At 46.0% G+C, this 230686-nt stretch carries 200 protein-coding genes, 2 tRNA genes, 2 pseudogenes and 3 riboswitches (1 of these 207 cut by a window edge); of the genes and pseudogenes, 136 read left to right on the top strand and 68 right to left on the bottom strand.

Features of this window, described 5'->3' with window-relative positions; genetic code table 11:
* The 10 genes from BUA14_RS01000 to BUA14_RS27720 form a co-directional block, all read left to right on the top strand.
* Positions 1 to 1427, top strand: the 3' portion of a protein-coding gene (locus BUA14_RS01000; RefSeq protein ID WP_072770866.1) for a DEAD/DEAH box helicase. 730 nt of this gene lie to the left of the window's left edge; the window shows 1427 of its 2157 coding nt (coding positions 731-2157); its start codon lies off the left edge, out of view; its stop codon occupies positions 1425 to 1427.
* 89 nt (positions 1428 to 1516) lie between these two features.
* A complete protein-coding gene (locus BUA14_RS00995) occupies positions 1517 to 4276 on the top strand; it encodes an AAA domain-containing protein (RefSeq protein ID WP_072770865.1) in 2760 nt (919 codons plus the stop codon).
* 310 nt (positions 4277 to 4586) lie between these two features.
* The gene (locus BUA14_RS00990) at positions 4587 to 9389 is read left to right on the top strand and encodes a RecQ family ATP-dependent DNA helicase (protein ID WP_072770864.1); all 4803 of its coding nucleotides are present in this window, start codon (positions 4587 to 4589) and stop codon (positions 9387 to 9389) included.
* 46 nt (positions 9390 to 9435) lie between these two features.
* Positions 9436 to 11172, top strand: coding sequence for a hypothetical protein (locus tag BUA14_RS00985; protein ID WP_072770863.1), 1737 nt, complete (start codon positions 9436 to 9438; stop codon positions 11170 to 11172).
* Entirely contained in the window at positions 11169 to 12851 is a 1683-nt protein-coding gene (locus BUA14_RS00980) for a hypothetical protein (protein ID WP_072770862.1), read from the top strand. The genes BUA14_RS00985 and BUA14_RS00980 overlap by 4 nt, the downstream gene beginning before the upstream one ends.
* Positions 12852 to 13013: 162 nt before the next feature.
* A complete protein-coding gene (locus BUA14_RS00975) occupies positions 13014 to 15680 on the top strand; it encodes an MrcB family domain-containing protein (RefSeq protein ID WP_072770861.1) in 2667 nt (888 codons plus the stop codon).
* The gene (locus BUA14_RS00970) at positions 15655 to 18126 is read left to right on the top strand and encodes a restriction endonuclease-like protein (RefSeq protein WP_072770860.1); all 2472 of its coding nucleotides are present in this window, start codon (positions 15655 to 15657) and stop codon (positions 18124 to 18126) included. The genes BUA14_RS00975 and BUA14_RS00970 overlap by 26 nt, the downstream gene beginning before the upstream one ends.
* A gap of 236 nt (positions 18127 to 18362) precedes the next feature.
* Complete coding sequence (locus BUA14_RS00965; protein WP_178371583.1) at positions 18363 to 19283, top strand: DUF488 domain-containing protein; 921 nt, start codon at positions 18363 to 18365, stop codon at positions 19281 to 19283.
* Positions 19280 to 20134: a hypothetical protein gene (locus BUA14_RS00960; RefSeq protein ID WP_207649518.1), complete on the top strand. Its 855-nt coding sequence runs from the start codon at positions 19280 to 19282 to the stop codon at positions 20132 to 20134. The genes BUA14_RS00965 and BUA14_RS00960 overlap by 4 nt, the downstream gene beginning before the upstream one ends.
* A 569-nt stretch (positions 20135 to 20703) precedes the next feature.
* On the top strand, positions 20704 to 20871 hold the full coding sequence (locus BUA14_RS27720; protein WP_015942922.1) for a hypothetical protein: 168 nt from the start codon (positions 20704 to 20706) through the stop codon (positions 20869 to 20871).
* A gap of 342 nt (positions 20872 to 21213) precedes the next feature.
* Here the strand turns inward: BUA14_RS27720 and BUA14_RS00950 are convergent, their stop codons facing one another.
* The gene (locus BUA14_RS00950) at positions 21214 to 21426 is read right to left on the bottom strand and encodes a helix-turn-helix domain-containing protein (protein ID WP_026184197.1); all 213 of its coding nucleotides are present in this window, start codon (positions 21424 to 21426) and stop codon (positions 21214 to 21216) included.
* Positions 21427 to 21531: 105 nt separating this feature from the next.
* On the opposite strand from BUA14_RS00950, the gene BUA14_RS00945 reads away from it, so the two are divergent.
* Complete coding sequence (locus tag BUA14_RS00945) at positions 21532 to 21738, top strand: hypothetical protein (protein WP_072770858.1); 207 nt, start codon at positions 21532 to 21534, stop codon at positions 21736 to 21738.
* A 413-nt stretch (positions 21739 to 22151) separates the two neighbouring features.
* Entirely contained in the window at positions 22152 to 22751 is a 600-nt protein-coding gene (locus tag BUA14_RS00940; RefSeq protein ID WP_072770857.1) for a hypothetical protein, read from the top strand.
* A 202-nt stretch (positions 22752 to 22953) separates the two neighbouring features.
* Here the strand turns inward: BUA14_RS00940 and BUA14_RS00935 are convergent, their stop codons facing one another.
* From BUA14_RS00935 to BUA14_RS00910, 6 genes are all read right to left on the bottom strand, one after another.
* Positions 22954 to 23193: a DUF2922 domain-containing protein gene (locus tag BUA14_RS00935; RefSeq protein ID WP_005814795.1), complete on the bottom strand. Its 240-nt coding sequence runs from the start codon at positions 23191 to 23193 to the stop codon at positions 22954 to 22956.
* A gap of 36 nt (positions 23194 to 23229) precedes the next feature.
* A complete protein-coding gene (locus tag BUA14_RS00930; RefSeq protein ID WP_015942926.1) occupies positions 23230 to 23454 on the bottom strand; it encodes a DUF1659 domain-containing protein in 225 nt (74 codons plus the stop codon).
* A gap of 238 nt (positions 23455 to 23692) precedes the next feature.
* Entirely contained in the window at positions 23693 to 24811 is a 1119-nt protein-coding gene (locus BUA14_RS00925) for an NAD(P)/FAD-dependent oxidoreductase (protein ID WP_072770856.1), read from the bottom strand.
* Between the two features lie 2 nt (positions 24812 to 24813).
* Positions 24814 to 26271 (bottom strand): spore germination protein, encoded by a 1458-nt coding sequence (locus BUA14_RS00920; protein ID WP_072770855.1) that lies wholly within the window; start codon positions 26269 to 26271, stop codon positions 24814 to 24816.
* A 3-nt stretch (positions 26272 to 26274) separates the two neighbouring features.
* The gene (locus tag BUA14_RS00915) at positions 26275 to 27375 is read right to left on the bottom strand and encodes a Ger(x)C family spore germination protein (RefSeq protein ID WP_072770854.1); all 1101 of its coding nucleotides are present in this window, start codon (positions 27373 to 27375) and stop codon (positions 26275 to 26277) included.
* Positions 27376 to 27405: 30 nt separating this feature from the next.
* Positions 27406 to 28497 carry a GerAB/ArcD/ProY family transporter gene (locus BUA14_RS00910; RefSeq protein WP_242954509.1) on the bottom strand — a complete coding sequence of 364 codons (1092 nt, stop codon included), beginning with the start codon at positions 28495 to 28497 and terminating at the stop codon, positions 27406 to 27408.
* 359 nt (positions 28498 to 28856) lie between these two features.
* Here BUA14_RS00910 and BUA14_RS00900 point away from each other — a divergent pair, with 359 nt between their 5' ends.
* Positions 28857 to 29765: a DUF3102 domain-containing protein gene (locus BUA14_RS00900; protein WP_072770852.1), complete on the top strand. Its 909-nt coding sequence runs from the start codon at positions 28857 to 28859 to the stop codon at positions 29763 to 29765.
* Positions 29766 to 30091: 326 nt separating this feature from the next.
* Positions 30092 to 31096, top strand: a complete 1005-nt coding sequence (locus tag BUA14_RS00895) for a virulence RhuM family protein (RefSeq protein ID WP_035214382.1) — start codon at positions 30092 to 30094, stop codon at positions 31094 to 31096.
* Between the two features lie 107 nt (positions 31097 to 31203).
* Here the strand turns inward: BUA14_RS00895 and BUA14_RS28355 are convergent, their stop codons facing one another.
* The 3 genes from BUA14_RS28355 to BUA14_RS27715 form a co-directional block, all read right to left on the bottom strand.
* Positions 31204 to 31986 carry a YecA family protein gene (locus tag BUA14_RS28355; RefSeq protein ID WP_242954508.1) on the bottom strand — a complete coding sequence of 261 codons (783 nt, stop codon included), beginning with the start codon at positions 31984 to 31986 and terminating at the stop codon, positions 31204 to 31206.
* Between the two features lie 8 nt (positions 31987 to 31994).
* On the bottom strand, positions 31995 to 32516 hold the full coding sequence (locus BUA14_RS28350) for a hypothetical protein (RefSeq protein WP_242954507.1): 522 nt from the start codon (positions 32514 to 32516) through the stop codon (positions 31995 to 31997).
* Between the two features lie 92 nt (positions 32517 to 32608).
* Complete coding sequence (locus BUA14_RS27715; protein WP_178371582.1) at positions 32609 to 32782, bottom strand: hypothetical protein; 174 nt, start codon at positions 32780 to 32782, stop codon at positions 32609 to 32611.
* Between the two features lie 238 nt (positions 32783 to 33020).
* On the opposite strand from BUA14_RS27715, the gene BUA14_RS27710 reads away from it, so the two are divergent.
* The 14 genes and pseudogenes from BUA14_RS27710 to BUA14_RS00835 all read left to right on the top strand — a co-directional run.
* A complete protein-coding gene (locus BUA14_RS27710) occupies positions 33021 to 33194 on the top strand; it encodes a hypothetical protein (RefSeq protein WP_157135368.1) in 174 nt (57 codons plus the stop codon).
* A 6-nt stretch (positions 33195 to 33200) separates the two neighbouring features.
* On the top strand, positions 33201 to 33341 hold the full coding sequence (locus BUA14_RS28270) for a hypothetical protein (protein ID WP_005814774.1): 141 nt from the start codon (positions 33201 to 33203) through the stop codon (positions 33339 to 33341).
* Positions 33342 to 33491: 150 nt separating this feature from the next.
* The gene (locus tag BUA14_RS00885) at positions 33492 to 33803 is read left to right on the top strand and encodes a hypothetical protein (RefSeq protein ID WP_072770851.1); all 312 of its coding nucleotides are present in this window, start codon (positions 33492 to 33494) and stop codon (positions 33801 to 33803) included.
* A gap of 128 nt (positions 33804 to 33931) precedes the next feature.
* Complete coding sequence (locus tag BUA14_RS00880; protein WP_143153405.1) at positions 33932 to 34312, top strand: hypothetical protein; 381 nt, start codon at positions 33932 to 33934, stop codon at positions 34310 to 34312.
* A 50-nt stretch (positions 34313 to 34362) separates the two neighbouring features.
* Positions 34363 to 36762: an AAA family ATPase gene (locus BUA14_RS28345; protein WP_242954506.1), complete on the top strand. Its 2400-nt coding sequence runs from the start codon at positions 34363 to 34365 to the stop codon at positions 36760 to 36762.
* 16 nt (positions 36763 to 36778) lie between these two features.
* Positions 36779 to 38047, top strand: coding sequence for an McrC family protein (locus BUA14_RS00870; RefSeq protein WP_072770849.1), 1269 nt, complete (start codon positions 36779 to 36781; stop codon positions 38045 to 38047).
* Between the two features lie 20 nt (positions 38048 to 38067).
* A pseudogene (locus BUA14_RS29035) lies at positions 38068 to 38207 on the top strand (BRO-N domain-containing protein); the annotation flags it as partial.
* A gap of 159 nt (positions 38208 to 38366) precedes the next feature.
* Positions 38367 to 39365 carry a Fic family protein gene (locus BUA14_RS00865; RefSeq protein WP_242954505.1) on the top strand — a complete coding sequence of 333 codons (999 nt, stop codon included), beginning with the start codon at positions 38367 to 38369 and terminating at the stop codon, positions 39363 to 39365.
* Between the two features lie 38 nt (positions 39366 to 39403).
* On the top strand, positions 39404 to 41113 hold the full coding sequence (locus BUA14_RS00860) for an SWIM zinc finger family protein (RefSeq protein ID WP_072770848.1): 1710 nt from the start codon (positions 39404 to 39406) through the stop codon (positions 41111 to 41113).
* Positions 41114 to 41437: 324 nt separating this feature from the next.
* Positions 41438 to 42844 carry a Wadjet anti-phage system protein JetA family protein gene (locus BUA14_RS00855; RefSeq protein ID WP_072770847.1) on the top strand — a complete coding sequence of 469 codons (1407 nt, stop codon included), beginning with the start codon at positions 41438 to 41440 and terminating at the stop codon, positions 42842 to 42844.
* The gene (locus tag BUA14_RS00850) at positions 42834 to 43481 is read left to right on the top strand and encodes a DUF4194 domain-containing protein (protein WP_005814758.1); all 648 of its coding nucleotides are present in this window, start codon (positions 42834 to 42836) and stop codon (positions 43479 to 43481) included. The genes BUA14_RS00855 and BUA14_RS00850 overlap by 11 nt, the downstream gene beginning before the upstream one ends.
* The gene (locus BUA14_RS00845; RefSeq protein WP_072770846.1) at positions 43478 to 46876 is read left to right on the top strand and encodes an ATP-binding protein; all 3399 of its coding nucleotides are present in this window, start codon (positions 43478 to 43480) and stop codon (positions 46874 to 46876) included. Before BUA14_RS00850 ends, BUA14_RS00845 begins: the two co-directional genes overlap by 4 nt.
* The gene (locus tag BUA14_RS00840) at positions 46869 to 48122 is read left to right on the top strand and encodes a Wadjet anti-phage system protein JetD domain-containing protein (RefSeq protein ID WP_072770845.1); all 1254 of its coding nucleotides are present in this window, start codon (positions 46869 to 46871) and stop codon (positions 48120 to 48122) included. Before BUA14_RS00845 ends, BUA14_RS00840 begins: the two co-directional genes overlap by 8 nt.
* 4 nt (positions 48123 to 48126) lie before the next feature.
* A pseudogene (locus BUA14_RS00835) lies at positions 48127 to 48647 on the top strand (DUF3102 domain-containing protein); the annotation flags it as partial.
* 161 nt (positions 48648 to 48808) lie between these two features.
* Here BUA14_RS00835 and BUA14_RS00830 read toward each other — a convergent pair.
* Both BUA14_RS00830 and BUA14_RS00825 read right to left on the bottom strand, forming a co-directional pair.
* Positions 48809 to 50752: a M56 family metallopeptidase gene (locus BUA14_RS00830; RefSeq protein ID WP_072770844.1), complete on the bottom strand. Its 1944-nt coding sequence runs from the start codon at positions 50750 to 50752 to the stop codon at positions 48809 to 48811.
* Positions 50749 to 51147, bottom strand: a complete 399-nt coding sequence (locus BUA14_RS00825; protein WP_005814741.1) for a BlaI/MecI/CopY family transcriptional regulator — start codon at positions 51145 to 51147, stop codon at positions 50749 to 50751. Before BUA14_RS00825 ends, BUA14_RS00830 begins: the two co-directional genes overlap by 4 nt.
* A 202-nt stretch (positions 51148 to 51349) precedes the next feature.
* On the opposite strand from BUA14_RS00825, the gene BUA14_RS00820 reads away from it, so the two are divergent.
* Complete coding sequence (locus BUA14_RS00820; RefSeq protein ID WP_005814739.1) at positions 51350 to 52372, top strand: phosphodiester glycosidase family protein; 1023 nt, start codon at positions 51350 to 51352, stop codon at positions 52370 to 52372.
* A gap of 64 nt (positions 52373 to 52436) precedes the next feature.
* Here BUA14_RS00820 and BUA14_RS28935 read toward each other — a convergent pair whose 3' ends face one another.
* Both BUA14_RS28935 and BUA14_RS00810 read right to left on the bottom strand, forming a co-directional pair.
* Positions 52437 to 52619: an SH3 domain-containing protein gene (locus tag BUA14_RS28935; RefSeq protein ID WP_072770843.1), complete on the bottom strand. Its 183-nt coding sequence runs from the start codon at positions 52617 to 52619 to the stop codon at positions 52437 to 52439.
* 499 nt (positions 52620 to 53118) lie between these two features.
* Complete coding sequence (locus BUA14_RS00810; protein ID WP_072770842.1) at positions 53119 to 53850, bottom strand: ATP-binding protein; 732 nt, start codon at positions 53848 to 53850, stop codon at positions 53119 to 53121.
* Positions 53851 to 54079: 229 nt separating this feature from the next.
* Here BUA14_RS00810 and BUA14_RS00805 point away from each other — a divergent pair, with 229 nt between their 5' ends.
* The 8 genes from BUA14_RS00805 to BUA14_RS00775 all read left to right on the top strand — a co-directional run bounded on the left by BUA14_RS00805 (position 54080) and on the right by BUA14_RS00775 (position 63998).
* Positions 54080 to 54697 (top strand): DUF3137 domain-containing protein, encoded by a 618-nt coding sequence (locus BUA14_RS00805; RefSeq protein ID WP_072770841.1) that lies wholly within the window; start codon positions 54080 to 54082, stop codon positions 54695 to 54697.
* Positions 54698 to 54908: 211 nt separating this feature from the next.
* Positions 54909 to 55490 (top strand): DUF3841 domain-containing protein, encoded by a 582-nt coding sequence (locus BUA14_RS00800; RefSeq protein WP_072770840.1) that lies wholly within the window; start codon positions 54909 to 54911, stop codon positions 55488 to 55490.
* A gap of 205 nt (positions 55491 to 55695) precedes the next feature.
* Positions 55696 to 58083, top strand: coding sequence for a RecQ family ATP-dependent DNA helicase (locus BUA14_RS28340; RefSeq protein WP_242954504.1), 2388 nt, complete (start codon positions 55696 to 55698; stop codon positions 58081 to 58083).
* A gap of 2 nt (positions 58084 to 58085) precedes the next feature.
* The gene (locus BUA14_RS28335; RefSeq protein WP_242954503.1) at positions 58086 to 60500 is read left to right on the top strand and encodes a UvrD-helicase domain-containing protein; all 2415 of its coding nucleotides are present in this window, start codon (positions 58086 to 58088) and stop codon (positions 60498 to 60500) included.
* Between the two features lie 102 nt (positions 60501 to 60602).
* Positions 60603 to 61457 carry a sce7726 family protein gene (locus BUA14_RS00790; protein WP_011459264.1) on the top strand — a complete coding sequence of 285 codons (855 nt, stop codon included), beginning with the start codon at positions 60603 to 60605 and terminating at the stop codon, positions 61455 to 61457.
* A gap of 4 nt (positions 61458 to 61461) precedes the next feature.
* Positions 61462 to 62415, top strand: a complete 954-nt coding sequence (locus BUA14_RS00785; RefSeq protein ID WP_072770839.1) for a sce7725 family protein — start codon at positions 61462 to 61464, stop codon at positions 62413 to 62415.
* A gap of 1 nt (position 62416) precedes the next feature.
* On the top strand, positions 62417 to 63502 hold the full coding sequence (locus BUA14_RS00780) for an RES family NAD+ phosphorylase (RefSeq protein ID WP_072770838.1): 1086 nt from the start codon (positions 62417 to 62419) through the stop codon (positions 63500 to 63502).
* A gap of 214 nt (positions 63503 to 63716) precedes the next feature.
* Positions 63717 to 63998 carry an FmdB family zinc ribbon protein gene (locus BUA14_RS00775; RefSeq protein WP_072770837.1) on the top strand — a complete coding sequence of 94 codons (282 nt, stop codon included), beginning with the start codon at positions 63717 to 63719 and terminating at the stop codon, positions 63996 to 63998.
* Positions 63999 to 64132: 134 nt separating this feature from the next.
* Here the strand turns inward: BUA14_RS00775 and BUA14_RS00770 are convergent, their stop codons facing one another.
* Complete coding sequence (locus BUA14_RS00770; protein ID WP_072770836.1) at positions 64133 to 65008, bottom strand: LysR family transcriptional regulator; 876 nt, start codon at positions 65006 to 65008, stop codon at positions 64133 to 64135.
* A gap of 126 nt (positions 65009 to 65134) precedes the next feature.
* On the opposite strand from BUA14_RS00770, the gene BUA14_RS00765 reads away from it, so the two are divergent.
* The 3 genes from BUA14_RS00765 to BUA14_RS00755 all read left to right on the top strand — a co-directional run bounded on the left by BUA14_RS00765 (position 65135) and on the right by BUA14_RS00755 (position 69190).
* Positions 65135 to 67057 (top strand): FAD-binding protein, encoded by a 1923-nt coding sequence (locus tag BUA14_RS00765; protein ID WP_072770835.1) that lies wholly within the window; start codon positions 65135 to 65137, stop codon positions 67055 to 67057.
* A 158-nt stretch (positions 67058 to 67215) separates the two neighbouring features.
* Entirely contained in the window at positions 67216 to 68127 is a 912-nt protein-coding gene (locus BUA14_RS00760; RefSeq protein ID WP_178371580.1) for a hypothetical protein, read from the top strand.
* A 31-nt stretch (positions 68128 to 68158) separates the two neighbouring features.
* Positions 68159 to 69190 (top strand): peptidase U32 family protein, encoded by a 1032-nt coding sequence (locus BUA14_RS00755; RefSeq protein WP_072770834.1) that lies wholly within the window; start codon positions 68159 to 68161, stop codon positions 69188 to 69190.
* A 76-nt stretch (positions 69191 to 69266) separates the two neighbouring features.
* Here BUA14_RS00755 and BUA14_RS00750 read toward each other — a convergent pair whose 3' ends face one another.
* Positions 69267 to 70580 carry an Ig-like domain-containing protein gene (locus BUA14_RS00750; protein ID WP_072770833.1) on the bottom strand — a complete coding sequence of 438 codons (1314 nt, stop codon included), beginning with the start codon at positions 70578 to 70580 and terminating at the stop codon, positions 69267 to 69269.
* A gap of 310 nt (positions 70581 to 70890) precedes the next feature.
* Between BUA14_RS00750 and BUA14_RS00745 the strand changes: the two genes are divergently transcribed.
* The 10 genes from BUA14_RS00745 to BUA14_RS00700 all read left to right on the top strand — a co-directional run bounded on the left by BUA14_RS00745 (position 70891) and on the right by BUA14_RS00700 (position 81405).
* On the top strand, positions 70891 to 71613 hold the full coding sequence (locus tag BUA14_RS00745) for a Crp/Fnr family transcriptional regulator (RefSeq protein WP_072770832.1): 723 nt from the start codon (positions 70891 to 70893) through the stop codon (positions 71611 to 71613).
* A gap of 158 nt (positions 71614 to 71771) precedes the next feature.
* Complete coding sequence (locus BUA14_RS00740; protein WP_072770831.1) at positions 71772 to 72080, top strand: dehalogenase; 309 nt, start codon at positions 71772 to 71774, stop codon at positions 72078 to 72080.
* A 14-nt stretch (positions 72081 to 72094) separates the two neighbouring features.
* Positions 72095 to 73447: a reductive dehalogenase gene (locus tag BUA14_RS00735; RefSeq protein ID WP_242954502.1), complete on the top strand. Its 1353-nt coding sequence runs from the start codon at positions 72095 to 72097 to the stop codon at positions 73445 to 73447.
* Between the two features lie 226 nt (positions 73448 to 73673).
* Complete coding sequence (locus tag BUA14_RS00730) at positions 73674 to 73979, top strand: dehalogenase (RefSeq protein ID WP_072770829.1); 306 nt, start codon at positions 73674 to 73676, stop codon at positions 73977 to 73979.
* Positions 73980 to 73992: 13 nt separating this feature from the next.
* Entirely contained in the window at positions 73993 to 75363 is a 1371-nt protein-coding gene (locus tag BUA14_RS00725) for a reductive dehalogenase (protein ID WP_072770828.1), read from the top strand.
* 256 nt (positions 75364 to 75619) lie between these two features.
* Complete coding sequence (locus BUA14_RS00720; RefSeq protein ID WP_072770827.1) at positions 75620 to 76318, top strand: Crp/Fnr family transcriptional regulator; 699 nt, start codon at positions 75620 to 75622, stop codon at positions 76316 to 76318.
* 107 nt (positions 76319 to 76425) lie between these two features.
* On the top strand, positions 76426 to 76836 hold the full coding sequence (locus tag BUA14_RS00715; RefSeq protein WP_072770826.1) for a YlqD family protein: 411 nt from the start codon (positions 76426 to 76428) through the stop codon (positions 76834 to 76836).
* On the top strand, positions 76836 to 78458 hold the full coding sequence (locus BUA14_RS00710; RefSeq protein ID WP_072770825.1) for an Hsp60 family chaperonin: 1623 nt from the start codon (positions 76836 to 76838) through the stop codon (positions 78456 to 78458). The genes BUA14_RS00715 and BUA14_RS00710 overlap by 1 nt, the downstream gene beginning before the upstream one ends.
* A gap of 53 nt (positions 78459 to 78511) precedes the next feature.
* Complete coding sequence (locus BUA14_RS00705) at positions 78512 to 79693, top strand: FMN-binding protein (RefSeq protein WP_072770824.1); 1182 nt, start codon at positions 78512 to 78514, stop codon at positions 79691 to 79693.
* Positions 79694 to 79803: 110 nt separating this feature from the next.
* Complete coding sequence (locus tag BUA14_RS00700) at positions 79804 to 81405, top strand: Hsp60 family chaperonin (protein ID WP_072770823.1); 1602 nt, start codon at positions 79804 to 79806, stop codon at positions 81403 to 81405.
* Positions 81406 to 81553: 148 nt separating this feature from the next.
* Here the strand turns inward: BUA14_RS00700 and BUA14_RS00695 are convergent, their stop codons facing one another.
* Entirely contained in the window at positions 81554 to 82513 is a 960-nt protein-coding gene (locus tag BUA14_RS00695) for a trigger factor (RefSeq protein ID WP_072770822.1), read from the bottom strand.
* A gap of 263 nt (positions 82514 to 82776) precedes the next feature.
* On the opposite strand from BUA14_RS00695, the gene BUA14_RS00690 reads away from it, so the two are divergent.
* The 5 genes from BUA14_RS00690 (at position 82777) to BUA14_RS00675 (ending at position 85375) form a co-directional block, all read left to right on the top strand.
* Entirely contained in the window at positions 82777 to 83094 is a 318-nt protein-coding gene (locus BUA14_RS00690) for a nucleotidyltransferase domain-containing protein (protein ID WP_072770821.1), read from the top strand.
* Between the two features lie 310 nt (positions 83095 to 83404).
* The gene (locus BUA14_RS27705) at positions 83405 to 83575 is read left to right on the top strand and encodes a hypothetical protein (RefSeq protein ID WP_005814704.1); all 171 of its coding nucleotides are present in this window, start codon (positions 83405 to 83407) and stop codon (positions 83573 to 83575) included.
* 189 nt (positions 83576 to 83764) lie between these two features.
* Positions 83765 to 84196, top strand: coding sequence for a 50S ribosomal protein L13 (gene rplM, locus BUA14_RS00685; protein WP_015942984.1), 432 nt, complete (start codon positions 83765 to 83767; stop codon positions 84194 to 84196).
* Positions 84197 to 84217: 21 nt separating this feature from the next.
* Entirely contained in the window at positions 84218 to 84613 is a 396-nt protein-coding gene (rpsI, locus tag BUA14_RS00680; protein ID WP_005814701.1) for a 30S ribosomal protein S9, read from the top strand.
* A gap of 144 nt (positions 84614 to 84757) precedes the next feature.
* Positions 84758 to 85375 carry a hypothetical protein gene (locus tag BUA14_RS00675; protein ID WP_072771190.1) on the top strand — a complete coding sequence of 206 codons (618 nt, stop codon included), beginning with the start codon at positions 84758 to 84760 and terminating at the stop codon, positions 85373 to 85375.
* Between the two features lie 58 nt (positions 85376 to 85433).
* Here the strand turns inward: BUA14_RS00675 and BUA14_RS00670 are convergent, their stop codons facing one another.
* Positions 85434 to 86324, bottom strand: coding sequence for a DMT family transporter (locus BUA14_RS00670; protein WP_072770820.1), 891 nt, complete (start codon positions 86322 to 86324; stop codon positions 85434 to 85436).
* A 228-nt stretch (positions 86325 to 86552) separates the two neighbouring features.
* Positions 86553 to 86738: riboswitch (cobalamin riboswitch) on the top strand.
* A 60-nt stretch (positions 86739 to 86798) separates the two neighbouring features.
* Between BUA14_RS00670 and BUA14_RS27700 the strand changes: the two genes are divergently transcribed.
* The 17 genes from BUA14_RS27700 (at position 86799) to ehuA (ending at position 103067) form a co-directional block, all read left to right on the top strand.
* On the top strand, positions 86799 to 86954 hold the full coding sequence (locus tag BUA14_RS27700; protein WP_178371579.1) for a hypothetical protein: 156 nt from the start codon (positions 86799 to 86801) through the stop codon (positions 86952 to 86954).
* Positions 86951 to 88075: an ABC transporter substrate-binding protein gene (locus BUA14_RS00665; protein ID WP_072770819.1), complete on the top strand. Its 1125-nt coding sequence runs from the start codon at positions 86951 to 86953 to the stop codon at positions 88073 to 88075. Before BUA14_RS27700 ends, BUA14_RS00665 begins: the two co-directional genes overlap by 4 nt.
* A 42-nt stretch (positions 88076 to 88117) precedes the next feature.
* Positions 88118 to 89128 carry a FecCD family ABC transporter permease gene (locus BUA14_RS00660; protein ID WP_072770818.1) on the top strand — a complete coding sequence of 337 codons (1011 nt, stop codon included), beginning with the start codon at positions 88118 to 88120 and terminating at the stop codon, positions 89126 to 89128.
* A gap of 1 nt (position 89129) precedes the next feature.
* The gene (locus tag BUA14_RS00655; RefSeq protein WP_072770817.1) at positions 89130 to 89900 is read left to right on the top strand and encodes an ABC transporter ATP-binding protein; all 771 of its coding nucleotides are present in this window, start codon (positions 89130 to 89132) and stop codon (positions 89898 to 89900) included.
* A gap of 33 nt (positions 89901 to 89933) precedes the next feature.
* Entirely contained in the window at positions 89934 to 90383 is a 450-nt protein-coding gene (locus BUA14_RS00650; RefSeq protein ID WP_072770816.1) for a MarR family winged helix-turn-helix transcriptional regulator, read from the top strand.
* 325 nt (positions 90384 to 90708) lie between these two features.
* Complete coding sequence (locus BUA14_RS00645; protein WP_178371578.1) at positions 90709 to 91728, top strand: class I SAM-dependent methyltransferase; 1020 nt, start codon at positions 90709 to 90711, stop codon at positions 91726 to 91728.
* A gap of 216 nt (positions 91729 to 91944) precedes the next feature.
* Positions 91945 to 92307: a BlaI/MecI/CopY family transcriptional regulator gene (locus BUA14_RS00640; protein WP_072770814.1), complete on the top strand. Its 363-nt coding sequence runs from the start codon at positions 91945 to 91947 to the stop codon at positions 92305 to 92307.
* A 1-nt stretch (position 92308) separates the two neighbouring features.
* Positions 92309 to 94489, top strand: a complete 2181-nt coding sequence (locus tag BUA14_RS00635) for a M56 family metallopeptidase (protein ID WP_072770813.1) — start codon at positions 92309 to 92311, stop codon at positions 94487 to 94489.
* A 338-nt stretch (positions 94490 to 94827) separates the two neighbouring features.
* Positions 94828 to 95259, top strand: coding sequence for a flavodoxin (locus tag BUA14_RS00630; RefSeq protein ID WP_072770812.1), 432 nt, complete (start codon positions 94828 to 94830; stop codon positions 95257 to 95259).
* 145 nt (positions 95260 to 95404) lie between these two features.
* Positions 95405 to 95962 carry a hypothetical protein gene (locus tag BUA14_RS00625; protein WP_072770811.1) on the top strand — a complete coding sequence of 186 codons (558 nt, stop codon included), beginning with the start codon at positions 95405 to 95407 and terminating at the stop codon, positions 95960 to 95962.
* A gap of 492 nt (positions 95963 to 96454) precedes the next feature.
* The gene (locus tag BUA14_RS00620) at positions 96455 to 97078 is read left to right on the top strand and encodes a succinate dehydrogenase cytochrome b558 subunit (protein WP_072770810.1); all 624 of its coding nucleotides are present in this window, start codon (positions 96455 to 96457) and stop codon (positions 97076 to 97078) included.
* Between the two features lie 56 nt (positions 97079 to 97134).
* Positions 97135 to 98871, top strand: a complete 1737-nt coding sequence (gene sdhA, locus BUA14_RS00615; RefSeq protein ID WP_072770809.1) for a succinate dehydrogenase flavoprotein subunit — start codon at positions 97135 to 97137, stop codon at positions 98869 to 98871.
* A gap of 11 nt (positions 98872 to 98882) precedes the next feature.
* Positions 98883 to 99635 (top strand): succinate dehydrogenase iron-sulfur subunit, encoded by a 753-nt coding sequence (gene sdhB, locus BUA14_RS00610; protein WP_072770808.1) that lies wholly within the window; start codon positions 98883 to 98885, stop codon positions 99633 to 99635.
* Positions 99636 to 99742: 107 nt separating this feature from the next.
* Positions 99743 to 99890, top strand: a riboswitch (cyclic di-AMP (ydaO/yuaA leader).
* Positions 99891 to 100006: 116 nt separating this feature from the next.
* The gene (gene ehuB / locus BUA14_RS00605) at positions 100007 to 100891 is read left to right on the top strand and encodes an ectoine/hydroxyectoine ABC transporter substrate-binding protein EhuB (protein ID WP_072770807.1); all 885 of its coding nucleotides are present in this window, start codon (positions 100007 to 100009) and stop codon (positions 100889 to 100891) included.
* Between the two features lie 13 nt (positions 100892 to 100904).
* Complete coding sequence (gene ehuC, locus BUA14_RS00600) at positions 100905 to 101549, top strand: ectoine/hydroxyectoine ABC transporter permease subunit EhuC (protein WP_072770806.1); 645 nt, start codon at positions 100905 to 100907, stop codon at positions 101547 to 101549.
* A 1-nt stretch (position 101550) separates the two neighbouring features.
* Positions 101551 to 102207, top strand: coding sequence for an ectoine/hydroxyectoine ABC transporter permease subunit EhuD (gene ehuD, locus BUA14_RS00595; RefSeq protein ID WP_072770805.1), 657 nt, complete (start codon positions 101551 to 101553; stop codon positions 102205 to 102207).
* 11 nt (positions 102208 to 102218) lie between these two features.
* Positions 102219 to 103067, top strand: coding sequence for an ectoine/hydroxyectoine ABC transporter ATP-binding protein EhuA (gene ehuA, locus BUA14_RS00590; RefSeq protein WP_072770804.1), 849 nt, complete (start codon positions 102219 to 102221; stop codon positions 103065 to 103067).
* 176 nt (positions 103068 to 103243) lie between these two features.
* On the opposite strand, the gene BUA14_RS00585 is transcribed toward ehuA, so the two are convergent.
* The gene (locus BUA14_RS00585) at positions 103244 to 103783 is read right to left on the bottom strand and encodes a 50S ribosomal protein L25 (protein WP_072770803.1); all 540 of its coding nucleotides are present in this window, start codon (positions 103781 to 103783) and stop codon (positions 103244 to 103246) included.
* A 460-nt stretch (positions 103784 to 104243) separates the two neighbouring features.
* On the opposite strand from BUA14_RS00585, the gene BUA14_RS00580 reads away from it, so the two are divergent.
* Positions 104244 to 105005, top strand: coding sequence for an N-acetylmuramoyl-L-alanine amidase (locus tag BUA14_RS00580; protein WP_072770802.1), 762 nt, complete (start codon positions 104244 to 104246; stop codon positions 105003 to 105005).
* Positions 105006 to 105117: 112 nt separating this feature from the next.
* Here the strand turns inward: BUA14_RS00580 and BUA14_RS00575 are convergent, their stop codons facing one another.
* Positions 105118 to 106923, bottom strand: coding sequence for a hypothetical protein (locus tag BUA14_RS00575; RefSeq protein WP_072770801.1), 1806 nt, complete (start codon positions 106921 to 106923; stop codon positions 105118 to 105120).
* A gap of 205 nt (positions 106924 to 107128) precedes the next feature.
* Here BUA14_RS00575 and BUA14_RS00570 point away from each other — a divergent pair, with 205 nt between their 5' ends.
* The 8 genes from BUA14_RS00570 to BUA14_RS00535 all read left to right on the top strand — a co-directional run bounded on the left by BUA14_RS00570 (position 107129) and on the right by BUA14_RS00535 (position 116737).
* Positions 107129 to 107749 (top strand): RNA polymerase sigma factor, encoded by a 621-nt coding sequence (locus tag BUA14_RS00570; protein WP_072770800.1) that lies wholly within the window; start codon positions 107129 to 107131, stop codon positions 107747 to 107749.
* The gene (locus tag BUA14_RS00565; protein WP_072770799.1) at positions 107746 to 108270 is read left to right on the top strand and encodes an endolytic transglycosylase MltG; all 525 of its coding nucleotides are present in this window, start codon (positions 107746 to 107748) and stop codon (positions 108268 to 108270) included. Before BUA14_RS00570 ends, BUA14_RS00565 begins: the two co-directional genes overlap by 4 nt.
* Before the next feature lie 141 nt (positions 108271 to 108411).
* The gene (gene rocF, locus BUA14_RS00560) at positions 108412 to 109317 is read left to right on the top strand and encodes an arginase (RefSeq protein WP_072770798.1); all 906 of its coding nucleotides are present in this window, start codon (positions 108412 to 108414) and stop codon (positions 109315 to 109317) included.
* Positions 109318 to 109570: 253 nt separating this feature from the next.
* Complete coding sequence (locus tag BUA14_RS00555; protein ID WP_072770797.1) at positions 109571 to 110119, top strand: RNA polymerase sigma factor; 549 nt, start codon at positions 109571 to 109573, stop codon at positions 110117 to 110119.
* Entirely contained in the window at positions 110103 to 110576 is a 474-nt protein-coding gene (locus BUA14_RS00550) for a hypothetical protein (RefSeq protein ID WP_072770796.1), read from the top strand. The genes BUA14_RS00555 and BUA14_RS00550 overlap by 17 nt, the downstream gene beginning before the upstream one ends.
* 18 nt (positions 110577 to 110594) lie before the next feature.
* Positions 110595 to 111770: an amidohydrolase gene (locus tag BUA14_RS00545; RefSeq protein WP_072770795.1), complete on the top strand. Its 1176-nt coding sequence runs from the start codon at positions 110595 to 110597 to the stop codon at positions 111768 to 111770.
* A gap of 253 nt (positions 111771 to 112023) precedes the next feature.
* Positions 112024 to 113253, top strand: a complete 1230-nt coding sequence (locus BUA14_RS00540; protein ID WP_072770794.1) for an exonuclease SbcCD subunit D — start codon at positions 112024 to 112026, stop codon at positions 113251 to 113253.
* Entirely contained in the window at positions 113240 to 116737 is a 3498-nt protein-coding gene (locus tag BUA14_RS00535) for an SbcC/MukB-like Walker B domain-containing protein (protein WP_072770793.1), read from the top strand. Before BUA14_RS00540 ends, BUA14_RS00535 begins: the two co-directional genes overlap by 14 nt.
* Here BUA14_RS00535 and BUA14_RS00530 read toward each other — a convergent pair.
* The 5 genes from BUA14_RS00530 to BUA14_RS00510 all read right to left on the bottom strand — a co-directional run bounded on the left by BUA14_RS00530 (position 116734) and on the right by BUA14_RS00510 (position 121662).
* The gene (locus tag BUA14_RS00530) at positions 116734 to 118104 is read right to left on the bottom strand and encodes an alanine/glycine:cation symporter family protein (protein WP_072770792.1); all 1371 of its coding nucleotides are present in this window, start codon (positions 118102 to 118104) and stop codon (positions 116734 to 116736) included. The genes BUA14_RS00535 and BUA14_RS00530 overlap by 4 nt on opposite strands.
* A gap of 106 nt (positions 118105 to 118210) precedes the next feature.
* Positions 118211 to 118305: riboswitch (glycine riboswitch) on the bottom strand.
* A gap of 319 nt (positions 118306 to 118624) precedes the next feature.
* Positions 118625 to 119470, bottom strand: a complete 846-nt coding sequence (locus tag BUA14_RS00525; protein ID WP_072770791.1) for a DNA-formamidopyrimidine glycosylase family protein — start codon at positions 119468 to 119470, stop codon at positions 118625 to 118627.
* A gap of 4 nt (positions 119471 to 119474) precedes the next feature.
* Positions 119475 to 120197 (bottom strand): DUF5131 family protein, encoded by a 723-nt coding sequence (locus BUA14_RS00520; protein WP_072770790.1) that lies wholly within the window; start codon positions 120195 to 120197, stop codon positions 119475 to 119477.
* Between the two features lie 52 nt (positions 120198 to 120249).
* A complete protein-coding gene (locus BUA14_RS00515) occupies positions 120250 to 120690 on the bottom strand; it encodes a GyrI-like domain-containing protein (protein ID WP_072770789.1) in 441 nt (146 codons plus the stop codon).
* Between the two features lie 75 nt (positions 120691 to 120765).
* Entirely contained in the window at positions 120766 to 121662 is an 897-nt protein-coding gene (locus tag BUA14_RS00510) for a helix-turn-helix transcriptional regulator (RefSeq protein WP_072770788.1), read from the bottom strand.
* Positions 121663 to 121999: 337 nt separating this feature from the next.
* On the opposite strand from BUA14_RS00510, the gene erm reads away from it, so the two are divergent.
* Positions 122000 to 122794: a 23S ribosomal RNA methyltransferase Erm gene (gene erm, locus BUA14_RS00505; RefSeq protein WP_072770787.1), complete on the top strand. Its 795-nt coding sequence runs from the start codon at positions 122000 to 122002 to the stop codon at positions 122792 to 122794.
* 20 nt (positions 122795 to 122814) lie between these two features.
* On the opposite strand, the gene BUA14_RS00500 is transcribed toward erm, so the two are convergent.
* The 5 genes from BUA14_RS00500 to BUA14_RS00480 all read right to left on the bottom strand — a co-directional run bounded on the left by BUA14_RS00500 (position 122815) and on the right by BUA14_RS00480 (position 128627).
* Positions 122815 to 124464 carry an FAD-dependent oxidoreductase gene (locus tag BUA14_RS00500; RefSeq protein WP_072770786.1) on the bottom strand — a complete coding sequence of 550 codons (1650 nt, stop codon included), beginning with the start codon at positions 124462 to 124464 and terminating at the stop codon, positions 122815 to 122817.
* Between the two features lie 279 nt (positions 124465 to 124743).
* Positions 124744 to 125436 carry a response regulator transcription factor gene (locus tag BUA14_RS00495; RefSeq protein WP_143153403.1) on the bottom strand — a complete coding sequence of 231 codons (693 nt, stop codon included), beginning with the start codon at positions 125434 to 125436 and terminating at the stop codon, positions 124744 to 124746.
* Entirely contained in the window at positions 125426 to 127261 is a 1836-nt protein-coding gene (locus tag BUA14_RS00490) for a sensor histidine kinase (RefSeq protein ID WP_072770784.1), read from the bottom strand. Before BUA14_RS00490 ends, BUA14_RS00495 begins: the two co-directional genes overlap by 11 nt.
* 132 nt (positions 127262 to 127393) lie before the next feature.
* Positions 127394 to 127852, bottom strand: coding sequence for a threonine/serine exporter family protein (locus BUA14_RS00485; RefSeq protein WP_072770783.1), 459 nt, complete (start codon positions 127850 to 127852; stop codon positions 127394 to 127396).
* Between the two features lie 13 nt (positions 127853 to 127865).
* Positions 127866 to 128627 (bottom strand): threonine/serine exporter family protein, encoded by a 762-nt coding sequence (locus tag BUA14_RS00480; protein WP_072770782.1) that lies wholly within the window; start codon positions 128625 to 128627, stop codon positions 127866 to 127868.
* Positions 128628 to 128909: 282 nt separating this feature from the next.
* Here BUA14_RS00480 and argC point away from each other — a divergent pair, with 282 nt between their 5' ends.
* From argC to BUA14_RS00460, 4 genes are all read left to right on the top strand, one after another.
* A complete protein-coding gene (gene argC / locus BUA14_RS00475; RefSeq protein WP_072770781.1) occupies positions 128910 to 129965 on the top strand; it encodes an N-acetyl-gamma-glutamyl-phosphate reductase in 1056 nt (351 codons plus the stop codon).
* Positions 129966 to 130036: 71 nt separating this feature from the next.
* Positions 130037 to 131305 carry a bifunctional glutamate N-acetyltransferase/amino-acid acetyltransferase ArgJ gene (argJ, locus tag BUA14_RS00470; protein WP_072771189.1) on the top strand — a complete coding sequence of 423 codons (1269 nt, stop codon included), beginning with the start codon at positions 130037 to 130039 and terminating at the stop codon, positions 131303 to 131305.
* Between the two features lie 102 nt (positions 131306 to 131407).
* On the top strand, positions 131408 to 132304 hold the full coding sequence (argB, locus tag BUA14_RS00465) for an acetylglutamate kinase (protein ID WP_072770780.1): 897 nt from the start codon (positions 131408 to 131410) through the stop codon (positions 132302 to 132304).
* Between the two features lie 34 nt (positions 132305 to 132338).
* The gene (locus tag BUA14_RS00460) at positions 132339 to 133538 is read left to right on the top strand and encodes an aspartate aminotransferase family protein (protein WP_072770779.1); all 1200 of its coding nucleotides are present in this window, start codon (positions 132339 to 132341) and stop codon (positions 133536 to 133538) included.
* A 117-nt stretch (positions 133539 to 133655) separates the two neighbouring features.
* On the opposite strand, the gene BUA14_RS00455 is transcribed toward BUA14_RS00460, so the two are convergent.
* Positions 133656 to 135278 carry an FAD-dependent oxidoreductase gene (locus tag BUA14_RS00455; RefSeq protein WP_072770778.1) on the bottom strand — a complete coding sequence of 541 codons (1623 nt, stop codon included), beginning with the start codon at positions 135276 to 135278 and terminating at the stop codon, positions 133656 to 133658.
* Between the two features lie 255 nt (positions 135279 to 135533).
* Here BUA14_RS00455 and BUA14_RS00450 point away from each other — a divergent pair, with 255 nt between their 5' ends.
* The 4 genes from BUA14_RS00450 to BUA14_RS00435 all read left to right on the top strand — a co-directional run bounded on the left by BUA14_RS00450 (position 135534) and on the right by BUA14_RS00435 (position 140318).
* Positions 135534 to 136049, top strand: a complete 516-nt coding sequence (locus tag BUA14_RS00450) for a TetR/AcrR family transcriptional regulator (RefSeq protein ID WP_072770777.1) — start codon at positions 135534 to 135536, stop codon at positions 136047 to 136049.
* 48 nt (positions 136050 to 136097) lie between these two features.
* Positions 136098 to 137957: a helix-turn-helix transcriptional regulator gene (locus BUA14_RS00445; protein ID WP_072770776.1), complete on the top strand. Its 1860-nt coding sequence runs from the start codon at positions 136098 to 136100 to the stop codon at positions 137955 to 137957.
* 250 nt (positions 137958 to 138207) lie between these two features.
* The gene (locus BUA14_RS00440; RefSeq protein ID WP_072770775.1) at positions 138208 to 138588 is read left to right on the top strand and encodes a hypothetical protein; all 381 of its coding nucleotides are present in this window, start codon (positions 138208 to 138210) and stop codon (positions 138586 to 138588) included.
* A gap of 29 nt (positions 138589 to 138617) precedes the next feature.
* Entirely contained in the window at positions 138618 to 140318 is a 1701-nt protein-coding gene (locus tag BUA14_RS00435) for an FAD-dependent oxidoreductase (RefSeq protein ID WP_072770774.1), read from the top strand.
* 76 nt (positions 140319 to 140394) lie between these two features.
* On the opposite strand, the gene BUA14_RS00430 is transcribed toward BUA14_RS00435, so the two are convergent.
* Complete coding sequence (locus BUA14_RS00430) at positions 140395 to 140514, bottom strand: DUF4023 family protein (protein WP_005808661.1); 120 nt, start codon at positions 140512 to 140514, stop codon at positions 140395 to 140397.
* Positions 140515 to 140648: 134 nt separating this feature from the next.
* On the opposite strand from BUA14_RS00430, the gene BUA14_RS00425 reads away from it, so the two are divergent.
* Positions 140649 to 141593, top strand: coding sequence for an MBL fold metallo-hydrolase (locus BUA14_RS00425; protein WP_072770773.1), 945 nt, complete (start codon positions 140649 to 140651; stop codon positions 141591 to 141593).
* A 154-nt stretch (positions 141594 to 141747) separates the two neighbouring features.
* Here BUA14_RS00425 and BUA14_RS00420 read toward each other — a convergent pair whose 3' ends face one another.
* The 3 genes from BUA14_RS00420 to BUA14_RS00410 are packed head-to-tail and all read right to left on the bottom strand — an operon-like array spanning position 141748 to position 143441.
* Positions 141748 to 142383: a GOLPH3/VPS74 family protein gene (locus tag BUA14_RS00420; protein WP_072770772.1), complete on the bottom strand. Its 636-nt coding sequence runs from the start codon at positions 142381 to 142383 to the stop codon at positions 141748 to 141750.
* Complete coding sequence (locus BUA14_RS00415; RefSeq protein WP_015943033.1) at positions 142340 to 142573, bottom strand: type II toxin-antitoxin system antitoxin; 234 nt, start codon at positions 142571 to 142573, stop codon at positions 142340 to 142342. Before BUA14_RS00415 ends, BUA14_RS00420 begins: the two co-directional genes overlap by 44 nt.
* A 25-nt stretch (positions 142574 to 142598) precedes the next feature.
* Entirely contained in the window at positions 142599 to 143441 is an 843-nt protein-coding gene (locus BUA14_RS00410) for an SPFH domain-containing protein (protein WP_072770771.1), read from the bottom strand.
* Between the two features lie 176 nt (positions 143442 to 143617).
* Between BUA14_RS00410 and BUA14_RS00405 the strand changes: the two genes are divergently transcribed.
* Complete coding sequence (locus tag BUA14_RS00405) at positions 143618 to 145615, top strand: cell wall-binding repeat-containing protein (RefSeq protein WP_084078288.1); 1998 nt, start codon at positions 143618 to 143620, stop codon at positions 145613 to 145615.
* A gap of 105 nt (positions 145616 to 145720) precedes the next feature.
* Here the strand turns inward: BUA14_RS00405 and BUA14_RS00400 are convergent, their stop codons facing one another.
* Together BUA14_RS00400 and BUA14_RS00395 are read right to left on the bottom strand one after the other, a co-directional pair.
* Positions 145721 to 146065, bottom strand: coding sequence for a cupin domain-containing protein (locus tag BUA14_RS00400; RefSeq protein ID WP_035213443.1), 345 nt, complete (start codon positions 146063 to 146065; stop codon positions 145721 to 145723).
* Between the two features lie 153 nt (positions 146066 to 146218).
* The gene (locus BUA14_RS00395) at positions 146219 to 147490 is read right to left on the bottom strand and encodes a PucR family transcriptional regulator (RefSeq protein ID WP_005808645.1); all 1272 of its coding nucleotides are present in this window, start codon (positions 147488 to 147490) and stop codon (positions 146219 to 146221) included.
* A 283-nt stretch (positions 147491 to 147773) separates the two neighbouring features.
* Here BUA14_RS00395 and BUA14_RS00390 point away from each other — a divergent pair, with 283 nt between their 5' ends.
* The 7 genes from BUA14_RS00390 (at position 147774) to BUA14_RS00355 (ending at position 158422) form a co-directional block, all read left to right on the top strand.
* A complete protein-coding gene (locus tag BUA14_RS00390) occupies positions 147774 to 148940 on the top strand; it encodes an MFS transporter (RefSeq protein WP_072770769.1) in 1167 nt (388 codons plus the stop codon).
* 175 nt (positions 148941 to 149115) lie between these two features.
* Positions 149116 to 149400 (top strand): hypothetical protein, encoded by a 285-nt coding sequence (locus BUA14_RS00385; protein WP_242954501.1) that lies wholly within the window; start codon positions 149116 to 149118, stop codon positions 149398 to 149400.
* 461 nt (positions 149401 to 149861) lie between these two features.
* The gene (locus BUA14_RS00375) at positions 149862 to 152441 is read left to right on the top strand and encodes a molybdopterin-dependent oxidoreductase (RefSeq protein WP_072770768.1); all 2580 of its coding nucleotides are present in this window, start codon (positions 149862 to 149864) and stop codon (positions 152439 to 152441) included.
* A gap of 12 nt (positions 152442 to 152453) precedes the next feature.
* A complete protein-coding gene (locus tag BUA14_RS00370; protein ID WP_072770767.1) occupies positions 152454 to 153254 on the top strand; it encodes a 4Fe-4S dicluster domain-containing protein in 801 nt (266 codons plus the stop codon).
* A gap of 221 nt (positions 153255 to 153475) precedes the next feature.
* Positions 153476 to 154732, top strand: coding sequence for an MFS transporter (locus BUA14_RS00365; protein ID WP_072770766.1), 1257 nt, complete (start codon positions 153476 to 153478; stop codon positions 154730 to 154732).
* A 132-nt stretch (positions 154733 to 154864) separates the two neighbouring features.
* Positions 154865 to 156106 carry an MFS transporter gene (locus tag BUA14_RS00360; RefSeq protein WP_072770765.1) on the top strand — a complete coding sequence of 414 codons (1242 nt, stop codon included), beginning with the start codon at positions 154865 to 154867 and terminating at the stop codon, positions 156104 to 156106.
* Positions 156107 to 156373: 267 nt separating this feature from the next.
* On the top strand, positions 156374 to 158422 hold the full coding sequence (locus tag BUA14_RS00355) for a sigma 54-interacting transcriptional regulator (protein WP_072770764.1): 2049 nt from the start codon (positions 156374 to 156376) through the stop codon (positions 158420 to 158422).
* On the opposite strand, the gene BUA14_RS00350 is transcribed toward BUA14_RS00355, so the two are convergent.
* Together BUA14_RS00350 and BUA14_RS00345 are read right to left on the bottom strand one after the other, a co-directional pair.
* Positions 158419 to 159309, bottom strand: coding sequence for a DMT family transporter (locus BUA14_RS00350; RefSeq protein WP_072770763.1), 891 nt, complete (start codon positions 159307 to 159309; stop codon positions 158419 to 158421). The genes BUA14_RS00355 and BUA14_RS00350 overlap by 4 nt on opposite strands.
* A 218-nt stretch (positions 159310 to 159527) precedes the next feature.
* Entirely contained in the window at positions 159528 to 160742 is a 1215-nt protein-coding gene (locus BUA14_RS00345; RefSeq protein WP_084078286.1) for a zinc-ribbon domain-containing protein, read from the bottom strand.
* 233 nt (positions 160743 to 160975) lie between these two features.
* Between BUA14_RS00345 and argF the strand changes: the two genes are divergently transcribed.
* The 7 genes from argF (at position 160976) to BUA14_RS00310 (ending at position 168702) form a co-directional block, all read left to right on the top strand.
* Positions 160976 to 161923 carry an ornithine carbamoyltransferase gene (gene argF, locus BUA14_RS00340; protein ID WP_143153401.1) on the top strand — a complete coding sequence of 316 codons (948 nt, stop codon included), beginning with the start codon at positions 160976 to 160978 and terminating at the stop codon, positions 161921 to 161923.
* A 113-nt stretch (positions 161924 to 162036) separates the two neighbouring features.
* A complete protein-coding gene (locus BUA14_RS00335; RefSeq protein ID WP_178371576.1) occupies positions 162037 to 163266 on the top strand; it encodes an argininosuccinate synthase in 1230 nt (409 codons plus the stop codon).
* A gap of 91 nt (positions 163267 to 163357) precedes the next feature.
* Positions 163358 to 164743, top strand: a complete 1386-nt coding sequence (gene argH / locus BUA14_RS00330) for an argininosuccinate lyase (RefSeq protein ID WP_072770759.1) — start codon at positions 163358 to 163360, stop codon at positions 164741 to 164743.
* A gap of 273 nt (positions 164744 to 165016) precedes the next feature.
* The gene (locus BUA14_RS00325; protein WP_072770758.1) at positions 165017 to 166474 is read left to right on the top strand and encodes a nicotinate phosphoribosyltransferase; all 1458 of its coding nucleotides are present in this window, start codon (positions 165017 to 165019) and stop codon (positions 166472 to 166474) included.
* A gap of 60 nt (positions 166475 to 166534) precedes the next feature.
* The gene (nadE, locus tag BUA14_RS00320; RefSeq protein ID WP_072770757.1) at positions 166535 to 167302 is read left to right on the top strand and encodes an NAD(+) synthase; all 768 of its coding nucleotides are present in this window, start codon (positions 166535 to 166537) and stop codon (positions 167300 to 167302) included.
* A gap of 118 nt (positions 167303 to 167420) precedes the next feature.
* Positions 167421 to 168101 carry a phosphoribosylaminoimidazolesuccinocarboxamide synthase gene (locus tag BUA14_RS00315; RefSeq protein ID WP_072770756.1) on the top strand — a complete coding sequence of 227 codons (681 nt, stop codon included), beginning with the start codon at positions 167421 to 167423 and terminating at the stop codon, positions 168099 to 168101.
* Between the two features lie 25 nt (positions 168102 to 168126).
* Entirely contained in the window at positions 168127 to 168702 is a 576-nt protein-coding gene (locus BUA14_RS00310) for a 5' nucleotidase, NT5C type (RefSeq protein WP_072770755.1), read from the top strand.
* A gap of 46 nt (positions 168703 to 168748) precedes the next feature.
* Here the strand turns inward: BUA14_RS00310 and BUA14_RS00305 are convergent, their stop codons facing one another.
* Both BUA14_RS00305 and murC read right to left on the bottom strand, forming a co-directional pair.
* Positions 168749 to 169090 (bottom strand): nitrous oxide-stimulated promoter family protein, encoded by a 342-nt coding sequence (locus BUA14_RS00305; protein WP_072770754.1) that lies wholly within the window; start codon positions 169088 to 169090, stop codon positions 168749 to 168751.
* Between the two features lie 214 nt (positions 169091 to 169304).
* Positions 169305 to 170654 carry a UDP-N-acetylmuramate--L-alanine ligase gene (gene murC / locus BUA14_RS00300; RefSeq protein ID WP_072770753.1) on the bottom strand — a complete coding sequence of 450 codons (1350 nt, stop codon included), beginning with the start codon at positions 170652 to 170654 and terminating at the stop codon, positions 169305 to 169307.
* A 292-nt stretch (positions 170655 to 170946) separates the two neighbouring features.
* Between murC and BUA14_RS00295 the strand changes: the two genes are divergently transcribed.
* On the top strand, positions 170947 to 171324 hold the full coding sequence (locus tag BUA14_RS00295) for an AMP-binding enzyme (protein ID WP_072770752.1): 378 nt from the start codon (positions 170947 to 170949) through the stop codon (positions 171322 to 171324).
* An 89-nt stretch (positions 171325 to 171413) separates the two neighbouring features.
* Here the strand turns inward: BUA14_RS00295 and BUA14_RS00290 are convergent, their stop codons facing one another.
* The 8 genes from BUA14_RS00290 to BUA14_RS00255 all read right to left on the bottom strand — a co-directional run bounded on the left by BUA14_RS00290 (position 171414) and on the right by BUA14_RS00255 (position 180715).
* Positions 171414 to 172130, bottom strand: coding sequence for a cytochrome b/b6 domain-containing protein (locus tag BUA14_RS00290; protein ID WP_143153400.1), 717 nt, complete (start codon positions 172128 to 172130; stop codon positions 171414 to 171416).
* A gap of 88 nt (positions 172131 to 172218) precedes the next feature.
* Positions 172219 to 173622, bottom strand: coding sequence for a nickel-dependent hydrogenase large subunit (locus BUA14_RS00285; RefSeq protein ID WP_178371575.1), 1404 nt, complete (start codon positions 173620 to 173622; stop codon positions 172219 to 172221).
* On the bottom strand, positions 173619 to 174743 hold the full coding sequence (locus BUA14_RS00280; protein ID WP_072770749.1) for a hydrogenase small subunit: 1125 nt from the start codon (positions 174741 to 174743) through the stop codon (positions 173619 to 173621). Before BUA14_RS00280 ends, BUA14_RS00285 begins: the two co-directional genes overlap by 4 nt.
* 217 nt (positions 174744 to 174960) lie before the next feature.
* Complete coding sequence (locus BUA14_RS00275) at positions 174961 to 176382, bottom strand: aryl-sulfate sulfotransferase (protein WP_072770748.1); 1422 nt, start codon at positions 176380 to 176382, stop codon at positions 174961 to 174963.
* 118 nt (positions 176383 to 176500) lie between these two features.
* Complete coding sequence (locus BUA14_RS00270; protein ID WP_072770747.1) at positions 176501 to 177985, bottom strand: SLC13 family permease; 1485 nt, start codon at positions 177983 to 177985, stop codon at positions 176501 to 176503.
* A gap of 177 nt (positions 177986 to 178162) precedes the next feature.
* A complete protein-coding gene (locus BUA14_RS00265; protein ID WP_072770746.1) occupies positions 178163 to 179128 on the bottom strand; it encodes a LysR family transcriptional regulator in 966 nt (321 codons plus the stop codon).
* Positions 179129 to 179145: 17 nt separating this feature from the next.
* Positions 179146 to 180075, bottom strand: coding sequence for a LysR family transcriptional regulator (locus BUA14_RS00260; protein ID WP_072771188.1), 930 nt, complete (start codon positions 180073 to 180075; stop codon positions 179146 to 179148).
* Positions 180076 to 180439: 364 nt separating this feature from the next.
* The gene (locus BUA14_RS00255) at positions 180440 to 180715 is read right to left on the bottom strand and encodes a hypothetical protein (protein WP_072770745.1); all 276 of its coding nucleotides are present in this window, start codon (positions 180713 to 180715) and stop codon (positions 180440 to 180442) included.
* 149 nt (positions 180716 to 180864) lie between these two features.
* Here BUA14_RS00255 and BUA14_RS00250 point away from each other — a divergent pair, with 149 nt between their 5' ends.
* Together BUA14_RS00250 and BUA14_RS00245 are read left to right on the top strand one after the other, a co-directional pair.
* Positions 180865 to 182223: an aminotransferase class V-fold PLP-dependent enzyme gene (locus tag BUA14_RS00250; RefSeq protein WP_072770744.1), complete on the top strand. Its 1359-nt coding sequence runs from the start codon at positions 180865 to 180867 to the stop codon at positions 182221 to 182223.
* Between the two features lie 565 nt (positions 182224 to 182788).
* Positions 182789 to 182863 (top strand) — tRNA-Thr (locus BUA14_RS00245).
* Between the two features lie 198 nt (positions 182864 to 183061).
* Here BUA14_RS00245 and BUA14_RS00240 read toward each other — a convergent pair.
* Together BUA14_RS00240 and BUA14_RS00235 are read right to left on the bottom strand one after the other, a co-directional pair.
* Positions 183062 to 183526 carry a DsrE/DsrF/DrsH-like family protein gene (locus BUA14_RS00240; RefSeq protein ID WP_072771187.1) on the bottom strand — a complete coding sequence of 155 codons (465 nt, stop codon included), beginning with the start codon at positions 183524 to 183526 and terminating at the stop codon, positions 183062 to 183064.
* 169 nt (positions 183527 to 183695) lie between these two features.
* The gene (locus BUA14_RS00235) at positions 183696 to 184970 is read right to left on the bottom strand and encodes a [Fe-Fe] hydrogenase large subunit C-terminal domain-containing protein (protein ID WP_084078282.1); all 1275 of its coding nucleotides are present in this window, start codon (positions 184968 to 184970) and stop codon (positions 183696 to 183698) included.
* A 231-nt stretch (positions 184971 to 185201) separates the two neighbouring features.
* On the opposite strand from BUA14_RS00235, the gene BUA14_RS00230 reads away from it, so the two are divergent.
* From BUA14_RS00230 to BUA14_RS00220, 3 genes are all read left to right on the top strand, one after another.
* Positions 185202 to 185277: transfer RNA gene (locus tag BUA14_RS00230), tRNA-Thr, on the top strand.
* 233 nt (positions 185278 to 185510) lie between these two features.
* Positions 185511 to 186347 (top strand): prohibitin family protein, encoded by an 837-nt coding sequence (locus tag BUA14_RS00225; RefSeq protein ID WP_072770742.1) that lies wholly within the window; start codon positions 185511 to 185513, stop codon positions 186345 to 186347.
* Positions 186348 to 186529: 182 nt separating this feature from the next.
* The gene (locus tag BUA14_RS00220) at positions 186530 to 187198 is read left to right on the top strand and encodes a hypothetical protein (protein WP_072770741.1); all 669 of its coding nucleotides are present in this window, start codon (positions 186530 to 186532) and stop codon (positions 187196 to 187198) included.
* Positions 187199 to 187207: 9 nt separating this feature from the next.
* On the opposite strand, the gene BUA14_RS00215 is transcribed toward BUA14_RS00220, so the two are convergent.
* Positions 187208 to 188413, bottom strand: a complete 1206-nt coding sequence (locus BUA14_RS00215) for an MFS transporter (RefSeq protein ID WP_072770740.1) — start codon at positions 188411 to 188413, stop codon at positions 187208 to 187210.
* A gap of 26 nt (positions 188414 to 188439) precedes the next feature.
* The gene (locus BUA14_RS00210; RefSeq protein ID WP_072770739.1) at positions 188440 to 188820 is read right to left on the bottom strand and encodes an RrF2 family transcriptional regulator; all 381 of its coding nucleotides are present in this window, start codon (positions 188818 to 188820) and stop codon (positions 188440 to 188442) included.
* A gap of 225 nt (positions 188821 to 189045) precedes the next feature.
* Here BUA14_RS00210 and BUA14_RS00205 point away from each other — a divergent pair, with 225 nt between their 5' ends.
* The 4 genes from BUA14_RS00205 (at position 189046) to BUA14_RS00190 (ending at position 193051) form a co-directional block, all read left to right on the top strand.
* Positions 189046 to 190371: a hemolysin family protein gene (locus tag BUA14_RS00205; protein ID WP_242954500.1), complete on the top strand. Its 1326-nt coding sequence runs from the start codon at positions 189046 to 189048 to the stop codon at positions 190369 to 190371.
* Positions 190372 to 190512: 141 nt separating this feature from the next.
* A complete protein-coding gene (locus BUA14_RS00200; protein WP_072770738.1) occupies positions 190513 to 191781 on the top strand; it encodes a CapA family protein in 1269 nt (422 codons plus the stop codon).
* Between the two features lie 127 nt (positions 191782 to 191908).
* Positions 191909 to 192220, top strand: a complete 312-nt coding sequence (locus BUA14_RS00195; RefSeq protein WP_072770737.1) for a hypothetical protein — start codon at positions 191909 to 191911, stop codon at positions 192218 to 192220.
* A 69-nt stretch (positions 192221 to 192289) separates the two neighbouring features.
* Positions 192290 to 193051 (top strand): peptidoglycan recognition protein family protein, encoded by a 762-nt coding sequence (locus BUA14_RS00190; RefSeq protein WP_072770736.1) that lies wholly within the window; start codon positions 192290 to 192292, stop codon positions 193049 to 193051.
* A gap of 111 nt (positions 193052 to 193162) precedes the next feature.
* On the opposite strand, the gene BUA14_RS00185 is transcribed toward BUA14_RS00190, so the two are convergent.
* From BUA14_RS00185 to BUA14_RS00160, 6 genes are all read right to left on the bottom strand, one after another.
* Complete coding sequence (locus BUA14_RS00185) at positions 193163 to 194173, bottom strand: glycosyltransferase family 4 protein (RefSeq protein WP_072770735.1); 1011 nt, start codon at positions 194171 to 194173, stop codon at positions 193163 to 193165.
* A gap of 1 nt (position 194174) precedes the next feature.
* Positions 194175 to 194375, bottom strand: a complete 201-nt coding sequence (locus BUA14_RS00180) for a DUF1858 domain-containing protein (protein ID WP_072770734.1) — start codon at positions 194373 to 194375, stop codon at positions 194175 to 194177.
* A complete protein-coding gene (locus BUA14_RS00175; RefSeq protein ID WP_242954499.1) occupies positions 194363 to 195907 on the bottom strand; it encodes a hypothetical protein in 1545 nt (514 codons plus the stop codon). Before BUA14_RS00175 ends, BUA14_RS00180 begins: the two co-directional genes overlap by 13 nt.
* Positions 195908 to 195988: 81 nt before the next feature.
* The gene (locus tag BUA14_RS00170; protein ID WP_072770732.1) at positions 195989 to 196642 is read right to left on the bottom strand and encodes a hypothetical protein; all 654 of its coding nucleotides are present in this window, start codon (positions 196640 to 196642) and stop codon (positions 195989 to 195991) included.
* Positions 196643 to 196711: 69 nt separating this feature from the next.
* Entirely contained in the window at positions 196712 to 197764 is a 1053-nt protein-coding gene (locus BUA14_RS00165) for a glycosyltransferase family protein (protein WP_072770731.1), read from the bottom strand.
* A 155-nt stretch (positions 197765 to 197919) separates the two neighbouring features.
* Positions 197920 to 198765 carry a CAP domain-containing protein gene (locus tag BUA14_RS00160; protein ID WP_072770730.1) on the bottom strand — a complete coding sequence of 282 codons (846 nt, stop codon included), beginning with the start codon at positions 198763 to 198765 and terminating at the stop codon, positions 197920 to 197922.
* Positions 198766 to 199084: 319 nt separating this feature from the next.
* Here BUA14_RS00160 and BUA14_RS00155 point away from each other — a divergent pair, with 319 nt between their 5' ends.
* Positions 199085 to 200233 carry a DUF362 domain-containing protein gene (locus BUA14_RS00155; protein WP_072770729.1) on the top strand — a complete coding sequence of 383 codons (1149 nt, stop codon included), beginning with the start codon at positions 199085 to 199087 and terminating at the stop codon, positions 200231 to 200233.
* Positions 200234 to 200280: 47 nt separating this feature from the next.
* On the opposite strand, the gene BUA14_RS00150 is transcribed toward BUA14_RS00155, so the two are convergent.
* A complete protein-coding gene (locus BUA14_RS00150; protein ID WP_072770728.1) occupies positions 200281 to 200604 on the bottom strand; it encodes a nucleotide pyrophosphohydrolase in 324 nt (107 codons plus the stop codon).
* A gap of 202 nt (positions 200605 to 200806) precedes the next feature.
* Between BUA14_RS00150 and cdaA the strand changes: the two genes are divergently transcribed.
* From cdaA to BUA14_RS00120, 6 genes are all read left to right on the top strand, one after another.
* Positions 200807 to 201622, top strand: coding sequence for a diadenylate cyclase CdaA (gene cdaA / locus BUA14_RS00145; RefSeq protein ID WP_072770727.1), 816 nt, complete (start codon positions 200807 to 200809; stop codon positions 201620 to 201622).
* A 2-nt stretch (positions 201623 to 201624) separates the two neighbouring features.
* Entirely contained in the window at positions 201625 to 202929 is a 1305-nt protein-coding gene (locus BUA14_RS00140; RefSeq protein ID WP_072770726.1) for a CdaR family protein, read from the top strand.
* A 57-nt stretch (positions 202930 to 202986) separates the two neighbouring features.
* Positions 202987 to 204591, top strand: a complete 1605-nt coding sequence (locus BUA14_RS00135; RefSeq protein ID WP_072770725.1) for an NAD(P)/FAD-dependent oxidoreductase — start codon at positions 202987 to 202989, stop codon at positions 204589 to 204591.
* A gap of 153 nt (positions 204592 to 204744) precedes the next feature.
* Positions 204745 to 206082, top strand: a complete 1338-nt coding sequence (gene glmM, locus BUA14_RS00130) for a phosphoglucosamine mutase (protein WP_178371574.1) — start codon at positions 204745 to 204747, stop codon at positions 206080 to 206082.
* A gap of 550 nt (positions 206083 to 206632) precedes the next feature.
* Positions 206633 to 208456: a glutamine--fructose-6-phosphate transaminase (isomerizing) gene (glmS, locus tag BUA14_RS00125; RefSeq protein WP_072770723.1), complete on the top strand. Its 1824-nt coding sequence runs from the start codon at positions 206633 to 206635 to the stop codon at positions 208454 to 208456.
* Between the two features lie 281 nt (positions 208457 to 208737).
* Positions 208738 to 209442: a hypothetical protein gene (locus BUA14_RS00120; RefSeq protein ID WP_072770722.1), complete on the top strand. Its 705-nt coding sequence runs from the start codon at positions 208738 to 208740 to the stop codon at positions 209440 to 209442.
* Positions 209443 to 209557: 115 nt separating this feature from the next.
* Here BUA14_RS00120 and BUA14_RS00115 read toward each other — a convergent pair whose 3' ends face one another.
* A complete protein-coding gene (locus BUA14_RS00115; RefSeq protein ID WP_072770721.1) occupies positions 209558 to 210475 on the bottom strand; it encodes a PadR family transcriptional regulator in 918 nt (305 codons plus the stop codon).
* Between the two features lie 365 nt (positions 210476 to 210840).
* Positions 210841 to 211611: a GntR family transcriptional regulator gene (locus BUA14_RS00110; RefSeq protein WP_072770720.1), complete on the bottom strand. Its 771-nt coding sequence runs from the start codon at positions 211609 to 211611 to the stop codon at positions 210841 to 210843.
* Positions 211612 to 211890: 279 nt separating this feature from the next.
* Here BUA14_RS00110 and BUA14_RS00105 point away from each other — a divergent pair, with 279 nt between their 5' ends.
* From BUA14_RS00105 to BUA14_RS00090, 4 genes are all read left to right on the top strand, one after another.
* Entirely contained in the window at positions 211891 to 213255 is a 1365-nt protein-coding gene (locus BUA14_RS00105) for an acyclic terpene utilization AtuA family protein (protein WP_072770719.1), read from the top strand.
* Positions 213256 to 213281: 26 nt separating this feature from the next.
* Positions 213282 to 213602, top strand: a complete 321-nt coding sequence (locus tag BUA14_RS00100; RefSeq protein ID WP_072770718.1) for a DUF4387 domain-containing protein — start codon at positions 213282 to 213284, stop codon at positions 213600 to 213602.
* A gap of 81 nt (positions 213603 to 213683) precedes the next feature.
* Positions 213684 to 215156 (top strand): DASS family sodium-coupled anion symporter, encoded by a 1473-nt coding sequence (locus tag BUA14_RS00095; RefSeq protein ID WP_072770717.1) that lies wholly within the window; start codon positions 213684 to 213686, stop codon positions 215154 to 215156.
* Between the two features lie 161 nt (positions 215157 to 215317).
* Positions 215318 to 216565, top strand: coding sequence for a dicarboxylate/amino acid:cation symporter (locus BUA14_RS00090; RefSeq protein WP_072770716.1), 1248 nt, complete (start codon positions 215318 to 215320; stop codon positions 216563 to 216565).
* Here the strand turns inward: BUA14_RS00090 and BUA14_RS00085 are convergent.
* Positions 216562 to 217410 (bottom strand): homocysteine S-methyltransferase family protein, encoded by an 849-nt coding sequence (locus BUA14_RS00085; RefSeq protein WP_072770715.1) that lies wholly within the window; start codon positions 217408 to 217410, stop codon positions 216562 to 216564. The two genes, BUA14_RS00090 and BUA14_RS00085, sit on opposite strands and share 4 nt — an antisense overlap.
* Positions 217411 to 217655: 245 nt before the next feature.
* Here BUA14_RS00085 and BUA14_RS00080 point away from each other — a divergent pair, with 245 nt between their 5' ends.
* From BUA14_RS00080 to BUA14_RS00065, 4 genes are all read left to right on the top strand, one after another.
* Positions 217656 to 218438, top strand: a complete 783-nt coding sequence (locus BUA14_RS00080; RefSeq protein WP_072770714.1) for an MBL fold metallo-hydrolase — start codon at positions 217656 to 217658, stop codon at positions 218436 to 218438.
* A gap of 294 nt (positions 218439 to 218732) precedes the next feature.
* Entirely contained in the window at positions 218733 to 219065 is a 333-nt protein-coding gene (locus BUA14_RS00075) for a GGDEF domain-containing protein (protein WP_072770713.1), read from the top strand.
* A gap of 299 nt (positions 219066 to 219364) precedes the next feature.
* Positions 219365 to 220306 carry a cellulose binding domain-containing protein gene (locus BUA14_RS00070; protein WP_072770712.1) on the top strand — a complete coding sequence of 314 codons (942 nt, stop codon included), beginning with the start codon at positions 219365 to 219367 and terminating at the stop codon, positions 220304 to 220306.
* 177 nt (positions 220307 to 220483) lie between these two features.
* Entirely contained in the window at positions 220484 to 221014 is a 531-nt protein-coding gene (locus tag BUA14_RS00065; RefSeq protein ID WP_072770711.1) for a hypothetical protein, read from the top strand.
* Between the two features lie 115 nt (positions 221015 to 221129).
* Here the strand turns inward: BUA14_RS00065 and BUA14_RS00060 are convergent, their stop codons facing one another.
* From BUA14_RS00060 to BUA14_RS00045, 4 genes are read right to left on the bottom strand one after another with little or no spacing between them, the layout of a single operon-like run.
* Positions 221130 to 221351, bottom strand: coding sequence for a hypothetical protein (locus tag BUA14_RS00060; protein WP_072770710.1), 222 nt, complete (start codon positions 221349 to 221351; stop codon positions 221130 to 221132).
* Between the two features lie 3 nt (positions 221352 to 221354).
* Positions 221355 to 222458, bottom strand: a complete 1104-nt coding sequence (locus BUA14_RS00055) for a GerAB/ArcD/ProY family transporter (RefSeq protein ID WP_072770709.1) — start codon at positions 222456 to 222458, stop codon at positions 221355 to 221357.
* Positions 222459 to 222464: 6 nt separating this feature from the next.
* The gene (locus BUA14_RS00050; RefSeq protein ID WP_072770708.1) at positions 222465 to 223634 is read right to left on the bottom strand and encodes a Ger(x)C family spore germination protein; all 1170 of its coding nucleotides are present in this window, start codon (positions 223632 to 223634) and stop codon (positions 222465 to 222467) included.
* A gap of 36 nt (positions 223635 to 223670) precedes the next feature.
* Positions 223671 to 225290 (bottom strand): spore germination protein, encoded by a 1620-nt coding sequence (locus BUA14_RS00045; protein ID WP_072770707.1) that lies wholly within the window; start codon positions 225288 to 225290, stop codon positions 223671 to 223673.
* Between the two features lie 156 nt (positions 225291 to 225446).
* Here BUA14_RS00045 and BUA14_RS00040 point away from each other — a divergent pair, with 156 nt between their 5' ends.
* The 5 genes from BUA14_RS00040 (at position 225447) to BUA14_RS00020 (ending at position 230253) form a co-directional block, all read left to right on the top strand.
* Positions 225447 to 225989: a signal peptidase I gene (locus BUA14_RS00040; RefSeq protein WP_072770706.1), complete on the top strand. Its 543-nt coding sequence runs from the start codon at positions 225447 to 225449 to the stop codon at positions 225987 to 225989.
* 82 nt (positions 225990 to 226071) lie between these two features.
* Positions 226072 to 227049: an ATP-binding cassette domain-containing protein gene (locus BUA14_RS00035; protein ID WP_072770705.1), complete on the top strand. Its 978-nt coding sequence runs from the start codon at positions 226072 to 226074 to the stop codon at positions 227047 to 227049.
* Entirely contained in the window at positions 227033 to 228424 is a 1392-nt protein-coding gene (locus BUA14_RS00030; protein WP_072770704.1) for a S26 family signal peptidase, read from the top strand. Before BUA14_RS00035 ends, BUA14_RS00030 begins: the two co-directional genes overlap by 17 nt.
* A gap of 224 nt (positions 228425 to 228648) precedes the next feature.
* Positions 228649 to 228981 carry a thioredoxin family protein gene (locus BUA14_RS00025; RefSeq protein ID WP_015943061.1) on the top strand — a complete coding sequence of 111 codons (333 nt, stop codon included), beginning with the start codon at positions 228649 to 228651 and terminating at the stop codon, positions 228979 to 228981.
* Positions 228982 to 229032: 51 nt separating this feature from the next.
* The gene (locus tag BUA14_RS00020; RefSeq protein WP_072770703.1) at positions 229033 to 230253 is read left to right on the top strand and encodes an FAD-dependent oxidoreductase; all 1221 of its coding nucleotides are present in this window, start codon (positions 229033 to 229035) and stop codon (positions 230251 to 230253) included.
* A 173-nt stretch (positions 230254 to 230426) separates the two neighbouring features.
* Here BUA14_RS00020 and BUA14_RS00015 read toward each other — a convergent pair.
* The coding region (locus BUA14_RS00015) for an IS3 family transposase (RefSeq protein WP_143153399.1) at positions 230427 to 230686 on the bottom strand (260 nt) is incomplete at its 5' end.

Below are 230686 nucleotides of genomic sequence, written 5' to 3'. Positions count from 1 at the left end.
ACCAATATATTTTTGATCAGAGCAAAAATAGAAAGTGCTTAATCTTTACCAACAACCGGGAGCAGGCGGAGTACACGGTGGCGACGTTGCGCCAGTTGGCCGAAGGCAAACGGATGCCGGATGTCTATCATGTTCACCATGGAAGTATCTCAGCTCCCCTGAGGGAAGCGGCGGAGAAGGCCATGAAGGAATCGCCGGAACCTTGTGTTACGGCTGCCACCATTACGTTAGAATTAGGTATTGATCTGGGATATCTGGAACGCATTATTCAATTGGAAACTCCTTTTTCCGTTTCCAGCTTCGTTCAGCGCTTAGGACGTTCAGGACGTCGGGGTACTCCTTCGGAAATGTGGCTTGTGTGCAAGGAAGATGAGGAAGTAAATGACCTGCTGCCTAATCAGCTTCCCTGGTCCCTTCTTCAAGCTATCGCCATTATTCAGCTGTATTTGGAAGAGCGCTGGATCGAGCCGGTCAGCCCCAAGCATTATCCTTTCAGCCTTCTCTATCATCAGACCATGAGCACGCTGGCGGCTATGGGAGAATTGGTACCGGCGGCATTGGCACAAAGAGTGTTAACCTTGAGTCCTTTTAAGAACATTTCCAGTGAGGATTTCAGGCGGCTTTTACTTTATTTGATCGAAATTGATCATATTGAGCAAACAGAAGAACGGGGACTACTGGTGGGCTTAACCGGAGAACAAGTGGTGCGTAATTTCCGTTTCTACTCGGTATTCCCAGACAATGAAGAATTTACGGTACGGGATGAATCCAAAGAAATCGGCAGCATTCTCTCACCACCGCCTAAAGGGGAGCGTTTTGCCTTAGCTGGACGTACCTGGGAGGTCATGGAGATTGATCTTAAACGCAGAACGGTTTACGCGAGATCAGTCAAAGGGAAGGTCCGTAGCACCTGGAACGGCGGGGGAGGTTCTATTCATTCAAGAATCTTACAGCGGATGAAGCAGGTATTGGAGGAAGATATTATTTATTCATACCTTCAGCCCGGTGCGGTTAAGCGGTTATGTGAAGCACGAAATTTAGCCAGAGCTGCTGGAATTTTAAAAACTAATATTCTCCCTTTAGGGGGAAATAGCTACTGCCTATTCCCTTGGTTGGGAACAGTAGCTTATCGGACCCTGGAGAGGTGCCTGCGTTATAGAGGTGCTGATTTATACGAAATACGGAATGTTGGCGGCCTTTCTCCTTATTTTCTTACGTTTAGCACGAAGAGCGGTACGACAATTGAGGTTGATTCGCTTCTGAAAGAAGTCATCGCCGCCACTGCTGATACAGAGCAACTCATGCAAGAAGATGAGGCTCCACAGTTAGAAAAGTATGACGAGTTTATTCCTCCATCTTTACTCAGGAAAGGATTTAGGCATGATTATCTGGATTTAAATGAATTAAGATTGGCGTTTGATATTTAAAATCTACGTTAGATCTTTTTAATGAATGAGATGGGGAAGTTTAGTTACTTTGTCAATTAGCTAAAATACTTAAAAAGGATATGGAATCAATGAACCCAAATGACTACTTAATCTGTTTAAAAGGCGAAGACAAGACTGAAGAGGTCAAAGACCTTAAGGCTGACGGACGCAAGGTAAAGGTTACATTTAAGGATAATCCTTTTCCATATTCCTATTTTCGTGAGAACGTCTTTATCGCCAAAAATCCGAAGACTATTGATATGGAAGATAAAGTAGCCTATAGCGGGAATATACCGTTGTATGATGTTGAATCTATCTTGGATTTTGGACCGCTGGTAAGGGTTAGATTCAGAAACAAAAGTAAAGGTCAGGTTTTCAGCAAAAAGGAATTAAGCATAAAAAGTAATGGCATAGATAAAACCGGAAAAGACATTTTGGAATACTGGAAAGAGATTGCGCACTTTAGTCCTATTGATGATGAAGAGGAATCTTTTTTAGAGAAAGTCTTCGATAAGCTTACATTTGTCAGCCCGGAAAGCGTTCTTAGCAGTTATATCAATAAAGCACCGCTACAGAAACATAGCCCCGATCTCCAGAGCCTTATCTTTCCTTTCCCTTTTAATTTAGAACAGAAGGAAGCGCTGGAGAACGCGCTGTCCTGCAATATTACCGTTATTGAGGGTCCTCCGGGAACCGGTAAAACCCAATCCATCCTGAATATTCTCCTTAATTTAATTACCCGGAACAAAACGGTGGCTGTGGTGTCCGATAACAATGCTGCAGTTAAAAATGTGAGAGACAAATTAGAGGAAGAAGGCTATGGTTTCCTAGTCGCCGCTTTGGGAAGCAATAAGAACAAAGAAGCCTTTTTCAATAATATGCCCCAAGGCAATGTGCAGGGCTGGAGTTGCGAAATTCCAGAAGAGGAACTAGCGGCAAAGATCACTAGTCTAAATACCCAAATTAATCACCTTCTTAAAGTTAACCTTCGGAAGGCTGAAATTCAGCAGCAACTTTCCGCTTACCTAACGGAACAAGAGCATTTTGAAGCATATTATGAGAAACAAGACATTCCAGAGATTCAGAAACTTTCTTTTTATCGTACTAACCCTGAGAAAATAATTGCCTTCTTAGCCGATAGTTATATAGCGAATAAGCGAGGAACGACGGATAGTTTCCTTTATAAAATCAAGTTGTTGTTTTCCTATGGGCTTAAGGATTTTAAAGCCCTTCAAGAGAATGACATGGACCTGGTCATCAGCCTGCAGCGGAAATTCTATCAATTAAAGATAGAGTCTCTGATTAAGCAAAAGGCCGAATTGGCAAAGGAGCTGGAACACGCTTCTTTTGATCAATTGCTGAAACAACATAAGCATCTTTCCGAAATGCTATTTAAGCAGAAATTGGCTAAAAAATATCATAATAAAAGGCCGGCCCAGTTTACAATCAAAAACTATAAAGCCAAGTTTGCTGAATTCATCGAGCATTTTCCTATTGTCCTTAGCACGACTTATTCGCTGCGCTATTCACTCCCGGAAAATTACCTTTTGGACTATGTTATCATTGATGAATCCTCCCAGGTCAATTTATTGACAGGTGTACTGGCGCTTTCCTGCTGCAAAAATGCCATTATTGTTGGGGATACCAAACAATTGCCGCAAATCGTTGATGAGAAAATTATCAGCAAGCTGTCAAAACAAGCTGCTGAACCTGTCTTTAATTATTTTGAACATAATATCTTATCCTCGATTCTTTCCTTGTACGGAGAGTTGGGTATCCCCAAGGTAATGCTAAAAGAGCACTTTCGCTGCCACCCCAAAATTATTGAGTTTTGCAATCAGAAGTACTATAACGGTTATTTGGTTCCTTTTACTCAAGAAGATATGGAGCAAAACCCTTTAATTCTCTATCGTACCGCAGAAGGCAATCATATGCGCAATGTCACCACCGGAGCGAAGCCAGGAAAATACAATCAAAGAGAAATAGACGTAATAGTACAAGAGATATTGCAGAATCCCAGTATTGCTCAGGATAGTGAGGAAATCGGTTTTACGACGCCTTATGCCAAACAGGTAGGCGCAGCCGGTAGAATGCTCCCGAAAGAAATCCAATGTGACACGATTCATAAATATCAGGGACGGGAAAAGAAGGTCATGATTATGTCAACGGTCTTGGATGATACCAAGGGCGGCAAGTCAGGGCTTCGTTTTGTGGATGATCCGTGCAAAATCAACGTTGCCGTATCCAGAGCAATCAAACAGTTTGTGCTAGTGACCGATCACTCTTTATTTAATCGGCAAGGAAAAGAAATCGGCGATTTGATTCGCTACATTGAGTACAATACGCTAGATCAAAATATAATCGAAAGCGAAATTGTCTCTGTATTTGATCTTTTATACAAAGAATACTCCGCGAAACTGAATTCTTTCAGTCAAAGGTTGACCCATCGCTCTAGATATAAATCTCAGAACATTATCTATACACTTTTAGATGATATTCTTAAGGAAAAGCAGTATGATAATTTGAGCTTTACTACGGAGGTCATGGTGAAAAATCTGCTCAAAACCACGGAAAGGCTTACCCCTCAGGAACTGCGCTATGTTGACAATAGGGCATCTGTTGACATAGTCATTTTCCATAAGCAGAATAAGCAACCTGTTCTTATTATTGAGGTGGATGGGTTTGCTTTTCATGAAAATAATCCTGCACAGCTGGAGAAGGATGCTATTAAGGATGAGATTATGCGGAAATATGATTTTCGGCTTTTGAGGCTCCCTACCAATTACAGCGGCGAAGAAGGAAAAATAAAAAGAGAGCTAGATGCAGCTCTGGAGGCAGTGCAAAAGTAAAGTGAGCATAGGGGCTTCCTCGAATTTATTAGTAATGTGGTAGAGCTTTGGGATTATTAATGGAAATTCCCGATGAATTTAGAAGTAAGAATTTATTTTCCATGAATTATCGGATTCCTATGATAAGTTATCCATAAATCTTATTTGAATGACAAAATTTGATAAATTTCGCCTTGACATACAAGTGTTTTGAACTTACGATCCTTTAAAATAAGTGAACCGATTACTATTCGTTTGTCCACGGTATTTAGCCTTTGCTTATTAGCAATTAGCAAAGAGGAAATAAAAAGATATTCTAGAGGAGCAAAAGATGAAGCTGATCACCTTTATCGACACCGAAATTGATCCGAAAAGCAAAAAAATACTAGATATTGGTAGTGTAAAAGGCGATGGTAGTACCTTTCACTCCAATTCAGTAGCTGGCTTTGCCTCTTTCCTGAAAGGAAGCGAATATCTTTGCGGGCATAACATCCTTAATCACGATCTGAGATACTTGGAAAATACCTTGCATGCCGCGAGTCTTAATACTGCCAAAATTATCGACACTCTCTACCTTTCCCCGCTTCTATTCCCCAACCGTCCTTATCATGCTCTGCTTAAGGACGATAAACTGCAAACGGAAGACGCCAACAACCCCCTCAATGATTCCATCAAAGCCAGAGACCTTTTCTTTGACGAAGTTACCACTTTTCAACAGGCAGATTCCACTCTCAAGGTCATTTTTTATATGCTTTTGAAAGGCCAAAAAGAGTTCAGTGCCTTTTTTCACTTCATCGGCTATCAGGGAAACTTCTTATTTCTTGAGAAACTGATCCGGGAAAAGTTTCAGCGCAAGATCTGTGCCAAGGCGGATCTGGCCAAGTTCATTGATAAATACCCGGTGGAGCTGGCGTATTGCCTGGCCTTGCTCAATGCCACTGACCGCTACTCCATAACCCCGCCCTGGGTCTTGAAAAACTACCCGGCTGCGGAACGGATCATATTTTTACTAAGAAGCAATCCCTGTTTGGAGGGGTGTGCTTACTGCAATGAAGCTTTGGACATTCATCAAGGCCTGAAGCGTTTTTTCGGCTTCAGTGCCTATCGGGCTTATGGCGGAGAGCCGCTGCAGGAAAAGGCAGTTCAGGCGGCTGTCGCCAACAAATCCCTGTTGGCAGTATTTCCTACCGGGGGCGGGAAGTCTATCACCTTTCAAGTTCCGGCTCTGATGAGTGGAGTCAATACTAAAGGCTTGACTGTGGTGATTTCCCCTTTGCAATCCCTGATGAAAGACCAGGTGGATAATCTGGAACGAGCGGGGATCACCGAGGCCGTGACCATCAATGGGCTGCTTGATCCCATCGAAAGAGCCAAGTCCTATGAACGGGTGGAAAACGGTTCGGCATCTCTTTTGTATATTTCCCCGGAGTCCCTGCGCTCCAAGACCATCGAGGGTTTGCTCCTGGGCCGGAATGTGGTTCGTTTCGTGATTGACGAGGCCCACTGCTTTTCAGCCTGGGGCCAGGATTTCCGGGTGGATTATTTGTATATCGGAGACTTCATCAAAGTCCTGCAGGAAAAGAAGGGCCTAAGCGAAGGCATCCCGGTCTCCTGCTTTACGGCCACCGCCAAACAGAAGGTCATTGAAGATATCCGGAGCTATTTCCAGGAGAAGCTGTCCCTTGATCTGGAGGTTTTTTCAGCTAATGCCTCCAGGGTTAATCTGCGCTACGAAGTGTTTGAGAAGAATGAAGAAGAAAAGTACAATGCCTTGCGGGATTTGCTGGAAGGGAAGAAATGCCCCACCATCGTTTATATGACCCGCACTCATGCCGCCTACGCTCTGGCGGAACGGTTGAGCAAAGACGGTTATCAGGCGAAGCCTTATCACGGCAAGATGGATAAGCAGGAAAAATCGGCCAACCAGGATGCCTTTATTCAGGGTCAGGTCCAGATCATGGTGGCAACCTCCGCTTTTGGCATGGGGGTGGACAAGAAAGATGTGGGCATGGTCATTCACTATGAGATCTCCAATTCCCTGGAGAATTACATTCAGGAGGCAGGGAGAGCGGGCCGGGATGAAGAGATCTCTGCCGACTGCTATGTCCTGTTTAATGATGAGGATCTGAGCAAACACTTTGTCCTCCTGAATCAAACCAAACTCAGCATCCAGGAAATCCAACAGGTCTGGAAAGCCATTAAAGAGTTGACCCGATTCCGGCCCCGGGTTTCCCAATCCGCTTTGGAGATTGCCCGCAAAGCCGGTTGGGACGATACCGTCATGGATATCGAAACCCGGGTTAAGACGGCGATCACCGCTTTGGAAGAAGCCGGCTACATCAGACGGGGCCAGAATGTGCCGCGGATTTTTGCCAACAGCATTCTCTCTCGCACGGTTATAGAAGCCTTGGAGAAAATTGAGCAATCCCGGCGCATGGACGAACGGCAGAGAGGGCAGGCTGTACGGATCATCAAGAAGCTTTTTTCCAGCAAGAGCGGAAAACACCTGACAGATGAAGAAGCGGAATCCAGGGTGGATTATATCTCCGACCATTTAGGCATTCCCAAAGGGGAAGTCATCGAAGTGGTCAATCTGCTGCGGGAAGAAAAGGTCCTGGCTGATCATAAAGATCTGGCGGCCTACATTAAGAAATCCGAAAACCGCAACCGCTCCCTGAATGTCCTCAAAACCTTTTGCCAGATCGAGAAATTTCTGCTGACGGTGATCGAAAACCAGGAGATCGTTTTTCACATCAAGGAGCTTAACGAGCAGGCCGAAGAGAAGGGCTGCTCTGAGGCCACCCCAGGCAAGCTAAGAACCATCCTCAATTTTTGGACCATCAAAAATTGGATTAGACGTCAGACCGCAGCCCATTCTCGAAACCATATCGCTGTCATGGCCCTTGAGGAAAAGGAGATTCTGGAGGCTAAGCTGGAGCAGCGCTATGAGCTGGCCCAGTTCATCCTGGAATATCTTTTTGCCAAAACCAATTCTATCTCCGTGGAGGAAGGTCAAAAAGATGAGGTTCTGGTTGAATTCTCTGTACTAGAGCTCAAGGAAGAATATGAAAACCGGTCGACATTATTCAGAAGCCAGGCTTCAGTCAAGGAAATTGAGGATGCTCTTTATTACCTGAGCAAAATAGAAGCCATCAAGATCGAGGGTGGCTTTATGATCACCTATCAGGGACTGACCATTGAACGCCTGGAGCAGAACAACCGCAAAAATTATAAAACTGAGGATTATCAAAAGCTGGAGCAATTTTACCAAAACAAGGTGCAGCAAGTACATATCGTCGGTGAATATGCCCGGAAGATGATTCGGGACTATCAAGCGGCCCTACAATTTGTGGATGATTATTTCCGGCTCAATGTCAGTATCTTTTTAAATAAATATTTTCCGGGCAGCCGGCAAAACGAGATTAAGCGGAATATTACCCCGGCCAAATTCAAACAGCTTTTTGGGGAACTGTCACCCACTCAATTGAAGATCATCAATGATCGTGAATCCCAGCATATTATTGTAGCAGCCGGGCCCGGAAGCGGTAAGACTCGGATTCTGGTGCATAAATTGGCTTCCCTGCTCCTCATGGAGGACGTGAAGCATGAACAACTATTGATGGTGACCTTTTCCAGGGCAGCTTCTAATGAATTCAAGAAGCGTTTGCTGAACCTGATCGGAAATGCGGCCAATTACGTGGAGATCAAAACCTTCCATTCCTATTGTTTTGATTTGCTGGGAAAAGTGGGAACCCTGGAAAAATCCGATGAGATCATTCAGGAAACCATCAAGAGAATTAAGAACGGGGATGTTGAGCCAGGTAGAATAACGAAAACTGTTCTGGTCATCGATGAAGCTCAGGACATGGATGCTCATGAGTTTGCCTTAATCAATGCTTTGATGGATCGGAATGAAGAGATGCGGGTCATTGCTGTAGGGGATGATGACCAGAATATCTATGAGTTCCGAGGTGCCAGTTCTGAGTATATGGTGAATCTGATCCTGGAAAAGCGGGCCAAACTGTATGAACTGGTTGAAAACTACCGTAGTAAAAGCAATCTGGTGGATTTCAGCAACCAGTTTGCCGAGAGAATCCCTCTACGCTTGAAAGATACGCCGATTATCGCGCATCAAAGTGATCTGGGGGCAATAAAGCTGGTATGCTATTGCAGCAATCACCTCATCACCCCTTTGGTTCAGGATATCCTCTCGGCAGAGTTGGCAGGAACGACTTGTATCTTAACCAAAAGCAATGAAGAAGCGCTTCAGATCACGGGATTGTTGGTGAAAAACGGTCTTCAGGCCAAGCTGATTCAATCCAATGACGGGTTTAGTTTGTACAACCTTCTGGAAGTTCGTTTTTTTCTTAGCTGGCTGGGTCTGGCCGAGGGAATATTTACAATCAGCGTTGAGGTTTGGAACAGTGCTAAACGCAAGCTAAAAGAACGGTTTGCCTGCAGCTTGAATTATGAGCTCTGCGTCAATCTGATTAGAGAATTTGAGGTTGTTCACCCCAAACTCAAGTACAAATCCGATCTGGAAATTTTTATCCGGGAATCCAAGCTTGAAGATTTTCTGGGGGGAGACAGCGAAACGATCTTTGTTTCAACCATCCATAAAGCTAAAGGAAGGGAGTTTGATAATGTCTTCCTAATGCTAGAGAACTTCAGCCTGGGCACAGAGGAAGCGGTACGACAGCTGTATGTGGCCATGACCCGGGCTAAGCGCAATTTGACCATCCACTACAACGGAAACTATCTGGATAGGATCACAGCGGAGGGTCTTGAACAAGTTAAAGATTCAGAGGAGCACTTGCCGCCCCGTCTCTTGGCCTGGCAATTGACATTTAAGGATATCTGGCTGGACTTTTTTTGTTATCCTCAGCATCAGCAGCGGATTAACAAGCTGACCAGCGGAGATGAGCTGACGTTTGACGGGGAAGGATGCCGCAATTCTGCCGAGCAGCTGGTACTGAAATTCTCTCAAAAGTTTAGGAACCAGCTGGAATCGATTAGGCAGAGAGGCTATACTTCTGGGAAGGCAAGAATTCGTTTTATTGTCTATTGGTTAAAGGAAGGGACAGAGCAGGAGGTTAGGATTGTGCTGCCTGAGCTTTATTTTGAGAGGGAGTAAGGAGATAGGGTAATTCTTAAATTAAAAGGTGAGAAGCGGGAGACGTATGGAAAATTTGCAAGATGAAATTATTAAAGTCTATCACGAGAACAAATTTTTACAGACTATCTACGAAATTTCTGTAGAAAACTATCAAGATCAAAGTTTGGATTTTTATGAGTTATTAATTGACCTTCATAATCAAGGTTCAATCGATGTTGTTGAAGCATTTAAATCATTGAAAAATCTTCCCGGTCATGAAAGAGATTTTTTTCGTACTCGACATATCTTAGAGAAACTACTTTCGAAAATCAATGCTCCCGTTTTCTCAGCTATGGAATGTGTTTTAAATTTAGTAAGAGAAGCTGGACAAGATGGAGCGGCAGGTACGATTATCAGTTCATTTGGTGACTTTTGTAAAGCTGACTCATCTCGGCCCAAGGAGGCACTCGCATATATTGAATCCTCTGCTGAGACATTGGCAGATTTGTTAGTATCAGTAATTGTTGCCGGGGCTGATTTTGACTTGGAATATTATCATAATCAAGCAGTTCGCTTTTTAACACACGAAGATATCAATATCAGGAGAAGAGCGATATTTGCCTTAGGGAGAATCAACTATTTAGATAATATTATTCTTCTACAATCAGGATTGGCTGCCTTAGAGTATTCTGTAAGTCAAGAGGATGATGATATAGTCCTAGCCAATATTATTAGATCAAGTTTTTCCTTATTTAGACAAAATCAGGAGCAGGAGAAACGTTATTATCATATTATTAGCACAGCGCTATCAAAAGGAGGAGATTATGCCCTTCATGCCGCCACAGAATTATTTTCTTTTGAAAAGAAAGAACTAACTGATGAACTAGTAGACATTTTGCTTTCTGTTCTCTGGAAAGTTAATCTTCAAAATAAGGGAACGTTGAATATTTTGGATTTCGCTCTAAGTAATTTGCTGGAAAGTAATTACGATAAAGGATTGCCTTTTATGGAAAAGCTGCTTTTAAATAATCCTGAGTCAATGTTCGATGAGTTCGATAGCGTTATCTCTATATTTCGCAAGCAAGAAAATAAAAATAAGTTAAATAATGTAGGCACCAGGTGGCTATTAAAAGGGGAAAAGATATTATGTAAAGCTATTAGTGAAATTATTAAGCAAACAAATGCTACAATAGAGGCTGATCCAAAAGAAATTGAAGCTAATAATGCTGCAACTATAGTTTTTCTAGCTCGAAAAGGAATTGGGTATTTGTTCTATAATCCTATTACAGCTACCAGTTTGCTCGTTTCCTTGATCCCTCAAGTTAAAGAAAATGAAATAAAGCAAGAATTAGCGGCTCTTCTATTTGATCCTCTATTAATAAACTTTCCTGGTAAAGTAGGAGATTATTTAAAACAACAATTGGTACATTTAGCCGATGAATCAAAGGAAGTTGTAAACAATACGCTGAAAATGTTGGAGGATTACCTCAATGATTTACACACAACAGGAGAAATATTCGAATTGCGTCCATCTCAAATTCAAAAAAATGCATACCAAAGATACTTCTCAGAGCTTCTGTCTGAGTCAATGAAAAAAGCAGAAAAAGAATCAGTATTCTTATCTCTAGTTTCCAAGTCCATATTGCTTTATGGTCGTAAGTCAATCAATTATATATACGAAAAAAGCGGAGAGCCTAAGCGGATGGAAATTCCATTACACAGTCATAGCACAGAAATGGAAATGCCAAGGATAGTTAACATTGACCCTTTCGGGGTGGACTATATGCTAAGAGTATTTAGAACGGAGCGGATTAATCAATGAAGCTGATTATTAAACAATATTTAGCCTCACTTAAAGAACGAAGCGAACTTGATGCAATACTTCCTGATCTGCTCAGTCAGCTAGGGTTAATTGTATTTTCTCGTCCAGGTAGGGGAACCAGACAGGATGGGGTTGATGTTGCAGCTGTAGGTAATCTTGATGGTAAGGGAGAAAAGGTTTATCTCTTATCAATTAAGCAAGGTGATTTAACCCGTAATTCCTGGGACGGAGAAGCCATTCAGGCCTTGCGTCCTTCCTTAAATGAAATTCTTGATTCTTATATTCCAAATCGCATGCCAAGTGAACATAAGAATAAGGAGATTGTTATTTGCCTTTGTTTTGGCGGAGATATTAAAGAACAAGTAAGGCCGCAAGTAGAAGGATATATTAAAAAGAATATGCAAAATAATATCTCGTTTGAAGAATGGAACGGGGATAAATTGGCCTCGATGATTTTAGAGGGTTTTTTACGTGAAGAACTGTTGCCGAATAACGCTCGATCACAATTGCGAAAATCTCTTGCCTTGCTGGATGAACCAGTGGCTTCGTATAAACACTTTTCGACTTTGATTTTTTCCTTAACGAGTATTCAAAGTACCAAGGAAAACGATCAGCTTATGGTCATTAGGCAGATTAATATCTGCTTGTGGATTCTGTTTGTTTGGGCTCGTGAGGCAGGGAATCTTGAATCAGCCTATCTTTCATGTGAGCTTGCTTTATTACATAGTTGGGAAATATCTAAAGGCTATATTCCAAAAACAACAAAGTCAGCTGAGGCTATTCAAACAGCGTTTGCCTCTGTATTAAGCTTATATCAACAAATTACAATTGAGTATTTAGAAAAAATCTTGCCACATGCAAATAAGCTACATGCTCTATCCGTTGCGGTTCGTCCTTCCTCTGATTTGGATGTGAATTTAAAGTTATTTGATATCTTAGGGCGAGTAGCATTAGGTGGAATATGGGTATGTTGGAATATAGCATTGATTGGTAAGAATTATCCTGAAATGAAGCGATTATTAGTAATTTGCCTTTCTAGCATTAGACAGCTGATTCGTAATAATCCAACCTTGTTTTTGCCAACAAAGGATGATCAAGCCATTGATATTTCATTAGCTGTTCTATTATTATCTGTGAGTAAAAGAAATGTTGACTATATAGTAGAATGGCTTTCTGAAATTGCAGATAGAGCAGAATTCGCTTATTTGACATACCAACAATATCCATGCAATTTACAAAATTATAGCGAGCTTTTAGAACGATCACAGAAGCACGAAGAGGCTTTCCGGAAAGAGATAACCAAAGGAAGTATCCTATATCCTATGATTGCTCTTTGGGCAGCTTTGTTCGGAGAAACAGAACTTTACAACCGAATCCAAAATTTCAAACAATCTGAACTTAACCATTGTACATTTCAATTATGGTACCCTGATGAAAACTCTGAATCACTATTCTATACCAATAACGATGCTCATGGTTCTACTTTGGCGAATGTCTGTATTGAACGTTCTGCCGAAGATTATTTAGAAGAGGTTTTTTCTGAATGCCGATATTCTGAACATTATGAGAAGCTATCAGCAGTTGAGCTTAGCTTTTTGCCAATAATTTTGGTTGCTTGTCGTCATTATAGAATACCAGTACCAGTGCATTTATGGAGGAGATTAGGAAATAAGAATTAGTCCATGTTACGTCTTTTTTAAAATATATCTTTGAGTAAGAGTGCTATACATCATGTTGATGCCTTGGTTATGGGCGCACCTCCCCAACAAGAATTTTGAAAAGGAAAAAAGTAAATTTGACCTCCCATCGCAACACAAAATTTTCATTAGGAGATCTATTCTATGAAAGAAGAATTCTTAAGCTATATTGGTAAACCTGACAGCCTAAACAACTATTCTCGCTCCTACAAGTTAGTGTTCTATAAGTGCTTTTTTGAGCTTATGGATGGAAGCGGCTATGCCTCAGCACATAAGGTTTCAAACCAGTTTAGAGAATATTACCTGAAAAGAAAACATGCCGGAAAAATTCCGGACAAGGATGTGGATGCTCGCATCGCCAACATTGAGACCAGCTCTATTGAAGATGTGTATACCATCATTCTCAATAACCCATTTAAATACATCAGTGAGAGAAAATATATTCTACAACGCAAGGATGCCAATGGTAAAGATCAATTCTATTTGGCCCCGCAACTTGTTCAGGAGTTATCCCAGGAAGATTTGCAAGACATTCGAGCCCTGGTAGACACCAAACTAGAACTGTACTTTTCTGGGATTGACGAAAAAAGTACCACCAACCTGCATGATTTGTTTGACCGCATTTTGAATGAGTATATCCATAGCAAAAACGAGACATTTGCAAACCACGCCATGGGAAAGCTTTTCCGTCAAGGTGTAGTGGAGGCCTTATATAAAACCATCATCGACAGAGACAAGTATCTGGTCAAAGGGAGTGTTGGACAGGGAAACTGGGCAACTGTGCCTTGGGTATCTATCCTTGACCCTAGGGTCACTACATCTGCGACCTATGGGGTTTATATTGTCTATTTACTTTCAGCTGATGGTAAAACACTATACTTGACTTTGAACCAGGGATGCACAGACTTAAGTAACAGCATGGGCAAAGTAGAAGCCATCCGACAGATGCGTCAAGTTGCGCAAAAGGTAATCTCCAGTGTTGATTGTGGAGACTTTGAAACAAGCAACTCAATCTCCTTAGGAAATGACTTGCCATCATTAGCACAGATGTATGAAGCCGGATGTATTTGTTTTAAAAAGTACGAGCAAGGGAAAGTTCCAAGTGAAGAGGTTCTTCGCCAAGATCTATCTGAACTTCTAAATATCTATCAGCAGTATGTTGCTTTGCAAAGCGGAGAACCTACCCCAAGCATGATGCCGTCTTTTTGGAAGATTTCGCATGGAAACGCCGTATTCACAAGCGAGGAAAAAGCATTTTACGAGCAAAAAAGATTGGCCGTGGTCGCAGCTGATACAAAGAAAAAGGGTCGTTCAAAGGTGTCACAAAGCGATGACTTTATGGAAAACATGAAAGCTGGGGATGTATTTTACCTTTGCTATGGCAACAGTGTTCAATATTTATGTAGGCTTACCTCAAATGAACTCGTTCCTTGCCCTGAAAAAGGACAAATTTGGTTTGGTCGACCCTATGAAATGATAGCGAAAGCCACAGAGCAAATACCTTATAGTGGGAAATCCTATTGGTGGGCGCCCAATGATAATTCGACCTGTATCCGGGTTCCTGAAAACGATCTATTCCCATTTGAGCAGAACATCCTTAAGCCCTATTTTGATATTTCAATTGAAGAGCTAACAGGGCAGATGGTAGTGGGAGGCGAAGAAGAAATGTCAGTCAAGGATACAATAGGCCGGATCAAAAACTATATTACAGCAAAAGGGTTTTCTTATAATGACGGCCTAATTGAAAACTTCTATCTAAGCCTGAAATCCAAGCCATTCGTTATTCTCGCCGGAATATCCGGAACGGGTAAGACACGTTTGGTCAAGTTATTCGCAGAAGCGGTAGGCGCAACTTCTGCGAATGGTCGATATAAGCTGGTACCAGTCCGCCCAGACTGGTCCGACTCCTCTGATCTATTTGGGCATCTGGACTTAAACGGTAAATTTGTTCCTGGCGCCATTATAGATTTCGTGAAAAAGGCAGAGATTGATTCGGCACATCCCTATTTTCTATGTTTGGACGAGATGAATTTGGCCCGAGTTGAATATTACTTTAGCGACGTGCTGTCAATTATAGAAACCCGTGATTTTGATTCTTCTGGGAAGATTGTGTCAGAGCGACTCGTACTGGATACTTACTTTGGAACTGATTCGGATGCGAACGGGCGTTATGGAAAGGTCTCCCTGCCGGAGAATTTATACATTATTGGTACCGTCAATATGGATGAGACGACCTTCCCCTTTAGTCGTAAGGTTTTGGATAGAGCCAATACGATAGAGTTCTCGTATGTGGATTTGCTGCCGCAGCTGATTGGAGAAGAGGCAGAAAATGAAAGAGCCCAAGACCTGCCGAATACTTTTTTGAAGACAAAATATCTGTTGCTTTCCCAATGTGCAACAGAAACGGAATTCGTAAATGAGCTTTGCACAGAGCTTCAGAGGATCAATAGTATTTTACAACATTCAAACACTCATGTAGGCTATCGCGTAAGAGATGAAATCGTCTTTTACATGCTCAACAACAAAAACGACGAACTGCTTAACTGGGACGATGCATTGGACAATGAGATCATGCAAAAGATTTTGCCACGCATCCAAGGGAGCAGTGCGTCCATCAAAACTATGCTTTGTGAGCTTTTTAAGCATTGTGCCGGTGACTATGAAGGGTACCAAACCGAAGACCATAATATCGGTTCAAAGATGTACAAAGCGGCCCAGAGAGCGAATTGCAAATACAAACAAAGTGCCCAGAAGATTGCCTTCATGGTGAGGAGATACGAAGAAGATGGATTCACTTCATACTGGCTCTAATGAACTGGTATATATCCAAACAGATAAAGTTAGCTTAATCATCAAAGGGCGGGCGGCACATCCAAACTTTCAGGAAGCAAAATATAGTGAAAAAGATTCAACCTTTAAAGTGTTTTGCTATGAAGAGTATGAGTTATCTTTGCAAGGATGTGCTGAGCCAAGCGTTCTATCGGTTAATAACAGCATCTATTCTGGTATATATACGATCGTTCCTCTCTTTTACGAACAACAGCGCTATGAGTTGATTATTGAGGCAATGGATGGGCACACGGTAGCCTTCTGGCACGATAATCTGAACGTCCGCAATAAAGTAACCCGTGCGAGTCGTCATCACGAAATCTTGTCTGGCATTATCAACTTTGGCAATGAGATCGGCCTTTCTGACTTGGTTATCCAAGTAGACGGTGTTAACTATCTTCGCATCGTCATTGAGGTGTTCCCCACAAAAATCAATTACAAAGATGATTACAAAAGCATTGTGGAAGATGTTACCAAGGAAGTTTATAATATCGTTTTTGATCTTTTAAAGAAAACCTACCTTGGCTATCAGCAAAGTGACCGTGTAAACAACAGCCCAGTGGAGTTCTTTGCTGTTATCCGAAAAATCTATACGGACTTTTTAAAGGCGATCGATATGATCTTGGCACAGCCCCATCATGTGCTGGAGACGACACACGAGGTTCTTCCCAACTATAAGATCAATCGAATTGATTCGCAAACCATTCGCTGGCTAGAGAAGCATCCGGAACAGGTCGTCGTATCAAACGGGAGAATTCTAGCGGGACGCGCCCTTGCCGTGAAAAAGCAGGTTACCTACGACACCAAAGAAAATCGCCTGGCAAAATACATATTGGAATCCACCGCAAAAAAGCTAGTGAGCTTTAGAAGGAATTACCTGCATTTGCAGCGCGAAGAGGATCAGGCCGTTATAGCTCAGATCGACGATATGATCAGAAATATAAATCGCCGTTGCCACACATCATTCCTCGCGAAAATCACTGCCTGCGAAGCTTCTTCCAACATGTCCCTTGTCTTTTCCATGGCGCTAGGCTATCGGGATCTATACAAATATTACCTGATGCTTCTACGAGGCCTTTCAATCAGTGGTGACGTGTTTAATATCTCCATAAAAGATCTGGCCCTTCTTTACGAATACTGGTGCTTTATTAAGCTGAACAGCCTAATGAAGGACCGGTATGAGTTGATTTCTCAAGATATTATCAAAGTTCAGGGAAACGGCCTTTTTGTATCTCTGGTCAAAGGATGCGGTTCAAAGGTGAAATACCGTAATCCCCATACAGGTGAAACCATCACCCTTTCCTATAACCCTAAAAAAATGGATGTGCCCACCGTTACCCAGAAGCCGGATAATGTCTTGACTCTGGAGAAAAAAGGCGCCAGTGTTCAATATGAGTATGTATTTGACGCTAAATATCGGATCAACCCGGCTTTGCCCGGATCGGATTATTACGAGACGATTTCCCAACGCCCTGGCCCGGAGGTCGGAGACATCAACACGATGCACCGCTACCGAGATGCTATCGTTTACCGTAACGGAGCCACACCTTTCGAACGTACCATGTTTGGCGCCTATGTTCTCTTTCCCTACAGCAACGAAGAAGAATATCGCCACCACCGTTTCTATCAAAGCATCGACAAAGTGAACATCGGCGGTCTTCCCTTTCTGCCATCTGCTACAAAGATGGTGACAGAAATGCTAGACGAGCTCATCTCCGATTCGCCGGAATCTGCTTTTGAGCGTGCGCCATTGCCACGGGGCATCGAAGAAAAGTTGGCAAGAACTGATTGGTCCGTCCGCGATGTTTTGGTCGGTACTTTAAGTAACACGGCACAGTTGAAAATATGCTTGCAACATCGGTTTTATCATATTCCGGTATCGAGATTGGATGAAAACAGTTTCCCGATCCGTTATGTCGCCATCTATCAGTCCATAAGATTGTTCGGCCGGGATGTCGGCATTCGCTACTATGGAGAGGTGACAAAGTGTATTCCTGTGAAGCGATCGGAAATCCATGAAATCCCCAAAAACTCTGAGGACCTTTACTATCGTTTGGAAATCAAGGAATGGAAAGAACTCGCAAAACCGATTCGGCCGAAGGAGAAGGGTTTTTTCGCGCGCCTTTTGACGAATATTTTTTTGTTGCAGCACAGTTCGGAGCTTCCGGAGCTGTCTATTCGCTCCGAGGCTGAGTATCGGCTGTATACTGAGCTAAAGCGGTTGGCGAATCATACGACAATTAATGACGAAGATAATGAGTTGGGATTCAAATTCAATAATCAACTGATTATGTTTGAAAACGGCAGTATTGATCTCTACAAAGATGGAAAAATCTGCGGCAAGTATGGAATTGAGGAGTTCTCACGAAAGCCCAATGCTGTATTCCGGAGAATTTTCAAGGATATTTGTTCCAATGAGGTGGAGTGATATTTTAAAACGTTGGGGATTGAGTGACAAGGAGAGAAAAATCATTAAAGCTATTTTTTTCGATTGTTATCTATTGTCAAAGGAGTGTCTTTGGTGTAAAATACCAATAGAACGTATGTTCTTGAACGATCTACCAAGCTGCGCTGGATGAGTTCGACAGCTTACCTGAATTGGACTTTGCTTGTGCTTTTGAACAGGATTCGGTAGTATTAAAATAGATGCGGTACCAACAGTATTTGAATCAGGAGACCATACATAAAAGAAGGAGGTGTGAAAAAATCAGTGAGATAAGCAATCAACCCACATATAAGCGCCAACGCTTTCTATTGGCGTTCCTCCGCCAACTTAATGACGGTGTGACAGCTACCGATTTGCAGAAATTGGTGTTCCTCCACACGATGACCGAGGGTTCAGATTTTTACGAGTTCGTTCCGTATAAGTTTGGCTCGTATTCATTTCAGCTGAAAGAGGATTTGGATATCCTCCAGCGGGATGGATTCGCGACCCTTGAATATATGCAAGATAGTACCAGGATTAAAGCCTTTGGTGATTTTCCGAGAGGAGCTTCTTTCCGAATTGCACCAGAGAGAGGCAATGCCCTTATCCGCAGAGCATACCGTGAATACCCGTATTATGCCATAAACAGCGAAATCACCAAGAAACTCTTTCACGGTGAGGAACTGGAGCGGTTCAATAACAGCAAGCAAGCCTATACTAAGACGGGGCAGGTCTTGTTTACCATAGGCTATGAAGGCAAGAGTATTGAAGCATTCATCAACACCTTAATCCAGAACGATATTCGATTATTGTGCGATGTCCGGAAGAACCCTCTTAGCCGTAAGTTCGGCTTTTCTAAAAAGAAACTCGAACACATCACACAGACAGTCGGAATAAGGTATGTTCATATTCCCGACCTTGGCATTGATTCCGATAAGCGTAGCTCCCTTGAAACGGCAGAGGAATTCCAAAGTTTGTTTGAGGATTACGCTAAAACTCTTCCACGCCGTAATGAATTTCTTGAGGGGATCTATACGCTGTTGCGTACAAACACCCGCATTGCTCTGATGTGCTTTGAACGCGAGCCCGAAATGTGCCATCGGCACGTTATCAGAGACTATATAGCTAAAACATACCAAGTAAGGAGCCAAGACCTATGATGCTTGAAAAGAAGCGCATTTACATCTTGGTCAAAACATACCCGACTATCTCCGAGCAATACTCGGAGTTGGTCTGTACCGCTGGCGTTCTTGAGGACGGCTCTTGGATTCGCCTTTATCCCATGCCTTTTAGGTTGCTGAACGACGACCAGAAGTACCCCAAGTACACTTGGGTGGAGGTTAATGCAGAGCGCAATACTTCAGATTTTCGCCCTGAGTCCTATCGCCCCGACATATCGACAATGGTCGTCGAGCCAAAACCCAAAAAGGTAAACTGGGATGAGCGGCGCAGGGTTATTTTCAATAACAAGCAAATTCACACTAATTTACAGAGGTTGATCGATGAGGCAAAGTCGCCTTCCAGAACATCCCTTGCTGTATTCAAGCCGACTAAGATACTCGATTTTGTGATTGAGTCAGATGATCGGGACTGGGACCCCAAAAAACTGGCTAGCCTGCAAAGTCAGTCTCAGCAACTGAATTTGTTCAAGACTATTGAAGAAATCGAGGAAGAGTTCAAAGTCGTGCAGAAAGTACCATACAAGTTCTCTTATCGGTTCGAGGACGATTCCGGCAAACAATCTAAAATGATGGTTGAGGACTGGGAAGTCGGAATGCTTTACCGGCATTGTTTGTATAGAGCAGGTAATAATGAAGCTGCAGCAACTGCAAAGGTTAAAAACAAATATCTTGATACGTTCTTAAAGCATGATACGTACTTCTTTCTAGGCACAACAAAACAGTTCCACAATGTCGCCCCCAACCCATTTATTATCGTTGGCGTCTTCTACCCGCCGATGCCCTCCCCCAATCAGCAGATGAGTTTGTTTGATTTTATTGATGGAATCTAATATTCATCATGGAAAGCGAAGAAAATTCCCCCTCCCCCACACCTTGCAATTCCTCCCAAACCAGCTATAATTAACACTAGGTGGAAATTAAAAAGTCGCCGTGACCTAAGAGTGTTGCAGCACCCTCAGGCACGAGCAGGTGACGAGAGCACCTACACGTAACAGTCCAGCTGTCCACGACGACATCCTTATTATACAATGCCGCCCCTTTCCGCACAAGCGAAGCGCCTGTGCCTCGGGTGAAGTGACTGTAATAAGGTAAGGTGTCGGTAAGGAACAGAGCAGACTGTGCGGCTTCACGCAGCAATAGATTCAACCTATTCCTGACCCAGCCAGCGGAAAGGGTTTGTTCGCATACCGATTATGCGGACCGCTTTTCTGTTCACAGCCGGTTTGTTTTCGGTTGATTGGGGTTAGGTGTTAGGATTCAGCAGATAACGAAGCATGGCACATGTGTAGGGTGAAAAAACCTCGCATGTGCTTTTTAATTTCCCCTATCAAAGCAGACGGCGGGACCGGGTCAAGGCCCGGAGCCTCGCCGCTGCTTGAAATAGGGGGTAGAGACTGGAATGACGGACTATAAAAAAATGTATTTTCAACTGGCGGCTAAAGTTGCTGATGCTATGGATCTCCTTTTAAAGGCACAGCAGGAGGGAGAAACCGAATTCATGGATGGAGAGCCGTTTCCGGAGAGCAAAGCCGTGGTCATTCAAGATGAAGGCTGTGATTATGACTAAGAAAGTTTTGGACTTAATCACAAAAACACGGAAATCGGATTTGTCCCCAAACGCGACAACGTTGTCGTGTTTGGGGACATGTCATGTTTGAACTGTCTATTGCACCGGAATACCTATGCAGCATTGCTCGAGCGGTCATCAGCATAAAAGAGATAGGCGTCATCCTTTCTGGGACAACGCCTATCTCTTGCCTTTCCGTACCGGTTTGGGGTATAGTTCAATAAGTTTCCCTATTAAACCGGGCCTTTGGCCGCTAATGTATTATTTATAGTATTAAGGCTTACCGTTTAAGTCTGCCGCCAACTGTAATGAACATTATTATAAAACGAAGCGAGATCCAATTCAACGGGAGGGCTTCCTATCATTCGTCAACCCCAGCAAATAATCAACACTGGTTTTATAAAACCGCGCAAGCTTTATCAGCGAAGTGCTGGGAATATCGAGTGCCCCGCTTTCATACCTGGAGTAAGTCGCCTGACTCACCTTAAGTAAATCTGCCAAATCCTGCTGAGTCAGATCCCGGTCTTCCCGTAAATCGCGCAACCGTTGATACATCATGAATCACCTCGAGCTCATTCTATAGTATGCAATAATCGCATATTGATTTTTATGCGAAAAACGCATAATATGTAGAGGAGAGTATTTTTGAGGTGATTACTGGTGACAAATTACAGCGAGATGTATCATATTTTGTTCAACAAGATTACAGATATTATTGAAGAACTTCAGGATGTTCAGCGCCAGACTGAGGAGATGTACTTGCAGTGTCAGAAGCATGAGACCATTGCTCTCCAAGTTTACAACATCAATCAATCCAAGCATGTTGGGGATACAGTTAAAAACATAGAGAAACGACCTTTACGGTAAAGCTTTTATTCATACACAGATTTCGTGATCACCAAAATAATATAAGATAATCTATGTATTGAGTGATTAGGGGACGTGGCGAATGAATAAATGACAATCTGTGGCTCGTGTGCAAAGGAAGTTAAAACGGCAGGACCGGGTCAAGACCCGGAGCCTTGCCGCTGCTTAAAATGTTTCCTGAGAGCAAAGCCGTGGTCATTCAAGATGAAGGCTGTGATTATAACTAAGAAAGTTTTGGGACTTAATTAAAAAAACGCGGAAACCGGATTTGTCCCCAAACGCGACAACGTTGTCGTGTTTGGGGACAAATTTATGCCGGCTGTAAAGCCCCCTTGCGCAGGCAGGAAAAAGCAGACCATGGTGGAAGTATACAGAAAAAGGATTCATAAACAATTGGAAAGAAGGTTGAGTTCATGAATGCTATGCCTTTTCACCCGCCTACGGATTATTACTGCAAAGAATTAGCTCCTCTGGACGAAGAGATCTGCTCCCTCCTTGCCAAGCGCAAAGAGCTGTCCAATCAAAATCCCGGTTTTCCCGATCCGGACCTGATTGCCCAGTGGAGCCAGGCCTTTGGCCTTAAAGAATATTGGTTATGCCTGGTTTTTGCTCATTTGCTCAGTGAAGAGCAGATCCACATACCGGTAGAGCCGGTTGAGTTTCTGAGATTTATTCCCGTGTTAAGATCAGTGACCGTTGACAAATTGTCTCATACTGTAACCTATCTAAAACAATACAGCAATGCCAGTATTGTGTATATCGAAACTGAAGTGATCACCCCTGAACCCTTTGGCCATCTGGGCCATGCCATGTTTGAACTGTCTATTGCACCGGAATACCTGTGCACCCTAAACGGAGGGGGCGGTTCAGGTAAAACAATGCAGCATTCCTTCGTGGTGACGCCGCCCTTGCCGGACGATGTCAGTGAGGTGGAATTCCATTTTAAAGTTAAACCTTTGCCGGAGCCGGAATTTCAGAGGGTTCTCCTTAAAGAAATTACGGTGACCATTTGACAAGAGGCTTATCCAGGAATGCGACAACGTTGTCGCATTCTTGGACATGTTTCGTGCCGGCCGTTACTCTGAGCGGTCTTTTTATGAACAAGGAACCCTTGCCTGATTCTGAATAAGAAAAAGACAATGGACCGCCGGCCAAGTGACCTTAGCCGGCAATCTCAAGGCATTTATTTAAGGCTCAGACTCCACGCAGCCTTCTCTAAGGCTGAACTGGATCGAACAAATCATTGACGACGGTGTTGACGATCTTGATGTCCTTGACTCCCGTAAGGGCGCCGCTGGTCGTCATTAAAATATCTTCCTCTATCATCCGATCCATGACGGACAGAATTTCAGCCTGGCTCAGATCCTCCCGGGGGTTGAGAATCGACAGGGTGAATGTCTTTCCTCCGGCAGTACTGAAACTGAGCCGGAGGATTTTATTGGTTGAAATCGCCATTAAGCTCCATCCTTTCGTTTTTGATTTTCCCGTCCATTATTCTTCCTTCAGCCGGAAATTCTTTTTCAACTGCACATCCAGAACCGGGTGAAGGGAGAGGCTGAACAGGGCCTGGGCGATTTCATAGAGCGCTTCCTCGGAAGCATCGGGACGTACATAGCTTATACTCTTCTGACGGCTCACCGGCGCTCCGGCAGGTGTGTAGCCGTCCTGATAGACCACTACCAGTGCAGAATTGAGTGGTTCAGACACAATGGCCATTCAATTCAACTCCTCTTTTTTCATTATCAGACCGGATATCCGGCCTGTCTCTATACTCTATGATCTGGTTCCCCCGGAGGTTACAGCCGGAGCAAAAAAATATGGAAAAAAAGCTTGTCCAGGGCCGCGACAACGTTGTCGTGTTCCTGGACATTGTTTAGGCGGCGGTCACTCCGGCCGGCGGCCCATAGGCTATGGATAGAAGGTGCAGAAGATTTGCCGGTCAGGTCAGGAGAGGCTACCTGTTTTTGCCCTCCTGCAGTCGGTTGAACAGCTTCATGAGTGGCGTCACGTCCTTGAGTAGATCCATACGTCCCTCGCTGTCGCAGAGGTTGTTCACAAAACGGCTGATCAGCTTCATATTTATATTTTTCGCCACAAAATCAAAATCCTCGTTAGTCATATTCTCCAAAAACCGCCTGAGAATCAGTGAGTTCTCATAATTGGCCCGCAGCGGCTTGGTAAGCTCGGCGTAGTCCCCGAGACCGCAGATGTCGTAAGCGCTGTAAACCCCGGTCAGAATGGAAGTGAATTGCCCGAAGCCAAATCCAGGGGATACCGCCCCGAAGCAATTGCCCGTAAAATACGTGTTTTCCAGCTTCGGTTGATTGCAGATGCCGACGATATAATGTTTGAATGAGAATTGATCGGTCATGCGGAATTGCTGATGCAAATCCTGGCTGACCATGCCGTAGAAGTGATTCCACATCTCCTCGTGATCCCGCTTGATATTGCTGGGATAATCCGGACTGAACATCACCACATTGGCTTCCTGATCCGAATAGGGGATGACCCAGCCGTAGCCCTTGGGGAGCACGTCGCAGTCAAACCAGACATGGGGCGTATCCGCCTGGAAACTGCCCGTTACGGTAGCGCCGCGGACGGAGCCGGTGAAGTCGGCCCGAAAGTTGCCCAGGCGGCAGGCATATTCGGCATCCCCCGTCGCCAGCACCACCGCGTCGAAGCCCTTGCACAGCGTCTCGTATTCCTGCTCCGAATGGTATTCGATGGGGGCTGAGACCTGGTCCCTGAGTTGCCTGTCGTAGGAATCCTCGTGCCTTCCCCGTATGTTCAGGTAGCCGATATCCCCGCTGATGACGCCCTTCTCGTGTTTGGAGTGGATCTCGATTTGGGAGACCTTTGTCAGTGGGTCCAGCCGGATGCCGAATTTTTCCCGCAGATAGGGGACGCAGTTTTTTACCGGCCGGTTGAGAATGTGGAACATGCTCTCCGCGTTGACAAAACGATCCCCAACGCCGGCTCTTTTCTCAAAGATGAACGGCGTAATGCCGTGCTTTTCCAAGGTGATGGCGCAGGATAACCCCGCCATTCCCGCTCCTATGATGGCAACTTTCATAATCATTGTTTCCTTTCATCCGATTCAATGCGCGTTTGATCGGTGGTTTTTAGAAAATTAGGGCGCTTGGGTGAAATACTTTTGTCCGGAAAAAGCTTTCCCAAAAAATCCTCGCGGTTGAAAGGCGCGCTGGGTGCGGCGTAGGCGACGCCAAAGCTGTTGGAAGAAACGATCACGGTCACGATCAGGCACAGGCCCAGGGTAAAGCCGATCAAGCCGAAGACCGCGGAAAGCAGAATCATGAGAACCTTCAAGATCCGGAAGGGGTTCATCAGGGTATAATCCGGGATCATGAAGGAGGCCAGCAATTCGGTGGAAACGATGATCAGCAGCAGTGGGCTGTACATGCCGGATGCCATGGCGGCCTGTCCGATGATAATCGCCCCCAGAATGCCGATGGCCCCGCCGATCTTCTTGGGAATGCGCAGCAAGGATTCCCGGATGATTTCCACGATGATTTCCAGCTGTACAATGCCTGTAAAGGCGTTAAAGGGCACGTTGGCCCGCATAGCCGCCAGGGTCAGGATATATTCCGAGGGGAGCGTGTCATGATGAAAGGAAATGATGGCGATATACAGCGCACCCAGGGTAATGGAAAGAAACAAGGCGATGAACCGCAGGCCCTTGGTGAGGAGGGCCAGGTATTTATTGTCGTAGATGTCGTCGCAGGAGATGAGAAACTCATGGAAAACCTTGGGGGCGATCAGCCCCAGCCCGCTGCCCTCCACCAGGATAATGACCTTTCCCTCCAGCAGTGCGCCGCAGGCCATATCCGACCGTTCCACAATGCCCGTTTGGGGGAAGAGGCTCCATTTGCTGTTGAGGATCTGCTTTTGCAGTTCGCCGGATTCGACGATGCCGTCTATCCTTATCTTGGCAATCCTCTGTAGGATATCCTTCACAATGCCGGGATTGGCGATATCCTCGATATAGACCACGGCCACCGAGGTTCTGGTTCGTTTCCCTGTTTCCAGCATGGCGATTTTCAGCCGGGGATCTTTGATTCTATACCGGATCAGGGACAGATTGGTGTCGAGATTCTCAATGAAGCAGTCCCGCGCCCCGCGCAGCGTGTATTGTAGTTCCGGGCTGTCAATGCTTTTGCTTTCAATCTTTTTGATATCTGACACGATATAACGCCCGCCCCAGGGACCCAGCAGCACGGTATATCCATCCAGCAGATAAGCGTCTATGGCGTCGGGATTGTCATCCAGCGCGCAATGATCCACATACAGGACCCGATCCCGGAGCTCTTCTGCCGGGGGCGTTTTCCCGGCGGCGGCGCGGGCAATCAGCGGCTTGAGTATACACTCGGACAGCAGCGCCCGGTCGGTGAGCTGCCGGATAAACAAAACCGTGATGGCATCCCCGCCCGTACAGGGAACGACCCGCGCCGAAATGCCGCTGAGCCGCGTGCTGATTTTGTCGATGTCGATAGGATGGATTGCTGATTTTGTCATGGCTTATGGCTCCTGGGGAAGCTCGCTCCGGACGAGTGTGACCTCGGTCGTGACCTCCGTCGCCGCGTCACTATAGGCCTGCTTCCAATCGATAGTTTTGAAGGTACTGTTATGCTGCGCCCGAAAATACCGGTAAATCCCCAGATAATCCAAGGCGTATTCCTTTTGCGAGGTATCCAGGGCCTGTACGATATCCTGCAGGACCGCCTCCTCAAGAAGGCGCTGCAAGGCCTCCCGGTCCCCTATAGTGGCCGGCTGCGCCGTGGACGCATAGTTCAGCACGGCCTTAAACCCCATTTGAATTTGGATCATGAGCTCTTCATCGGCATACGTCGTGGTGATTTTTTTGTTGTTAAGCGTAACATCCAGCTCATACCGGTTCGAATTCAAAATGACTTCGTAATGAAAACTGCCGTGGGGATTGAGGAAAAACACCACTCCACGCCGTTGGTCCTGTGGGATAAAGCCAACCTTTTTGCCGTTTTCAAAAACCGTATATCCGGTCAGCGTGATATGGGAGTCCACGACGCCCATGGCGGGGATCAAAAACCCCACCTTTTTTACCGCCAGCGCCTCCAACAGATCGCCGATATCCACAAAAAATGAGGAGCCCTCCTTCATCAGGTTGTCCTGTATGTTATCAATGGCCAGCCCCACCGAGGACGCGTTGTCCAGCTCGGCCTTCAGCAAATCCTCCGGCTCATCGGCGGAGGTGATGATTTTGAGGGATTTTCTGGTGTTGCGCTGGGTCCGGCTCCGGTTCAGATATTCCTCCACATCCTGGAATGCCAGTCTGTCGGTAAAAATCAGCACCTTTAAGGCGCCCAGATAAACCGGCCTGCTGCTTTTGCGATTCAGATCATCCCGGGCTTGGGTATACGTTTCCCCGCTGGCCTTGATGATCGAAAAGTTCAGGTTGCCCTGTCCGCCGGTGCCGCCTTTTCGTGACTGACCGCCCAGATCGGCGACTTCCCCATAGAAATGGTACTCTCCATCCTGATAATCGATCACTTCCGCGATGTGAATATTCTCCTGCTGGATATCGGTCGAATCCCAGCAGCCCCACAGCAGCGGCAGGCAGAGGGCAAGAGCGGTTAACTTCATGAGCTTATTCAGGCTTTATCACCACCCTCTTTACGTACTGCCACGGGACCGGAACAGATGGGCCACCCACAAGACAAAGGGGATGACAAAGGCCGGCAGCAGTCCGGTATACGTCGTGAAGCGATTGAACACCAGCAGCACATCCTCCGCGTTGGGAATCAGCAGGCCTGCAGCATAAGCCGCCCCGCCGATGGCGAGCATCGGCGTCACCCCGGTCAGCTTGGGAATCAGCTTTTTCGCATAGGCCGCCGACGCAAACATGAGCAGGGAAGTGGTGCAAAAGATGGAGGTGAGCCACCCCATGATGAAAAACAGATCCAGCCGCTTAGCAAATTGCAGGGCGGTGATGTCCAGCCTGCGAATCGCGGTCAGAACCGGATAATCGTAATTGACGATATCATCGATGCTTAGAATAGAATAGCAGCCTTCCAACTGAACAATAAAAAACGTGCAGGCGACCAGAACTGCAATCCCCGCCGTGAGCAGCGCTTGGGAACCGTTGCGTCTGGAAAGGGGGATGACAGTGATGACCTCGAAGCCCAAAAAAACAAAGATAGCAGACGGAACCGCCCGGATATAGCGGCTTATCTCCGCCGGGTCGATCAGGGGCAGGTTATTCAGCGGGTTTCCCTGGGTAAAGGCAATAATCTGCAAAATAAAGCCCGTTATCAGCACGATCAGGCCCAGGTATTCAAGAATCCTGCCCAAATTGGTAAGCCCTTTTGACGCGGCGTATAGGGAGACGCTCATAATCAGCAGCATCGTGGCCCAAATGGGCGTTTTATATAAAATCTCCGCCTGGATGATATCGGCCGCGGACCGGACGAAAAAGGCGAGAAAAATAAAAAAGTAGATAAGATAGATACCGCAGAAAATACGGGATATGGCTTTCCCCACCAGCAGCTCGCTGTATTCCGCCAGCGCTTTCCCGCGGTAGAGGCAGCCCAAGTGGATGATCAGCAGAACGTCGGCCACGAAAAAGACGGCAGCGATGAGCAGGCTCAGCCACGCCCCTGTTCCGGCGGCCTCGCTCATGATTTTCGGCATGACCACCGCGCTCAGGCCAACTGTGGAAATGATGATAATAAAAAACAACTGTCTGTTTGTCACACTGTTTGTCAAGGACTCATCCCGCAATTCACGTTTTTATTAATCATTCCCATTTATCGGCTATCTACTCATGGGGCGGGATCTTTCAGCGCATATTAGCAGCTGAAGAGAGTCTATGGTAAAGGCTAAATTTGCTGTTTATGTACAGCCGCTTGGATACATCGTGGCAAGACATAGTTATCTCAAAGACATTGAAACTTGCCGATTTCAATTGGTCGGTTAGAAAAATAGAAATAAAGCATGTTCAAGAATGCGACAACGTTGTCGCATTCTTGAACATGCTTGTGTCGGCTGTCACTCTTAACAGGCAGATCATATGCTATAGATAGTAAAACAGTAGATTTTGCCAGGTGCAAGAGAGGATGGATTAGATGATCGATGAATTGACGACCGGCCGGACCCCCGTTGTGATTGCCTCAGAGATCAATACCATGAAGCGGCAGATGGAGAAAATCCTCCTTGTTCATGCCATCGAAATCGGGCGCAGGCTCAAAGAGGTCAGAGCCATGATTCCCTATGGGGAATGGGGGGATTGGCTGAAAGTATCCGTCAACTACTCCCAAAGAACCGCCCAGCGTCTTATGGCCCTTTTTGACGCTTATGGTGAATACCTTTCCTTGCCCCCAGCCGGGGAATCTTCTCAGAACCGGGCGATGCTCCAAGGCGGGGAGGGGCTTCAGACTAAGGAAGGCCGGACGCTGCCCAACCTGACCTTTGTGCAAGCATTGACTCTTTTAGAGCTTCCCGAGGAAGAGCGGGTTGAGTTCCTGATGGAGATGGATGTGGAAGGCATGAGTACCCGGCAGCTGAAACAGGCCGTTGAGCAGCGGCAAGAGGCCCGGCGGGAAGCAGATCAAGCCGTGACCGAGCGGGATCAGGCCAGGCAGGAGAGCACAACTCTTCGTGATGATCTGGACAAGGAAAAGAATAAAAATGCCCGGTTGGCCGCAGAACGGGACGGCCTGAAAGCCGCAATCCATGGTTTGGAGAGGGTAAAGGGAGAGCTGGAGCAGGAGATCGAGAATAAGAAGGCCTCTTATGACAAACTGAAAGAGCGCTCAGGCTATAAAACCATCAAAAAGATGGAGGTATCTCTGAATGAAGCCTATGGCAAGGCCGAGGCCAATAAAATCGCCTTCTTATATGACAGCCTCTTCAAGACCTTTAAGGAATTGGCCTATGAAATGACCAAGTTTGCCGGTAAAAACCAGGAGCTCCATGCCATATATAAGGAGAAGATCCATGATTTCCTCCACAATGCCTTGCGGGAGAAGCTGTGAAGAGTGCTGCCCATAAAGCAAACCAGGCTTCCCGGGAGTATGCACTCTTTAGGAAGCCTTTCTTTTTTGCTGTATTTGTCGACATAGTTGTCGTTAAATTCCTCTCGAGTGCTTTAACTCACTATACTTCTTTCGGAGGTCTATGACAACTATGCTGACTCCGGTGTGTTATATTCAGTTGCAGTCAGAGGGATATCATTTTATAATAGAATATATGTTCTGTGTCGGAATGGGCTTTTCTATCTGATATTATAGATGCTGAGGACTTCGGCCTAGCTGTTTTAAAGTGATATGTTTTAATTGAATACAAGGAGAGTGCTGTAAATATGGAAGATGTGGGGAAAATTTTAATCTACCAAAATGAAAAAGGGGATTCCAAAATCGATGTATATTTCGAAAATGGTGATATTTGGCTCACTCAGCATTCACTTGCCCAACTCTATCAAACTACTCCGCAAAACATAACCATTCACATTAAAAATATCTATGCAGACAAAGAATTAAGCGAAGAAGCAACTTGTAAGGAATTCTTACAAGTTCAAATTGAGGGTACACGACATGTTGAGCGCCGCAAAAAGCATTATAATTTTCAGATGGTGCTTGCTCTTGGCTATCGTATTCGCTCTCATGTAGGTATGCATTTCCGCAATTGGGCTTCTGGCGTGCTGACCGAGTACAGTAAAAAAGGCTTTGCCATGAATGATGAGCGGTTGAAGAACCCTACTGCTTTCGGTGAGGACTACTTCGACGAGTTACTGGAGCGTATAGCGGAGATTCGCGCATCTGAAAAACGTTTCTATCAAAAAATCCAGCAGATATATGCGACCTCTGTAGACTACGACTCAAACCTAGAGAGAACACGTCTATTTTTTCAGACCGTTCAAAACAAAATGCACTACAGTGTACATGGATACACAGCGGCGGAACTTATTGTTAAACGTGCCGATGCCACCAAACCTAATATGGGCTTGACTTCTTTTAAAGGAGCCCGGGTGCGTAAAGGTGATGTGGATATCGCCAAAAACTATTTAAATGAGCAAGAACTGTCTGGGCTCAACCGTATTGTCACTATGTATCTTGATTATGCCAGAGATCAGGCGGAGCGCCGTGTTCCTATGCATATGGCGGATTGGGAAGAGAAGTTGGATTTGTTCCTACGGTTTACGGGGAGGGAAGTATTGGCTAATGCTGGTAAGGTATCGGCGGAGATCGCCAAAGCGCTGGCAGAAAAACAATATGAGATTTATGATGCAAATAGACGCGTTCAGGAAGCGGATATTACTGCGCTTACGGAAGATATAAGTTTGCTTAAGGTGCTAAAAAAGAAATAAAATCAAAATCCGGCAATATAACCGCACCCATTATCATCGGGGCTACAATCTCTTCATTGATGGCGAAGCAAAAGAGATGAAAGCTTCGTTTTCCGTTGCCATCAAATTTAAAGTCCTCCGCAGCAGTGCTTGAATTTCTTGCCGCTTCTACAGGGGCAGGGGTCATTGCGGCCGGTTTTTTGGCGGGTTTTCAAATCGGTGACAGTAGGATTAGAGGATTTAGAGTGAGGGCTGCCCAGGGTTTGACCGGAAGGGGCCGGTCGGACTGCAGGAGTGGCAAAGGGCAGGTTTGTATCAAAAGGTATATGAAGGTTCTTGGGCTGTGAAGAGAGGCCGGGATTGGCCCCGGTGCCGAGTTCGGCAGGGGAATGTCCTTTCAGTGTCCATTGCCGGGTATTATTCCAGAAGAACATAACCACATCAGCCAGACGCTGTACGGATTCAACATCGGGAAACTCTATTGTCGTCTTTAAGAAATCAAAAATGGCGGAAGGCTCGTTAATCTGATTAACGATATGCTGGCATTCTGCAGCGAGATCCTTGGCTTCTTTTTCAGTCATTTGATAGTGAGTCGAAAAGTAATCATGCAAGCGTTGAAAGGCGGGAGTGTCATCAAAATAATCGGGCGCTCCTGCCTTGAGCAGTTTGCTTTTGCTGAATCGATAATAATCAACATCGGCACGAGCCCGCTGCTCTTTCAGCAGAGCATCCACGTCGTGTACGTTTTGATGGGCCCAGTAGCCATAGGAGTCCATCCTGGGGGCATCATAATATTCACCCCCACGAAGCAAAATGGTGTGAAACTCCTGATAATCAGGCCGTACTCCCGTGAGTTCTTCAAGCTTGGCAAGTATGGTCATGTGGCCCATTACCCCATAATAGTATAACATTCCGTAGGTCAGCCCCAGCCATTCGTATTCTGTTTGAGCTTGCTTTGCAGGGCTGCATCATGCTCAAGAGTCTGAAAGACGTCCTGAAGTTCACTGGGCATAAAAAGCACTTTCTGCCCCTGGGAGGAACTGGACAAGACAAGCCCGGTTTTTCGCCAATAATTAACAAGTTTATGGTCATAAGCATCGGCCAGGACGGCTTGGAAGACTTTATCATCTTCACTGACGAATTGTTTCAGAAAGAGATAGCGATGTTCATCCATGAGCTTCAATTCCTGGGTGATTCGGCAAGGCAGCTGTTGAACGAGATAATGAACCAAATCTTTTTTCTTCAGCGAGCTGATATTTCTGAAGCCATAGTGCCGGGAGATGTCCTGGAGTTCATCTTTGCTCAAGGCCAGCAGAAGTTCTTCATAGGTCTGAGGCAGGGTAATCTCTTTCCAAAGCTTCTTATCCAGATATTCCGCAGCGTCGCTTTTCATCTGGTCTAATGCAATAAGCAGATTCTTATAGACTTCTTTATCTTTCATAGTTGGCGATCCGTCCTCTCGATGAGCGTATAAGCTGAGGATACCAGATTGTCCCTTTGACGTAAACTATGACTTAGAAAGCAAAATCCCTGTCAGAACAGCAGGTGTTTTTCTCCCAAGCAGGAATCGACAATAATTAGGAGAATTATATCGAAAATGGAGAAACCTCCGGCAGGAGAAGGGAGAGAGACCTGCAGGGCAGTGACTATCGCTGCGGACATAACATTCTTAACCATGACCTTAAGTAACTGGAAAATATTCTGCATGCCGCAGGCCTCCATACGGTTGAAATTATCGTCTACCTTTCCTCCCTTTTGTTCCCCAACCGCCCTTACCATGCCCTGCTTAAGGACGATAAGCTACAGACGGAAGAGGCCAACAATCCTCTCAATGATTCCATCAAAGCCCGAGATCTTTTCTTTGACGAGGTTACCGCTTTTCAACAAGCGGAATCCGTCCTGAAGGTCATTTTTCACATGCTTTTAAAGGGGCAAAAGGAGTTCAGTGCCTTTTTCCACTTTATCGGCTATCCGGGAATCCAAGCTGGAAGATTTCCCAGGGGGACACAGCGAAGCGATCCTTATCTCAACCATCCAAAAAGCCAAAGGACGGGATTTTGATAATGTCTTCCTAATGCTGGAGAACTTCAATCTGGGAACAGAGGAAGCGGTGCGGTAGCTCTATGTGGCCATGACCCGGGCCAAGCGCAATCTGACCATCCACTACAACGGCAGCTATCTGGAGATGATCAGGGGGGTGGAGGGCCTTGAGCAGGTTGAGAATTCAGAGGACCACCAGCCGCCCCGCCCCTGGCCTTGCAATTAACATTCAAGTCCATTAAGCAGAAAGGGTATACCCCGGGGAAGGCAAGAATCCGGTTTATCGTCTATTGGCTGAAGGATGAGGCGGAGATAAGTAATTAGCCTATTCATATTTCATAGGATTCTCGAAAAACGAAAGGAGAGTGAACGGCAATTGTCCTTGACTAACTTAATCGAAGATAATCCGGATATTAAAAAGAAATTTCCTTTACTTAAGCCTTTCTTAAAGAACCAACACAATGAAATAATAGTGAAAGATGCATGGAAATCGCCAATAACGGTTAAAAGTATAGGTAAATATCATGAACCCGGACAGATCGGAACTGCTTTTGATTATGTGGTTCGGGCTTTGTTAGCTGAGAAAATAGGCTCTGTAAATTCCGAAAAGGAATTAATTGCAGAGAAGGGATTAAAGCTTTTTCCTAATGTCATGATGTGCCTATTTTCCCAACTGGCGATTTTATAATTGATAATGAACGACTTTTAGGTTGTAAAAAGGTATCTAAGAACCTAAAAGAGGTTTTGGATTTTCTTCAGAATCGACTTAGCAAGGCTTTAAGCCATAGAAAGAAGTTTATAAACAAGGAATGCTCCTTGAATCAAGTCATCAGTGATTCAATTTTTCTTGCAAAACTTGATGAAACTTTTAGGACAAAATCCATTCACGTTGCGGATTATTTTTTTCAGGAGACAGAAGGGAAAACATATTTTTCCCAAAGGCGAACAATTACAGATCAGGATATGGTAGATAATATAAGCCAGCTAGCTGAGGTTTTCTGTGTTTTTTTAGAAACTGTATCATGGAGAGATTTATCTTTAAATCCTACTTTTGGGGAGTACAGCGCAATAGTTGGCGGAGCAGATGCCGATTTTATTGCAGACAACTGTGTTGTTGATCTTAAAACAAGTAGCAAATTAGACTATAAAGGGGATGATTTTGCCCAAGTTCTTGGGTATGCAGTTAATTCCCTATAATTGTTTTTTGGATTTGCTGGCTAACAAGTTTGATAACTGGAGGCATAAGAATGGCAAAGTACTATGGTCATGACCCGATTGAACTAAATAAAATATACGACCTTGCTCTTCAATGGAAGAATGACTGTCTAATTAATGACGGGTGGCTTCTTTGGCCAGGAGAAAGTATCTGGACTTTGGACAATCTCCAAGACTTCAAACGCTGTTTTGTTGATAACCCGGACGAAACGGCCGATTCATTTGAGGAGAAGTTTAAAAAGCAATTGGCTGGAGAATCTTCGGACGTAACCAAGCTAGCGTGCGAATTATTGTTTATTTACTTTCTTTTCCCATCAGATACTAATGGTAAAACCAAAGTGAATTTAATCAAAAAAGTAGCATCTTGGAAAGGTCTTAATGTTCCACTAACATCAAACCTTAATGTGTTGCTTGAAAGTAAAGGTATTGGCAAACCGGGCACGGCATTTCATACAAGAAGACCTTTTGAGCTTTCTTACTTATGTTATATCGGCTTAGGAATCAAACGGTTGAATCATTCTGAACGAAATAACCTAATAGATAATCATAAAGACTTTAGGGTATTTATAGATGAATTAAGGCAGCGCAGTAATTATGCAATGCGTAATATCATCCTTCACCTTCTATACCCAGAGTATTATGAGCGGATTAGCAGTAACGGAAATAAGCAACAAATCTACAACGAGTTCAAAAGGATTATGAAAGGTAGCAATTTTCCTGATAATATTGACGATGCTATTTATAAAATCCGTCGCTACTTTGAACAAAAGAATCCAAGTAGCACATTTGACTTCTATAATGAACCTTTAGTAAGTATGTGGAAAAATGAAGATCCTGAAAAAATTGTCATGGAAGCTAGTGAAGATTATTCCATCATCGACAATGACAACTTTAATGAAAGGAGGCAAAATAAAATGACTAATGACTTGAATAAGAATATGGTTTTATTTGGCCCCCCGGGTACCGGTAAAACATACAGCGTTATTGAACGTGCATTAGAAATTATTGATAAAGAAAAATACAGCAACCTAATCAATAATCCAGACAAACGGGAAGCTGCCGTCAAAGAATTTAAAGAACTATTAAATATTGGTCAGATAGCTTTTTGTACGTTTCATCAATCGTACGGTTATGAAGAATTTGTTGAGGGATTAAGAAGTGACGGTAACGGAGGATTTGAACCCAGGGATGGGATATTCAAAATGATAAGTAATGCTGCAAGATCCAGTGCAAAAGACAATGTCAAAGGATATGACTTTGATGAAAAGAAGATTAACTTTTTTAAAATGTCTTTGGGGAATACCAATGATGGAGAAGAAGATATTTTCGACTATTGTCTTGACCATAATGTAATTGGTCTTGGCTGGGGCGTAGATATAGATTATTCGGACTGTGTTGATCGAAAAGCCATTCGGAAAAAATATGAAAGCAAATACGGGGATCAGGATTCCTTTAATATTGTTGCTGTTGACCGATTCAAAAACCGTATGACAATAGGGGATATTGTGTTTATATCTCATGGAAATGCCAAATTGAAAGCCATTGCCAGAGTCACGGGAGATTATTATTACGATGAGAATACAACAATAGAATTTAATCATTTTCACAAGGTTGAATGGCTTTATGTCAATAAAGAGCCTATGGTATCGGTGAAACAAATTTTAATTAATAAGAACTTTTCCCAGCAAGCGATCTATATGCATTCTAAAGATGACATCAATTTTGACAGCTTAAAAAGTTACTTGTCCCCTAAAGGTGGCATGAATAGAAACTATGTTCTAATTATTGATGAAATCAATCGGGGTAATATCTCCAAGATTTTCGGGGAACTGATTACCTTAATCGAACCAGATAAGCGTTTGGATGCTGACAATGAAGTGACGGTAACATTGCCTTATTCTAATGATTCATTTGGTGTCCCTCAGAATTTATATATCATTGGTACTATGAATACGGCTGACAGATCCATTGCCTTACTTGACACAGCATTAAGACGACGGTTCAACTTTATCGAACTCAGCCCGGATTATTCCATTCTTGATACCGATGTGGAGGGAATCAATGTACAAAAGCTCCTCAAAGCCATCAATGATCGAATCGAATATCTTTACGATCAGGATCACTTAATCGGGCATGCCTATTTTATAGATAAGCATTTATCCGTTCCCAAACTTGTTGCAATAATGAAAACCAAAGTTATTCCGCTGCTCCAGGAATACTTTTATCTAGACTGGGAAAAGCTTGAGCTACTTTTAGGCGGGGCAACGGATAATCTCCAGCAACAACAAGAGTATTTCTTATTTAAGAAAAAACTGGACCCCAGTCAAATCTTCGCCAGAAATTTAGAATACGATCAATCTACCAAAATTAGTTATACTATCGTAGCTGAGCCTAATGAAAAGGCCTTAAAGCGGATTTATGGCGATAATTAATCGGGGAGAGATCACTTTGAAGCATCTAGTAGTAGATGAGGGGACATCAAGAATTCCCATAACCAGAGAAGATAAAGATTATTCATTAACAATAGCTGAAGCTAAAGAGCTGAGAGAATATCTTAGGACACAGAAACTGGAGAAACAGTGTTTTTTGTGGAGCTTGGACAGCATTAAAATAATAAATTATGTAGGATTTATTCAGCTATCTACGGTTTCACTTGAGATATTACCCAAAGTATCTTCACATAAGAATTCTCGAGAAGTATTGCTTAACATGCTCATTGTCAGCCGGTATCTTGAGATCAATTATTCGGCTTTAGCAGGGCTTCAATTAGCAAAAAAAAATTTATTTGAGATTTTTGGTTACATCTTTGCTTTAAAGTTGAAACAGGAATTATTCTATGGCATCTATTCTACATACCAAGAATGCGAAAATAATCTCTCCTTTCAAAAAGGTAAGATTGTCTTTTCCCGGCAGATCAATAATGCATTGAAACATATCCCTAAGGCTTATTGCAACTACCATGAGTTCACCGCTGATAATGATCTGAACCGTATGTTCAAATTCGTTATTAATTTGCTATTAAGAAAAATTGAAACGGCTAAGACTTTGGATTTGTTGCGGTATTGTTCTTTAAATTTCCAAGATGTATCGGACATTACTCCCAACATAGTCGATGCGGATAAGGTGTTCTTTGATAGGACCAATCAGCGTTTTTCCCCGGCATTTTCATTAGCTAAGCTCTTCCTTGCCAATTGTTCCACAGTTGCTACGGCTGGTGGATACTTTTCGTTTTCTATCTTGTTTAAAATGAACGATTTGTTTGAACGCTATGTCTCGGTAATTGCGAGGAAAGCACTAAGTCCTTACAAAGTCAATTTGCAGCATAAAGAAATTAAATTGCTAATCAGCGAGAAGAATGACAAAGGAGTTTATTGGCTAAAACCTGATATGGTTGTGGAAAGTGAAAGTAGTCAATTGGTCATTGATACTAAATGGAAAATCATTAGCTCTCAATATTTTAGACATGGCGTAACTCGGGAGGATTATTTTCAAATGTATGCTTATTTGACGAGATATATGGATGCTAAGGCAGCTATTCTTCTCTATCCTTATAATGAGAATATTCCAACTGGGCCGGGTGCCCAATTGGAATCATACTACCTTGAGAACAATAACAATAAGAAGCTTAAGGTGTATAGCATAAGCTGGGATGATAACGATAAAACTGCTCAGGAACTTATGAAGATTGTTAGAGAAAATGAAATTGAATGTACATAAACTTTGGCTTTGCAAGGGAAAACGAAACCATTTTAAATTGTACGCTTTGAAAACGACCGCAGCTGACGGCAAAAAGCACTTGACCGACGTTGCGGATACAGAACAACTTTTGCGAATCATTCAGTCGATCCCTTCTCAGAAAGCAGAGCACTTTAAGTTGTAGCTGGCATCCGTCGGGAGGGAACGAATCGAGGAAACCCATCGAACCGGAATTAACCAGCGCTCACAGGCAATCCAAGTGCGTCTTCCCAGTAGAATCTTGTGCCAATAGAACTTGTACGGTATAATAACGTATAAGATAAAATTAGGTGGTGAGCCTGTGCCGGAAAAGCCCTACACCCCGCCATACAGCGTTACGGACGCCATGATTCACTTAGTTGCTGAAATCAGCGAACAAGTGGGTGTTGTTACCGTAAAGAATGAGAGTGCTGTTAACCCCCATTTACGCAGAGATAATCAAATACGGACGATTCATTCCTCCTTGGCGATTGAAAACAATTCTCTGTCCCTGGAACAAATGACGGATGTGATCCATGGCAAACGTGTTCTTGGCGTACCAAAGGAAATTCGTGAAGTAAAAAATGCTTACGAGGCATATAATCTCCTGTTATCCTTTGATCCGTGTCATATTGACGATCTTTTAAAAGCACATAAAATCCTCATGCTGGAATTGACCAATGAATCCGGTCGCTTCCGTTCCGGGGGTGCTGGTGTTTTTGCCGGGAGTGAACTGGTACACATGGCTCCGCCGGCTGAACTTGTGCCAAAATTGATCAGTGATTTATTTCATTGGGTAAAAAATGCCGATACACATCCTCTCATCAAAAGTTGTCTATTTCATTATGAGTTTGAGTTCATACATCCCTTTGCCGATGGTAACGGGCGTATGGGCCGGATGTGGCAAACTTTGTTGTTAAGCCGTTGGAAGCCGGTCTTTCATTGGCTTCCGGTAGAAACCCTGATTCGCGAACGGCAAAACGAATATTATAAAGTACTGGCTCTCGCCGACAAAGCCGCGGATTCCACTGCCTTTATTGAATTCATGCTTAGGGTAATTCGCGATAGTTTGCGGGAGCTTATTCAAACCGAACAAGTACGCGAACAAGTGACCGAGCAAGTTGAACGCCTGATGATGGTCTTAGGAAATGAAACCCTATCGGCAAAAGAGCTTTTAGAGCGGCTCGGGCTCAAACACCGTCCTACGTTCAGTATTAACTATTTGCGTCCGGCCTTGGAACTTGGGTTGATCGAAATGACTGTGCCGGATAAGCCAAACAGCAGCAGACAGAAATACCGGGCAATTAAGAAAACAAAATAGCCTGTTCTTTCATGGTCTTAACAGAGGGAGTGGATTCAATGAACTTAGCTGATTTTCAGGACGAAATCGAAGAAGTGATTCTGGAACGCGGCCATCAATACTATCAGGAAGGCTGTGTCCGCTCTCTGGAAGAGATAGAGCCCAACGTTTATCAGGCCAAGGTAAGCGGCAGCGATTTTTATCTGATCCAGGTGGAACTGGATGAAGAGAATAATATCATGGCCAGTAGCTGCAGCTGCCCCTATGACTGGGGTGAAACCTGCAAACACGAAGCGGCAGTTTACTTTGCTTTGCAGAAGAGGTTGAGCGGGGGTAACTCCCCTAACAGCAGGAAGAAGGCCGAAGCGGCTTCTAAGGGGAGCAAAGCGGTTTTACCCAAAAAAGACCTGAAGCAAATCCTGGCGGAGACTTCTCAGGAAAATCTGATTGGTTTTCTGCTCACTCTGGCAGGAGAATCAGCGGAGATAAAAGCCCGGTTGGAGCTTGCCTTCGGAGGCGGGAACGAACAAGAGGAGATCAAGCGCTGCAGTAAACTGATCCGCAGCTATCTTGATAAGAACTCTGATCGTTATGGCTTTATCGGCTATCAGCAAATGGACGAGGCCTTGACCGGGGCGGAGCTGGTTCTGGAAAAAAGCCGGGACGCCTTGCTCAAGGGCAACCCCTTGCTGGCGGTCCGCCTGGCCTTGCTGGTCATGGCCGAGGTCGTGGATCTGGAAGGGGACGACTCTGATGGCGGGGTCGGTGCCCTGATGAACGAAGGACTTTACTTGCTGGATGAGGTGGGGGAAATGGACGACCTGCCTGCAGCCACCCGGGAATCCATCCTTGCCTTAATTCTGAAGGAAGCTGAGAGTCGGCGCTATTATGGAGAAACAGGGTGGCAGACTGACCTTCTCAGCCGTTGTGTCCCCTTTGCCGCCACTCCGGAAGCACGTAAAAGACTGGGAGATTTTCTGCAGAAGCTGCTGACCGCCAACCAAAAGACCGACTGGTCTTCGCAATATCGCATTGAGAACATTCTGGAGATTCAATACAGCCTGCTGGTTCGTTTTGAATCCGCAGCCCAGGCGGAGTTTTTTCTCAATCAGCATCTGAACTACGGCTCCTTTCGGGAAACCGCGATCCGGCTGGCTCGGGAACAGGGGGATGAGGAGAGGATCGTCCGGCTTTGCCTGGATGGGGAAGAGCAGGATCAGGAGAAGTTTGGTTTGGTGACCCGCTGGAAAGAATACCGGTATCAATCCTATATCCGCACCGGACAGCTGGCAGCCCAGCGCAGTCTGGCTTTGGAATTCATTGAGGGCGGGAGCTTCCCCCATTATCAAGACTTAAAAGGCACCTATTCCGCAGCGGAATGGCCTGCTGTTTACCCGGCTATCCTGGAACGGCTGGCCGGCCAAGGGAACCGGTACCGGAGCATCTACACCCAAGTCCTGGTGGAGGAACAGGAGTGGGAAAAACTCATGGCTTACGTCCGCACCACTCCTTCCAGTGTTGATACTTATTATAAGCATCTGGTGCCTGAGTACCGAGAAGAAATTTGCCGGATTTTCCGTAGCAATATCAAACAGGCGGCAGCCAGGGCCAGTACCCGCAGCCATTACCAAGTGGTCTGCGCTATGGTTCGGACCTTGAAGAAAGCCGGCGGTGTGAAAGATGCCAGGGAAGCAGTGCGGGAATTGCTGCTCATGTATCCGAGAAGACCGGCCATGCGGGACGAACTGGGCAAGCTCAAACTGGATTGAAGCCTGCCCCTATTCCCTTGCATTCTGCTGTTTATTTAGTTGCAGGCTCCTGTGAGCTAAGGTGAAGAAAGGAACTGCCTATGCTTACTCAATGTACAATAGTGGATTAGTTTGGAACATCAATAAGCGCCGGCAACTCTGCCGGCGCTTTCCCTTTGCCATGACAGGTAAAAATCATGCAAAATAAGAAGGAAATTGCTGGATTACCGCGAAATTATCTGAAATAAAGGAAACATATGTTGCTCGATTTTAAGACCTCGGTGAAGGCCTTCCCTAGGATGGTGAAATCTACAGCAGATATTTTGAGTGACGGGTGGTAATGAAATGGGACTTTTCGATGTAGTACCGAACAACTTTTTTTCGGTATTAGTATCAGGAAATAAAGAAGTATATGTTGATGCGCTCATGCTTCTGCACCAACTGTTCAAATTCGAGCTAAACATTAGGGTGGATGATTATATTTCTTCATTAATTTCCCTGTTGGAGGATAAAGCGTTTGTTCCCGAAGATGATGATGAGATGCCGGAAAGCAGCCTCACGCCCAGTGGAAAAGCCCGTTTGATCTTAAATCGCTTTGTCAAAACAGGCTGGGTCGACAAGGAGTTTCTCGACGGTTCATTTGTGGAAATTATTACGCCCCGTAATTACGCCATATCCATCATGAAGCTGCTCAGTGAACTTGGCGACAAATCACTGCATGAATACAATTCACTGGTTTTTGCCACCTATTCCAGCTTAAAACAAGCGAAAAACGAACATGAATCACAGATGTATGAGGCTGTTTTATCAGCAAAGGCTAACACCGAACAGCTGGAATACGAGCTGCGCAGGCTCTACCATGGAATTCGCGAATTTTTGCGCAGCATTCAGGAGCAGAATGATGTAAACCTGCTGCTACAGAACCACTTTGAAGAATACAAAAAGATGTCGGACCGGATCTATCATCCGATCAAGACAATGGATTCTATTCATCGTTATATGGCCCCGATTCAAAATATTTTATCCGATATACTGGCAGATGAGAAACTCATGCGGATCATGCGCGAGAGGGCCATGACGATTAAAAAGTATGATGAGGGGGCCGAAGCGGAGGAAGAAATCTTATCGGCAATCGATTATGTTCTGGATGCTTATCAATCAGTGGGCAGCATCATCAATGAGATCGACAGAAAACACAGTACCTATACAAAAAGTTCTATCGAAAAAATTCAGTATCTGATGACCGCCGACCAAACTATCAAAGGTAAGCTCGTCGAGCTTTTAAAAACTTACGCTGATGCAAAAAGCGAGGAGCGCAACGCATTGGGTGACATGTTTGAAAAGAACATTCGCATCAACCGTCAGGAGTTTGTGGACGGCAAATCACTTTATCATAAAAGTATCAGGAGCCGGCGTGTCCATACTACGCCGCTTCCTATTGATCAGGACAATGCCTTCTCTGATCTGGCGATGGCCGGTATGCTGGAGCAGATAAAAAATGGCTATCCAGTGGCGAGGATTCGTGCCTATGTTGATAGGCTCTTCGCCCATGGAGCAGAATCTGTAAGGAGCGAAGATGTTCCCCTCAACAGTGACGCTGATTTTATCCTGCTGATTTTAGCTATTGTTCGCGCCAATGACAAAGGAATGCCTTATCGGGTGCAGATGGGAGAGGGACGAATCGAGCGAAACGGATACCGCATTCCCAACATGATCATCAGTAAGAAAGGGGGCAAGCACCATGTGGAGTGAACGATACGAAGCTTTATCCAGTTATGAAAGAGGCGAGTTCCGCCGATTGGCCAACTATTTACTATCTCATACCTACATGGTGAGATACCAGTATCAGCCTTCCCAGCAGATGACCTTGCCTAACGCTGATTATCAGATGGCCACGCGACTTTTTCCCGTGCTGCGGGATTATTTTACTGTTACGGGATGGCAGCTTGAGAAAGACGACAACTACGGAATTATGTCGTTGATCAATATTTACGATCATAATCGGTTGCGAATTGATCGTTTCACCACCTTGTTTCTCTACACTTGCCGCCTGATCTATGAGGAGCAGCGGGAGCAGGCCAGCAGCTTCCATATGGTAAAAACCGACACGCAAACCGTGGTTGAGAAGATGCGGATGCTCGGCCTGCTTGATAAGGGTAAAACGACACAAAAAGAGCGGATCGAAGCCCAGCGCACCCTCGGGCATTATAATATTATTCAAAAAATGGAGTCGGTTGCCTGGAGCAATGACGGAAATGAACTATTAATTTTACCGTCAATTTTGTCGATTATCTCGAATCAGGGCATTAATGATATGATGCTGGAATTGGAAGAAATGCGTATTAATGGCTCTGATGAAGCAGGGCAGGAGCAGGAGGATTCGGAATGAAAAAGATGACCAGGCTCCTGCTGATCCATTGGCATTATTTCGCACGTGAGATGGTGGAATTTGAACAATTGAATTTTTTAACGGGTAAAAATGCTTCCGGAAAATCCACAATAATTGACGCGCTGCAATTAATTCTACTGGGCGATACCAGCGGCAGCTTTTTTAATAAAGCCGCTAATGGACGGGGCAATCGAACCCTAACCGGATATCTCAGGGGTGAGTTGGGCGATGATGAAGACTCGGGCTTCAACTATTTGCGCAGCGGGAGGTTTACCAGCTATATCGCGGTGGAGTTTTTTGATGAGGAGAAGAAAAGGAGCTTTACCGCCGGCTGTTGTTTTGATACATTTTCGGAAAACGATATGCAGAAGCTGTTCTTCTTATATGACGGCGCTATACCCGACAATGAGTTTGTCGAGACAGGGAGTCCTATGGTAATCACCGCACTGCGTGCTTATTTGAAAGAGCATTTTACCGGACACCACTCCACGACCGATGTCGGTAGAGATTTCAGGACAAACCTGTATGGTAAACTCGGGGGCTTGCGTGAACGCTTTGGTCAGTTGCTGAAAAAAGCAGTGTCCTTCAATCCAAATGTTGAAATTCAACAGTTTATTTCTGAATTCGTATGCGATACACAGCAGACCGTAGACGTAAGCCGCATGCAGGAGAATATCAGAAGTTACAAAAGCCTGGAAAGCGAGGCTGATGTCCTAAAGGGTAGAATCGCCTTGCTTGACCAGATACTAACTATTCATCAAAGTTTTACGGTCCAGCGGCAAAATGAAATGCTGTACTCTTACCTGATCGAACGTTCCCAAGCAGATATAAAGGCAATAGAACTGGAAGCGGCCAAGGATAAAGCCAAAACCTATGACGCACAGCTATCCGAATTAACGGATACCATCAACGCTGAAACGACACGCCTTAGCAAGCTTCAGGAAGAACGGGACCTGATGCAGGCGAAGCTTCTGAACAACGAGCAGGCGCAGGCTCTGCAGCTCCTTGAAACACAAATAGCTGAAAAGGAGCAACAGATCAGCGCTTTGCGCGGAGAATATGATAAAGCAGTTGCCGTTCTGTCTAAATGTGTATCATCCTGGAGAATGAACTCCTCCGCAATGCTGCAAAAGATAGGCTCCATAGAAAATGCTTTACTCGATCCGTTGCTTGTTTCCCGCATCAACGATCTGCACTCAGAAGGGCAGGCTTTCTTAAAGCGAATGGAGTCATTGCTCCGAATTGACTATGCTGTAATCTTAGAGACTGGTCAAAAGGGGCTCGATGAATATGCCGTGCTGGCCGATTCGCTTAAAGTACATTCTATACAATTAGCCTCTCGTATGGGAGAGGAGCAAGTGACTCTTGCCGAACGGAGAAAAATACTACAGCAGGAAAAGGAATCCCTGGAAAGTGGAATCTATCCCTTTCCCCAAGATGTGACCGATTTGAAAGAGGCGGTCTCTTCCCGTTTGCGCCTGAATACTGGAAAGGACATAAAAGTTCTCGTTGTAGCCGAAGCTGCTGAGATTAAAAATGACCGCTGGCGCAATGTTATTGAAGGATACCTGAATACACAAAAATACTACATCATTGTTCCTCAGGAGTATTTTCAGACGGCTTTACGCGTTTTTGATGCCATTAAGCGTCAAAGGCAAATATATGGTACAGGCATCATTGATATTGAAAAAATGAAGCATATTAAGCCAACGGCAGACTCAGGAAGTCTTGCCGAAGAGATTGCAACGGACGAGCAGGATGTCCGGTTGTTTTTGGACTACACCCTTGGGCGGGTAAAGAAATGCGATCGTGTAGGTGATTTAAGGCGTTTTCGTACATCGGTGACAGATGAAGGTATGATGTACCAAAATTTTGTTGTCCGGGCAATGGATCCGAAACGCTGGGCAAAGCCGGCGATTGGCCAGGGCGCTATACAGAGGAGACTGGAAGACGTTAAAAAAGAGATAGGCGTATTAGCACAGCAAATAGCTGCATGTGCCACGATAAAAACCGGTCTCCAGTTCAGTAGTACATTGGTCGCGCTCAGCCAAGCAGAGATTGAGCATGCCATCTCCTCGGCGAAAGGCCTGTCTGCCGTGGAAGCTTTGGAGAATGATGTGCGATCTTTGCGGGAAAGCCTCTCAACCATTGATAAGAGCGCGGTGGAGGCGTTGAAAGCACACATCGAAGCTTTAGCAAATGAGATGAAGATTCTTTCCGAACGAATTCGTAAAGACAACATCGATTATGGAAAACGTGAGGCCATTGTTACCATGCTTCGAGATGAAACTATTCCAAAGCTTACAGGCGAATTAGAGACATTGGAAACGGAGCTTACAAGGAAATACAATGAGGAATGGCTGGAAAACACCGGCCGCTTGAGATATCAACGAGAGTTATCTTCCCGAGGCAATGCAGAGGACATCAATCGGGCATTCCCGCGAGAGCTGAGTAGATCTACCAATGCACGTGAGTCTATGTGGGACGATCTATTGAATTTACGCCGTACTTACAACGAAAAATACATCATGGGCTATAATATTAAGGCGGAAGATAATGAAGTGTATGATAATGCTTGGCTTGAACTCAGTGAAAACAAATTGCCTGAGTATTTGGCAAGAATTGAGGATACGCGTCAAAAGGCTTTTGAACAGTTTCAGGAAGATTTCCTCAGCCGTTTGCAGAACAACATTAATGATGCGAAGCGTCAGATTGACGGGCTTAACAACGCGCTGAGCGGGAGTTCCTTCGGTGAGGATACCTATCGGTTTCGTATTGTGCCAAAACCGGAATATAGGCGCTATTATGATATGATCGTCGACCCTATGCTCCTCGAGGGAGGCTATAATTTGCTTTCAGAGCAGTTCAATGCAAAATACAAAGAAGAGATCGCAGAGCTTTTCGCTATCATAACCAATGAAGGAGCTCCGGCAAAGGTACGTGAGCATGACGATTATGAGAAGCGCGTGCAGGCATTTACCGATTACCGTACTTATCTGTCCTTTGATTTGGAAGTCGTAAATCGTGATGGCGAAACGCAAAGGCTGTCAAAGACACTTGGCAAGAAGTCCGGAGGAGAAACACAGACACCTTTCTATATTGCGGTGCTGGCCTCCTTTGCCCAGCTATATCGAATAGGAAGAGACAAAAACGCCAGTACATCGCGTCTAATCATTTTCGATGAGGCCTTCTCCAAAATGGACGGCGAGCGGATCATCCGGAGTATTGAGCTTTTGCGTCAGTTCAATTTCCAAGTAGTGCTTTCCGCGCCACCTGATAAGATAGGAGATATTGCTACTCTCGTTGACAGAAATCTGTGTGTTCTTAGAGACGGAAAACGTGCCTGCGTCAGAAGCCTTGACCCCAAGCGGCTTGAGGAAATTGAGTATGAGTGATACGATTCAACGACAATTGTTGTCAGCCTTGCTGGATAAGTATGAGCGCAGCATCTTTTTCCGTGAAGGGATACACCCAACTCGGAGAATTATGCTGAAGTTATATGATAACGGGCAGTCTGATTTTCCACAGTATAATATTGAGCAAAGTGAGAAGCGCATTTTAGCCAATCGTGCGGTTTTGGCAATGGCGGAGAAGCGGCTTGTCTTCTACCAATGGATGAAGGGCGAAGAAAATCATATCATCGCCCAGATATGGTTAAACCTTGAAAACTTGCCTATGGCCTACGAATTTGCTGGACGTCAACCCAAGAATGAGAAGATCGATGATGTTTGCTTCGAGATACTGGATGTCTTGGATAAAGTTAAAGTCTTATGGGCAAGGCAATATCTTCAGGACCTATATGAGACAATTTCCCGCAAGCGCGATCTTGGCAATAGGCTCCCGGAAGCTGAAGACGAGCGGAAAGAGTTGTTCCGCGCGATACAGTTTATTGACGGTATGGGGGACTCCGAAGTGTTGGAAAGGGTCTTTTCGTTACAATGCTTTGGAGATTCCAAGCAATTTGAACGAACAGTAAAGTCACGCCTGCTAAGTGTTCTGCGAAAATATCTGGATACTGAAGAGGATGCCAGGGACGAGGAGTTGCTCAGGCAAATTGGAATCGTTAAATATCCGGAACAATTTGAGTTTTGTGGTGATGTAAAGCTATCCTTCGCGTGCGGCACGGTCGATTTTTCGTATCTGCGGTATGGCGGAAATGTCTGCTCAGCGGATTTGCTCCGAGGAAATTTGGTTATCACTTCCGGAGTGGAGCGGATTCTATCAATTGAAAACCGTGCCAATTATATTGACTATATATATAAGCATAAGGTGGATAATGAACTGGTTATCTATCACGGTGGACAGTATAGCCCGTCCAAAAAGAAATTCTTTCATGCCGTAGCCAAGGCCATGCCAACAAACTGCGGCTGGTCTCACTGGGGAGATATTGATTATGGCGGCTTTAGTATGTTGGCCCGGCTGCGGCGCGAAATTACCCAAGATATCAGTGCCTATCGAATGAATGTGCAAGAACTTAAGCGATATAGCAATTTAACCGCTTCGGTTACTCATGCCTATGCTGAGAAGGTAAAGAGTCTTGGGTTACGATCAGAACTCAACGATTGCAAGGAATGTCTGGATTATATGGTGAGTAATAGAAAGAAGCTGGAACAGGAGGCTATGCTGACCGACACAGAATAAAGGGCTTCCCGAGGAAGAACGGGCTGAGTTACTGGTGAAAATGGATGTGGAAGGCATGAGCACCCGGTAGCTGAAACAGGCTGTTGAGCAGCGGCGGAGCAGGCCGCGGCCGAGCGGGATCAGGTCAGACAGGAGAGCGCGGATCTCCTTGAGGATCTGAACAAGGAAAAGGATAAGAATGTTCAGTTGGCTGAAGAACGGGACATCCTGAAAGCCGAAATCCATGATTTGGAGATGGTGAAGGGGCAGCTGGAACAGGAGATTGAAAATAGGAAGGCCTCCTATGACAAGCTGAAAGAGCGCTCAGGTTATAAAGCCATCAAAAAGATGGAAGCATCTCTGAATGAAGCCTATGGCAAGGCGAAGGCTAATAAAATCGCCTTCTTATATGACAGCCCTTTCAAGACCTTTAAAAAACTGGCCTATGAAATGACCAAGTTTACCGGGAAAAACCCGGAGCTGCATGCCACATATAAGGAGAAGATCCACGATTTCCTCCACAATGCCTTGCGGGAGAAGCTGTGAAAAGTACTGCCCATAACGAAAACCAGGCTTCCCGGGAGGTTGCACTCTTCAGGAAGCCTTTTTGCTCAGGTGTATTTGTCTGCAGACTGTCCTATGAAATTTAATTCAAAAGTAAGCAAATGGATATAGTTTAGTGTGAATCAGTGCTGGAATCACCATGCCTAATAAGACAGATCAGAGGAGGGAGCTTGAATGTTTTCTTTGATTACGATATTTTCCACTTGATGTTTAACAATATCGTAGACCACATGGGCTGCAACATGATTATCACTTGAAGCGGGATAACAGGTAAGCGACAGTTTTGTGCTGTCTGGTGACCATTTAATCTGTGGTTCAAGATAAATTGTAGTTATTTTTTCATTTATTGTGCCCGATTCATTAAATGCTGATATAAGGGTTTTTGAGGGTATTGGATCGTAAATCTCCCTATTCAGAGAATCGAACAGGTAAAGGCCATTGTCCCGGCCCTCTGTACCGTTTAGTGTTATCATATTGATAAAGGCACCATAAACACTATCCGGTGACCAAATTACCCGACCAAAGGAATTGTATTTATTTGATAGGGCATATGTCTTATTATTTCCGGCAAAAAAACTTACGCTGGCAGTCTGATCTTTGGTCTCTTCATAGTTTGTTTCAGTACGATATTCTATCTCAGCCATCTTTTCTCCGTCAAAACTTGCATAGGTTTGCAATTGGAAGAGATCTCCCCGAGCGCATGCCGCAAGATATTGGTCCAGAGATTCCGGGCGACAAGGGAAGAAAATATAATTGGAACCCTTGTTTTGACGGAGAGAAGCAGTGTACCTGGGAGGGAGATTTGGCTCAGAAATATACTTCACGTCAAAGCTGAAATCGTTATCCAGGGTATATGTCCATAATGTATAGGCGGAGGCTTTATCTTCTGTGACTGTATTGGGAACATATTGTTTGGGAATATCAGCTAACGTCAGTTGACCGTTCGCCAACATTTTTAAGGTATCTATGTCCAAGGAGTTTTTAGCAATAGCTTCTTGGACATGGGGTGTATTCTGCTGCCCAAACACAGGCTCGTTTTTGGCATCGGTTAAAGTGACCATCCCAAATAAAATCATAACTCCGCAAACAAAGACTGAAGCAGTCTTTAATTTTTTAGAAGGTTTAATGATCAAACTAATTCTTGTACCAATGGTGCTTTTTCCCGAGGCCATTGCAGTGGCTGTATTAAGAATAGGTGTTTTAGTATTGCGGGTATTTAACAGGGTAAGGAGGGTTTCGCCGTATTCAAGGCTTTCACATTCATCCAGGTAACGCAGCACTCTGGCGTCACAGCTTAGCTCGGAGTCCTCCCGGGAAGCAAGGGCGGCTGCCCATACAAAAGGGTTAAACCAGTAAACAGCACAGCAAATATTTCGAAGCAAAGTGAAAAGATTATCCTTTTGCTTGTAATGACACAGCTCATGCAGAAGTGTATGCCTTAGGATTGTCGTGCTTGCTGTGGCTTCCGGCGTCACGGCAATGCGGGGATGGAACAGCCCGACTAAACAGGGAGAAGGCAACTTATCTGAAAGAATGACTGGAAGGGGAGTCTTGATTTTAACCTGCCGGCATAGCTCCTCATAAAAGGGAATTTGCTCAGATTTCAACTCTAGAGAAGATTGGCGCAGTTGATTGAAAAAACCTTTGTTCAAAATAATCATATAAGTCGTAACAGCCAAGGCTCCGCCTGCCCAAAGAGCAAACAGTAAAAAGAATAGGGTGGGCTTAACTCCTTTTTCTTCAACCGGCTGTTTTATGGTGATTTCACTGCTGACGTTCGGTGGTTCTGTTTCATTCTGTCTTTCAGGATTTGTTAACAGGCCGGATTCAAAGGAAGGAAAGCGTGGTTCGATTGCATTTTGTTCAATAGCTGTAACAGGTGAGGTTTTAACCAGGTTCATGATACTGGCTGAACTAGGAATATCAATGGGAATAAGAAGGCGGATAAGGACCAGAAGCCAAGACGCATAGAGTAAGACTGAGGGTATTTTTCCTCTAAATATTCTTCGTAACACCAGCAAAGCAATAATAAGCAGTGAAGCTGTCAGTGTTCTTTCAAGTAAAAAATGCAAAACAGCTTCGGTCATTTTAATTCGCCTCCCAGCCCCTTTTTAGCTTCTTGTAAGGATTTCATCAACTCATCAATCTCTTTTTCGCCTAACTTTTCTTCCCTGACCATGGATGAAACCATCAGTCCTAGATTGCCGTCCCAGAGCTTTTTCAAAAAAGAACGAGTTTCATCTGCCACGGCTTCCTGATAGTCCAAAATCGGATAATAAAGATGATGAGGGCTGGCCTCTTTTCGGTGAACTGCCCCTTTGACTTCCATACGCTTAAGGAAAGAGAATATGTCATGTCTGGTCCAACCAGTATCTTCTTTCAGCTGGTTTTCAATTTGACGACAGGAGAGGGGATAGTGCTCCCAAAGGACTTTTAAAATCTTCCATTCTGAATCGGAAAGCCCAACTTTTTTGTTTGCCATAAAGCTTCAACCCTCCGGTTTTATGATGTTAATCTCATTTTAATGCCATAGGAATCCTTTACAAAAAGTTAAAATAAAGGTAGACTACAGCTGACAAAAAAGCTAAACTAAAACAGTAGACAATAGCCTACTATTTTAGTTTAGCTTTTTTTGTTTTAATGTCAACCTTTGTGTGTATCTCCAATCATCATCCTAAGGAAAAATGGAAGGAGAGAGTCAAATCATAACTACTACAAGAATTAAACGCACAAATAAAAAAAGAAAAAGATTTAAGCCTAAGATATTCGTACTGTTTATGATCTTCCAGATGATTTTGCCTATAATCATGACTCCCTTTATTATCTTTTACGGTCCCTTCGACAGTCTTAAATCTCTTGTCGTGGGTACGGTTTATACATCCCGTCATCCGCACTATCTCAATTATTTTTTATCCCAGGAAGAAATCGAGACAATTATTGCTCAAAATAATCAGAGTTTAGGCGGGGATATTCAGGATACGAATCGCAGTAATGCTGTGAATTTAGAAGAGGGAATCGTGGTTGAAGATATAGAAGGTAAAAATGCATTAGGAAGATTTCGCGGAAAAGTCATGTTGATAAAAGACCCTAAACGCATAAAAGTAGCTGTTACCCAAAGTCTTGGTGTCAATGGGGAACGTGTGAGCGATTTGGTTAAGAATATGGGAGCGGTAGCTGGTATAAACGGCGGGGGGTTTTATGACCCGGACGGCAGTGGTAATGGAGCTTACCCGGACGGGATTACGGTTCAGAAGGGGGAGATCATCCATAACAATGTGGGGGATAAAGCTATAAATATGATTGGCTTAGATAAAGAAGGGCAATTAGTCCTGGGCAATATGACGGTCGCCCAGATACGGGAGAAAGGCATTCAAGAAGCGGTGCATTTTGAACCTAATTTAATTGTCAATGGAAAGAAGGCAGAGTTCAGTGATGGTCCCTATGGATATGCACCGCGCACAGCCATAGGCCAAAAAGCTGATGGAACAATTATTTTTGTGGTGATTGACGGTCGCCAACCTACATGGAGTATGGGAGCTGGCATGAGTGACCTATACAATATATTTAGAAAATACGATGCAGTGGCAGCGGCTAACCTGGATGGCGGTTCTTCCACTGAAATGATGTATAACGGGAAAATATTAAATAAACTGTGGAATATGTTTGGTGAGCGTTATATGCCTACTGGCTTTGTGGTTATGCCATAAAAATAGGGAGTAAACCGATTTAATCCTTAAAGTCCTTCGCTGAATACTATATTGAACATTAATGCTAACTTTTTCCTAAGTACGCTGCAGAAACATACCCATATTGGCCGTTTGCGTCAATTTTTGCCCAACCACTTGATGTGACTTCAATAACAAGAACAAACTCTCCAAATAATGCAGTGCCGATGGCACCATAGCTAGTACCTGAACCGGATCTGACAACTAGGCTCGGTGAAGCAGTTGTCATGACAAGCTGAAGAGCGCATAGGTTACGAAGCCATCAAACAGACGGAGGTATCCTGAATGAAGCTTATGGCAAGGCCGAGGCCAATAAAATTGCCTTCTTATATGTCAGCCTCTTCAAGACCTTTAAGGAATTGGCCTACGGAATGCCTCAGTTTGCCGGTAAAAACCCAGAGTTGCATGCCATATATAAGGAGAAGATCCATGTTTTCCTTCACAATACCTTGCGGGAGAAGCTCTGAAAAGTACTGCCCATAAAGAAAACCAAGCTTCACCAGGTCGACACTGTCTTCGCACTTGTTACCTTTGATTCATATCCCTAGTGAGGCGAAGTCGTTGGTTCACTTATGCTTAGAAAGTATATAGCGCAAGCTTATGCTTCCTGATAGTGCAAGCAAAGGCTTCTTGTGAGTATGCACTCTTCAGGAAGCCTTTCTTTGCTCAGCTGTATTATCTGTGCAGGGGTGCTTATACGTTTTGCCTCAGACAGTGCCCTTATGAATCTAATCCTCCATGATCCGGCCGTTGGTTGTGATCGTGACGACCTGCCAGGGTATGACTTGGCCGCTGTTTTTGAGAGCGGTTTTCACCGCGCTTTCCAAACCACCGCAGCAGGGAACTTCCATCCGGATAAGGGTCAGGGATTTAAGTGAGTTTTGCTGCAGGATGGCCGTCAGTTTTTCGCTGTAATCCACAGAATCAAGTTTTGGACAGCCGATCAGGGTGACTCTGTTACGCATAAACTCGTTGTGGAAATTCCCATAGGCATAAGCAGTACAGTCGGCAGCGATCAGGAGATTGGCATTATCAAAATAAGGAGCGTTTGGGGGAGCCAGCTTTATTTGCACCGGCCATTGCTTCAGCTGAGATTTAATCTCCTGCTGGGTTTCCGGTTTATAGGTGGATTCGGGACGGCTCAGCAGCTCGGCATGATTGCCTGGACAGCCGCAAGCCAGGGTATGCCCGTGGTGTTCGTGCTGTTCATGCTGGTGATGGTGACCTTCCAGATGTTTTTTAACGGCTTCTTCATCAAATTCCACCGCTTCTCTTTCTTCAAAAGAGATCGCATCCTGCGGGCAGGCAGGAAGACAGTTGCCAAGCCCGTCGCAATAATCATCGCGGAGCAGGCTGGCTTTGCCATTTACCAGCACCAGCGCCCCTTCGTGACAGGCGGTAATGCATAATCCGCAGCCGTCGCACGACTGCTCATCGATTTTAATCATCTTTCTGATCATTGTTGGACCCTCCTCGGGATTTTTTCTTTCATTTTAACATGGTGCAGGAAAGGGCGATGTGCCTAAAATCACGTTGACACAGTTCATACACCCCTTTGCCGATGGCAACGGACTAACGTGTTATTGCCAAAGGATTTTTTATGATGTAAAATGCCGATAGAACGCTTGTTTGATCTCGGGAGAATGATTTGTATCGGCATGTACTAGCTATATCAGGGGAGGAATCAGTATGGGGTTGCTTCGGGAAATATTTGGTCCAAGTCAACATGAGGTTTGGGAAGCATTATGTCAGGAAATTGGTGCGGACCTTATTGACGGAGGCTTTTTTAAAGGAAAGAAAGTCGTTGCTAAAATCAAAGAATGGGCCATTACTTTAGATACCTATACCGTGTCAACCGGGAAAACATCCACAACCTATACCCGAATGAGGGCGCCTTACCTAAACAAAGACGGGTTTAAATTCAGGATATATCGCAAGGGGATTTTCAGTAATATCGGGAAGCTTCTCGGATTACAGGATATAGAAGTGGGGTACCCGGAGTTTGACGATCAGTTCATCATTAAAGGAAACGATAGCGATAAATTAGTTAGTTTATTCTCAAACTCAAGAATACGCAAGCTTATCGAAATACAGCCGGATATCTCCCTGAAAGTCAAAGATGATGAGGGGTGGTTTGGCAGCGAATTCCCGGAGGGCGTTGATGAACTGTACTTTCAAGTTCCCGGAACAATTAAAGATATGGATAGACTGAAGACGCTCTATTTCCTTTTTGCCGAAGTGTTAAATCAGTTATGTCTTATCGATTCGGCTTATGAAGATAGTCCGAATGTAACGGTTCAGCTATAGTTGGCAACACCGGGAGCAGCCAATCTTTTGCTGATACGTTTTCCCTCATATGGGCCGCAAAAACTTTCCTTGAGCGCCTTAGCTTTTAAAAATCATACATACTTTAGTGCTTCCGCGCTAAACTGCAAGACCCCCATGTGGGTATGTCCATAGTCCAGCCGGTCGGCCATGGCTTCTTTGCCCAACAACTTGATAGCGGAGGTGTGCTGATATGCGCTTATGGACGATTCAAGATAAAGCGGCATATGACGACCTTTGCGAAAAGGGCGTTCTACATTGCGATGCCGCATTAGCCGAGTGGTTGAAAGACGACTTGTTTAGGAAATCCTACGACTGGCTTGTTGGGGAAATGAAAGGGTGTGTCGGAGAGCCGCCCCAAGGCGTTGAGTATCCGGTATGGGCTTGGTATCTCCTGTTTGGCAAAAATGTAAAACCCGATTTGCGGAGGGTTGAGTTCAGAAATTATATCGGCGAACACTATGTCATCGAAGCCGAAATACCCGACGAAAAGATCTTGCTGAGTGATGAGGAATACTGGCACTTGGTGCTGAACGACAGCTATTTTTCTGATGCGCCGGAAGATGATGATGAAGCTGAGGAACTTGCGGACAAATGGTTTGCTGGCCTGCCGGCACAAGAGCAGGAGCAAGTTAAACGAGAATCTTGGAAGAAGGTATTCGATAAAGCCTGCTGCCCGTGGACTTTTGTACAAGCGACTTTTTGGGAACTACGAAAAGAGCAAATTGTAAGCGTGAGAAAGTTTTATGGCAAGGCAAAACCAATTGAACTTTAAAGGCTTCCCCAAGAGTTATTTCTCTCGGGGAAGCCTTTGTCTATATCATGCAATATCGCTTAGCTCAATTCCTTACTAAACCCCCATACTCCTCATACCCTCCCCAAAGCAGGAATTGACAAAAATCAGGAGAATATTATCGAAAACGGAAAGATACCTGAAAGTGACAAATACAGCAGGTCTGACGGAAAAGGGGGGAAAGAACGTGAAGCCGATCACCTTTATCGACACCGAAATCGAGCCGAGAAGCAAAAAGATCCTGGACATCGGCGGCATTAAAGGGGACGGCAGTACCTTTCACTCCGCTTCAGTGCCTGACTTTACTGCGTTTCTGCGAGGCAGCGAGTATCTTGGCGGGCATAACATCTTTCACCACGATCTCAAGTATCTGGACAACACCCTGCAGGCCGCGGGTCTCCACACGGCCAAAGTCATCGACACCCTCTGGCTTTCCCCCCTTTTGTTCCCCGCCCGGCCTTATCATGCCCTGCTCAAGGACGATAAGCTGCAGACGGAAGAGGCCAACAATCCTCTCAACGACTCCATCAAAGCCAGGGATTTATTCTTTGATGAGGTGACCGCATTTCAGCAGGCGGACCCCCTTCTGAAGGTCATTTTTCATAGCCTTTTAAAGGGACAAAAGGAGTTCAGCGCATTCTTCCACTATATGGGCTATCAGGGGAGTTCCTTATTTCCTGAGAAATTGATCCGGGACAAGTTTCAGGGCAGGATCTGCGCCCAAGCCGACCTGACCGGACTTATAGCCCACTATCCCGTGGAGCTGGCCTATTGCCTGGCCTTGCTCAATACCAATGATCGCTATGCCATCACCCCGCCCTGGGTCTTAAAACATTACCCTTCTACCGAGCGGATCATGTATTTATTGAGAAACAACCCCTGTCTGGAGGGGTGCGTTTACTGCCATGAAGCCTTGGACATTCATAAAGGACTGAAGCGGTTCTTCGGCTTTGATTCCTACCGGACTTATGGAGGGGAGCCCCTCCAGGAAAAAGCGGTTCAGGCGGCTGTGGACAATAAATCCCTGCTGGCGGTTTTTCCCACCGGAGGGGGGAAGTCCATAACCTTCCAGATTCCGGCCCTGATCAGCGGGGCCGCGGCCAAAGGGCTGACGGTGGTCATTTCCCCTTTGCAGTCCCTGATGAAGGACCAGGTGGATAATCTGGAAAGAGCGGGGATCACCGAGGCTGTGACCATCAATGGTTTGCTGGACCCCATCGAAAGGGCTAAGTCCTACGAACGGGTGGAGAACGGTTCCGCTTCTCTTCTCTATATTTCCCCGGAGTCCCTGCGTTCCAAGACTATTGAATCCTTGCTGCTGAATCGGAATGTGGTCCGTTTCGTGATCGACGAAGCTCATTGCTTTTCAGCCTGGGGCCAGGACTTCCGGGTGGATTATCTCTATATCGGGGAGTTCATCAGATCCCTTCAGGAAAAGAAGAATCTTTCGGAAGGCATCCCCGTCTCCTGCTTCACGGCCACAGCCAAGCCCAAGGTCATCGAGGATATCCGGGGGTATTTTAAGGAGAAGCTGGACCTGGATCTGGAGCTCTTTTCAGCCAATGCCTCCCGGGTCAATCTGCGCTACGAAGTGTTTGCGAAAAGTGAAGACGAAAAATACAATGCCCTGCGGGATTTGCTGGAAGGGAAACCATGCCCCACCATTGTCTATGTGACCCGCACCCATACTGCCGAGAACTTGGCGCAGCGGTTAAACCAAGACGGCTATCAGGCCGGAGCGTATCACGGCAAGATGGATAAGCAGGAGAAATCAGCCAACCAGGATGCCTTTATCCAGGGCCAGCTCCGGATCATGGTGGCAACCTCCGCCTTTGGCATGGGAGTGGACAAGAAAGATGTGGGCATGGTCATTCACTATGAGATCTCCAATTCCCTGGAGAATTATATTCAGGAAGCAGGGCGGGCGGGCCGGGACGAAATCCTCTCTGCCGACTGTTATGTCCTGTTCAATGATGAGGATTTGGGCAAGCATTTCGTGCTGCTCAACCAAACCAAACTCAGCATCCAGGAAATCCAGCAGGTCTGGAAGGCGATTAAAGAGCTGACCCGGTTCCGGCCCAGGGTCTCCCAATCCGCTTTGGAGATTGCCCGCAAGGCCGGCTGGGACGATGGAATCATGGATATCGAAACCAGGGTGAGAACGGCGGTTACTGCGTTGGAGGAAGCCGGATATATCAAACGGGGCCAGAATGTACCGAGGATTTTTGCCAACAGCATTCTTTCCCGCAATGTCATGGAAGCTATCGGGAAGATCGAAAGCTCCCCAAGGATGAACGAAAAGCAAAAAGGGCAGGCACAACGGATCATCAAGAAGCTTTTTTCCAGCAAAAGCAGAAAGCAGCTGCCGGGGGAAGAGGCAGAATCCAGAGTGGATTATATCTCCGACCACTTGGGCATTCCCAAAGAGGAAGTCATCGCGGCGGTCAATCTGCTGCGGGAGGAAAAGATCCTGGCCGACCATCAGGATTTGGCCGCCTTCCTTAAAAAAACAGAACACCGCAACCGTTCCCTGAATATCCTCAAAACCTTTTACCAGATGGAGAAGTTTCTTTAACGGTGATCGAAAATCAGGAGAAGATCTTTCATATTAAAGAGCTGAATGAACAGGCCCAGGAGATGGGTTGTCCTGAGGCTACCCCCAACAAGCTCAGAACCCTCCTGAATGTTTGGACCATCCAGAACTGGATCAAGCGTCAGATCACAGGCTCTTCCCGGAACCATCTCTCCCTGCTGGCCCTTGAGGAAAAGGAAGTCCTGGAGGCCAAGCTGTCAAAGCGCTATGAGCTGGCCCAGTTTATCCTGGATCATCTTTTTGCCAAGAGCAGTACGGCCCTCACCGGTGAGGAAGCCCGGAAGGAAGAGGTTCTGGTGGAGTTCTCCGTGCTGGAGCTGAAAGAAGCCTTTGCGGAAAGGTTCACCCTGTTCCGCAGCCAAACCTCGGTCAAGGAAATTGAGGACGCTCTCTTTTACTTAAGCAGGATCGAAGCTGTCAAGATCGAGGGCGGCTTTATGATCACCTATCAGGGGCTGACCATTGAGCGGCTGGAGCAGAACAACCGCAAAAATTATAAAGCCGAGGATTACCGACAGCTGGAGCAGTTTTATGAGAACAAAGTCCAGCAAGTCCATATCGTCGGCGAATATGCCCGGAAAATGATCCGGGATTATCAGGCCGCCCTGCAATTTGTGGATGATTACTTCCGCATGAATTTCAGCCTGTTTTTAAATAAGTACTTTAAAGGCAGCCGGCAAAACGAAATCAAGCGCACGATTACCCCGGCCAAATTCCAGCAGCTTTTCGGCGAATTATCCCCCACCCAATTGGACATCATCAATGACCGGACATCCCGGCATATCGTCGTGGCAGCCGGCCCCGGCAGCGGCAAGACCCGGATTCTGGTGCATAAACTGGCCGCCCTCCTCCTGATGGAAGATGTCAAGACCGAGCAATTGCTGATGGTGACCTTTTCCAGAGCAGCGGCCCATGAATTCAAAAAGCGTTTGTTAAAACTGATTGGCAATACGGCCCATTATGTGGAGATCAAAACCTTCCATTCCTACTGCTTTGATTTATTGGGGAAAGTAGGAACCGTGGAGAAATCCGCTGAGATCATTCAGGAAGCCGTCAAACGGATTAAGAATAGGGAAGTGGAACCGGGCAGAATCACGAAAACCGTGTTGGTTATCGATGAAGCCCAGGATATGGATGCCCATGAGTACGCCTTAATTCAGGCCTTGATGGAGCATAACGAGGAGATGCGGGTCATCGCCGTGGGGGATGACGATCAGAATATCTATGAATTCAGAGGGGCCAGTTCGGAGTATATGGTGAATCTGATCCTGGAGAAGCAGGCGACCCTGTACGAACTGGTGGAAAACTACCGCAGCAAAAGCAATCTTGTGCAGTTCAGCAATCAATTCGCTGCGAGGATTCCTCTCCGTTTGAAGGATACGCCGATTATCCCCAAGCAAACGGATCTGGGGAAAATCAAGCTGGTACGCTATCATAGCAATCATCTTCTTACCCCCCTGGTGGAGGACATGCTCAGGGAAGGACCTACGGGCACCACCTGTGTCCTGACCAAAACGAATGAAGAAGCCTTGCAGATTACCGGACTGCTGGTGAAGAACAGCCTCCAGGCCAAGCTTATTCAATCCAATGACGGGTTTAACCTGTATAATCTATGGGAGGTCCGCTTTTTTCTGAGCTCCCTTGGTTTGACCGAGGGGGTATTCACCATCAGCCCTGAGGCCTGGACTGGGGCCAAGGGCAAGCTCAAAGAAAAATTTGCCCGCAGTTTGAATTACGAAGTCTGTCTCAGTCTGCTCAAGGAGTTCGAGGCGGCTTGCCCTGACACCAAATACACATCGGATCTGGAGATGTTCATCCGGGAATCCAAGCTGGAGGACTTTCTGGGGGGAGATAGGGAAACCATCTTTGTCTCCACCATTCACAAGGCTAAAGGCCGGGAGTTTGACAATGTCTATCTCCTGCTGGAGCACTTCAGCCTGGAAACAGAGGAGGCGGTGCGGCAGCTGTATGTGGGGATGACCAGAGCCAAACGCAATCTGATCATCCACTGCAATGACAGCTATCTGGATGGGATTTCCGCAGAGGGGCTGGAGCGCCTTGAGGATGAGGAAGACTATCTGCCGCCCCGTCTCCTGGCCTTGCAGCTGACCTTTCGGGATGTCTGGCTGGACTTTTTCCTTTACCCTCAGCATTGGCCAAGGATCGGACTGCTGAACAGCGGGGATGAGCTGGCTTTTGACGGAGATGGGTGCCGGAATCCTGCCGGACAGCCGGTGCTGAAGTTCTCCCAAAGGTTTAAAGACCGGCTGGAATCGGTTTGGCAGAAAGGCTATGTTCCCGGTAAGGCAAGAATCCGTTTTATCGTTTATTGGCAGAAAGAAGGAACAGAGCGGGAAGTGAGGATTGTGCTGCCGGAGCTTTATTTGGAGAAGAAATGAATATCTGCATGCTGAATGCGAATAGGTAAGAGGGGCTTTCCAAGCTTTTTAGAGTATGATATCATAAAATGGAAAATATAGTGAAAAAGGGAGGGGGTTTTTGTGGCTGCTCAGAACTTGATACTGAATAAACTCTTTACCCAAGCTGTTTTCCAGAATCTACTGAATGGTAATAATAACGTAACCTATACCCAAGTAGCGCGAAGATATGTTACGGATTCGGAAGCAAAAAATAATGGTGAGCTCATTAGCGAAGTATATAATTTCATGTCAACATCCTATAGAAACGAGTACTTTTACCAAAATACCCTGTTGAATAAGCTTTTACTGGGTAAGCACAGTATTAATACCACAACGGCACTGACCCAAATCCCAATCGGAAAATCCAAGGCCGATTTCATCTTAATTAATGGCAAGGCGGTCGTGTATGAAATAAAAACTGAATTAGATTCATTTGAGCGTCTCGATACTCAGTTGAGGGATTACTATAAGGCGTTTAATCATGTATGTGTGGTGACTTCTGCAAGCAATTTCACTAAAATATCGGCCATTTTGCAAGATACTCCAGTCGGTATTTACGTCCTCACGAAAAAGAATGCCATTAGCAAGCGCTTGCGCAAAGAACCAGCAGAGGATAATTCACAATTAAATCATCTGGCAATTTTTAAGGTGCTGCATAAAGGGGAATATGAGCAAATCTTAAAAAAGTTCTTTGGGCGGCTACCCGTTACATCCCAAGTATTTTATTATGACGAGTGTTTTTCTTGGTTTGTGAAGATACCAGTTGAGCAAGCTTATTCTATGTCGATCCAGGAGCTGAAAAAGCGCAATAAAATAGAAGCTGATTTCTTTCAAAGTGTTCCATATGAACTGAAGTCGCTCATATATTTTTCAAATTCAGCGAAAAAGGAATTTGAAGCTCTCAATCGTTTTTTAAATCAGAAGTTTGGGGGATGAGAGTATGTATTTTCCCTATGTACGTGGAAGACAATATGAACTATTGGCACTGCGGGAGTTGGTATCCAATAACCTGTTAGGAGATTATGTAGTTCCCATCGTCGAGCCGGTGAAGCTTTCCCCTACGCTGATTAAAACGATATCCGAATACATCAAAGCTTGTCATCCAATCGCGATTATCGGGAATCCATTGGTAGGCTCGTTCCTGAAAGATCTGGGGGATGCTAAAGAGGGTTCAAAAGCTTCATACAAAAAAGAGTTCTTAACGCTTTATGGAACCAAGACAGTCATTAAGTCCATAATCATGCAGGAAAATGCCCAATCGTTTTTGGAACATTGGGCGAAGAAGAGTGTTAATAAGGACGAGTTGCTTGTTATTAATACTAACCGAGATTATCTTGATTTTTATGAGCGGGAGTTTGCCAGTGTTAATCCTAAATATGTTCTGATTCTGGACGAAAGTGCCTTCAGACGCAGAGTAAGACGGAATAGGGTCCTTTTCGACGATAAGTTTGAGAAGCAAAGCCGGAATGCTGATTATCTGAAAGTGCCGGATGAATTCTTTTCTGACAGCCATTTATATTTTAAAGATGATGGTAGTTTGGGGTTTGCAGACTATTCGGTCATTGGAGACGAATATCTTGAAGCCGGCTTTGCTCCGTATGCAGTTGCTATCCATATCGTGTATTTTGCTGAAAATCATGAACTGAGAGTGAGGCATTTTGTTTCTGATTCAAATGAAGATATAGCCAACCCCGCCAAAAAGTTCTATGAAGCGGTTTCCAAACTGGCGGTCTGGTATAACGCAGAACCTAAGCAGGTTGCATTGACCTTAGGACTAAAAACATTGCTGGATCACTATGAAAATCAAACCTATCCGGGACTTGGAAGTGTAAAAAAGCTATCATTGATGCATCACTTGGAGTTAATGGGAAAATACTTGAGCGAGGTTGGTTGATATGTATTGCTGTGCCAACTGCTTTAGGGATGCTGAAATCAAAGCAATTATTCAGGAACAGAAGCTTATTGGCAATTGTGATTTTTGTGGGCAGAAGAATGTTCCCATCTATCAAACTGATGGCGATACCACTCTTTCTGACCTATTTGATGAATTGCTGGATACATATACTACAGCGGCAAATTTGCCGGAGACTTTCCCCAAAGACAGCACGGACTTAATGAAGAACATGCTGCATTACAAGTGGAATATCTTTAATGTTGCTCCGGACTGCATTTATAGGTTGATCACAAGCATCTGCCACGAAAAGTATAATGAACAACCTGAATTGTTTGATGCTCCTATTGGGCTATGGCAAAGTCAGGATCAAGAGTATCTAAAGGACAACGGGATCATGAAAAATTATGCATGGGCTGATTTTGTAGAAGTAATCAAGCGCAGGAACAGGTTTCATACAGACTTCTTAAATAAAGATGTCTTGTATCAGTTTATTTATTGCGTGAGAAAAACCTACAAGGCTGGTACCATTTTTTATCGTGGCCGCATATGCCCGACATCACAAGGATTTTCGAACGGGGAGATGGGCCCTCCGCCTCCCCATTTGGCATCAGCAGGGCGGGCCAATCCTGAGGGAATTAGTATCCTTTACCTGGCAGATACGGTTAAAACGACGTTGCATGAGATCAGAGCAGGCGTTTACGATTATGTGACAATTGGCAGATTTGAGTTGCTGAGGGATATGGAAGTGATTAACCTTGCGGGGATAGATAAGATCAGCCCTTTTCTCGCTTCCCAATCATATGGAATCGAATTTACTCGTCACGCAGTAAATATTGAACCATTAAAAATGATCAGTCAGGAGATAGCTAAACCCCTTAGGCGGCACGATAGCCTTTTAGACTATCTTCCAACCCAATACGTAAGCGACTACATAAAAAGCAAAGGATTCGACGGCATTGAATATATAAGCACCATGTCCCTGGATGGGGTTAATCTGGCAGTGTTTGACCAGAGCATTTTGAAGTGTACCGGCACAACCGTTTATGATGTAAAGTCCCTTATCTATTCATATGACAAAGTTAATTAGTAATTAGACTTATTTACGCCGCAGGTAATACTGGCGGCGTTTTTGTATTTAGATTATTTTGCGACAGAAATCTCATTTTGACCCGTTACATTGCCGGCCCATTGAGTGCTTAACCCGGCAGTCATGAGCATCAAGCGCTCTAAAGGTCTTGGCACACTATTTGCAGATAGAATTAGGCTAAAGGTCAAAAAACAAAGCTGACGGGAGGAAGAAGATGAAAGAATGTAATGGATACGCTGGCTGCAACGAGGTCAATATGATGGGAGAAATGGCAGAACTGGATGAAGTGCCTTCCAATCGCTTCCCGGAATATACCATGCTCTGTGAGAGCTGCCGCCATGAATTCAAGCTTGAAGCCTCGGAAGAGGACATAGAAAAGGCTGTCTGCCCCGCTTGCCAAAGCGCCAAGGTAAGGAATCTCTATATTTCTTTTCCCGAGGATGGCCCGGGATTCAAGAAAAAAGTGAGTGGGTTCTCTTTTGGCGGCTGCAACTAGAACGCCGCCCTATTCCCTCTGAACCACACGACAGGTCCCCGTCCACAAGCAAAGGCTTCCCAGGAGGTTGCACTCTCAGGGAAGCCTTGTTTGTGTTCAATTCTTTTTTGTCTGCTGCTTTGCATCTGTACAGCTCAATCCGAGATATTCTCACGGATTTTGGCCAGGATCTCCTTTTCCAGAGCAGACAGCTTTTTGCTCTGCCGTTTATAAACGAAAAACTCCCAAGCCAGATTCAAGTCCGTAAGGGGCAGGCCCAGCATGTCATCGGGCAGGACACTGAGCTTGCCGGCATAAAAGGAAATATAGCCCCGGCGCAGCAGATCCCAGGTTAAGCCCCATTCGGTATCCCCCACAACCGAATGCGCATCCAGGCCCCATTCCCGCAGCCGGTTCATCAGCCGTGACTGGGACCGATTGTCCGAGTTTAAGGTAATGAGCCGCTGCCCCTTTAAATCCGCCATGGTCAATTCCTGCTTTTGGGCAAGAGGATGGCTGCGCTGCAGAATGACCCCGATGGGGCTTTCGTAGTGAAAAATCTGCACAAAATTTCCCGAACTCAGAGGGGATGTGGTCATGACCAGATCGCAGCCATAATTCTGAAAGGAGCGGCTGCGTTCATTATCCGGATAGCTTTGCAGACGGAACTGAAGCTTGGGATGGGCATCCATTAAATCGGGAAGAAAATGGGCAGGCAGCATCTGCAGCATGCCCATAAAAAAGCCGATTTTATATTCTTTCCTGCCCCCTTGATTCAGGTTGCCGAGCCGCGTGACAATCGAGTCATGGTGATGCAAAAACTCAAAAGCCTGCTGTTCCAGTTCCGCTCCCCAATCCGTCAGTTCAACTCCCTGGGGAGTACGTATAAAAAGCCGGGCATTCAGCTCGCTTTCCAAATTGGCGATGATCCGGCTGACCGCCTGCTGGCTGATAAACAGTCGTTCCGCCGCTTTCGTTATGCTTTTCGTCTCACATACTTTCAGGAAAACCTGCAGCTGCTTGTATTCCATGTCACCCTCCCTTAAGGGCACAACAATGGGTTGTCCCCCTGTGCAAAAACCTTGTTTGTGATTTCACTTACTAGTCTAGTATACTATGGGCAAAATCCAAGTTCAATCAAAGAAAGAGGGAGAGCCATGATGGAAAAAGAAAAGGTATCCCGCCGTCAGTTTCTGAGAAATACGGCCATCGGCGCCGTGGGAGTTGCCGCTGCCGGCTTTTTGGGAGGCTGCTCCAGCGATGCAGGAAGCACTAATCCCGGAGCAGCGGTGTATAAGCCCGGCACCTATACCGGCACAGCTAAGGGTATGGGCCAGGTCACGGTTACCATGACCTTCAGTGAAACGGCCATCACTGATGTTAAGGTGGATTGTGCCAATGAGACCGCCGAGATTGGCGGCGCGGCAGCAAACGGGTTGCAGGAAGCCTTGATGGCTGCCCAGAGTGCCGAAATCGACGGCGTTTCCGGCGCAACGATGACCTCCGATGCCGTGAAGGAGGCTGCCGCCAGCTGCATCAACCAAGCCCTGGGCATTGCTGTGGAAGCAGCCCAACCGGCCGACATCGATAATCCTTTTCCTTCCTGCGAAGATCTCAGCGCTGTCAACGCGGCCACCAACAGCGGGGAAGTGGCTTTCGTCTCCGCTCCCATTACCGACTTTGTCAGGACGGTGAACGTGGACGTGTTGGTGTGCGGACAAGGTCCGGCAGGCATGGCTTCCGCTCTGGCCTGCGCCGAAAAAGGCCTGAAGGTGACGGCTGTGGAGAAGGGCAAGAATCCCACCTGGCGCAGCGCCACCATGGGCGCCTTTAACGACCGCATCCATAAGAAGTTTGGCGTCACTTTCGATATGAAGCAATGGCTGGATGACGCCATGATCAATTGTTCTTACCGGGGCAGCCAGGAAATCTATCAGCAGTATATCAATACCTGCGACGAGGCTGTAAACTGGTTTCTGGACAAACTGGCCCTTAAGGATGAAGAGTACTTCCTGACCTTCAATGCCGGGGATTTCCGGGATTTCGACGCCGCTTATGATGAGCTGAGCCTGAGCCGCAGCTGGAACACCTCTATCAACATCCCGATCCCCGCTCCTGAAATCATCGCTGTCATGCAGCAGCGGATTGCTGATGCGGGAGTGGAAGTTCTGTTCAACACACCGGTTGTTCAGCTGGTCAGGGAAGGAGGCAAGGTTACCGGCGCTGTGGTCAAGACCGAGCAGGGCTATGTCAAGTACCAGACCGCCAAAGGAGTCGTCCTGGCCACGGGCGGTTATGAATTCAATCCAGTGAAGCTGAATGCCTGCTGCCGTCCCCGTGACCTTGCCCTCAGTGGTTGGATGAACGGCACCAAGACCAATACCGGTGACGGTCATGAAATGGCTAAAGCTGTCGGTGCCATGGAGGATGAGTACCCCCATCCCCTGATGCTGGACCCCCAACAGCTGATGCCCTTTCTGCGCGTCAACAAGTCAGGCAAACGCTTTACCGCCGAATATGAAGCCTACAACCACCTGTCCAATGCCATCCAATCCCAGCCGGGGGCCTACGACTACTATATTGTGGACGCCAATTGCCCGGCGATTGTTGATAAGATCTGGACCCCGTCCTCCGGCTGCTACGCTCCCAAAGAAGTCTGGATCGCCGCTGCCACCAGCGACAAAGCTCTGGTGGCCAATACCCTGGAAGAGCTGGCCGGGAAAATGGGCGTGGACGTGGATGCTTTTGCAGCCACCATTAAGCGTTGGAACGCCATGTGCGAAGCCGGCGAAGACACCGACTTCCACTTCCCCGGCAAGATGATGCATAAAATAGATACGGCCCCCTTCTATGCAACCAAGGAAATGGCGGAGGCCCTGTGCACCGCCGGCGGCCTGCAGATCACTCCCCGGAGCGAAGTGATGGCTACCGACGGCCAAGCCATCCCCGGCCTCTATGCCATCGGCAATGTTTCAGGCAGTATGTTTTCCGGGACCTATCCCCACAATCAGAATTGCCTCAGCCACAGCCGCTGTGTCACCTTCGGCTATAATGTGGCCAAAACCCTGGCGGCGCGGTAAGCATAGAACAACAAAAGCTTCCCGGAGAGTGATGGCTCTCCGGGAAGCTTTTTCCTCTGCTCATGCCTGTTTAAGGAACAATTCTCAAAACGAATGGGCTCAGATTACTGCCGAAAATCATACTATAGTAGAGTATCAATCAAGTAACTCTACCGGAGGTGAGTGATCTGGAATGGGTCCTGGCTATTCCCCATGAACAGGCCTTCAAAAGAATGGAGGAACCCTGGGGCGGAGCAAAAACAAGTTACCTGACAGGGATCAAAGAGACTCTGGAAGCAAAATACGGCCCGATAAGTTTTACGAGGCTTTATTTTGGTGAGGAATTCTGCGAAAGGGCGTTATCCACGGGAAAAGCTCTGGCAAAGGCAGTTGCTGCGGCCGAAGAACGTGGCTGGGGATTTACTTACGTCACCCCCTATCTGACTGAGACCGGGCTGACTAAAGTCCAGCAGCTGCTGGACATCCTGGCCCAAACAAAACCTGAGGCTGAGGTGGTGATTAATGATTGGGGTGTGCTGGATTGGGTGACGGAGCATCACCCCACCCTTACCCCCGTTCTGGGCCGGCTGATGAATAAAATTATCCGGGACCCCCGCATGCCGGATTCCTTGCGGAATTCGCCGGACCAAACGGTGATGCACAAGTTCCGGACCTGCAATCTGGCCGGAGGAGAGATGAAGGACTTGCTTGCTCAGTATCAGGTAAAACGGGTGGAACTGGACTATCCCCCTCAGGGACTGGACCCGAATCTGCCCGCCTGGGGTTATGACATTTCCTTATCTATCCCTTATGGCGTGATTATGACAGGCCGGATTTGTCTGATGCAATCCTGGGGACTGGCTGCCGGGGAAAAGTTCAGAACGACCGGACCGTGTCCCCGGAGATGCCGGTTAGGCTGGCTGGAGATGTCCGACCCCAGTGGCCGGGTTAAAAAAGATCAGGATTGGCAAATCATCCAGAAGGGAAACACCGTCTTTTATCGTCAGAACAAAGAATTCCTGGCTGAGATTCTGGCTGAGGCGGAAAAGACCGGGATCAGCCGGATGATCTTCCAGCCGGAGCCAATCTGAGCGGAGTCATTGATCGATCAGGAGGTGTACGATGAACATCCTGGCACCGGTAAGTTCCGTAAAGGAAGCGGAACAATTAATCGCCCATGGCGCCGACGAGCTTTATTGCGGAATAGGGCTGGGGGCCTTGAAGAATAGGCCGGGAAACACGGACCGGGAAATCTGGATCAATCGCCGTGAATCAGGCAATGCCAACATCCCCGACCTGGAAAGTTTGTCGCTGCTGGTTGATCTCGCCCATGCCCAAGGGAAAAAGGTATACCTGACCTTGAATCAACCGGGCTATGCCCAGGAGCTCTATGATGAGATTCTGGCTTTGGTCAGAGAGGTCAAAAGGAGCTGCCAGGTGGATGCTTTTATCGTTGCCGATCCTGGGCTGATCCGGATGCTGCTCGGGAAGGAACCGGATATTGTGATTCATGTCAGCAGCCTGGCCGGGGTTTTAAACAGCTCCGCGGTTCTGTTCTTCAAGAAGCTGGGCGTCAAACGCGTCGTTTTTCCCCGTTATCTGGAGGCGGAGACCCTTAAGAAGATCATTGACAGGGCGGGGGAGGATCTGGAATATGAAGTCTTTATCCTCAACGACGGGTGTATGTTTGAGGAATCCTACTGCCATGTCAGTCATCAATTCGGCGGTGCCTTCTGTCATAATCCGGCCTGGCGGTATAAGCTGATCCCGCCGGAAGAAAGCGGGGTTTTAGAGACCTGGAAGCTAAGGAATTTAAACATTTCCGGGGAGACCTTTGAGCGCAATGTGGAGGAATGGAAAAGGTGGCAATGGCTCGGGATTAAGAACGGCGGTGGCTATATCGGCGCAAAATATCCGCTGGGCATGTGCGGTCTGTGCACCTTGCCCGAATATCGGGACCTGGGAATAACCTCCTTGAAAATCGTGGGCAGGGAGGCCTCTTTGAGCAAGAAAGTCAAAAGTGTGGAACTGCTAAAGAAGGTATTGGACTATCAAAGAGAAGAGCATCTGCCCGATGAAGTGCGGGATTATGCCAGGAGGACCAAGGGAGCCAGGATGCTTTGCGGGAGCGGGTATATGTGTTATGAGCGCTGACTGCTGACTGCGGACAACAAGACCCCGGAGCGGGCAAACATCTCTCCGGGGTCTTGTTTCCGGCCTTGCTGAAAAATTACCGAATCGTCACCCTGCTGCCGTCGGATGTTTTTTCTACCGTGGGTGAGTAAATCCCGGCAGCGTTTTTGATATTGATTTGGAAGGTTGCGGGCTTACCGGTCACCTGGTCTCCGGAATCCACTAAATGCTTGGCAATATAAGTGTAGGTTCCGTCGTTATTATTGACTTCCACGAAACTATCAGGATTGCTGCCGTTAATCTTGAAGTTGCTGAGCTTGGTCACAGCTTCATCCGTAGTGAATTTTAAGGTAATGACATCGCCGATGGCAGCTTTAGCGGGATTCGCATTATCAGAAGCAATCGCTACCTTGGAGATTCTGGCGTATTTAGGAATGATCGTGACTGTACTTCCGTCAGATGTGGCTTCAATAGTCTGGGAGTAGATCCCTGCGGCGTCCTTGACATTGATATGGAAGGTTGCCGGGATACCTGTAATCGGATCTCCCGAATCCACTAAATGGGTTGCGGTATAGACATTGCCGGTATGTATGAATTGATCGGGGTTGCTCCCATTGATTTTGAAGTTGCTTAATTGTGTCACAGGCACACTGGAGGTAAAGGTCAGAACAATGGTATCGCCAGGCATGGCTTTTGTCGTATCTGCGTTATTGGAGGAAATCTTCACATTGCTGATGATGGGTTGGGCTGCTACATTGACCGTGCAGTGAGCGGTCTTTGAGCCGTCCGCTGTTGTGGCCGTAATCGTTGTCACACCTGGGATCAAGGGAGTCACTACACCTTTGCTGTTAACCGTGGCCACGTTTGAGTTGCTGGATGTCCAGGTTACCTTCTTGTTTGTCGCATTGCTGGGGGCTACACTGGCTTTTAAAGTCCCTGTTGCTCCGCCTGCCGACAGATTCATGGTAGATTGATTCAAGGTGACGCCCGTTACACTGATCTTCTCAGTTCCCCGGAGATTGGCTACAGTCACCTTACATTTTGCCGACTTGCGTCCATCTTCCGTTGTTACAGTGACATAGGCTTTTCCTGCCTTGACACCGGTGACCTTTCCGTTGGCGTCCACCGTTGCGACCTCTGTGTTGCTGGATTTCCAGGTGACCTTTTGATTCGCTTTAGAGGGAGCGATTTTCACGGCCGGAGTGGCACTGTCTCCGACTCTAAGGAACATTCGTTTTTTCACAATTATTGCCGATGCTTTATGAGTTTTGCAATCCTTGGAACTGCTTTGGGTGGATTTTTCATGGGACTGCGCCCAGGATGGGGGCGCTGCCAGCACAGGCAACGAGGAAGACAGGAATAAACCCACCATACAGACTGTTGAGAACAGAGCTTTAAACTTTCGCTTCACTATATATACCTCCCTTAATCGTATTCACTATCTTAATACGAAAAGGGAACGGTGTTTTGTGGGAGGGCTATTGACGGGAGCCAATCTATATTTCTGATGTTATAGGCATTCCTGTTTTAACATGAATTAAAAAAAAGAGAAAACCGTTACTGTATAATAATTATATTGGTATCTTTAAGTGGGGAGTGTTTGATTATATCAGGAGATACAAGAATGTTCAGGTATGGACAGTTCTCTGCTTAAGGTGAGATCTTATTGTTGCTTGTGAGTTTTTGCTCATAATTAAACCGGATGACAAGGAGGAAAGGTAGTGGAGTATAGACTAACACGATATCTGGCTGCCCTGCCAGATACGTTTTTCCCTGTGGAGAGATTCCAACAGCATACAGAATCAGGCATGGTAAAGTTCTTCAATAAGGGTAGTTTGGTTTTACGGCCTGGAGAAGCTACCTCAGCACTGATCTATGTGATTTCCGGAAAAGTTCGGGTAAATAAAATGATCGATGACGGACGGGAGAGGTTGGCCTATTATGCAGGGCAACATGGAATAATTGGCCGCTTATACGAAACATGTAACGATATCTATATCATAGCGCTCGAAGACAGCGAGGTCTGTTTCTTTACTCAACTGCAACTGAAAGAAATATTCCGCCGGGATGAAGATCTTATCTTTGATCTCCTTCGCAATTATCTCTCAAAAGTTTCTTACTTCATTAAACAATCAACAGAAATAGATTATTTTAATCCGACGATCCGCGTGGTAAGGCTGCTTTATGAATTACTACTTACCAGTGGAGTTCGGGTGGAGAGTTTTTTTGAAATTCCGACCCAATTATCGCTGACAGATATTTCGGAAATCACCGGAGCTCATTATGTCACAGTCTCCAAAGTCTTCGGGCACTTAAAAAAACAACATATTGCAGAAAGGAAAAAACATAAGATTATCATTTACGATATGGAAAAGCTGAAGAGGTTAACTCAGGAAACACAAATACTTAAGATGAGAGATTTTGGAAATTTTTTGGAATACTAAAAAGGGTTTGTCAGGAGGCGAAGAGCTCTGGATGGGAAAGGCAATAATAATTTTTCCGGAGTGTGAGTTCTTTAATTTGTATTAAAGATCCTATAGGCTTGATTTTATACAATGTACCTGTAACTTTTATCACACTGCCGAGAGGGGGTGAAAGCAGAATGAGTATATTATTGATTTTTATGGCGGGGATGCTGTTTTTAGCTGGTATTCTTTTCATTTACTCTCGTATCGGCCGGGAACCAAGAAGGAAAAATTTGTTGTGTTGGGGGCTGTATTTGATCTGGTATGGTATTACCTGGACTGGAATTTCTTTTGTTTATATCAATGCCTCCGTGGGCCATATCAAGGCAACAAGCACGGCTATCTTTCTTTTTGGGGGGATTTCCGTTGTGCTGGCAATTGTCTTAGCTCGGTTGTTGGGTTTAATCAGTACAAATAGGAAAGGTTCAATCTCGGTATCGGCATGACAAGGAGTGGAAAAATGGAAAAGCTTAAGAAGAATGAAGAGAGCAAGGCACTATCCATCAACCGCAGGAATTTTCTCAAAATCGGAGCCGCCACAACCGCAATGGGGCTGATCGGGGCGGTCAAGAGTTCCTCACAGGTTGCTGCAGCGGCAACGGACACTTTGAATTACGTCCCCGGAAGGAAAAGTCAAAACTCAAAATTACATCCGGAACATAACTACGGAGGGGCATCTGTTCGTTTTGTGGAACACAATGATCAGTGGTTGGGAACAACTAAGATTATTGGAACCATTAAGAATCCTAACGAGGCAGATATGGGATTTAATCTAGCCGCTAGGGGGATTTTGGGGGACCAGGCCAAGAAAGGAGTAAACAATTTTATCGCCAAACACCCATTTGGCTCTTCAATCAGCAGCGGACTGATGTTTATTGCCGGTGAAGAAGCAGTCACTGGACAGCCAGCTAAAGAAAAATTACCAATCCCCGATCCTGAGCAAATGTCCCAGCACATAAAAGATGCTGCTTATTTCTTGCGTGCCGATGAAGTTGGGATCGGTAGGATGCCGGAGTTTGCCTATTATTCACATAAAACCACTGTGCCCAGAACCAAGATGGCTGCAGCTCCGGTGGAAGAGTGGACAGTTCCTTTTGAAGAGAAGCACCCCTATGTCATCGTTGTAATGGTTGATCAACATTTGGAGACAACTCTGGCTTCTACCGGTTATGACGGCATCAGTGGTGCTCAATCCTTTAAAGGGTATCATGCTACAGGGAATATTGCGGTTATCCTGGCTCAATATATTCGTAATCTGGGTTATAATGCCCGTGCTCATCATGCTAGAAATTACGGAGCGGTAATGCCACCGGCTGTGATTGCTGCGGGCTTAGGGGAACTTTCCCGTACGGGAGACAGTACAATTCATCCTCGAATGGGTTTCCGGCATAAGGTGGCGGCGGTAACCACGGATCTGCCTTTGGAACCTGATAAGCCTATTGACTTCGGCTTGCAGGATTTTTGCAGGATCTGCGGAAAATGCGCTGAAAATTGTCCCGGCGAGGCCATAACCACTGATCGGGATCATGTGGAATTCAATGGTTATTTGCGCTGGAATTCCGATATGAAAAAGTGTGCTGTATTTCGGACCACCAATGAGGAAGGATCCTCCTGCGGACGCTGCATGAAAGTCTGCCCTTGGAATTCCAAAGAAGATTCATGGTTCCATGAAGCGGGGTTGTGGATTGGCAGCAGAGGAGAGATGGCGTCCTCCTTACTAAAAAATATTGACGATATGTTCGGGTATGGCACGGAGACCATCGACAAATATAAGTGGTGGTTGGAATGGCCGGAACTTTATAAAATCCAATAATAAATCATCTGATAATATCCGGATAGGAAAAGAGTACATGCGGCACCAAGGTGCCGCATGTTTTTTTACAAGATATTCCTTGGCACATGACGAGCCCTTGATAAAGGTTAGAGATATTTGCGAATTTCAGAAAAAACTTTAGGCAATAGTCACTCAAGACTTAATGCATGCTAAATGAGTTTCTTTTTTTATCATGTTAATATTTTCTCTAAGGAGGTGAACAAAAATGGGGACTTTTTTAGTATTCTTATCCGGAATTTTGTTCTTAGCCGGCATCATGTTGATCAAACCCCGGACCAAACAGGACCGGAACTGGAAGACTGTCCTGAATTGGGTGCTGTACATTCTTTGGTTTGCCATCACAGGTATGGGAATTTCTTTTATCTACATTAACTCCAGTGTAGGTCATGTCAAAGCGACAAGTACGGCAATTTTTCTGTTCTTGGGATTATCGGTGGTTCTCGCCGTCGTTTTGGCGAGATTGCTGGGCTTTATCGGAGAACGGCGCAAGAATACCGGTGTAGAAGTTTAAAGAGGTGAAACAGATGTTTAGATCGTCAGATCGTCAGGGCCAGCGCCTTGAACAAAAAATGCAGATGAGCCGCCGCAAATTTCTCAAAGCAGGGATGGCTACCGCCCTGACCGCAGGAATGGCCGGTGCTATGAAAACCCTGCCCGTAAGTGCTGCCGAAACAGTCGCCGGTACATCAGGTTCAGTCAATGGCGCCAGATCCAAACTCCATCCCAAAGTGGATTATGGCGGTGCCAGTGTGCGCTTTGTGGAGAATAACGACCAGTGGCTGGGGACAAGTCAGCTCGTTGGTACGGTAAAATGTACCCATGAAGCAGATACCGGATTTAATATGGCTTTACGCGGCAAACTTTCGCCGGAAGCACAGGTTGGCATGTATCATTATAATTTTGTCATGAAGCATCCTTTGGATGCAGCATTAGGTGTCTTTTCAAATTATGTTTCGGCCGAAAATATAGTGGGAGGAACCCCTAACTCGGAAAAATTGTCCATACCTGATCCGGAACAAATGGCTCGGCATATCAAGGATACAGCTTATTTTTTGCGGGCTGATGAAGTAGGAATAGGTAAAATGCCGGAATATGCCTACTATTCTCACAAGGCACCTCATTCTCATGAAGACTTGATTAAGGACGATATCTCCCATTCCACTCTGGTAACGGAGAGACTTCCCTATGTCATTGTCGTGATGGTTGATCAGCATTTGGAGACTATGCTGGCGTCCACCGGTTATGACGGGATCAGTTCTGCCCAGTCCATGCGCGGCTATCATGCCACAGCTGTCATTTCCGTCATCCTGGCTCAATATATTCGCAATCTGGGCTATAACGCGAGAGCGCATCATTTTGCCAACTATGCCGCTGCGATGCCTCCGGTCGTTATGGCGGCAGGTCTGGGAGAATTGTCCCGGACCGGGGACTGCGCGGTTCATCCGCGTCTGGGTTACCGCCACAAAGTAGCCGCAGTTACCACAGATTTACCCCTTCTCCCCGATAAACCCATCGACTTTGGGTTGCAGGATTTCTGCCGGGTATGCAAGAAATGTGCGGACAATTGCCCGTCCGAAGCCATAACTCAGGATAGAGACCTGGTGGAATACAACGGTTATCTGCGCTGGAACAGTGATATGAAAAAATGCACCGAGTTCCGCCTGACTAACAGTGAAGGGTCTTCCTGCGGTCGTTGTATGAAGGTATGCCCGTGGAATTCTAAGGAAGAGTCATGGTTCCATTCGGCCGGCATCTGGATCGGCAGCAAAGGAGAAACCTCCTCCCGGTTGCTCAAGCAGATTGACGATATGTTTGGCTATGGTGATGAAATCATCGAGAAGTATAAATGGTGGCTGGAATGGCCGGAAAGATACACTCTTTCCAAGCATCTATAAAAATAACCGATCTCAAACTTTGCGGATTCACAGAAATGAGCGGTAAGAAATGATTCTTACCGCTTATCGGACTTGCCTGGAGAGAGCCCTTGTTCCTGCTTGGATAGAGTGGGGGGACCCACTATAATCCGGTATTTTCTCTATAATTGCGGATACTTTACCTGCGTGTTACCATAAGCCTGATCCGGAGACTTCAGTCTATAAAAAAACTCCTGATAATTAATGCTCGTCCGCTATAGTTAAGGAGGGAAAAGCAATGGATGACGGTGTGAAAAGGATAATACAAGAGCCGCTCATTCCTGAGACGTTCCATCATGTTGAGAAGCTGGAGCAATTCCTGCATCATGCCCGCACCAGTACTTATGCCAAGGGGGCTATTGTTCTTGCTCAGGGTATGGAATTTGATGAGATTATCTATGTCCAGCAGGGCTGTTTGGCCGTAAGCATGGGAACGGATGACGGACATCAGAAGTTTCTTTTTCATATAGGAGAAGGTTCGATCGGGCTGCCCACCTTCCTCGGTGAGTATCACGAAGTGCAGATTCATGCCGTTAAAAACAGTACGGTGAGCTTTTTTAAAGTAGAACAGATTCTGACCATTTTCCGGGAAGATGAAGAAATCATTTTGGATATCCTGCAAAATCTTCTAACCAAGGTCTATTATTTCATGAGCCAGGCCCGGAACCTTAACTTCTACCGGCCTTCCAGCCGGGTCTTCCGCCTGCTCTATAATTTATGTGTTAATGAAGGAAAACAGGTGGGCGATCATTATGAAATTAATTTCAGTCTGACTCAGAAGACTATCGGAGAAATTACCGGTACTCACTATGTAACGGTCTGCAAATTATTTCAGATGCTGGACAGGCAAGGAATCGTCAAAAAAAGCAAAGATAAAATGATCGTCTACGACCTGGAAAGGCTGAGAAGCTTGATCAATGAGATTATCGAATATTAAAGCAGGAGTTGCCGGCAGCTTTTTTTGAAGTTTTTAGCATGGCCTAAAGAAATAATGAAGTGAAGATTGTTAAGATAGATACTAAGAAAGTTGGAGGAGGGAATGCAGTGCAATCGATACCTATCTTTAGAGAAATTACGTTGAAACAGATTGTGACCGAAGGCTCAAAAATGAAAATCCGGCAGCAGCTGAACGATCAGCTGACAGATTTGGAGCGGGAACTGGCGGAGATGGAAGAGAATAAGAACCGGACGCTTACTGAGTTTTCCCTGAAAGGAGCGGAAGAGGCTCATCTTCAGCAAATCCGCAGGCAATGGGAAATGACCCGGGCTCAATATCTAACGCAGCGTGACCAGATCAGAATGGAGATGGTGACTGCAGACGGATTGAAGATTGGGGAAGAGATCAGTATTGGTTCAATTGAAGGCCCTTATGAACTGATGATCGGGGAACCTTTAGCTCAGGCAATGCATGCGGAAATCGTTCTTAAGGATGGTATTGTGGTGGAGATCCGGTGATGGCAGGAAAAGTTCAACCCAGGATCTCCTATCGCACAGAAGCAAGACAGGCTTTGGTGCGGGGTGTCACTCAGGTAGCTGAACTGGTGCGGCGGACCATGGGACCCAAAGGACAAAATATTGTCATTGAACAAAGGGTAGGTTATCCCCTGATCACCAAGGATGGAGCAACGGTGGCTAAACACATCCATCTTCCCGACCTGAAGGAAAATATGGGAGCACGCTTGTGCAGAGAAGCCGCCAGGCAAACTGACGAATTAGCGGGGGATGGAACAACCACCTCCATTGTCTTGCTGCAGGCTATGCTTCAGGGAGGGTTGCGGCTGATCGAAGCAGGGGTCGAACCGGCCCGGCTGAGGCAAGGGATGGAGCGGGCTGTCCGGCTGGTTTGTGCGGAGATCACCCGCCAGAGCCATCCGGCAACCATGGAGCGGCTTGAACAAATTGCCGCAACTGCTGCTAAAGATCCGGCCTTAGGTGCGATCATAGCTCAGGCCATGGGAAAAGCGGGTCCCTTGGGCAATATAACTCTTCGCGAGAGCATAGGGCGGCGGACTTATCTGGAGTTTAAAGAGGGGCTGGAATTGAAAAGCGGCTATCTTTCCCCTTATTTTGTGGACAAAGACCGGCCGCCGGCGATCAGGCTGGAACATCCCTATATTTTAGCAACGGATCAGGTGATCAGGGATCTGGAACAGATCCGGCGCATGCTCAATGTATGTGACTGGGAGAAGCGGCCGCTGTTGATTGTCGCCGGTCATGTTACCGGAGATGCCCTGGGAATGCTTATCAACCGTCATGCTTCCGGGGCAGCCAAAGCCGTGGCGGTGCGGACTCCCGGAGCCGGAATGGACCGGTTGGGGTATCTGGATGATCTTGCCGTGATCACAGGGGGAGAGGTCGTTGCCCCTCATACCGGATTCACCCTGGAGACTATGGCGAAAACCATGCTCGGACAGGCCGGCGCAGTCGTGATCAGTCGTGATAAAACTCTGGTGGTAGGCGGAGCAGGCAACAGAGCCGAGATTGCCCGGCAGACCAAACGCTTGATGGCTCTGCAGGCCCAAACTTCCGCCGAAGAGGAAAAGGAAAGCCTGCAGGAACGGATCGCCGCTCTCAGCGGCGGTGCGGCTGTCATTCAAATTGGTGCGGATACCCAAATGGCTCTGCGGGAAAAGAAAGACCGGCTCAATGATGCTCTGAGAGCCGCCAGAGCGGCTGCGGAGAGCGGAGTCGTGCCGGGCGGGGGAACAAGCTTGGTTCAGGCGGCCAAAATCCTTGATACGGTTCAATTGGCTTCTCAGGATGAAGAGGCCGGGCTGCGTCTGGTGCAGCAGGCTTTGGCCGCTCCTCTGAGACAAATCGCTGAAAATGCGGGAGAAAATGGTGCGAAAATCGTCAGGATGGTTGGCCAGCTGGAATATGGCTGGGGCTACGATGCTTTGACCGGCCGGTTCATTGATCTTTGGCAAGGGGGTATTGCCGACCCGGCTAAAGTAGTCCTTGCCGCTCTCACCAAAGCCGCAGGCATTGCTTCACTGCTGCTGACAACGGAAGCCCTGCTGGAGAAGGAACCCATGCATTATATTCTCGAAGCGCCGGATTTCAGCACGATGATTTGAATGTCTGGAAACAAATCACGTACTCTCGGAAAATACGAAGGAAGGTCTGTCGGATGAAACGATTTTTACCTTTTATCTTGATCGCAGTTTTGGTTGCTGCTTATCTTTACGGACATTTTGCCAATCAGATGGATACTGCCTTAGTTCAGCACTACTACCGGCAGTTGATGCCGGAGGCGGCCGGCTACGAAGCTATCAACGACCGGACGGCCAAAGCAGTGGGAGCGGACGGAGAGGTTCTGACTTATCTTGGTGTCAGCAGCAATGTGGGTTATGGCGGGCCCATCATGGTAGGAACGATCCTGAATCAGGACGGCACCTTGCAGGCGGTGCAGATTCTCGAGCACAAAGAAACGCCGGCCTACATTAATAAGATCAGCAAAGCCGGATATTTTCGCCAGTATGAAGGGAAAAAAGGCAATGACGCCCTGACAGGGGGCTATGATATCGAGCTGATTTCCGGAGCCACCCTGTCCACCCGGGCTATCGCCAAATCAGTACAGGAAGCCGCCCATACTATTGTTAAGGCCGAACTGAACCAGACGCCTCAAAACGCTAAAATTCCCTGGCAGGTTGGCATTAAAGAAATTGCGGTGACCGTCCTCGTGGTGCTGTCCATTCTCATGCCCCGTTTTCCTGAGCTGAGAAAATACCGTCTTCCGGTTTTGGGCCTGAGCGTGGTGGTTCTGGGCTTTTGGCTTAACCGCTCTCTATCCATGGGCCATATCAGTGCCTTGTTTATGGGTTACTTCCCGTCACCCCGGGAAAACCTGATCTGGTATTTGATCCTGGCCGGAGCCTTGCTGCCGGCCCTGTTCAGCGGGAAAAACCTCTATTGCACCTATCTCTGTCCTTTCTGCGGCATGCAGGAAGGAACCCATCTGCTGAGCAGGCTGAATCTGCCTCTGGGCAAGTACGGCCGCTGGCTCCGCGTGGGCAAAGAAGTCATTTTGTTTCTGACTTTGCTGCTGGCCTTTCTGTTTGCCAATCCCTCTTTCTCCAGCTTCGAGCCTTTTGGAACGATGTTCGGCTGGAACGGCACCAGCTATCAATGGTATCTGCTCTTCATTATTTTGGTGACCAGCTTTCTTTACCGCCGTCTTTGGTGTGTGGCACTTTGTCCCGTGGGTACGTTCCTGGATAAGGCTGCCCAGCTGGGGCGGAAAATCAAAGGAGTGATCGGAGCTTTTGTCCAGAAAAAAACGGGAAAGGTGGAGTTGAAAGGTGAAGGCTGAACTGTCAACGGTCTTGCTGGGAGCCGCCTATGCTTTGACCCTCATATTGATCGGACTTGTCATCTTTGAAAACTGGACCCTGGCAATAAGCTGAAGAGGAAGGAATGCACATGGAAAGGGTTTCTTTATGCGGAGCGGAAGCCAGGCAGGCGCTTATTGAAGGAATAAACGGTGTTGCCGACTGTGTCAGAATCACTTTGGGGCCTAAGGGCAGGAATGTGGCTCTGGGACCGCTGGCCGGACGGCCGAAAATCACTAATGACGGAGCCAGCATCGCGGGAATTATCTCCGTTCCGAACCGGTTTCATGATCTCGGCTGTCAGATTATCCGGGAAGTTGCTGAGAAGACCAACGATTTGGCCGGAGACGGGACGACGACGGCTGTTGTCTTAGCTCAGGCCATGATTAAGGAAGGAATGAAGCAGATCGCCGCCGGTGTCAATCCAACCGGCTTGATTCAGGGTCTGGAGCAAGGTGTCGAAACGGTGATTGAGGCTGTGCAGGAGCAGGCTGTCAAAATCACAGAACTTGAGCAGGTCGCCCAGGTGGCCGCCATTTCCTCCGGCGATCCGGTCCTTGGGAAGCTGCTGGCCGAGGCGGTCGGTAAGATTGGTTTTCAGGGCATCATCACCATTGAGGAAGGAAAAGGACTGCAGCCCAGCCTGGAAATAAAACAGGGCATTTCCTTTAATAAAGGCTGTTTCACCCCGAAAATCGTCAAATCCTGGGAGCGGAAATCGGAAGTCCTGACCGATGCCTTTGTCCTGATTGTGGATGGAAGGTTCAGCACCGCCGATGAGATTTTTGCCGTTTTGCAGCTGACTATGAAATACCAGAGGCCCCTGCTGCTCATTGCTGAGGATATTGGAGTGGATTTGCTGGCCTTGCTGCTGACCAATAAGCAAAAAGGAACCATGAACGCTGTCGCCGTTCAGTCGCCGGGCTCCGGAGAACGCCGCAAGGAGTATCTCCAGGATATTGCAGTGCTGACCGGCGGCACGGTGATCGGTGAAGAAAACGGAATCCTTTTGGAAGAAGTGGCAGAAGAGCATTTGGGCCAGGCTAAAAAGATCCTGGCCAACAACAACAGCACCACGATCATTGGCGGAACGGGTGATCCGCGGCAAATCAGCCTGCGCTGCAGCCAGGTTCGTCAGGAATATGAAGGACGCCTGCCGGGCTGGCGCAAAGATAAGCTGGCGGAACGGCTGGGCTGGCTGCAGGGCGGGGTGGCCGTGGTTTACACCGGAGCGCCCACCCGGCTGGAACTCCAGGAGCAGAAAGACCGGCTGGAGGATGCCGTAAACTCCGTACGGGTGGCTATCAGCGAAGGGATTGTACCGGGGGGCGGAACCGCTTTGCTGGAGGCAAGACGGTCATTGACCGGGCTTGAGTGCAAGGAAAAAGCGGCCAACACAGGGCTGCGGATTCTTTATAAAGCTTTGGAAGCCCCGCTGCGCCAGATTGCCGTCAATGCGGGAAGCGACCCTGACGCTGTGTTGGAAATGCTGGAGGAATTGCCTCAAGGTTATGGCCATAATGCGGCTGAGAATCGGTTTGTCCATATGCTGGAAAGTGGGATCAGCGATCCGGCCCAAGTGACCTGTACTGCGTTGAGAAGCGCGGTCTCCATTGCTGCCCTGGTCATCGGCACGGGAGGCTTAGTTATCCGCGGCCAAAATAGCAGGGCGGCAGAAAATCAGAGTTCTTAAAAAAGATATTATACTGAGATGTTGATACCTTAAACAGGTGGAAGACTCGCCAAAAGGAAGATGATCACGCTATGTATCAGGATATAAGCGTGATCATCTTCCTTTTGGCATATCAAGAGGATAGTCGTTGGCTCAAAATTCCGCAGGCTCAAAATGCGGTGTCAGGCAAGCCCGTTTCATTGTTCCACTCCCAGAGACAGTCCAGCACTTTTTCCTGCAATAAATGCTGTTGAAGGGCGTCATCTGTGGGAAAGATCAGGCGAAGGCTCTGTTCGTTTCCGGCGAGTTTCAGAAGCTCTTCCCAGGCTTCTTGGAATTCCCAGGATTCAACCTGAATTTTTTCGATTCGGGCAATTTCCTTAAGAATAAGCTGTGCCACGAGGAGTTCTTCCGCAAGGAGCTGGCTTTCCCGGCTCAGGGAGCGGTTATCTCCCGAGAGCAATGCTTCCAGCATCTGTGGATTGTCTGAAGTGAAGAGTTGTTTTTGCTTTTCGTCAAAAATCCGGTCAGAGACAGCCTTAAGCTCCTGCTGATCCAATTCATAGACAGATGTGGAGGAAATAGTATTCAGAATAGCCTTCTCTCTTGCTTCAGTAATAGACCGCTGCCAGTTTTCAGAGACGGCTTCTCTCAATTTGCTTTTTAGCTGCTCCAAATCACCGGCTTTGGGATCGATCTGACAGGCGATTTCATCGGTAAGCTCCAGCGGGCGCTTACGAATAACTTCCAGTAGGGTGATATAAAACGTGACGATTTTGCCGCGCATCCGTTCCACAGGAAAACCGGAGGGAAGTTCAAGCACCAGCTGCAGATCATCACCAGCCTTGAGACCGATCAGTTGATTGAATTCTTTGTAGATGGAAGGATCCCCCAGGGTGAAAGTATAATGGGCTTTGGATAGCTCAGGAACGAACAGCTTATCGGATTGGGCACGCAGGTTGATGACGACTTCATCTCCGTAAGCGGCGGGCCAATGAACTCTCGCCCATTGGTTAGCCATTTTTTTCACCGCTTCGCTGACCCCCAGCTCCAGATCATCTTCCGTAAAGAGTACAGGGGAGGGAAGAGCCAGCCCTTTATATGGTCCCAACCTGATCAGTTTATGCATCGGATATTTACCCTCCATAAGGTACAGTTCAGTACTGTCGATACTTGTCTATATTGTATCAGAAATTCACAAGCCATTTTTTAGCGTATGCAAAAGACAAGTAGATCTTGTTCATATAAGCTTTGCCAAGAGGTCGGTATGCAATCTATAATAAAATCCGAGGACCCTTCGATAAAGGCATAATGAGTAACAAAGACGTTTTATAATCAATTTGTTAATATATATAAGAGTGTAGTGTTGAAATTCGTGGAGGGGTGTTGGTAGTGTGTCCTTACGATGATGAGATCGAGAACATCAAGAACCAAATTATTAGTAAATACATCCCTAAAGAGATTATACTTTTCGGTTCATGTGCGAAGGGTCTGGTTAAGCGTGGCAGCGATATAGATATATGTGTAATCATGGAGACCCAGGATAAAAGGCAAACGTTAAGAGATATGCTTGTTAATATTGAATATAACGTGGATTTGGGCATAGTCATATACACACCTTCCGAGTGGTTAAGATATAAGGACGACAAAGCAAACCTTGCCAATATTATTAAGAGAACAGGAGTGAGTTTAATTGGTGGATTCGGTTAAATATAAGGAGTAGCTTGAAATGGCCAAGAAGGATACCCTGCTGAGGATCCGCTGATAGTCAATAAGGAAGATGCAGAAGAATGTATTAAAATCGCTATGAAAGTTATTGAAAGAATAGACCAAAATTGTGAATAGGGCAGACAGAGAGCCCTGCTCCAGCGTCTAATATTGAGACTCAAAGCTGCCACCTCCAATAATCCGCTCCAATACAACTCCTTTCATCTTATTAGTTAAATATCACTAACAAAACGCCTTTTTTCTGGTTATTATTAGTGATATAACACTGATCGTGTAAAGGAGTGCTTTACCCATGCCCGACTATATGAAGATGTATTTTCAATTGGCGGCTAAAGTCGCCGATGCGATTGATTTGCTTCAGGAAGCCCTGGAACAGGGGGAAGATGATTTCATGAGTGATGAGAAAGAAAATACAATAGTCAAACTTTTCGATATCAAAAAAGGAAAGGATGAAGATGAGTAAGAGAACTTGCATTTATTTCATCTATTTCTTTTGATCTTCTTGACATTTACTGACACGTTTTATAAAATACCAATATGAGTCTTTATGCTGTTATTTATGCCTGAGCCCCATAAAGCTGCATAACTGCCAGTGCCTGAGCCCCACGAAGCAGATCGGACTGAAATACGGATAATTGATGGAGGGAAACTTATGTCCACGTTCTTTGCGAAAGCGAATGCGGTGGAGCGTAAATGGTATGTCATTGACGCTGCAGGCCTTCCTTTGGGTCGTTTAGCTACTGAAGCTGCTCGCATCCTTAGAGGTAAACATAAACCAACTTTTACTCCTAATGTTGACACTGGAGATCATGTGATCATCATTAATGCAGAAAAAGTTGTTTTAACCGGTAATAAATTGGATCAAAAAATGTATCGCCGTCACTCCGGCTATCCTGGTGGTTTGAAAGAAACCCCTTACAGAAAGCTGATGCAAAACATGCCTGAAAGAGCTGTTGAGCATGCCGTAAAAGGAATGCTTCCTCATAACAAGCTGGGTGCTCAGATGTATACGAAGCTGAAAGTATATCGTGACGAAAATCATCCGCATCAAGCGCAACAACCCGAAGTTTGGACCATTCAATAAACGGGAAGGAGGAAGTAAAACATGGCTGCACAATTACAATACCAAGGTACCGGACGCCGTAAAAACGCGGTGGCTCGTGTACGTTTAATTCCTGGAGAAGGAAAAGTTACAATCAACAAGAGAGAGCTTGCTGAGTACTTCGGCAAGAAAACTCTGGAAATGATCGTTCAACAACCGTTCGGGGTAACCGATACTGCTGGCAAATATGATGTAGTTGCTCTCGCTCATGGCGGCGGTACTACAGGACAGGCCGGAGCTCTCCGCCTCGGAATTGCCCGTGCACTTCTGAAAGCAGATCCCAGCTTGCGTCCAGCTCTCAAGCGTGCAGGGTTCCTCACCCGTGACCCACGTATGAAAGAGCGTCGTAAATACGGCTTGAAGAAAGCCCGTAAAGCTCCCCAATTCTCCAAACGTTAATATTTTGGAAATACAGAATCCCTCAACCAGGTATGGTTGGGGGATTTTTTTCTGCTTTACAATTGCAGGAAGCCTGATAAGATTATTTTAATGAAGGTATTTATCTATGCTGGTGTAGGTTTAGAAAAGCAGGGGGGATGCAGAGTGAAAGAGGATGATGTAGGCCTACTTGTATTTTTGATTCTTATGTGTTTTATATTGAGTATGGCATGGATAGAAACACGCAGGAAGCATATCAACTATTATGGAAAGGAAAGGCCGGAATATCAAGGACAGACTAAACAAAACCTGACTAGAGAACCGAAAGCAATTGAATGCCCCGGTTGCGGAGCCAAGAATTTAGTCGCCCATTCTGTCGGAAAGTGCGATTTTTGCGACTCACTGCTGAATTATGAAACAGAGGCTGAATCACTGCCCGCCGGCTTTTATACCGTAGAGACCGATATCCCTGCAGATACGTGTATAGAAAAATATAAACCTTTGAACGGCTATGCCTGGGGAGTGATCATCTGCTTAGGGGTTATTGTATTTAAAATTTTTCAGGCATTCAAGGATGGCCAGGGAGCGGTTTATGTATATTTTATGTCAGTGCTCTTTGTACTATGTTTATTCGTTGCGAGCTTCATTGGCATATTTTACTCTCTTGCTAAATACAAGGACCACCATTGTGAGTTAAATTGGGTTAAGCTTATGAAGAATATATATATTTGGGGTTTTATCATCAGTTCAATTATTTTGTATACCGAACTATCTGTTTTTTAGCGGACCATGCCGCGGCTAAGACGGCTATGGAGATAAGTAAACAATGCGAAATCTTCACTTAGCTGTTCAGAGTGCTTGGTTGTTTACCCTTATCTAATTTAAGCAGCAATCCTCCCAAAATAATAAGAAATGCACCGGATAGTTGCAGGGTTGATAGTTTTTCCCCTAAAATTAAAAAAGCCAATACTGTTGCTATGACGGGTTCGATGTTGCTTAAAATTGAAGCCTGGCTTGCTCCTAATAGGGATACCCCTTTTTGATAGCAAAAAAGAGGTATGATCGTACTGAAGATGGCTGTTCCCAAACCAACTATCCACATAGCCTGAAATGAATGACCCGCGAATAGATTAACCGGCGGATAAACGACCATAGTAGCCAATAAGCAAACAACCGATGTATAGGTTGAAATCGTCACTGGTTCCAGAGTTTTAGAAAGATACTGCCCGTTTATATTATATACTGCATAGAATACCGCTGATCCTATACCATGTAAAACACCTAACATACTGATTTGATGTGTTGATGTATTTATAATATCGATAACCATTAAGCAGCCTAAAAACGAAATAAGTAGGGTTATCGTCTTAACCAACGATATTTTTTCTTTAAAAATCATGGTTGCCATAACCACAACCATTAGTGGGTATGTATAAAGCAATATATTTGTAACTGTGGCAGACATATGCTTTATAGCCAGCACATAACAATAAGAGCTCCCAAAAAACACCAAGCCATGCAGAACTAATTTAGGCAGGGAAGACTTATTTAACTTAAATCCTTTTCTTCCGCTTACGAGCATTATAAAACTCAGTAGGATGCTGGCGATTAAAAACCGCAAAAACAACATTACTTCTGTAGTTAAACCTACATTATACCCATATTTTATGAATATGGGTAAGGCCGCAAAGCCTAAAGCTGCTAAGATAATTAACACATAACCATTTTTCATTATTTATATCCTCCAACTAGTCTGAAATAGGCTTATCGATATATAGAACCTTGTGCTTTTCTTAATTATAAAGAAAATTAACCTGTACATATAATACCTGTTGCTTATGCTGGATATAATCTCGATCTATAGAATAGCTTCACGATTGTCACCGGTTGGGATTGACTTTTTTTACACATTAATTGTATACTAGGCATACAAATTAAAAAGAGCTTTAAGAGATCGTTAAAAACTTCATAAGCATCAGGTGGCTGTTTGCTTGGGCATTCAGCAGAATAGGGAAACAGGTGAAAATCCTGTGCGGTACCGCCGCTGTAAAAGAGGAATTCTTCCTAAAAAGTCACTGAGCAATCGGGAAGGCAGGAAGAGTGATGACGCTTGAGCCAGAAGACCTGCCTGAAAAAGCTTTCTGCCATGGTTTTTGCGCCGCAGACAGCTTGATCTTTTGTAAGCAAATACGGGCTGCAGTTATCAATGAAGGTTATTGATAACTGCAGCCCGTATTTGCTTCATGTCTGTTTGGCGGAAATCAAAAAGGATGCTGATAGTTTTGGCGAATGCAGTGCGGTATCCATGGGGCCTAAAGCACTAAGGAGTAAAAAAGAAGAGGAAGGTGGCAAAAAGTTATGAAAAAAGCAAGTCTGTGGTTGGCGGTACTTTTGACGGCGGCTCTGCTCCTGGGCGGCTGCAGCCAAGGGGCGAATACGGATCAGCCCGACAAGGGAGCGGATTCTCAAGCCCATCAGGAGGACGGCGGGGAGCGCACTATTGTCGATCTGGCGGGAAATCAGGTGGTCCTGCCCCCTGTGGAGAAGATCGAACATGTGGTCATTGTGGCTCCCCCGTTGGTGTCCACTTATGCCAGTGTAGTGAAAGATACAAGCAAACTGGTGGGGGCGACCCAGGTGGCCCTGGCCGAGGCTAATCCCCTCATTCTTGACAAGCTGATACCCAACTGGCAAAGGATTACTACGACATTTTTGACGGGATACGCTTCCAATACCGAGGAACTCTTAAAGCTGAACCCCGATCTTATTTTGGTCTATGGCGGCGCCCAGAAAGAAGGACTGGAAAATGTCAAGATTCCTGTGGTCGATTTTTACATTGATGATCAGGTGAATGAGACTTGGTCAGTGGAGATCGATCGCTTGATGCGGGAGATTTTCGGGCTGAGTGGGGAGAATTCCTTGCAGAAGGAATGGGATAAAGCCAATGAGCAGGTTGCCGGTATCCTGGCCCAGGTCAAGGATGCGCCCAAACAGAAAGGGCTTATGATCATGAGCAATACCGGAGATAAGATCACGGTTCGGGGAGCAGGTACTTATGGGGACGATTGGCTCTTGAAGAGCGGGCTGGAAAATGTGGCGGGAGAACTGAAGGGCGAGAGTATTGAGGTAACCATGGAGCAGATCTATACATGGAATCCGGATATTGTGTATGTATTCAGAGGACTGCCGGCTGCCCAGTACCTTGGTGATGCCATTAAAGGACAGGATTGGTCCCAGGTTCAGGCTTTTAAAACCGGAAGGATTCACGACACCCCCAGAGGGGTAATGAACTGGGGAGCCCCTTGTGCCGATTCCCCTCTGATGATTCAGTGGCTGGCCGGCAAGAACTTTCCGGACAAGTTCAGCGAAGCTGAATACAAAGGGATTATCAAGGATTATTACAGCCGCTGCTATGGAATCAGTCTGACGGATGAGCAGGTGGAGTCTATCCTGAACCCCAATCAGGGAATGGCCGGAAAATAAGTGTGGTTCTCCCAAGGGGATAAATAAGAGAGGGAAAGAACGATGTTGAGAAAAGCTGATCATTATAAATACTTATGGATGGCCTTGCTGCTGGTTCTCCTGTCCTTTATCTTTCTCTCCCTCTTTTTGGGCAGATATTTTGTTGAGCCCGGAGAAGTAGGGCGGATCCTATGGGCCAATCTGGCAGGGCAGGGGGAAAATAGTGTGGAAAATACCGTAGTCTGGGATATCCGCATCCCCCGGGTGCTCTTGGCCGTATTGGTGGGAGCGGGGCTCTCGGCAGCGGGAGCCTCCTTTCAGGGTTGTTTTCATAATCCACTGGTCAGCCCCGATGTTTTGGGGGTAAGTGCCGGAGCCGGATTCGGTGCAGCTCTGGGAATTCTTCTGACCTCCGGTGTTACCGGAATGGCGGCAGTTCTGTCCTTTGCTTTCGGGATGTTCAGCGTGATTTTAAGCTGGCTGTTGTCACGGATCAAACGGGAATCCACGATTCTGTCTTTGGTTTTGTCCGGGATTATCGTTTCGGCGGTCTTCAATGCCCTGATCTCCCTGATCAAATTTGTGGCGGATACGAATTCGGAGCTTCCGGCCATTACCTACTGGCTCATGGGCAGCTTTGCCAATACCACCTTCGGGGAACTGAAAATGGTATGCCTGCCGATTATGGTGGGGACGGGAATTCTCTTAGCCCTCAGATGGCATATTAATGTCCTGACTCTGGGGGATGAAGAGGCGGAAACCCTGGGGATCAATCCCGCCAGGATCAGGGTGCTGATCATTACCGCCGCCACGGTGATTACTGCTTCTGCGGTGATGGTTACAGGGGTCATTGGCTGGGTAGGTCTGATCATACCCAATTTATGCCGGATGCTGGTCGGCGCCGATTACAAATACCTTTTGCCCACGTCCTGCCTTTCAGGAGCTGTGTTTATGATCCTGGTGGATTTTATCGCCCGGGTGATCACTCCGGCGGAGATACCCATCGGTATTCTTACGGCGATTATAGGGGCTCCATTTTTTGTGCTGATTTACAAAAGAACGGAAGGGACCTGATATGCGGCTGGAACTCAGAAATGGAAACTTTGGCTATACCCAGGAGCGTCTCCTGCTCAGGGACATCTCCTTTGCCTTGGAGCAAGGCAGGATCATGACAATTCTTGGGCAAAACGGCATCGGCAAGACGACCTTGCTCAAATGCCTGATCGGGCTGCTTAAGTGGCAAAAAGGGCAAACCCTTGTGGATGGAAAGCCTTTGCACTCTCTGAAGGAGTGTGAGGCTATCGGGTATGTGCCCCAGGCTCACCGGAGTGTGTTTGCCTTTACGGTTGCCGAAATGACCGCTATGGGCAGAGCCAGGCATGTGCCTCTTTTCGGAACGCCTTCCCAATGGGACCGGCAAAGAGTGGAAAAAGCTTTGCAAATCGTGGGGATTGAAGGGCTCAAAGATCGGTTGTGCACCCAGCTCAGCGGCGGACAGCTTCAGCTGGTGTATATCGCCAGAGCCTTGGTCAATGAACCTCAATTGCTGATTATGGATGAGCCGGAATCCCATCTGGATTACAAGAATCAGCAGCTTATTTTAAACTTGGTCAGGAAACTGAGGGATGAGAAAGGGATTTCCTGTATTATCAATACCCACTATCCTGACCATGCCTTAAGAATATCCGATGACACCCTGATGCTGGGGCAGGACCGGTATCTTTTCGGTCCCAGCGAGGAGATTATTACCGAGGCGACCATGAAGGAATTCTTCGAGGTAAATGTAAAAATCTTATCCGTTCCGGGACTCCAGAAAAAAAGCAAAGCCTTTGCCGTTGTTGACTAGATGTTTTCCATAATTTGAGGTATAATTTTTTCTATGAAAAACGAAGTGAACAAAGTCATCGGTGATTATATTAAAATGGTGGAGAAAATAGCCAACGGAAGAGTCAATGTCCTGGATTTCGGCGGCGATATGGTGTTTTACCGGGGGGAGATCCATATGATCAAAATGATCGGAGACAACCCGGGCATCCATCTGTCGGAAATGGCGCGCAACTTTAAAATAACCCGGGCAGTTGTCTCGAAAACAGTCATGAAACTGGAGCAAAAGGGCTGTGTGCGGAAAGAAAAGGATTCTGCCGACCTGAAGAGAATCCGGCTTTTTCTGACGGACAAAGGAGAGGAGGCCTATCTGGCTCATCAGCATTATCATAACCTTTATGACAGCCCCTTGTTTACCTATTTGGATGGGTTAAGCAGTGATCAGCTGGCGGTTGTGGCGGAATTTATGAAGCGGGCCAACCTATTGGTGGATAATCATTTTTGATCTCTTTTATCTGTACATCCTGGTCTATAAGCAGAGACGCGGCGAAGGGAAAGCCTGCGTCTTTTTTGCACTGCCAGAAAGTATAACTTCATTGGATACTTTCCTCCAGCATAAGTGCAGCCAATGACTTCGCTTTTCTGGATGCGTGATTAAAAAGCAAACAAGTGGGTCGACAGTGTCTTCGGGCGAAGCAACAAGTGCAAAAGCAGTGCTTTCGGGGTCTTCCTTATATCGTGGGCTTTTCACTACCATGAATGTATGCTTGACATACAAACCATCTCTATTGTATGCTTGGCATACGATAGAGATGGAAGGGGAGATTTTTTTGTATCAGCCTCAGCATAAGTCCAAAGTTTATTATGATTTGCTCCATAAGAACCGGGAAGCTCAGTTATTTTTAGCAGCCCTGCGTTTAGAGGTGTTCTCTTATTTGGAGGACTGGTCATCGCCGGCAGAGCTGGCCCTCAGAACGGGCTTTAATGGGCGCAACTTAGCCTTATTGCTCAACGCCCTGGCTGCTGCCGGATTGCTGGAGAAACGGCAAAACGACTACCGCAATACCGGAGTAGGCAATGAGTTTCTGCATAAGAACAGTCCTGTCTACTTAGGGGAAAGCCTTCTCTTCCGGGAGAGGATGATGGCTTTGGATAATGTGGAAGAACGGGTCAGGTCCGGGCCGGATGCGGGGATCGCCGCCAGGAATCAAGGAGTGGAGGTTTACAATTTTCATGAGGCAGCCCGCTGCGGCATTCCGGAGATGTACACGGGCAGGGTACAGGGACTGTTGAAGGCAGTGCAAAAGCTCTTTGGCGAAGAACAGCCCCGAAAAGTACTGGATTTGGGCGGCGGCTCCGGAGTCATGCTTAAGGAGCTGATTTCCCATTATCCTAACTCCAGGGGGGTGATCTTTGAGCATCCCAGCGTCGCAGATTTGCCCCGCCAATTGTTGAGGGAATGGGGGCTGGCTGACAGGATCAGTATTCTTGCCGGGGATTTTAACAATGATGACATCGGCAAGGACTACGACCTGATTATTGCTTCCGGGATCATTGATTTTGCCAAGGATCACCTGGACATTCTCACCGCTAGGCTGGGAGAGGCCTTGGCACCGGAGGGGTATCTATACTTGGTATCTCATAATGTGAATGAGGATTATCAGGAACCGGCCGAGTGCATTTTGGGTTGGTTATCCAGTCATCTGGACGGCCTTGATATCCTTCTGACGAAAGACACCATCGCTGCCGCCCTGGCAAGGCACGGCTTTAAGCCGGTGCTGTTTTCCCCGGATGAAGGGGTTTTTACCTTTCTGCAAGGTGAGTTTTATCAGCGGAGGCTGGACGGATAGAGTAGTTTAGGACTACGAATCAAGAAGACGATAGAGGGAGACAGGGCAGTTATCCGTTGTTTCGGGCAAGGGGTAACCGCTCTTTTTATGAAAGTCTTAAGTGCGGATAACTTTTCGAATACTGAATTTGGCCGGCAAGGATTGACTTGAAGGTCTAATCGTGTTAGACTTCACTTAGTCTAATGGTATTCGACCAAAGTTAATGGAGGCTTATTGATGGAACAATATAAACTTGGCGAAGTGGAGCAAAAATTTGCCGATCTGATTTGGCTTCATGCCCCTATTCCTTCCGGGGAGCTTGTCAAGCTCTGTGAAAAGGAACTGAACTGGAAGAAATCCACCACCTATACCATGCTCAAGCGGCTCTGCGACCGGGGGATATTTGAAAATCAAAAAGGCCGGGTCACAGCCCTGATGAGCAGGGAAGACTTCACAGCGGCCCAGGGGGAGCAGTTTTTGAGCGAAACCTTCGAGGGTTCTCTGCCCCGTTTTTTTGCGGCATTCACCCGCAGGAACAAGTTAAGCGCCAAAGAAATACATGAGCTGCAGCAGCTCATTGACCAGCATAAGGAGGAATAACATGCAGGAGGAACTATTCTTAAAGGTACTCAACATGAGTATTACCGGAAGTGCGGTTATCCTGTGTGTAGTGCTTATGCGGCTCCTGCTCAGAAAAGCGCCGAAGGTTTTTCCCTACGCCCTTTGGAGCGTGGTGCTTTTTCGCTTGATTTGCCCTTTTTCTTTCGAGAGTGCCTTAAGTCTGCTGCCGGTGAACCCCGAACCGATTCCGGAACGCATTGTTTATGCCGCCGTACCTCAGATTCAGACAGGGATCGGGGCGGTGGATCGGATCGTCAGCTCGTCTCTGCCCGGGGCGACGCCCTATGCCAGCGTTAATCCCCTGCAGATCTGGATCTTTTTGGGGTCCCTGCTGTGGATAATGGGTATTGCCGCTCTTTTGATATACAGCATTTTCTCACTGATGGGCTTAAAAAGGCGGCTGAGGACCGCGGTCCATGATCAGGATAATATATACCTCTGTGCAGATATCGACACTCCCTTTGTCATGGGGGTGATCCATCCCCGGATTTATTTGCCCGCTTCGCTTTCCGGCACGGAGAAGGAGTATATCCTGCTCCATGAGCAGACTCATATCCGGAGGTTTGATCATGTGGTCAAGATCCTGAGCTTTTTTGTGCTTTGCATCCATTGGTTTAATCCCTTGGTGTGGGCCGCCTTTTTCCTTTCCGGCAGAGATATGGAAATGTCCTGCGACGAGGCGGTGATCAGGAAGCTGGGCCATGAGGTGAAAAAGGATTATTCCTCCTCCCTCCTTTCCCTGGCCACAGGCAGGCGGATCGTAGGCGGCACCCCCCTGGCCTTTGGCGAGGGTGATACCAGGGGCCGGATTATGAATGTTCTCAACTATAAAAAGCCTGCCTTCCGGGTCCTGCTGATCGCTTTTTTGGCTGTGCTCATTCTGGGTATGGGGCTGATGGCCAACCCCAAAGCCGGGGAGAACTTCACCGCTGCCGTTTACCGTGTGGATGAGATTCTCTACAGTGCCTCTCAGTATTCTTTTGCTTACACCACGGACAGCGCCCCTCAGTACAATATCTCTTCCGACTATGTGCTGTTTCGCAAGGAAGTCTCCGATCAGGACTGGGTCATGCTGGGCAGTCTCTATAAATATCCTCTCAGTCGTCAGGAGCGATACGGGCTCTTTGAGTCGCTGAACAACAAAGCCCATGATAATCTGGATGAGGTGAAAACAATTTACCGCGCTGATCTTAAGGATGAAAACCAGACCTTTATATTGGTGATGGAGCAAAAAGACGGTCATATTCTCCTGGCCCACGGCTATGATTTTTCCGAAAAGCCCCGTGTCCGCTGGCTGTTCCATTTGAATAAGATAGTTGAGCCTGATACCAATGAGCAGGCCGGCCAGGTGAAGCCCCGGAGTGATAGGGCTGCCGGCACCGTAGAGGCGGAGCCTATGGCGAAGGAGCAGAACCCTCTGGAGAAAGCTGTCTCCGCAGCGATCCTTCAGCATCATAGGAGCGGGTATAACGGTGGAGATTTCTCCGCCCAGGCTCATACTACTTTAGCCACTGAGACCGGGGAGTCGGAGGCAGGCAACGGCATCAACACGGTCACGGTCTATGCCATGGCCCTCTATATGGAGTTTGGATATCGTGGGGGTGGACTTTCTGAAACGGGGGGGAGCCACATGCCGATTGCCCTTACTTTTGAGGTGGAGGACAAGAATATCTACAGGCTGATGGAATACTGGACACCTCGGGATGGCGCTGATTATGGCCCCTCCCTCCGGGAAAAGTTCCCAGAGAGGATTTTCCCGGGGGGGATTGGGGAGGATGCCCTGGACACGCAAAAATATATTCAGGCTCACGCTATGGCCTGTTATGAGCAGGCCATAGCCTACGGCCAGGTGGATGTTGGCAACGAGATCGCCGGACTGATCGAGACCATCTGTTCTTCCCCGGCTCATATGTCCAATCCCGGGGCCTATATAGATGCCCATCCCCTTGAGTATCGTACTCTGATCTACTATGGCAGCTATACCCTGGAGTATTGCTTTGACCTCTTTGCCCAAGGTGGGCAGAGAGGACTGGAGGGTCACATCATGGCCGCCGCCTGCCGGGAAATTATGATGGCCAAGGGTGCGTCCTTTGACGATATTCTCTACAGCACCGGCCAGGATTGGTATGACAGCATCAAGGACTGGGCTGTTCCCTCATAAAGCAGTAAAACTGTACCAATAAGGCAAAACACTATATAATCAGGCAGTTATTGCCGTCGGGAAAAGAGCTGAGTTCTTCCAGGGAACCCCGGCTCTTTTTATTAGCTTGGATGAAGGTTCGCTATGCATCACCACAGGGGATGCAGGGGCTTAGCCATGAGTTTGAGTATTATGAAGGAGATTGCACACGGGCCTGCTGTCAAGTTCTGATGCTCAAAACTTGTTTGAAAAACATAAATTAGCCTTGACAGGACAAAAGATAACTTGTTATTATTGATTTTGATAATCAATATCAATAATAACAAGTTATCTATATTAAGAAGAGGGGAACATGCAGCATGAAGAAAATTGTCGTCATCTATTGGAGTGGATCAGGCAATACGGAGAAAATGGCCGCAGGAGTGGCTGAAGGTGCCCGGGCTGCCGAAGCGGAGGTCCGGATCATTCCGGTCGATCAGGCGTCTGTCGCCGATGTCCTGTCCGCGGATGGAGTAGCACTGGGCTGCCCGGCCATGGGGTCTGAAGTTCTGGAAGAAGATGAAATGGAACCATTCATTTGCTCATTAGAGCAAGAAAATCTGTCTGCTGTGCCAGTGGTTCTTTTCGGCTCCTATGACTGGGGTGACGGAGAATGGATGCGGGACTGGGAAGAGCGCATGAAGAAAGCCGGCGCCAATTTAGCGGGGGACGGCTTGATTCTTCAGTTGGAACCGGATAACGATGGTATGGAACAATGCCGGAAACTGGGGAAGACCCTGGCCGACGCATAGCCTGGCACCGCCAGATACATCAGATATTACAGGAAAGTCCCTGGTTATAGGCCGGGGACTTCTTGCCAGAAAGGTCAATCTTTAATAAGATAAGAATAAAACAAGAAAACAATGAGTACAGAAAGAACAGGAGAAACGTTTATTTATGAATAATAACGGTCAGGTAACGAAATCCGCCCATAAACACCACGGGCATACCCATACCCATACCCATGGCTGCAGTTCAGGTGGTTGCGGCTGCAGCAGCCAGACTGCAGAGCAGGAAACAGCCTGTTGTCATTCCCACAAACCGCCGGTCCTCGACCCTCAGGAAACAGTATTTATGCAGGAACTGGCACAACGGGGCTGCCTGCCGGTCAGCCGCTACATCCTCAGCAGCAGCTCGGAAAAAGAAGTCCGGTTCGAGATGCTTGCCCCAGTCTATATGAATGATCCCAGTGACGGTATGGAAACCGTGAAAGAAAAAGGTGCAGCTTTAAAAGGGCTGAAAGAAAAAGGGCTGATCTCGCTGGATTATGAGCTGAGGCTGAGTGATTATGACTATACGTCCTATACGGATGCCGCCTTGTTTGCCTATTTCAAAGATACCGTTGAGGAAGGAAAGAAGCGCCCGGGCTTTCTTGGCGATACCGCGGAAATAGAGCTTGGTGTGATCACGCTTACGGATGCGGGAAAACGGTTCACAGAACAGTTTCAAGAGTAACAAAGTTTTTCACCAGAGCTGCCGACAACAAATCTGAGTCCAAGGGATGTGAACCTTGGGCTTTTTGCATTTCAAAGAACAGTGTCGCCTATATATTCTTTGATTAATGAAGTTTGATTTCTGCGCACGCAAACACCATGCAAGATTTATTGTTAAAAAATTTGGAATATTTAAATAATTGATTGACGTACCTCTTCCTTCGTATTAAGATTAATTCAGACCGATAAAACTATGACCAGATATTTAAATAGCTCTGCCCAAAACAAATGCCAAAGTACCACAAAAATAAAAGCATATAAGGTGATGAGGGCCCAGGAGTCCAATGCCGAGGGGTAAGTATGGTTCGAAATTGTGACCAGATATTAATTTAACTCCTAAAAATCTTGAGGGAGGTGAGGAATTATCGGACTAATCTATAGATAGCCCTGCCATCAAGGAAGGGGTATAGACAGGGTTTGGGAGGAAAGTATTGAGAAGAAAAGAGGTTAGAACATGAGCAATGAGGTAGGTTTGAGGAGAGCAGAGTCGGGTTCTTACCATTTCCTGATTCGACGCGTCCATTCTCTCTTAGGGCTATTGCCCATCGGTATCTTCCTGACATTTCATTTGTTTTTAAATCTCTCGGCTCGTTTGGGACCGGGGCAATACGACAAAGTCATCCAGACCATGCAGAGTGTTCCGGGAATTTTTCTGATTGAGATGATCATTATCTTTGTTCCGATTATTTTTCATGCTGTTTATGGCAGCTGGGTGGTTTACACCGGTCAAAGCAATATCCTGCGTTATCAATATCCTCGGAACTGGTTTTATATTATCCAGCGGATCTCCGGTATCTATACCGTGATTTTCGTGGCTGTTCATGTTTTTGCCCTTCGCTTTGGGGAAGCCAGTTTTGCCGGGATGCAAAGCGCGGTTGCTAATCCCTGGGGGCTTATTTTTTATGCGATCGGGGTTGTCCTGGCCATTTTCCACTTCACCAACGGCCTCTGGGCTTTTGCCATAACCTGGGGAATCACCGTAGGCCCCCGGGCACAGCAGATCTGGACTTATGCATGCCTGGCGGTCTTTGTTCTCCTGACGGCTATTGGACTTTATGATCTGACCGCTTTTATGTAAAAGAAAAGTTTCCTATGATCGATTCCCATAATGAATAAAGGTGAGAGGTGAAGAGGATGAGTAAGGTAATCGTGGTAGGCGGAGGACTGGCGGGTCTGATGGCTGCCATTAAGATAGCGGAGGAAGGAACACCGGTGGATTTATTCTCCTTAGTACCGGTGAAACGCTCCCATTCCGTATGTGCTCAGGGAGGAATCAACGGGGCGGTCAACACAAAAGGGGAAGGAGATTCACCTTGGGAGCATTTTGATGATTCGGTCTATGGAGGGGATTTTCTCGCCAACCAGCCTCCTGTGAAGGCCATGTGCGATGCCGCGCCGGGCGTTATCCATCTCATGGATCGTATGGGAGTTATGTTTAACCGGACACCGGAAGGGTTTTTGGATTTCCGGCGTTTCGGCGGGACCAAGCATCACCGTACAGCCTTTGCCGGAGCCACCACAGGCCAGCAGCTTCTCTATGCCCTGGATGAGCAGGTCCGCCGTTTTGAAGCGGCCGGCTTAGTCAGGAAATACGAAGGATGGGAGATGCTCTCTGCTGTTATTGATGAGGGAGTCTGCAAGGGAATTGTCGCCCAAAACCTTTATGATATGGAGATCCAAAGCTTTCCCGGCGACGCCGTCATAGTAGCTGCCGGAGGGTGCGGCATGATTTTTGGCAAGAGCACCAATTCCACCATTAATACAGGCTCCGTGGCCTCGGCTCTCTACCAGCAAGGGGTTAAATACGCCAATGGTGAGTTTATCCAGATTCATCCTACGGCCATTCCGGGGGAAGATAAGCTGCGGCTCATGTCCGAGTCGGCCCGTGGCGAAGGCGGGCGGGTCTGGACCTATAAAGAAGGTAAGCCCTGGTATTTCCTGGAGGAGATGTATCCGGCCTACGGGAACCTGGTCCCCCGGGATATTGCCACCCGGGCCATCTACCATGTGGTCTTTGATCTGGGTCTGGGAGTCAACGGTGAGAACATGGTTTATCTGGATCTTTCCCATAAAGATCCTCATGAACTTCAGATCAAATTGGGGGGAATTCTTGAGATCTATGAGAAATTCGTGGGGGATGACCCCAAAAAGGTTCCCATGCGGATTTTCCCGGCGGTTCACTATTCCATGGGCGGAATGTGGGTGGATTATGATCAAATGACCAATATCCCCGGTCTGTTTGCCGCCGGGGAATGTGAATATCAATACCATGGGGCCAATCGCTTAGGAGCCAATTCCCTGCTTTCGGCTATTTATGGCGGTATGATCGCCGGCCCTAAGTCCCTGGAGTACATTAAGAAAAATAAATCGGCAACCTCCAGCGGGCAGGAAGAAGCCTTTGTTCGTGAACGGAAGACTCAGGAGGAGCTCTGGAACAGTATTCTCACCATGAAAGGTGAGGAGAATCCCTACCATATTTATCAAGAGCTGGGTGATGTTATGACTCAAAATGTCACCGTCATCCGCTATAATGACAAACTGGCCGGGACGGACCAGAAAATCCAGGAGCTTATGCAGCGTTGGCAGAGGATCCGGCTCATTGATGATGTCCAGTGGAGCAATCAGACGGCACTTTTTATCCGGCAGCTTTGGAATATGCTGGAGCTGGCCCGTGTCATTACCTTGGGGGCCCTTAACCGCAATGAAAGCCGGGGAGCCCATTATAAGCCTGACTATCCGGAGCGGGATGATGCGAACTGGCTGAAGACCACCATTGCCACCTACACACCGGAGGGCCCGCGATTCAGCTATGAAGCGGTGGATGTATCACTGATTACGCCCAGACCGCGGCGCTATGATGTAGAGAAATAGGGGGGATAGCCATGTCAGGGCAGAAGATTGTCCGTTTAAAAATCCGTCGCCAAAATGCTCCGGACCAACCTGTTTTTTGGGAAGAGTTTGCGGTGGATTATAGTCCCAAGATGAATATCATTTCCTGCTTGATGGAGATTCAAAAAGATCCCGTCAATGCTCAAGGCCAAAAGACCAATCCGGTGGTCTGGGAATGCAACTGTCTTGAAGAAGTCTGTGGTGCCTGCACCATGAATATCAACGGTCAGGCCAGACAGGCCTGCTCGGCCTTAGTGGATCAATTGGAGCAGCCCATTGTCCTGGAGCCTCTCCGGAAATTCCCCATCCTCCGGGATCTTATGGTGGATCGAACTATTATGTTCGAGAATTTAAAGAGGGTTCACGCCTGGATTGATATCGACGGAACCTACGATCTGGGTCCTGGGCCCCGCATGGCTGAAGTGGATCGAGTATGGGCGTATGAGCTTTCCAAGTGCATGACCTGTGGGTGCTGCATGGAATCCTGCCCCCAAGTCAATTCCCGTTCCCGATTCATCGGACCGGCCGCGATTTCCCAGGCCCGCCTCTTTAACACCCACCCCTCGGGGGCTATGCATAAGCATATTCGCCTATCCGCCCTTATGGGTGATGGAGGGATCACCGACTGCGGCAACGCCCAAAATTGCGTACGGGCCTGCCCCAAGGAGATTCCTTTGACCACCAGTCTTGCCGATATGAACAAAGAGGTCAATAAATTTGCCTTGAAGCGATGGCTGAATACTTAAAAAAGTCAAGATGCAAGAAAATTTTTTATTGCAATCTGACAACTTAGATGTTAACATAAAGTTGTAACAACTTATAACAAAATAAGAGTTGTCAGATTGCAAGCTGTTTGCAATCAAGGCTGAATTTCCCAAAAAGGAAAACGGGGGAACCATCATGGGGGTTAATTATTGTCAGGGAGAGCAAACTCCTGGCAATGACGGAAAGGTATCATTCCGAACCCGGCAGCTAACCTCGTAAGCGTGTGAACCGTTTTAGTGTTTTTTATGCTAAATCAATAGTTAATGTTATGCGCTGCTTCTTCTTGGGCCTGTTCAGGCCCTTTTTCTATGCCTTTTTGCGGATTTCAGTCGAGAAAAAGGAGGACGTTTGAATGAAAAAGTTACCAATGCTCAGAACTTTACTGGTGGGGATGCTGGCCTTTAGTGTCTTTGCCTTGGGAGGGTGCGGCTCTTCCGAGACCAACGGTGACGGGATGAGTACATTGGCAAAGGCTAAGGAGAAAGGAACCGTCACCGTTGGTTTTGCTAATGAAAAGCCCTATGCATATAAAACTGCCGACGGGGAGCTCACCGGTGAAGCTGTGGAAATTGCCCGGGCCGTCTTAAAAGAGCTGGGGATTAATGAAATGCAGGGGGAGCTTACGGAATTCGCCTCTTTAATTCCCGGCCTTCAGGCCAAACGTTTTGATATGGTTACCGCCGGAATGTTTATCACCCCCGACCGGGCCGAGCAGGTATCCTTTGCCAATCCCGAATACAGCATCGGGGAAGCCATTGCCGTCAAGAAAGGTAACCCTCTCGACCTGCATAGCTATGAAGATATCGCCAAGCACGGGACGGCTAAAGTCGCTGTACCTGGGGGAGCCATTGAGTATGACTACCTTGTAGCCAGTGGTGTCCCCAAAGATAGAATCGTGACCGTTCCGGATATGCCGGCAGCTTTGGCAGCCCTGCAGGCCGGGCGGGCAGATGTGATTACCGCTACCGGCCCTTCGATTCAGGCTACTTTGGATACGGCCAATGACCCTAACTTGGAGCGGGTCATGGATTTCACTCAGCCGGTGATTGACGGCGAAAGTGTCAGAGGTTATGGGGCAACTGCCTTCCGCCATGAAGACAGTGATTTCCGGGAGGCTTTCAATGCCGAATTGCAGAAGCTGAAAGAATCCGGTGACCTTCTCAAGATCCTTGAATCCTTCGGCTTTACAGAGCAAGAGCTTCCGGGGGACATAACTGTACAAGACATTATTAAGTAGGAAGTGATGACCTTTGGCTATCTTAGACCTCTTGCCGACCCTGTTAAAAGGGTTGGAAATAACCCTCATCATCACTCTTCTGGCAACCCTCCTTGCTTTGGTGCTGGCTTTCCTGGCCGGGTTCGGCCGCTTGTCCAAATATCCGCCCATCTGCTTTCTGACGGCAGTCTATGTGGAAACCTTCCGGGGAACCTCCCTGCTTGTTCAGCTTTTTTGGATCTATTTTGCCCTGCCTCTTTTAGGCATCAGCTTGCCTCCCCTGGCCGCCGGAGTCCTGACTCTGGGTTTCAACTGCGGGGCCTATGGTTCCGAGGTGGTGCGCAGTGCTATTCTGGCTGTTCCCAAAGGGCAGACGGAAGCCGGGGTTGCCTTGAACTTCAGCCCCTGGCAGCGCATGCGGCGCATTATCCTGCCCCAGGCCTTTGTCATGATGCTGCCGGGGTTTGGCAATCTGCAGATTGAGCTGCTGAAAAGCACCTCCCTGGTCTCTTTAATCACCCTGGCCGATTTGACCTATCAGGCCTCCGTGCTTAATGCTTCCACTATGGAGACGACTTTAATTTACAGCTTGCTGCTTGTGATCTACTTCCTGATTGCCTGGCCCTTAACACGGGGGATCCGCTGGATAGAAAACAGGCTGACTGTAGGGAGGTACTAAGATGTGGAATTGGGATTTTGCCATTAAAATCTTCCCGGAGATATTTGCAGCACTAAAGATTACTGTGATCGCTACTTTTGCCGGATTCTTTCTGGCCTTGTTTTTAGGGATGTTCCTCACCATCGGCAGCCGCTCTTCCCTGAAGCCTGTCGCTTACAGCTCAAAAGGCTTTGTGGAGTTTATCCGCAGCACACCTTTGCTGGTTCAGCTCTATTTTATTTTCTATGTACTGCCCCAAGCCGGGTTGTCTTTAAGTCCCCTCACTGCCGGGATTATGGGTTTAGGGATTCATTACAGCACCTATCTCTCCGAAGTCTATCGCTCGGGAATCGAAGCGATACCCCAGGGACAATGGGAAGCAGCGAAAGCTCTCAATTTCAGCCCCTGGCAAGTATGGGCCAAGATCATCATTCCTCAAGCGGTGCCGCCGGTCATACCGGTGATGGGTAACTATTTGATCACCATGTTTAAAGAAACCCCTCTTCTTTCGGCCATTACCTTGGTGGAAATTTTACAGACAGCCAAGATTATCGGCTCCCACTCCTTCCGTTATCTGGAGGGGTTCACGATTGTAGGGCTTTTGTTCTTATTGTTGAGTTATCCCTGCTCGGTGATGATTCGCCGTTTGGAAATGAGGATGACGAAAAGCGTTCGCTAAGGAGGAATAGGATGAGTGCTCAATTGAAACTATTAAAAACTACACCGGATGAAACGAAAAATAAGCAGACCGTAGCCGGGAAAAAAGTAAAACAACCTGTAGTGCACTACGAAAAAATCGCCAAAGCTTATGGAGACTTGCAGGTCTTAAAAGGGATTGACCTGGATATTGCGCCGGGAGAGAAAGTGGCCTTAATCGGACCCAGCGGCTCAGGAAAAACCACGATGGCCAGGCTGCTCATGACCTTGGAAGAACCTACTTCCGGAGCCATCCAAGTGGATGGTGAGTCTTTGTGGCAGCAAAAGGTCAAAGGAAAAATGGTTAAAGCCAATGAAAAGCATCTTCATAAAATTCGCAACAAGATCGGTATGGTCTTTCAGCATTTCAATCTTTTTCCCCATATGACCATTTTAGGCAATGTGACAGCCGCTCCCATCCATGTGCTGGGGATGACCAAGGATGATGCTGAGGCGCAGGCCATTGCTATGCTGGAGAAAGTGGGCCTGGGTGATAAGCTTCATGGCTACCCCGCCCAACTGTCCGGTGGGCAGAAACAACGGGTGGCTATCGCCAGGGCTCTGGTCATGCGCCCCAAAATTATGCTCTTTGATGAACCTACCTCTGCTTTGGACCCTGAGCTGGTGGGTGAAGTGCTGGAAGTCATCAAGGAGATTGCCCAGGAAGGGGAGATGGCTATGCTCCTCATCACCCACGAGATGGATTTTGCCAAGGATGTGGCGGACCGGGTGGTCTTCTTTGATGAAGGGCACATTATCGAGGAAGGACCGCCCCGGGAAATCTTCCATAACCCCCAGAGTCCCCGCCTGCAAAACTTTTTAAGCCGCTTCCGGGGAAGATGAATCACCGGGAAAGGTAAATCACTGGAGGAAGTAAATCGGCGAGAAAAGTAAATTGATGAATCAAAAAACCAGGTCTATATTGTATGTATTGACCCCCAAAAGTTAGACCCAAAAATCTAACGATTGGGGGTCAATACAAATATAGACCTGGTCTTTGCATGCTTACAAAGCAGACACTATCTTGCGCCGGTAATCGCCGCGATGATTTTTTCCGGATCATCCACTACGCTTACTGAAGGGCTGACCACAAAGTCTGCGATGGTAATTTTATCTCCTAATAATTTATCTGCAACATCGACAGCCACATATTCCGGAATATCGGCACTGGGGCCCGTCATCTCCAACTCAGAAAAATAGGGCAGCACGATCAATTTTCTTTCACTGAGTGCTTCACTGCCGCCGAAGGTAATCGGAACTTTCATCTTCACAACCTGATCATCTTCCACCACTTGCATAGAGATATGAATGGTTTTTCCCGAAGTAATATCCTTTTGAATTTCTCCGACGAAGCACTGCTTGGTTTCACCCGCAACCTGCACAGAGATTTTAGCTTTTTGGGAACGGCCCTGCAGGGCTTTGTTAAGCCTCTTCTCATCGAATTTCACACTGATGGAGTCCATACTTTTGCCGTAGATTACCCCCGGCACAAAACCTTTGCTTCGGACTTCCTTGGGTTTTTCTTTCCTTTCGACAGCCTGAATTGCAGTTTCGCTCATTTGTTTGACCCTCCATTCTTGTACTCTGCGCCGTCCGCAGAGTCGTTTGCTACATGGTCAGAAAGTATAAACTTGCAAATATATACTTTCTAAGCATAAGGGCAACCAGCGACTTCGCCTCACTCGCGATCACACGTTTAAGGCAAACAAGTGGGAAGACAGTGTCTTCGGACGAAGCCGGATTTTCTTGATTGGCCCTAATACTATTAACTCTATAGTTTTACTAGGGGGAAGTCAAAGCCCGGCAGTCCCCGCAATTTAAGGGTAAAGCCACTTACAACTCAAAAGGTAAAGAAAAGTTGTCTTTTCATCCGAATGCTCCTTTAGCCGGAAACAACCCAGGATGATTCGAAAATTCTTTGAGGAATACCTTTATCAAGGAATAATGCCAAGCCTCTTCTCCATAAGTTTTTTAAAGGGCGGATAACATCGGCCCAAGGCATGGGAAGGGAGAAGAGCCATGAGGAGAATGAGAAGGGATGGGCTCAACTATCGCAGACGATGGAATAGAGGTTGGATGGTAGCAGCGATGTTCGCGCTGGTGCTTATTGTGACTGGCAGCTTAGTATGGAAGTATAACCAAAAGGACGAAGAAATCTGGAGTTGGACCATCGGCAATCAGGTTGTGCTCATCGACGCCGGGCATGGCGGCGTTGACCCAGGGGCTGTAGGGAAGGTCAGCCTAGAAAAGGATATTACCCTGAATATTTCTAAGCATTTGCAACTCCTTGTTCAACAATCTGGGGGTAAGCCCGTCATGGTTCGGGAAGCCGATGTGGATCTGGGGACGTCTGAGGGTCTAGCTAGAAGAAAAAGAGAGGACCTGGCCCAACGAATCCAACTGGCTAAAGATTTCGAGGCCGATGTCTACTTAAGTATTCATGTGAACAGCTCCCCCAACCATTCCTTAACCGGCCCCCAGGTTTTTTACCATGAGGGTTTACCGGAGGGAAAGCTTCTGGCTGAGGCCATACAAATGGAACTCAATAAACTGACCGGAACCAAGCGGGTGGCCAAAGCCGACCAGGATTTGTTTATTCTAAAAAAGGCACAGCAAGCTGCGGTGACGGTGGAAGTCGGCTTCCTGTCCAATCCCCAGGAAGAGCAAAAATTAAATGAAACAGACTACCAACATCAACTGAGCATAGCTATCTACCAAGGTCTCTCCGAATATTGCCGTAAACTGCAAAAGGAGGGAATCCCCATCGTGGATGTGAACTAAGGCGAATGAACGACATTAATCCGGGCTTTGCATAGTTCCAAATAAATAGTCCTCGGGGCCATCCCGAGGACTATTTATTTGAGGACTATTCTAATTAATGTAATTATTTTATTTAATGTATAATGTAGCAATTGGGTAAAGCTTGTTGTATTGAGGATAAATCATAGTTACCAAGCGTTGTAGAGCTAATCTCAAGAAGAGTCAAATTTGTCAGTTGTTCTAAAGACTTTAAGTCATTTAGGGTACCCTGATAGTTAAGACTTCTCAATTTTGGCAGCTCTCTTAAAGGCGACAGATCATTAATCTGGTCAGAATAAATGGCAAGAGAGGCCAGGCCGGTTAAGTTTTCTATTCCGGATAAATCTTCACAGCCTTTGCCGATAAGCAGTTTCGAAATATTTTTAACATCACTGTTATAAATCTCTGCTGTTGGCTTATAGGTAAGCTCCCGGACTGCCTTTTCCAAAACGGGATCCTTAAAGGTTAGGGCTGTGTTATCAACGGAAGTATCTTCTGATCCAGGTTCCGGAGGCATATTGCCGATATTGATGGCTGTCTTTACACCGGTGGCCTTGTCTTCCAAAGAAATAAGAATCGTTTTATCCGAATCATATATATTATAGGTTATCTTGAAATCCCTGTCTGATGGCTTTAAATCGATCATTGAATTGACAGATGAGCTTGCATGCAACTCCGAAGCAGGAATTTTTGGCGTTATATCTTTACCTTCTTTATTAAGTATTCGGTATTGCAAATAAGTAGTGATATTAGGGGATAATTTACCAGTGGGTAAAAAAGATATTTGAGCGATGTCAAGATCCTCATCAGTGTTGTTTTCAGTGTCGCTTGCTTCATACCCTGATGGCGAATGAAGGTTTAACAGCGCTGAGATTTCCATTCCTTTTTGGTGAGCCAAAGTAACCAGAACCTGTTCATCATCAGCAGAGAAATCATAAGTTATGGTGCCGGTGCCGGTTTCCGGATCCAGGCTTACATCAGCAGGGAGGGAGTTGATGACGGCCGTTGCCTTCAGGTCCGCTGCAGGAACAGATTTGGTAATGTTTGTATAATAATGGTCCAACAGTTTATATTGGAAAGTGGCTGTCCCTGTCTCGGTTTTTACCAGATCACCTGAAACGAAATCAATTCTGGCTATTGCCGAAGGGGGCGTCGCTTGCGAGGCTGGAACCGGTTCTAGTCCAAGAGTGTTTAAAACGGCGGTAACTCCGGTGAGTTTATCTCTTAGAGTGGTTTGGATAAGCTGATCTGTATCTAAGGTATCAAAAGCAATGGTGCCGGTACCTGTGTCAGGGTCAAGGGTGATCTCGGAACCTGGGGCTGAAAAGGCTTCGATCTGAGAGGCAGGAATTTTAGGGGTAATATCGTCGATGAAATTGATGATATTGTAGCGAAAAGTGGCGGTATTGGCTCCGGAACTCGTTAAGCTATCAGTAAGAAAATGAAGTTCATCAACTCTTTTCAGGGATTCTTCATCAGAATTGCCGACAATTAATCTTTTAGTATCGCCTCTGGAGTATCTGGGCGCGATTGTAATCAAAACATCAACGTACGATTTGGGAAAGTCATAGGTCAGTGTACAAGTTCCTGTTTGAGGGTCTAAGTTGGCTTCGGTGATTCCCAAGAATTTTACGCCATCTGCAGGTCTGGCTTCCACATGTAAATCAAAAACCGGAAATTCACTGGTGATATCTACGCCATTTTTATCAAAGAGTTTGTAGTGGAATATAGCAGTGGTTGGGCTGGTCATTTCGATCCGCTCTTCTTCAATAATCTGAGTAGAATGAACCAGAGGCTCCGGCCACCAAGGAACTAACGGCACGGCCGAAACATAAGTAGAGCACATTAATAGAAATATTAAAGTAAGGGTAAAGGACCTTCGCATAGATTTACGGAACATATCTCCAACTCTCCTTAATTTTAATATCACTAACATTATATTACATATTTGTATAACATTCTATAGCCAATTGACTTTGACAAATGCTGCTCCCAATGAAGGCTTAAGAACCGGATTTGCTGAAAAAGAAGGAAATGTTGGGTATTGTCCCGAATAATGTACTCTACGCTTTGCTCTGATAGTGAAAAATAGGAGGGACTACCGCATGACTCTTTTACCCGTCCTTTTGTTTATATTAGGGGTGATTTGTCTTATTTGGGCTATGAGAATGGGGAATTCCTCCGGCAGAACCAGCCCGGAAATACTCACCATCCTTCAGGGGGTGGCCGGAGTAAAAAAAGAGATCAGTAAAGTTCAAAAAGGTCTTCGGGAAATTGAAACTCAATTAGGAGATCATGAATTGAGGCTGTTTCGCAATGAGAATGTTCAAGCAGATCTCCGTACCGAGGTTAATGCCCAGAAGATTAATATTAATCAATTGACCTCTTCAGCTGTGAACACCTTTGCTCAGCCTCAGATGAAATCCCAGCCTCATCTCTCTGCCAATCCTCAGAACTCGAGTCAAGGGACTAATCAAGGGGTCAACCCATATCATCGCCTCTACGACAATAGCAGTGCTTTGACTCAAGCGCCCTTGGAAACCTTTGACCGGTACACTGAAGTGGAGTCCCCTTCTCCAATGCTCCCTGAAAAGTATCAATGGGTTTTGGAGCTTGATCAACAAGGCTGGTCCGTAGCGGAAATTGCCGGTCATTTGGCCATCAGCCGGGATGCAGTCAATATGGTTCTACGCACAGCCCTTAAAGGAAAGGGGCTGACATCATGAAACTATCCCGCTCCTATATATTAGGATTGGGTTCGGGGCTGATCCTCAGTGCTCTTCTGGCCATGGTGATCCCTCCTGTAGGCATCAGCTTTGCCGGGAGTTCACCGCCGGAGCAGACCGGTAAAGGCGGCAACACGCCGGGCAGCGAAAATCAGGGTGAGGTTCCTAATCCGGGCGAAGGTGAGAACAAGGAGGGGAGTAACAATCCGACACTCCCTGAAAATCCGGTAACTTCTGATGAGACGGGGGAGAATCCCGCTCAGAATCAGGGTATGAATTCAGGAAGCCCTTCAAGTGCCGATGCTGAGAAGGAGAAACCCACGCAAACCTTTGTCATTCCCTCAGGCTCCACGGCAGATAGAATTGCCGGCCTTCTGCTTGCCGAAGGGTGGATATCTTCAAAAGACGAATTCCTGGATTTAGTTAAGCAAAAGAATCTGGCCGGTCGTTTTCAAGCGGGAAGTTTTGAGCTAATCCAAGGCATGGATATGGAAGAGATTCTGAAGCAACTCATCCCTTAAATCTAATAGAGCCTGTCATTACAAATAGTATTATGACTTATGCAGTAAGAGAAGGTATTGCTCTTGCTGCTTTTCTGCATATAAAACCTTCTTCTTTGAAAAATTATATAGAAGAACTAAAATCGAAAGAAGGGGTTATCAATGGAAAGAAGAAAGGTGCGCGTCATAGGAGTGCCTATCGACTTAGGAGCGGATCGGAGAGGGGTGGATATGGGCCCCAGTGCTATCCGCTATGCGGGGCTTCATGAGCGCTTAAAAAAGCTGGGCTGGGAAGTGGAGGATGTAGGTAATATCGATGTACCGATCGCCGAGACCCGGGAAATTAAAGATCCTCTGCTCAAATATCTCCCCGAGATTTCAGAAGTCAATCAAAAGCTCTACCCTCTGGTGGCTCAAGCCATTAAGGAGGGGGTCATTCCCTTAATAATCGGGGGAGATCACAGCTTAGGAATAGGCTCCTTAGCGGGGTGTGCCGCCAGCGGCAAGCAGTTTGGCGTTATTTGGTTCGATACCCATGGTGATTATAATTCCGTGGAAACAACCTCCAGCGGCAATATTCATGGCATGCCTTTAGCTGTAGCCAATGGTATTGGAGCTGAGGAGTTAACCAGTATCGGTGGAGCCGCCCGGAAAATCAAGGAAGAGAATACCGTGATCATCGGGGCCCGGGATTTTGACGATGAAGAGCGGGCTATGATCCGCCAATCCGGGATTACGGTGTTTACCATGAGCGATATTGACCGCTTGGGTATGGAGGCGGTGGTTCGGCAAGGGCTGGAAATCGCCAATCGAGGTACCCACGGAGTCCATATCAGCTTTGATCTGGATGTATTGGACCCCAGTGAAGCTCCCGGTGTTGGAACCCCGGTTCAAGGGGGGATGACCTATCGGGAAGCTCATTTGGCTATGGAGATGGTCGCTGATTGCCGATGCCTGTTGAGTATGGATGTGGTAGAGGTCAATCCCATTTTGGATGCGCAGAATAAGACCGCCGAATTAGCAGTGGGTCTCATAAGCTCGGCCTTTGGACAAAAAATTTATCCGTGACAAAAAGTTTAAATATAATAAAGAATTCTTGCCAAAAGTTGAATTGCAGAATTCATGAATACGGCTTAAAATGATAATAACGAAACTTTTTTAGGTCTTGAAACGTAAACATGATGAGAGGTATAAAGAAGACTTGGTTTACGCCCGAAGACACTGCTTGCGTAGGCACAGGCGGAAGCCTTAGTCGCACTTATGCTCCATGAAATTTATGCTATCTGAATAGCGAAAGAAGAGATAGGAGCTGCTCGTCATTATGGAGGATGCTGAATTAATTCAGCAGGTTCTTAAGGGAAGGCATGAGCAATATGGATTGCTGGTCCAGCGCTATCAAGAACCCTTAATTCATTTTTTACGCGGAATACTGGGCGCTGAGGATGAAGTCTTTGATTGCGCCCAAGAAGCCTTTTTAGCAGCCTATGGTCATCTTTGGCGCTACTCGGATAAATATACTTTTCGGGCCTGGCTCTATGCCATTGCCAGAAATAAGGCCATCGATCTTATGCGCAAGAAAAAGCGGGAAATTCCTTTAAGTATCGATGAGAGCCTGGTGGACCGGCAAATGGGACCGGAGGAAGCCTATTTGGCCAAAGAGCAGGCCTTGGACGTCAGGGCTATCCTGGAAGAATTGCCCGAGCACTACCGGCAAGCACTCTATTTGCGTTACCAACAGGAGTTAAGCTATGAAGAGATAAGCACAGTTTTAAATATTCCCATCAGTTCAGTCAAGACACACCTCCATCGAGGTAAAGAAAAACTCCGCCAAATCATGGAAAGGAGAAATGGTCATGAAGGAAATGGATGATCTGCTCAAGTCTGTATTTCAGGATAAGTCCATAGCCCAAGAGCCTTTGCAAGGAATGCAGGTGAGAATTATGGAACAAATTCTTGCTGCTCCGGTGGACTTTCAGGAAAAGCGCTTAGTTAGGCAACGCAGAAAATGGGGGACCATTTTCTTAGGCGGGCTCTTTGTCCTTTCTCTAAGCCTCTTTCTCATCAACTGGTTTTTAGGACCTTGGCTTGGCGGCGGGTTAAATACCTTTGTCCTGTGGCTTACCGCCAATATTCCTATGCTGGCCTGGCTCCAGAATAGGTGGGACTGGTTTCTCGATACACTCACCATTCTCTCCAATCTAAAAATAGGATATCAGCTCCTATGGCAGCAATATGGTTTGGCTGTGATGGGTATCTTGTTTTCATGGGTCCTCTTTGAAGGAATACGAGATAAACTCAATAGCACAACAATCGACGGGAATTCCTAAAGAGAGGGAGTTGTTTCAATGGACGCCCTTAAGATGTTCTTTAGAGATCAGGCTTGCATCGTCTGGAAAGAAGCATGGGAGGCAGCACGCCTGATTGGCGAGCGTCCGGAGCTCGGGTATCAGGAATATTTTGCGGTGGAGACCTTAACCCAACTGCTTAAAAGCCATGGCTTTGAAATTCAACAGCCGGCCGCCGGTTTGGATACGGCATTTATCGCCCGCTTCTCAGGGTATAAGCCTGGTCCCCGACTTGCTTTTTTAGCGGAGTACGATGCTTTACCGGGAATTGGTCATGGCTGCGGGCATAATTTGATTGGGGCGGCCAGTGTGGGAGCAGCCATTACTTTGAGCAAAAGCCTTGAACTGCCCGGTGAGATCTGGGTTGTGGGAAGCCCAGCGGAGGAAACCAGTGGTGGTAAAGTCATTCTAGTGAACGAAGGGGTATTTGAAGGGGTGGATGCAGCGCTTATGTTTCATCCGGGGAGTCAGAATGCTACGATTATCTCCTCTTTGGCCTTAGATGCCTTGGAGTTCGTTTTCTTAGGAAAAGCGGCTCACGCTGTGGCAGCTGCTTATTATGGAGTGAATGCCTTAGAGGCCCTGATTGATTTTTTCAATCGGACAAACCGGCTGAAAGATAATCTCCCTCATGATGCTTATATTAATGGAATTATTACAGAGGGCGGCACATCCCCCAATGTGATACCGGAACGGGCTGTGGCACGGTTTTATCTGCGGGCACGCCAGAGGAAGGTATTGAATATCATTCGCAACCAGGTCATCCGCTGTGCCCAAGAAGCAGCGGCTGCAGTCTCAGCCAAAGTCACTTGGAACATGTTTGAGAACTCGTATGATGAAATGCGAAGCAATCGAGCCTTAGCCGGGGCTTTTGAAACCAACCTTCGTGAATTGGGAATTCGCAACATATCTCCTCCCCAATCCGCCATGGGTTCCGTGGATATGGGAAATGTCAGCCGGCTTGTTCCGGCTATCCATCCTTATTTAACACTTGGGGGAGGTATGAACATACCTCATACACGGGATTTCGCTCAGGCTTGTCTTTCTGCTCCGGGTGAGCGCCTGCTTTTACTGGCTATTCAAGCCTTAGCTCTTACCGGCTGGGATATCTTAAGTGCTCCGAAGCTGCTAAGTCTTGCTAAGCGGGAACTGAACTCCCGGCCCCCTGTAAAATAACAATAAGGCTCAGTACCATAAAGTCGTTGCTTTGGGGTTAAGCAGCGGCTTTCTCTTTTGCACTGGAAAGTATAACGCAACCAGGGCAGCCTCGTTCGTGTACCAGCCAAGTTTTCTTTACCATGATTTTAGTCAGTATTTTGTCCTGACTATAAGTTATAATGGGTTTAGCGTATAAAGTTGAGGGCAGTCGGATTGTGCGGCTCCTCAATAAGATATTTACCGACTCCAGAGAGAGAAAGGGTGGGGAAGTGTGAGGATTCTACATACTTCAGATTGGCATTTAGGCAAGAATTTAGAAGGCTTAAGCCGGATGGAGGAGCAGGAGCTTTTTCTGAAGGACTTTGTTGAGATCGTCGAGGCAAAACAGGTGGATTTGGTCATGATCGCCGGCGATGTGTATGACAGCTCCAATCCTCCGGCCAAAGCGGAGAAAATGTTTTATGACACCTTGAAGAAATTATCCGCCAATGGAGAGCGGCTCACCTTAGTCATCGCCGGAAATCATGACAATCCGGAACGCTTAGTGGCCGCAGGGCCTTTGGCCAGGGATCATGGAATTATTATGGTGGGAACACCTAAGACGATTGTGCCTCAAGGGGAGTATGGCAGGCATCGGGTGATCGATTCGGGTGAAGGCTTTGTGGAACTTGAGATCAACGGGGAAAAAGCCGTGATCCTTACTCTCCCTTATCCCAGTGAAAAAAGGCTCAACGAAGTCTTATACGGTGCCATGGATGAAGAGGAGGAACGACTCAAAATTTATGGGGACAAAATCAAAATGCTCCTGGATAGCCTAAGTGAAAAATTTCGGGAAGATACAATCAATATGATAGTGTCCCATCTCTTTGCTGCAGGAAGCGAAGAATCTGGCTCAGAACGAAGCATTCAATTGGGGGGGAGCTTTATCGTGGACGGCAGCTGCTTTCCCAAGGCAGCTCAATATATTGCCCTGGGTCATATACATAAGCCGCAAATCGTTCCGGGTACAGACAAAAGAGCACGCTATGCAGGCTCCCCTATTCACTACAGCAAAAAGGAGATCCCTTTCGCTAAGAAAGGTTTCATTGTCGATTTGAAGCCCCAACAAGAGTACGCTCTTGAAGAGGTGGACTTTAAAGTGTACAAACCGATTGAAGTCTGGAAGTGCGGGAGCATCGAGGCGGCTCTCAAGAAATGTGAAGAAAACAAAGACAGGGATTGTTGGGTGTACTTGGAAGTCAATACGGATCGCTATATTCGGGAAGATGAGCTTAAGCTCATGAAAAGCGCCAAGAAAGACATCCTGGAGATAGTGCCGGTTTTGCCGGGAAGGGAAAGTGAGGAATTCACCCTGAACAGCTTTGCCGATCAGAAAATTGAGGATATCTTTAAAGAATTTTATCGCAAAGAAAGAACAGTAGAGCCTCAGCAGGAGATTGTGGATTTGTTGTTATCCATTATCCAGGAACAGGAGGGGGAAGAAATCCATGAGACCCATTAAGCTTAAGATCAAAGGGCTGAACAGCTTTATCGATACCCAGGAAATTGATTTCTCCCAGCTTACCAGCAAAGGTTTATTCGGCATTTTCGGACCCACCGGCAGCGGCAAATCCACTATCCTGGACGGAATGACTCTGGCTCTTTATGGCGCAGTGGCCCGGGGAAGCACCAATTACATGAACACTAACTGCGAATCGTTACAGGTCAGCTACGAATTCCAGATTGCAGAGAAGGACACCAAGACTTATCGGGTGGATCGGGAGTTTCGCAGAGATAAAAAGTCAGGCAATGTGCGCACCCACTCGGCCAAGATGCTGCTTATAACCGCCGGCGAAGAGGCGGTTTTGGAAGAACAGGTCAGGGAGGTTACCAAAAAGAGCGAGGAAATCATCGGCCTGACCCTGGAAGATTTCACCCGCACTGTGGTTCTGCCTCAGGGGAAATTCAGCGAGTTTCTGAGGCTGGAGGGAAGAGACCGCAGAGAAATGCTGGAAAGGTTGTTTAATCTGCAAAGATACGGCGATGAACTGTCCTCCCGCTTAGCAGCAAGAGTCCGGCTGGAGCTGGACAAAGCCAATGTCCTGGCAGGTCAGCTCAAATCCTATGAAGAGTGCAGTGAAGAGCTTTTGGAAGCAAAGAACAAGGAATTAGGCTCCCTTGAAGAGCAGCTGGTGCAGTTTCAGGCAGAATTAACAAAGGCGGTTGAGGATTTTCACAACGGGAAAGAAGTGTGGGAGCTGCAGGGGGAATTAAGCCGGCAGGAAGCTCAAAAAGCTGAACTTGAAAAAGCGGCAGCTGTGATTAAAGAAAGTGAAATCAAAGCGACTCTCGGGGAACGGTCCTTAAGGGTTAAACCTTATCTGGATCAATATGAAGATACTCTGGAGAAGATCGCCACAACTCAGGCTCAAGTAGCCCAATTGGAGAGGGACACTGCAGCTTTGGCTTTACAGAAAAAGGAAGCAGAGGCTCAATGGGAACAAGCGGGGGCTCAAAAAGACAAAGAGCTTCCTGCTTTAAGGCTGCGTGAACAGAGTGCTGCCGACGCTATCCTGGAGAAAAAGAAGCTGGAGGGCCTCATCCAGGAAAAGCAGTCTCTTCAAGAGAGTATTGGCCGGCTGGAACAGGAACGGGAAGAGAAGCAAGGCCGAATACATAAAGGTGAAGAATTTATTGCCAAGGTCAATGCTGATATTCAGGAGAAAGAGCAAAAGGTGGAAGCTTTAACCATCGACCAAGAGTTTAAGCAGAAAATCAATGAAGCCCTCCTTACCTTCAGCCGCTGGGAAGAAGCCGGGCAACAGGTGGTCAGCTTAGGCTCAGAAGTCAAAAGCATTGATGAGAAGCTTCAAGAGGCCCAGGAAAAGGGGCTGAAATATTCACAAGAGCTGGAGGCCAAGACGGAGATACTCCAAGGATTTGCTTTAACCCTTCAGAATTTAGAGGAAACCTGCCCGGGAGACTCGGAAACCCTGATTGCCTTGCAGGAAAAGCTCAATCAAGTCAAGGAACAATGGGCCAGGCATCACGAGTATTCTGGTGCCATCAGTCGCAGCGAAGCGGGTATCCGTGATCTTTTGCCCAAGTTGGATACTACCCAACAGCAAAAAGTTCAATTGGCACAGAAAATCACTGAGCTGGAGAACGATCTGAAGAAAGTTGAAAGGGAAAATCTGGCTCATGCCTTACGCGTGGCCTTGATTGAGGGAGAAGCTTGCCCGGTGTGCGGATCGACCCAGCATCAGCCTGATCATGGGAATGCTGCTGTTGATACTGAAAAGCTTGAAGAGATCCAAGCTGCTTTAAGGGAAGGGAAGGAGCAGGAACAAAGCCTGTACCAGGAAATGATTCAGGCCCAGGAACAGATCAAGACCCTGGAAAACACCCTGAAAGAGGTTGAAGAAAAAGCTGCCGCCCTAGGAGAAGAATACAAAGCCTATGACCCTGAGGCTATGCAGAAGGAATTTGAGACGTTAAGGGACGGGATATCCCGATATACAAAGCAAAAAGGAGAATTGGAAGCAGAGCTCAACCGGCTGACTCAAGAGAAAAATCAGCTGGCCATAAAGCTTAATGAGCAAAATACCATTAAAACAGAAACAATGGGCCAACTGGAGAGCAGAGGGAAGAATCTCGAACTGGCAAAGGCTAAATATGAAGCTTATGAGCAGGAACTAACCGCTCTTAGAGCTGAACTGAATATCCGGGACCTTAAGCAGGAGCACCAGGAGATTGCCGCCAAGGAAAAAGAGAAGGCCGGACTGGAGAGTGAGCTGAAAGGCTTAAGGGATACCTTAAAAAAAGCTCAGGCCAGAAAAGAATTTCTCAGTACGGAACTGTCTGCCCTGACAGAATCCCTGAAGGAAAGCCTGGGCATCTTCAAAGAGAAAGAGAGCAGCATTCAAGACAAGCAGACTGCCATAAAAGCCAAAGTGGGTGAGGTGGAGAATTTAGAGGTCTATCAAAAGGAACTCCTCAGCCAAATAACCCGGATCGAGCAGAGCTATGTCCAGACCGAAACAAGGAAAAACGAGACGGAACAACAGTACAACGAGTGCTATGTCCGCCTGCAATCAGCACACACCAGCTGGCAAGGCCTGGCGGAAAGAAGTCAAAAGGATAAGGAGTCTCTGGATAAGGTTTTACAGGAGGAACAGATCGGGAATATTGAGGAAGCGAAGAGTCATCTGCTGAGCAGAGATGAGATAGAGAAACTCAAAAGGCAGGTCAAGGACTATCAGGACTCCTTAACTCAGCTTCTTGGCGCCATTGGGAATTTGCAAAAGAAGCTTGGCGGGCGGAGTTTGACCGCTGAACAATGGGAGCAAATGCAAAGGCTCAAGGAAGAAAAAGAAACCCTCTGCAAAGGGCTGGAGGAAAGCAAGATTGAGATCGAGACCCATGTCAGGACCATGAAAGAGAATTTGGCGAAGAAAAAAGACCTGCTGAAGAGTCAGGCAGAGCTGGAACGTCAGCTGGGACTTTTGCGGGATCTGGAGAAATTATTCAGGGGGAAGCGATTCGTTGAATTTGTGGCGGCCCACCAACTGAAATACGTCTCCATCGAAGCCGGTAAGCGGCTCAGAGAGATTACCGGGGGCAACTATGGCCTGGAAGTGGACCAGAACGGAAAGTTCCTGATCCGGGATTATAAGAACGGCGGCGCCCAACGGGATGCCACTACATTATCCGGCGGGGAAACCTTCCTGGCCTCTTTATCTTTGGCGTTAGCTCTGTCCGCCCAAATTCAGCTTAAAGGAACGGCCCCTTTAGAGTTGTTTTTCTTGGATGAGGGCTTCGGAACTCTGGATGACAACCTCCTGGAAGTGGTGATGGACTCCCTGGAAAGGCTCCACCATGACCGATTATCCGTGGGCATCATCAGCCACGTGGATTCGATCAAGAACAGAGTGCCCGTCAAGCTCATGGTCACACCTGCTCAAGCCGGGCTGGGCGGGAGCAAGGTGGCCATCGAAGTCAGCTAGCTTCTCGAGCCCCAGTTTTTGGTGAGTCTGGCCACAACCCCACCCAGAATGATCAAGGCCAAAATATTGGGGATGACCATTAAGCCGTTAAAAAGATCGGCCAAATTCCACACCAGGTCAACCTTGAGGGCGCAGCCAACACCTACAAACACAGCAACCAGTATGGCATAAAAAGGAACTGCTTTTTTTCCGAAGAGATACTTCACATTGGCCAGACCGAAAAAGTACCAGCCCATAATTGTAGCAAAAGCAAAGAAAAGGACACAGATGGCAATAATGACATAGCCGAATTGACCAAAGACCTGGGCATAAGCAGCCTGAGTCAGTTGAATTCCAGTGACGAATTCACCGTTGGCATCGGCAGAGCCCAATACACCTGAAGTTAAAATGGCCAGAACAGTTAAGGGCAGTAAAACAATGGTATCGATAAAAACCCCCATCATGGCGACAAGGCCTTGATCACAAGGGTCTTTGACACGGGCCAGAGCATGGGCGTGAGGCGTTGATCCCATACCGGCTTCATGGGTGAACAAGCCCCGGGCAATGCCGAAACGGATGGCCTGCTGCACGCTTACCCCCAGGACACCCCCTAAAACCGCCTGGGGATAGAAAGCGCCCACAAAAATATCATGAAAGGCAGGGATAATGTTAGAGAAATTTGCGCCGATAACTACAAAGGATGCCAAAGTAAAGAAAACTGCCATAAAAGGAACCACTTTTTCCGCAACGGCAACAATACGCTTAACACCCCCCAGGAAAACCAGCAAGCAAATAAGTGCCAATCCTATCCCGATGATTTCTGAAGGAATCCCGAAAGCGGTTTCCATGGCCCCGCCCACAGAATTGGCCTGAACCATATTGCCCATGAAGCCAAGGGCCATGATAAGCAAAAGGGCAAAAACAGCGGCAACCACCCTACCGGTCCGCCCCTTGATGGCGGCGCGGATGTAATAGACCGGTCCGCCCACCAGCTCGCCGTTTTTCGTGGTTTTATAACGCTGAGCAAGAGTAGCTTCGGCATAAATGGTAGCCATGCCTAAAATTGCACTCAACCACATCCAAAATACGGCGCCGGGACCGCCGGATACCATAGCGGTAGCCACACCCGCCAGATTTCCCGTACCAATCTGGGCGGACACCGAGGTAATCAGAGACTGAAATGAGGTCATGCCTTCCTTATCGCTGGCAGCATTACCTCTCAAAGTAATAGAGCCGAAGGTTAGCTTAAAGCTCTGTTTGAACAGGCGAAATTGTACCCCTTTGGTAAGAATCGTAAAATAAATGCCCACACCACAAAGAAGAAGAATTAAAAAGACATCCCATAATACTGCGTTGATGCTGACGACTAAATTAGAAAACCATTCCATGCTGAACACTCCTCCTGATGCATTGTTTGTTGACAAATAAAAGAGTCAAACCATAAGCATATGGTTTGACTCTGGATACGCGCAAAAAGGCCCAAAAGTACTTGAGCACAGATTCTCTGTTCTTTGGCCTGAGAGATTAGCCCGAGGAATTCGAGCCTTACACCTTCGGCACCCAAAATGGGATTCTCCAGAGTTACATCCATTCATAGTCTTCACCTGAAATACCAGGCACCTGAGAGTGTTACTCCTTCGGCAGGGCGCAGCCTTTTTCCTACAAACTTCATTTGTCGATATTATGTTGTGTTTCTATGTAACATCATATCTCGAAATGCTATCACATTATTAAAATTAAGTCAAACAGAAGTTACTTAGCTTTTGAAGGTGGATTGGGCGGATGAAAACAACCAATAAAAAAAGGGCGCAAAAATAGTTTTGCGACGCCCCCGTTTTTTGGAGTTAAACCAAGATTCGAAACCGGTTTCGAATTTGGCAAGCCCTTCCTCCAACATACCCTCTCAAATCATCTGACCGGGTGTTGACCAGCCAAATTCTGGGGCTGGCATTCCGGGCAGAAATACACTGAGCCCCCCAGGTAGCTTTCCTTAAGGATTGTCCCGCCACATTGACCACAGTCCGTTCCTGCTGTATTCTTTGACATCTTTGTCTTGTATCTCCCGGAAACTCCGAACAAATCTTTTTCCGTGTCACGGCCGCCAAGCTTTGCCATCTCATTCAGCACTTTCATAACCGCCTGAAGCAGCTTATCCCGTTCCCTTTTAGCCAGGGTGGCTATTTTGCGTTTCGGGTGGATGCCCGCTTCAAAAAGAATATCCTGCAGCGTACCGTTGCCGATGCCGGGAAAACGTTGCTCCGTGGCCAGAAAAGCCTTGGCGCTGAGGGTTGGTTTGCTTTCTGAAAAGAGACGGAGGTAATAATCAGAGAAATTCTGGACAAAGGGGGAGATAGAGTTCCTGCTGGCCAGGTAATAGTGATTGTCATAGCTGCCGTCATGCGCAAATATTCCGCCGTACATGGCCACCGTGAAAACCAGGGCCTGTCCGTCGTCCAGCTCCATCATCAACTGATAATTTTCCGGGACTTTACCGGCCGGCATAAGGCGAAGATTCACCCCGTCGTTGACGCACAGCTTCCGGCCGTTGTCAAAAATCAGTTCTACGAAGATGCCGAATCCCTCGGCCCCGGCAATCCTGCTGCCGGAAAGTGCTTTGTCATATTCCTCGGGTTCGCCGTTATACCAGCAGAATTTATGAGCCTTTGTGGGGGGCCATACTTTCAGGATACGCCGGCTTTTCACACTTTCGTTCAGCTGCCTGGTCAGAGTGAGGACTTCGGGTAACTCCAGCATAACTTTACTCCCTTCCTGCCTGATAGTCTATATTGCTCTCTCGGGCACACTTGAACAGCATGCCGTAATTAAGCCTGCGCAGTTTTCCGTTCTGGATAAAGTTGGTCCCGCACTGACGGAAAGAAAAGCTGACGTTATGCCGCATACACTGCTCTCTGACCGCCAGGGCCCAGTCATAATCAAAAGGCCTGGCATTGCGGTCATATTCCCCGCCCACGACGACTAACTCAATGTTCTCTAAATACTTTTCAATATCTATCGCCTCAAGCATGGGCTGAAGGGCGATATTTTTGTGTTTGATAGGCAGCTTTGAAAAGATTTCCAGACGTTCATCCGCGGTTTGCTGGTTTTCCACCGTACAGCCCACCGTGACATTCTCATACCCCTCACCCCAGTCATCGGGAAGACACTGGGAAAAGCGCTCAATCCTCTTAGTGAGAAAAAGAAAATGCAGATCGGGGCGTTCTTTCATCATGCTCCAGCATTCATTCCGCCAGGGTTCCGCCTCCTCGAGAAGAAAGTCGGTTGAAAAGCAACAATAAACAAGCTGTCCGGATTTCATGATGTAGTGGCCTTGTTTGTTCACAGCCACAGGGGCGTTGAATTTGGCGGACTTCACAATCAGATTGGTGTCCATCCCTCTTTTGATGTCCCCTTTATGGATATAACAGAATTTACAGCCCTCACTGTAGCGGTGACAGCCCCGCCATGGATTCCAGACAGCCACAAGTCCAACTCCTTACCTTATTCCCGTGCAATATTCCCATTTAATATGGATTTTATTTTAATGCAATATAGATTTTGATCTCCGCCACGCCGTTTTCATTGCTCAGGTACTCTTCAAAATCACCGGTAAAGCTTCTCTCCAGAGGCAGTGCCCAGATTTTATCCCATGCCTCTGCTACGTCTTTGACAACATCGCCCTTGATCTGGAATACGGCGTAGTTGCCGGCGGGAATGATTTTTTCGACCAGTTGGAGATTTTCGTTTTTCGTCACTTCGGCGCCTACGGTGACATCATAGGATGTTTCGTCATAGCCGGAGTACAGTCCTAGGCAGTAGGGGTTCGCCTGGTTCTGAATGGACGCCCAGATTCCATCCTCCATGAATTTCTGCCATAAACCGCCGATTACCTGCTGGCATTGGGGATCGGTGTGTGAAGTTCTTGCCGTTACACCGACAACGATTTTCTCTGGAAGGGTGACGATTTCATAGTTCATAGTGATTACCTCTTTCCATATTAGTTATAGGGTAATCACAGTATAGTCCGGCTAATATGACAACAGTATGTCATATTAGGAATAGTTTTTCAAAGAATTCTGCAACCGGCCCTTCATTTCAGCAATGGCTTGTTCAGGTGAAAGAATGGTACAGTATGCTCCGAAAGAGGCGGCATAAGCGCATATGGTGGCGATGTCCGGCAGATAAAGCTGGCAGACAAAGTCGCCGTTTTCATTGATTTCATAGTGGCTGATTTCGTCATAAACCCGGAAAGCCACTGTCTTTGAGATAAGCAGTTCGGTTTTGATGTAAGAGTCCGCGTCAAGCTTCTGCCCCGCAAAGATGGTTTCCGGTGTTTTCATCTCAAAACCAGTGTTGGTTACCGACAGTTCGGTTATTCTCCTCAGTTTGAAAAACCGGTAATCCTTGCGCAGGGTGCAGTAGCCGTAAAGATACCAGGCCGCCCCCTTGAACACAAGCTTCAGCGGCAAGACCTCACGGAGCAGTTTTTCCGCTTTTCCGCTGGCGTACATAAAGGTAATTATTTTCTTTTCGATGATAGAGGTTTTGATGTTCTCAAAATTCGCCTCATCATTTTCAAAATGTCCCCAGGATGAAAAGTCAACCTCGATCCAGTCGGTATTTTTGGCACCCAGCATACTGGTGAGCTTGCTCAGGGCCGTTTCACTTTTGGAAAGATTGACGGCGTTGAAGGCTTGCAGGGAGGATAGAATTTCGCTTTTCTCCTCTTCGGTGAGAACGGCCTTGTTGAGGATAAAATCCGGCAGCAGGGAAATGCCGCCCCCCTTGCCTTTGCTCATATAGATGGGCATACCCCCCTGAGCGAGGATTTCCACATCACGATAAATGGTTCTGGCCGAAACCTCAAAGCGTTCCGCCAGCTCCGCCGCAGTTACAGTCCGTTTTTCCAGAAGGATGTAGATGATTTCAAACAATCGATTAATCTGCATAAATGCTCCTGTCAATATCATTTGCCGGTTTGTTTTCGCCAGATAATACTTATGTCACATCATACATGTTCTAAAGTTCATTATATCTTTGGCACTATACAATAAGCAAATTCAGTGAAGTCTATGCGCATTGACAACACCCCGAATTTCTGTATAATTTTAAAGGTAATCATCTCAAATTAACAGTTATTTTGGAGGATAATACACCTTATGTATGCTTCAATGCGGCTTCGTAAATAAGGCGTGCGGAATAAGAAAGGTCGGTAGACGATTTTCCCTTTCTTAGATTCTGTGCGCCTTTTTTCGACTCCAATGAAGCGAAAGAGGTGTATTTTTTATGTCCAAAAACAAAAAACAGGGGCAAAAACTGCCCCTTTGGGTATCCCAAAATTTTTTGACCAGCCATCGAACCATTATTAAACTGCTTGGCCGGACCACCATCGGCATCCATGATCATGTCCTGGAAATTGGCCCTGGAAAAGGCCATATAACCCGTCTGCTTGTGGACAAATGCCGGAAGGTAACCGCTGTGGAAATCGATGCCAGGCTATATGATAAACTTCTTGAGAAATTTAAGGGTACGGAAAATCTGCATCTCTACCATCAGGACTTTTTGCAATGGCGGCTTCCCGCTTCCGGAGCCTACAAAGTCTTTGCCAACATCCCCTTTTGTCATACTACCGCTATTCTCCGCAAGCTGACGGAAAGCAGGAATCCTCCTACTGAGGCCTGGCTCGTCATGGAAAAGAGCGCAGCCAGGCGCTTCATGGGAAAACCCCGCGAAACCCTCAGGTCTCTCATGCTGAAGCCTCTGTTCGATCTGGATATTGCTTACTATTTTCAGCGGGAGGATTTTCATCCCAAGCCTGGTGTGGATGTCGTTCTGATTCACTTAAAGAAGAAAACGCAGCCCGATATATCGCCCGCCCAATGGCGCTATTATGAACACTTTGTCGCCAATGCCCTCCAAGGAGGCGGGGCCGGACTAGGGCGCATGTTTAACAAAAGACAATTGAGCCGGGCTTTTCGGGAAGCAACGATTCACGGCTTTGTTTTCGGTGAAATTATTTATGTCCAGTGGCTTTGTCTTTTCCGATCCTACTGCCGGCATGTGCTCCAGATCAGAGATTAGAAGAGCAGGAGGCAGAGGTTTTAAGAACCCATTATTTCATTGGCTGTTAGGTAGCCGAAGGTAATGCACGAACCGTGGCTGTTGCCGTTGATAGTAACGGGATAGTCAACCCCATAGCGTCCCCCGCCTACATTGCCGATGGCATAGAGTCCGGGAATGGCGGCTTTTTGGCTATCCAGGACCTGACAGGCATCATTGATTTCCAGACCGCCGGGCATGCAAAGCATGGCCGGTCCGAATTTCAGCGCATAGAAGGGCGCTTTGACAATGGGAGCCAACAATTCTTTGCGCTTGTGATACTCCCTATCCTCACCCTGCTTGCACATCTCATTGTATCGAGCCACTTCGGCAAGGAAAACCTTTTTATCCACGCCCATCAATGTGGCCAGCTCCTCAAGGGTATCTGCTTTCCAGGCCGTGCCGTTTTTGACCGCGCTTTCGATGGTTGCCTCGGTGGATTCCGGTGTCCATTCCACACCGGCCAGACGGACCATGTTATCCCAGAACTGACCGCCGCCGTATTGCAGGGAGTTCTTTACATCCTCCCGCCAGTTGTCATCAAACACGCTGTAGGCAAACTCATTATAGCCTTCTGCCTGGTTCAGGATCCTAATGCTTTTAGCTTGGATCCAGGTGTCTTCGTTCATGAAGCGCTTGCCCTGCTGGTTGAGATGCAGGAAGGAAAAGCACAGCATGGTGTAACGGATTAAATGAATCATCGTTGGCAGCGGCCCCATCTCCATATGCCCCCCGGCCCACATGCCCATTTTATGACCCATGCCCTTATTGGCACCGGCGGGAGTATAAAGGTTGGCTTGAGGAAGGTTGGCCAGATCCCCGCCATAGCACTTTACCATTTCTTCATCTCCGGAAATATCGCCTGTTGCCAGAATAACAGCCTTTGCCGCCTTGAAATGAATGTAGCCTTCAGCATTTTTTGCAACTACACCAGTGACTTTATCACCTTCTTTGCTCAGCTGTTCCGCAGAGGTGTTAAAGAAAAACTGAGTCTTATTTTTTTGAGCATTTTTCAAGGCAACAAAGACAGGAGCTGACAAAGCCTTGGTATTGTCGTTGCCGGTATAGCGGGCAATATGAGTGCCCGGATATTCATAGTACTTTTCGCCCACATAGCGGTTTATGCACGGCAAAAATTCCAGGGCGCCTTCGGAAACGCCGATAAGCCAGGCGAAGGCTTCTTCTGAACGGTCCAGGTACTTCCAGACCAGTTTCTCATTGCAGCGATTGCCGCACTGTCTGATCCAATCCTGCAGGATTTCTTCTTTAGGAGCATTGATGATGCCCGCTTCCTTCATTTTTTCCGTCTGATAGACAGCGAAATGGCCGCCGCGGGAGCTGGGTTTGTCCATCTGCTCGATGACCGCTACTGATGCGCCAAGCTCTGCTGCCCGGCAGGCAGCAATGGTTCCGGCCAGACCTGAACCGACGATGACGATATCCGCATTCACGGTTTTTGCAAAGTCCGTGATGGGCTCCGGTGCCGTTTCCCAACTCCAGGTATTTTTGGCCACAGAAGTCTCTGGAGTGGACGGCTTCTCTGGCTGCCCAGCCGCTGGACTGCAAGCTCCCAAAATCCCCATGGAAGTAAGGCCAAGGGCACTGGCGGCGGCTCCTTTTATAAAGGCTTTTCTGGAAATGTTTCTGTTCATGGTTTCCCTCCTACTTTATTTAGGGTCATTGTTACAGCCCGCGGCCTACGATGGCGTAAAGCTTCGTTGTCCGCGCCTATAATTTGTGTTTACTATAACAAGCTTTGTGAAAATGTAGAATGAAGGGAAACATTAATTTTATCTGGGCGGCAAAGGCGGGAATTACAGCAGATGCTGCTATAGAATTAAAAAATTGACATAGGGCCGCAGTTTTATCTTTTAAACAACGGCTCTATGTCAAGAGATCTTAATCCATGTCAAAGAAAAATTGATGTATGATTAATCCGGCAGCCAGAAAGTATAGCCTTTTCCCGGAAGGTTGGAGATGCAATCCAGGCCCTCCAGATAAGGAGTAAGCTTTTTTCGTAAATTGTAGATATGAACAACCACGGTTCTGGCATCCCCATAGCTGGTGTAGCCCCAGATTTGCTCATACAGCTCTTTAGCTGGATAACATTTGCCCTTATGCAGGACCAGGAAAGAGAGTAGTTTGTATTCCGTCGTTGACAAGGTGAGCTTTTGGGTGGGGAAGACAACGGTGTGAGTCTCCGGCTCCAGGGAAAATATCGAGGTCACGATTTGACGTTGTGGCTCCTCTCTGCGGTCCAGCTCTACCCGGCGCAGATTAGCCTGAATCCGGGCTTCCAAAATTTTATTGTCAAAAGGCTTGGTGATAAAATCGTCGCCGCCCGCGTTCAGAGCCCTGATGATATTCTGGTCATCATCCAGACAGCTGATAAAGAGGATCGGGCAGTTATGCCATTTGCGTATTTGTTGGCAAAGGTTAATCCCGTTATCGTCAGGCAAAAGAATGTCCAGCAGAATCAGATCATAGGAGTTGCGGATGCAGGACATGGCCTCTCCTGCGGTTTTTGCGCAGTCCAGTTGATACTTTCCGGCGGTGTTCAAATAATAGCCCACCACATTGGCAATAAAATCGTCATCTTCAACCAACAAGATCTTAATCATCATCCGTCCTCCTCAATCCTGATTTGCTATAAGGAAAACTCACCCGGAACAGAGTGCCTTGGCCCACGATGCTCTCAACCTGGATGCTACCGCGCTGCTGGGTAATGATTTCATAGGCGATGGACAATCCCAAGCCGGAGGAAGCGGACTTATCGGGTTTTCCTGCCCGGTAATAGCGGGTAAAGACTTTAGGCAATTCCTCCTCGGAGATGCCCTTTCCCGTATCCCTGACCAGAATCGTGGCGTGCAATTCATCATACTGAATCATTAAATCAACCGTCCCCCCTGAAGGTGTATAGTGGATGGCATTATGGACGATATTTTGCAGCGCCTGTTCGATACGGTAAGGATCACCCCATACATATCCTGGAGGGGGCTCAATTTTGCAGACCAGCTCGATTCCTTTTTCCTCAGCAACCAGTCGGGAGGCATCGGCGAGAGTCTGAATGGATTGAGATAAATCCAAGTTTTCTTCCACAAACATCAGGTGCCGGCCCTCCAATTTAGCTGTTAAAAATAAATCTTCGGATAAATGAATGATGAAGTCCAGACGTCCCTTGATCGTGGCTAATTGTTTGTGGATATCGGGACGGGAAAGATCCAGATTATCCAGGTATCCTTTCATTATGAAAAGGGGGCTCCTCAAGTCATGGAAGACATTCAGCATCAGGTTGTGCCGCTGTTCCTGGGCCTTCTTGATATGAGCAGTCCGCTGTTCCACCATATGGTCCAGATAGTTATTGCTTTCCCGTAAAGAAATATTCAACTGCTCATAGTCTTTGAATTTATTGGAGTACTTTTTGTTGACCACCAGCATGAACATGAGGATAAAAGGAAGCTCATAGACGGGGGTTCCGGAAATCGCCGACGTATAGAAACTTTCCGTGAGCAGTGGCTGGCGGTTGATGAAGCGCAGCTCATGCATGATGACCAGGCCGATCAGCAGATGCAGGCTGCCGCCATGATATTTCAGACAGTGATACACAACGATAACCAGACTGGTGCTAAAAAACAACCCTGTAATATTAGCGATGCTGCCTGGTGAAACAATGTGTATTATTACGAACAAGCCGGTCGCGGCGGCGATGCCCGGCGCCGAAAAAACTTTGTGAATCCAGCCGTCGCAATCGGGAGAGAGAATCCGCAGAGTAAGTCGAAGGCTCAACATAAGGGTTAGTGTATTGAAAATATTCCTGCCGATATCAAACTCCAAAGGAGGGATAGCGAAGCCCGACTCCCAGATAAACCACAAGCACATGGTGGCGGTGTAAAAGATAAAATCCAGCAAATAGCGTTCGTTTCGTTTGTTGATGTATAGTGAAAAACCGTACAAGAACATGGCTGTCAACAGGCCAAAACTGAAGACGCGCAAGGCGTTGTAGGTGTCGACAAAGGACTGACAGGGAGCTTCCCGCCCCCAATAGACATTTCCCAAGAAAGGCCAGTGTTCCGTTACGACGGTCAGCTTTAGATGTGCTAAGTCCCGGCCCTCCTCAGGAAGAGGACAGACGACGGCCTTTGAGGCAGGAATCATGCCCAGACCATCGTACAGCAGACTTTCGTCAAGATACACACGAAAATCTGTAAAGTTAACGAAGATAAGAGCGGTATTGTTTGATGGGTCGGTTCCGGACAGGAGTAACTCTGCTTCATAGAGAGCATTGCCCGAATGGGAAAAGTCGCCTAAGCGGTAAACGGTCTGCTCTGAAAAGTCCGCAATGCCGCTGGCGGGCAAATCCACTTGTCTGTAATTAATATAAAGCGCACCGGCCGCGATTCCGATCCCAATCAAAAGAACCACCAGTCCGTTTAATAGGGAGCTTCTCATAGCATCGTTCCTTCCCCACCCATCATAACATAAAGTCTTATTTTCACAATACAAGGCATACCAAGAGACGAACTGGCCGATGAAGCTATTGAGGGGCAGCTATTTTATGAGCTCTGTATCAATGCTCCAAGATCACCGACCAGGCAAATTTGGCTTGGGAGCTCCCTTCTTCCGACTAAAGGTTTCCGTAATAACACCGGAAAAGATCAAGCCAAAGGCAATGGAACCGGCCATGAGAAGGGTGATGGAGCCCAAACGAACACCTTCCGTATAATTGTTCTCAATGAATTGCCGAATGGTGGCATAGGCCATACCCCCGGGAACCAGAGGAATGATTCCGGCGATACTAAATACTGTGACCGGCATTTTGTAGCGCCGGGCAAGAATTTGGCTGACTGTAGCGACACTAAAAGCGGCAAACAAAGTAGCGGTTATAGTATTTATCTCCAGATTCACGGTAAGCGTCACAAAGACAGCCCAACCCAGCATTCCTACCAGGCCGCCGGTGAACAGGCTTTTACGGGGGACATTAAACAAAATGCCAAAAGCCATAGTGGCAAAAAAACTTGCGTAAAGTGCAGTCCAACTCATAGCGTCACTCCTCCTACATAAGTACAGCTAAAACCACGGCTATTCCGGTACCGATGGCAAAGGCTGTTAAGAAAGCCTCAGTTCCGCGGGCAAGCCCGGCGATAAGGTCCCCGGCCATCAGATCACGGACAGCATTGGTGATCAATACACCGGGCACTAAAGGCATAACCGAGCCGATAATGACTTTGTCGATCTGAATATCGATACCGAGATAATAGAAAAAATAAGCAATAAAGCCGATGGTGAAGGCAGCAAAGATTTCGGAAAAGAATTTGACAGCAATGCGGCGGTTGGCTTGGGCATAAAGTAAAAACCCCAGCCCTCCAGCCACTACTGAAGGCAGGAAATCAATCATGGTTCCCCCAAAGGTCAGACTGAAAAAGCCGCCGGCCAGAGCGGCCGCGATAAGCTGCAGCCAGAAAGGGTAAAGGAAGCCGGATTTTTCGATAGCCAAAAGCGCTTCATGGGCCTGCTGAAGAGTAAGCTCTTTTTCGCTTAATTTGCGGGAGATCTCATTGACACTGACGATTTTATTCAGATCAATTTGACGTTCGTAGATTCTTAGGAACTTAGTCTGTTCCTGATTCCGCTCCTGGCCCTGCAGGGATAGGAAAAGCCCTGTGGGCGTAACATAGCTGTGAGCCTCAGGAACTGCACAGGTACGGGCAATACGGTTCATCGTATCTTCGATACGATAGATCTCCGCCCCGCTTTGCAGCATGATTTTACCGGCCAGAAGACAGACTTCCATGACCTCCCCAATGGCTGAATTCACTTGGTTTCCTCCTATTTAGAAGCGGCCAATTCATAGTGAACCGTAAATTAGCTGCTTTATGAATTCCGACAGGTTTGAATTAAGGTATTGATTCCATACCATGATAGCACAACTCTGAGAGAATCTACAAAGTAGAAAAATGGCACAGCAACAGTAAGTAAAGATAATGGAAAGAATGATCAAAGAAAGATGAAAAGAAGTAAAAAAGATTTCCCAAAAAGTGATTGAATTATTATGCATGTATGCGTATAATTATTAAATAATCATAGAGGAGGTATCGGTGTGAAAGTAGGAATTATCGGAGCCACAGGGTATACAGGCCAAGAGCTGGTGCGTTTACTCCAAAATCACCCTGAAATAGAATTAGCCTACTTAGGCTCATCCAGTAATAGCGGAGCAGTCTATGAGGAGATGTTCCCACAGTTTTCAGGGCTAAGCTCCAGCATGGATGCAGGGTCAGGGTTAGGAACAGGGAAACTGGATGATGAACAGGTGCCGGATTTGGACGTTTTATTCTGCGCCCTTCCTCATGGCTTTACCGCAGGCCGAACTGCTCAATGGCTGAACCGGGGGATCAAAGTCATCGATTTAGGGGCAGATTTCCGCCTTAAAGATGGAGCAGTTTATGAAGCCTGGTATAAAGTTCAGCACCCTGCCCAGGAGCTGCTGCCGGAAGCCGTCTATGGGCTTCCGGAATTATATCGGGATAAGATTGCCGAAAAAACTCTCGTAGCCAACCCCGGCTGCTATCCCACAGCCACCCTATTGGCTTTGGCTCCGCTGCTGCAGAAGGGGCTGCTGCAAAAAGATGGACTGATCATCGATGCCAAATCCGGAGTTTCCGGAGCCGGGCGGGGCGTTGCTTTAGGAAACCTTTTCAGTGAAGTCAATGAGAATTTTAAAGCCTATGGGGTAGCCAGTCACCGCCATACCCCGGAAATAGAGCAGCAATTAACGGAGGCTGCCGGAGCAGAGCTCCTGGTTAATTTTACCCCTCATCTTGTGCCGATGATTCGGGGAATCCTTGCCACCATCTACGCTCAGGTTACGCCCGGCGTTACAGAGGCTGATCTTAAAGCCTGCTGGCAGGAGCAGTATGAGGAAGAGGAGTTTGTGCATATCCTTCCGGAGGGAATCTGGCCCCAAACAAAGTTCGCTTTAGGAAGCAATCATAGTTTTCTCCAGCTTAAAATAGATCCGCGAACCGGGCGGGCTATTCTGGTCTCGGTGCTGGATAATTTGGTCAAAGGCGCTTCAGGGCAAGCTATTCAGAATATGAATCTGATCTGTGGACTGCCGGAGAATATGGGGCTTAAAATGAGAGGGCTTTGGCCATAAATAAGTTCCATTCAGGCTGTTTGGATTTATTAAATAATATTCGGTCTATCAAAATAAAGGGTGTGAGTGAAATGGATAATATAACTCAGAATACAGAAAATATAGGCCAATCCCAACCCAAGTGGTCCTGGATTGAGGGAGGAATTGCTGTTCCTCAGGGATTCCGGGCGACGGGAGTTAAGGCAGAGATTAAATATCCGGATAAATACGATGTGGCCTTGGTTTATTCCGAGGTGCCGGCTCAAGCTGCGGGAGTGTTTACCCGCAATAAGGTGAAAGCCCATCCCCTAATTCTGACCAAAAAACATTTGGAGAATGGTGTAGCACAGGCCATGGTGGCTAACAGCGGCAACGCTAATGCCTGTGTGGGAAAACCGGGGGATGAGGCCGCTTGGGCTATGGCTGTGAAGACTGCCGAGGTGCTGGGAATTGCTGTTGAAGATGTGCTTGTAGCCTCCACCGGGGTTATCGGCGTGGAATTGCCTGTAGTGAGTGTTGCCAGGGGGATCGAGAAGGCTTCTCTGGAGATCGCTGAGAAAATTTCCCCAGAGGAAATGATGCAGAATTCTCACCAGGCAGCGTTGGCTATCATGACCACTGACACCGTGGTTAAAGAGGCAGCGTGTGAATTGTCCACAGAGCATGGTGTAATCCGTCTGGGGGCAATGGCTAAAGGCTCCGGGATGATTCATCCCAATATGGGCACCATGCTGGGCTTTATCGCTACGGATGCTGCCATACCGGCCTCTGAGCTGCAAGAGCTCTTAAGGGAGGCGGTGGAAGACAGCTTTAATATGGTGACTGTGGATGGGGATACCAGCACCAATGATATGGTATTGGTTCTGGCCAACGGAAAGTCGGGTATTACCTTAAATCCCCAAGAGTGGGCGGAGTTTCGCCGGATGTTTTGGGCCGTATGCCAGAAGCTGGCTCAGGACATTGCCCGGGATGGAGAAGGAGCGACCAAATTCCTGGAAGTCCAGGTCCTTGGGGCGGCCGCAGTGGAGGATGCCCGTAAGATTGCCAAAAGCATTTGCGGCTCCAGTCTGGTGAAGACAGCCCTTTACGGAGAGGACGCCAACTGGGGAAGAATTCTTGCCGCCGCCGGCTACTCCGGAGCAGAATTCAATCCTAACCAAGTAGAGATCTACCTGGGCCATGTTTTGGTGGCTAAGGAAGGTCAGGGGGTTCATTTCTCTGAAGAGGAAGCCAAGAAGGTTCTCAGCAGGAAGGATGTGACCGTCAAGCTCCTTCTTCAGGAAGGGCAAGCCCAAGCCACAGCCTGGGGATGTGACCTGACCCATGATTATGTCACCATCAATGGAGATTATCGGACTTGAGCGAAGGCCGAATAAGAAATACCAAGGTCTCAAGGTTCTGGTCAAAGAGGGATTCTTGCTCTCCGGCCTCCGCCTTCCGACCTCAAGAAAGGGGATATGGAGATGACTCCTCTGGATAAAGGTCTCGATAAAGCCAGAGTGCTCATTGAGGCACTGCCCTATATTCAGAAATTCGCCGGCAAAACAGTGGTGATCAAATATGGCGGTCACGCGATGCTGGAGCAGGACCTCAAGGAAAAAGTCATGCTGGACATTCTTCTCCTGCACTCCGTCGGGATTCGTCCGGTGGTGGTTCATGGAGGAGGTCCTGAGATCAATTCAATGTTGACCAGGGTCGGCAAAGAAAGCCATTTTGTGCGGGGGCTGAGGGTCACCGATAAAGAAACTATGGAAATCGCTTCCATGGTCCTGGTGGGAAAGCTCAACACAGAAATCATTTCCTTGCTCAACCGTTTCGGCGGCAGAGCTGTGGGGCTGTCGGGAAAAGATGCCCAGCTGCTCCAGGCGGTTAAGAAGCCCATGAAATTTGAGAATTCCCAAGGGGAGCTGGAGGATGTGGATTTGGGCTTTGTAGGTGAGATCGAACAGGTCCGCCCGGAAATAGTTACTTCTCTTGTGGAGCAAGGCTATATCCCGGTTATTTCACCGGTAGCCGGCGGTGAGGATGGGGAATCCTATAATATCAACGCCGACACAGCTGCCGGGGAAATTGCCAAAGCCTTGAAAGCCGATAAATTTCTGCTGCTTACCGATGTGCCTGGAGTTCTCAGAGATGTAGAGGATAAAGATTCCCTGCTTTCCGTGATCAAAGAAGATGAGATCTCGGGGCTGATTGATTTGGGTGTAATCAGCGGCGGAATGATTCCCAAAGTAGAATGTGCCCGGGCAGCTCTGCAAGGGGGCGTGGGAAGTGTTCATATTCTCGATGGACGAATACCTCACGCCATTCTCCTGGAACTCTTTACAGACGGCGGAATCGGCACCATGTTTAATGCTTAAACTCAAATAGACTTTAGAAGGGGAGGCAGCAACTATGTGCGAGAAAACCCATACCATGATTCAACGGGGCCAGAAGGTAGTGATGAATACCTATGGCCGTCTGCCTATGGCCATTATCAAGGGAAGGGGCACCATTGTCTGGGATATCGAGGGTAAGCAGTATTTGGACTTTGTCACAGGCTTGGCAGTCAGCTCTCTGGGTCATAGCCATCCGGCGGTGGTGGAGGCCATCCAAAAGCAGGCTGAAGAGATTTTGCATACTTCCAATTTCTATTGGATTCCTAACCAAATCGCCCTGGCGGAAAAATTAGTGGAGCATTCCTTTGCCGATCAGGTATTTTTCTGCAACAGCGGCGCCGAAGCCAATGAAGCAGCCATAAAATTAGCTCGAAAATATGCCAAAGAACATTACAGTGAGGATAAATATGAAATTCTGACTCTGGTCAACTCCTTTCATGGCCGGACCTTAGCCACCTTGACGGCTACCGGGCAGACTAAATACCAAAAAGGATATGCACCTCTGCCGGAAGGATTCACTTATGTGCCCATCAATGACCTGGCCCAGCTGGAAGAGAAAATGAGCCCGCAAGTGGCAGCTGTCATGCTGGAGCCTATTCAGGGAGAGGGCGGGGTATTTCCTTTAGAAGTGGAATTCTTAGCCAAAGCCCGCCAGCTTTGCGATGATTACGGGGCACTTCTTATCTTTGACGAAATCCAGGTGGGATTAGGTCGAACCGGCAAGCTTTTCGCCTATGAATGGAGCAATGTAGCTCCGGATATTATGACCTTAGCCAAAGCTTTAGGGGGTGGAGTCCCTATCGGAGTTATGCTGGCCAAGGAAAAAGTTGCCGCCACCTTTAAGCCCGGGGATCATGCCTCGACCTTCGGAGGAAACCCTCTGGCTACAGCCGTAGGCTGTGCTGTAATGGATGTGCTCACTGAAGAAGGATTCCTGGAAGATGTTCAAAAAAGGGCTCAGTATTTTAAGCAAGAGCTGCAAAAGCTGGCGGACAAATTCCAAACCGGCACAGAAATCCGGGGACAGGGCTTTATCCTGGGCTGGCCTCTTGAACGCCTGGGAGCAGAGATTGTGGAAGGAGCCAGAGAAAAAGGTCTGCTGATTAACTTTGTGGGAGGAAAAGCCTTAAGATTTTTACCCCCTCTCAATGTTTCCTATCAGGAAATAGATGTGGCCATCACCATACTCGATCAAGTCTTTGCTGAGCAATGGTAGAGTGATACAGGGTATAAGACCATAGGAAAAGGAGAGTCCATCGTCTGTCTCTGCAAGGTAGACGATGGGCTCTCCTTTGGGTTTTATCTTATTCTGCCATTACCTGTCTTAGAGAATTCAGAGGGCAGCTTCAGCCGCGGCATTTTGTCCGGCAATCCTGCCAAAGACAAAACAAGTAGCTACACTGGTACCGCTTCCGCCGTATTGCTGAGCGATGACATTGGTGGCATTTCGTCCGGCCGAGTAGAGCCCGGCTATAGGTGCACCGGTCTCAGCGGAGAGAACCTGAGCTTTGGTATTGATCCGCAATCCGCCTACGGTGAACATACTGGTGGGGACGATTTCCAGAGCATAAAAGGGAGCTGTGGCGATCGGCTTGATGAATTTGCTTTGTTTATTAAGTAAAGGATCCTTGCCTTCAGCCACTTTGGAATTATAGAATTGCACGGTGTTTTCCAGGACACCTTCAGAAGTACCCAGTGCTTTAGCCAGCTCTTCAATACTATTGGCTTTAGTGACCTTGGCCTTTTCCAGGCTTTCTTTGGATTTATCCGGCAAGGTATCATACATTTGGGCATCGAAGAGGAGATAGCTGGGAAGATGCTTCTGCGGTTGGTGATTCTGGAGCATATATTCTGCTACCCAAGAATGGTAATGGTCTTCGGCGACGAAACGTGAACCGAATTGATTGACAATGATGCCTTGAGAGAGGGGGCCGCCGGCACAGCCTTCCTGAGTGGTGTAGGCATAGGCCGTACTGGTGGAGAAAGCCATATGCATGTTTTGCAAAGCTGCCCCCACAGCCTGCCCCATTTTGATCCCTGCACCGTTATCCCCGGCGGTTCCCAAAGCCAGCACTCCATTGAAGGCTGGGCAGTAGGTTCTCACCATATCTTCATTCTTGGCAAAGCCGCCGGTAGTGAGAACCACGGCTTTGCGAGCTTTGATGGAGAGAGTCTTATCCCCTTGTTTAGCCTTGATACCAAGAATCCGTTTTTTATCATGATCATAGATCAACTGCTCTCCCGCTGTTTCGTACATAACCTTAACCTTAGGCTGAGCTTCCACAGCCCGTAACAAAGGCTGGAAGAAGCCGGAGCCGTCTCTTCCTCCCGGCCGGGTTTCGCTGTCTACCCAGCCTGTGCGGTGTACGGCTTTGCTCACGGCGGCATAATCCATATGGTACTCGTCCCCTGTACAGGTTAAACCGGCGGTAGGATTGGGAGTATCAGGCCAGAGGGGATTGATACCGGGATTGAACTTTACGCCAATCTTTTCCGTAAGCCAGGTGTACATAGCCGGGCTTTGTTCAGCAAAGATGCGGCACTGCTCCTCGTCGGCCCCCGTACCCAAGGCCGCTGTTAAATAGTTGTAGAAGTTCTCCGGGCTGTCTTCAAAGCCGGCTGCCTTCTGTAGAGCGTTGCCGCCGCCGATGGTGACCAGGCCTCCGCAGATATTGGTGCTTCCGCCGGCCGTTTTAGCCAATTCGAGAACGATAACTTCGGAGCCTGCGGTTCCCGCCTCCCAGGCCGCCGCTCCTCCCGCACCCCCAAAGCCTACCACCACCACATCCGTCTCGTGGTCCCAGGCTGTTCCCTCTGCCGGTGCCGGCGGGCTATTTTGGGAAGCGTCGGTGGAACAGCCGGCTAAGCCCATGGCTGCTATACCGGCAATACCAAAAGCTGCGCCCTTGATAAAATCTTTACGGGAGATTTCCTTTGAGCTATTTGAAGTCGTCATGAACCAGCCACTCCTCATCTTTAGTCTTGAGATTTTATTCACTAATAATCTTTCCTTCCAGCGATCCTCTGGTTTGTAAAATTATAAGACTAATACTGATAATCAGAGTATATACAGTTGTCGAATAATCCCCCTTTCCATAAATACAGTAATTTGTTATTATTATCACAGGTTCTTTGGTATTACCTTAACATTCTGACTCCAGTCATTCAATATGTTGCCGGTTAAACGAGACAAAAAGGGGGTAAATGTCCCGTGCAGAAGAAGAGCTTTGCCCAAGATTGTCTGTATACTGCTATAATGAGGCTAATGAAGGAAAAAGATGTTAATGACATCACTGTGAAAGAATTAGTGCTGAAAGCTGGAGTATCCCGTTCAACTTTTTACCGCTATTATGCACAGCCTATGGATGTCCTTCGGGATTACCTTCAACCTTTTGATGATAACAATGCCCACTTGGATGACGAAGAGGATAAAAAGGTTTATTTGCGTAGGTTTTATCAGTATTATACACGCCACAGTGAGCTTATTTATGCTTTAGTTCAGGCTAATAAGACGGAGTTTCTCAGAGAAACCATAGGCGGCCACATTCTCGAAGTCTTTACAGACATGATGACCAATAAAGGAGTATCTTCTTTTCTGCAAAAAGCCAGTGTGGGATTATGTGTGGAAATATTGATCGTCTGGATTGTTAATGATAGGAAAGAAAAGATCGAAGAAATGACTGACACTGTACATAACATGGTTTCTGTGATTGAAAGAGTATCCTAGAATCGTCCCCATGCCTTCCTGGAACAGGGCAAGATAAGGAGGAAGATCATGAAAGAGTTCACGAATACTAATGGCATTTATTTGGGGTCGCCAGGATTGAATCAGGAGTGGCTGGAGAAGGCTCAATATGCCTTGAACTCAAGTAATTTAAAGAGCTGGACAGCAGGAATACGTTTTTCTCAAGTCCCGGATATGATCACCTCCCACCTTAAGTCCGCACTTTTAAATTCTTATTTGAACAGTATAACCCAGCGTCTGGGGGAGATGGATAGGGATTTACTCCATAAGGCCCATGTTATTTATTGTACCGACGATCGCGGGAATATTCGTGATCTGAGTCTCAGCCCGGATGTCAGTGAACGGGTGGATCATCATCTATGCAGATTTGTCATGGATCTTCTTGATCAAGAGAATATTTGGGAAGATGCAGTGAGATGGTATTGGAATAACTCTGTAATCTGGACACTGGAGGCCATGTCTCAGGAATTCGAGCAGAGAACACTATCCTGTATGTCGGAGCGGACCTGGTCAAAGGTCTATTCCAAAACGCTTTGCTATGCAAATGCCGAGCGGTTTAACAGTCTCTTTGATATTTATGCCAAAAATTTTGTGGATCTCTACATGCAATCCCTGCAAAAAGAGTATCTGGGGCCTTCCCGGTATAGTTTGGTTTTCTATGAAGAATTTTTAGGGTTAAATGCACCGGCTGTGGGGGTGCAGAGTATCCTCCGGCCTAGAATGATTAAAGAAAAAACCTCATATCTAACTACGTTTAGTATGGCCGTGTACCATCAACTGCGCAAAGCAGTAGCGGCACAGGAATTCACCGTCCATGACAACAGGATCTGGCTTAGTGCGAATTTGGAAACCCCCAGCGGCAGTTCCAGCGGCAGAGCGATTTTCAAAAGTGAAAATGATTTACTCATTAATGCTTGTCAAGATCTGACAAAAGGGATGAATGACGAGACAGCTGATGTCATGGATTCGATCTGCCACCTCTGGCTCAAAAGATCCACATCTTCTCAAGAAAAGATCATGATTCATGCAGACGATATTCTCGATCTCCGGGGGTTGCTCAGGCAGAAAAATGGTCATGGTCAAAGGGGAGGGTATAAAGCGGAGTGGCGGGAACGCATTGCCGCTCACATGGAGTTATTAAATCGGCTCTGGATTAATCCCGCTGGGCTCAACTCTTTTACCTTAGAGGAAAAAGCCTTTATTATTTCTAAAAGTAAGAATTCACCGGAGGCGGGAAGCAGAGGAGATTACACATGGGAGGTGCGGCCGGGTAATCCTTTGGTTCGCGATTTGCAGAAGGGGAAGAGGCAAACCTCCATCCTTTCCAAGCGGGTTTTTGAACTTGATCCATACCGCCAGGCTTACGAAAAACGGGCGGCCCGCTATTTCTCCTGGCTATGGAGAAGCCGGCAATCCCGGGGGCATTATTTGGAACCGATCCGCATCCCGACCTTGCTTAACGCCATACATCTGGAATATCAAAGATCACGTTCAGCAAAAATAATTGAGCGATTCGAAAAAATGATGGACGCTCTCAAAGATAAGGAGATTATTGCCGGTTGGCAATATGATCGGATCTACAGGAATGGGCAGGATTGGCTGGATTTGAAATTGGTGGTGGAGCCTCCTCAGGCTATAATCGATCAATACGCCAAGATTAAATCAGGGACAAAGCCAATCAAACCACCCAAATCCGCAGGAGTATCTTTAAATAACCTTGGTGAGCAATTAAGGAAGGAACGCTTAAGAAGAAGATTGACCCAGATGCAGGCAGCGGAGGCCATTGGTATTGATCAAACCACGGTTTCCAAGCTGGAGTTGGGGCGAAGAACCCCCGACTTCCAAACCGCTCGAAAAATTCAGCAATGGTTCACTACAGCATCTATCTGAACAAACTCTACCCTATGCAAATTTTACTCTACCCTATCCTTATCAAGACTCTACCCTATCCATGCTGTAGAATGGCTCCTCTTCCTCACATAGCAAGGGCTATGCTCCCTTAAACACATTAAAGACAATGAGGCTAAGCCTGTTTGCGCGTCTGCAGACAGGCTTAATATATAATGGTTATAGGCATAGAGCAAAGGAGGAATTGGGCGCTTTTGATGTGAAAGTGCACTCAAGAAAGAGGTGAGAGGATTTGGAAAAAGGTATAAAGTGGGCTAAAAGAGTATTTTTACTGCTGGCACTTGCTTTGGTTGTGACTGTCAGCACAACGACGGAAACCAATGCTTTTGTCTCCATGAGTGAGGATCAGGTTACCTGTACGCCTTGTCATGAAGACGGACGTAAAGGGGATGGTAAGGGCGGCGAAATCCATCCCGATGGCGCAAGTGAGAATGAGGGAACAAAGGGAGAAGGTAAAACGGAAGAAAATCCTATTCTTACTCAATATCAGAGTACAATGACAGGCAATCTGACCATCGCCCCGGCAGCAGCTTGGGATGATCTTTGGTCTTGGGTTCAAGCTCAACCCCCGGCAAAAATCGAAAGCAAATATGACGAGGCATTTCAAAAATAAGCGTAATGGTAATGAGGGAGTGACTCTTGATGAGCGATAGTTTAAATGTAAGCCGTCGTAAATTTATGATTGGCGGGTTAGCTACGGCAGTAGCAGCGGGAGCAGGCCTTTTAACAGGATGCAGCAATCAGTCAGCTGCGCCCCAGACACCGTCTGACTCAGAAAACTGGGATGCTGAAGCGGATGTTGTCGTAGTAGGATTTGGTTGCGCCGGCGGTGGAGCTGCTGTTTCCGCAGCAGAAGCCGGAGCCTCGGTATTGGTGCTGGAATCTTTACCTATTCCAGGAGGAACGACTCGGGTGTCTGGCGGAGCCTTATGGGTGCCTGCCAATCCTATGCAGAAAAAAGAAGGAATCCCGGATTCCATTGAAGAAGGCCGTCAATATATTATGAAAGGCAACGACGGCCAGGTTGAAGAAGAACTCATCGATGCCTACCTGGAAAATGGTCCCCAAATTGTTGAGTTTCTTATGAACAAATTGAACATTGAATTCAAGTTTGGTTATCCTGATTATCACCCGGAATGGCCGGGAGGAAAGAGACTGGGTCGCAGTATCAGTCCTTCCTACAATGGCAAAGGTTCCGGGGAAGCCTTAATGGCTGCTCTTTACGATTATGCTCTTGCGAAAGGGGTAAAATTTGCCCTGAATACTCATGCCAAAAAGCTTATTAAAGATGATTCCGGCAAGATCACCGGTGTCATCGCCTACCAGGACAGCAAAGAAATCCGTGTTAAAGCTAATAAAGGAGTCGTTCTGGCTACAGGCGGTTTTGAATGGGATAAAAGCTTGCTCAAAACCTACCAAAGAGGTCCGGTGGATGCATCCGTGGTCTTTAATCCCGGCAGCGGCGGCGGAATCTATGGCTGCGGTGACGGCTTAAGAATGGCTATGGAGGCCGGTGCCGATCTGCGCAATATGAACGAATCCTGGGGGCTAATGGTTTATTTGCTCCCCGGCTGGGAGGACGAAGTGGCCAACTATCGTCAAAACGCCAAAGATTACAAGAAGAGCACCTGGAAAACGATTATTGGCGATTGGTTCCTCTGGAGAGGAAAACCCGGCACCATCGTTGTTAACAAAGAGGGCAAGCGTTTTATGAACGAAGCCTGCGACTATGATACCTCCGCTTATCCCTTCTATGAAAGAGATACTTTTGGAGAGAACCGTTGGCGGAACTTGCCGGCCTTTGTCATCGCTGATTCAGTTCAATGGAGCAAGTACGGTATTGCCGGTGCTAAAGGAGATAATGTTCCTGATTATATCACCAAGGCAGATACTTTGGCAGAACTGGCTCAAAAACTAGGTATCGATGCCCAAGGTTTGGAAGCTACTGTAGCTGAATTCAATAAATATGCTTCCCAGACTCCTCCCACAGATCCTCATTTCCATCGTGGCGAAAGCTATTTCGACCGGCTTGCCTCCGGTGACTACGCTATGGCCCAGGCAGATCCCGAGAATCCCGCCTGCACCCTGGCCCCCTTGGCCAAAGGTCCTTACTATGGCATCCAGATTCATTCGGGCAATTGCGGAACTTGTGGCGGAGCACGGATTAATGCAAAGGCACAAGTTATCGATGTCCATGGCAATGTCATCCCCGGTCTCTATGCTGCCGGCAATGCGGCAGGATTAGGCGGCCCCGGAATCACCTATCATGGCCCCGGAAACCCTGTAGCCGGTGGAGTTATCTTCGGATACCTGGCCGGACTGGATGCAGCCCAAAAGGTTTAAAAATATCTTTACATAGTAAGGCAGTATAGAGGGAGCGCATCATGGTGATATGCTCCCTTTTCATGGAATCAAGAACTCATTTGTTGGTGCTATGCTGTTTATTAGGCAACTTGTGGCCAGGATTGCCCTTTCCCTGATGTTTTTGGTTTTCTTCTGCCTTCTTCTTGTCCTCGTTAAATTTATCTGCGAAGTTCATGATCACCCTCCTCGGTGTTTAATTAATGATTAGTTTATCTAAGAGATAGTCTTATATTCCTCTTAGCTAAATATTTGTTACCACGTTGAACCTATTGTATAATTCCCTTATTAAAGTTTTTGAGGTAGAGCATAATGGAAACATCAAAGACTGGCATTAGCCGCAGGAAATTCATTACCTTGGGAATTGCAGCCGTAGGAGGGTTAGCTTTGGCCTCTCATGTAGGATATGACAATGATAACGACAATACCGAAAAAATGAAGAAGCCAACCCAGATTCCCACGCCCGCTAAGTGGAAGAACGAAGAACTGACGGTGGCTTGGCTTGGTCACGCGGGTTTTTTGATGAACTTTTATGGCACAAAAATTCTCATCGATCCAGCTTTTTATGAGAGAATCGGGTTGACTCCTTTAGGCAATTATACTGTCGGTATGAAGCGCTATGTGGCCTGCCCCTTAACGGCAGAACAGGTAGGCAAGGTAGATCTGGTCATTTGCTCCCATGCCCACACCGATCATTTTGACTACCCCAGCCTCAGGAGCATGCAATCACCGGATACTGCGGTCGTTACAGCCAAGGGAACCCGCTCCCTTTGGGAGGGGCTGAATTATAAAACTATCGATGAGATGCATTGGGGTGACGAAAAAGAATATCCGGGGGGACTTAAGGTCAAAGCCATAGAGGGGGAGCATTGGGGAGCACGTCTTCCTTGGAACAAGGAGATGGAAGCTAACTCCATCCTTCTTTCTAAAAATGGTGTCAATCTTTTCATAGGTGCCGATACGGGTTATACGGAAAAATTCCAGCAGCAATTGCGGGAAGTGGAGATTGAGCTGGCAATCATGGGTATTGCCGCCTATTCGCCTAAATCCTTCGAAGCCCGTCACGCTACTCCGGAGCAAGCCATTCAGATGGCCGAGGAAATGGGAGCGAAAAAAATTCTGCCCATGCACTGGGGGACCTTTAAACTTTCCCAGGAGCCCATGGAGGAACCCATTCAGCGTTTTAATCAGGCCATGGCGGGGAAAATGGAGAAGATCGCCCTTCAGGAAATTGGGGCCACTTGGGTGCAAAGTTAATAAGCAAATAAGTCAGGGGCGTTCATGTGTGGTGAACGCCCCCTGACTTATTTGCTGAGGAAAACCGATTTCAACTCGATTATTGTTCATATGGAGGTGTGAATTAAGGGACCTGTCCCCATGATTCCATGATTCATCCATGATTTCATCGGACTTAGTAGAAGGCAGGATTGGCGTAGGTAGCCTGAACGGCTTTTTTTACGGCATTAGCTAATATATCATCTTTAGTGATGTCTTTAGCTCTTTTTTTGGCCTCTTTCCGCTCTCCCTTATCCACCAGGTAGGGGAGAATTCCACTGGCATAAAGCAAGCCGATGAGCTTAGCCGTTTTGCGATCCGGGCTTTCCCCCCGCAAAAGCACCCGGTGGATCCGATCCAATATATCCTTCCTTGCCCGTTCATCCCGGACAGGATAACGGGTGGAAGTAAAGAAGAGAAAGCCCTGCTGCTCTTCCTCCCGCAAGAGAGCCTTATCCGCCATCTCCTCCAGAAGACTCTTTCGTAAGCCCTTGAGGGTGCTGCGAAGCTTGGAAACCCAATATTCAGGAGGACGATGACGTTTGCTGGAATCCATCGGCTCAAGGGCAAGTTCCAGACGCCGGTTATTAAAGGGTCTGGCATCGAGGACTTCCACAGTTTTTTTATCCACCCGAATCCGCTTGAGATGCTCTAACTCCATAAGGATGGCACCGGTAAGACAGTAATCGATGAAGGTGCTGGCCGTAAAAGAGAAGTTACCCTTTTCTTCATTCAGAGAAATGAGAAGAACTTCTTCCATGAGGGTTAACATCTATATAATCTCCTCCTTCACCAGGTGTTTCCCCGCCCTTATTAAGGCGTCCCGACTTGCGGGTAGCTTCTCGAAGCAGGAACTCAATATGAGAGTTGACGCTTCGAAACTCATCGGCTGCCCATTTTTCCAGAGCCGTATATAGTTTGGGATCTAACCTTAAAGCGAATTGTTTCTTGGACATACTCATCAACACCTGTCAGGATTATTCTAAATTAGTAGAGGGTACCTGTATTAATGACGGGCTGAGCGGAGCGGTCAGAGACGATGGCCACCAGCAGATTGTTGATCATGGCAGCTTTGCGCTCCTCGTCAAGCTGGACGACATTATTCGTTTCCAGGCGTTCCACAGCCATCTGGACCATACCCATGGCGCCTTCAACGATAATTTGACGGGCATCCAGAATGGCATTGGCCTGTTGACGCTGGAGCATGGCACCGGCGATTTCAGTCGAATAAGCTAAGTGAGTCAGGCGGGCCTCCATAACTTCTACCCCAGCCACTTTGAGACGTTCCTGAAGTTCCAGAGAGAGTTCTCTGGCCACTTCTTCGGAATGACCCCGCAAAGAATAGCCGTCCTTTTCGAAGTTATCATAGGGGTAACGGCTGGTCACATGACGGAGAGCGGTTTCGCTTTGGATCTCTACGAATTGCTCGTATCTATCCACATCAAAAATTGCTTTGGCGGTATCCACAACACGGAAAACGATCACAGCGGCGATTTCAATAGGGTTCCCTTCCACATCATTGACCTTTAAAGTCTTGCTGTTGAAGTTGCGGACCCGTAAAGAAACAGATTTACGTGTGGAAAGGGGGATGGTGAGCCAAAGACCAGGTTCACGTATGGTCCCAATATAGCTGCCGAAAAAGGTAATCACATAAGATTTATTGGGCTGGATGACAACGATACCGCTGGACAGAAGCACTCCGATGAGGATAAGAGCGATTCCCAGGGTAAACTGTGTTTGAATGAGCAGGGCTGTGCCGCCGATGAGCGAAGCCAAAACGACAACCACAGCAAGATAACCATTGAGTACCCAGGCTTTTTTTTCTTTCATAATGGATAGCCTCCCTTTAAGAGTAAAATTGGATTAAGATTAATACGATACTATTATGATATCACTGTTATAGTTGAGTGTAAACAGTTTCAGAGATAAGAATAAAAAAATACTTAAAACTATCGTAAGATTAGTACAGATAGTCCGAAGATATAGTACAGATAGTCGGGCATAGGATGCAGATAGATGAAAAGGCAGTAAAAGACCTGGACGATCCCAGGCTGAGCTATAGATCTTTGTCAAAGGTGTTCATTAGGGAATTTAAGACAGAATGTAAGCAAATAAGTCTGAGCACAGAATACCCTCTTCGACAGGCTTCACTTCTTCACTATGAGATAATATTCGGGATGCATACTGAAGGAGTGGGGTCCATGAAGAAGAGCAAAAAAATTGCCGCTGTAGTTATCCTTTCCTATTGTATCTCGATGAATACTCCTGTCGTTGCCTCGCCAGATCCTCAGGCAGGAGATTTCCCCGAATCGACGGCAAATCATCAAATAAACCAATACAGGCTCTACGGGGATACTCGATACGAGACAGCCAAGATCATCTCTGAGTATTATCGCGACCAAATAATCCTTGCCAATAGCCCTGAAAACAGCTCCGATGATCCTCCGGAAAGTTCTCCGGAAAAAGTGAAAAATGTGGTGATCGCCACCGGAAACGGCTATGCCGATGCCTTATCGGCCAGTGTGATGGCTCATGAAATGAAGGCCCCGATAGTTTTAGTGGATACTAAAACCGAGACCTCTCAGGATGCTTTCGACTATGTTGTTCAGAGCCTAGACCCCGAAGGAACCCTATATATCATAGGTGGAGAAGGGATTATCGCCGGTGAGTTTGAGAGAAAATTCATCGATCTTGGATTCTCTAAGGTAGTTCGAATTGCCGGTGAGGATCGATATGACACCTCTTATCAAATCGCCGCTGCTCTCAAGGAAAGCACATACTCTACAATAGTCATATCTTCGGGGGAACAGTATGCCGATGCCTTGAGCATCTCCAGCTTTGCGGCCAATCAAGGCTGGCCCATTTTATTATCTCCTCCGGCCGGGCTGTCTCCGGAGCTCAAGGAATTCCTTCAGGAAAAGAGGCCGGATAAGATCTATATCACAGGGGGAACAGGGGCCATTTCCGACCATATTCTCTCCGAGATTCATCAATTACTGCCCCAGGTCCATGTGGAGCGCTTAACAGGGCTATCCCGTTATGATACCAACGTGGTTATAGCGAAAACCTTTGCTCCCAATCCACCAGTCTTATATCTTACCACAGGCCATAATTTTGCCGATGCCCTATCGGGTAGTGTGGTAGCCGCTCAAAAGGGAGCCCCTATTGTCTTTATCGATCCTTCAACTCCTACCCTGCCCAAAGCTGCAGCTCAATACCTGGAAACCCTCTCTCTACATGAGATCAAGACGGACCTTGTCGCTTTTGGGGGCGAAGGTGCGGTACCTGGTGCGATCTTAAAAAGCGCCGCAGATCTGCTCTTAGGGTCGGTGAGAGCCCTAGACATTCACTCCATACCTGAGATCGAAGCCACAGTGGCACAAGGAAAGGAGTATCCCTTACCGGCAACGGTTCCAGCACATCTTTATAATAGCGATATAGTGAATTTACCCGTCCGATGGGATGGGTCCGTCATCAATACTCAGACTATGGGAGTAAAGGTTCTGGAAGGAAGGGTGGAGGGATATGAAAAGCCCGTCAAATTAAATCTTAAAGTGAGTGAGCCCCTGCCCCTGACCGAGTTTTCCACTCACTTTAACGTCAACGAAGTGAACCGTACGGAGAATATTCGCTTGGCTGCCGAAGCCATCGATGGTGCCCGCTTAGCACCGGGTGAAATCTTCTCCTTCAACGAGACGGTGGGGGAGAGGACTATGGCAGCAGGGTATAAGGAAGCTGTGGTTATCGAAGGGAATCGTTTCATACCGGGTATTGGCGGAGGAATATGCCAGGTTTCATCCACTCTCTTCAATGCCGCCAATCAGGCCCATTTAGAAATCGTCGAAAGGCATCATCATTCCCTGCCGGTTGGCTATGTGCCTCCGGGTCAAGATGCCACCGTATTCTATGCTGTGCTGGATTTTAAATTCAAAAACAATACCAAGGAACCCCTTGTCCTGCGGACATGGGTAGAGGGAGGCACCTTGACCATAAAGATTTATTGAGATAAAGAAGGTAAAAAGAGGGGACATAAAAAGAGGAGACAGGTACCATGATTCAACTTAATTTGAATCACGGTACCTGTCCCCATTTTTCACTTTTTGTGATCATTAACCTTCATTGATGATGAGTGCCATCATGACGAGATCCTCATCAGTGTTATTTTCCAAGCCGTGGCTTTCCCCTACTTTGATAACGCATACATCTCCGGGACCTACCTCACTGCGTGTTCCGTCACTATCAGTGAAGATGCCTTTTCCGGAAAGAATATAATAGGGTTCAGTGTTGCCGACATGCTGGTGATAGCCAATGCTGCTATGGGGGTTTACTGTGACTTTGGCGTAGACATTGGCGTGTCCCATCAGCTCTTCTTTGGTCAGGATGTGAGAGAATACCACACTTCCTTCACCACCCCGAGCGTTATGGACTGTTTCATCAATAGTTTTTCTAATCATTTTTAAACCCTCCTTATCAGGTTTGATTGCTATAGCATAACTCTTTAGTATGAGTGCGATGCAACGCTACACTGATCTAGTATACAAATACTCAGGTACAGGTGTAAAGTCCATTTCTCAGCAACATGTTTACGTGAAAGGATTCGCCAAAGACTATATTCGAGGCATTGAGATGTTCAGCAGCTCCAGAATCTTAAAGGAAAAGTAGAGATAATGCAAGGTGTCACTATGATTCAAATCCATATTCGTTAGCTTTTCGATTTTTTCCATACGGTTAAAAAAGGAATTGCGATGGATATTCAGCGAGGCCGCTGAAGAGGTGGTGTTTTTGAAGTTGAAAATATAGGTATAAAGGCTGTAGGCATACTCGCTTTTATTTTGTTTATCGTAATCCAGGAGCTTGATAATGCCGGGGTGGATGAGTCTGTAGAGGCTGTAGAGATCCTCATTATCCCTCGTAAAGTTTATAATCAGGTGAAAGATGACATAATCCTCGTATTGGAAAATAGAGCGGTCAGTATGAATAAGCTTGCCTATTTTAAGAGCCTCGATGGATTCCAGATAAAAGTAACGCAGCTCTTTAAGGTTGTAAAAAGGACGGCTGATGCCTGCTTCCAGGTTATAAGCCAGGATAAACTGCCTTAACCCCTCCAGCTCTGTTGCGAAGAATTGTTGTTCACTCTCAAAGCTGGCGATTAGAATGATTTTGCGGTTATGAATAACCCCCTTAGCATAATTTAAATGCAGCTCCAATTCATCTTTTAGATAAGGAAGGGTGGAGATGGTTTTGTCCCAATTACTAATGTCAACGGTTATAACGCAGAGGATGCTTTTCAGGGCTAATCTAAGTTGGTTTAGTTGTTTATCCATATGCTTTAAGTTTTGAGGAATTCCTTCCAGCAAATCGTAGAGAAAGGCCTCATGGGACAGCTCACGGGAATAAATAACATATTTGCTTTTTTGCAGCTCAATGGAAACCGCTTGGCAGAGAAGGGAAACTGTATTCAGGTCTCCTTCGTTAAAGTTCCTCTGGTGGGCGCAGACAATAATATGAGCCAAATGCTCTCCTTCAATCATAATTTTCCCGATGATGCGGGGATATTTGGAATAGGCATCCGACCAGAAAAAAGGGGCGTCGCTTTCAGCAATTTTTTCGATGAGTTTATTGTCCACATAGTAAGAAAAGGTCTGAAGGGAGTTGCTCGCAGTATGGACGGTCTCATTCCATACAGGGTCATCCTCTACGGAGGATTCTCCGGTTATAGCCAGAACATTGGCACGCAAATCCAAAATGGAAAAGGGATTCTGGAGCAGTTCATGACCGATGGCAACCAGAGATTGAAGAGATGAGTCCGCAGACAATGCCTTCAATAACTTCGCGGAAAGTGAGGTCTGTTCATGAAGAGAAGAGATGTCCATATCCATGCCTCCTATTTCAAACCGTTAGACTATGCACTATGCACAGTTTGATCTGCGTAAAAACAGATAATCTTCCATAGGTCGAAGAGAGTGGGAAGGAGAATTGATAAAAGTCTATCTATGGGCGAAGAGCAGAATTCGGCAGAGCCTGAAAACCAGCTACTCTTAGTTTAACATATTACAAGTATAAATCTGCGGCTGTCCAAGGGCAACCCGTGATTTCCCTTCATTGGAGGTACAGGTCAAAGATCAGGACTATGTTTTCAAGCATTAATGTAGGAGGTCTGTTATGAGTAAAGGCACGTTAAAATTTGGGGTACTCGCCGTGAGTGCTATGGGGATGGGGGCTATGGTCACCAATCCGGTATTAGCCGATATCATGAAAGCTTTTCCTGATATTGATCCCACCACAGTCATGTTGATTTCCGGTCTGCCCTCATTGTTCATAGTGTTTTTCGCACCGATTTATGGGAAATTAACTCAATATTTTCCTAAAAAAACTCTGCTGGCTTTTGCATCCCTCTGCTTTGTTCTGGGTGGGTTTTTGCCGGCCTTCATGACCCATTTTACCCTGATTTTGGCTATGCGCTGTTTATTGGGAGTTGGTCTTGGCTTTCTGATGCCTATGGCAGCGGATCTGATCTCCGACTTTTTTGACGGACATGAAAGACAGACAATGATGGGATTCCAATCGGCTTTTACCAGCATCGGCGGTATTATGTATCAGATGGCCGGGGGATTTCTTGGCTCCTTTGGCTGGAATTATGCTTTTTACGCCTATCTGCTTGGAGTTATCATCTTCCTGGCTGTCCATTTTACCCTTCCGGAACCCCAGCGAAAGACAGCTCCTCAAGGTGAAAAGTTAAAAATGCCTGGTAAAGTTTATCCCTCTTTCATCGCTTTGTTTGCTTTTCAAATGATTTTATTTATCCTCACCAACAATGCGGCGGTGATGCTCGATGGGGAAAAGATTGCTGATGCGTCCTCTATTGGGGTAGCCCTAACCCTTATGACCGTCGGTGGTCTCATCGGAGGCTTCTTCGCTGGAAAGGTCATGAGAGTGTTAAAGGATTATACATTTACCTTGCTCTTCCTCCTTTTCGGCGTTGGTTTTGGTATAGGCTACACCTCTTATACCCTTACACAATTTTTTGTGGCAACGACGCTTATCGGTCTGGCCATGGGGGTCCTGGTACCTTCTTACTGGGTAAAGCTTTCTGTCACGGTCCCTCCTCCCTTAGTAGCCTTAGCCATTTCCATCGGTGTCAGTGCCATGAATATTGGCGGCTTTATCCAGCCCTATGTTTATGACGGAGTCAGAAAACTCTTTGGACTTCAGATTGGCAGAGATTCTTTTTTGGTAGCGATGATCGCCAGTTTGCTCATGGCTGTCTTTGTTCTGGCTGAAGCAATGGTTGCGAAGAAAGGCAGCTCAGAGGATGTGCCCGCCCGCTGAACCAGCCGGCCATGTCGCAGGCGGTACTGGCAGAAGATGAAAGACGGATAGGTCGTTGCCATCTGGGGCTTATTGTTACGAAAGGACCTTAAATGGCGTTGTATTGGAACATATTAAAAAGCACGATAATGGTTGAGCCATTGTCGTGCTTTTTAATATTCAGGAGACGGATGGAGTGGATGAGTGCCAATCAACGGTAAGTCATGGAGCATGGATTTTCTATTTTATAGACAAAGTTTCCATAGGAGACAGGTTTATTTATATAGATCTCACAAAAAAGTGGATAAAGCAGCCGTTTAAAAGCTGGCATGATATTTGCATTAAAAAGCGTGAGGGTAAAGAGCGTTATCGGGATGGAGGTTGTTTCAGCATAAGTTCTTCAGTAGAAAAGATTCTCAAAGTGGAGGAGGTGAGGCGGCAGCTCAAATCTATGTTCAAACCACACAAATGTGAAAGATAATTTATTCCCAATAGGTGAGGCATTTCATTTAGCAAATTTATGTCTTGAGGTCAGTTAAGAAAAAGGAGGAGGTACGAGTATGTGTTTTAGACCCCCTACAGTAAACAAGCCCATAAAATGTCCCTCTTGCGGAACATTGAATCCTTCCAATCTTAAACTATGCAAAAAGTGTCAAGAGGCGTTAGAAACTGAAGAAAAAAAGGAAAGCAAAGATGCAGAAAAGTAGAGCGGGCCAAGCTGTGGAAGGTACCCTGGGAGGTGAAGTCATGCCTAAGAAAGAGTTTGCATTACCCTATAAGTAAACCAAGGATACTGTGGTGAATGCCCCAAAGAAATGTCCGAATTGCAGAGCTTTGTGTGCATCAACCATGAAAGTCTGTACGAAATGCAAAACCGATCTGACTACGGAAGATTCCGGAGATAATTCTGCACAAGGATAGGAAAAGCAAGGAGGAAATTCAATGTTAAACAAAGATGTCAAAACAGTATATAAGGGAACAGGCCTTTGCTCTTTTGGCGTAGGCGCGAATCTTGCGGAGATTGACGTGAAAGACGGCAAGGTGGTTCGTACTCGTCCTGCCCGTTATGACAAAGCTTATGACTTGGCACAATTCCGCCCCTGGACGATCAAAGCCCGGGGCGGTGAATTCAAAGCCAGCAGAAAATCGGAAATTCCGCCTTTTGCCATCGGCTATAAGAAAAGGATCACATCCCCTAACCGCATTCTTTACCCTTTAAAAAGAGAAGATTGGGATCCCGATGGGGAAAGAAATCCGCAAAACAGGGGCAAAAGCAAATTCGTTCGTATCAGTTGGGATGAAGCAACCGATATCATCGCTTCAGAAATCCGCCGGATTGAGAAAGAATACGGTCTGGAATCCGTCTTGCTGCAATGCGATGGTCATGGCGAGACAAAGGTCGTCCATGCTGCTCATGGCTGCAATACCCGCTTGTTCAATCAACTGGGCGGATTCACCATGCAAGCTCGGCAACCTGACAGCTGGGAAGGATGGTATTGGGGAGCCAAACATGTTTGGGGTCAGGATCCCGTGGGTCAGGCCGACATGGGCAACCTGCTTTTGGATATTGCGGAAAACACTGATATGCTGGTTTTCTGGGGATGCGATATGGAAACCACTCCCTGGGGTTGGGGCGGCCAGCTCCCCAGCAGATATTGCAACTGGCTCAGTGATATCGGTGTCAAACAGATCTATATTTGCCCGGATGTGAATTACGGATGTGCCGCCCATAATGATAAGTGGATTCCTGTCTTTCCCAATACGGATGCTGCTCTGCATCTGGCTATTATGTATACCTGGCTTGTGGAAGACACTTGGAATAAGGAATACATCGAGACCCATGCCGTGGGTTTTGAATACCTTAGAAAATACATCCTGGGAGAAGACGAGGATAAAACGCCGAAGACTCCCAAGTGGGCGGAACCTATCTGCGGCGTTCCGGCCCGTACGATTAAAGCCTTGGCTCGTCAATGGGCAAAAACCAAAACTTCCATTGCTCATTGCAACGGCGGTTCACTGATTCGCTCCACTTATTCTCATGAACCGGCTCGCCTGGAAGTTTGCCTGATGGCTATGCAGGGCTTAGGGGAAAGGGGCCGTAATATTGTCAAGTTTATTGAATGGAACTTCTATGGTATGGATTCTCAAATGCCCGCCCCCCGTTCGGAGATTGTTCCGACACTCGATCCCGCTTATCGTGGTTTTAACTTTGTTCAGCCTGCTTCCTTTATTCCCAAAACCTTAATTCCCAAAGCCATCTTAGGGGACTACACAGATGAGAATTCCCTGAAATGGCACGGCTTCACTTTAGCCGGCTGGCCGCGCTGGGATCAGTTCATTGAATACCAATACCCCATACCCGGGGCTAAAGAACTGCATATGATCTGGACGGATACACCCTGCTGGACCACCTGCTGGAACGGCGGTAACTCTATGATCGAGGCTTTGCGCAGTGAAAAAATTCACACCGTGATTGCGCAACATCCCTGGTTGGAAAATGACTGCCTCTATGCCGACCTGATCCTGCCTATTAATACCAAGTATGAAGAAAATGATATCGGTGTCGATAATGTGGGCGGCAACTTCTGCACCTTATATATGGAAGATAAAGCTATTGAACCTCTGGGGGAATCCAAGTCCGATTGGGAAGCCGTTGGAGAAGTGGCCAAGAAACTGGGCGTTTACAATGCCTATGTGGAAGGAAAAACCGAAGAGGAATGGATCCGCTTTGGCTTTGAGAACTCCAATGTTCAGCATCTTATGTCTTTTGAAGAGTTCAAGGAAAAGGGCTATATCATCACACCAACCGCCGAGAACTGGGAAGAGAGTACCCGCGGCTTTGAAAACTTCTATAATGACCCAGAAGAATATGCCTTGAATACCCCCACCGGCAAATTGGAAATTTATTCTGAAGAACTGGCCAATAACTTCCCGGACGACGATGAGCGCGGACCCTATCCGAAATTTATTCCTTTTGGAGATAGACATCAGGAAAGCCGGCTCCATCCCCGCAGCGAAAAGTATCCCTATCTTATTGTTTCCAACCATCCCCGTTGGCGTGTTCATGCCAATATGGATGATGTGACCTGGTTCCGGGAAATCGAAACCTGTAAAGTGGTTGGACCCGATGGCTATCAGTATGAACCCGTTTGGATTAACCCCAAGGATGCAGAAAAGCTTGGAGTCAAGAGCGGTGATGTGGTGAAAGTCTTTAATGATCGCGGTTGGACCTTAGGTGGTGTCTATGTAACCGAGCGGATTATGCCGGAAGTCGTCTTACAGGACCATGGCGCAAGGCTTGACCCAATTGAGTCGGGGATCAGTGATCGCGGTGGTGTGAATAACCTGATTTGTCCTACTGAGACAACCTCCAAGAATGCTCCCGGGGAATGCACCAGCGGTTTTCTGGTTGGAATAGAGAAAGCCGATGTCTTTGCATTGGCCAAGCAATACCCTGAAGCCTTCAATCGCAAGTATGATCAAGGCATCGGAGTCAGCATTGAAAACTATGTCAAGCTGTAAGGAGGAGTTAAGATGAAAGTATTTGTTGTGGATGTGGCCAAATGCAACGGCTGCTATGGCTGTCAGGTGGCTTGTAAAGATGAGCATGTGGATAATGACTGGATGCCCTATGCCAAACCGCAGCCGGATACGGGCCATTTTTGGATGAAGTTGAAGGAAAAAACTCACGGCCAGGTTCCCAAGGTGAAGCTGGAATATACTCCCTATCCCTGTATGCATTGTGATGATGCCCCTTGTATGAAGAAAAGCGAGGCTTTCTATAAAAGAGAAGATGGATTGGTCATCCTTGATCCGGTCAAAGGGGAAGGCCAAAAGGACTTAGTTGAGGTCTGCCCTTACGGAGCTGTTTATTGGAACGATGTTTTAAATGTTGCTCAAAAATGTACAGGTTGTGCCCATTTGGTGAATGAGGGCGAACTTCCCCGCTGTGTGGACTTCTGCGCTACAGGAGCTCTGCAGTTTGGAGATGAAGAGGATTTTGCCGAGGAGATTGCGCAGTCAGAAACTATGGAGTCCGAATGGGGAACCCGCCCCAGAGTATATTATCTCAATTTACCCAAACTGTTTATTGGCGGGGAAGTCTGGGACCCGGAACAGGATGAGGTTATCAAAGGAGCTAAGTTGCTCTTAACCGGTACCGACGGTTTGACCAGGGAAGCTCATAGTGATGCCTTCGGGGACTTTTGGTTCCGTAAGGTAGAAGCTGGAACCTATAGCCTGAAGGTGGAAGCAAAAGGTTACCAAACTGTGACTAAGGATGGGATTGATCTCAAAGAAAGTTTGAATATTGGCGATATTCCCATGGAAAAATAGCAGTTAGGTTAACATTGCGGAGAGGCGGGGGGCGCCTTGCCCCTCCGGATGTATATATGATTCAGTGTAAGATAATAATTGAGCGATGTGTCACTATATTGCTGATTTTGTGTGTAAATCAAACAATGTTTATTTAATAATCCTATAAAGTTGCTAAAAGTCTTCAATAACTAAAAAACCGAACTTAATCCTCAAATAAAACTAAGAGAGAGGGATTAATAATGTCTAGAACAAAGGCTTGGTTTATGGCTATCATTACGATTCTAACTACAGTTATTTTTGCTGCGGGTCTATTCAAAGTCGCGGGGACCATGATGTTTATAGTAGGGGATTTAGGCATTAGTATGACCGCTGCAGGTATGCTTATGTCTGCCAACGGAATTGCAGCAACGATCATTTCCATCCCCGGCAGCGGGATCATGCAGAAGATCGGTCCCCGGCGAGTGATTCTCATAGCTTTGGGGGTTATTTTTGCCGGTAATGTGGCCGGTGCTTTAACTGCCAACTATGGCATGCTTTTAGCTACCCGCTTCATAGAAGGGGTTGGTTTTGGTCTGATGGGTATGGCAGCCCCTCCGATTATCAGCGCCTTGTTCCCTCCGGAGAAGCGTGGATTACCTATGGGAATATGGACCCTCTGGGTCTCTTTCGGATCCATGTTCATTCTCAATGTTTCCAACTATATAACGCCAAACTATGGATGGAGAGGAAACTGGTGGCTGGTTGCGGTTTTGGCTGCGGTCTTCTTTGTTATCTTTGCTTTGACGGTTAGGTTGCCTGAAGGGGATAAAGCTACCGAGCAAGCGGCTTTGGAAGACATAGCTAAACCCAAAGAATCTTTGAGCAAGGTTCTCATGACGCCTGGCCCCTGGTGCCTTGCTATCGGGTTCTTTGCCTTTTCTATCGCCAACGGCGCTTACGCTGCTTTCTATCCTGTGTATCTCCAAGATAGTTTGGGGATGGATCCTGCTGCTGCTAATAGTGTGAGCAGTATAGCCAATATTACCATGATTATCGGCGGTATTTTAACCGGCTTTGTGCTCACCAGGATCCCCAATAAAAAACACAGCGCTCTTTATCTGGGAGTATGGATTATTTTTACCCTTGTGTCAGTAGTTCAGTTCAATATGCCCGCTGTGGGAATGGTTATCCCCTTTATGATGATCTACGGTATCATCTGTCAGAGTATCCCTCCGATTCTCCTGAATCTCGCTCCGGAAGCTGCAGCGACTCCTGCCATGTTGCCCATCGCCATGGGGGTTATTATGTTTGGACAGAGCCTTGGCGGTATTCTGACCAATATCATCTGCGGACGGTTTGTTGATATTTTCGGCTCCTGGGGAGCCTTGGCGATCCCTATAGGAATCTGTTGTGCCATTGCGACCATTGCAGCGGGACTGATGATTCCCATCATGAAGAAGAAGTATGACACTGCACCTTCTGACCTAAGAAAGAATGTAGTAACCATAGAAAAATAAGCCGATAAGTACACAAGTGACCTTTCTGTGGCCTGTAGTCGCAGCCCACAAAAAGGCTTTCTTGCTTTTCCTGGCTTGGGGGGCTTTCTTCCAGTGAGATGCCCGATGGGCCTGAAAGGGATGAGATGTAGTATGAAGAAGAATCCATGGGTGGTTGCAATGTTTGTGATCCTGACCGGAGTCGTTTTTTCCATGGGTCAATTTAAAGTTCCTCCGACCATGACTATCATTATGGAGGATATGGGAGTGGGTTTGACCATGGGTGGGCTCCTAATGTCTGTGGTGGCTATTACGGCCATAGTATGTGCATTATTTGGCGGAATCCTGACGGTTAAGTTCCGCCCCAAAAAGCTGGGAATGTTTGCTCTGGGCTGTACATTCCTTGGCAACCTGATGGGCTTTTTTGCCAAGGGGATTGAATGCCTGCTTGTGGGCCGCCTTTTGGAAGGAGTGGGATTCGGCTTGATTACAGTATTAGCGCCTACGATTATTGCCGAATGGTTTCCTGGTGAAAAGAGAGGGCGGCCCATGGCTTTATGGACCATGTGGGCGCCTTGCGGCATATTGATTATTTTTAACGTGTCTAATATCATTATGGAGCATTTTACTTGGCGGGGTGTCTGGGGTTTCACGGCAATTCTCTTTGCGGTGATGCTGGTATTGTTTAAGATTTTTGTGGATGACCCCGAGGATGCCGGGATTGGGAAGGCATCAGTCAGTTTGGACAAAGAATGGCAGGCTATTTCCCTGGAGATCAAGTCCCCGGAGATCTGGATGCTTACGCTTGTTTTTACTATATTCGGACTGGGTTGTGCAGCCTATTCCACCTTTGCCCCCACCTTTTGCGTAGAGCATCTGGGCATGGAGCTGGCGGTTGTCAATGCGAAAACCAGCCTCATGACCTTTGGAATGGTGACCGGAGTTTTTTTTATGACGGCCATATTATCCTCTGTTAGGAATCTCAACCGTCTGCTGATCATTGTCACAGTTATTACCGGTATTTTTTTCTCCCTGTCTTTTTGCCTGAATGCCGAATGGCAGGTTATACCTTTTGTTTTAGTCAATGGCATTGTTTTGCAAATGATTCCACCGGTGGTTTTTGCCGTTGCTCCTGACGCAGCACGCAGTCCCCAAACTTTGGGAGTTGCTCTGGGAATAGCCACGGCAGGGGATCATTTAGGGGCTTTCGTCGGTACGGTGGTTTTAGGTGCTATTGTAGAAAGGTATGGCGGCAATTGGCTGGCAGCCGTTCCCGCCATGATACTTTTTGCCTTGATAGGGATCATTGGAGCAGTAAGTTTTTGGTATCTGATGAAAAGGCGCCGGAAAAATATCCGGACCACTGCCGCTTTTGCTCAGCTATTTGTCCACTGATACTATGAAAAAATCGATGCAGGTAGTGAGAATTATCTTAAGCTAAGCGTGACATAATCCAGAATCCGCTTGAGAGCTTCGCAGCTGTCAAGCGGATTTGTTGGCATATCAGAAAGCATAAGTCTGCAGGCGTGAATTTAGGCTTAATTATGCTAAAGAATAGTAGTTAGTGTTATAATTAACAAGGCGACCGTATTAACTAATGAATCCCAGGCAAAGTTGTTTTTGACAGCCCAAATCTTCAGTAATGCAAGAGGTGATGATGTTGTGGACATCAATGTAGAACTTCCCGTCGAAGCCCTGCCTTTAAAGCTTGGATTAAACGAAGATGCCCAGGTGGACTTTAGTATCTGGGGAAAGGTTAAAGCGGCTAAACTAAGATATTTAGAGCAAAACGAAGATCCTAGAAAATCACCTTACGTCCCTATTGAAGTCGCTGAATCTTGGATACGATCGAAAAACTATGGTGTGGACCCTTATAAGCCAGCTCAGGCCCATCAATTGTCATCGAAAGAAAAGAAAGTTTTGGCGGAGAGAAAAGAGATGTTGATCCAAACGGCAGTTCCTTTAATGAAGAAATACTTAAGCCTGTTATCTGCTTCGGGCTATACCATGCTGTTGACCGATGAACGCGGAGTCATTCTGTTCATTGAAGGAGATAAGGAAAAGGTTCCTGAAGAGGAGTTTGGAACTATCGTTAGTGAAAATGTAACAGGAACCAACGCCCATACCTTATGTGCTATCCTCCGCAAGCCCGTCCAATTCATTGGTCCTTACAATTATTGCATTCATTTAGATGAGAATATCGTATCATCGACACCGATTTTTGATCAATATGGTGATCTGATTGGAACGCTTACCATATATCAGTTGTTTGCTGAGAAAGATATCTATAATATGCAAGCTCATTCTCTGGGCTGGATCACATCTATGGCCTTTGCTATTGAAAACCAGCTTAAGTTAAAGCAGGCTAATGAAGAGTTAAGTTTGAGCAATGGCACCTTAGAGGCGACTCTAGCCGTCGTTGAAGGGGGATTAATCACCCTGGATAAGCGCGGAATGACTGCGCATATCAGTGATGAGAGCTGCAGGATACTTAGTATTACCCAGGAAGAGGCTTTAGGGGAACACTTCACAAAGTATCTGCAAAACGATAAAATTACGGGAATACTTAAAGACGGTAAAGCTGTCAGCAATCATGAAATTATCATAGATAATGGAGAAGCGGAAAAGCAATATGTGATGTCTATTTACCCTATTGTTCCTCAAGACACATGCAATGTTAATGATAAGCTGAATGGTATTGTCATTCATCTCTCCAGGATCGAAAATCTTAAGAAACTCGTCAACGATTGGCGCGGAGCCAGTGCAACATATTCTTTTGAGGATATCCAGGGAAAGGATCCGCTGTTCCTGAAAACTGTAGGAATTGCCAGGCAGTATTCGAAGCTTTACGCCAATGTCCTGATTCATGGAGAAAGCGGGACAGGAAAAGAGTTATTTGCTCAGGCGATTCATAATGCCTCATGCCCCGAAGGTCCTTTTATTTCAATTAACTGTTCCGCTATGCCGCGAAACCTCATTGAAAGCGAACTATTCGGTTATGAGGGCGGGGCTTTTACCGGTGCGGAACGAAAAGGCCGTCCCGGTCTGATTGAACTGGCTAATGGAGGCACCCTCTTTTTAGATGAAATCGGAGATATGCCCTTGGAGATTCAGCCTGTCTTGCTGCGGGTTCTGGAAGAGAAGAAAGTGATGAGGGTGGGAGGTAAAAAATATATACCAGTTAGCTTCCGGGTTATTTCCGCCAGTAATAAAAATCTGAATATCATGGTTCAGGAAAAAACATTCAGAGAGGATCTGTATTACCGCCTGGCAGTATTTAAACTACAGATTCCTCCCTTAAGAAAGCGCCCGGATGACATTATTGGCCTTGCTCAGTTTTTCATAAAGGGCACAAGTCAAAAAGTCGGGCGAAAAATGCCGGTGCTGAGCAAAGCAGCTCAAAAAAAAATTCAAGAATATGCCTGGCCGGGAAATGTGCGGCAACTGGAAAATTCTATGGTATATGCAGTGAGCTTAACCCAGAGTAATGTTATCGAGGTCGATGACTTGCCAGACGATATTACGAACCCCATAACCCCAGAGAATTCAAGGCTGTTCTGTTCAGTTATGTCTTTAAGGGAAATGGAAATCACGGCCATCAAAAATGCCCTGGAACAAACCAATCAGAATATCGCCAATGCGGCAAATATTCTGGGACTGGGTAAGTCAACGCTTTATAAGAAGCTTAAGGAATATCATTTAGAGTATTAGTTTCGTCCATCGTTTTCCTTCTGGTGTTTGATGGTGACGGCCATAGTGGTGGCAATGAGAATCAGAAGGGTTCCTACTACTTGCATTGAGGTCAGAACTTCACCCAGCAGCAGATAGGCCAAAATCAATGCGAAAGGAATTTCGATTATGCTGATCAGGGTACCAACCAATGAACCGATTTTCTGCACTCCCTTTAGAAAGAGAACCACTGGCAGGATTGTACCCAGGAAGGCCATGGCGAAGCCTAAGAATAACTGATACGGTGTGATGGAAAGCAAGGCAGAAAGATTATACGGAAAAATAAGGGCCGAAATCACCAGACCCATTAAGGAAATCGTGAAGGTAATGGTCCAAATCCCATCTGTTTTTACTACTCTCTGCCCCAATAGAGCATAAATTCCGTAGACAACAGCTGACAAAACCGACAGAATAAGTCCCAGAGGAGATAAAGCCGTGCTGCTTTCAATACACAGCCCGGAAATAAAAAATAGACCAAGCAGTGCCAGAATCAGCCCAGCGATCTGTGCGGCACCGATCTTTTCGTGATAAAAGATAACGGCCAGGACAGCTACCAGTGCCGGGTGCGTGAACAGAATAACAGTTGCCAGACCAGCCGATAGGTATTTAACCGCCAGAAAAAATGTGATGGCGGTAGCCACAAAAAAGATTCCCTGAAAAAGTACCGCCCGGGAAAACGTCAGTAAAGGCTCTTTGCGGGTGATTAAAAGAAAAAGCCCCAACAAAATGACAGTGGCAAAGAGCCGAAGCACTATGACCAAACTCATCTCTATGCCGGTATTATAAATGAACTTTCCCAGGATACCCAGGGTGGAATAAAAAACAGCCGATAAAATAATGAGAAGATACCCTTGGTTGCGATCGGACAAGTGCTAACCCCTTTCATGTTGAACAAACTGTTTGGGAATTTTATCACGTTGATGATAACATAACCAGGCGGAAGAATCTATAACATGCATGTACATCCCACGAGTCAAAATGGGATTAAAATGTTTCAGATTCGGTCAATAGAAAAGGCCGTTGTTCACTAAACCCTAACATTTAGTGAACAACGGCCTCTTTGAGGCAAGGCAACGAATCTGGAGTGTTACAGCTTCGTCCCACATTGAGAACAATAGCTGGCACCTTCCCGCACCTTTTTGCCACAGGTAGGGCAGAAGTTTACAGGTTCCGTCTCCTGTTCTCCGGAAGAAGTGCCTCCATAGGAAGGTGCAGAAGGGGAATGATAGGGAGGTTCAGGTGTTGAATAGGGACTTTCCGGTAGGGTATAGAGGGGAGTTGCCGATGAAGAGCCATAAGGATCCCTCGAAACAGATTCGGAAGCAGCCTTCCGGGGGACATGGGATGAGTCTGCCGGAGAAGAGGGCTCAGCAGGGGTATCTGCCTTTGTGTCATGTCTTTCCTGCTCCGAACTGGGAGCATAAATATTCCCGATCGGAAGAGGCGGCTCTTCTTCAAGAGTCAATACCCAGACAATAGGCAGAACCGTTAGGAAGGGAGTAGTAAGCAAAGAGAGGATGAGACCAATGTCGGGAGAGCTGCGATAGATGGCATTGACTAACAGCTGGATAGCCAATAGGGTGAAAAATGCTCCCCATAAGGGGCCCATATGGCGGCGGTAGAAGTGCCAACTCTCTTTAAAAGCTTGCCCAAAAGCAAAGCTGTCATGATTCAACATATAGTAGGGAGCCGAGGAGACCCACGGAGCCACAAAGAGGCCTACGGCCATAAGAACAAGAATATAAATCAAGCCAAACATGGCCAGGGAATAAGGGGACTCAAACCTCATTGCTAAGAGGATTCCCACACCGATCACAATACTGCTGATCAAAGTAACTATGGCATACCAGCCCAAGACCCGCGGCAGCCCCTTCAGCTTAATGTCCCGAAACTGTGCTTTTTCAGTGTAAGCTTTTTTGGTAAGGTGAAAAATTCCTGTAAAGAAAACACTGCCTATCAGTATGCTCAATACCATAAGAATGGCTATGCCGCCTAATAATCCCGGCAGCATGCTCATAAAAGGTGCTAATTCTTCCCAGCCAAAAGAATAGCCCAGGGACGGATCGTATTCATATCCCGGGGGAACTGGGATATTGGGATTCATATAGGGTGCCGGGGAAAAGGATGGGTTGAAGCCATTCATATCGAAAAAGGGCAAAAAGGTTGCACTAAGGGAAATAACGGTGATAATGAACTCTACTAAGGCCAAAAGAATAAAAAAGCCGAAGAGAGGGAGAGCCATTCTCTTGAAAGTTTCAATGGTTTTTTTCATGCGGTCGGTCCAGGTCACTATGTATCCCACCTTTCAGTTCTATAATAATATTACATGGGGGATCACCTTTTGAATAGTCATTTTCGAAACTTTAGATTACCTTATGTGATTCGGAATCTCCTTATACTGAGATAAAGAAGCTGGAAAAATTTAAGCTGGTAGAAATTAAATTAAAAATAAAGCAAAAAGAAGATTGTATTGTTATGCATTAATTAGTATAATAATTCATATTAAAATAAGAACAAATTCTTCTGGAAAGGGAGATGCATATGCCGGTTCTCCATAAAGAGCACTTTACAGGTCGGGATTTTATCTGTCTTCAGGATTTTACACCTGATGAGATTCTTCATATGCTCAAGGTCGCTAAAGAGCTGAAAGAGGAGAAAAAAGGGGGAACCTCTCATTCCATCCTCCAAGGTAAGACGTTGGCCATGATTTTCACCAAATCGTCCACACGGACCCGGGTTGCGTTCGAAGCCGGCATGCTTCAGTTGGGAGGGCATGCTTTATTTTTGAGCAACCGGGATATTCAAATTGGACGTGGGGAACCTATAAAAGATACCGCTCGTGTCTTATCCCGGATGGTGGATGGAATTATGATCAGAACCCATAGCCATCAGGATATAATTGAGCTGGCTAAGTATGCTGATATTCCCGTCATCAATGGGTTAAGTGATTTTCTTCATCCTACCCAAGTGCTGGCGGATCTGCTGACTATTCAGGAACACAAGCACCGTCTGGAAGGTTTAAAGCTGACCTATATCGGAGATGGGAACAATATGGCCCACTCTCTGATGTTTGCCGGTAAAATGGGAATGCATGTGGTCATAGCCTCTCCTGCCGGATATAAGCCCGATGCCCAAGTGGTGGCTCAGGCACAGGCACAGGCTAAGCAATACGGCGGCTTGGTGGAATGGATGGAGGAGCCTCTTGCGGCAGCCGAGGAAGCCGATGTGCTCTACACCGATGTCTGGGCCAGCATGGGGCAGGAAGAAGAGGCCGCAATCCGTATGAAAGCCTTCCAAAGCTACCGGATCGACAGGGAGACCATGGAGAGGGCTCAATCCAATGCCATTGTCATGCATTGTCTTCCAGCTCACCGGGGAGAAGAGATCACGGAAGAGGTTCTTGAAGGACCTCAATCAGTAGTCTTTGATGAGGCTGAAAACCGGCTCCACGCTCATAAAGCAATCATGGCTTTATTGATGTAAGAGGCAGGAATTTTGGGTTTTATCAAGAAATTAATAGAGTTAAAGTTTAAAGTGACTTCAGTCAGTCCTTTGTGAAGGGGCTATTTTAGTTCATCTGCTAAACTATAGATGATATGTTAAGAAAGGAAGTTATCCCTATGAAAAAGGTAGTGCTTGCGTATTCCGGAGGATTGGATACCTCGATCATCATCCCTTGGCTGAAAGAGAATTATGGCTATGAAGTCATTGCCATGGCCGCTGACCTGGGACAAGGAGAAGAGCTGGAGCCCCTCCACGAAAAAGCGATTAAGAGCGGAGCCAGTAAATTATATATCGAAGATCTGCAAGAAGAATTCGTTACGGAGTTTATCTACCCCACCCTAAAAGCCGGAGCTGTCTATGAAGGCAAATATCTTCTGGGGACCTCCTTTGCCCGTCCCCTGATTGCCCAGCGTTTGGTGGAGATTGCGGCAAAAGAGGGAGCTGTGGCCATTGCTCACGGTGCCACGGGAAAAGGAAACGATCAGGTTCGCTTTGAGCTGGCTGTCAAAGCCTTAAATCCTGATCTGGAGATTATAGCTCCTTGGCGGATCTGGGATATCAAATCCCGGGAAGATGCCATCGACTATGCTGTTGAGAGGGGAATTCCTGTCCCTGTAACGAAAGATCGTCCTTACAGTATGGACCGCAATGTCTGGCATCTCAGCCATGAAGGAGGCGACTTGGAAGATCCCTGGAATGAGCCTAAAAAGGATCTTTATCTCCTTGGGGTTTCACCGGAAGATGCTCCCGACAAAGCCGAGTACCTGGAACTGGATTTTGAACAAGGTATTCCTGTTTCTTTAAACGGAGAAAAGTTAGGTCCTGTTCAGCTTTTGGAGACTCTCAATGAGGTTGGCGGCAAACACGGCATTGGCATTGTGGACATGGTGGAAAACCGCTTAGTAGGAATGAAATCCCGGGGGGTTTATGAGACTCCCGGTGGTACCATTCTCTATACAGCTCATCAAGCCCTGGAACATTTGACCTTGGATCGTTTGACCCTTCATTATAAGGAGCAAATCGCCCTGAAATACGCTGAATTGGTTTATGACGGCGTTTGGCATTCTCCTTTGCGGGAAGCCCTGGATGCCTTTGTGGATGTTACCCAGAAAAATGTCACCGGAACGGTACGTTTGAAGCTCTATAAAGGCAATTGCAGCTTAGCCGGTGCGAAATCCCCCTACTCCCTCTATAGTGAAGAATTTGCTACCTTCGGACGGGACGGGGTCTATAACCAAAAGGATGCTGAAGGTTTCATCAATCTCTTCGGTCTTCCTCTTAAAGTAAGAGCGTTAATGGAAAAGAAATCAGGGTTGAGATAGAGTAAGTTGGCTTATCCACTGTGTGGATAAGCAGATAAGAGAGATAAAGCGCCCTCGGGGCGCTTTCTTTACATGAAAGGATGGAGCATAGATGAAACTTTGGGGTGGTCGTTTTGAAAAATCAACGGATGCCTTAGTGGAGGATTTTCATTCCTCAATCTCTTTTGACCAGCGGTTGTACAAGCAGGATATTCAAGGGAGCATCGCCCATGCGCGGATGCTGGGAGAGATCGGGGTCCTGACCCCGGCAGAAGCACAGCAAATCATTGAAGGCCTTAAAGGCATTTTAACAGACATTCGGGAGGGAAAAATTCAATTCGAGATCGGGGCCGAAGACATCCATATGAATGTAGAGAAGCTGCTCACGGAGCGGGTAGGGACCGTAGGGAAGAAAGTTCATACGGGACGCAGCCGCAATGATCAGGTAGCCCTGGATCTGCGTCTGTTTCTTCGGGAAGAAATTGACCATACCCAGGAGCTGCTGATTACTCTTCTACGGACCGTTTTGAACCTTGCCAAAGAGCATCAGGAGACCTATATGCCGGGCTATACCCACCTGCAAAAGGCCCAACCTATTTCCTTTGCCCACCATATGATGGCCTATGCGCAAATGTTTCTCCGGGACTTAGGCCGGCTAAAGGATACTCGCAAGCGGCTTAATGTATCCCCCTTAGGCTCCGGAGCTTTAGCGGGAACCACTTTCCCCTTAGAGCGGGAGATGGTGGCCCAAGAGCTGGGGTTTGACGGCATCACCTGGAATTCTCTTGATGGGGTGAGTGATCGGGATTTTGCATTGGAATTCCTCAGTGCGGCTTCCATCTTAATGATGCATCTCAGCCGTCTTTGCGAGGAATTGGTTCTTTGGTCCACGGGAGAGTTTCAATTTGTCATTATGGATGACGGTTACTCCACCGGCTCCAGCATTATGCCCCAAAAAAAGAACCCCGATGTGGCCGAATTAGTCCGCGGAAAGACGGGCCGTGTCTATGGTGATCTGATAGCTTTGCTTACCGTAATGAAAGGGCTTCCTTTAGCTTATAATAAGGACATGCAGGAAGATAAGGAGCAGGTTTTTGATGCAGTGGATACTATCCAGAAATCTCTCCTTGTGGTAGAGCCCATGCTCCGCACTATGAAGGTCAATAAAAAGGCTATGGCTGAAGGTGCCAAGGGTGGCTTCACCAATGCCACGGATTTAGCGGATTATCTGGCCAAGAAAAATGTTCCCTTCAGAGAAGCCCATGAAATCGTGGGCAAGCTGGTCCTTTACTGTTCTAAACGGGGCTGTGGCCTGGAAGATCTCACTTTAAAGGAGTTCCAGGAGCATTCAGACGTATTTGCTGAAGATCTTTTTGAAAGCATCGGCATTGAGTACTGTGTCCGTCAACGCCATATTCCCGGCGGTCCTTCTCCCGAAAGCGTGGCTCAAGCTATTCTCTGGACGGAGCATATTTTGGAACAATTTACAGGTGGATAATGTGGATAAGTGGAAAAACCTGTGGATAAGCTTGAAAGGTACCCGTACGGGGTATGAATTAAAAGCAAGATATCCCGAGAATCAAGGGGCGCAAGCTTATTTGTAAAGAAAACTTTAAAAAACTCTGTGCATAGTGTGGATAACTTTGTGGATAACTACAGAATAAGTCACAGGTTCACGGGGATAAATTGGGATAGATTCTTCCTTTGTGGGGATAAAATGAGAACAAATGTGTGTAAATATGTCCTACCAGGAAAGAGGAGGGCTGCTTAAGTGCAGGATGTTGCTCTGTTAACTGATTTATATCAACTCACGATGATGCAAGGCTATTACCAAAATGGCTATGAAAATAAGGAGGCGGTCTTTGATCTTTATTTTCGCAAAATCCCCAGTGGGGGCGGTTATGCTATAGCTGCGGGCCTGGAGCAGGTCGTGGAGTATATTGAAAACTTGCGGTTTTCTTCAGAGGATATGGCTTATCTCAAGGGATTAAACATATTCGATCAGGGGTTTCTTAATCTATTGAAGGATTTCCGATTCCATGGCGATATAGATGCCGTTCCTGAGGGGACTGTAGTTTTTCCCTATGAACCTCTGGTGCGGGTGAAAGCCCGGATCTTTGAAGCTCAGCTCATCGAGACAGCGCTCCTTAATATAATAAACTTTGAGACGCTCATCGCCACGAAAGCCTCCCGGGTAGCAGCTGCTGCCGGTGGAGGAAGTGTCATGGAATTTGGTTTAAGACGGGCCCAGGGACCTGATGCCGGGATATTGGGCTCGCGAGCGGCTTTTATCGGAGGGTGTCAGTTTACTTCCAATGTGTTGGCTGGAAAACGCTATGGCATCCCCCTGTCTGGAACTCAAGCCCATAGTTGGATTCAGTGCTTCCCTGATGAGCTGGAAGCCTTCCGGGCCTATGCCAGAACCTTCCCGGATCAATGTCTGCTTTTAGTGGATACTTATAATGTACTTAAATCCGGAGTCCCCAACGCCATCAAGGTAGGGCTGGAGCTGGAAGCGGAGGGACATCGCTTTTTAGGTATCCGCATTGATAGCGGTGATTTAACTTATCTTTCCCGGGAAGCCCGCAGAATGCTGGATGAAGCAGGTCTTGAACATGCACGAATTGTGGCCTCCAATGATTTGGATGAGCATACCATCTCAGCTATTCGCGCTCAAGGGGCGGCTATCGATTCCTGGGGGGTAGGTACTCACTTAATTACCTCCAAGGATACCCCGGCTTTAGGTGGAGTCTATAAGCTCTCTGCCGAAGGCCAGAATGGGATCTTTGAGCCCCGCCTTAAAGTCTCGGAGAATATCTCCAAGATAACCAACCCTGGCATTAAGAAGCTCGTGCGCTTTTACGATCGGCGCGGAAAGGCCATGGCGGATTTGATTGCCTTAGAAGATGAGCATTTTGAAGAACCCTTAACCATCTTCGACCCTATTGAGACATGGAAGCGCAAGACCCTTACTGATTTTAAGACCCGGGAGCTCCTGAGGCCGGTTTTCCGGGGGGGCAGACAAGTCTATGAACTGCCCCATCTCAAAGATATCCAGACTTACGCCCGGCATGAATGTGAGACCTTATGGGATGAAGTGAAACGTCTGGTTAACCCCCACCGTTATATCGTGGACTTATCGCCGAAGCTCTTCGAGCTAAGGCAGTCCCTGCTCCTGGAAATCAGCACTAAGATAGAGGAAGAGCAGACTAAAAGATTATCCAGATGAGTTGTTAAAAAAGCGGTTCATAGTGAACCGCTTCAAGGAGTAAATTAAGGAGGGAAAACTATGTGGAGTGCTGAAGTATTAGAAATACGAATTAACCGGGCTGTAGAATGGCTCCGGGAGCGCGTCCAAGAAGCTCGTGCCCAAGGAGTGGTGATCGGTGTCTCAGGCGGGGTAGATTCCGCAGTGGTGGCGGGGTTATGCAAACGGGCTTTTCCCCACAATTCCATCGGAGTCATACTACCGGCCGGATCCAATCCTATGGACAGAGAAGATGCATGGCTTACGACAGAGGCATTATCTCTCAAAGCCGTTGAAATCGATTTGACTCAAGCTCACCAGGGCATCCTGGCTTCGGTCAAGAAGGCTCTCACCGCTCAAGAATATACCTTCGAGGAGCAATTAAGCCAAGGAAACCTTAAGGCACGCCTGCGTATGTCCACCTTATACACCGTAGCTAATTCCCTTAATTATCTTGTAGTGGGGACTGACAATGCTCCTGAGGCTTATACAGGCTATTTTACTAAATACGGGGATGGGGGAGTGGATATTCTCCCGCTTGCCTCTCTGACCAAGGCTGAAGTACGAGCCTGGGCCTCCCAACTAGGGCTTCCGGAAAAAATAGTGAATCGGGTTCCCACAGCCGGATTGTGGGAAGGGCAAACCGATGAACAGGAAATGGGCATTACCTACGACCTGATCGATCGCTATCTTCTTGGCGAAGGGGTACCTGAAAAGATGCAAGAGAAGATTGAAAAAATGCATCGGCAGAGTGAGCATAAAAGACAGCTCCCTCCAGCTTTGGAACTGCCTAAGCTTCCCAAATTATAAGGCGTGTCATGTCTTAGCCTTCGCTGGGTAAAAAATGGTATAATATAAAGTATAAATGCCCTACCTAAGCATGCAAAAATATAAAGCAATAAAGAATAAACGAAAGAGGTAGAAACAGATGGAATTGGTTTATACGGGAAAAACAAAAGATGTTTATGCCTTAGAAGACGGCAACTGCTTGCTGAAGTTCAAGGATGATGTCACTGGGGAAAATGGGGTCTTCGATCCAGGTGCCAACACTGTGGGGCTGCAAATCGAAGGAGCAGGAAAAGCAGGCCTGCGACTGACCAAGTATTTTTTTGAGAAAATTAACGCTCTGGGCATCCCAACCCATTATATCGATGCCGACCTGGAAGCGGGCACCATGAAAGTAAAGAAAGCCACTCCTTTCGGACAAGGCTTGGAGGTCATTTGCCGTTATCGGGCAGTGGGAAGTTTTCTGCGTCGCTATGGGAAATATGCTCAGGATGGACAACCTTTGGATGCTTTTGTGGAAGTGACCCTGAAAGATGATGATAGGAATGATCCCCCCATTACTGAAGATGCTTTAGATATGCTGGGAATTCTGTCTCAAGACGAATATAAAGTGTTGAAAGAGTTAACTCAGAAGATTGCGGGAATCATAAAGGAAGAGTTAACGCAAAGAGGTATGGAACTTTATGATATCAAATTTGAGTTCGGCAGAATCGGTGATGATAAGCAAATTGCTTTAATCGATGAGATTTCCGGAGGAAATATGCGGGCCTATAAAGACGGACGCCGGGTAGAGCCCTTGGAATTAGAAGAACTAATGCGCTGAGAATAATTTAAAGGAGAGACAGTCCTTGCGAATAGGTGTAGACATCGACGGGGTAGTTTCCGACAGCTATAAAGCCTGGCTCAGAAAGCTGAACCGGCATTTTGGGACCAATATCTTAGAACTGAAAAATTATGATATGCATTTGGATTTTGGTGTGTCCTGGGAGGAAATGGGGAAGTACTTCGAAGATAATGTGGCCACCTTGTTCGATATTCCCGACCCGGTAGCCGGGGCTAAGGAAGGCATTGAAAGGCTCCTCCGCCAGGGTCATGAAGTGGTCTATGTTACCGCTCGATCCTTGGATGAGGAAGTCCATACTCTTCGTTGGATGAAAAAGCACAAGATACCCCATGAACAGATCCTCTTTACGAGCTTCCAGAGCAAAGTGGATTATGTACTGCAATGGCAACTGGAGATATTCCTCGAGGATTTTCTGGGGAATGCCCAGGCAATTTCTGAAGCAGGAGTACCTGTGCTCCTCTTGGATGCCAGCTATAACCAAGGAGAACTGTCCTCAGGAATTATCCGTTGTCAGGATTGGCGGGAAATAGTGAGGGAGATCGGAAGAAGAACACCTTTTTCAAGATCTGCCACCATGTAAAAAGGAATGGCCTCTATATGGGCCATTCCTTAGTTTTTCGAACCTGTCAGCCAATCCTATCCTCTCCAATCTGCGGCTTATGCCTTTTGTCAATAACATGCTGTATGGTCATCAACGGATGGTGGAGGATCATTCGAGGGCCTGCGTAGCGCATAACAGTGCGGATCCTTTCCCGCATATCCTTTTTATAGCAATGTACGGTGCAATCACCGCAGACCGGCTTATCTTCTCCAAGCCTGCAATGCTCCGCCCGCTTCTGGGAATAAGTCAGGAGTTCCTGGCATTCGGCACACAGGCCGTCATTAGGTTTATGGTTGTCTTTACAATAGAGCATGATCATGACCTTGACGGTCTTTTTTTCCCGTTCTGCACGAGTGGTCTGAGCCATGTTACCCCTCCCTCACCAGTGAAGGTCTTATCTATCAGCTTTTAATTTATAGTATACCATAGTAAGCCCAGACTACGAAAATTTACTCTGACTTGCGACGGAGGCAATGTAAAAAGCCCTGAAACACAGCAAGTACTGTGATTCAAGGCTAAGAGCTCTAAAACAATATCAACCCAATAGAATAGTCTTAGAGTTGGCCTATTGACCTACTTGTTCAGCACACTAAACTTTGCCCCACCTTATAGATATCCCCTGCACCCAGGGTCAGAACCAGATCTCCGGGGGAAAGGGTCTGGGCAAGATAAGTTTGAATCTCTTCAAGGGAGTGGATATAACGGGCATTGATTCCCTGCTGGCTGATTAAATCCGCCAGAGAGGATGCTGAAATGGTATTGAGATTTGTTTCCCGGGCGGAAGCGAAAATTTCGGCGATGACCACTTCATCAGCAGCTTGGAAGGATTGGGAGAACTCTTGGAGGAGCTTTTCTGTGCGGCTAAAGGTATGGGGCTGGAATACAGCCCGAATACGGCGGTCAGGGAAAGAGAGTCTTGCTCCTTCAAGGGTTGAGCGGATTTCCGTGGGATGGTGAGCATAGTCATCTACGATAAGGGCTCCGGCATTCTGTCCAATATGTTCGAAGCGGCGTTTGGTACCATTAAAATGGCTTAATGACTCCAGTACTTTTTCCGTAGGAACGCCGATTTCCAAACACAGGGCGATGCTCGCCAAGGCATTGAGAATATTATGCTTGCCACTGACATGGAGATGGAATTCGCCCATTACAGTTCCATGAGCGACGATGGTCATAGTACTTCCTTCGTCATGGAACTGAATATTGGTAGCATAGATATCGGCTTCTTCATTCAACCCGAAGGTTATGATCGGTGATTGAGCTTGAATCGCTTTTCTTTGAGGGTCTTCATGCCAGATAAAAATCTTGCCGTGAGGTGGTATCTTTTGGGCGATTTCCGAAAAAGCACACACCACATCATCTAAATCCTTGAAATAATCCGGATGATCAAACTCGATATTCGTAATAATCAAGTATTCTGGAGAATAATTCAGAAAATGACGACGGTATTCACAGGATTCGGCCAGGAAGAAATCGCCTTGACCAGAATAGGCATTTCCGCCGATGCTGGGAACATCACTGCCCACCACAATAGTAGGGTCAATTCCCGATTGAAGGAGAGCCAGCCCAATCATGGCTGTGGTTGTGGTTTTACCATGGGTACCTGCGACGGCAATACCCCGTTTTTTGGACATGAGCCTACCCAAGAATTGTGGATAGGAATAGACAGGAATATTTAATTCCCGTGCCCGGGCGATTTCTTCATGATTTTCACCATAAGCAGCTGAGGCTACAACAATATCAGCCTTTTCAACATTGGCAGCAGAAAAGTTAAGAACGGGAATATGAGCACGCTCCAGAACCGCGTCGGTAAAGAAGCGTTCCGCAACATCTGAGCCCGTAATATGGGCTCCTTCGATATGAGCGGTAACTTGAGCCAAAGCACTCATTCCTGTTCCTTTGATTCCAACAAAATGAATATGTAACGGCAAGATGCATCTTCCCTTTCAGTTTCGAACTCTACACTCCATTATACCCAATAGTGAGGTAAAATGTATCATTTTATACTCGGAAATTTTTAGGCGGTTATCGATGTATTGAGAAGGCGTTCAACCCCTAAAGCGGCTTATGCTGGGCTTCACAAGCATTTCGCGGAAGAATACAAACCGCTCGCCTAAAAATTCAGACAATTCGGAGAGAATTATAGAGGAAAATGAAATAACAGTCTATAATAAATAAAAAGACCTTAAAGTGAACGGAACCGTCTTTAGAGGAGGAGTTAGAATGGGTGGAGCAGAGATCGCTTTAGCAAAAGAAAGAGATATGTGGGACGGAGTATTCATGGATGGATTCCGTTCGGGAACGAATACCATCAGCTACTATCAATTGGAGTCTGTTTTAATGGATTTTCCGCGGGTTTTAGAAGCTGGTGTGGTGGCTAAGTCCGATGATCTTACACAGTGTCAGATTTTAAGTGTGTATTTGGCACTGGAAGATGGCCTGGGCAGTGATGCGGACTATGAGCGCTTTACTCAAGATGTTGTTCACTATGTTCGGGAACATTTTTCCCTTCGGTGCACCATCGATGTTAAAATCAAAGAAAAGCTGCCTATGACCCGTTCAGGGAAGATTTTAAGGACGGTCTTACAAGGCTGGAATTAAGTACAGTATAAGATAGATTAAAATAAGTATAAAAAAGTTCCTTTAAGCAAGGAACTTTTTTGTTTGCCTCAGCGGCTCGACATGCCTCACTATCGTTTAGTATGATAATCTGGACTTTGGTAGGCGGGGCTTTTTTCAGAGTTCTTCTGCTCATACCCTGTAACCATGGCCTGGAGTTTGTTAAGATTTTCTGTGAGGCCCAGGTAGATATGGAGAAGAATGGTGGAAGCAAAGTAAATGGCTCCAAAATATTTAATTATGCGCAGGACTTGGATACCGCCTAAGAGCTTTATAACCCAATCCAGGCGTTCACCCGCCCAGTAGGAGGCTAGGGAGATGAAGACCAGAAAAGGAAAAAGCAGAAACCAGCTGGTGAAAATCACTTTTTGTCCTGAATTATACCGCCCATAAGGAGGAAGATTGGAACGGAGATAAAAATAATAGGCAAAAACTTTGGGAAGGTTCTTGATATCCTGCCAAGAGAGAAGGAGTGTTTTATCCTTGCGCATGAGCATATCCACTAAACGAAAGATGAAAAAAGCCGAGGCCAGCCAGCCAAAGCTCACATGCATCACGAAGACTTTGCCATAGGGCAACGCCAGAAAGGGGGGAGGCTGATGAAGGATCAGACCGGTAAGAATAATTGCAATAAGAGAAAAGGCAAATCCCCAATGGAAAAAGCGGACTGAAGCAGGTTGTCTCATCTCAATATGATTAATTAACTGATCTTTATTTAATTCTTTAACGACCGGCTTGCGGAGTTTAAGCTGGGGTTGAGAATCTTGGTTTTTTTTATTGCATTTCACGATTTCACCTCCGCTCCCACTAAAACCGTTCACGCCTGTGTGTAAAGTCAGGTTTTTGGTTTTTTACGATTTAAGTCTTTCATAATAGTCAGACCCGGACATCTAAAGTACGGAGTTGTTCTCCATCGATGAGATGCACACTGCAGGAAAAGCAAGGGTCGAAGGAGCGAATCACTCTTCCGGCTTCTTTTAGTTCCGGATGCTTGATGGTGAGGCCGCGAATGGATAATTCCCCTACACTGCAGTTACCGGCTTCATCCCGCGAACTAAAGTTCCAAGTCGATGGTGTTATGATTTGATAATGTTTAACCCGCCCCTTTTCGATTTTTACCCAATGGCCTAAAGCCCCTCGCATGGCCTCCACATAGCCGATACCCATACCGGATTCCTGCTGGACCTTAGTATTTAAAGTCTCTGCCCCAGGAACCAGGCGTTCCAGCCAAATCATGGCCGCCTCGGCAATCTTCTTGGTTTCCATGACCCGGGACCAATGACGGCCGATGGTCCCATAGCCGATAATTTTTTCCTTAGCTATCACGGCGCGGGCTAAGGGGCCTACTTCCAGGGCATACCCCTGGTAGCGGGGAGCCTTGACCCAGGTATAACCTTGAGGTTGACTTTTGTCCGGCTCGGTTATTCCCTGCCAAGGGTGAGCAGGGTGTGTTGGCTTATACCAGGCCGTTGTCACTTCCTCCAGGATTAACCGGTCATCAAAGGGCTGGTGTTTATCTTCGAGCACAATTCCGTGAGGGAATAAGGTACCGCCATCCGGTTGTGTGAAGCCTCCCACTGAGAGAAAGTTACCATTGCCTTTTCCTAGGTGGACATACTCCGGGTAGCGTTCCACCAGGAACTCCATATCGGGTATCATAACATTATTGATAAATTCGAGAATTTTGCTCAAATAGCCTCGATAGCGATTGATTTTATCGGCATCCACATGCATGGTGCATCCACCGGGTACGATTCCGTGCCCATGGGGAGCCTTTCCTCCGAATACACCGAAGGCGGCATGAGCATCCCGGGAAATCTCCACAGCTTGAAAATAATGCTCCGTCATGCGTTGGTTCTCTTCAGTATTAAATCGGATATCGCCCTCTAAATGAGGTGTAAAAGGAGGGATGTCAGGTCCCTTAAAATAATCCGGCATACTCATGAGATAGAAATGCCGAATATGATTCTGCAGAAAATCACTGCCCATAATAAGATTGCGTTGGATCAATCCATTGGCGGGAACAGTCATGCCCAGTGCTTGTTCTACAGCAAAAGCTGCTGCTACAGCATGAACAGAGGAACATATGCCACAGATGCGCTGAGTATAATAAGGCATATCAAAAGCAGGACGGCCTTCGAGAATTTGCTCAAAGCCCCGGTAAAGAGTATCCGAGATAAAGGCATCTTGGATAACGCCGTTTTCCAGATAAGCTTCCACTAACATTGGATTATGAATACGGGTAAATGGAAAGATAACTTTCTTTTCCAGCAAGCTCACTCCTTTGGTTCTTTCGGCCGATAGTAATGACAGACTTTAACCTTTTTTACCTTAACCTTTTTCTTTCCCTTAATGGTGGACTTAATGATATTGCGATGAAGGCGACCATTATAAAAAGAGGTTAAAAAGTGGCCACCGATCCCTAAAGCAGCCACGCCCAAGACCCCTCTGCCGATTCGATCCGTTGTCGCCCGGCTTCCTCCTGGAAAAGGGATATCGGGGAAATGGGCGGTAAAGGGCTCCATAAGATCAGGATAACCGGGTTCGGTACAGCCGATACAGGGAGAATTGCACCCTATAGGCCAGTTATAACGATCGTTCCAGCGACGAATAGGGCAATCAGCATAAGTGACCGGGCCTTTGCAGCCTACCCGGTAGAGGCATTCTTTTTGACCGATATCTGTGGCGAATATGCCCTGGTCGTAGTAGCGACGACGGGGGCAATTATTATGGATAGTCTCTCCATAAAACATTTTCGGCCGGCCGAATTTCTCCAATTCGGGTTCCCCATAAAGAGCTAAATGAAGGAGGGTACCCACAATCCAATCCGGGTGGGCGGGGCATCCGGAGACATTGATCACCCGGCGCTCAGGTAAGATGTTTTGTACTCCTGTACATTGTGTAGGATTAGGGTATCCGGCGACGGGCCCTCCATAGGTAGCGCAATGACCGACAGCCACTACGTATTTGGCTTTTAGCCCCAGTCTGCGTACCAAATCCAGACCAGTGATCAGTTGGCCGTTTTCCAATCCGGCGTAGTTATAATGGCCTCCATCCCGACGAATCATAGCTCCCTGAACAAGAAGGACAAATTCATGAGCTTGATTTTTTTCTGTCTCCAACAAAACGTCATAGGCCAGCTTCCCTTGTGATTGCATCATGGTCCAGTCATAACGCCATTCAGTAATGTTGGTAAATATATCGGATAGAGTGGGTGACCAGATATTATCCAAGGAGATGCTGTCTCCGGTACAGGTTCCTGTCTCCACCATAATAATGGGAAGTCTATTAATTTCTCCTTGTGCGAGGGCTTTTTCCAGTTCGGGGGTTACTAAACTGATGAAGTTGCCCAGAATTGCTCCTTTGACCACCAGCTTAAGAAATTCTCGACGATTAAGCACGGCATAACCCTCCTCAATAAATTATTATCCCCAGAATATGTAAAAAAATCCGCCCAGGTAGAGCAGTACATGTAAATAGTGGCATAGTGCTATTTGGCTAAAATGAATGTATGAATTGCATCCCAGACACTGTTAATCTACGTCTAACTGTGAAATAAAGGACCGCTGTTCAAGGAACTTAAGTTCCTTGAACAGCGGCCACTCAGTTAACTTTTAACTACTCATCTTTTTGAACGCAGAAACCGACGGATTCACCATAGCCTTTAGTACCGGCAACTTCGATGACTCTTTGAGGTTCATTGCCTTTAGCGCCGGGGAGTTTGAAGGTGGTATTATCCATGCGCTCAATGGCAACCTCCTCAGGCTGCTCCAACTGAGGGACATAATCATAGGGATAACGATAAGCACGGTAAATCATATTAATGGGCATTTGTTTTCCCCAATAGGGTGAGATGTATTCCCAGACCAGTTCGTGATCGCTGGTTACTTCCAGCAAACGCCCGTCAGAGCCCTCGGTAATGAGGGTGTTGCCGTTAGGGAGCCGTTGGGCACTGCTGATGAAGGGGCTATAGAAATGGGAGGCATGGAAGGGCATCCCATGTCCCATCTCAGCAGGTGAAAATTGCCATACGATTTCCAGGGTGGTGGGATCGATCTCCAGGACTCGAGAGAAATCACGGCGAACCGCTTTATTACCCGTAGAAGTGAATTGGTTGGGATGGTCATAGCCTGCCCAGCCGCCGTTATCAAAGATTAAGATATTTCCTTCTCCAGGAAGGCCTTTCGGAATCATGTGAACATGGTGCTGGCCGATGATGACTCCAATTTTTTTTGTAGCTTCGTTTTCATCATAGTTTGGACCCAGCTTCCAAACGATTTTTCCGGTTTCTTTGGAAATAATAGCTAGAATATTGGTTTCCCGGCCATCAAAGATGATGTTATCCGGATGGAAGCGCTCATCTCCTGCATCATACCATTTATTAGGTCCGAGAACGCTGATGGAGTTAATGTGCATCCAGTCAGCACCTGCCGGAGTCATATTGGGATCTCTGTATAAGGCGTTTTTAGCTCCATTGGTAAAACCATACTCGTCAAAATGTTCATGACATTTCCATTCCCAGACAGTATTTCCTTCCCAGTCCACTTCAATGATGGTGTCATCGTGAAGTTTCTTGTCGGTCATTTTTTTATTATGGCAATTGCGATGAGTAAGTATGAGAGTGTTCCCGCTGTCTACTTTACATTCCATGCCAGGTACATAATAGCCCACCGGATTGCCTTCTCTTTGGTAATCATGGTGCTGCCTTGCCATCCATTGGGGCTCTTCATCGGGATCTTCGATAAATTCATGTTTATCAAATTTCCAGATGATATTGCCGTCCCAATCGATTTGGACCAGATCGATTTGATCCTGATAACCACAGAGAACATTTCTTTCTCCAAGGCTGCCCATAATATAGCCGCCTTTTAAAAGTTTGTTAGGGAAACCTTGGAAGTCTTTCCAGAAGCTGACCACGCCGCCATTCATATCAATTAAGGTTGCCCCATGCTCATTGGCAGGAAAAAGAGTGTAGCCATTAAAACATTTTTCCGGATTGTAGATAGTGACTCCTGTGGGATGTACGCTTGGATGACCCATACTAAAACCTCCTAAGATTCAAATGTATTTGATTCAACTTCATAGCACCTTAAACCATAGCTAAGGCTTATGAAGAGAAGTCCGAAAAAGAGAGCTTCAAAGCCTCTTAAGTGTAAAATCAGTACAAAAACAAGCCTGATACGTAGCTCCAGGAAATGGCTATAGCAGTAATCGCGATGACTGTGGGGAATCCATATTGGTAGACATCTTTAGGGCGAATCCATTTGGTATTGGGGAACAAGATAGCGGACGCGGCAGAGGCAGCCGGAGTTAAGATGGCAATGCTGCTGGCGACCATGACTAAGTAAGAAACCTGTTCGGGATTGATGCCTAAAGTAGTGGACATACTGATGACCACAGGTAAGAAAAGGGCAACCACAACCATGTTAATCATGAAGTTGGTGAGGAAAACGGTAATAAGAGTAATAACCACAACGAACATGAGTGGGGATAAACTGGTAAGTATGGGAGCCACGTTGAGCTGGAGGAATTCATTGACACCTGTTTTGGGGTTCATTAGACAGCCGCCGATGGCTAAGATGACAAGAACCATGGCCACCATGTTCCAAGGTACGCCTTTAGTCGCCAGCGCTGCGAAGTTAAAAATATTTTGGTCGTTACTTTTTATCAGGGAGAGTACGCCAAAGACCAGTACAATAACGCCCACTACGCCCATATGGTTCAGCAGATTAGCAAAAGCATTTCCCTTTGGCAAGACACTTGGTAACAGCAATAGAACAATGAAAGCTCCTAAAGAAACCAGAGCGATTTTTTTGATGGGGGTTACGTTTAAATCCTCGGGGTTAATTAAGTCATTGGTTAATTTCTTTAAGGATGTGATATCAAGCCTAAAAACATATTTGCAGAGAAGAAGGTAGGCAAATATGGAGATTACCCCTACAGGCAAGCTAAAAGCCATATAACGTATCATGTTTCCTGGCTCACCCATAAGGTTGGCATATACCCCGAGGTTCACGATAGCATTACCGCCCCAAGGCATGGCACAGAGGCTCAGTCCTCCCATCATAGCAATCCCGAAAACCATTAGAGTAGGGAATTTATCAAAAGGTTTTTGCTTAATGGTATCGGTCATGGTATAGACGATTTGCCATACTAAGAGCATACCGATAAAGATATTAACTAAGCTGCAAACAAGATAAGCTGTGAACAAGACCATAAAAATCAGGCGCCAGGGATGCCCTTGGAGAGCTTTGCGGCTCATGAGCCAAGAGGCCAGGAATTGGCTTACACCAGCTTCTTCCAAGAACTTAACGAGTATAAAGGCAAGCACCATGAAATAAAAAACATCGCTGCCCCAGCCCATGGCAACAAATTCTTTCATAGTTGCTACCCCTGTAAGAGGGAACGCTAAGCAGGCAAATAAGCTCGGCCAAACTTTTTCAGATATAGTCCAGCCATATACTGTTGCGATGAATACGAAAAATACTTTCATACCAATAGGGGTAATAGGAGCCGGTGCCGGTAGAATCCATCCTAAACCTGCAATCACAAAAAAGAATAAGACCTTGATAAGTTCTTTGTCCATTCCGGGTTGGGGGGTGACCTGTGGCGATGAGGACTCTTCAATGTGTTTAACAGCCATAGTGTTAACCTCCTATGTTAATATGTGATTGTGATTGCTTTCTATTTTAGGGTGGAGCTATAGGTTTGTATAATATAGGTTTTATTATGAAGAGCATGTGAAAAATAAAATAAACACAAGGCAAATAACCTTGTGTTCGTACGGAATGTTGGAGTTTTAGAGCTTAAGCGAAATAATTTACTGATTTATAATGGTGTTTTTAAGGGATTGTCGTACAAGAATTAACAACTTTTTTTCAATAAGAGAGAGAGGCTCTTTACTGGAGTAAAGAATGCAATGATTGTAGAGATCATTGAACTCCCTAATGGGGAGTGCTTTTATAAGGCCTTTTTTTACATATAAATTATTTATGGAAAAGATGTTCGGGAAAATAGCGTATCCTAAATTTTCACTGATGAGCATTTTAACAAGTTCAATATCTTGAACAATGATTTCTTTATTTGAAGGAGAAAAGTAGCTGGATAAAGTAAATACGTGTTTGTTGATATCGTCCATTTCTTTTAAGGCAAAGGTAAAGTTCTCTTTGTAGGAAATGGTGATAAGATTTTGAAGGTCCGTTATGCTGACTGATTCTTGATAGGCTAAAGAATTACGGCTGCTAATAAAAAGATTCATATTTAAGTTGTCTTTTCCTGGAATCATCTCACAGGCAATACCTTTGCCTGTAAGCTTTTTTAAGAGTTCTTGCTCCTGGTTTTTGGGGCTGGCTATCACCCCGAGGGAGTAGACTCCTTTTTCCATCATGTCGATAATTTCATAGAAGCGGGCTTCTTGAACATGCAGATTGACACTGGGGTAAAGTTCCCGGAAATCAATCAGGATTTGTGAAAAAATAGCATTAGCACAGGCAGCAGGGACAGCGACCTGAAGATTGCGGATTAAGACGTCATTGCCGCCCATAATCCCTTTAATCTTCTCTTCAACGTCTAGGATTTTTTTAGCCAGGGAGAGGATTTTCTTTCCCTGTTCAGTGGGCACAACTCTTTTATTATTGCGTTCAAATAGTTTAAACCCAAGTTCCTCTTCAAAATTATTAATGGAGATGCTAAAAGAGGGTTGGCTGATGAACAGATCTTTTGCGGCCTTTGAAAAGGATTGATGCTCTTCAATTTTAATAATTTGCATAAACTGTTCTAAGCGCATGGAAGCCTCCCGATGGTTTAATATTGCTGGCTGGATTTTTGAATAATTTCTTTAACCACTTTAATGAATTGCTCTAATAAAAACGATAAGGGTTCATTCTTAAAATAGATAAGGTACATAGATGCGTTAATATTGTCAGGGATATCGTCGATGGGCCGTAATTGAAGCAGGCCCTGTTTAAAATAGATATCATTGTGGGCAAAAACCGAGGGAAAGATGACCACTCCTCTATTCTTAGAGAGAATAAACTTCAGCATTTCCCGGTCATAGACGAAAAGGGATTGATCGTTTTTGGGGGCGATGCCGGACATTCGCAGAAAAGTTTCATTTATCCCATAATAATCGACAAACGTCACTTTCTGCAGATCAGATAAGGTCACTCGTTTTTTTTGTGCTAAAGGGTGCTTATTGCCAACGATCACATTAAAGGCGGTGTCCAGGACTTTTTCATAAGCAATGTTTTTACTATCTAAAAGCTTAAGTTGGGTATGCTCCTGTCCCTTAGGCCAGCCTGTGATACCCAGCATACTGTTGCCTTCTTCTACCTTACGGATGACGTCTTTGGCGCTGTCTTCGGTAATCGCAAGATTTACATTGGGATAGTTTTGATGTACATAAGTCATCAGGGGAGAGGCAAAGGCATTAAAAACAGCCGGGCCGAGAGCTAAACTTACATTTCCATATAAAACAGAAGTTCCTCTGGCATGAGTTTTGACTTCTTCGACATAGTTGATCAACTCCTGAGCCAAAGCCAAGACTTCTTTACCCTGGCTTGTAGGGATAAGGTTGGTATTGCTGCGGCGAAAGATCTTATAGCCCAATTCAATCTCAAGCTGTTTAATGGAATGACTAAGCTGCGGCTGACTCATCAGAAAGGTTCTAGCCGCCTCTGAGATTGATTTTTTATTGTAAACTTCAATAATATGTTGTAATTGTTCTAAACGCATAAGAACCTCGATAATGATCAATAATTTTTGGTATATTACTATTTTATCCTATGTAAAGGTAAAATGGGTACAAGATTAAGTTGTTAAAAAGACCTTCACTGATTCTAAAGAATTAGGAAGAAAAACGAGAAAGGGAGCGCTCTTAGCTACATTAAAAGTAGTTCAGAGGCACTCCCTTTTCGTTTGGGTAACGAAGTAGACTGGTTATAAATTCCTGCGTCCAGAAATTTATTACGCAACGTCAGGCAAACGCGGCATTTTTCCTGACTATGACAAAATACCATGGAATGTGTCGAATATCAAGGAACAATTTGTTCATAGATAGGAAAATAGTACCGCAAATCAGGCAAGAACATAAAAACGCTCAGGTTTTCTTCTTTTTTAACTTTTGTTTCGGGTGCATTCCTTTTTCTGCAGCTTGTTGTTCCTCAATAGCTTTCTGCTTTTTGGTCTTATTCCATTGGACAATTCGGCTAAATACGAAAGCGATGGTTATGGACAGAAAAGCGCTAACCACATAGGTAAGTTCCATGCTATTGGCAAAGCGATCACTTTGGACAGGGAGGATGATATTAAAACAAACGAATGCGATACCAAAGAAACCGAAAATCATCATGTCTTCTCTTTTTTGAGATTGCAAAAAAACTCACCTCTCTTCTGTGACATAATTCGATATAATCAAATAATTATCCTTCTCAGGAATGGACAATGACCACATTATTGCCTCCCTCATATAATGCAAAGTGATAGAAACGCAGCAATAGAATCACTGATATAGGAGGTCGAAGGATGAATTTTCGCTTTTTTCCATGGACACAACCGACCAGCTACGGTCATCTTTTCCTTGGATTAGATACCCAGGTTCCTCTAGCTGCAGGAGGTTCAGTCCCGGGGATAAATTTTGATAATGGGGCTACGACCCCGCCGTTTCTCTCTGTATTGGAGGAGATCAATCGTTTTGCCCCTTTATATGGCTCCGTTCATCGGGGAGCGGGCTATAAATCCGTTGTCTCTTCTCAAATCTATGAACAGGCCAGGACTGAGGTCCTTAGGTTTGTTGGAGGGGACCCTCGGACAGATGTGGTCATTTTTGTAAAGAATACTACAGAGGCACTTAATAAATTGGCCAATCGTTTCCAGAATAAAAACAAAAAAGAGGTTATTCTGACCACATGGATGGAGCATCATTCCAACCTTCTTCCGTGGCGCGAAAAATTCCACTTGGACTACATAGAGATTGATGAGCAGGGGCGCCTGCGCATGGATGACCTCAGGGCCAAGCTGGAGCACTACCAGGGCGCAGTCAAGCTTGTGACGGTTACAGGAGCTTCCAACGTTACTGGCCATCGGAACCCGATTCATAAGATTGCCGAGCTTTCCCACCGGTATGGGGCGAGAATTTGTGTGGATGGCGCACAACTGGTTCCCCATGCCTCTGTGGATATGCGCCCATCCCATTCCATAGAGCATATCGATTTTTTAGCCTTCTCAGCTCATAAAATGTATGCACCTTTTGGCACCGGAGTATTAATTGGTCCTCGTGCTTTTTTTGACCAGGGAGCCCCGGATTATCAGGGCGGGGGGACAGCTCAGATGGTAACACCGGATCGTGTACTTTGGTATGATGCTCCAGCTAAAGAGGAGGCAGGGACTCCTAACCTTATGGGGGTAGTGGCCCTTGTCGCTGCCATACGAACCCTGAGTGCAATAGGTATGAAAAAGGTGCTGCAGCACGAAGAAGGCTTATTAGGATATGCTTATGAGCGATTGCGTTGGATGGAGGGCATAACCTTTTACGGTGGAATACCTCTTAATCAGCAGCAGCTTTCCCAGAGAATCGGAGTAATCTCCTTCAATGTGGAAGGCCTGTTTCACGAAGATGTAGCCGAGTACTTGGCCAAGGAAGGGGGAATTTCCGTACGCAATGGCTGTTTCTGTGCTCAGCCATATGTACAGCGGCTTTTGCATATCTCCAGGCAGGAGATGGAACACCATATAGCTAATCCTTCCTTACCCCATCCTGGAATGGTCAGAGTAAGTTTAGCACTTTACAACACCAAGGAGGAAATCGACATTTTTCTTGATGTCCTAGGGAGAATTGCCAGCTCACACCTCAGGTTTTTTCGGTCCTTGAAAATAGGAAATTAATTGATATATCTTCAATAACTTTCTATAAGTTTTCACAAATCGTTCACACTCTCGCAACACATTGCTCACTTTTATTGGTTATTATATAACCATACCTTTTCCTTTTAGCCTCCTTTGAAGATATATTTTTTCTTCCCCTGTCATAACTGGCAGGGTCTTATTTTTTTAGGCCTATTTAGTAGCTCAAATCGAGATCTGAGTCTGTAAGATTCCCGGAGCATTTCTTCGTTCAGCGAGGTCTTCCATGCTCTCGTGAAAATGAAAAGAATCCCCACGTCTGGGGATTCTTCATTGCGCAAGTCTAGAAGATAAAGCGACCGCATTTTTTATGAACTTGATTGCTTTATTTTCCTGACTCTTACAAAAAAGTAACACGGGACATGCGTAAAGTCAATGTTTTCAACAAATATAGACACTAAAATATACGAATTTTCTCAATTAATTCAATTCTAATGGGCATAATTGAGAATAAGTAACTTAAAGTAACTTAAGGAACAGCAACAGAAACAAGCTATTCCTGTTGACTTCGAGAAGGAAATCAGGTAGAATTACATTCGTTAAAAGTGCCGATGTGGCTCAGAGGTAGAGCAGCTCACTCGTAATGAGCAGGTCGTCGGTTCGATTCCGACCATCGGCTCCAGTGAAACCTTATCCTGCAAGAGATTGCGGGATTTCTTTTTTCTGTGGAGCTTGAAAAAGGTGCTTCCGTTGCACCGCGTTGCAACCGGTCTTTTTTACGTTTTGTTGCAACGATTTTTTCACCCTGTGATGATCCCAGAGCATGCAGGAGGCTGCTGACATTGTAAAGTCAGTAGCCTTTGTTTAAGCTGAAGATATTTTATATAAACAACTGTATCTGAGATTCCATGGCCTCTTGAAGAAAATCCGCAGCGGTCATAATCTGCACTTCCGGCAGTAATTCCTCTTTTTTAAAACCCATCACATCCACCGAGAGCTTACAACCGTAGAATTTTACCCCCTTTTTTCTTGCTCCATCGAGAAAGGCGGTAAGGGGAGGCGTATCATCATCTTCCATCATCTCTTTGAGCATGGCTTTTCCCAAGCCGGCCATGTTCATACGGGAAAGAGGCAAATCCTCGATTCCCTTAGGAGTAACCATTCCGAACATCTGTTCATAGAGAGATTTATCTTCCAAGGTCATTTTCTCGGGATCCCGTACTAGGCAAAGCCCCCAAAAGGCAAAGAACATAGTCACATCCATGCCCATTTCCCGCCCTGAGTTAGCCAGAATCAAGCCGGCCAGGGCCTTATCGTACTCGCCGCTGAATATGAGCAGAGTCATCTTCTTGTTTCTTGTGGTTTCCTTTCCCGGATTTATGTCCTTCTCCAGGCCTATATCCTTTTCCGGGCTTAGGTTTATTGTATTAGGTTTTAGCTCAATTACCGAGGCCTGTTTAGCTATCGCTTGCTGTTGTGTATCCATGGTATCAGCCTCCATCCATAAATTTATTTTAAAAGTCCCGTTGGAAAATTGCTGCAGACTCTCCTCCCAGAAGCTCTTCCACGCTATCGATGCCCAACTGCTTAAGCAGCTCCAATACATGCTGATTATCTGCGGGTGTAAGGGCGTCTGCTTCTGCACCATATTTGTTTACGAACTCAGTACCCCTATCTACATCTACTATAGCCTTGGGTCCCCCTACACAGCCTCCGGGGCAGCCCATGCCTTCGTAGAAATTGGCTTTAATTTCGTTATTCATAATATCATTGAGGAGGGCCTTGCACTCTTTAACGCCATTAGCTTGAATGGATTTTATCTTTACCGGCTTGTCTGGACGGATACGGTTTAAGGTATCGGAGATAGATTTTGAGACCCCGCCGGTGCGGGCATAGATTCTACCGCTGGTAGAAGAGTGCTCACTAGGTATATCCTCCATCTTCGAGGGCTCAATATCCGTGGCCTCAAAGATCTGCTTGAGTTCGTGAAAAGTCAGCACTGCATCTACCGCATCCCGGATATCCGGTTCCTTGGCTTCAGCTTTTTTAGCAATACATGGACCGATAAAGACCGTTTTGGCGTCGGGATGCAGGCGTTTAATTCCCCTCCCACAAGCTACCATAGGGGATACCGAGGGGGAGATATGGGGAACCAGGGTATCATAGACCCTCTTTACCATCCCCACCCAGATGGGGCAGCAACAGCTGGTGAGGACAAAGTCCTTATCTGTTTGAACATGCTTGTCAAATTCCAGGGCCTCTTTTAAGCTCAGCACATCGGCAAAAAGTGCCACTTCAATCATTCCATAAAAGCCGAGATGTTTCAGTGCGGCTCGAAGCTGGCCCATGGTCACATCACCTCCAAATTGTCCGATAATCGCCGGAGCTACCATGGCAAAGACGGGGATCTCCTTGGACTGGAGAATTTCCACCAGAGGGATGAATTCTTTTTTATCTACTAAGCTGTCTAAAGAGCAGGTCTCGATACATTCTCCGCAGTGAGTGCAGTTCCGGTCTTGGATGACCACATTCCCTTCCATATCCCGGACTACTGCATTGAAGAGGCAGGAGGCTTCGCAACTATGGTCCTCTTCTGAGCAGCTCTTATTGCAGGACTTAACCTGAAAGACGACTCTATCCGGATCCCCCTTGCCTAGAGCATACTGGACATACTGCCTGGTGTGATCATCGCCGGAGGATTCCAGAGATTCGATCTCCTCTTGAAGCTTTCCCTGATAAGATGCTTTGACCAAACGGCCGAATATTTCTTCATAGGTTAGATTGCTCATCATGTGCCCTCCCTTTAATCAAAATTAGTATGCCCCTAACCTGCTTTAGGAAATCATCTGAGATTTTTCTTTAGGCAAAAACTTCACAGATGTAAACTTGAGGTGAAAGATGGGTTATACCAAGGGAGGTTTAATAAGCAGCTGAAAACAAGAAATGGTAATAAAATTTTATCGATTTTGGTGTTGAAAAACTTTTAGCCTTATGCTATTATAAGTTCTGTCGCTAGACAAGCCGATGTAGCTCAATTGGTAGAGCAGCTGATTTGTAATCAGCAGGTTACAGGTTCGAGTCCTGCCATCGGCTCCATTTTTATTTTAAGAATGAAGATCATTTCCTGAAACCTATGAATTCCGCTTGATACAGGCTGACTCATTTGTTTTAGGGAGTGGTTTTTTGTTGTAATTATCCTTTTCTTGAGTGGTTTTTTGTTGTAATTATCCTTTTCTTGAGCAAGTAAATATAGATTTTTCTTATAACTATAAGGTATAGTTAAGAGGAAGCATCTGCTTCACAATTAAAATTAAAAGGGAGGACATGAATTGGATTCTGAAAAAGTTGTCAATATGGTACCCAAAATGAAAATGAACAAAAGCTTCATTACCTTTGGGCTTGTGATTGTACTTCTTGTTATCTTGGCACTGGATGCCTTTGTCATCGTGAATGCGGGCCAAAGAGGTATTGTTCTGCAATTAGGGGCTGTCCGTCCCATCGTCTTAACGGAAGGGCTGCATTTCAAAATTCCCTTTGTTCAAAGCGTTGTCCCTATGGAGGTAAGGGTCCAGAAATCTCAATCTGAGCAAACGGCCGCTTCAAAAGACTTACAAATCGTTACGACTACCGTTGCGGTTAACTTTCATCTTGACCCTATTCAAGTGAATAAGCTTTATCAGAATGTCGGATTATCTTATGGAGAACGAATTGTTGATCCGGCTATCGGTGAAGCGGTGAAAGCAATAACGGCTCAATATACGGCTGAAGAGTTGATCTCCAAGCGTTCAGAAGTTAGTGCCAAGATCAAAGAGACTCTTGCTTCAAAATTAGCGACTTATTATATGGTTCTGGACGAAATAAATATCACTGAATTCAAATTTAGTCAGGAGTTCAACAATGCGATTGAACAAAAGCAAATCGCTGAGCAGCAGGCTTTAAAGGCTAATCTTGATCTGCAAAGAATTGAAATCGAGGCCAAGCAAAAAGTAGAGCAAGCAAAAGCTGAAGCGGAATCTCTGCGGCTTCAAAAGCAAGAAGTTACTTCTGAACTTGTACAACTAAGGGAAATTGAAGCTAAGATTAAAGCGATTGAAAAATGGGATGGTAAACTTCCCAATGTTACCGGTGGTGCAGTCCCTTTTATCGATGTCAATAGCGGTCAGTAAAGATCTTAGTCAAAGGTCTTTTTACGCAGAAAGCCACCTGTGACAGGTGGCTTTCGCTGTACTTATAACTTAATATACTTGGTGACTCGTTGCTTTACTATGATGGAAGGATCTTGGCAAGAGCCTTTATAGGCATACTTGAGCCAGCCTCCCGAAAATTAACTGAAAGTGAGTTTAGTATAATGAATAAAAAGGTGAGACACTATTCAACAGTTATTTTACTGGGAGTAGTTCTCGGAATCGTCATAGCTATCCTGAAAAACTATGTAGGGTTAGACATCGATGTAATACAGCTATTGCTTTATCTCTATGTGATTCTGGCAATTTGCGGTGTGACTTTCTATCTCTACGTTGCTGCTTATACGAAGAATATAAATTTAGTGGATAGATATGTTCAGCGGAAGAGCGACCATCCTTATTACGCCTTGTTGCTTTCTTTAGTGAAGAAAGATTATCAAGAAGCGGAGATCCAGCTGGAGAGGCTCAGTTCTTTGTACAAGCAAGCTAAGATCGCTCTGACAGCCACAGTGCAAATAGAAAAAAATCTCTTGAGAGAAGCCGAAGCAACCGTTCAAGAGATTAGAAACAGCAATATCCGCTATCATAATCTGGCTTTAATTGCTCTGCTCCAGGGGAATCTTGAGGAATTTGAAGCTTATAAAGCCCGGATTAAGCATAAGTACTTGCACTATGCACTGGAAGCAGAAGCAGCCTACAGAGAAAAAGATTATAAAAAGGCAGATGAGTTGGCTGAACTTGCCATTTCGTCAGCAGGCGGACTCCAAAAATGGGTTTACGTGAAATCACTGGAGAGACAAAAAGGTAATACCCAGCGCCGATCCTATTTTTAAAATTAAGGCCTAAGCACCTCGCTGCACCCGTGCCGCAGGACGGCTTTTCATAAACAGCGCCAGCAGACCGGCGACGAGAGGCAGGACAAAGAGAGCAGAAATAGCCATCTGAAGCCCCCAGAGATCGGCGATGCGGCCAATCAGAACCACTGCAAGGCCCCCGACTCCTCCGGCGAAGCCCAAAGTTAAACCTGCTGCCATGGCTTTATTATGGGGAATAACCTCCTGAGCTGCGACCACAGTCACAGAAAAGCTTGAGAGCAGAGAAGCCCCGGCTAAAGCGAGAAAGACAGTGCTCAAGGTTCCCTCTGTGTAGAGGAAAGCAAAGAACAAAGGTGTAGCCAGAAGAAGGGACCCCACGATCAACGGTTTCCGTCCGAATCTATCGGAGATAAAACCGCCGATAATTCCCCCCACTGCCCCGGCAGCCAGCATAATGGTTACCAGGTGGCTGGCTGCAATATTGGATAGGTTCTGGGATTTAAAATACAGGGGAAGCATGGTGAGCATTCCCGTATAAGCTAAAGAACGTACAGCGATGACTCCGACGATAGTACTCAGTTCCCTCGCAGCAGTTTTCAGGGATGCCATCAGAGCGGAAAACTCAGGAGGGTTTGAGGGAGATACATTGACCCGGGGAGAAAAAAAGAGGAGGAGCAAGGATACCATCACACCGGGAACCACCATGTAGAGAGTTCCCTGCAAACCATGGGCCTCGAATAAGGGCACCAAGAGCAGGGGGCCGAGGGCAAAACCAAAATTACCAAAGGCGATAAATGCCGAAAGTAAAACCGCTTTATAGTCTCCACTTAGAATGTTGACCATGGTGGAGGCCTGAGGATGAAAGGCTGCCGTACCAAGGCCGGCTAGAGTGGCCAAGGTAACCAGAAGGATATAATTCTCATGAACAACCCCTGTCAAGCTGAGCATGATAGCCATCCATAAAGTTCCTACATAAACAAACCAGCGTTTACCGCGGCGATCCAGATAATAGCCGATAAAAGGTTGCACCAAGGAAGAAGAGATGGTAAAGGAAGATACAAGGATGGCTGCCTGGGTTGCCGTAAAGTCCGGATGTAAAATAATGAGAAAGGGAAGCATCTGAGGCAAAAAGTTGCTATAGAGATCATTGAGCATGTGGGCCAGAGATAACACACCGATCTTAGAATATTGAATAGACTGTTTTTGAATAGGCTGTTTTATTGTCATAGCCATAAAAATAACCCCTCTTCCACCAGAGCTTAGACAAGCTCTGATATTTTTTTATTTCTTAATTCCTCTTCCATATTTTTCTCAGCTGCAAGCATGACTTTTTTTATGGAGCATTCAGGGTTCGAGTTCAGGCAACAGTCAAATAAGGAAGTTTTTCCTTCTATAGCTTGGATAATATCAAAAAAAGAGATCTCCTCCCAATGGGGACCTAGGGAATACCCGCCGTTAACTCCTGGTGAAGAATAAATCATCCCTTCCTTAACCAGCTTGTTAAGTATCTTTGACAAGTAGGTAGGAGAAACATTTTGTTTTTCAGCTAATTCCTGAACCCCCAATTTCTTTTCCGAGCCGTTTCTGGCAAGAAACAAGATTGTATGAAGAGCATAATCCGTCGCCCTCGAATATTTCACAAAAAATTACCTCCTAATTATGGACTATATATATCTATAATATCCATAAATGCTGGCAGCGTCAATAATCTATTAGCTATAAAAGTTCATCATTGGGACAGGATAAAATGATATGCCAATTGCGATCGCCTATATAGTAAGGATAGAATTATTTCATGAAGAAAAAATAGTGTTAAAGAGAATTAAACGCCTAGGCATTTTTATAGGAAATGAGGGACGATAGATTTGGATAGTTTATGGATCTCTATTATGATCGTATTAATTCTCATCATGGCCAACGGTCTTTTTGCTATGACGGAAATTGCCATTGTGACTTCGAAAAGGAATCGGTTAGCCAATCTTAAGGACAAAGGGAACTCCCGGGCAGCCTATGCCTTAATGCTGGCGGAGAATCCTAATCAGCTTCTTTCCACCATACAGATCGGCATCACTCTCATTGGGGTTATTACCGGGGCCTTTGGCGGAGCGACTATTGCGGGACAACTGGCTAAGTATATAGAGACTATTCCGGTATTAGCACCTATAAGCTACCAGTTCAGCTTTATTCTCGTGGTGGGATTATCCACCTATTTATCTTTGATTATCGGCGAACTTGCCCCCAAGCGAATTGGCATGGGCAACCCGGAAAAAGTTGCCTGCCGGGTGGCCAAACCTATGTATTACTTTGCCAAGGCGGGGCGCCCCCTTATCTGGTTTTTAAGTAAATCTACGGAATGGGTTTTAAGAGCTTTGCGTATTAAACCCAGTACCGATCCGGAAGTAACCGAGGAAGAGATCACGTCGCTTATCGAGCAAGGGGTTTACAGCGGTGTAGTAGAAGAGATTGAGCAGGATATGGTGGAGCAGATTTTTTACTTAGGAGACAAACGTTTGGCTGATATCCTCACTCCGCGTACCCAGTTGGCTTGGATCGATATCGAGGATACCTTTGTGGAGATTATTAGCAAGATGAACGAAAGCCCCCACACGAAATTTCCTGTAGGTAAAGGGAGCCTGGACAATTTCCAAGGGGTGGTTCATACCAAGGATGTTTTTGCTAAGCTGGTATCCGGGGTAGACTTTGCAATTACGGACTGCATTAAGGATACACTGATCCATCCTGAATCCATGAAAGTCTTTCAAGCCCTGAAGACCTTCCAAGAGGCGGGGCGCCATGAAGCTATAGTGATTGATGAATATGGCGGGATTGAAGGTTTCGTAACTCTTCACGATATCATGGAAAATATCGTAGGGGATATGCCCTTAAGAGGAGAACAAACCCCTCCGGAAATCATCGAGAAGGATGAACACTCCTGGTTGGCGGATGGATTGGTAGCTCTCGATACCTTCAAACGGTATTTCGATATTGAAGAAAAAGTCATGCCCCACACAGGAAACAGCTACCACACTCTTGGAGGCTACATCACCGACAAGATCGGAGATATACCTAAAGAAAAGGATAGTGTAATAGTCGGCTATCTGCGGCTTGAGGTCGTGGATATGGACCATGTTCGGGTGGACAAGGTGATGATCACCAGGGTTAATCCAGAGGAACCTGAATTTCAAATCTGATACTTTTCCATAAATTAAAAAGATAGCTGGGGACCAAAGCGTAGAAGGACATAAGAGATGAAGAAGCGAATATTTAGAAAAGCTGTTCACAAAAATTATCGTAAATAACGAAAAAGAAATTACTTCGATGTGGAGGTTCCCATGATAAAATACCCTTTCCCGAGAACTTATTTTCCTGCCTTATTGGTACTCTTTCTTATTATCTCTCTATCTCCGGTCTTAACGGGCTGCCAGGGTCAATCGATTCCTATTGGAGCGACTGAACAAACCGGGCCCAATGAGCCTGTGCCGGCTCCTGTACCTGAACCTGAGCCCATAGCTCAAGAGGAGACGGTTACCCTGACCGCTTTAGGAGATATACTCATGCACAACACTCTGATTTGGTCTGGGGGCCAGCTGGATGGCTCTTACGCTTTTAATTTCTTTGGATCAGTAGGAGAGTTGATGGAGGAAGGGGATTATTGTACCACCAATCTGGAGACGGCACTTGCCGGTTCGGAGGAAGGTTATACCGGATATCCTTTATTTAATAGTCCGGATGCGATCGCTGATCACCTGAAAGACTATGGAGTGGACGGGGTGATCACAGCCAATAATCATATTCTTGATCGAGGATACCAGGGGGCGGTCAGAACCGTAGACGTGCTCGAAAAAGCAGGGCTGGACGTTTTAGGTGTTCGTAAAAGTCCGGAGGATTCCGGTTATCTCATTAAGGATATCCGCGGCGTCAAGGTGGGCTATCTGGCTTACACCTATGGAACCAACGGCTTAAACCTCCCCTCTGAACATCAATATTTTATTAACATGCTGGAGAAAGAGCAGATTCTTCAAGATATTCGTCAATTCCGCACTCAAGCGGATCTGCTAATCCTTGTACTGCATTGGGGAGTGGAGTACAGTACAGAGCCCACGGACGAACAACGGACTCTCGCCCGAGAATTTTTGGCAGCGGGTGCCGATGCTATCATAGGGAGCCACCCTCACGTGATTCAACCAGTGGAATACTTCAATATTGATGGCAAAGAAAAATTTGCGGCCTATTCCATTGGGAACTTTATCGGGGATCAAAGGGGTCAGGAGCGCAACAGCGGTGTTATCCTTCAATTAAAGTTCAACATTGAGAAAGTGATTCAACCCGGCAAGCCGGAGAGCTCCGCCTCAGAAGAAACCGCAGATACTTTGATATCCCAAACCGCAACATTAAAGGGAGTCGAGTTAATCCCTACCTACTCCCACAGCTATACTAAGGGAGGCAGACAGCAATTCCGGGTCGTCCCCATAGAAAAAACCATCGAAAAAATTAAAGCTGATGAAGAGGAAGTCTTCTCCCATGAGGATCTGCCTCTTCTTGAAAATGTTCTGAAGACTACTGAGGAACGTCTGAATCAATTGATCTTAAAAGATAAATGAATTAAAACAAAGACGGCGATAAGCCGTCTTTTGCTTTGGAGAATTATCCCAAGAATATGAACCTAACAGAAAAAGTTGGAATATAGTTAAAGGGGAAAGATATCACGGCTTCAAGGGGGAAGTAGCGATGGATGCCTTAAGTATAGTTGTGCTTTTAGCCGTCGTGGTTGAGAAGATTGTAGACCTTTTTAAGACGGTTGTCAGCACGATTCCTTTTCTACCTGATAAAATTCGCCCCTTTACTTTAGAATTGATCAGCTTAGGCATAGGAATCCTTCTTGCTTATGAAACGCAAATCGATGCCCTAAGCTTAATCGGAATTCAAACTAAAAATGGGTATGTGGGAGTCATCATCACCGGTTTAGTGGTCGGCAAAGGTGCTAATTTTGCCCATGACTTTTTTCATCTCTTCAATGCCAAGCAGAGAAACGGACCATAAGGTATCTTAGAGCATAGAATAAATGAAGGATAGATTACAAGAAAAGGAGGGATTATTACGGGATACGAAGTGAAAGAGCAAATCCTAGTTAATAATCGGCCTCAAGAGCCTCTGCAACCTCAGGGCTTTGTGATTCACTCCACAGCGACACCTGGGGCTACAGCCCAAAATGAATTTAACTACTTCAACAGTCAGCACCGGGCTGCTTCCGCCCATTACTTCGTGGATTGGCTTGAGCTCATTCACGCTATTCCGGAAAATGAAGTGGCCTGGCATGCTGGGTATACGGCCAACCATCGTTTTCTATCTGTGGAAATGAGCGAACCCCAGGAACATGATCCCCAAAAGTTTCAGGAAGTCTGGAAAAGAACCCTTTGGCTGGTAGCTGATGCCTGTGTCCGCTATGGATGGACGACACACAATGTCTTCTCTCATCGGGATATATCCCTTACCTATGGAGAAACCAATCATATGGACCCTATCGATTATCTGAAGAGCTATGGTTATACCTGGGAAGACATGATCATGGCTCTGGAGGGGGAAATCGATGGACTACAGAAAATCAATATAGGGGGAGATGACAAAGTGGAGCATCTAATCTTGGTAGGCAGGGGAGCGGACGAGAGAGCCGCAGGATACCTGGCGGATTATCTCCAGGCTCCCATTCTTTACTTGGATCGCTTGAGCAATGGGTATCTGGATTCAGCCCAAAAGATATATGTGGTGGGCGGAAATACTAAACCGGTGGACAGGGCTATTTTGATTTCTGGAACTGATCGTTATGGAACTTGCCAAAAAGTGCTGGATTTTATTCGGACCGGAAAGGTGTAAGCTGGAGAGAAAGCAGATCAGCATTTTACCCGAGAATCATAAAAGACGAGACTTCCATCCTCACGTCTCGTCTTTTTACTTCATTGTTCATATGATTTTAACCCTCATGGGCTATTCGTGAGAGGAACCCACCAACACATGTTTATAGGCTGCCAAGGTCATTTCCCCAATCCTGGACCAAGAGTAATATTTTTGAATATGTTGCGTCAAAGGCTCCGGCGAGAAGGTCAGGGCCTTTTCCAAGGCTGGAGTCAGACTCTTTTCTTCGAAGGGATTCATATAGACGGCCATATCTTGAAAATACTCCTCAGTACACCCTTGGTCCGTGGAAAGGACCACAGCACCGCATGCTCCTGCTTCCAAGCTGGATAACCCCGGTGTTTCGAACCAGCTGGGCATGGCATGAACCTTAGCGGCGGCATAAGCGGAAGCCAGAAGCCGCCCTTGTATGGTGCCCAAATAAACCACATTGGGATAAACTTGTACTTCTTCAAAATACTTCGGTTCATTAATGGGACCTGCCAAAACAAGAGTAAGACCTAGCTCCTGACAGCATTGGGCCAGCCACTTTTGATTCTTGCGGGAGGAAATACGAGCCACCGAGAGAACGAATTCTTCCGGAAGTCCGGGACACTGCTCTCGGAAGTAAGTTCCATCGATGCCAAGATACTCCTGGGGAAATCCATTGGGAATGACCTTAAAAGGTGTTGTGACCTGGAAATCCCTTTGAATCTCCTCCATTTCCGCTTGACCGTTGGGAAGGAGTAGATCACAATCCTTCAGCAATTGGCTACGCCAAGGCTGATAGGATTCCCATTGCTCTAAAGCAACAGAGTTTATTTCCACTTTCTTTAAGTAATGAGCCATATTCCAATATATAGGGGACACCACAATGGGCTTATTCTGATTTTTAGCATTTTCAAAATACATGGCGGCATCCACCACCCGGGTAGCATTAAAAATGTGAACCAAGTCATATTCTTCAAGCCGGACCTTGGGGTTGAGGGATAAAAAGACCTGTACCCCAAGGTTTTTTAAGGCTTGAGCTGTGGCCAGAAGCTGGACAGTATCTCCCGCTGGGTTTTTGCGATAATCCTGACGGACTTGAAAAAGAACTTTCACACTAATATCCCCTTTGCAAGGCTTTGAGCAAGGTTTCGGTAGCTAGATGATAGCGCTGGGCCAGTTGTTCCAAAGTCATGTCCAGCAAGTAGTAGATGCCGCAGCCGGATACAGGGATACCCAGTCTGCGAAAATGAGGTTTCAATTGGGGATATTGCTTCAGTACATCCCCGTATTTCATAAGGCTGTTTAGGTTAACCATCGCTGCCAAAATCCTTTCTTTACAGCTGCTTCTTTTAGAGTTTGCATGTGGTGGACTTGGGTCTCCAGCTGTTGCAGAGCGTTTAAAGTTTGATCGTTTTTGGTTTTAAGCTCTTTGAGGAGCTCCAGTACCTCGGGAAGAAAATCCACCTTTTCGCTTAAGCATTCCAGATTACTGGTGATGTGTGTGGTACTTTCTTTCAGATCACTGAAGATAAGGCTTAAATGGTGAGAAGAAGAGCTATCATCAGATGTTTCCTGGGGACTGACCTGCCCAGTGGAGACAGAGGGGGAGGCTTGGGCGGTGCAAGTCAGGGAATCATTTTGTTCAGAGATAGCCTGGGTAGCCTTCTCGTCCGTTTCGGTTTCAGGAAGGGTCTTTTCATGGAAAGCAGTCTGAACGCTACTGTCCTTTGCAACATGTTGTGAGGTATCGGAATTGTTGGTATGAGGCGTAGTGAATTGATCGTTAGCCTGATGAGCAGAAACCTGAGGGGAATCATCGAGGGGAGGGGCTCTAACCAGAGATAGTTCCTGGGCGAATAAAGGGGCCTCTTGGCCTGTTATGCCCAACCAATGAGAATAAGTAGTTACTCCTTCAGTTTTTTGGGCGATATGCAGGGAGAAAAAGTCACCGGAACGGGCCAGAACGGGCTTCCAGCTTCTATCTTGAACCTGAAACAGTACAGCTTGATTGATGTTTACTAACAGATTAAACATACCCTGAGATTCAATAACCCCTAAGCCTCTCCAGGGGCCTTCAAGATTAGTTGCCGGTGAGGCATCAATCCGCCAGGTACTCTTAAAGTCATTCATTTTTCCTTGGACTCCGTGACCGATTTCAAAGCGATCGCTGGCAGGTTGTTTGGCTGCCCAGAAAAGATGTCCTTCATCCTGAGCGGTAATAACCGCCGTCATATCTACTACTTCACGGGGGATAGTAAGAACCTCCTGGCGTTTAGACCAGAGATAGAAGGTGCCGTTAAACATGCTGGCCAACAGAACGGAGCGCTTTCCCAAGAAGGTCATCATGAGGACGTGAAGATTAGAACGGGAATCCATGAGTACATGATATAAGGGATAGCGAGGATGGACCACTTCCCCCAGAAAGGCGGATTTCCAGGTCTGCCCATTCCAGAAAAGGTGGGTGATGCGCCAAACATCAGGCAGCCCATAATGAGAGCTGGCATAAAAGATATGAATTACCTTGCCCGATGGAAAGAGGAGCAGGCGATCAAAACGCTGGGTCCGAATATCCAGTTTACCCAGAGACATGGTTTGGTGATGTCCGTCAGCCAGGATGACTGAGTAACAAAACTCACCGGAAACTTTTATGTAAGCAAGATGAATTTGTTGGGCATCATCAAGAATCCCTTGAGCAAGCAGGACGGATTCCTTTAACTCAAATAATGGGTGACCATTGGCAGAAGATAAAGTCAGCCCATCATTGTGTATCTCCAATAAGTAGGAAATGCTTTCATTAAGTAAAAGGAAGGATTGGCATGAGGAAGTATATGCAGGCAATAGGCACACCTCCTGTGATGTTGGACTAGGGCTGTCTAATGACAGCCCTAGCATTTTTAGACGTTAAGAACGGTTGATAAGGGTGTAAGTTTAGGTGAGATTTACATACATTGGGCCGGGAACAGGGCTGGGAAGTTGTGGGGGGAAGAAATCTGTAGGGAATGGAGTGAGATTTGGGTTCAGGAAGTCGATACAAGGTTCTTCGGTGGGGAATTCTTCGCAGAATGGTGGTTCCGGGCAATACCCAAAGGCATCAATAGCCAGTTGCACAAATCCGGTTAGCTTCGCGATAACGAAAACCCCTACTGTGACAATTAAATCGTCTCCGGAAATGATGGCGGGAACCAGAATCTCGCTGCGAGTTTCAACTCTTAGGTTGAAATCGAACTCAGAACGGGTAGGTGGATAGTAAATTACGATGTCCTTGAAGATGTCCGGCAGACAGCCAGGAATGGTGAGGAGTTGCCCGGCGGCATTTCTTACAGTAGCCGTGAAGCAGACGCGCACGGTGAACTGAGCTCGGGCAAAATTTGGACGGCTGGGAATAGGGGTAATGACGATGCTCTCGGGAAGGATGACCCCATTTTGGAAAGTAATGTCCACAAAGGTGAACGGGCCGCCACAATCTGGCAGGTCAATTGGGAAGTTTGGAAAACACTCTCTCTGTTGGCAACTAAAAAAGACTTTCTCGACAATTATGCATACTCTTTCGCGATAGGGGTCATATGGATAGAGGTCAGCCATGAGTTGTTTTCCCTCCTTTTTTGTATTTTCGGGGTATTCTATTCAAGTTTCACCCCAAGTGTTACAGGATTAGCCTGTGTAGAGCCCTTGCTTAAGGATTTTATTATGAATTTCTACAGCTCGCTTTTGCCAAGTGTTTTGCAAGGCGAAGGCCTGTAAAGCTTCTTGATCCACACTCTTAAGCAAGGCTTCTCTAATACTTTGGGAGAAGTCTTCCGCAGTGGCGGCCAGGTTAAGGCCAGGGCAGCAATCTTCCCCATGTTGCTCAGAGTTCCCGGTACTGAGGTTCTGAATAACTTTTTGGGCTCCTATAAGCTCGGGCAGAGGGGTAGCTACAGTAGGTAAACCGGCGGCTGCATATTCATACAGTTTAATGGGATTACAGCCCACAGTCATAGAAGTCAGCTTAAAGGGAATGAGACTGACATTAAAGCCGTGGAGATAACCGGGCAGGCTGTCATAGGATTTTAAGCCGAGATAGCTTACATTGGGGTTTTCCAGAGGAAAGCCCTTGAGCATCACTAAAGCACCAAGAAAAACAAAGTGAAAATCCGGATGCTGTTCAATAACCCTCTTCAGCAGATCCCAATTCAGCCAAGGAGCGATAGCTCCGCTGTAGCCAATAATAGGCTGTCCCATCGGTAAATCAAGAGGCCGCTTTTGGGGGGTGCAGAAATGAGCAAAATCCACCCCGTTGCGCAGCAGGGTTACCTCAGGGTGTTGCGGTGCCAATTGATCGTAAAGGCTCTGGGAGGAAGCAAAGACCAGCTTAGCTTGAGCGAGTAAGGGCTTTATGTAGGGCCCCCAGGCAGCGAACTCCTCCTTGGCTTCATCGGAGCAATCGAAAACCACCGCATCCGGCCGGTAGGTATCAATGAGATGGAGATGCTGGGGGAAGGTCAGCCAAAGAATGCGGGGTCTGGGATGGGCTAGCGTCAAGGGAGAGATTCCTTGACAGAGATAGAAGGAATCCCAGAGCGTTTTAACCTGGGGTTGAGGAAAAGCCCCGCGATCCTCGTAAAAAATGGTATACCCTAAGTAAGAAAGCTCCCGCATGAGCTGTTGAGGGCGCTGAACCATCCAGCTCCAAGGTAAAGTCCGTGGGTAAATTATGGTCGGCATTTTTTCACCTCCTTTGATACAGGGGGACAGTTCTTTTATTCCTGGCTTTAAACTATTTCTACTATAGACTATGTAAGAAATAAAGAAGGCGTAACCATGAGGTCACGCCTTTACTAATTTCGAGGGGAATTTAAGTTGTGGATTACGGTTATTCTTTACAGCTGAGCAAAGATCTGCACGTAGTAGTTCCCGGAGTTGCTGCTGACCACACCTACTCCGATATGGGTATAAGCAGGATTTAAGATGTTTTTGCGATGGCCGTCACTGTTCATGAAAGCAGTCATAGCGGCATCCACTGACATATTGCGGGCAATATTTTCTCCTGCGGAGCGGTATTGAATACCTGCATTTTTCAGCATATCAAAGGGAGAACCATAAGTGGGAGAAGTGTGGCTGAAGTAGCTGTTGGTTTTCATATCCAGGGCTTTCACCTGGGCTACGTCCACTAAGCGAAAATCCACCTGCAAAGGAGAGAGGCCGGCTGCTGCTCTTTCTTTATTGATCTCGTTAATCATAGCTTGTTCTTGGGTACTGAGTGTGGTGGTTCCATTAGTGGAAGGGGTGGTCGGTTGGGTCGGAGCCGGTTGGGCCGGAACGGGTTGGCTTGGTGCCGGTTGGGTTGGTGTGGGTTGAGTCGGGGTCGGTTGGGTTGGTTGGGTCGGCGCAGGGACTGAATTAGTAGGCTTTTCTGCTTCCTTAGCAGTAAATTTAAAATTCTTCAAAGAAATAACGCTGCCATACCCTTTAGTAGTGTTTACAAGTGTAGAACCATTTTGGGTAGAACCGCTGGAGCTATGATCCGAAGGAGCTCCAGGGGTACTCGGTGTGGCTGTGATGCTGTTCACCCAAGGCATATAGGAACGAAGTGAAATAACAGAACCGTTAGAGTCATTTGAGGAATAAGAATTGCTCACCTTAAGCGCTGCTTGGACAGGGGCTGCGGCCACTGTTAACAAAACGACTAAGGATACGCCAATAGTAAATTTTTTGGTCTTTTTCATAACATACCTCCAAATAGTTTCACAAACTAACCTGTGTTTAATTTAAAGTGCTTTATTAGATTGTCCCTTTCAGGACAAATTGAGTATACCATTCCAAACTGTAAAAACCTACTAGAACATCTTACCAACTTTTTTTAGAGCTTGGAGTTGTTAGGTTGTTTTTGGATGACAAGGTTATCGATGGAAATTTCCTATATTCGTACAAAAAAGGTATAATAGCTTTATCTTATTCATTCTTAAATACGGTTCATATCAGCCCATTTGAAGGGGTCTGTTTCATAGATTCAAAAAATAATTCTCAGTGAGAGGTTGTGGGCTGATGGGCTCCAAAGTCGTCTTAAAATACTGCCCGGAATACACTTCCGGGGTAGAAGAATTCTTAAGAAGCGGACTCCAGGAATTGGGGGGCATGGAGGCTTTTGTGAAGCCGGGTCAAAAAGTCTTCCTTAAAGTGAATTTACTTATGAAAAAACGTCCCGAAGAAGCAGTTACCACCCATCCTTCTGTGGTGGAGGCAGTGGTTCGTCTGGTTCAAGAAGCGGGAGGAATTGCCATCATCGGCGATAGCCCCGGGGGACCCTATACAGTAGGTGCTCTTCAGGGCATTTACGCCCGCTGTGGGCTTAAAGAAGTAGCAGAGCGAACAGGAGCAGGGCTTAATTTTGATGTGGGTCAGGAAGTGGTTGCCCATCCTGATGGAAAGCTGGTCAAGAGCCTCACGATTACCAAAAGCGTCTGGGATGCCGATGTGGTCATTTCTTTATCAAAGTTGAAAACCCATGCTATGATGACTTTTACAGGAGCAGTGAAAAACCTCTTCGGAGTCATTCCGGGACTGCTTAAAGCAGAATATCATTTTAAAATGCCGGAGGTCATGCAATTTGCGGATCTTCTCGTGGACATAGCTACTTGGGTTAAACCTGCTGTCAGCATTATGGACGGGATTGTGGGAATGGAGGGAGATGGTCCCTCAGCAGGTCAGCCGCGGGCAGTGGGAGCACTTCTCATAAGTGAGAATCCCTTCGCTTTGGATGTAGCGGCCACCCATTTAATCGGCCTAAAGCCTGAGAACGTCCCCACCATCATGGCTGCCAGGGGGCGGGGCTTTGTCAGTCGCATTGAAGAAGTAAGCTTAGTGGGGGAGCCTCGATCCTTATGGCGTATTCAGAATTTTGCCGTCCCTAAATCTATGTCCGTAAACTTTATCGACCGTGTGCCTCTACCAATGGGAGCAAGGCGATTTATTCTGAATCAGGTTCGCCCTAAGCCTCTTTTTAGCCATGACCAATGTGTGGGATGCGGAGATTGTGTTAAGAATTGCCCGCCTCAGGCATTGAGATTAAACGATAAAAAAAGGCCCGAGATCGATCTCGAGGCCTGTATTCGCTGTTTCTGTTGTCAAGAGCTTTGTCCCCACCAGGCAGTGGAGATTAGTAAGCCGGGATTGGCGCGAAGGCTATTTAAATAACTTGAAAAATTAATCCCTGAAAATACTTGTCTGTCCATTGGGGAACACTATTCTTGTTCTTTTCGTGTCCAGCGGTTGCTGTCACGGATTCGATACTTTTCCATCATCCGGGCAAAGGCCTCCTCCAAATCGATGTTAAGGGAGTTCGCCATAGAAATGATAATAAAAAGGATATCGGCCATTTCCAAAGCCAGATCTCCTTCGGGTTCATCGGGCTTCTTCGGTTTTTCACCATAACGATGGTTGACTTCCCGGGCCAGCTCACCTACTTCTTCGGTTAGACGGAGCATCATGGATGAGGGTTGCCAATATCCTTCCTCGAATTGAGTAATCCAGTCATCTACTTGCTTTTGCCAATCTTTGATTTCCATAATTTGAAACCTCCCAGAGTTCTAAAGTAGTATTAGGTTCTTGAGTTAGAAAAAAATTAATAAATTATTAAGATGAAGTGTGCTATACTATCCTTTAATTTACTCCTATTAAAGTGTAAAATAAATTCCTGAGACGAGCAAGGGATTCAGCCCCTCTATGCAGAATTGTATGGAGGAACAAGAAAAGCAGAGGAGGTAGACCGTGAGTCAGTTGCTTTCACAACTACAATCATCTTTTGATTGGCGAACAATACTGGATATTGCGGTCGTGGCCATTGTTCTTTATCAGCTCTTGATGCTGATTAAGGGAACTCGTGCTGTTCAGCTTCTTAAAGGAATCCTTGTGCTGCTTATTTTGTCCAATATTGCTCAGTTTCTGAAATTATCCACTATCAATTGGCTGTTGGATCGACTCTGGTCCATGTTCTTTATCGCCTTGCCGGTTGTTTTTCAACCGGAGTTACGCCGGGCTCTGGAGCAAATCGGCCGTGGTAAGTTCTTCATGCGCCATCCTCAAACTGTGGGCAATGAGGCTATGATTCAGGTGATCGATGAATTGGTGCGATGTACCCAAGTGCTTTCTAAAAACCGGATCGGGGCGCTAATGGTTATGGAGAGGACCACAGGCCTGCAAAACTATGTGGAGACAGGCATTAAAATCGATGGTGTGGTTTCTTCAGAATTCTTACTTAATGTGTTCATTCCTAATACTCCTCTTCATGATGGAGCAGTTATCATTCGCAGCGATCGTGTCGCGGCGGCAGGGTGCTTTTTACCCCTTTCCGAAAGCAATGCTATTCAAAAGGAACTGGGAACACGCCATCGGGCAGCCATAGGGCTCACGGAAGTATCCGATTCGGTAGTTATCGTCGTATCTGAAGAGACAGGAGCTATATCCGTAGCAATCGATGGAGTATTGACACGTTTCCTTGATGAAAAAAGCTTGAAGGAATTATTGTGCCGCGAGCTTCAAGTGGATACCACGATTAAGAGTTATGTACCCTTTTGGAGGTCATGAGCATGAAAGAGATGTTACAACGGAACTTAGGATATAAAACCATTAGTTTGGTCTTGGCTATTCTTTTTTGGCTTTGGGTAACCAGCCAAGGAAACAGCCAGACCTTGGATCGGGATCCAACGTTAACCCTCTCCTTGATCACTAAGAATACGCCTGCCAATTCAATGATTATGACTAAGCTGCCCTCGGTAAGGGTTAAAACGGAGGGGTATAACCCCAGCATCAATGTCAATGAGCTTTTTGCTTATGTGGATCTCAGCGGCAGCGAGCCTGGTGAACATGACTATGAAGTGAAGGTTGATCCCATTCCTAATATTAAGATCGTCGAGATTTCTCCCCGGGTGGTCACCTTACAACTGGATACAGTAGAAGAAAGAATGCTTCCAGTGACGGTGGAGGTTTCAGGAGCACCTGCTAACGGCAAAAAAGTCGGGGAGACAATCGTTAAGCCCAGTGTGGTCAATGTCAGAGGGCCCAGCAGCCTTTTAGGTGAAGTGGATAAAGTCCTGGTGGAGCTTAGTGTGGCCGGAGCCAGTGAAACTTTACAAGTATCCCGCCCCCTCTTGTTCCGTGACAAAAACGGGTTGGCCATCTTCGGACCTGATCCCAGTGTAGAGACCATTACTTCAAGCCCTACCAGTGTTGATATCATTGTCCCCATTGTGGCAAAAGAGTTGGAAAGTAAAATGGTTCCTCTTAACGCAACAACCACAGGGACACCTGCCGAAGGAAAAGAAGTACGTTCCATTCAGGTAATTCCCAGCGGAGTTCAGGTCTATGGTGAACCCGAAGCTCTTGCACAGTTCAGCGCTTTAACTATTGGTTCTGTGAATATTGACGGACTGTCTGAGACGAAAACTTATGAAATATCTTCGGACAAGGTGAGCTTGCCTGAAGGATTAAACTATGGGTCCAGAACAACTTTCTCAGTCATTGTGGAAATGGGCAGTACCATTCAGGATAAAACCCTCTACGATCTTCCCATTGTGCTTAGGAATCTTCCTGGGGATTTAGTCCTTGAGAAACCGCTTCCTGAAGTCAGTGTGACGGTTAGAGCTTACCCGGAAATTCTCAATAACTTGACAAAAGAGCAGATTTCTCTCTGGATCGATGCGACCGGTAAAGCGGTAGGAGAGCATACTGTTAAGGTTTACTGGCAGCTGCCTGCCGGTGTTGAGATGGTTTCCATCCCGGATGTTACCTATACACTAAAGGCCAAAGATGATCCCCCTAAAGAACCGGATAATCCGGGAACCCCAGGTAACCCGGGAAATCCAGGCAATTCGAGTAACCAGCCGGTAGTGTAAGATACTTCAGAAGCCTGTAAAGAAGAGATGTACCCTAAGTAAGTGGAGGTATACCCGTTGAACCTCATATGGACAAATTTGCGGGTGCCAGTAGAAGAGGATGAGCGACAGCTTCCTCTGATGATAGCCCGTAAGCTTAAAGTTTCCCAGCAGAGCATCTCCAACCTGCGTATTTTGCGCCGTTCAGTGGATGCCCGCAAGAAGCCTCAATTACTTTTTTCCTATACCCTCGGATTTTCTCTGGATATTCCGTATAAAGAAGTGAATCGTGTTTTGCATCGAGTAGCTGATCTCAAGCCTGAACCCCAGATTATGGCAAAGCCTTTGATGAAGCCCGAGAAAAACTTAAAGCATCGTCCTATCGTGGTTGGAGCTGGACCAGCAGGGTATTTTGCTGCTCTGACTTTAGCCAAAGGCGGCTATGCGCCACTGGTTCTTGAGCAGGGGGATGATGTGGAGACCCGGAGCTTAAAGGTGGAGAATTTTTGGAGAACAGGTCAGCTGGATACTGAGAGTAATGTTCAATTTGGAGAAGGGGGAGCAGGAACCTTCTCTGATGGAAAGCTAACCACCCGCATTGCGGATCCTCGCATTACGGAAGTATTGGAGACCTTTGTAGAACAAGGGGCTCCTCCAGAAATTCGTTTTCTGGCTAAGGCTCATATTGGAACTGATATCTTAAAAATTGTAACCCAGAGGCTTCGGGAAAAAATCCAATCCCTGGGTGGAGAGGTGCGTTTTCGCGCTAAACTCACAGGTTTACGTCATCAAAACGAGAAGATTATCGGCGTTGAAGTGAATCACCAGGAAGTCATTTCAGCAGAGGCAGTGATCCTGGCTATCGGGCACAGTGCCCGGGAAACCTATCGCCTATTGCTGGCACAAGGAATTCATCTGGAACAGAAGGCATTTGCCGTTGGACTTCGGATCGAGCATCCCCAGAAGCTCATTAACATCAGCCAATATGGAGTGGAGTTCCATTCCAAACTAGGCCCTGCCGATTATCAGCTGACATATCAGGACACAACAACCGGGCGAGGGGCCTATGCGTTTTGCATGTGTCCCGGCGGCAAAGTGGTGGCAGCCGCTTCAGACGTAGAGCGGTTGGTAACCAATGGCATGAGCGAATATCGGCGGGATACAGAAATAGCTAACAGTGCCCTGGTAGTAACTGTAGGAAAAGATGATTTTCAAGGGAAGCATCCTTTAGCCGGAGTTGAGTTTCAAGAGCATTGGGAGCATCAGGCGTTCTTAGCTGGTGGTCGTGACTATAAAGCTCCGGCCCAAAGTGTTCGGGACTTCTTAGCAAAGAGGGTTTCAAGAGACTTTCTCTTGCCTTCCAGTTATACCCCGGGCATCCGTCCTGTTGAACTCCACGGGGTTTTACCACAAGCCGTGGGTGATGTGTTGGATAGAGCCCTGTTTTTCTTTGACCGAAAAATTCAAGGTTTTGCCGGCGAAATGGGGACCCTGACAGGAATTGAAACCCGAACCAGTGCTCCAGTGCGTATCACCCGGGATAAAGCAGGAGAAGCCTTGCATATCCAAGGGCTTTTTCCCGCCGGTGAAGGGGCAGGTTACGCCGGTGGGATCATGAGTGCCGCCGTAGATGGAATCCGCAGCGCCGAGCGAATCATGGCTCAGTATAATCCTGCAGATTGAATGAGCCTTTTTGTGAAATATTACAAAAGAGAATCAGATATATTTATGTTTTAGAGTCTATTATTGAGGAATAAGATGATAATGACGGCAATGCTTTGTCTTAGTAATCTAATATGCCCATAACTTAGTAGCATTATGGAAGGGGTAGTTTATTTGGGTAAATTGTTTGGAACGGATGGGGTACGGGGTGTGGCCAATAAGGAGTTGACACCTGATTTAGCCTTTCGTTTAGGTCAAGCCGGTGCCTATGTGTTGAGCAAGGAACACCCCCATCCACGCATTGTAATCGGCAAAGATACCCGGATCTCCGGGGATATGTTGGAAGCGGCTTTAATTGCCGGGATATGCTCTGTAGGAGCTGATGTATTAAGAGTAGGAGTTTTACCCACTCCAGGGATTGCCTACTTAACACGTACCTTAAAAGCCAGTGCTGGAGTCGTCATCTCAGCATCTCATAACCCGGTTCAAGATAATGGAATAAAGTTTTTTTCCTCTACAGGTTACAAGCTGCCTGATGCGGTAGAGGAAGAGATTGAAGATCTTGTCCATAGTCATGAAAAACCCTGGGCAATCCCCGTTGGTGGTGAAGTTGGGCGGGTGATAGAGATTCATGATGCTCAGCGCCGGTATATGGATTTTTTGAAAGGGACGGTGGGCTCCCTTGCCGGAATTAAGGTGGTTTATGATGGCTCCAATGGTGCCGCATCTCAGGTGGGACCCCAAGTTCTTCGGGAGCTGGGAGTGGAGGTGATCCCTCTATCTGTTACTCCTGATGGAATCAATATCAATGCAGGTTGCGGTTCCACCCACCCGGAGGTACTTCAACAAGCTGTAATCGAGCATAAGGCCGATTTGGGGTTGGCGAATGACGGTGATGCGGATCGTTTAATAGCTGTAGATGAAAACGGAGAAATCGTCGATGGGGATTTCATTATGGTTATCTGCGCTTTAGAACTTAAAGCCAAAGGGCAGTTGATGGAAAATTCTGTTGTAGTCACTGTCATGAGTAATCTGGGTTTGCATATCGCTTTAAAAGAAGCTGGAATTAGAGTTTATGAAACTCAGGTAGGCGATCGTTATGTCATGGAAGAGCTCCTCAAAACAGGGGCGAGGCTAGGTGGGGAACAATCCGGGCATATTATCTTCCTGGATCATAACACCACCGGGGATGGCTTGCTTACGGCTTTGCAGCTCTTAGCAGTGCTTAAAGAGCAAGGAAAACCTATTTCGAAGTTGGCGGCCAAAATGCAGCGTCTACCTCAGGTGCTGATTAATGTCCGAGTTAAGGATAAGAAGAAAGCTATGGAAAACCCTTATGTCTTTCAAAAGGTGGAGGAAGTAAAGCGTTTCCTGGGAGAGCGGGGACGGGTCCTCGTACGCTCTTCAGGAACTGAGTCCTTGGTTCGTGTTATGGTAGAAGGTCAGGATCATGAGCAACTCATGGGTCTGGCTCAATCCGTAGTGGATATTATTAAGCGGGAAGAACTTTAGAGGATCTTGGTTAAATTTAACCAAAAGAAAATATTTACTGTAGATATTTTTCAAAGAAAACGTATAATGTTCATGTACCTCTAACTAATTGTGGAGCGTACATGAACATCCTTGATAGGGGAGATGTGTAAGAGGAAAGAGCAAAGTAGATGAGTATAACAAAGAAAATCTGTGTGGTTAAGAACTGGCAAGTTCATACAGCGCCTGGACCGTAATCGAGTTACGAACTTGAATATCGATTAGGGTTGACGAGGAGGAGGGTTATCGAAAGACTCGGCGGATGCCCTCCCGGTGTCTTGACACCGTAAGCTTATTACAAAAGCGTGAAGTAATTTGCGGGACAAAAGGTAAGCTTCAAGGAGCGGGAGTAGTCTACCCTTTTTGACGATCTCTTTGTTCATATAGCCAGAAAACCTTAAACCGCTCGGGGAGCGGTTTTTTATTTCACTATTAGAAAATATAAACGTACGCTATATACTTTCTAAGCACCTTTAGAGACTTCCTTGCGTATGCATGCATGTGAAGCAGAATTGAGAGGAGAAAAAAGACTATGTGTGGTATCGTTGGATATATTGGTAAACGCCCGGCTATTCCCGTTTTATTGGATGGATTAAAGAAGCTTGAATATCGCGGGTATGATTCAGCAGGAGTAGCAGTCCTTGAGCAGGATGCCATTACGACCTGCAAGGCTGTAGGCAAATTAGCTGTTCTGGAAGATAAGCTGGGAACAGATTTTTCTCAGACCTGTATCGGTATCGGACATACCCGATGGGCGACCCATGGCCGCCCCTCCGATCTCAATGCGCATCCCCATTTGGATACTGAAGCGAAATTTGCCGTAGTCCATAATGGGATCATTGAGAACTATATCGAGTTGAAGGAATGGCTGGTCGAACAAGGTCATACCTTCGTTTCAGAAACAGATACAGAGGTGTTGCCCCATTTAGTGGAGTATTTTTATAAGGAAGACTTAGTCACAACAGTACGTGAAGTGCTCAACAAGCTCAAAGGTTCCTTCGCTATTCTGGTGATGAGCCGTCAGGATCCGGATATTCTTGTGGCTGCCCGTAAAGATAGTCCCATGGTTGTGGGATTAGGAGAAGAGGAATTCTTTGTAGCCAGTGATATTCCTGCTATCCTCAACTATACCCGCAAAACCTATATCATTGAAGATGGAGAGATGGTTATTCTCACTAAAGATGGGGTAGAGGTTACAGATTTTGAAGGAAAAGAAAAGGAAAAGCAGCTTTATGAAGTGAAATGGGATGCCGTAGCGGCTGAAAAGGCCGGCTATGATCATTTCATGCTTAAAGAAATTTACGAACAGCCTCGCGCCCTTCGGGATACTTTAATCAGCCGCTTAGAAGACGACAGGGTCGTTCTTAATGAAGTGGATCTGACTGCGGAACAACTGAGAAGTTTCAGGAAAATCTTTATCGTGGCTTGTGGCACAGCTTGGCATGCAGGCTTAGTAGGCAAAACTCTTATTGAACGCTGGGTTCGTCTCCCGGTAGAAGTGGATATCGCTTCAGAATTCCGCTATCGTGCTCCCCTGGTAGATGAGCATACTTTAGTTGTTGTTATCAGCCAATCTGGTGAAACTGCCGATACTTTGGCAGCCCTCCGGGAGGCCAAGAGAAACGGTGCCCGCATAGTTGCCATTACTAATGTAGTGGGAAGTTCTGTAGCCCGTGAAGCCCATGATGTAATCTACACCTGGGCCGGTCCGGAAATCGCCGTAGCCTCCACAAAAGCCTATACTACTCAATTGGAAGGGATGGCCCTTCTAGGACTTTATTTGGCTCAAACCCGCGGTACCCTGGCAACCGAAAAGATCCGGGAGGTAATCGCTGCCCTGCGCAGGCTTCCTGCTCAAGCCCAGGAGGTCCTCGACGAGTCTGAGCATATTAAAGATTTAGCTCAGTCCTTTGTTGAAATAGAAGATGCTTTCTTCATCGGCCGCGGCCTGGATTGGAATGTGGCTATGGAAGGTGCTCTAAAGCTCAAAGAAATCTCATATATTCATGCGGAAGCCTATGCTGCCGGAGAGCTCAAGCATGGCACTCTGGCTTTAATCACCGACAAGACCCCTGTCATTGCCTTGGCTACTCAAATAGATGTCTACGAAAAGACCCTATCTAATATTATTGAGGTCAGAGCCCGCGATGCCCGAGTCATCGGTATCACCTTCAAAGGCAATAAGGACCTGGACAAGTTAGTGGACCGTGTAATCTACCTGCCCGAAACCATAGCCGAACTGGCTCCAATTCTCACTGTAATTCCAATGCAGCTCCTGGCTTATTATGTTTCCGTGGCCAGAGGCTGCGACGTGGATAAACCGAGGAATCTGGCGAAAAGTGTAACAGTCGAATAATTTTCTGATGCTATTGATAAAGCCCAGGAATGGCGCCGTTTTTCGTCGCTTGGTCCTGGGCTTCTCTTTAAATATCTTCAAGGAGCAGTCTATACTTTGTATAGAGTAGTTGCCAATCATGTAACTAAGGAAAAGAATAAAGAATTCCTTACGATTCGTATTTTTTCTAAAAAATGTAGAGGTTAATTCAGATCGATGTAGAATTAATATAATATACAAAGTAATTAAACAATTCTCTAAATGGGATTTGCACATTATTATTTTGAAAGGAAGTAATGCCAATGGAGCAGAATGTGAAACCTTTTGAAAAATTTTTCTCCGGTAGCCATCTGATTCTGGGCGAGGCAGGATCTGGAAAGACAAAATTAATATGGTCTATCCTTCAGAACAGAGAATATGTCAAAGAGAATTCAATCAATATTGTTCTTACAGACTCGGAGAAAAGAATGTGGCATGATTCTTATCAAAACCCCGTTACAATTATAAATCCGTATGATTCAGATATTTCTTGGGCTACTAATCCTAGCAAGCCAGGTATTTACTATTGTGCTTGTGATTATGCTCCAAGAATTATTACTTTTTTGGAGTGTTTGGCTACCTGGGCAATTCAAAATGAAAAAAAATTAGAGCAAAAGGTCCGTGTTTTTATTGATATATCCTCAAAAATATGGGCCCTTCCTGAATTTATTGAGCAAGTAAACAGATTGCACTTCATTGCAAGTAGTCAGGAAGATGATTCTATTGAAATTTGGGCAGTCCTGGGTAGTCTAAAGAAACTGACAAATCAGGCTAAACCAATCTTTTCCTGCATCAATCTGGTCCTAATGAATCCTATTTCTCCATCCTGGATAGATGAGCTTAAAGATATAGTAGGTATCCAATGCGGAAATCTTCGGGATAAATTGGATGGCATCCGTGTTGATAAGAAAGAGGGGTATTATTACGCTCCCTCTGATGATCAGGAGCTTTATTTCCAGTCCAATTAGTTAGTAATTAAGATTTCCAGTACCTCAAAATGATATAGTCTAAAATGCTCAAAATAGAACCCGTGGCAGAATCGGCAGTAATCCGGTTAATGCCACGGGTTTTGCATGCTTTTTTCTATTCCAGAAGCCATGTTTCGGCTTCTTCTTTACTCTCATACATTCTAAAGTGATTACCTTTATTGGTTTCTGCAGCCATCTCTCTAAATCGGCCCTTCTGCATGGTCTCTTGGGGAACAATAAGGGCGATTTTTATGCCATAGTTACTGAACTTTTGAATGATACCGCCTGCAACTCCGGTTTTAAGATCGAAGAAGTTTTCAGATAAGGTTGTATAGTGGAGCATAAGCCGGTTCAACTCATGCTCCCAACATAAAGAGATGAGGTCAAGGGTATCGTTCTCTGTATTTAATCGGTTCACAATAGAAATCAATTCAATATATTTCTTGTTCTCTATTTCTCTAATTTGATAATTCATTTTCTCTTTCTCCTCAATAAGTTGATGTTCATGCAATTTCCGGCAAGTTTCTTGAACCCAATTTAATTCGTGACTATAAGTTGAAATGATATTCTCCGAAATCATCTCCCAAATTAAACTTTCTCTGGAGGTTCGATTAGGTGAGTGGAGAGAACGTCTGGCTTTCTCCTGCTGCAGAGCTAAGTGTAGTTTGAGTTCATTTTCATAGCGTGAGAGACATTCATTTATTTCCTGATAATTTAAGATGTCCGACCAGGCAAACTGCACTAAAAAATTTTTTTTGAATTCAGGTGCTTCAGGTGAACACAATACCCATGCTTTGAGTTTTTTCAGCCCTTCGTCTGTTATGGTATATATTTTTTTTGAAGGAGAGCTTTCCTGATGGATCACTTCACTGGTAAGGAGCGCTTCATCTTGCATTTTGATAAGTGCTTTGTAAATTTGATTATTATTGCCGGACCAATACATGAAGGAGGATTCCTCAAAAATCTTTTTTAGTTCATATCCTGTAGATGGCTGCCAGCTCAAAATACCTAGTATAGCATGTTCGATTGACATAAAGCACCTCGCTTAAAATAACATATATTAAACATAACATATGTTATTGGTAGAGTCAAACTATACGATTTTAGTAGAAAAGAAACCCGTGGCGCTAATCAGAGCAATCCGATTATCATCACGGGCTTTTTCAACCATATCAGTTGGTATGCAGCTGTTATGCCTTATATATTCATATGGTAAAGATGCCTACCTCCTTGATCCAATGGATCAGTATGGCAACGATATTTGCCGGGATTTGTATACCGTATCTCTATGAACATTTGAAAATGAATGGATAGGAATAATCTTAAGATAATCAATCGAAGAAAAGAGTCGTCCTGAGTCAATGGGGGAAATTTTTGAAGTCGAATGGATAAGGCTTCTTAAGGTGAAACTTCATTGTTGTTGGGCTTGCGGATGACAGAGAATTTGTATTTGTCTCCGCGGTAAATGGCAGTCTTTTTTTCCAGGGGTTGATTTTGGTCAGAATAGATTACGGATTGAACGATAAAGATCGGGCTCCCTTTCTTAACTTCCAGGATGCTTGCAATATAACTGTCAGCTATTGAAGCTTCAATAGTTTGGCTTATGGTTCTCAGGTTGATTTCAGGGATGTTTTTGTATAGATCCAGAGTAGTAAAGGATTCGTGCCGAGAAGAAGCTGCCTCAGCAAGTTCCAGCATTTTCTGGCCTAACTCAACGGAAAAATAGGAATTATAAAAAGCCATGGGATTATCTTCGTTCAATCCAAGTAATTTTAACTGAAAGATGTGCTCAACCAAGGGAACATCAAGAATCTGACTAATTTCGTAAGAATTAGGCAAGACAAGGTATTCCATGAGCTTGGTATTGGGTTTAAGCCCTTTCATAAGAAGGGAATTCTGGAAGGGAGTAATGGTAAAAAGCTCTTGTTCTAATTTGGGTTCTGCCACAAAAGTACCTTTTCCGTGGGCTTTAAAAATCAGCCCTTCTTTTTCCAGATCATTCATGGCTTGTCGGACCGTAATGCGACTAACGTCATATAACTCGCATAATTCTCGCTCAGAGCACAGCTTTTCGCCTGGGAGGAGTTCACCATCTTTAATTTTTCGTGTGATCAAGTTCTTCAACTGGATATATAATGGAATTTGATTATCATTAAAAGCGTTTGACATATTACCACCGTCCTATTTTATAAATCTGACTTTAACATAGTTCTAAATTATTTACAAGACCAATTAAATGAGATGCATGACTGGTTATGACCATTTGAAAATATCATAAAAATTTTTTGTGTTTTAAGAAGGAATAAGAAGTAAGGATGTAGAATAGACATATCATAACTGGATATAACCAGTAATAATCACTGAGGTAAAATGAATGTAGTCTATTCAGTAGTCTATTCAGATGATGGTTACTGTAATTATCCGGAAAAAACTATAGGGGGATCTAGCATGAAAAAAGAATTGAAATTCCTTAGCCCTAACGGTCATCTTGGTTTTGGTCCGACAAAAGAGAAAAGTTTCTACATTGGAGTTAGTGAAAGTCCGGACTATATCTTATGCGATTCTGGTAGTGACGATATTGGACCTGGTCCTTTAGGTGCCGACATTTGCACAAGCTTAAAATCCACCCAGATCCACGACCTTGAACTGATGCTGGTGGAAGCACGCAGGCTGGGTGTACCAATGTTAATTGGCTCCGCGGGTGACACCGGCACTAATAAACAAGTGGATGCCTATGTTCAAATTATTAAAGATCTTGCTAAAAAGCATAATATACCAAAATTCAAATTGGGATATTTCTATTCAGAAGTTGATAAAAAGTATCTCATGACAAAGCTCGAAAACGGCGAAACTTTGGAAGGCTTAGACGGACGTAGCAATTTGACAAAGAAAGAACTTGAGAAGACCGATCGCATCGTTGCGGTAGCTGGAGTCCATCCTTATATTAAACTGCTTGACATGGGAGCAGACGTTATTATTGGTGGACGCTCCAGCGATTGCGTTATTTTTGCAGCTCCTGCCATTCAACAAGGATACCCGGAAAACCTGTCCTATTACTTAGGTAAAGTCCTTGAATGCGCGTCTTTCTGTGCAGAACCTTACGGCGGTAAGGAATCAGTAATGGGTATTATCAGTCACGAAGATGTAAAAGTCAAAGCGATGCATCCAGATCAAATGTGCACTGTGGCATCCGTTGCCGGCCATGCTATGTATGAAAGAACCAATCCTTACTTTGAGTATGTTGCCGGTGGCATGATGGATATGAGCCAATGTGTTTACGAACAATACGATGAGAAGACCTGCCGCATTACCAATCCTAAATTTCTACCTATTGAAGGTAAAGTCAAGGTTAAGCTGGAGGGAGCTGGAAGAGTAGGCTCCCGCTTTATCGGCATTGCCGGAATCCGTGACCCCTATTCCGTGCAAAATGTGGATCAAATGATTGAATGGGCTAAGAGTCAAGTCGTAGAACGGTTCGGAGAAAACGGCTATGAGCTCCATTATCATGTCTATGGTAAGAATGGAGTTATGGGTGATCTGGAACCCATTAAGGAAATCAAGTCTCATGAACTTTGTGTAATTGTTCAAGGTGTTGCCCCTACTAAAGAGATGGCTGAAGAAGTAGCAATGCTGGGCTGTCGTCAATTATTCTACGCGCGCCTACCGGAAGTTAAGGGAACAGCAGGCTCTGTAGCGTTTATCCTGGATGAAGTCGTACAAGCAACAGATGCTTATACATGGACCATGGATCACACTGTACCTGTGGATGATCCTATGGAACTCTTCAAAGTCAATATGATCGACGTAGAATAATCAAAATTAGAAGGGGAGATTTAAACATGGCAACAAGAAAACTTTCTGAGTTGGCTAAGACCATCCGTAGCAAAAATGCAGGTACTGACAGAATTACCTTTGATATCATTTTTAGAGAAAAAGAAAACTACGACTTAGTCAGAAAGAGTGGTGCTCTCACACGGGAAACTGTGAAAGAGCTATTTGGCCTGACAGACAGTGATATCGCTGATTTCGTGGAATTTGATCCTGCTTATGCTATTAAATTCACCATCAATAGAAAAAAACCCAGTGGAAGTGCCGGCGACAGCGATGTGTTCGGCAGCCAGCAATATCCTCCTTTACTGGATATCGAAATCTCAGTTTAACGATTCACTCAAGGTATTCCTTATCCTGGCCCCCTCCAAAGAGAGGGAGCCAGGGGAATAAAAATAAGATGAGGTGAAATTATGGGAGAAAAGGAAATGGGCCCAAAGCCAGAAAGAAAAACGTCAAAACTGCTACAAATTATTATACCTATTGTCATCGGTTTAATCATCGCGTTTATTATTCCCAATCCCGAGGGATTACCAACTAATGCCTGGTATTATTTTGCTGCTTTTGTGACAATTATCTTAAGCGTTGCTTTGGAAGCTCTCCCTATGGGAGCCATCGGCTTAATTGGAATCTCCTTTATAGCTATCTTTAACCTTCTTGGTAAAAGTGGTAAAGACACGTTAAGTTGGGCTATATCCGGTTTTTCTAACAGTGTAGTCTGGTTGGTTTTTGCGGCCATGATCTTTGCTGTAGCGCTGAAGGACACCGGTATTGGACGTCGGATTGCACTTTTCTTCATCAAAATTTTAGGTAAAACCTCATTGGGTTTAGGCTATGCAGTCACCCTTGCCGACTTCTGCCTTGGGCCATTTATGCCATCGAACACAGCCCGCAGCTTCGGCACCATGTACCCAATCACCAGAGCTACAGCAGAAGCCTTGGACTCTCACCCTGGTGAATCAGCGGGAAAAATCGGTTCATTCCTTCTCTTTACATCCTTTACAGCCACCTTCATCTCTAGCTCTACTTTCTTGACTGCCGCAGCCATGACGGTTCTTGGGATTGAATATATTGCTGCAGCTACCGGGTTTACTCCGATTTCCTGGATGGGTTACCTTGTGGGCTTCATTCCCCAGGCCTTAATTCTATTAGCTACGACTCCGTTAATTGCTTATAAGTTCTTCCCGCCTGAAATCAAGAAGTTCCCTCAAGCTCCAAATTGGGCGGCAGAACAGCTAAAAGAAATGGGGAAATTCTCAAAAAAAGAAATCACTACACTCATAATCTTTTTGTTCGCACTTATCGCGTGGATCAGCCTGGACGACATATTTCCTCCGGCTATGGTAGCCATTATGGCAGTTTCGGCAATGCTCTTAACCAAGGTTATTACTTGGGAACAGGTTATTGAAGAAAAGTCAGCCTGGAATATTGTCATGGTGCTGGGGACATTGATTACTTTAGCTAACGGTTTAAAAGATGTGGGATTCCTGGAATGGGTTTCTCAGGCTTCAGCAGCTTATTTGGTCGGATTAGCTTTATCTCCGGTTGTGATCATGATTCTACTGGCCTTGATCGACTTCTTACTTCACTACCTCTATGTAAGTATCACTGCCCATGTCACTACCTTAATGCCTCTATGGCTGGCTGTGGTCTCTGCTATTCCCGGCTTCCCTGTACAGCTGTTCGGAATGTTATTAATTCACACTAAAGAAGGTTTCGGAGCCTTGACGCCTTACGGTGCTGGTCACGGGGTCGGTTTCCTTCTCAGCGGCTACTTCCCTGATCACAAAAAGTTCTGGAAAGCTGAAAGTTTCTGGGCCTATACTTATTTTGCCTTGATGGTAGTCAGTATCCCATATTGGCTCTGGCTGTATGGTTGGATGTAAATATGAGTGTCAGTTCCAATATAATTGAAAAATAGAAAGAAAGCTTCTCGATAATTTCCATTATCGAGAAGCATTTTCACTTTGTAATATTATCGTGTTTAGTGGAGGGGCAGTGATAAATCCAGATATTGCAGGTATCTATAAGCGAAAGGAATGATCTCATGGAGAAGAAAAAGATGTCTCTTACCCTGAAAATATTTATTGGTATGACCTTAGGTATATTTATGGGTTGGTTTTTTGGGGACAAGGTTAGTTCTATAAAAGTTATTGGTGATATTTTTCTGCGACTCATTCAAATGGCTATCATTCCTTTAATCTTCACCGGAGTGTCATGTGCTATCGGCGGGTTAGGTGGAGATATGAAAAAGCTCGGTCGTTTAGGATACAAGCTGTTGATTTTCTATGTAGGAACCACAATTATCGCCATTGTCATTGGTGTGGGGATCGGTAATATGTTTCAGCCAGGAACAGGTATTACTCCTCCAACCGATCTCCTTTCTTCACCTGTAAGTGAAGTATCTGCACCTTCTGTTTCAGAGGTTATTCTGAAAATGGTACCTAAAAATCCTGTAGATGCCATGGCTCGCCAAGATATGTTTCAGATTGTGATTTTTTCTGCCTTTTTTGGTCTGGCTTTATCCATGTTGGGGGATGCTGGAACTCGGATTTTATCAACGTTTAGCGTCATCAACTCTGCAGCAATTCAGATGATCACCATCATTATGAAAATGGCCCCTTACGCTGTATTTGCTTTGATGACCTGGGTAACAGGAACTGTGGGGATCGAGGTTTTGATTCCTTTGGCTAAATATCTCGTTACTTTGATCATTGCTCTCATTTTACAGACATTTTTTGTTTGCGGAATCGTAGTATGGGGTATCGCCCGAGTAAGTCCCGTCCAATTCTATCGAAGAAGCCTGAATGCGATGATCGTGGCGTTTACCACATGTTCATCAGCGGCCAGTTTACCTATATCTATTGAGACAGCCCAGAGGAACCTCGGTGTCGGTAAAACTGTAAGTCAGTTCGCATTACCGCTGGGGGCAACGATGAATTCGGATGGAACCGCAATGTTCCACGCTGTGGCCAGTATTATGATCGCTCAGTTTTTCGGTATTGAGTTCGGATTAACACAGCAAATTATGTTGGTTTTCTTTGCTGTACTTATTGGCCTAGGTGGTACTGCAGTGCCCGGAGGTGGGATGGTGACTCTGGCTATTGTCCTCAACGCAGTTGGACTTCCTATTGAGGGAATTGCGTTATTGGCCGGAGTGGACCGGATTGCAGAGATGTTTCGTGCAGTATTGAATGTAACCGACGATCTATCAGGTGCAGTTGCTATTGCCGCTTGGGAAAAGGATTTTGATAAAGAAGTGTTTTATGGGCGAAAGGAAGTCGTTTTGGACTAAAGGTCCAACGATTCCTTAATGGCACGAATAAACTCGGGAGTCGTCCCACAGCATCCGCCAAACCATTTCACCCCCAGACTAGCCATAGCCTGGATATACCGGGCGAATTCCTCGGGCTCCACATCATAGACAGTCCGGTTCTCAATCAATTTTGGCAATCCAGCGTTGGGTTGAACTAAAATAGGTAGTTGGGTGGAAGACACCATGGTTTCCACGATGGGCAGCATTTCACTGGGGCCTAAAGAACAATTGACGCCAACAGCATCAACACCATATTCCTCCAGTGAAGCTACCACTGTCTTGACATCCTTGCCCATTAAGGTTTTTCCTTTTTGCTGGAAAGTAAATGTGCAGATAACTGGTAGGGAAGAATGATCCTTAGCGGCTCTAATAGCTGCGTGCGCTTCCGTTAGATCAAAAAAGGTCTCGATTAATATCAGATCGACATTTCCGGTTAAGGTCGCTGCTTTGATTTGACGGCTATATAAGTCATATACCTCTTCAAAAGATAAATCCCCTAAAGGTTCAACAAGTTCACCGGTCGGTCCCATATCCAAGGCAACCAAATTCTTGTCTGCCGCCTTGCGGGCAATGGCAACAGCCGACTGAACGACTTCCTCTACGCTATATCCAGTTCCGTTTAGTTTTGTTTCAATAGCTCCAAAAGTATTGGTAGTGACTATGGTGCTGCCGGCCTTGATGTATTGCCTATGGATTTCTTCAATAATCTCCGGCCTTGTTATATTCAATACTTCCGGAGGTTGACCGGGGTTAAGGTCGTACTTTTGCAGCATGGTGCCCATGGCCCCATCAAAAATGATATAAGATTCTTTATTAAGTATCATGAAAAAACCTCCAAGTAAAGTATTGAGGGAATAATAGTGCTCATTGCTTTCTGACTTAATAGCCTATCCCTTATAGTTTTATATAATAAAGAAAGTAGTTCAGATTCGCAAGTAAACCTTGAGCGATTGAAATAGAATCAGCCATATCCAATTGTGCATTGACAATCAGCAAAATAGTCTATAAATTCAGAATATGGTATATACAATTTTGACAAGATATCAAATCCATAAAGGGAGGTAAAAATGTGATAAATATCAGTAAATATAAAGATATCATCATTACTCATGGTGTCTGCAGTGGTATCGGCACCAAGATGAATGTCTATATTTACTTAGTGGATGGGCTGCTCTTTGATACAGGACCATCCGCCTTGCAAAAGGACACAAGGGAATTTTTCAACAGGCAAGTCATTGAGAAAGTCGCTCTTACCCATGTTCATGAAGATCATTCCGGCCTGGCCCATTGGTTACAAAAGAATAAGCGAGTACCCATCTATCTGCACCCTGAGGCCATTAAGGTTGCGGAGAGAAAGGGAAAATACCGGTTATATCGTCGCTTTATCTGGGGAGGCCGGGAACCCTTCGATCCTCAAGCCATGCCAGAGGTGATTCGAACGGAGCGATATGTCTTCAACGCCATTGATACACCCGGCCATACGGAGTTCCATCATGTATTCCATGAGAAGGACCAAGGATGGCTTATTACAGGAGATCTGTATGTGGGTCGTAAATTGCTCTTAGCCTTTTACGAAGAAAATATGATTCAGATGATCGCTAGCCTGGAAAAAGTGCTGCAGCTTGATTTTGATACGATATTATGTTCTCATGCCGGTGTTGTTCCCAAAGGCAAGGAAAAAATGAGGCAGAAGTTGGATTTCCTTACAGAATTGCAGGGTAAGGTGAGGGAATTGAGGGCTAAAGGTCTTACCGATGGCGAGATAGATAAAATAATATATCCCCAAAAACGGGCTGTCAAAACCATCTCCGGGGGAGAATGGTCATCTTACAATATCATTCATACTATTTAAGAGTACTATAAATAAGCTGGACCTTCACGCTCTCTTTACACATAGTTCTTACGCTAGTATTAGGCAAATACCACCAGTTGGCTCACTTCTTTCGATGAATGTCTTTCCTAAACAATAAGATGCTGTGATTTTTTGCTAAATATCTTGTTTTTACAGGGGGGATTCGTTAGAATTAGGTTTTGAAAGATTGGATTTTTTTACCTGACATAGACTTTGTTTTATAAGTGGACAAGGTTTTTAATTTTCTGGTGCGAGTGATGGCGTTAGTACCCGTGGGTAAGGAGTGAGAAATTAGTGAAGGTATTTCAGCGCTTGAAAATCTTTTTCGGTCTAAATGCGAGAGATGAAATAGGTTATTATATAGAGAATAATTACAGATTTAATCCCTTATTTGAAGCTATAACAGAGCTGCCCAATAGATTCTACTTTGAAGAGAAAGTGAATCAACTTATAACCAAGAATGAGGATCCAGGTAAAACATTTGCTCTCCTCTACATGGATATTGATAATTTCAAGAATATCAATGATTCTTTAGGACATTCGTCAGGGGACGTACTTATACAATATATCGGAGAGATACTTAAGAGACAAGTCAATGAGCCAAGAAATGTTTCCACAATAGCATGATGTAAACAATTGCAGGTTGCTCGAGATGAGGCAGCCTGCTGCTCTATTAATCATGATAATAGGTGAGATTTGCGTCAAAACAAGGGGAAGATAGAATCAATATTAAGCTAAAAATGAAGAAAGAAACAAATTCACCATGGAGCCGTGATATTTCCATAATGTACATGTAGATCTTGGCTCACGAATCATGTTAATCTGCTTATAGTAATTCTAAATTTTGATCCGATTCAAATCCAATTCTGAATGATCATATATTTTTCATCAGGAGAAGAATCACCATGTAATGGAGGTGAGGTCGTGTGAAGAGGGTTATCCTTTTGTTAGCATTAGTTCTAGCAATGGTGAGCTCGATTACGGCAGGGACCCTTGCATCTTATACTGTGGCTATTGACAATCTGGCTGGAGGCAATGTGGTTGCCAAGGAGTTTATTTTCGTCGGCGAAGGAACGGACACCTTTCAAGAGGGTTTGAAAATAGCACCTTCAGAGATTCTTCAATGGCAATTTAAAGTGAAAAACTATGAAAGACATGTGGTTACTGAGACCGATATGTACTATAAGCTTACTTTTGATATATTTGCCTCCCCTGGCAAAAAGGCTATTGATCCCCTTACAGTAACCGTGAAGGATGGGACGGGGGCTATTCTCAACCAGATGACGGGGGTGGGGACATTTGACCTTCTTGGTACCTTCCCCCTTTCGGAAACAGGTCAAGAGCGAAATGTTTTAGTAGAGATCGCTTGGCCCGATGGAGGTAAATCGGATAAGGATTATGCCGGAAAAGAGTTTGGTACCAGTATCATAGTGAATGCCCAGGCTTCCCAAGTGCCCTTGGACAGCAACCCAAATCCGGAAACTCCTGAAAGTCAGGTAAGTGTGCTTTATGAAACCACTACCCCTTGGCAGAACGGGCAAAGCGGAGAGTATCAATACGAATACAAGGTTACCATTACCAACAATTCCTCTGTATCCATTGAAGATTGGTATATAACCTTCTTTCTTCAAAATGATCGATTGAATAATGCCTGGAATGCCAAGCTAATATCTCGTTCTGATGAAGGAATTTATCGGTTTGAAAATCCAGCCTATAACAATGTGACTATGGATAACATCTTACCTGGGCAAAGCGTGTCTTTTGGAGGCTTGGCCAGTGGAATGGGTACGGAAACACTTCGGAATATTGGTGTTGGTGGTAGTAACACAAGCCTTATCACCAATGTTAATGTTATACACCAGCCTTAATGAATCGAAGGAGGAGGGGATATGAGAGCAAAGGTTATTTTAATTTTAGCACTAACGGTTATGGTTCTTGGTTCCCTAACGGTGAGCACTCTTTCCAATTATAATAGCGTATCCAGTTTCGGAATAAGTATCACGCCATATTAAAAATAAAGCATAACATCATGGAGGTAATAACGAATGAAAAAGGCTCTAAGCATAATCGCGCTAGCTTTAGTGGTATCCACATCCATCATTTCCGGAACTTTGGCTATGTATACTACAGATATTGATGCATTGGCTCAAGGCAGTACAGTGGCTAAGGAGTTTATTCTGACTGAGGGGGGGACAGATACCTTCGTTGAAAATGTCAAGATTGCCCCTTCGGAAACCATGAGCTGGCAGTTTAGCGTCAAAAACTTTGAAGGTGCTGTAGTCAGTGAAACAGCTATGGATTTAGATATTGATGTAAATGTTGTGGCGGCTGACGGTAAAAAAGTTATTGCTCCTTTGGTGTTTACCGTGGAAAATTCTAAAGGAGATGTGGTCGGTACCGTAAATTCTTTAGGTAAAGTGGAACTTAATGACGAGTTTGTTCTTAGTGCCCAGGGGCAGGAAAAGGTCTATACCGTATCCGTCAATTGGCCCAGCGATAATAATGTAGATATTAACTATGCAGGAACCGGCTACGGAACAGCTATTCAAGTCTCTGTAACAGGTACCCAAAAGTAATCTGCTTCACTGAGGTAAATTTAAATAGAAAATGGGTTTCATAGGCAAATAAGCGACAGATTTCTGGAAGCGGAAACATTAGTTTAAACTAGTGTTTCCGCTTTCTGCTCTTTCATTAAGGATAGCTTAAATGTAATACTTCTTTAAAGATGTAGACTAAAGCATTGCTGGGGTTGGGGACTTCAATACCCATAGCCAGCAGTAAGGATAGAATAAAGCCAATCGACAGGAGAAAGATGACTGTAATAAGTTCCCGCCAATATTTTTTTTGAATTAATTCCGGTAATTCGAATAATACCACCCCTAAGAAAACTATGACTAAGAGCAGAATACTCACCCTTTATCCCCCCCGTGTTTGTTTGGGTAATTTTCGAATTTTAGCTAGCAATAATGTGAGGATAGGAAGGAAGACTTCAAAGGGAAGAGCAAAGAAAGGCCATACATCCACAGTGGTATCGATATTTAATAGAGAAGATTCATGAACAATTAAGCTTAAACAGATGCCGATAATTCCTAAGGGGACTACTAGAGGGAGATAAGAGCGTAAGCGAAGGAGCTGAGCTATGCCTAGAACTGTCACATAATAAAAGAGACTGCCCTTGATAAACAGCATAATAATCAAAGCAATGGCATACAGCACCTCTAACCGGGTAAGATAATTGCCGATATCGATTAAGCGAATACTCTCATAAGAAGGAGAAGTCAGGATGCCCACTAAAGAACCCAGCACCGTAGTATTGCGAATAATAGGCAAAAGTAAGAAAAGTGCTCCAAAACAAAAGCCAAATAGGATAGAGTGTTTAATTTGTTTTTTGTTATTGACATTGGGCAGGAAGAACAAGAAAATGACGATTTCCAGATATGGAATGGTGATCATGATATGAACGCCTTGGATAAAATCAAGCATGGGCGTGTCAAAAAGGGGAATAAGGTTTGAGAAATCCATCTCCGGAATAAGTAAAGTCATAGTTGAAAAAGTTATAAACAAAGTAATTACAACAAAGAGTGGATTAACTCGAGCAATAACTTCCAGGCCTAGCCTTACGGCCCAAGCACATACAAAAGTGAACATGAGCAGAACAATCCACATAGGAGTTTCAGGAAGTAGGTACGTTAACAAAAAATCTCCCACATAAACCAGATTATAGATGAGAAGGTTGAAGATAAAGACGATATAGGCTGCAGAGATTAACTTACCGATCAAAGGGCCGTAGACAACATCATGGATCTCCAGCAAGTTGTTTTGTGGGAATTTCTGAGCAAGCCGGATATAGATCAAAACCATAGGCAGACTAAGAATGAACCCGATAATGACGGCAAGCCAATTATCTTGGTTAATGATTTGCGTGGAATAGGGCACTGTTACGAGGCCCCCTGTGACAAAACCGATGACCAAAAAGTTGAGCTGTGAACTCGAAATAATTTCCTTCTCAAGCTTTATCAAAATTCTCTACTCCTTATCTGGTACGGGAGGATAATGTATCCGGCCCGAACGTTCGATGCTGGTGTCTACAGTGACTTCTACAATAACCTCTGGAAAAATTTCATCCCAGTGCTCCCTCATATTTTTCCATTCTTTGAGGTGATCTTTGCGTACGACTTCACCAAAGCCGAAGATATCCGCATTGAGTTCCTGAGCCTTTTTGAATGCTGCCAGAACTTCATCTTGAATAGCTGCGGCCTTATTTCGCTCAATAGCCGCCACCTTTTCTTTTGTTCTTAAATTTTCAGCACAATACTGAGCTGCCAATGCACCTTTTTCTTGAATATAAACCTTTATAACCACCTGGTTATCCAATATCTCCGCACTGACCTTAGTCTTGGAATCAATAATTTCCAGGCTGACTTTACTGCCGCACTCGGGGCACTCCACATCGATAATGCCACTCTTTACTTCATCTCTTGCCCATAATAACCCGCGGGTTTCGTACTTATTTAATTCCCCAACGAGTTTATCGCCTTTGAAAACAGCTGTTCCTTTAACCTGAAGTGATTCGTTGCCTCCTTTACGGATAATTTCAACAAGGGGGGCGGTCGGCGCAGTGGTTGGGCTGATTAGATCAGAAAGAAAGTCATTGAGCTGGCTTGTACTGGTTTGAGAGTTTGGGTCTTGATCATCAAGCAATTTGGAAATATTGATTGCAGGGATCTTATCTATTACAGGCTTAATATTCAAAACATCCCTAGCATTACCTTCCGAGACAACGAGCCAAATATTCAATCTGGTTTCATGATCCCGGGCAAAAAAGTCGAGTTCTTTCTGGATGCCTTCCTCGGCATAGTCTCGCCCGAGAATCAGCACTTGGGTATGAGGAAAATAGAGTTTGCGATTAGATTCATGGGTAAAGTCCCGCAGGATGGAGAAAAGGGTGTCGCCGGTGTTTTGGATATTCCAAAAAGCTTGACTGTCTGGCCCGCCTAAGGAAGACGACTTGAGCGCTTTTGGATTGGCGATCTGGGCTGTGACCTGGATTTGATTCGGCTCCTGGGCCTTATCTATTCCTAAACCCATGACGATGGCTAAAGAATTTAATTCTCGTTGATTCCAACATCCTGTTATATTTAAAATTAACAGGGTGCACATCAAAAAGATAACGATTAAATATTTCCGGCTTTTCATAGATATCTTACTCCATCGATCATTATTGCACGTAAACTATTGATTTGGATTATCCCGGGGGTTCCTGTTTTTGGAGGGGGGTGTTGGTTTTAATCTAAAGGCTTGTCTTTGGGGATCATTCCAGCCAATCAAACGGGGACGGGTGAGCATTGCCCATAAAGGGAACCGAACAATGGTATCTTTTAAATCTATAGGGGTGAGCGGGGCAAAGGGAGAAAAAAAAGGAGTACCGAAGGATCTCAATGATGCCAGGTGGATCATAACTCCGATAAATCCTATCATGATTCCAAAACCACCCATGGCTCCTGCGAGAAGAACCATAATTAGTCTCAAGACGGCTCCTGAATCTGTTTGAGCAGGAACGGTAAAGCTGGCAACTGCTGTTAATGATATGACGATAACCATAGGTTGACTGACAAGTCCGGCTTGGACAGCGGATTCGCCGAGTACCAAGGCACCAACGATACTGACAGCTTGACCCACAGGGCGGGGCAGTCGAATTCCAGCTTCTCTAAGAATTTCGAAGACCGCTCCCATTGATAGGGCTTCAATAACGGCTGGAAAGGGAACATCTTCCTCAGCAGCAGCCATGGTAAACAGCAGGGGAGTAGGAATTAATTCTTGATGAAAGGTGCTCAGGGCGACGAAAATTGCCGGCCCAAAGACAGAAATAAAATAAGATAGAAAACGGATCATTCGCACGATACCTACAAAGTAGGGGCGGGAATAATAATCTTCCGTACTCGCAAAACTTTCGATGAAGAGTACGGGAACGGTCAGCACGAAAGGAGTACCATTGATCAAAAGGGCGGCACGTCCCTCCAAGATTTTTGCTGCGACAGCATCGGGTCTCTCGCTGTTGCCTACTGTGGAAAAGATCGAAAAGGGCGCATCTTCGATAAATTGTTCAATATAGCCTGACTCCAGAATGGCATCAGTATTGATTCGATCAAGTCTGCGTTTGATCTCTTCGATGAGTGAGGGGTTGACTATTCCCTTGATGTAAGCTATGCAAACGACAGTTCTGGTTTCTCTGCCTATTATTGTGGTTTCAAAGGTAAGATTGGGGCTTCGAACATATCGCCTTAACAGAGCAGTATTTGTAAGGAGGCTTTCTGTAAACCCTAAACGAGGGCCCCGAACAACGGTTTCAGTCTTGGGTTCATCGAGGCTTCGATTCTCACCACCATAGGTCCTAATGACTATAGCTTCGTTTATGCCGGAGATGATCAAGACCGTATATCCTTTCAGGCAATTCTCAATGACCTCATTTATTGTGACAGCCGTATGAACTTCATCCATTGAAAGCATTGTTGTTTTAATGTAGTTAATATTAAGGAACTCACGCTCCTCATTTTCGATGAGCCGGTTATCAAACATTAAGGGTTTTATTACACTTTCATTCAGGAAGGTCTTATCGACCATACTGGTTAAGAAGATAAGGGTACCTCTGATTTTTCCCTGAGGACCGAAATCGAATTCACGTAATGCTATGTCATAGCTTGATCCGAGAATGGCTTTGATTTCTTCGAGGTTCTTATACATGTCAGGTGAAAGAGGGGTGGTGGAATATTCTTGGATATCCTTTTCGCCATCAATAGTATTCAGATGCATCAACTTCATGGCTTGGAGTTGTTTTTTTATATATTGAAACATTTCGCATAACCTGCCTAAACTATTCCTGTTCTTCCTATAATGCGCAAATACTGAAATAATAAACGGAAAATACAAACTGGATAGAGCTATAAAAGCATTGAAAAAAGCTGCAGGGATATAATAGTAATCAAAAGAAGGTAAGGAAAGGACGAGACAATGTCCTCCACAAAATACACAAGCCGGCAGCAAATAGAAGATATGCGCAAAAAGATCCAGGTTGAAAAACAGAAGAAGACTGATCTGCATAGTCCCAAAAAGCTTATACAAAGCAGATGGGGACGCAGAAACAGTCTTCTGAAAGTTGTCAGCGGGATCCTTTTTGGTGCTGTGGTTATAGTTTTACTCTTTTCTTTGGTGTCTATTAATGTGGCCAAGAGCAGAGGAGAGATTCCCAATATTTTCGGTTATTATTTGTTTGTGATTGAATCAGGAAGTATGGAACCAACCTTGAAGGTTGGCACAGTTATTATTTCTCGCAGACCTGGAGAGCCAGATAGGTTAGAGGAAAGTGATATCGTAACCTTTCGAACTCGATCAGGTGCCATAGTGACCCATCGCATCATTGAAGTGATCGAGGAAGGAGAGGGGAATATACGCTATCTGACCAAAGGCGATAATCCCAACAACGCCACTGATCAGGAAGCACTTACTCCAGAGCGTGTAATTGGAGTGTTTTTAGCGAGACTGCCTTTATTATAAGGATTTGGCATTATGTGCTTAAGATATAGGTTTTTAATAAAGTGTTTAAATAATGGTTAATCAAATTGGAGGCTAAAAGCCTATGGTGAATTCAGCCATGTCACAAAGAGTCGTCCTGATGGAAAATCTCTCATCTTCTGAATATATATTACGGGAGGGTGAGAGACCACAGCGAGTATTGAAGGATATTAACCTTCAGATCAACAAGGCGGAAATATGGGGAATCATAGGGACATCTGGTTTTGAAATTAAGCTCTTGCTGGAAATCATGGCCAACATTCGACCTTACGAAAGCGGGCGTTGTGTCCTGATAGAACGGGGGATGATGAGGCTTAAACGAGTGATTTTAAAGCATATATTCTATATTGGCAACTCAGATATGCTCTATAACACTATGAATGTATTGGAATTTCTCATGCTCGCCACTGCAAAATGGAAGATGGACGTTGTGGAAAGACAGGAGCAGATTTTTGAGTTGATCATCAAGGTTGGCTTAGGTCATCTTTCCCTTACGCCCATCGGCCTGCTTACTCGAGAGGAGAAGGCTGTGGTTACCCTAGTTGCGGCGGCTTACTCAGATGCCCAAATGATTGTTTTTAACCTTCCCGAATATGAGCTTGACTCAATCCTTATAGAGGTTATTGCTGGTATGTCTGATTTCATCAAAGAACAAGAGAAAACATTAATTGTAGCTACCCCTATCTGTACTTTGATTGAAAAGGCTTGCACCCATATAGCTGTATTGGCGGAGGGACGCTTAATCCATCAAGGTCTTGTCGAGGATTTTCGTTATCAGTATGACAAGGTAGAGATAATCATTAAGGATGAGGACCTCAAGGGAACAAAGGAAGCACTGCGGGGGATTCTTTCCAATCATCAGGTAGTTGCAGAAGATAATCGCTTATTAATTAAGGGGGAAGCTTCTTTGCCCAGTGATTTAGAAATGATATATAAGAAAATTATTGAATCGGGATATATCCCTCAATCCATGGAGAAGAACGGCAAAACAGTAGAATATGCCTTAGAGGAGTTTATGCGGCAGTATGATTTATCAGAATAGCTTTTTTAAGAAGGAGCTTCGCCAAGCCTATACAGAAAATAAGATCAGCACCAACCGGAAAATCGCCTTTGCGCTTTTTCTGGGGCTGATTTCTTTTGCCCTTTATTTTGTTTTTCAGACATTGCAGGAAAGCGTTCTCTCAGATGTAGTCCCTGAGATTATGCAGCCCAGTTATTTCTCCACGTTGTATATCTATATTCATCTTGCTTATTTCTTGTCCGCGGGGTATTACATCATCTACTATGATACCCTTTTCTTCTCTGAAATCAGAAAAAACTCCTGGTATTTAATGATCCATATGGGCTATAATCCGGCAAGGATGTTCTTTTCTAAGCTTTTGGCTTTGGGATATACTGCCTTGTTTGTCTATACTTTGGGCTTTGCAGCTATTATATTGCTCACAGCCCTCTTAAAGTTCCCCTTCATTTTTGCCTATCTCCCATCTCTGTACCTGGTAGGATTTACAGACTTAGTACTTCTCACTATACTATCCATGGTTTTTTCTCTTTACGCCAGAACTATCATCAATGCCCGGTACTGGATTGGAGTGTCGGCTTTTCTTATTCTCTTGCTAAAAATAGTCCTGGGACACTATGATGTTATAAGTAATAGGATAGAGATGCAGAATATTTTTAATCTCTTTGACATGAATACTTCTCTTTATTTTCCTCTTTGGATTGCTATGGTCATTATCTGTGGGTTGGTTTGCCTCTTGCGAGCGGGTAATCTTGCCCGATATTATAATCTATCTGAAGACTTAAGTCTGCTGCCACCGGATGCTTCACTGATTCTTATGAATTCTAAGACGGAGAAGAAAGCGTTTGTTGCCGTCGGTGGAAAGCAGATTGTGGAGCGTAAGCTTATCCATAAAGTGGTTACAGCATTGTTGGCGGCTTTTATTGGCATTGCTTTAGCTATTAATGTATTCATTATTGTCATCAATGCTTCTTCTACAGGTCAAGAAGTAAGTATCCGTGGGGTGATTCCTTTTATTTTTCAATCCAATACTATGGAGCCGGAGATCATGGTGAATGATTTGACCTATTTTCAAAAGATCGATCTACAATACCCTGTGGAGTTAGAGCAGATTATTTTGTTTAAAGATAATAATGTGCTTTATGTAGAAAGGGTCGCGGAAATTCACGGTGACAGATTGGTAGTGGACATTGATAATTACCCACCCATGTCTCAGATCGGAGCCATGCGAAAGACCATTCTTCGGGAGAACATTCACGGAGTGTATAGCGGAAGAAATCGCTGGTTGGGAGCATTGATTCTTTTTGCCAATACGATTATGGGCAGGATACTCTTTTTATTAATACCGGCAATCCTGCTTTTTTATCATGAACAGATTGTCAAGCTGTTAAAACGATAGAACATAAAAACCTGTTGATGCTAAAATACTTAAACTAACTTAAGATTTATCAATTGATAATGTGAAAAACTTAGCGTATAATTAAATGTGAAAAAATTGTGAAATCAATATGACCTATATTAGTGCACAGTTATACAAATAATGATGAGTTGGCCAATAATGAGTCAGCTCACTTTGAGTTTAAAAAAACTTATTAATCTAATATAATTGAAGGGGGATTGGAAATGTCGTTGATTCAGTTGGATGGTTGTGGTTTAGAGGAGTTAATTTATGACATTGGGGAAGGGTGCTTAATCTTTTTTTACAGGAACAATTGCCCTGTCTGTGAAGAAATGGCTCCTGTGTTGGAAGAATTGCAGCCTAAGTACAAAGGCCAATTTGGTTTCTACTATGTGAACATTGATGAGAATAAAGAAGTCATTAACTGTTTTAAATTAGACGAAATTCCGCAGGTACTCTTTTTTAAGGATGGAGAATACCAAGGTAAACTCAGTGGTGAGTTTAATCAAGCTCAAGTCGTAGAAAAGATTCAAGAAAATCTGGTGGATTTGGTCTAATTAATTAAATACTATTTGATGCAATTATTGGAGAGGAGAATTTAGTAAAAGATGAGTAACTCATACGACTTAATTATCATTGGAGGAGGTCCGGCTGGACTTGCGGCAGGAATTTATGGGGGAAGAGCAAAACTCAGAACCTTGATCATTAATAAGGGAACCATTGGAGGTATGGTGGATACCACCCGCGAGATTGTAAATTATCCTGGTTATGTTCATACCAGTGGTCCGGATCTTATGAGTGATTTTAAAAAGCATGCTGAAAGTTTTGGAGTGGAATTTTTAAAAGATGAAGTAGTGAGCACCGAGCTTTTTCAGGATCTTAAAAAAGTTACGACAAAGAAGAAAAAAGAATTCTATGGAAAAGCCGTAATCATCGCGGTCGGAACTCAACCAAGGCTTCTCAATATTCCCGGTGAAAAGGAACTGAGAGGCAGTGGTGTCGCTTACTGTGCCACATGTGATGCGGAATTCTTCCAGGATGAAGACGTGGTTGTAGTAGGTAGCGGTGACCAGGCCATTGAAGAGGGCATGTTCATTACTAAATTTGCTCGTAAGGTTACAGTTATAGTCCTTCATGATGAGGGGATCCTGGACTGCAATAAGGTTAGTGCTGAAAAAGCTTTCCAAAATGGGAAGATGGAATTTGTCTGGAATTCTACTCTGGAAGCTGTCCTGGGAGAGGAGAATGTGGAAGGGGTTCAGATTAAAAATCTAAAGACTGGCGGCTCTTCCGTACTTCCATGTCAAGGGGTGTTCTTCTTTGTAGGGATGATCCCAGCTACTGAATTCCTCCAAAATAGTGGAATGGAAATGGATCGCCGAGGCTATATTCCCGTTAACGACCTAATGGAAACAAACCTTCCTGGCATCTATGCGGTGGGAGATAATCGAGTAAAGTACCTCAGGCAGGTGGTCTCAGCTGCAGGCGATGGTGCTACAGCTGCTGTGGCCGCTGAGCGATATATCGAGGAACTGGAAGCATTCCAAAAGAACATCCTCCATAGCGAGAAAAAGGTCTTGCTGGCATTCTTTAATGCTGCCAACACGGCGAGTTTGGAATTTACTGGTCTGATGGAAGAACTGATTCAGGAACATAATGATATGTACAAATTAGTTAAAGTAGATATGGCGACGAAAAGAAGTCTTGCTGAAAAATATGGCGTAACCAATGTTCCCGCCGTTGTGATACTGGATAAAGGCGAGAAAATTAAGGAATTGGAATGCAGCTTGGATAAAGAAATATTGGCGGAACAATTAGGTAAAGAATAAGATCGGGGTCTTAGAACTGTTAAAGGAATAATTCTTTAATGGAAGGGTTGAAATTAAAAAGAGGCACAAGGCTTTTCTGAGGGAAAGTGATCCGCCCCTGTCAAGGTAGACCAGGGAAATAAATAAACAGGGTTATAGAAATAGCTACTGCCAAATGGGTGGTAGCTCTTCTTTTATGCGGCAAACTTTGCCTTGTACTTCAGAATACGTTTGTTCTCGGGAATGGGATAGTGTGCAGGAGAGTCTGTCTCAACTGCAGCAGCCCGAACTTCCATAGGAGCATGGTTGTCGAAGCGTTCCTGAAGCCGTTCATAGTTGTAGAAATGAATGTATTTGTCAATTGAAGCCCGGAGAGAAGCCTCGTCTGTAAACTTATACAAATTGAACATTTCTGCCTTTAGTATGCCCCAGAAGCCCTCGGTAGGACAGTTAT

Origin of the sequence: Desulfitobacterium chlororespirans DSM 11544, assembly GCF_900143285.1 — a bacterium.
Taxonomy (GTDB): Bacteria; Bacillota; Desulfitobacteriia; order Desulfitobacteriales; family Desulfitobacteriaceae; genus Desulfitobacterium; species Desulfitobacterium chlororespirans.
The sequence above is the reverse complement of the archived record's forward strand: the minus strand, read 5'-3'. Positions and strand labels throughout refer to the sequence as shown.

Excerpts from the sequence above, each read along its gene's own strand:
- BUA14_RS00995 (WP_072770865.1), top strand. The coding sequence starts at position 1,517 with ATGAACCCAAATGACTACTTAATCTGTTTAAAAGGCGAAGACAAGACT.
- BUA14_RS00990 (WP_072770864.1), top strand. The coding sequence starts at position 4,587 with ATGAAGCTGATCACCTTTATCGACACCGAAATTGATCCGAAAAGCAAA.
- BUA14_RS00985 (WP_072770863.1), top strand. The coding sequence starts at position 9,436 with ATGGAAAATTTGCAAGATGAAATTATTAAAGTCTATCACGAGAACAAA.
- BUA14_RS00980 (WP_072770862.1), top strand. The coding sequence starts at position 11,169 with ATGAAGCTGATTATTAAACAATATTTAGCCTCACTTAAAGAACGAAGC.
- BUA14_RS00975 (WP_072770861.1), top strand. The coding sequence starts at position 13,014 with ATGAAAGAAGAATTCTTAAGCTATATTGGTAAACCTGACAGCCTAAAC.
- BUA14_RS00970 (WP_072770860.1), top strand. The coding sequence starts at position 15,655 with ATGGATTCACTTCATACTGGCTCTAATGAACTGGTATATATCCAAACA.
- BUA14_RS00960 (WP_207649518.1), top strand. The coding sequence starts at position 19,280 with ATGATGCTTGAAAAGAAGCGCATTTACATCTTGGTCAAAACATACCCG.
- BUA14_RS27720 (WP_015942922.1), top strand. The coding sequence starts at position 20,704 with ATGACGGACTATAAAAAAATGTATTTTCAACTGGCGGCTAAAGTTGCT.
- BUA14_RS00950 (WP_026184197.1), bottom strand. The coding sequence starts at position 21,426 with ATGTATCAACGGTTGCGCGATTTACGGGAAGACCGGGATCTGACTCAG.
- BUA14_RS00940 (WP_072770857.1), top strand. The coding sequence starts at position 22,152 with ATGAATGCTATGCCTTTTCACCCGCCTACGGATTATTACTGCAAAGAA.
- BUA14_RS00935 (WP_005814795.1), bottom strand. The coding sequence starts at position 23,193 with ATGGCGATTTCAACCAATAAAATCCTCCGGCTCAGTTTCAGTACTGCC.
- BUA14_RS00930 (WP_015942926.1), bottom strand. The coding sequence starts at position 23,454 with ATGGCCATTGTGTCTGAACCACTCAATTCTGCACTGGTAGTGGTCTAT.
- BUA14_RS00925 (WP_072770856.1), bottom strand. The coding sequence starts at position 24,811 with ATGAAAGTTGCCATCATAGGAGCGGGAATGGCGGGGTTATCCTGCGCC.
- BUA14_RS00920 (WP_072770855.1), bottom strand. The coding sequence starts at position 26,271 with ATGACAAAATCAGCAATCCATCCTATCGACATCGACAAAATCAGCACG.
- BUA14_RS00915 (WP_072770854.1), bottom strand. The coding sequence starts at position 27,375 with ATGAAGTTAACCGCTCTTGCCCTCTGCCTGCCGCTGCTGTGGGGCTGC.
- BUA14_RS00900 (WP_072770852.1), top strand. The coding sequence starts at position 28,857 with ATGATCGATGAATTGACGACCGGCCGGACCCCCGTTGTGATTGCCTCA.
- BUA14_RS00895 (WP_035214382.1), top strand. The coding sequence starts at position 30,092 with ATGGAAGATGTGGGGAAAATTTTAATCTACCAAAATGAAAAAGGGGAT.
- BUA14_RS28355 (WP_242954508.1), bottom strand. The coding sequence starts at position 31,986 with ATGTTATACTATTATGGGGTAATGGGCCACATGACCATACTTGCCAAG.
- BUA14_RS28350 (WP_242954507.1), bottom strand. The coding sequence starts at position 32,516 with ATGAAAGATAAAGAAGTCTATAAGAATCTGCTTATTGCATTAGACCAG.
- BUA14_RS27715 (WP_178371582.1), bottom strand. The coding sequence starts at position 32,782 with ATGCAGAATATTTTCCAGTTACTTAAGGTCATGGTTAAGAATGTTATG.
- BUA14_RS28345 (WP_242954506.1), top strand. The coding sequence starts at position 34,363 with ATGGCAAAGTACTATGGTCATGACCCGATTGAACTAAATAAAATATAC.
- BUA14_RS00860 (WP_072770848.1), top strand. The coding sequence starts at position 39,404 with ATGAACTTAGCTGATTTTCAGGACGAAATCGAAGAAGTGATTCTGGAA.
- BUA14_RS00855 (WP_072770847.1), top strand. The coding sequence starts at position 41,438 with ATGGGACTTTTCGATGTAGTACCGAACAACTTTTTTTCGGTATTAGTA.
- BUA14_RS00850 (WP_005814758.1), top strand. The coding sequence starts at position 42,834 with ATGTGGAGTGAACGATACGAAGCTTTATCCAGTTATGAAAGAGGCGAG.
- BUA14_RS00845 (WP_072770846.1), top strand. The coding sequence starts at position 43,478 with ATGAAAAAGATGACCAGGCTCCTGCTGATCCATTGGCATTATTTCGCA.
- BUA14_RS00840 (WP_072770845.1), top strand. The coding sequence starts at position 46,869 with ATGAGTGATACGATTCAACGACAATTGTTGTCAGCCTTGCTGGATAAG.
- BUA14_RS00830 (WP_072770844.1), bottom strand. The coding sequence starts at position 50,752 with ATGACCGAAGCTGTTTTGCATTTTTTACTTGAAAGAACACTGACAGCT.
- BUA14_RS00825 (WP_005814741.1), bottom strand. The coding sequence starts at position 51,147 with ATGGCAAACAAAAAAGTTGGGCTTTCCGATTCAGAATGGAAGATTTTA.
- BUA14_RS00820 (WP_005814739.1), top strand. The coding sequence starts at position 51,350 with ATGGAAGGAGAGAGTCAAATCATAACTACTACAAGAATTAAACGCACA.
- BUA14_RS28935 (WP_072770843.1), bottom strand. The coding sequence starts at position 52,619 with ATGACAACTGCTTCACCGAGCCTAGTTGTCAGATCCGGTTCAGGTACT.
- BUA14_RS00810 (WP_072770842.1), bottom strand. The coding sequence starts at position 53,850 with ATGATCAGAAAGATGATTAAAATCGATGAGCAGTCGTGCGACGGCTGC.
- BUA14_RS00805 (WP_072770841.1), top strand. The coding sequence starts at position 54,080 with ATGGGGTTGCTTCGGGAAATATTTGGTCCAAGTCAACATGAGGTTTGG.
- BUA14_RS00800 (WP_072770840.1), top strand. The coding sequence starts at position 54,909 with ATGCGCTTATGGACGATTCAAGATAAAGCGGCATATGACGACCTTTGC.
- BUA14_RS00785 (WP_072770839.1), top strand. The coding sequence starts at position 61,462 with ATGTATTTTCCCTATGTACGTGGAAGACAATATGAACTATTGGCACTG.
- BUA14_RS00780 (WP_072770838.1), top strand. The coding sequence starts at position 62,417 with ATGTATTGCTGTGCCAACTGCTTTAGGGATGCTGAAATCAAAGCAATT.
- BUA14_RS00775 (WP_072770837.1), top strand. The coding sequence starts at position 63,717 with ATGAAAGAATGTAATGGATACGCTGGCTGCAACGAGGTCAATATGATG.
- BUA14_RS00770 (WP_072770836.1), bottom strand. The coding sequence starts at position 65,008 with ATGGAATACAAGCAGCTGCAGGTTTTCCTGAAAGTATGTGAGACGAAA.
- BUA14_RS00765 (WP_072770835.1), top strand. The coding sequence starts at position 65,135 with ATGATGGAAAAAGAAAAGGTATCCCGCCGTCAGTTTCTGAGAAATACG.
- BUA14_RS00755 (WP_072770834.1), top strand. The coding sequence starts at position 68,159 with ATGAACATCCTGGCACCGGTAAGTTCCGTAAAGGAAGCGGAACAATTA.
- BUA14_RS00740 (WP_072770831.1), top strand. The coding sequence starts at position 71,772 with ATGAGTATATTATTGATTTTTATGGCGGGGATGCTGTTTTTAGCTGGT.
- BUA14_RS00735 (WP_242954502.1), top strand. The coding sequence starts at position 72,095 with ATGGAAAAGCTTAAGAAGAATGAAGAGAGCAAGGCACTATCCATCAAC.
- BUA14_RS00730 (WP_072770829.1), top strand. The coding sequence starts at position 73,674 with ATGGGGACTTTTTTAGTATTCTTATCCGGAATTTTGTTCTTAGCCGGC.
- BUA14_RS00725 (WP_072770828.1), top strand. The coding sequence starts at position 73,993 with ATGTTTAGATCGTCAGATCGTCAGGGCCAGCGCCTTGAACAAAAAATG.
- BUA14_RS00720 (WP_072770827.1), top strand. The coding sequence starts at position 75,620 with ATGGATGACGGTGTGAAAAGGATAATACAAGAGCCGCTCATTCCTGAG.
- BUA14_RS00710 (WP_072770825.1), top strand. The coding sequence starts at position 76,836 with ATGGCAGGAAAAGTTCAACCCAGGATCTCCTATCGCACAGAAGCAAGA.
- BUA14_RS00705 (WP_072770824.1), top strand. The coding sequence starts at position 78,512 with ATGAAACGATTTTTACCTTTTATCTTGATCGCAGTTTTGGTTGCTGCT.
- BUA14_RS00700 (WP_072770823.1), top strand. The coding sequence starts at position 79,804 with ATGGAAAGGGTTTCTTTATGCGGAGCGGAAGCCAGGCAGGCGCTTATT.
- BUA14_RS00695 (WP_072770822.1), bottom strand. The coding sequence starts at position 82,513 with ATGCATAAACTGATCAGGTTGGGACCATATAAAGGGCTGGCTCTTCCC.
- BUA14_RS27705 (WP_005814704.1), top strand. The coding sequence starts at position 83,405 with ATGCCCGACTATATGAAGATGTATTTTCAATTGGCGGCTAAAGTCGCC.
- rplM (WP_015942984.1), top strand. The coding sequence starts at position 83,765 with ATGTCCACGTTCTTTGCGAAAGCGAATGCGGTGGAGCGTAAATGGTAT.
- rpsI (WP_005814701.1), top strand. The coding sequence starts at position 84,218 with ATGGCTGCACAATTACAATACCAAGGTACCGGACGCCGTAAAAACGCG.
- BUA14_RS00670 (WP_072770820.1), bottom strand. The coding sequence starts at position 86,324 with ATGAAAAATGGTTATGTGTTAATTATCTTAGCAGCTTTAGGCTTTGCG.
- BUA14_RS27700 (WP_178371579.1), top strand. The coding sequence starts at position 86,799 with ATGAAGGTTATTGATAACTGCAGCCCGTATTTGCTTCATGTCTGTTTG.
- BUA14_RS00665 (WP_072770819.1), top strand. The coding sequence starts at position 86,951 with ATGAAAAAAGCAAGTCTGTGGTTGGCGGTACTTTTGACGGCGGCTCTG.
- BUA14_RS00660 (WP_072770818.1), top strand. The coding sequence starts at position 88,118 with ATGTTGAGAAAAGCTGATCATTATAAATACTTATGGATGGCCTTGCTG.
- BUA14_RS00655 (WP_072770817.1), top strand. The coding sequence starts at position 89,130 with ATGCGGCTGGAACTCAGAAATGGAAACTTTGGCTATACCCAGGAGCGT.
- BUA14_RS00650 (WP_072770816.1), top strand. The coding sequence starts at position 89,934 with ATGAAAAACGAAGTGAACAAAGTCATCGGTGATTATATTAAAATGGTG.
- BUA14_RS00640 (WP_072770814.1), top strand. The coding sequence starts at position 91,945 with ATGGAACAATATAAACTTGGCGAAGTGGAGCAAAAATTTGCCGATCTG.
- BUA14_RS00635 (WP_072770813.1), top strand. The coding sequence starts at position 92,309 with ATGCAGGAGGAACTATTCTTAAAGGTACTCAACATGAGTATTACCGGA.
- BUA14_RS00630 (WP_072770812.1), top strand. The coding sequence starts at position 94,828 with ATGAAGAAAATTGTCGTCATCTATTGGAGTGGATCAGGCAATACGGAG.
- BUA14_RS00625 (WP_072770811.1), top strand. The coding sequence starts at position 95,405 with ATGAATAATAACGGTCAGGTAACGAAATCCGCCCATAAACACCACGGG.
- BUA14_RS00620 (WP_072770810.1), top strand. The coding sequence starts at position 96,455 with ATGAGCAATGAGGTAGGTTTGAGGAGAGCAGAGTCGGGTTCTTACCAT.
- sdhA (WP_072770809.1), top strand. The coding sequence starts at position 97,135 with ATGAGTAAGGTAATCGTGGTAGGCGGAGGACTGGCGGGTCTGATGGCT.
- sdhB (WP_072770808.1), top strand. The coding sequence starts at position 98,883 with ATGTCAGGGCAGAAGATTGTCCGTTTAAAAATCCGTCGCCAAAATGCT.
- ehuB (WP_072770807.1), top strand. The coding sequence starts at position 100,007 with ATGAAAAAGTTACCAATGCTCAGAACTTTACTGGTGGGGATGCTGGCC.
- ehuD (WP_072770805.1), top strand. The coding sequence starts at position 101,551 with ATGTGGAATTGGGATTTTGCCATTAAAATCTTCCCGGAGATATTTGCA.
- ehuA (WP_072770804.1), top strand. The coding sequence starts at position 102,219 with ATGAGTGCTCAATTGAAACTATTAAAAACTACACCGGATGAAACGAAA.
- BUA14_RS00585 (WP_072770803.1), bottom strand. The coding sequence starts at position 103,783 with ATGAGCGAAACTGCAATTCAGGCTGTCGAAAGGAAAGAAAAACCCAAG.
- BUA14_RS00580 (WP_072770802.1), top strand. The coding sequence starts at position 104,244 with ATGAGGAGAATGAGAAGGGATGGGCTCAACTATCGCAGACGATGGAAT.
- BUA14_RS00575 (WP_072770801.1), bottom strand. The coding sequence starts at position 106,923 with ATGTTCCGTAAATCTATGCGAAGGTCCTTTACCCTTACTTTAATATTT.
- BUA14_RS00570 (WP_072770800.1), top strand. The coding sequence starts at position 107,129 with ATGACTCTTTTACCCGTCCTTTTGTTTATATTAGGGGTGATTTGTCTT.
- BUA14_RS00565 (WP_072770799.1), top strand. The coding sequence starts at position 107,746 with ATGAAACTATCCCGCTCCTATATATTAGGATTGGGTTCGGGGCTGATC.
- rocF (WP_072770798.1), top strand. The coding sequence starts at position 108,412 with ATGGAAAGAAGAAAGGTGCGCGTCATAGGAGTGCCTATCGACTTAGGA.
- BUA14_RS00555 (WP_072770797.1), top strand. The coding sequence starts at position 109,571 with ATGGAGGATGCTGAATTAATTCAGCAGGTTCTTAAGGGAAGGCATGAG.
- BUA14_RS00550 (WP_072770796.1), top strand. The coding sequence starts at position 110,103 with ATGAAGGAAATGGATGATCTGCTCAAGTCTGTATTTCAGGATAAGTCC.
- BUA14_RS00545 (WP_072770795.1), top strand. The coding sequence starts at position 110,595 with ATGGACGCCCTTAAGATGTTCTTTAGAGATCAGGCTTGCATCGTCTGG.
- BUA14_RS00535 (WP_072770793.1), top strand. The coding sequence starts at position 113,240 with ATGAGACCCATTAAGCTTAAGATCAAAGGGCTGAACAGCTTTATCGAT.
- BUA14_RS00530 (WP_072770792.1), bottom strand. The coding sequence starts at position 118,104 with ATGGAATGGTTTTCTAATTTAGTCGTCAGCATCAACGCAGTATTATGG.
- BUA14_RS00525 (WP_072770791.1), bottom strand. The coding sequence starts at position 119,470 with ATGCTGGAGTTACCCGAAGTCCTCACTCTGACCAGGCAGCTGAACGAA.
- BUA14_RS00515 (WP_072770789.1), bottom strand. The coding sequence starts at position 120,690 with ATGAACTATGAAATCGTCACCCTTCCAGAGAAAATCGTTGTCGGTGTA.
- BUA14_RS00510 (WP_072770788.1), bottom strand. The coding sequence starts at position 121,662 with ATGCAGATTAATCGATTGTTTGAAATCATCTACATCCTTCTGGAAAAA.
- erm (WP_072770787.1), top strand. The coding sequence starts at position 122,000 with ATGTCCAAAAACAAAAAACAGGGGCAAAAACTGCCCCTTTGGGTATCC.
- BUA14_RS00500 (WP_072770786.1), bottom strand. The coding sequence starts at position 124,464 with ATGAACAGAAACATTTCCAGAAAAGCCTTTATAAAAGGAGCCGCCGCC.
- BUA14_RS00495 (WP_143153403.1), bottom strand. The coding sequence starts at position 125,436 with ATGATGATTAAGATCTTGTTGGTTGAAGATGACGATTTTATTGCCAAT.
- BUA14_RS00490 (WP_072770784.1), bottom strand. The coding sequence starts at position 127,261 with ATGAGAAGCTCCCTATTAAACGGACTGGTGGTTCTTTTGATTGGGATC.
- BUA14_RS00485 (WP_072770783.1), bottom strand. The coding sequence starts at position 127,852 with ATGAGTTGGACTGCACTTTACGCAAGTTTTTTTGCCACTATGGCTTTT.
- argJ (WP_072771189.1), top strand. The coding sequence starts at position 130,037 with ATGGATAATATAACTCAGAATACAGAAAATATAGGCCAATCCCAACCC.
- argB (WP_072770780.1), top strand. The coding sequence starts at position 131,408 with ATGACTCCTCTGGATAAAGGTCTCGATAAAGCCAGAGTGCTCATTGAG.
- BUA14_RS00460 (WP_072770779.1), top strand. The coding sequence starts at position 132,339 with ATGTGCGAGAAAACCCATACCATGATTCAACGGGGCCAGAAGGTAGTG.
- BUA14_RS00455 (WP_072770778.1), bottom strand. The coding sequence starts at position 135,278 with ATGACGACTTCAAATAGCTCAAAGGAAATCTCCCGTAAAGATTTTATC.
- BUA14_RS00445 (WP_072770776.1), top strand. The coding sequence starts at position 136,098 with ATGAAAGAGTTCACGAATACTAATGGCATTTATTTGGGGTCGCCAGGA.
- BUA14_RS00435 (WP_072770774.1), top strand. The coding sequence starts at position 138,618 with ATGAGCGATAGTTTAAATGTAAGCCGTCGTAAATTTATGATTGGCGGG.
- BUA14_RS00430 (WP_005808661.1), bottom strand. The coding sequence starts at position 140,514 with ATGAACTTCGCAGATAAATTTAACGAGGACAAGAAGAAGGCAGAAGAA.
- BUA14_RS00425 (WP_072770773.1), top strand. The coding sequence starts at position 140,649 with ATGGAAACATCAAAGACTGGCATTAGCCGCAGGAAATTCATTACCTTG.
- BUA14_RS00420 (WP_072770772.1), bottom strand. The coding sequence starts at position 142,383 with ATGTTAACCCTCATGGAAGAAGTTCTTCTCATTTCTCTGAATGAAGAA.
- BUA14_RS00415 (WP_015943033.1), bottom strand. The coding sequence starts at position 142,573 with ATGAGTATGTCCAAGAAACAATTCGCTTTAAGGTTAGATCCCAAACTA.
- BUA14_RS00410 (WP_072770771.1), bottom strand. The coding sequence starts at position 143,441 with ATGAAAGAAAAAAAAGCCTGGGTACTCAATGGTTATCTTGCTGTGGTT.
- BUA14_RS00405 (WP_084078288.1), top strand. The coding sequence starts at position 143,618 with ATGCAGATAGATGAAAAGGCAGTAAAAGACCTGGACGATCCCAGGCTG.
- BUA14_RS00400 (WP_035213443.1), bottom strand. The coding sequence starts at position 146,065 with ATGATTAGAAAAACTATTGATGAAACAGTCCATAACGCTCGGGGTGGT.
- BUA14_RS00395 (WP_005808645.1), bottom strand. The coding sequence starts at position 147,490 with ATGGATATGGACATCTCTTCTCTTCATGAACAGACCTCACTTTCCGCG.
- BUA14_RS00390 (WP_072770769.1), top strand. The coding sequence starts at position 147,774 with ATGAGTAAAGGCACGTTAAAATTTGGGGTACTCGCCGTGAGTGCTATG.
- BUA14_RS00375 (WP_072770768.1), top strand. The coding sequence starts at position 149,862 with ATGTTAAACAAAGATGTCAAAACAGTATATAAGGGAACAGGCCTTTGC.
- BUA14_RS00370 (WP_072770767.1), top strand. The coding sequence starts at position 152,454 with ATGAAAGTATTTGTTGTGGATGTGGCCAAATGCAACGGCTGCTATGGC.
- BUA14_RS00365 (WP_072770766.1), top strand. The coding sequence starts at position 153,476 with ATGTCTAGAACAAAGGCTTGGTTTATGGCTATCATTACGATTCTAACT.
- BUA14_RS00360 (WP_072770765.1), top strand. The coding sequence starts at position 154,865 with ATGAAGAAGAATCCATGGGTGGTTGCAATGTTTGTGATCCTGACCGGA.
- argF (WP_143153401.1), top strand. The coding sequence starts at position 160,976 with ATGCATATGCCGGTTCTCCATAAAGAGCACTTTACAGGTCGGGATTTT.
- BUA14_RS00335 (WP_178371576.1), top strand. The coding sequence starts at position 162,037 with ATGTTAAGAAAGGAAGTTATCCCTATGAAAAAGGTAGTGCTTGCGTAT.
- argH (WP_072770759.1), top strand. The coding sequence starts at position 163,358 with ATGAAACTTTGGGGTGGTCGTTTTGAAAAATCAACGGATGCCTTAGTG.
- nadE (WP_072770757.1), top strand. The coding sequence starts at position 166,535 with ATGTGGAGTGCTGAAGTATTAGAAATACGAATTAACCGGGCTGTAGAA.
- BUA14_RS00315 (WP_072770756.1), top strand. The coding sequence starts at position 167,421 with ATGGAATTGGTTTATACGGGAAAAACAAAAGATGTTTATGCCTTAGAA.
- BUA14_RS00305 (WP_072770754.1), bottom strand. The coding sequence starts at position 169,090 with ATGGCTCAGACCACTCGTGCAGAACGGGAAAAAAAGACCGTCAAGGTC.
- BUA14_RS00295 (WP_072770752.1), top strand. The coding sequence starts at position 170,947 with ATGGGTGGAGCAGAGATCGCTTTAGCAAAAGAAAGAGATATGTGGGAC.
- BUA14_RS00275 (WP_072770748.1), bottom strand. The coding sequence starts at position 176,382 with ATGGGTCATCCAAGCGTACATCCCACAGGAGTCACTATCTACAATCCG.
- BUA14_RS00270 (WP_072770747.1), bottom strand. The coding sequence starts at position 177,985 with ATGGCTGTTAAACACATTGAAGAGTCCTCATCGCCACAGGTCACCCCC.
- BUA14_RS00265 (WP_072770746.1), bottom strand. The coding sequence starts at position 179,128 with ATGCGCTTAGAACAGTTTATGCAAATTATTAAAATTGAAGAGCATCAA.
- BUA14_RS00260 (WP_072771188.1), bottom strand. The coding sequence starts at position 180,075 with ATGCGTTTAGAACAATTACAACATATTATTGAAGTTTACAATAAAAAA.
- BUA14_RS00250 (WP_072770744.1), top strand. The coding sequence starts at position 180,865 with ATGAATTTTCGCTTTTTTCCATGGACACAACCGACCAGCTACGGTCAT.
- BUA14_RS00240 (WP_072771187.1), bottom strand. The coding sequence starts at position 183,526 with ATGACTCTGCTCATATTCAGCGGCGAGTACGATAAGGCCCTGGCCGGC.
- BUA14_RS00235 (WP_084078282.1), bottom strand. The coding sequence starts at position 184,970 with ATGAGCAATCTAACCTATGAAGAAATATTCGGCCGTTTGGTCAAAGCA.
- BUA14_RS00220 (WP_072770741.1), top strand. The coding sequence starts at position 186,530 with ATGAATAAAAAGGTGAGACACTATTCAACAGTTATTTTACTGGGAGTA.
- BUA14_RS00215 (WP_072770740.1), bottom strand. The coding sequence starts at position 188,413 with ATGGCTATGACAATAAAACAGCCTATTCAAAAACAGTCTATTCAATAT.
- BUA14_RS00200 (WP_072770738.1), top strand. The coding sequence starts at position 190,513 with ATGATAAAATACCCTTTCCCGAGAACTTATTTTCCTGCCTTATTGGTA.
- BUA14_RS00195 (WP_072770737.1), top strand. The coding sequence starts at position 191,909 with ATGGATGCCTTAAGTATAGTTGTGCTTTTAGCCGTCGTGGTTGAGAAG.
- BUA14_RS00180 (WP_072770734.1), bottom strand. The coding sequence starts at position 194,375 with ATGGTTAACCTAAACAGCCTTATGAAATACGGGGATGTACTGAAGCAA.
- BUA14_RS00170 (WP_072770732.1), bottom strand. The coding sequence starts at position 196,642 with ATGGCTGACCTCTATCCATATGACCCCTATCGCGAAAGAGTATGCATA.
- BUA14_RS00165 (WP_072770731.1), bottom strand. The coding sequence starts at position 197,764 with ATGCCGACCATAATTTACCCACGGACTTTACCTTGGAGCTGGATGGTT.
- BUA14_RS00160 (WP_072770730.1), bottom strand. The coding sequence starts at position 198,765 with ATGAAAAAGACCAAAAAATTTACTATTGGCGTATCCTTAGTCGTTTTG.
- BUA14_RS00155 (WP_072770729.1), top strand. The coding sequence starts at position 199,085 with ATGGGCTCCAAAGTCGTCTTAAAATACTGCCCGGAATACACTTCCGGG.
- BUA14_RS00150 (WP_072770728.1), bottom strand. The coding sequence starts at position 200,604 with ATGGAAATCAAAGATTGGCAAAAGCAAGTAGATGACTGGATTACTCAA.
- BUA14_RS00140 (WP_072770726.1), top strand. The coding sequence starts at position 201,625 with ATGAAAGAGATGTTACAACGGAACTTAGGATATAAAACCATTAGTTTG.
- glmS (WP_072770723.1), top strand. The coding sequence starts at position 206,633 with ATGTGTGGTATCGTTGGATATATTGGTAAACGCCCGGCTATTCCCGTT.
- BUA14_RS00120 (WP_072770722.1), top strand. The coding sequence starts at position 208,738 with ATGGAGCAGAATGTGAAACCTTTTGAAAAATTTTTCTCCGGTAGCCAT.
- BUA14_RS00115 (WP_072770721.1), bottom strand. The coding sequence starts at position 210,475 with ATGTCAATCGAACATGCTATACTAGGTATTTTGAGCTGGCAGCCATCT.
- BUA14_RS00110 (WP_072770720.1), bottom strand. The coding sequence starts at position 211,611 with ATGTCAAACGCTTTTAATGATAATCAAATTCCATTATATATCCAGTTG.
- BUA14_RS00105 (WP_072770719.1), top strand. The coding sequence starts at position 211,891 with ATGAAAAAAGAATTGAAATTCCTTAGCCCTAACGGTCATCTTGGTTTT.
- BUA14_RS00100 (WP_072770718.1), top strand. The coding sequence starts at position 213,282 with ATGGCAACAAGAAAACTTTCTGAGTTGGCTAAGACCATCCGTAGCAAA.
- BUA14_RS00095 (WP_072770717.1), top strand. The coding sequence starts at position 213,684 with ATGGGAGAAAAGGAAATGGGCCCAAAGCCAGAAAGAAAAACGTCAAAA.
- BUA14_RS00090 (WP_072770716.1), top strand. The coding sequence starts at position 215,318 with ATGGAGAAGAAAAAGATGTCTCTTACCCTGAAAATATTTATTGGTATG.
- BUA14_RS00085 (WP_072770715.1), bottom strand. The coding sequence starts at position 217,410 with ATGATACTTAATAAAGAATCTTATATCATTTTTGATGGGGCCATGGGC.
- BUA14_RS00065 (WP_072770711.1), top strand. The coding sequence starts at position 220,484 with ATGAAAAAGGCTCTAAGCATAATCGCGCTAGCTTTAGTGGTATCCACA.
- BUA14_RS00050 (WP_072770708.1), bottom strand. The coding sequence starts at position 223,634 with ATGAAAAGCCGGAAATATTTAATCGTTATCTTTTTGATGTGCACCCTG.
- BUA14_RS00045 (WP_072770707.1), bottom strand. The coding sequence starts at position 225,290 with ATGTTTCAATATATAAAAAAACAACTCCAAGCCATGAAGTTGATGCAT.
- BUA14_RS00040 (WP_072770706.1), top strand. The coding sequence starts at position 225,447 with ATGTCCTCCACAAAATACACAAGCCGGCAGCAAATAGAAGATATGCGC.
- BUA14_RS00035 (WP_072770705.1), top strand. The coding sequence starts at position 226,072 with ATGGTGAATTCAGCCATGTCACAAAGAGTCGTCCTGATGGAAAATCTC.
- BUA14_RS00030 (WP_072770704.1), top strand. The coding sequence starts at position 227,033 with ATGATTTATCAGAATAGCTTTTTTAAGAAGGAGCTTCGCCAAGCCTAT.
- BUA14_RS00025 (WP_015943061.1), top strand. The coding sequence starts at position 228,649 with ATGTCGTTGATTCAGTTGGATGGTTGTGGTTTAGAGGAGTTAATTTAT.
- BUA14_RS00020 (WP_072770703.1), top strand. The coding sequence starts at position 229,033 with ATGAGTAACTCATACGACTTAATTATCATTGGAGGAGGTCCGGCTGGA.